General features: G+C 71.1%; 210 protein-coding genes, 1 tRNA gene, 7 pseudogenes and 1 riboswitch (2 of these 219 running past the window's edge). Of the genes and pseudogenes, 129 read left to right on the forward strand and 89 right to left on the reverse strand.

Features of this window, described 5'->3' with window-relative positions; all coding sequences use genetic code 11:
* A protein-coding gene (locus tag ACH47Z_RS23195) for a hypothetical protein (protein ID WP_399076565.1) crosses the window boundary here: on the forward strand, positions 1-8 show its final stretch. It extends 1,084 nt beyond the left edge of the window; only the last 8 of its 1,092 coding nucleotides appear in the window; its start codon lies off the left edge, out of view; the stop codon is at positions 6-8.
* Between the two features lie 152 nt (positions 9-160).
* Here ACH47Z_RS23195 and ACH47Z_RS23200 read toward each other — a convergent pair whose 3' ends face one another.
* From ACH47Z_RS23200 to ACH47Z_RS23210, 3 genes are all read right to left on the reverse strand, one after another.
* Complete coding sequence (locus tag ACH47Z_RS23200) at positions 161-451, reverse strand: DUF1416 domain-containing protein (RefSeq protein ID WP_043502058.1); 291 nt, start codon at positions 449-451, stop codon at positions 161-163.
* Positions 452-478: 27 nt separating this feature from the next.
* Entirely contained in the window at positions 479-1,324 is an 846-nt protein-coding gene (locus ACH47Z_RS23205; protein ID WP_399076567.1) for a sulfurtransferase, read from the reverse strand.
* Positions 1,325-1,743: 419 nt separating this feature from the next.
* On the reverse strand, positions 1,744-2,481 hold the full coding sequence (locus ACH47Z_RS23210) for a DUF2993 domain-containing protein (protein ID WP_399076569.1): 738 nt from the start codon (positions 2,479-2,481) through the stop codon (positions 1,744-1,746).
* A gap of 116 nt (positions 2,482-2,597) precedes the next feature.
* Between ACH47Z_RS23210 and ACH47Z_RS23215 the strand changes: the two genes are divergently transcribed.
* Positions 2,598-2,861 (forward strand): DUF3099 domain-containing protein, encoded by a 264-nt coding sequence (locus tag ACH47Z_RS23215; protein WP_399076571.1) that lies wholly within the window; start codon positions 2,598-2,600, stop codon positions 2,859-2,861.
* Between the two features lie 4 nt (positions 2,862-2,865).
* Here ACH47Z_RS23215 and ACH47Z_RS23220 read toward each other — a convergent pair whose 3' ends face one another.
* Positions 2,866-3,228: a DsrE family protein gene (locus tag ACH47Z_RS23220; RefSeq protein ID WP_399076573.1), complete on the reverse strand. Its 363-nt coding sequence runs from the start codon at positions 3,226-3,228 to the stop codon at positions 2,866-2,868.
* A gap of 353 nt (positions 3,229-3,581) precedes the next feature.
* Here ACH47Z_RS23220 and ACH47Z_RS23225 point away from each other — a divergent pair, with 353 nt between their 5' ends.
* From ACH47Z_RS23225 to ACH47Z_RS23235, 3 genes are read left to right on the forward strand one after another with little or no spacing between them, the layout of a single operon-like run.
* The gene (locus ACH47Z_RS23225; protein WP_399076575.1) at positions 3,582-4,157 is read left to right on the forward strand and encodes an FABP family protein; all 576 of its coding nucleotides are present in this window, start codon (positions 3,582-3,584) and stop codon (positions 4,155-4,157) included.
* 33 nt (positions 4,158-4,190) lie between these two features.
* Positions 4,191-4,640, forward strand: coding sequence for a Fur family transcriptional regulator (locus ACH47Z_RS23230; RefSeq protein ID WP_399076577.1), 450 nt, complete (start codon positions 4,191-4,193; stop codon positions 4,638-4,640).
* Between the two features lie 9 nt (positions 4,641-4,649).
* A complete protein-coding gene (locus ACH47Z_RS23235) occupies positions 4,650-5,615 on the forward strand; it encodes a YgfZ/GcvT domain-containing protein (RefSeq protein ID WP_399076579.1) in 966 nt (321 codons plus the stop codon).
* A 7-nt stretch (positions 5,616-5,622) separates the two neighbouring features.
* On the opposite strand, the gene dtd is transcribed toward ACH47Z_RS23235, so the two are convergent.
* Complete coding sequence (gene dtd / locus ACH47Z_RS23240) at positions 5,623-6,048, reverse strand: D-aminoacyl-tRNA deacylase (protein WP_399076581.1); 426 nt, start codon at positions 6,046-6,048, stop codon at positions 5,623-5,625.
* Between the two features lie 159 nt (positions 6,049-6,207).
* On the opposite strand from dtd, the gene ACH47Z_RS23245 reads away from it, so the two are divergent.
* The 10 genes and pseudogenes from ACH47Z_RS23245 (at position 6,208) to ACH47Z_RS23290 (ending at position 15,465) form a co-directional block, all read left to right on the forward strand.
* Positions 6,208-6,831: an aerial mycelium formation protein gene (locus tag ACH47Z_RS23245; RefSeq protein ID WP_399076583.1), complete on the forward strand. Its 624-nt coding sequence runs from the start codon at positions 6,208-6,210 to the stop codon at positions 6,829-6,831.
* Positions 6,832-7,062: 231 nt separating this feature from the next.
* Positions 7,063-7,905: a winged helix-turn-helix domain-containing protein gene (locus ACH47Z_RS23250; protein ID WP_399076585.1), complete on the forward strand. Its 843-nt coding sequence runs from the start codon at positions 7,063-7,065 to the stop codon at positions 7,903-7,905.
* Positions 7,905-8,612 (forward strand): HAD family hydrolase, encoded by a 708-nt coding sequence (locus ACH47Z_RS23255; RefSeq protein ID WP_399076587.1) that lies wholly within the window; start codon positions 7,905-7,907, stop codon positions 8,610-8,612. The genes ACH47Z_RS23250 and ACH47Z_RS23255 overlap by 1 nt, the downstream gene beginning before the upstream one ends.
* 74 nt (positions 8,613-8,686) lie before the next feature.
* The gene (locus tag ACH47Z_RS23260) at positions 8,687-9,412 is read left to right on the forward strand and encodes an HAD family hydrolase (RefSeq protein ID WP_399076590.1); all 726 of its coding nucleotides are present in this window, start codon (positions 8,687-8,689) and stop codon (positions 9,410-9,412) included.
* 105 nt (positions 9,413-9,517) lie between these two features.
* Positions 9,518-10,468 carry an ATP/GTP-binding protein gene (locus tag ACH47Z_RS23265; protein WP_399076592.1) on the forward strand — a complete coding sequence of 317 codons (951 nt, stop codon included), beginning with the start codon at positions 9,518-9,520 and terminating at the stop codon, positions 10,466-10,468.
* A gap of 39 nt (positions 10,469-10,507) precedes the next feature.
* Entirely contained in the window at positions 10,508-11,122 is a 615-nt protein-coding gene (locus tag ACH47Z_RS23270) for a TetR/AcrR family transcriptional regulator (RefSeq protein WP_399076594.1), read from the forward strand.
* Between the two features lie 50 nt (positions 11,123-11,172).
* A complete protein-coding gene (locus tag ACH47Z_RS23275; protein WP_399076596.1) occupies positions 11,173-13,203 on the forward strand; it encodes a HelD family protein in 2,031 nt (676 codons plus the stop codon).
* A pseudogene (locus ACH47Z_RS23280) lies at positions 13,170-13,591 on the forward strand (RraA family protein); the annotation flags it as partial. The gene ACH47Z_RS23275 and the pseudogene ACH47Z_RS23280, both read left to right, overlap by 34 nt.
* A gap of 75 nt (positions 13,592-13,666) precedes the next feature.
* The gene (locus ACH47Z_RS23285) at positions 13,667-14,821 is read left to right on the forward strand and encodes a sensor histidine kinase (protein ID WP_399076598.1); all 1,155 of its coding nucleotides are present in this window, start codon (positions 13,667-13,669) and stop codon (positions 14,819-14,821) included.
* Positions 14,818-15,465: a response regulator gene (locus tag ACH47Z_RS23290; protein ID WP_399076600.1), complete on the forward strand. Its 648-nt coding sequence runs from the start codon at positions 14,818-14,820 to the stop codon at positions 15,463-15,465. Before ACH47Z_RS23285 ends, ACH47Z_RS23290 begins: the two co-directional genes overlap by 4 nt.
* Before the next feature lie 10 nt (positions 15,466-15,475).
* Here ACH47Z_RS23290 and ACH47Z_RS23295 read toward each other — a convergent pair whose 3' ends face one another.
* The 3 genes from ACH47Z_RS23295 to ACH47Z_RS23305 form a co-directional block, all read right to left on the reverse strand.
* Positions 15,476-16,639: an alpha/beta hydrolase family protein gene (locus ACH47Z_RS23295; protein WP_399076603.1), complete on the reverse strand. Its 1,164-nt coding sequence runs from the start codon at positions 16,637-16,639 to the stop codon at positions 15,476-15,478.
* 79 nt (positions 16,640-16,718) lie between these two features.
* Positions 16,719-19,085 carry an ATP-binding cassette domain-containing protein gene (locus ACH47Z_RS23300; RefSeq protein ID WP_399076605.1) on the reverse strand — a complete coding sequence of 789 codons (2,367 nt, stop codon included), beginning with the start codon at positions 19,083-19,085 and terminating at the stop codon, positions 16,719-16,721.
* 63 nt (positions 19,086-19,148) lie between these two features.
* A complete protein-coding gene (locus ACH47Z_RS23305; protein WP_399076607.1) occupies positions 19,149-19,787 on the reverse strand; it encodes a LysE family translocator in 639 nt (212 codons plus the stop codon).
* An 81-nt stretch (positions 19,788-19,868) separates the two neighbouring features.
* Here ACH47Z_RS23305 and ACH47Z_RS23310 point away from each other — a divergent pair, with 81 nt between their 5' ends.
* From ACH47Z_RS23310 to ACH47Z_RS23320, 3 genes are all read left to right on the forward strand, one after another.
* Entirely contained in the window at positions 19,869-21,209 is a 1,341-nt protein-coding gene (locus tag ACH47Z_RS23310) for a PLP-dependent aminotransferase family protein (RefSeq protein ID WP_399076609.1), read from the forward strand.
* Between the two features lie 84 nt (positions 21,210-21,293).
* Entirely contained in the window at positions 21,294-21,845 is a 552-nt protein-coding gene (locus ACH47Z_RS23315; RefSeq protein ID WP_399076611.1) for a carboxymuconolactone decarboxylase family protein, read from the forward strand.
* Complete coding sequence (locus tag ACH47Z_RS23320) at positions 21,842-22,708, forward strand: RNA polymerase sigma-70 factor (protein ID WP_399077026.1); 867 nt, start codon at positions 21,842-21,844, stop codon at positions 22,706-22,708. The genes ACH47Z_RS23315 and ACH47Z_RS23320 overlap by 4 nt, the downstream gene beginning before the upstream one ends.
* Positions 22,709-22,767: 59 nt before the next feature.
* Here the strand turns inward: ACH47Z_RS23320 and ACH47Z_RS23325 are convergent, their stop codons facing one another.
* On the reverse strand, positions 22,768-23,685 hold the full coding sequence (locus tag ACH47Z_RS23325) for an NADP-dependent oxidoreductase (RefSeq protein WP_399076613.1): 918 nt from the start codon (positions 23,683-23,685) through the stop codon (positions 22,768-22,770).
* Between the two features lie 193 nt (positions 23,686-23,878).
* Between ACH47Z_RS23325 and ACH47Z_RS23330 the strand changes: the two genes are divergently transcribed.
* The 3 genes from ACH47Z_RS23330 (at position 23,879) to ACH47Z_RS23340 (ending at position 25,481) form a co-directional block, all read left to right on the forward strand.
* Positions 23,879-24,346: a helix-turn-helix domain-containing protein gene (locus tag ACH47Z_RS23330; RefSeq protein WP_399076615.1), complete on the forward strand. Its 468-nt coding sequence runs from the start codon at positions 23,879-23,881 to the stop codon at positions 24,344-24,346.
* A gap of 78 nt (positions 24,347-24,424) precedes the next feature.
* The gene (locus tag ACH47Z_RS23335; RefSeq protein WP_399076617.1) at positions 24,425-25,021 is read left to right on the forward strand and encodes a hypothetical protein; all 597 of its coding nucleotides are present in this window, start codon (positions 24,425-24,427) and stop codon (positions 25,019-25,021) included.
* Between the two features lie 112 nt (positions 25,022-25,133).
* Complete coding sequence (locus ACH47Z_RS23340) at positions 25,134-25,481, forward strand: DUF2516 family protein (protein WP_399077028.1); 348 nt, start codon at positions 25,134-25,136, stop codon at positions 25,479-25,481.
* 48 nt (positions 25,482-25,529) lie between these two features.
* On the opposite strand, the gene ACH47Z_RS23345 is transcribed toward ACH47Z_RS23340, so the two are convergent.
* The 4 genes from ACH47Z_RS23345 to ACH47Z_RS23360 all read right to left on the reverse strand — a co-directional run bounded on the left by ACH47Z_RS23345 (position 25,530) and on the right by ACH47Z_RS23360 (position 30,136).
* A complete protein-coding gene (locus ACH47Z_RS23345; RefSeq protein WP_399076619.1) occupies positions 25,530-26,840 on the reverse strand; it encodes a PP2C family protein-serine/threonine phosphatase in 1,311 nt (436 codons plus the stop codon).
* Positions 26,841-27,121: 281 nt separating this feature from the next.
* Complete coding sequence (locus ACH47Z_RS23350; RefSeq protein ID WP_399076621.1) at positions 27,122-28,225, reverse strand: C40 family peptidase; 1,104 nt, start codon at positions 28,223-28,225, stop codon at positions 27,122-27,124.
* Between the two features lie 195 nt (positions 28,226-28,420).
* The gene (locus ACH47Z_RS23355) at positions 28,421-29,206 is read right to left on the reverse strand and encodes a class I SAM-dependent methyltransferase (protein WP_399076623.1); all 786 of its coding nucleotides are present in this window, start codon (positions 29,204-29,206) and stop codon (positions 28,421-28,423) included.
* Positions 29,207-29,452: 246 nt separating this feature from the next.
* The gene (locus ACH47Z_RS23360; RefSeq protein WP_399076625.1) at positions 29,453-30,136 is read right to left on the reverse strand and encodes an LAETG motif-containing sortase-dependent surface protein; all 684 of its coding nucleotides are present in this window, start codon (positions 30,134-30,136) and stop codon (positions 29,453-29,455) included.
* A 297-nt stretch (positions 30,137-30,433) separates the two neighbouring features.
* Between ACH47Z_RS23360 and mshA the strand changes: the two genes are divergently transcribed.
* Complete coding sequence (gene mshA / locus ACH47Z_RS23365; RefSeq protein WP_399076627.1) at positions 30,434-31,771, forward strand: D-inositol-3-phosphate glycosyltransferase; 1,338 nt, start codon at positions 30,434-30,436, stop codon at positions 31,769-31,771.
* On the forward strand, positions 31,764-32,264 hold the full coding sequence (locus ACH47Z_RS23370; protein ID WP_399076630.1) for a YbjN domain-containing protein: 501 nt from the start codon (positions 31,764-31,766) through the stop codon (positions 32,262-32,264). Before mshA ends, ACH47Z_RS23370 begins: the two co-directional genes overlap by 8 nt.
* Before the next feature lie 15 nt (positions 32,265-32,279).
* On the opposite strand, the gene ACH47Z_RS23375 is transcribed toward ACH47Z_RS23370, so the two are convergent.
* On the reverse strand, positions 32,280-33,083 hold the full coding sequence (locus ACH47Z_RS23375; protein WP_399076632.1) for an AraC family transcriptional regulator: 804 nt from the start codon (positions 33,081-33,083) through the stop codon (positions 32,280-32,282).
* Positions 33,084-33,132: 49 nt separating this feature from the next.
* Between ACH47Z_RS23375 and ACH47Z_RS23380 the strand changes: the two genes are divergently transcribed.
* Positions 33,133-33,594 carry a DUF2000 family protein gene (locus ACH47Z_RS23380; protein ID WP_399076634.1) on the forward strand — a complete coding sequence of 154 codons (462 nt, stop codon included), beginning with the start codon at positions 33,133-33,135 and terminating at the stop codon, positions 33,592-33,594.
* 29 nt (positions 33,595-33,623) lie between these two features.
* Here ACH47Z_RS23380 and ACH47Z_RS23385 read toward each other — a convergent pair whose 3' ends face one another.
* The gene (locus tag ACH47Z_RS23385; RefSeq protein WP_399076636.1) at positions 33,624-34,100 is read right to left on the reverse strand and encodes a carboxymuconolactone decarboxylase family protein; all 477 of its coding nucleotides are present in this window, start codon (positions 34,098-34,100) and stop codon (positions 33,624-33,626) included.
* A 502-nt stretch (positions 34,101-34,602) separates the two neighbouring features.
* Between ACH47Z_RS23385 and ACH47Z_RS23390 the strand changes: the two genes are divergently transcribed.
* On the forward strand, positions 34,603-34,812 hold the full coding sequence (locus ACH47Z_RS23390) for a hypothetical protein (RefSeq protein WP_399076638.1): 210 nt from the start codon (positions 34,603-34,605) through the stop codon (positions 34,810-34,812).
* 88 nt (positions 34,813-34,900) lie between these two features.
* On the opposite strand, the gene ACH47Z_RS23395 is transcribed toward ACH47Z_RS23390, so the two are convergent.
* Positions 34,901-36,172 (reverse strand): MDR family MFS transporter, encoded by a 1,272-nt coding sequence (locus ACH47Z_RS23395; RefSeq protein ID WP_399076641.1) that lies wholly within the window; start codon positions 36,170-36,172, stop codon positions 34,901-34,903.
* Positions 36,173-36,352: 180 nt separating this feature from the next.
* Here ACH47Z_RS23395 and ACH47Z_RS23400 point away from each other — a divergent pair, with 180 nt between their 5' ends.
* Entirely contained in the window at positions 36,353-37,114 is a 762-nt protein-coding gene (locus ACH47Z_RS23400; RefSeq protein WP_399076642.1) for a phosphoglyceromutase, read from the forward strand.
* An 85-nt stretch (positions 37,115-37,199) separates the two neighbouring features.
* On the opposite strand, the gene ACH47Z_RS23405 is transcribed toward ACH47Z_RS23400, so the two are convergent.
* Both ACH47Z_RS23405 and phoU read right to left on the reverse strand, forming a co-directional pair.
* A complete protein-coding gene (locus ACH47Z_RS23405; RefSeq protein ID WP_399076646.1) occupies positions 37,200-37,355 on the reverse strand; it encodes a hypothetical protein in 156 nt (51 codons plus the stop codon).
* Positions 37,356-37,469: 114 nt separating this feature from the next.
* Positions 37,470-38,159, reverse strand: a complete 690-nt coding sequence (phoU, locus tag ACH47Z_RS23410) for a phosphate signaling complex protein PhoU (RefSeq protein ID WP_399076649.1) — start codon at positions 38,157-38,159, stop codon at positions 37,470-37,472.
* Between the two features lie 180 nt (positions 38,160-38,339).
* On the opposite strand from phoU, the gene ACH47Z_RS23415 reads away from it, so the two are divergent.
* Both ACH47Z_RS23415 and ACH47Z_RS23420 read left to right on the forward strand, forming a co-directional pair.
* Positions 38,340-39,599: a sensor histidine kinase gene (locus ACH47Z_RS23415; RefSeq protein WP_399076651.1), complete on the forward strand. Its 1,260-nt coding sequence runs from the start codon at positions 38,340-38,342 to the stop codon at positions 39,597-39,599.
* On the forward strand, positions 39,596-40,276 hold the full coding sequence (locus ACH47Z_RS23420) for a response regulator transcription factor (RefSeq protein ID WP_030342036.1): 681 nt from the start codon (positions 39,596-39,598) through the stop codon (positions 40,274-40,276). Before ACH47Z_RS23415 ends, ACH47Z_RS23420 begins: the two co-directional genes overlap by 4 nt.
* Before the next feature lie 78 nt (positions 40,277-40,354).
* Here ACH47Z_RS23420 and ACH47Z_RS23425 read toward each other — a convergent pair whose 3' ends face one another.
* The gene (locus ACH47Z_RS23425; protein WP_399076653.1) at positions 40,355-41,050 is read right to left on the reverse strand and encodes a DUF461 domain-containing protein; all 696 of its coding nucleotides are present in this window, start codon (positions 41,048-41,050) and stop codon (positions 40,355-40,357) included.
* A 633-nt stretch (positions 41,051-41,683) separates the two neighbouring features.
* Between ACH47Z_RS23425 and ACH47Z_RS23430 the strand changes: the two genes are divergently transcribed.
* The 7 genes from ACH47Z_RS23430 to ACH47Z_RS23460 all read left to right on the forward strand — a co-directional run bounded on the left by ACH47Z_RS23430 (position 41,684) and on the right by ACH47Z_RS23460 (position 48,599).
* Positions 41,684-42,166, forward strand: coding sequence for a CarD family transcriptional regulator (locus ACH47Z_RS23430; RefSeq protein WP_003953493.1), 483 nt, complete (start codon positions 41,684-41,686; stop codon positions 42,164-42,166).
* A gap of 322 nt (positions 42,167-42,488) precedes the next feature.
* On the forward strand, positions 42,489-43,265 hold the full coding sequence (ispD, locus tag ACH47Z_RS23435) for a 2-C-methyl-D-erythritol 4-phosphate cytidylyltransferase (RefSeq protein WP_399076656.1): 777 nt from the start codon (positions 42,489-42,491) through the stop codon (positions 43,263-43,265).
* Positions 43,255-43,758, forward strand: a complete 504-nt coding sequence (gene ispF / locus ACH47Z_RS23440; RefSeq protein ID WP_399076659.1) for a 2-C-methyl-D-erythritol 2,4-cyclodiphosphate synthase — start codon at positions 43,255-43,257, stop codon at positions 43,756-43,758. Before ispD ends, ispF begins: the two co-directional genes overlap by 11 nt.
* Positions 43,759-43,836: 78 nt before the next feature.
* Positions 43,837-44,241 (forward strand): PPOX class F420-dependent oxidoreductase, encoded by a 405-nt coding sequence (locus ACH47Z_RS23445; protein WP_399076661.1) that lies wholly within the window; start codon positions 43,837-43,839, stop codon positions 44,239-44,241.
* Positions 44,242-44,301: 60 nt separating this feature from the next.
* Positions 44,302-45,699: a cysteine--tRNA ligase gene (cysS, locus tag ACH47Z_RS23450; RefSeq protein ID WP_399076663.1), complete on the forward strand. Its 1,398-nt coding sequence runs from the start codon at positions 44,302-44,304 to the stop codon at positions 45,697-45,699.
* Between the two features lie 92 nt (positions 45,700-45,791).
* Positions 45,792-46,733 (forward strand): 23S rRNA (guanosine(2251)-2'-O)-methyltransferase RlmB, encoded by a 942-nt coding sequence (gene rlmB, locus ACH47Z_RS23455; RefSeq protein ID WP_399076665.1) that lies wholly within the window; start codon positions 45,792-45,794, stop codon positions 46,731-46,733.
* 153 nt (positions 46,734-46,886) lie between these two features.
* A complete protein-coding gene (locus ACH47Z_RS23460; RefSeq protein ID WP_399076667.1) occupies positions 46,887-48,599 on the forward strand; it encodes a DoxX family membrane protein in 1,713 nt (570 codons plus the stop codon).
* A gap of 63 nt (positions 48,600-48,662) precedes the next feature.
* Here ACH47Z_RS23460 and ACH47Z_RS23465 read toward each other — a convergent pair whose 3' ends face one another.
* The 3 genes from ACH47Z_RS23465 to msiK form a co-directional block, all read right to left on the reverse strand.
* Complete coding sequence (locus ACH47Z_RS23465; protein WP_399076669.1) at positions 48,663-49,394, reverse strand: NDP-sugar synthase; 732 nt, start codon at positions 49,392-49,394, stop codon at positions 48,663-48,665.
* Between the two features lie 81 nt (positions 49,395-49,475).
* Complete coding sequence (locus ACH47Z_RS23470; protein ID WP_399076671.1) at positions 49,476-49,946, reverse strand: hypothetical protein; 471 nt, start codon at positions 49,944-49,946, stop codon at positions 49,476-49,478.
* 209 nt (positions 49,947-50,155) lie between these two features.
* A complete protein-coding gene (gene msiK / locus ACH47Z_RS23475; RefSeq protein WP_399076673.1) occupies positions 50,156-51,292 on the reverse strand; it encodes a diacetylchitobiose ABC transporter ATP-binding protein MsiK in 1,137 nt (378 codons plus the stop codon).
* 206 nt (positions 51,293-51,498) lie between these two features.
* On the opposite strand from msiK, the gene ACH47Z_RS23480 reads away from it, so the two are divergent.
* Positions 51,499-51,572 (forward strand) — tRNA-Thr (locus ACH47Z_RS23480).
* A 69-nt stretch (positions 51,573-51,641) separates the two neighbouring features.
* Here the strand turns inward: ACH47Z_RS23480 and ACH47Z_RS23485 are convergent.
* The 3 genes and pseudogenes from ACH47Z_RS23485 to ACH47Z_RS23495 form a co-directional block, all read right to left on the reverse strand.
* On the reverse strand, positions 51,642-54,044 hold the full coding sequence (locus tag ACH47Z_RS23485; RefSeq protein ID WP_399076675.1) for an N-acetylmuramoyl-L-alanine amidase: 2,403 nt from the start codon (positions 54,042-54,044) through the stop codon (positions 51,642-51,644).
* Positions 54,045-54,995: 951 nt separating this feature from the next.
* A pseudogene (locus ACH47Z_RS23490) lies at positions 54,996-56,228 on the reverse strand (hypothetical protein); the annotation flags it as partial.
* Positions 56,229-56,380: 152 nt separating this feature from the next.
* Positions 56,381-57,295 carry an aminoglycoside phosphotransferase family protein gene (locus tag ACH47Z_RS23495; RefSeq protein WP_399076677.1) on the reverse strand — a complete coding sequence of 305 codons (915 nt, stop codon included), beginning with the start codon at positions 57,293-57,295 and terminating at the stop codon, positions 56,381-56,383.
* Between ACH47Z_RS23495 and ACH47Z_RS23500 the strand changes: the two genes are divergently transcribed.
* The 3 genes from ACH47Z_RS23500 to ACH47Z_RS23510 are packed head-to-tail and all read left to right on the forward strand — an operon-like array spanning position 57,294 to position 59,879.
* Positions 57,294-57,959, forward strand: a complete 666-nt coding sequence (locus ACH47Z_RS23500) for a rhomboid-like protein (RefSeq protein ID WP_399076679.1) — start codon at positions 57,294-57,296, stop codon at positions 57,957-57,959. The two genes, ACH47Z_RS23495 and ACH47Z_RS23500, sit on opposite strands and share 2 nt — an antisense overlap.
* Positions 57,960-57,968: 9 nt before the next feature.
* Positions 57,969-59,372: an NAD(P)/FAD-dependent oxidoreductase gene (locus ACH47Z_RS23505; protein ID WP_399076681.1), complete on the forward strand. Its 1,404-nt coding sequence runs from the start codon at positions 57,969-57,971 to the stop codon at positions 59,370-59,372.
* A gap of 27 nt (positions 59,373-59,399) precedes the next feature.
* Positions 59,400-59,879 carry a GNAT family N-acetyltransferase gene (locus ACH47Z_RS23510; protein WP_399076683.1) on the forward strand — a complete coding sequence of 160 codons (480 nt, stop codon included), beginning with the start codon at positions 59,400-59,402 and terminating at the stop codon, positions 59,877-59,879.
* Positions 59,880-59,904: 25 nt separating this feature from the next.
* Here ACH47Z_RS23510 and ACH47Z_RS23515 read toward each other — a convergent pair whose 3' ends face one another.
* Together ACH47Z_RS23515 and ACH47Z_RS23520 are read right to left on the reverse strand one after the other, a co-directional pair.
* On the reverse strand, positions 59,905-61,461 hold the full coding sequence (locus ACH47Z_RS23515; protein ID WP_399076685.1) for an MFS transporter: 1,557 nt from the start codon (positions 61,459-61,461) through the stop codon (positions 59,905-59,907).
* A gap of 67 nt (positions 61,462-61,528) precedes the next feature.
* Entirely contained in the window at positions 61,529-62,500 is a 972-nt protein-coding gene (locus ACH47Z_RS23520; RefSeq protein WP_399076687.1) for a zinc-binding dehydrogenase, read from the reverse strand.
* 125 nt (positions 62,501-62,625) lie between these two features.
* Between ACH47Z_RS23520 and ACH47Z_RS23525 the strand changes: the two genes are divergently transcribed.
* A complete protein-coding gene (locus ACH47Z_RS23525) occupies positions 62,626-63,321 on the forward strand; it encodes a pentapeptide repeat-containing protein (protein ID WP_399076689.1) in 696 nt (231 codons plus the stop codon).
* A gap of 12 nt (positions 63,322-63,333) precedes the next feature.
* On the opposite strand, the gene ACH47Z_RS23530 is transcribed toward ACH47Z_RS23525, so the two are convergent.
* Positions 63,334-63,834, reverse strand: coding sequence for a hypothetical protein (locus ACH47Z_RS23530; protein WP_399076691.1), 501 nt, complete (start codon positions 63,832-63,834; stop codon positions 63,334-63,336).
* A 159-nt stretch (positions 63,835-63,993) separates the two neighbouring features.
* On the opposite strand from ACH47Z_RS23530, the gene ACH47Z_RS23535 reads away from it, so the two are divergent.
* Positions 63,994-65,391, forward strand: a complete 1,398-nt coding sequence (locus tag ACH47Z_RS23535) for a M1 family metallopeptidase (RefSeq protein ID WP_399076693.1) — start codon at positions 63,994-63,996, stop codon at positions 65,389-65,391.
* Between the two features lie 108 nt (positions 65,392-65,499).
* Here the strand turns inward: ACH47Z_RS23535 and ACH47Z_RS23540 are convergent, their stop codons facing one another.
* Complete coding sequence (locus ACH47Z_RS23540; RefSeq protein ID WP_399076694.1) at positions 65,500-66,075, reverse strand: TerD family protein; 576 nt, start codon at positions 66,073-66,075, stop codon at positions 65,500-65,502.
* A 167-nt stretch (positions 66,076-66,242) separates the two neighbouring features.
* Between ACH47Z_RS23540 and arfB the strand changes: the two genes are divergently transcribed.
* Positions 66,243-66,680: an alternative ribosome rescue aminoacyl-tRNA hydrolase ArfB gene (gene arfB, locus ACH47Z_RS23545; RefSeq protein ID WP_399076696.1), complete on the forward strand. Its 438-nt coding sequence runs from the start codon at positions 66,243-66,245 to the stop codon at positions 66,678-66,680.
* Between the two features lie 92 nt (positions 66,681-66,772).
* Positions 66,773-67,636: a sigma-70 family RNA polymerase sigma factor gene (locus ACH47Z_RS23550; protein ID WP_399076698.1), complete on the forward strand. Its 864-nt coding sequence runs from the start codon at positions 66,773-66,775 to the stop codon at positions 67,634-67,636.
* Positions 67,637-67,836: 200 nt separating this feature from the next.
* On the opposite strand, the gene ACH47Z_RS23555 is transcribed toward ACH47Z_RS23550, so the two are convergent.
* Entirely contained in the window at positions 67,837-68,409 is a 573-nt protein-coding gene (locus ACH47Z_RS23555; protein WP_399076700.1) for a flavin reductase family protein, read from the reverse strand.
* A gap of 277 nt (positions 68,410-68,686) precedes the next feature.
* Between ACH47Z_RS23555 and cdgB the strand changes: the two genes are divergently transcribed.
* The gene (gene cdgB, locus ACH47Z_RS23560) at positions 68,687-70,342 is read left to right on the forward strand and encodes a diguanylate cyclase CdgB (RefSeq protein WP_399076703.1); all 1,656 of its coding nucleotides are present in this window, start codon (positions 68,687-68,689) and stop codon (positions 70,340-70,342) included.
* Between the two features lie 119 nt (positions 70,343-70,461).
* Positions 70,462-71,400, forward strand: coding sequence for a carbohydrate-binding protein (locus tag ACH47Z_RS23565; RefSeq protein ID WP_399076705.1), 939 nt, complete (start codon positions 70,462-70,464; stop codon positions 71,398-71,400).
* A 285-nt stretch (positions 71,401-71,685) separates the two neighbouring features.
* Here the strand turns inward: ACH47Z_RS23565 and ACH47Z_RS23570 are convergent, their stop codons facing one another.
* Positions 71,686-72,105, reverse strand: coding sequence for a hypothetical protein (locus ACH47Z_RS23570; protein ID WP_399076708.1), 420 nt, complete (start codon positions 72,103-72,105; stop codon positions 71,686-71,688).
* 628 nt (positions 72,106-72,733) lie between these two features.
* Here ACH47Z_RS23570 and ACH47Z_RS23575 point away from each other — a divergent pair.
* A complete protein-coding gene (locus tag ACH47Z_RS23575) occupies positions 72,734-72,889 on the forward strand; it encodes a hypothetical protein (RefSeq protein WP_399076710.1) in 156 nt (51 codons plus the stop codon).
* A 713-nt stretch (positions 72,890-73,602) separates the two neighbouring features.
* Here the strand turns inward: ACH47Z_RS23575 and ACH47Z_RS23580 are convergent.
* The gene (locus tag ACH47Z_RS23580; protein WP_399076712.1) at positions 73,603-74,013 is read right to left on the reverse strand and encodes an ATP-binding protein; all 411 of its coding nucleotides are present in this window, start codon (positions 74,011-74,013) and stop codon (positions 73,603-73,605) included.
* A 194-nt stretch (positions 74,014-74,207) separates the two neighbouring features.
* Here ACH47Z_RS23580 and ACH47Z_RS23585 point away from each other — a divergent pair, with 194 nt between their 5' ends.
* The 3 genes from ACH47Z_RS23585 (at position 74,208) to ACH47Z_RS23595 (ending at position 76,524) form a co-directional block, all read left to right on the forward strand.
* Positions 74,208-75,092 carry a helix-turn-helix domain-containing protein gene (locus ACH47Z_RS23585; protein ID WP_399076714.1) on the forward strand — a complete coding sequence of 295 codons (885 nt, stop codon included), beginning with the start codon at positions 74,208-74,210 and terminating at the stop codon, positions 75,090-75,092.
* 6 nt (positions 75,093-75,098) lie between these two features.
* Entirely contained in the window at positions 75,099-75,329 is a 231-nt protein-coding gene (locus ACH47Z_RS23590; RefSeq protein ID WP_399076716.1) for a DUF397 domain-containing protein, read from the forward strand.
* 358 nt (positions 75,330-75,687) lie between these two features.
* The gene (locus ACH47Z_RS23595) at positions 75,688-76,524 is read left to right on the forward strand and encodes a hypothetical protein (protein ID WP_399076718.1); all 837 of its coding nucleotides are present in this window, start codon (positions 75,688-75,690) and stop codon (positions 76,522-76,524) included.
* Between the two features lie 365 nt (positions 76,525-76,889).
* Here ACH47Z_RS23595 and ACH47Z_RS23600 read toward each other — a convergent pair whose 3' ends face one another.
* The 3 genes from ACH47Z_RS23600 to ACH47Z_RS23610 form a co-directional block, all read right to left on the reverse strand.
* Positions 76,890-77,819, reverse strand: coding sequence for a 1-phosphofructokinase family hexose kinase (locus tag ACH47Z_RS23600; protein WP_399076720.1), 930 nt, complete (start codon positions 77,817-77,819; stop codon positions 76,890-76,892).
* Positions 77,820-77,941: 122 nt separating this feature from the next.
* The gene (gene nagA, locus ACH47Z_RS23605) at positions 77,942-79,084 is read right to left on the reverse strand and encodes an N-acetylglucosamine-6-phosphate deacetylase (RefSeq protein ID WP_399076722.1); all 1,143 of its coding nucleotides are present in this window, start codon (positions 79,082-79,084) and stop codon (positions 77,942-77,944) included.
* Positions 79,084-80,028: an ROK family protein gene (locus tag ACH47Z_RS23610; protein WP_399077030.1), complete on the reverse strand. Its 945-nt coding sequence runs from the start codon at positions 80,026-80,028 to the stop codon at positions 79,084-79,086. The genes nagA and ACH47Z_RS23610 overlap by 1 nt, the downstream gene beginning before the upstream one ends.
* A gap of 141 nt (positions 80,029-80,169) precedes the next feature.
* Here ACH47Z_RS23610 and ACH47Z_RS23615 point away from each other — a divergent pair, with 141 nt between their 5' ends.
* From ACH47Z_RS23615 to otsB, 3 genes are all read left to right on the forward strand, one after another.
* Positions 80,170-81,432, forward strand: a complete 1,263-nt coding sequence (locus ACH47Z_RS23615; protein WP_399077032.1) for an ABC transporter substrate-binding protein — start codon at positions 80,170-80,172, stop codon at positions 81,430-81,432.
* 40 nt (positions 81,433-81,472) lie between these two features.
* Positions 81,473-81,706 (forward strand): DUF3263 domain-containing protein, encoded by a 234-nt coding sequence (locus tag ACH47Z_RS23620; RefSeq protein WP_399076724.1) that lies wholly within the window; start codon positions 81,473-81,475, stop codon positions 81,704-81,706.
* Between the two features lie 67 nt (positions 81,707-81,773).
* On the forward strand, positions 81,774-82,607 hold the full coding sequence (otsB, locus tag ACH47Z_RS23625; protein WP_399076726.1) for a trehalose-phosphatase: 834 nt from the start codon (positions 81,774-81,776) through the stop codon (positions 82,605-82,607).
* Here the strand turns inward: otsB and ACH47Z_RS23630 are convergent.
* Together ACH47Z_RS23630 and ACH47Z_RS23635 are read right to left on the reverse strand one after the other, a co-directional pair.
* Positions 82,595-84,001, reverse strand: a complete 1,407-nt coding sequence (locus ACH47Z_RS23630; RefSeq protein WP_399077034.1) for a trehalose-6-phosphate synthase — start codon at positions 83,999-84,001, stop codon at positions 82,595-82,597. The two genes, otsB and ACH47Z_RS23630, sit on opposite strands and share 13 nt — an antisense overlap.
* A gap of 294 nt (positions 84,002-84,295) precedes the next feature.
* On the reverse strand, positions 84,296-85,240 hold the full coding sequence (locus ACH47Z_RS23635; protein WP_399077036.1) for a glucosyl-3-phosphoglycerate synthase: 945 nt from the start codon (positions 85,238-85,240) through the stop codon (positions 84,296-84,298).
* A gap of 171 nt (positions 85,241-85,411) precedes the next feature.
* A riboswitch (SAM riboswitch) is annotated at positions 85,412-85,559 on the forward strand.
* A 17-nt stretch (positions 85,560-85,576) separates the two neighbouring features.
* On the opposite strand from ACH47Z_RS23635, the gene thrC reads away from it, so the two are divergent.
* The 6 genes from thrC to ACH47Z_RS23665 all read left to right on the forward strand — a co-directional run bounded on the left by thrC (position 85,577) and on the right by ACH47Z_RS23665 (position 92,717).
* A complete protein-coding gene (gene thrC, locus ACH47Z_RS23640) occupies positions 85,577-86,860 on the forward strand; it encodes a threonine synthase (protein ID WP_399076728.1) in 1,284 nt (427 codons plus the stop codon).
* On the forward strand, positions 86,857-87,135 hold the full coding sequence (locus ACH47Z_RS23645; RefSeq protein ID WP_399076730.1) for a MoaD/ThiS family protein: 279 nt from the start codon (positions 86,857-86,859) through the stop codon (positions 87,133-87,135). The genes thrC and ACH47Z_RS23645 overlap by 4 nt, the downstream gene beginning before the upstream one ends.
* Positions 87,136-87,588: 453 nt before the next feature.
* Positions 87,589-87,792, forward strand: coding sequence for a cold-shock protein (locus tag ACH47Z_RS23650; RefSeq protein ID WP_004929928.1), 204 nt, complete (start codon positions 87,589-87,591; stop codon positions 87,790-87,792).
* A gap of 313 nt (positions 87,793-88,105) precedes the next feature.
* Positions 88,106-89,728 (forward strand): chaperonin GroEL, encoded by a 1,623-nt coding sequence (gene groL, locus ACH47Z_RS23655; protein WP_399076733.1) that lies wholly within the window; start codon positions 88,106-88,108, stop codon positions 89,726-89,728.
* A 218-nt stretch (positions 89,729-89,946) separates the two neighbouring features.
* Complete coding sequence (locus tag ACH47Z_RS23660; RefSeq protein ID WP_399076735.1) at positions 89,947-91,074, forward strand: NADH:flavin oxidoreductase; 1,128 nt, start codon at positions 89,947-89,949, stop codon at positions 91,072-91,074.
* 74 nt (positions 91,075-91,148) lie between these two features.
* The gene (locus tag ACH47Z_RS23665) at positions 91,149-92,717 is read left to right on the forward strand and encodes a carboxylesterase/lipase family protein (protein ID WP_399076737.1); all 1,569 of its coding nucleotides are present in this window, start codon (positions 91,149-91,151) and stop codon (positions 92,715-92,717) included.
* Here the strand turns inward: ACH47Z_RS23665 and ACH47Z_RS23670 are convergent.
* Positions 92,712-93,281, reverse strand: coding sequence for a hypothetical protein (locus ACH47Z_RS23670; RefSeq protein ID WP_399076739.1), 570 nt, complete (start codon positions 93,279-93,281; stop codon positions 92,712-92,714). The two genes, ACH47Z_RS23665 and ACH47Z_RS23670, sit on opposite strands and share 6 nt — an antisense overlap.
* Before the next feature lie 257 nt (positions 93,282-93,538).
* Positions 93,539-93,679 (reverse strand): annotated as a pseudogene (locus ACH47Z_RS23675) (transcriptional regulator); the annotation flags it as partial.
* Positions 93,680-93,792: 113 nt separating this feature from the next.
* On the opposite strand from ACH47Z_RS23675, the gene ACH47Z_RS23680 reads away from it, so the two are divergent.
* On the forward strand, positions 93,793-94,038 hold the full coding sequence (locus ACH47Z_RS23680) for a hypothetical protein (RefSeq protein ID WP_399077050.1): 246 nt from the start codon (positions 93,793-93,795) through the stop codon (positions 94,036-94,038).
* Positions 94,032-94,688 carry a class I SAM-dependent methyltransferase gene (locus ACH47Z_RS23685; RefSeq protein WP_399077038.1) on the forward strand — a complete coding sequence of 219 codons (657 nt, stop codon included), beginning with the start codon at positions 94,032-94,034 and terminating at the stop codon, positions 94,686-94,688. Before ACH47Z_RS23680 ends, ACH47Z_RS23685 begins: the two co-directional genes overlap by 7 nt.
* Here ACH47Z_RS23685 and ACH47Z_RS23690 read toward each other — a convergent pair.
* The 3 genes from ACH47Z_RS23690 to ACH47Z_RS23700 form a co-directional block, all read right to left on the reverse strand.
* The gene (locus ACH47Z_RS23690) at positions 94,682-94,921 is read right to left on the reverse strand and encodes a hypothetical protein (RefSeq protein ID WP_399076741.1); all 240 of its coding nucleotides are present in this window, start codon (positions 94,919-94,921) and stop codon (positions 94,682-94,684) included. The genes ACH47Z_RS23685 and ACH47Z_RS23690 overlap by 7 nt on opposite strands.
* Positions 94,922-94,987: 66 nt before the next feature.
* Positions 94,988-95,911 carry an N-acetylmuramic acid 6-phosphate etherase gene (gene murQ / locus ACH47Z_RS23695; protein WP_399076743.1) on the reverse strand — a complete coding sequence of 308 codons (924 nt, stop codon included), beginning with the start codon at positions 95,909-95,911 and terminating at the stop codon, positions 94,988-94,990.
* A gap of 51 nt (positions 95,912-95,962) precedes the next feature.
* Complete coding sequence (locus ACH47Z_RS23700) at positions 95,963-96,868, reverse strand: MurR/RpiR family transcriptional regulator (RefSeq protein ID WP_399076745.1); 906 nt, start codon at positions 96,866-96,868, stop codon at positions 95,963-95,965.
* Positions 96,869-96,923: 55 nt separating this feature from the next.
* Here ACH47Z_RS23700 and ACH47Z_RS23705 point away from each other — a divergent pair, with 55 nt between their 5' ends.
* Together ACH47Z_RS23705 and ACH47Z_RS23710 are read left to right on the forward strand one after the other, a co-directional pair.
* Entirely contained in the window at positions 96,924-97,307 is a 384-nt protein-coding gene (locus ACH47Z_RS23705; protein WP_399076747.1) for a hypothetical protein, read from the forward strand.
* Positions 97,304-97,579, forward strand: a complete 276-nt coding sequence (locus ACH47Z_RS23710) for a DUF4031 domain-containing protein (protein WP_399076749.1) — start codon at positions 97,304-97,306, stop codon at positions 97,577-97,579. The genes ACH47Z_RS23705 and ACH47Z_RS23710 overlap by 4 nt, the downstream gene beginning before the upstream one ends.
* Here ACH47Z_RS23710 and ACH47Z_RS23715 read toward each other — a convergent pair.
* Positions 97,561-98,664 carry a GNAT family N-acetyltransferase gene (locus ACH47Z_RS23715; protein WP_399076751.1) on the reverse strand — a complete coding sequence of 368 codons (1,104 nt, stop codon included), beginning with the start codon at positions 98,662-98,664 and terminating at the stop codon, positions 97,561-97,563. The genes ACH47Z_RS23710 and ACH47Z_RS23715 overlap by 19 nt on opposite strands.
* A 27-nt stretch (positions 98,665-98,691) precedes the next feature.
* Positions 98,692-99,339 carry a hypothetical protein gene (locus ACH47Z_RS23720; RefSeq protein WP_399076753.1) on the reverse strand — a complete coding sequence of 216 codons (648 nt, stop codon included), beginning with the start codon at positions 99,337-99,339 and terminating at the stop codon, positions 98,692-98,694.
* Between the two features lie 111 nt (positions 99,340-99,450).
* Here ACH47Z_RS23720 and ACH47Z_RS23725 point away from each other — a divergent pair, with 111 nt between their 5' ends.
* Positions 99,451-100,152 (forward strand): copper homeostasis protein CutC, encoded by a 702-nt coding sequence (locus tag ACH47Z_RS23725; RefSeq protein ID WP_399076755.1) that lies wholly within the window; start codon positions 99,451-99,453, stop codon positions 100,150-100,152.
* A gap of 22 nt (positions 100,153-100,174) precedes the next feature.
* Here ACH47Z_RS23725 and ACH47Z_RS23730 read toward each other — a convergent pair whose 3' ends face one another.
* A complete protein-coding gene (locus ACH47Z_RS23730; RefSeq protein WP_399076757.1) occupies positions 100,175-100,861 on the reverse strand; it encodes a hypothetical protein in 687 nt (228 codons plus the stop codon).
* A gap of 85 nt (positions 100,862-100,946) precedes the next feature.
* Positions 100,947-103,010, reverse strand: a complete 2,064-nt coding sequence (locus ACH47Z_RS23735; RefSeq protein ID WP_399076758.1) for a HelD family protein — start codon at positions 103,008-103,010, stop codon at positions 100,947-100,949.
* A 267-nt stretch (positions 103,011-103,277) separates the two neighbouring features.
* Here ACH47Z_RS23735 and ACH47Z_RS23740 point away from each other — a divergent pair, with 267 nt between their 5' ends.
* Positions 103,278-103,466: a hypothetical protein gene (locus ACH47Z_RS23740; protein WP_399076759.1), complete on the forward strand. Its 189-nt coding sequence runs from the start codon at positions 103,278-103,280 to the stop codon at positions 103,464-103,466.
* 24 nt (positions 103,467-103,490) lie between these two features.
* On the opposite strand, the gene ACH47Z_RS23745 is transcribed toward ACH47Z_RS23740, so the two are convergent.
* Both ACH47Z_RS23745 and ACH47Z_RS23750 read right to left on the reverse strand, forming a co-directional pair.
* Positions 103,491-105,143: a DNA repair helicase XPB gene (locus tag ACH47Z_RS23745; protein ID WP_399076761.1), complete on the reverse strand. Its 1,653-nt coding sequence runs from the start codon at positions 105,141-105,143 to the stop codon at positions 103,491-103,493.
* A gap of 99 nt (positions 105,144-105,242) precedes the next feature.
* Positions 105,243-107,792 carry a helicase-associated domain-containing protein gene (locus ACH47Z_RS23750; RefSeq protein WP_399076762.1) on the reverse strand — a complete coding sequence of 850 codons (2,550 nt, stop codon included), beginning with the start codon at positions 107,790-107,792 and terminating at the stop codon, positions 105,243-105,245.
* 91 nt (positions 107,793-107,883) lie between these two features.
* Between ACH47Z_RS23750 and ACH47Z_RS23755 the strand changes: the two genes are divergently transcribed.
* Both ACH47Z_RS23755 and ACH47Z_RS23760 read left to right on the forward strand, forming a co-directional pair.
* Positions 107,884-108,897 carry a hypothetical protein gene (locus tag ACH47Z_RS23755; protein WP_399076763.1) on the forward strand — a complete coding sequence of 338 codons (1,014 nt, stop codon included), beginning with the start codon at positions 107,884-107,886 and terminating at the stop codon, positions 108,895-108,897.
* A 53-nt stretch (positions 108,898-108,950) separates the two neighbouring features.
* Positions 108,951-109,574 carry an HAD family hydrolase gene (locus tag ACH47Z_RS23760; protein WP_399076765.1) on the forward strand — a complete coding sequence of 208 codons (624 nt, stop codon included), beginning with the start codon at positions 108,951-108,953 and terminating at the stop codon, positions 109,572-109,574.
* Here the strand turns inward: ACH47Z_RS23760 and ACH47Z_RS23765 are convergent.
* A complete protein-coding gene (locus ACH47Z_RS23765) occupies positions 109,544-109,801 on the reverse strand; it encodes a hypothetical protein (RefSeq protein ID WP_399076767.1) in 258 nt (85 codons plus the stop codon). The genes ACH47Z_RS23760 and ACH47Z_RS23765 overlap by 31 nt on opposite strands.
* Positions 109,802-109,976: 175 nt before the next feature.
* Here ACH47Z_RS23765 and ACH47Z_RS23770 point away from each other — a divergent pair, with 175 nt between their 5' ends.
* Positions 109,977-110,360 carry a cold-shock protein gene (locus ACH47Z_RS23770; protein WP_399076769.1) on the forward strand — a complete coding sequence of 128 codons (384 nt, stop codon included), beginning with the start codon at positions 109,977-109,979 and terminating at the stop codon, positions 110,358-110,360.
* A 282-nt stretch (positions 110,361-110,642) separates the two neighbouring features.
* Here the strand turns inward: ACH47Z_RS23770 and ACH47Z_RS23775 are convergent, their stop codons facing one another.
* The 4 genes from ACH47Z_RS23775 to ACH47Z_RS23790 all read right to left on the reverse strand — a co-directional run bounded on the left by ACH47Z_RS23775 (position 110,643) and on the right by ACH47Z_RS23790 (position 114,236).
* Positions 110,643-111,503 (reverse strand): 1,4-dihydroxy-6-naphthoate synthase, encoded by an 861-nt coding sequence (locus ACH47Z_RS23775; RefSeq protein ID WP_399076771.1) that lies wholly within the window; start codon positions 111,501-111,503, stop codon positions 110,643-110,645.
* Positions 111,490-112,242 carry a futalosine hydrolase gene (locus ACH47Z_RS23780; protein WP_399076773.1) on the reverse strand — a complete coding sequence of 251 codons (753 nt, stop codon included), beginning with the start codon at positions 112,240-112,242 and terminating at the stop codon, positions 111,490-111,492. The genes ACH47Z_RS23775 and ACH47Z_RS23780 overlap by 14 nt, the downstream gene beginning before the upstream one ends.
* Complete coding sequence (locus tag ACH47Z_RS23785) at positions 112,212-112,691, reverse strand: DUF2771 domain-containing protein (protein ID WP_399076775.1); 480 nt, start codon at positions 112,689-112,691, stop codon at positions 112,212-112,214. Before ACH47Z_RS23785 ends, ACH47Z_RS23780 begins: the two co-directional genes overlap by 31 nt.
* A 126-nt stretch (positions 112,692-112,817) precedes the next feature.
* Positions 112,818-114,236: an MFS transporter gene (locus tag ACH47Z_RS23790; protein ID WP_399076777.1), complete on the reverse strand. Its 1,419-nt coding sequence runs from the start codon at positions 114,234-114,236 to the stop codon at positions 112,818-112,820.
* A gap of 262 nt (positions 114,237-114,498) precedes the next feature.
* Here ACH47Z_RS23790 and ACH47Z_RS23795 point away from each other — a divergent pair, with 262 nt between their 5' ends.
* From ACH47Z_RS23795 to ACH47Z_RS23810, 4 genes are all read left to right on the forward strand, one after another.
* A complete protein-coding gene (locus tag ACH47Z_RS23795) occupies positions 114,499-115,425 on the forward strand; it encodes a DUF3027 domain-containing protein (protein WP_399076779.1) in 927 nt (308 codons plus the stop codon).
* A 196-nt stretch (positions 115,426-115,621) separates the two neighbouring features.
* Positions 115,622-118,750, forward strand: coding sequence for a sacsin N-terminal ATP-binding-like domain-containing protein (locus tag ACH47Z_RS23800; protein ID WP_399076781.1), 3,129 nt, complete (start codon positions 115,622-115,624; stop codon positions 118,748-118,750).
* Between the two features lie 151 nt (positions 118,751-118,901).
* Complete coding sequence (locus ACH47Z_RS23805; protein ID WP_399076783.1) at positions 118,902-119,795, forward strand: hypothetical protein; 894 nt, start codon at positions 118,902-118,904, stop codon at positions 119,793-119,795.
* Between the two features lie 174 nt (positions 119,796-119,969).
* The gene (locus ACH47Z_RS23810; RefSeq protein ID WP_399076785.1) at positions 119,970-120,800 is read left to right on the forward strand and encodes a hypothetical protein; all 831 of its coding nucleotides are present in this window, start codon (positions 119,970-119,972) and stop codon (positions 120,798-120,800) included.
* Positions 120,801-120,846: 46 nt separating this feature from the next.
* Here ACH47Z_RS23810 and ACH47Z_RS23815 read toward each other — a convergent pair whose 3' ends face one another.
* Genes ACH47Z_RS23815 through ACH47Z_RS23825 form a run of 3 tightly spaced genes read right to left on the reverse strand, consistent with a single transcriptional unit; the run spans position 120,847 to position 125,704 of the window.
* Entirely contained in the window at positions 120,847-121,215 is a 369-nt protein-coding gene (locus ACH47Z_RS23815) for a hypothetical protein (RefSeq protein ID WP_399076787.1), read from the reverse strand.
* Between the two features lie 14 nt (positions 121,216-121,229).
* Positions 121,230-121,604, reverse strand: coding sequence for a hypothetical protein (locus tag ACH47Z_RS23820; RefSeq protein ID WP_399076789.1), 375 nt, complete (start codon positions 121,602-121,604; stop codon positions 121,230-121,232).
* Between the two features lie 14 nt (positions 121,605-121,618).
* Positions 121,619-125,704: a polymorphic toxin-type HINT domain-containing protein gene (locus ACH47Z_RS23825; RefSeq protein WP_399076791.1), complete on the reverse strand. Its 4,086-nt coding sequence runs from the start codon at positions 125,702-125,704 to the stop codon at positions 121,619-121,621.
* 742 nt (positions 125,705-126,446) lie between these two features.
* On the opposite strand from ACH47Z_RS23825, the gene ACH47Z_RS23830 reads away from it, so the two are divergent.
* Positions 126,447-126,887: a hypothetical protein gene (locus ACH47Z_RS23830; protein WP_399076792.1), complete on the forward strand. Its 441-nt coding sequence runs from the start codon at positions 126,447-126,449 to the stop codon at positions 126,885-126,887.
* Between the two features lie 91 nt (positions 126,888-126,978).
* On the forward strand, positions 126,979-128,550 hold the full coding sequence (locus tag ACH47Z_RS23835; protein WP_399076794.1) for an FG-GAP-like repeat-containing protein: 1,572 nt from the start codon (positions 126,979-126,981) through the stop codon (positions 128,548-128,550).
* Between the two features lie 4 nt (positions 128,551-128,554).
* Here ACH47Z_RS23835 and ACH47Z_RS23840 read toward each other — a convergent pair whose 3' ends face one another.
* Together ACH47Z_RS23840 and ACH47Z_RS23845 are read right to left on the reverse strand one after the other, a co-directional pair.
* On the reverse strand, positions 128,555-130,951 hold the full coding sequence (locus ACH47Z_RS23840) for a cation-translocating P-type ATPase (RefSeq protein ID WP_399076796.1): 2,397 nt from the start codon (positions 130,949-130,951) through the stop codon (positions 128,555-128,557).
* A gap of 340 nt (positions 130,952-131,291) precedes the next feature.
* Complete coding sequence (locus tag ACH47Z_RS23845; protein ID WP_399076798.1) at positions 131,292-131,558, reverse strand: DUF2530 domain-containing protein; 267 nt, start codon at positions 131,556-131,558, stop codon at positions 131,292-131,294.
* A gap of 151 nt (positions 131,559-131,709) precedes the next feature.
* On the opposite strand from ACH47Z_RS23845, the gene ACH47Z_RS23850 reads away from it, so the two are divergent.
* On the forward strand, positions 131,710-133,155 hold the full coding sequence (locus ACH47Z_RS23850) for an NCS2 family permease (RefSeq protein ID WP_399076800.1): 1,446 nt from the start codon (positions 131,710-131,712) through the stop codon (positions 133,153-133,155).
* On the opposite strand, the gene ACH47Z_RS23855 is transcribed toward ACH47Z_RS23850, so the two are convergent.
* Positions 133,148-133,348 (reverse strand): ribbon-helix-helix protein, CopG family, encoded by a 201-nt coding sequence (locus ACH47Z_RS23855; RefSeq protein WP_399076802.1) that lies wholly within the window; start codon positions 133,346-133,348, stop codon positions 133,148-133,150. The two genes, ACH47Z_RS23850 and ACH47Z_RS23855, sit on opposite strands and share 8 nt — an antisense overlap.
* 155 nt (positions 133,349-133,503) lie before the next feature.
* Between ACH47Z_RS23855 and ACH47Z_RS23860 the strand changes: the two genes are divergently transcribed.
* The 3 genes from ACH47Z_RS23860 (at position 133,504) to ACH47Z_RS23870 (ending at position 136,651) form a co-directional block, all read left to right on the forward strand.
* Positions 133,504-133,947, forward strand: a complete 444-nt coding sequence (locus ACH47Z_RS23860; RefSeq protein WP_399076804.1) for a MarR family winged helix-turn-helix transcriptional regulator — start codon at positions 133,504-133,506, stop codon at positions 133,945-133,947.
* 25 nt (positions 133,948-133,972) lie between these two features.
* Complete coding sequence (locus ACH47Z_RS23865) at positions 133,973-135,331, forward strand: MFS transporter (RefSeq protein WP_399076806.1); 1,359 nt, start codon at positions 133,973-133,975, stop codon at positions 135,329-135,331.
* A 168-nt stretch (positions 135,332-135,499) separates the two neighbouring features.
* Positions 135,500-136,651: a TIGR03118 family protein gene (locus ACH47Z_RS23870; RefSeq protein ID WP_399076808.1), complete on the forward strand. Its 1,152-nt coding sequence runs from the start codon at positions 135,500-135,502 to the stop codon at positions 136,649-136,651.
* A gap of 33 nt (positions 136,652-136,684) precedes the next feature.
* Here ACH47Z_RS23870 and ACH47Z_RS23875 read toward each other — a convergent pair whose 3' ends face one another.
* Complete coding sequence (locus tag ACH47Z_RS23875; RefSeq protein ID WP_399076810.1) at positions 136,685-137,209, reverse strand: GNAT family N-acetyltransferase; 525 nt, start codon at positions 137,207-137,209, stop codon at positions 136,685-136,687.
* A 40-nt stretch (positions 137,210-137,249) separates the two neighbouring features.
* On the opposite strand from ACH47Z_RS23875, the gene thpR reads away from it, so the two are divergent.
* Complete coding sequence (gene thpR / locus ACH47Z_RS23880) at positions 137,250-137,822, forward strand: RNA 2',3'-cyclic phosphodiesterase (RefSeq protein ID WP_399076812.1); 573 nt, start codon at positions 137,250-137,252, stop codon at positions 137,820-137,822.
* A 200-nt stretch (positions 137,823-138,022) separates the two neighbouring features.
* Here thpR and ACH47Z_RS23885 read toward each other — a convergent pair whose 3' ends face one another.
* Positions 138,023-139,018: an aldo/keto reductase gene (locus ACH47Z_RS23885; protein ID WP_399076814.1), complete on the reverse strand. Its 996-nt coding sequence runs from the start codon at positions 139,016-139,018 to the stop codon at positions 138,023-138,025.
* 102 nt (positions 139,019-139,120) lie between these two features.
* Here ACH47Z_RS23885 and ACH47Z_RS23890 point away from each other — a divergent pair, with 102 nt between their 5' ends.
* A complete protein-coding gene (locus ACH47Z_RS23890; RefSeq protein ID WP_399076816.1) occupies positions 139,121-140,230 on the forward strand; it encodes a hypothetical protein in 1,110 nt (369 codons plus the stop codon).
* Here the strand turns inward: ACH47Z_RS23890 and ACH47Z_RS23895 are convergent.
* Together ACH47Z_RS23895 and ACH47Z_RS23900 are read right to left on the reverse strand one after the other, a co-directional pair.
* Positions 140,227-140,811, reverse strand: a complete 585-nt coding sequence (locus ACH47Z_RS23895) for a Uma2 family endonuclease (RefSeq protein WP_399076818.1) — start codon at positions 140,809-140,811, stop codon at positions 140,227-140,229. The two genes, ACH47Z_RS23890 and ACH47Z_RS23895, sit on opposite strands and share 4 nt — an antisense overlap.
* Before the next feature lie 88 nt (positions 140,812-140,899).
* Complete coding sequence (locus ACH47Z_RS23900) at positions 140,900-141,583, reverse strand: GDSL-type esterase/lipase family protein (RefSeq protein WP_399076820.1); 684 nt, start codon at positions 141,581-141,583, stop codon at positions 140,900-140,902.
* An 88-nt stretch (positions 141,584-141,671) separates the two neighbouring features.
* Here ACH47Z_RS23900 and ACH47Z_RS23905 point away from each other — a divergent pair, with 88 nt between their 5' ends.
* On the forward strand, positions 141,672-142,643 hold the full coding sequence (locus ACH47Z_RS23905; protein ID WP_399076822.1) for a WD40 repeat domain-containing protein: 972 nt from the start codon (positions 141,672-141,674) through the stop codon (positions 142,641-142,643).
* 4 nt (positions 142,644-142,647) lie between these two features.
* Here the strand turns inward: ACH47Z_RS23905 and ACH47Z_RS23910 are convergent, their stop codons facing one another.
* Positions 142,648-143,097 (reverse strand): PPOX class F420-dependent oxidoreductase, encoded by a 450-nt coding sequence (locus ACH47Z_RS23910; RefSeq protein WP_399076824.1) that lies wholly within the window; start codon positions 143,095-143,097, stop codon positions 142,648-142,650.
* Positions 143,098-143,232: 135 nt separating this feature from the next.
* On the opposite strand from ACH47Z_RS23910, the gene ACH47Z_RS23915 reads away from it, so the two are divergent.
* Entirely contained in the window at positions 143,233-144,762 is a 1,530-nt protein-coding gene (locus tag ACH47Z_RS23915) for a cellulase family glycosylhydrolase (protein ID WP_399076827.1), read from the forward strand.
* Positions 144,763-144,837: 75 nt separating this feature from the next.
* On the opposite strand, the gene ACH47Z_RS23920 is transcribed toward ACH47Z_RS23915, so the two are convergent.
* Together ACH47Z_RS23920 and ACH47Z_RS23925 are read right to left on the reverse strand one after the other, a co-directional pair.
* A complete protein-coding gene (locus tag ACH47Z_RS23920; RefSeq protein ID WP_399076829.1) occupies positions 144,838-145,557 on the reverse strand; it encodes a hypothetical protein in 720 nt (239 codons plus the stop codon).
* 446 nt (positions 145,558-146,003) lie between these two features.
* The gene (locus ACH47Z_RS23925; protein ID WP_399076831.1) at positions 146,004-146,429 is read right to left on the reverse strand and encodes an ATP-binding protein; all 426 of its coding nucleotides are present in this window, start codon (positions 146,427-146,429) and stop codon (positions 146,004-146,006) included.
* A gap of 137 nt (positions 146,430-146,566) precedes the next feature.
* Between ACH47Z_RS23925 and ACH47Z_RS23930 the strand changes: the two genes are divergently transcribed.
* Together ACH47Z_RS23930 and ACH47Z_RS23935 are read left to right on the forward strand one after the other, a co-directional pair.
* Entirely contained in the window at positions 146,567-147,436 is an 870-nt protein-coding gene (locus ACH47Z_RS23930) for a helix-turn-helix domain-containing protein (RefSeq protein ID WP_399076833.1), read from the forward strand.
* Complete coding sequence (locus ACH47Z_RS23935; RefSeq protein WP_399076835.1) at positions 147,433-147,612, forward strand: DUF397 domain-containing protein; 180 nt, start codon at positions 147,433-147,435, stop codon at positions 147,610-147,612. The genes ACH47Z_RS23930 and ACH47Z_RS23935 overlap by 4 nt, the downstream gene beginning before the upstream one ends.
* A gap of 278 nt (positions 147,613-147,890) precedes the next feature.
* On the opposite strand, the gene serC is transcribed toward ACH47Z_RS23935, so the two are convergent.
* Positions 147,891-149,009, reverse strand: coding sequence for a phosphoserine transaminase (serC, locus tag ACH47Z_RS23940; protein WP_399076837.1), 1,119 nt, complete (start codon positions 149,007-149,009; stop codon positions 147,891-147,893).
* 168 nt (positions 149,010-149,177) lie between these two features.
* Between serC and ACH47Z_RS23945 the strand changes: the two genes are divergently transcribed.
* The 15 genes and pseudogenes from ACH47Z_RS23945 to ACH47Z_RS24015 all read left to right on the forward strand — a co-directional run bounded on the left by ACH47Z_RS23945 (position 149,178) and on the right by ACH47Z_RS24015 (position 171,689).
* Entirely contained in the window at positions 149,178-152,072 is a 2,895-nt protein-coding gene (locus tag ACH47Z_RS23945; protein ID WP_399076839.1) for an FAD-binding and (Fe-S)-binding domain-containing protein, read from the forward strand.
* A gap of 100 nt (positions 152,073-152,172) precedes the next feature.
* Positions 152,173-152,685: pseudogene (locus tag ACH47Z_RS23950) on the forward strand (ATP-binding cassette domain-containing protein); the annotation flags it as partial.
* 129 nt (positions 152,686-152,814) lie between these two features.
* Positions 152,815-153,756: an EamA family transporter gene (locus tag ACH47Z_RS23955; protein WP_399076841.1), complete on the forward strand. Its 942-nt coding sequence runs from the start codon at positions 152,815-152,817 to the stop codon at positions 153,754-153,756.
* A 145-nt stretch (positions 153,757-153,901) separates the two neighbouring features.
* Positions 153,902-158,623: an RHS repeat-associated core domain-containing protein gene (locus ACH47Z_RS23960; protein ID WP_399076843.1), complete on the forward strand. Its 4,722-nt coding sequence runs from the start codon at positions 153,902-153,904 to the stop codon at positions 158,621-158,623.
* 9 nt (positions 158,624-158,632) lie between these two features.
* Positions 158,633-159,649 (forward strand): hypothetical protein, encoded by a 1,017-nt coding sequence (locus ACH47Z_RS23965; protein ID WP_399076845.1) that lies wholly within the window; start codon positions 158,633-158,635, stop codon positions 159,647-159,649.
* Between the two features lie 90 nt (positions 159,650-159,739).
* On the forward strand, positions 159,740-160,534 hold the full coding sequence (locus ACH47Z_RS23970) for a TIGR03084 family metal-binding protein (protein ID WP_399076847.1): 795 nt from the start codon (positions 159,740-159,742) through the stop codon (positions 160,532-160,534).
* Positions 160,531-162,207: an acyclic terpene utilization AtuA family protein gene (locus ACH47Z_RS23975; protein WP_399076849.1), complete on the forward strand. Its 1,677-nt coding sequence runs from the start codon at positions 160,531-160,533 to the stop codon at positions 162,205-162,207. Before ACH47Z_RS23970 ends, ACH47Z_RS23975 begins: the two co-directional genes overlap by 4 nt.
* Positions 162,204-163,802: an acyl-CoA carboxylase subunit beta gene (locus ACH47Z_RS23980; protein WP_399076851.1), complete on the forward strand. Its 1,599-nt coding sequence runs from the start codon at positions 162,204-162,206 to the stop codon at positions 163,800-163,802. Before ACH47Z_RS23975 ends, ACH47Z_RS23980 begins: the two co-directional genes overlap by 4 nt.
* Before the next feature lie 5 nt (positions 163,803-163,807).
* Positions 163,808-165,661, forward strand: coding sequence for an acetyl/propionyl/methylcrotonyl-CoA carboxylase subunit alpha (locus tag ACH47Z_RS23985; protein ID WP_399076853.1), 1,854 nt, complete (start codon positions 163,808-163,810; stop codon positions 165,659-165,661).
* Between the two features lie 7 nt (positions 165,662-165,668).
* Positions 165,669-166,829, forward strand: a complete 1,161-nt coding sequence (locus ACH47Z_RS23990; protein WP_399076855.1) for an acyl-CoA dehydrogenase family protein — start codon at positions 165,669-165,671, stop codon at positions 166,827-166,829.
* Positions 166,830-166,854: 25 nt separating this feature from the next.
* Complete coding sequence (locus tag ACH47Z_RS23995) at positions 166,855-168,426, forward strand: 4-coumarate--CoA ligase family protein (protein WP_399076857.1); 1,572 nt, start codon at positions 166,855-166,857, stop codon at positions 168,424-168,426.
* Complete coding sequence (locus tag ACH47Z_RS24000; protein WP_399076859.1) at positions 168,423-169,160, forward strand: enoyl-CoA hydratase family protein; 738 nt, start codon at positions 168,423-168,425, stop codon at positions 169,158-169,160. The genes ACH47Z_RS23995 and ACH47Z_RS24000 overlap by 4 nt, the downstream gene beginning before the upstream one ends.
* A 10-nt stretch (positions 169,161-169,170) precedes the next feature.
* Positions 169,171-169,785: a TetR/AcrR family transcriptional regulator gene (locus tag ACH47Z_RS24005; RefSeq protein WP_399077040.1), complete on the forward strand. Its 615-nt coding sequence runs from the start codon at positions 169,171-169,173 to the stop codon at positions 169,783-169,785.
* A gap of 34 nt (positions 169,786-169,819) precedes the next feature.
* Positions 169,820-170,392 carry a hypothetical protein gene (locus ACH47Z_RS24010; protein ID WP_399076861.1) on the forward strand — a complete coding sequence of 191 codons (573 nt, stop codon included), beginning with the start codon at positions 169,820-169,822 and terminating at the stop codon, positions 170,390-170,392.
* 262 nt (positions 170,393-170,654) lie between these two features.
* The gene (locus ACH47Z_RS24015) at positions 170,655-171,689 is read left to right on the forward strand and encodes an isopenicillin N synthase family dioxygenase (protein WP_399076863.1); all 1,035 of its coding nucleotides are present in this window, start codon (positions 170,655-170,657) and stop codon (positions 171,687-171,689) included.
* A 79-nt stretch (positions 171,690-171,768) separates the two neighbouring features.
* Here the strand turns inward: ACH47Z_RS24015 and ACH47Z_RS24020 are convergent, their stop codons facing one another.
* Positions 171,769-172,869, reverse strand: coding sequence for a citrate synthase 2 (locus tag ACH47Z_RS24020; protein ID WP_399076865.1), 1,101 nt, complete (start codon positions 172,867-172,869; stop codon positions 171,769-171,771).
* A 180-nt stretch (positions 172,870-173,049) separates the two neighbouring features.
* On the opposite strand from ACH47Z_RS24020, the gene pdxH reads away from it, so the two are divergent.
* The 3 genes from pdxH (at position 173,050) to ACH47Z_RS24035 (ending at position 176,059) form a co-directional block, all read left to right on the forward strand.
* Positions 173,050-173,745, forward strand: coding sequence for a pyridoxamine 5'-phosphate oxidase (gene pdxH / locus ACH47Z_RS24025; RefSeq protein ID WP_399076867.1), 696 nt, complete (start codon positions 173,050-173,052; stop codon positions 173,743-173,745).
* Between the two features lie 311 nt (positions 173,746-174,056).
* Positions 174,057-174,503 carry a GNAT family N-acetyltransferase gene (locus ACH47Z_RS24030; protein WP_399076870.1) on the forward strand — a complete coding sequence of 149 codons (447 nt, stop codon included), beginning with the start codon at positions 174,057-174,059 and terminating at the stop codon, positions 174,501-174,503.
* Positions 174,504-174,616: 113 nt separating this feature from the next.
* A complete protein-coding gene (locus ACH47Z_RS24035; RefSeq protein WP_399076872.1) occupies positions 174,617-176,059 on the forward strand; it encodes a PAS domain-containing protein in 1,443 nt (480 codons plus the stop codon).
* Here the strand turns inward: ACH47Z_RS24035 and ACH47Z_RS24040 are convergent.
* Positions 176,047-176,802 (reverse strand): SIS domain-containing protein, encoded by a 756-nt coding sequence (locus tag ACH47Z_RS24040; protein ID WP_399076874.1) that lies wholly within the window; start codon positions 176,800-176,802, stop codon positions 176,047-176,049. The genes ACH47Z_RS24035 and ACH47Z_RS24040 overlap by 13 nt on opposite strands.
* Before the next feature lie 239 nt (positions 176,803-177,041).
* Here ACH47Z_RS24040 and ACH47Z_RS24045 point away from each other — a divergent pair, with 239 nt between their 5' ends.
* Both ACH47Z_RS24045 and ACH47Z_RS24050 read left to right on the forward strand, forming a co-directional pair.
* The gene (locus ACH47Z_RS24045) at positions 177,042-177,734 is read left to right on the forward strand and encodes a metal-dependent transcriptional regulator (RefSeq protein WP_399076877.1); all 693 of its coding nucleotides are present in this window, start codon (positions 177,042-177,044) and stop codon (positions 177,732-177,734) included.
* A gap of 346 nt (positions 177,735-178,080) precedes the next feature.
* Positions 178,081-178,968: an alpha/beta fold hydrolase gene (locus tag ACH47Z_RS24050; protein ID WP_399077042.1), complete on the forward strand. Its 888-nt coding sequence runs from the start codon at positions 178,081-178,083 to the stop codon at positions 178,966-178,968.
* A gap of 120 nt (positions 178,969-179,088) precedes the next feature.
* On the opposite strand, the gene ACH47Z_RS24055 is transcribed toward ACH47Z_RS24050, so the two are convergent.
* Positions 179,089-179,754, reverse strand: coding sequence for a bifunctional DNA primase/polymerase (locus ACH47Z_RS24055; protein ID WP_399076879.1), 666 nt, complete (start codon positions 179,752-179,754; stop codon positions 179,089-179,091).
* Between the two features lie 255 nt (positions 179,755-180,009).
* Between ACH47Z_RS24055 and ACH47Z_RS24060 the strand changes: the two genes are divergently transcribed.
* On the forward strand, positions 180,010-181,395 hold the full coding sequence (locus ACH47Z_RS24060) for a transcriptional regulator (RefSeq protein ID WP_399076881.1): 1,386 nt from the start codon (positions 180,010-180,012) through the stop codon (positions 181,393-181,395).
* 160 nt (positions 181,396-181,555) lie between these two features.
* Positions 181,556-183,208, forward strand: coding sequence for a hypothetical protein (locus tag ACH47Z_RS24065; protein WP_399076883.1), 1,653 nt, complete (start codon positions 181,556-181,558; stop codon positions 183,206-183,208).
* Positions 183,209-183,235: 27 nt separating this feature from the next.
* On the opposite strand, the gene ACH47Z_RS24070 is transcribed toward ACH47Z_RS24065, so the two are convergent.
* On the reverse strand, positions 183,236-184,561 hold the full coding sequence (locus ACH47Z_RS24070) for an ABC transporter substrate-binding protein (RefSeq protein ID WP_399076885.1): 1,326 nt from the start codon (positions 184,559-184,561) through the stop codon (positions 183,236-183,238).
* A gap of 117 nt (positions 184,562-184,678) precedes the next feature.
* Here ACH47Z_RS24070 and ACH47Z_RS24075 point away from each other — a divergent pair, with 117 nt between their 5' ends.
* Positions 184,679-185,179, forward strand: coding sequence for a hypothetical protein (locus ACH47Z_RS24075; RefSeq protein WP_399076887.1), 501 nt, complete (start codon positions 184,679-184,681; stop codon positions 185,177-185,179).
* Positions 185,180-185,253: 74 nt separating this feature from the next.
* Positions 185,254-186,135, forward strand: coding sequence for a formyltetrahydrofolate deformylase (gene purU, locus ACH47Z_RS24080; RefSeq protein WP_399076889.1), 882 nt, complete (start codon positions 185,254-185,256; stop codon positions 186,133-186,135).
* An 18-nt stretch (positions 186,136-186,153) separates the two neighbouring features.
* On the opposite strand, the gene ACH47Z_RS24085 is transcribed toward purU, so the two are convergent.
* Both ACH47Z_RS24085 and ACH47Z_RS24090 read right to left on the reverse strand, forming a co-directional pair.
* The gene (locus ACH47Z_RS24085; RefSeq protein ID WP_399076891.1) at positions 186,154-186,666 is read right to left on the reverse strand and encodes an EF-hand domain-containing protein; all 513 of its coding nucleotides are present in this window, start codon (positions 186,664-186,666) and stop codon (positions 186,154-186,156) included.
* Positions 186,667-186,861: 195 nt separating this feature from the next.
* On the reverse strand, positions 186,862-187,242 hold the full coding sequence (locus tag ACH47Z_RS24090) for an STAS domain-containing protein (RefSeq protein ID WP_399076893.1): 381 nt from the start codon (positions 187,240-187,242) through the stop codon (positions 186,862-186,864).
* A gap of 357 nt (positions 187,243-187,599) precedes the next feature.
* Between ACH47Z_RS24090 and ACH47Z_RS24095 the strand changes: the two genes are divergently transcribed.
* The 3 genes from ACH47Z_RS24095 (at position 187,600) to ACH47Z_RS24105 (ending at position 190,056) form a co-directional block, all read left to right on the forward strand.
* On the forward strand, positions 187,600-188,181 hold the full coding sequence (locus ACH47Z_RS24095; protein WP_399076895.1) for an RNA polymerase sigma factor: 582 nt from the start codon (positions 187,600-187,602) through the stop codon (positions 188,179-188,181).
* Positions 188,178-189,569 carry a zf-HC2 domain-containing protein gene (locus ACH47Z_RS24100; protein WP_399076897.1) on the forward strand — a complete coding sequence of 464 codons (1,392 nt, stop codon included), beginning with the start codon at positions 188,178-188,180 and terminating at the stop codon, positions 189,567-189,569. The genes ACH47Z_RS24095 and ACH47Z_RS24100 overlap by 4 nt, the downstream gene beginning before the upstream one ends.
* A 178-nt stretch (positions 189,570-189,747) precedes the next feature.
* Complete coding sequence (locus tag ACH47Z_RS24105) at positions 189,748-190,056, forward strand: hypothetical protein (protein ID WP_399076898.1); 309 nt, start codon at positions 189,748-189,750, stop codon at positions 190,054-190,056.
* Between the two features lie 51 nt (positions 190,057-190,107).
* On the opposite strand, the gene ACH47Z_RS24110 is transcribed toward ACH47Z_RS24105, so the two are convergent.
* On the reverse strand, positions 190,108-192,390 hold the full coding sequence (locus ACH47Z_RS24110; protein WP_399076900.1) for a hypothetical protein: 2,283 nt from the start codon (positions 192,388-192,390) through the stop codon (positions 190,108-190,110).
* Between the two features lie 379 nt (positions 192,391-192,769).
* Here ACH47Z_RS24110 and ACH47Z_RS24115 point away from each other — a divergent pair, with 379 nt between their 5' ends.
* Positions 192,770-194,803: an NACHT domain-containing protein gene (locus tag ACH47Z_RS24115; RefSeq protein WP_399076902.1), complete on the forward strand. Its 2,034-nt coding sequence runs from the start codon at positions 192,770-192,772 to the stop codon at positions 194,801-194,803.
* Positions 194,804-194,900: 97 nt separating this feature from the next.
* Here ACH47Z_RS24115 and ACH47Z_RS24120 read toward each other — a convergent pair.
* Positions 194,901-195,427 (reverse strand): annotated as a pseudogene (locus tag ACH47Z_RS24120) (DUF1062 domain-containing protein).
* Between the two features lie 99 nt (positions 195,428-195,526).
* Here ACH47Z_RS24120 and ACH47Z_RS24125 point away from each other — a divergent pair.
* Together ACH47Z_RS24125 and ACH47Z_RS24130 are read left to right on the forward strand one after the other, a co-directional pair.
* Positions 195,527-196,153, forward strand: coding sequence for a GyrI-like domain-containing protein (locus ACH47Z_RS24125; RefSeq protein ID WP_399076905.1), 627 nt, complete (start codon positions 195,527-195,529; stop codon positions 196,151-196,153).
* Positions 196,154-196,371: 218 nt separating this feature from the next.
* A complete protein-coding gene (locus tag ACH47Z_RS24130; protein WP_399076908.1) occupies positions 196,372-197,139 on the forward strand; it encodes an alpha/beta hydrolase in 768 nt (255 codons plus the stop codon).
* 67 nt (positions 197,140-197,206) lie between these two features.
* On the opposite strand, the gene ACH47Z_RS24135 is transcribed toward ACH47Z_RS24130, so the two are convergent.
* Together ACH47Z_RS24135 and ACH47Z_RS24140 are read right to left on the reverse strand one after the other, a co-directional pair.
* Positions 197,207-197,470: a hypothetical protein gene (locus tag ACH47Z_RS24135; protein WP_399076910.1), complete on the reverse strand. Its 264-nt coding sequence runs from the start codon at positions 197,468-197,470 to the stop codon at positions 197,207-197,209.
* A complete protein-coding gene (locus ACH47Z_RS24140) occupies positions 197,467-197,757 on the reverse strand; it encodes a hypothetical protein (RefSeq protein ID WP_399076912.1) in 291 nt (96 codons plus the stop codon). Before ACH47Z_RS24140 ends, ACH47Z_RS24135 begins: the two co-directional genes overlap by 4 nt.
* A 149-nt stretch (positions 197,758-197,906) precedes the next feature.
* Between ACH47Z_RS24140 and ACH47Z_RS24145 the strand changes: the two genes are divergently transcribed.
* Positions 197,907-198,167, forward strand: a complete 261-nt coding sequence (locus tag ACH47Z_RS24145; protein WP_399076914.1) for a GntR family transcriptional regulator — start codon at positions 197,907-197,909, stop codon at positions 198,165-198,167.
* A 1-nt stretch (position 198,168) separates the two neighbouring features.
* Here ACH47Z_RS24145 and ACH47Z_RS24150 read toward each other — a convergent pair.
* From ACH47Z_RS24150 to ACH47Z_RS24165, 4 genes and pseudogenes are all read right to left on the reverse strand, one after another.
* A pseudogene (locus ACH47Z_RS24150) lies at positions 198,169-198,321 on the reverse strand (protein kinase); the annotation flags it as partial.
* 16 nt (positions 198,322-198,337) lie between these two features.
* Positions 198,338-198,856: pseudogene (locus ACH47Z_RS24155) on the reverse strand (GNAT family N-acetyltransferase); the annotation flags it as partial.
* A 40-nt stretch (positions 198,857-198,896) separates the two neighbouring features.
* The gene (locus ACH47Z_RS24160) at positions 198,897-199,169 is read right to left on the reverse strand and encodes a hypothetical protein (protein WP_399076916.1); all 273 of its coding nucleotides are present in this window, start codon (positions 199,167-199,169) and stop codon (positions 198,897-198,899) included.
* Entirely contained in the window at positions 199,169-199,633 is a 465-nt protein-coding gene (locus tag ACH47Z_RS24165) for an SgcJ/EcaC family oxidoreductase (RefSeq protein WP_399076918.1), read from the reverse strand. The genes ACH47Z_RS24160 and ACH47Z_RS24165 overlap by 1 nt, the downstream gene beginning before the upstream one ends.
* 94 nt (positions 199,634-199,727) lie before the next feature.
* On the opposite strand from ACH47Z_RS24165, the gene ACH47Z_RS24170 reads away from it, so the two are divergent.
* Positions 199,728-200,195, forward strand: coding sequence for a MarR family winged helix-turn-helix transcriptional regulator (locus tag ACH47Z_RS24170; RefSeq protein WP_399076920.1), 468 nt, complete (start codon positions 199,728-199,730; stop codon positions 200,193-200,195).
* Positions 200,196-200,268: 73 nt separating this feature from the next.
* Here ACH47Z_RS24170 and ACH47Z_RS24175 read toward each other — a convergent pair whose 3' ends face one another.
* Positions 200,269-201,783, reverse strand: coding sequence for a class I adenylate-forming enzyme family protein (locus ACH47Z_RS24175; protein ID WP_399076922.1), 1,515 nt, complete (start codon positions 201,781-201,783; stop codon positions 200,269-200,271).
* Between the two features lie 98 nt (positions 201,784-201,881).
* Between ACH47Z_RS24175 and ACH47Z_RS24180 the strand changes: the two genes are divergently transcribed.
* The 4 genes from ACH47Z_RS24180 to ACH47Z_RS24195 all read left to right on the forward strand — a co-directional run bounded on the left by ACH47Z_RS24180 (position 201,882) and on the right by ACH47Z_RS24195 (position 206,135).
* Positions 201,882-203,075 carry an amidohydrolase family protein gene (locus ACH47Z_RS24180; protein ID WP_399076924.1) on the forward strand — a complete coding sequence of 398 codons (1,194 nt, stop codon included), beginning with the start codon at positions 201,882-201,884 and terminating at the stop codon, positions 203,073-203,075.
* The gene (locus ACH47Z_RS24185) at positions 203,075-204,211 is read left to right on the forward strand and encodes an acyl-CoA dehydrogenase family protein (protein WP_399076926.1); all 1,137 of its coding nucleotides are present in this window, start codon (positions 203,075-203,077) and stop codon (positions 204,209-204,211) included. The genes ACH47Z_RS24180 and ACH47Z_RS24185 overlap by 1 nt, the downstream gene beginning before the upstream one ends.
* 2 nt (positions 204,212-204,213) lie before the next feature.
* Complete coding sequence (locus ACH47Z_RS24190; protein ID WP_399076928.1) at positions 204,214-205,080, forward strand: acyl-CoA dehydrogenase family protein; 867 nt, start codon at positions 204,214-204,216, stop codon at positions 205,078-205,080.
* 566 nt (positions 205,081-205,646) lie between these two features.
* On the forward strand, positions 205,647-206,135 hold the full coding sequence (locus ACH47Z_RS24195) for an ATP-binding protein (RefSeq protein WP_399077044.1): 489 nt from the start codon (positions 205,647-205,649) through the stop codon (positions 206,133-206,135).
* Positions 206,136-206,420: 285 nt separating this feature from the next.
* Here ACH47Z_RS24195 and ACH47Z_RS24200 read toward each other — a convergent pair whose 3' ends face one another.
* The gene (locus ACH47Z_RS24200; protein ID WP_399076930.1) at positions 206,421-207,347 is read right to left on the reverse strand and encodes a cyclase family protein; all 927 of its coding nucleotides are present in this window, start codon (positions 207,345-207,347) and stop codon (positions 206,421-206,423) included.
* Between the two features lie 86 nt (positions 207,348-207,433).
* On the opposite strand from ACH47Z_RS24200, the gene ACH47Z_RS24205 reads away from it, so the two are divergent.
* The 3 genes from ACH47Z_RS24205 (at position 207,434) to ACH47Z_RS24215 (ending at position 210,647) form a co-directional block, all read left to right on the forward strand.
* Complete coding sequence (locus ACH47Z_RS24205; RefSeq protein ID WP_399076932.1) at positions 207,434-208,348, forward strand: SDR family oxidoreductase; 915 nt, start codon at positions 207,434-207,436, stop codon at positions 208,346-208,348.
* A 98-nt stretch (positions 208,349-208,446) separates the two neighbouring features.
* On the forward strand, positions 208,447-209,595 hold the full coding sequence (locus ACH47Z_RS24210) for an acyl-CoA dehydrogenase family protein (protein ID WP_399076934.1): 1,149 nt from the start codon (positions 208,447-208,449) through the stop codon (positions 209,593-209,595).
* Positions 209,595-210,647 (forward strand): Zn-dependent alcohol dehydrogenase, encoded by a 1,053-nt coding sequence (locus ACH47Z_RS24215; RefSeq protein WP_399076936.1) that lies wholly within the window; start codon positions 209,595-209,597, stop codon positions 210,645-210,647. Before ACH47Z_RS24210 ends, ACH47Z_RS24215 begins: the two co-directional genes overlap by 1 nt.
* Positions 210,648-210,656: 9 nt before the next feature.
* Here the strand turns inward: ACH47Z_RS24215 and ACH47Z_RS24220 are convergent, their stop codons facing one another.
* Entirely contained in the window at positions 210,657-211,667 is a 1,011-nt protein-coding gene (locus tag ACH47Z_RS24220; RefSeq protein ID WP_399076938.1) for a GlxA family transcriptional regulator, read from the reverse strand.
* A 71-nt stretch (positions 211,668-211,738) separates the two neighbouring features.
* On the opposite strand from ACH47Z_RS24220, the gene ACH47Z_RS24225 reads away from it, so the two are divergent.
* On the forward strand, positions 211,739-213,052 hold the full coding sequence (locus tag ACH47Z_RS24225; protein WP_399076940.1) for an MFS transporter: 1,314 nt from the start codon (positions 211,739-211,741) through the stop codon (positions 213,050-213,052).
* A 97-nt stretch (positions 213,053-213,149) separates the two neighbouring features.
* Entirely contained in the window at positions 213,150-213,692 is a 543-nt protein-coding gene (locus ACH47Z_RS24230; RefSeq protein ID WP_399076942.1) for a DUF1707 domain-containing protein, read from the forward strand.
* A gap of 16 nt (positions 213,693-213,708) precedes the next feature.
* On the opposite strand, the gene ACH47Z_RS24235 is transcribed toward ACH47Z_RS24230, so the two are convergent.
* Positions 213,709-214,308, reverse strand: coding sequence for a flavin reductase family protein (locus tag ACH47Z_RS24235; protein ID WP_399076944.1), 600 nt, complete (start codon positions 214,306-214,308; stop codon positions 213,709-213,711).
* Between the two features lie 82 nt (positions 214,309-214,390).
* Between ACH47Z_RS24235 and ACH47Z_RS24240 the strand changes: the two genes are divergently transcribed.
* The gene (locus ACH47Z_RS24240) at positions 214,391-215,314 is read left to right on the forward strand and encodes a hypothetical protein (RefSeq protein WP_399076946.1); all 924 of its coding nucleotides are present in this window, start codon (positions 214,391-214,393) and stop codon (positions 215,312-215,314) included.
* Positions 215,315-215,317: 3 nt separating this feature from the next.
* Here the strand turns inward: ACH47Z_RS24240 and ACH47Z_RS24245 are convergent, their stop codons facing one another.
* The 3 genes from ACH47Z_RS24245 to ACH47Z_RS24255 all read right to left on the reverse strand — a co-directional run bounded on the left by ACH47Z_RS24245 (position 215,318) and on the right by ACH47Z_RS24255 (position 219,616).
* Complete coding sequence (locus ACH47Z_RS24245) at positions 215,318-216,106, reverse strand: enoyl-CoA hydratase/isomerase family protein (RefSeq protein WP_399076948.1); 789 nt, start codon at positions 216,104-216,106, stop codon at positions 215,318-215,320.
* Positions 216,103-218,325: an acetate--CoA ligase family protein gene (locus ACH47Z_RS24250; RefSeq protein ID WP_399076950.1), complete on the reverse strand. Its 2,223-nt coding sequence runs from the start codon at positions 218,323-218,325 to the stop codon at positions 216,103-216,105. Before ACH47Z_RS24250 ends, ACH47Z_RS24245 begins: the two co-directional genes overlap by 4 nt.
* Positions 218,326-218,443: 118 nt before the next feature.
* Positions 218,444-219,616 carry a flavin-containing monooxygenase gene (locus ACH47Z_RS24255; protein WP_399076952.1) on the reverse strand — a complete coding sequence of 391 codons (1,173 nt, stop codon included), beginning with the start codon at positions 219,614-219,616 and terminating at the stop codon, positions 218,444-218,446.
* 209 nt (positions 219,617-219,825) lie between these two features.
* Here ACH47Z_RS24255 and ACH47Z_RS24260 point away from each other — a divergent pair, with 209 nt between their 5' ends.
* Genes ACH47Z_RS24260 through ACH47Z_RS24270 form a run of 3 tightly spaced genes read left to right on the forward strand, consistent with a single transcriptional unit; the run spans position 219,826 to position 221,546 of the window.
* A complete protein-coding gene (locus tag ACH47Z_RS24260; RefSeq protein ID WP_399076954.1) occupies positions 219,826-220,275 on the forward strand; it encodes a DoxX family membrane protein in 450 nt (149 codons plus the stop codon).
* Positions 220,275-220,661, forward strand: a complete 387-nt coding sequence (locus ACH47Z_RS24265; protein WP_399076956.1) for a Zn-ribbon domain-containing OB-fold protein — start codon at positions 220,275-220,277, stop codon at positions 220,659-220,661. The genes ACH47Z_RS24260 and ACH47Z_RS24265 overlap by 1 nt, the downstream gene beginning before the upstream one ends.
* An 18-nt stretch (positions 220,662-220,679) precedes the next feature.
* A complete protein-coding gene (locus tag ACH47Z_RS24270) occupies positions 220,680-221,546 on the forward strand; it encodes a GNAT family N-acetyltransferase (RefSeq protein ID WP_399076958.1) in 867 nt (288 codons plus the stop codon).
* On the opposite strand, the gene ACH47Z_RS24275 is transcribed toward ACH47Z_RS24270, so the two are convergent.
* The gene (locus ACH47Z_RS24275; protein ID WP_399076960.1) at positions 221,492-222,448 is read right to left on the reverse strand and encodes an EamA family transporter; all 957 of its coding nucleotides are present in this window, start codon (positions 222,446-222,448) and stop codon (positions 221,492-221,494) included. The two genes, ACH47Z_RS24270 and ACH47Z_RS24275, sit on opposite strands and share 55 nt — an antisense overlap.
* Positions 222,449-222,516: 68 nt before the next feature.
* On the opposite strand from ACH47Z_RS24275, the gene ACH47Z_RS24280 reads away from it, so the two are divergent.
* Positions 222,517-222,802, forward strand: the 5' portion of a protein-coding gene (locus ACH47Z_RS24280; protein ID WP_399076962.1) for a LysR family transcriptional regulator. Its footprint extends 575 nt past the window's final position; 286 of the gene's 861 nt are visible here — the first part of the coding sequence; the start codon lies at positions 222,517-222,519; the stop codon falls past the right edge of the window.

Below are 222,802 nucleotides of genomic sequence, written 5' to 3' on the forward strand. Positions count from 1 at the left end.
TGGGCTAGGCGCCATGGACAAGCCACGAACGACCCGCACTCGGCAACGGCGACAAGCCGCCCACGGCGAATAGCCGAAGGGCCGCACCCCCCATGGCGTCCAACCCCGGGGGTGCGGCCCTTCAGCTCGTCACTCAGCCGTCACTGAGCCCTCGGCCCACTCAGACCGCGATGGCGACCTCGGCCAGCGCGCCCTTCTCCGCCACGACGACCGTGCGGTCGGCCGTGCCACCCGGCACCAGCGCGCGAACCGTCCACGTACCCTCGGCCGCGTAGAACCGGAACTGGCCGGTCGCCGAGGTCGGGACCTCGGCCGTGAACTCGCCGGTCGAGTCCAGCAGACGGACGTAGCCCGTCACCGGCTCGCCGTCGCGGGTCACCTGACCCTGGATCGTGGTTTCACCGGGCTTGATCGTCGAGGCGTCCGGGCCGCCGGCCTTCGCTCCGCACATGCTGTTTCTCCTGAGGGGTGGGATGTCTTACTTGCCGGAGCCGAGCTCGATCGGCACGCCGACGAGGGAGCCGTACTCGGTCCAGGAGCCGTCGTAGTTCTTGACGTTCTGGACGCCGAGCAGCTCGTGCAGCACGAACCAGGTCAGGGCCGAGCGCTCACCGATGCGGCAGTAGGCGATCGTGTCCTTGGCGAGGTCGACGCTCTCCTCGGCGTAGAGCTCCTTGAGCTCCTCGTCCGACTTGAAGGTGCCGTCGTCGTTGGCGTTCTTCGACCACGGGATGTTGCGCGCGCTCGGCACGTGGCCCGGGCGCTGCGACTGCTCCTGCGGCAGGTGGGCCGGGGCGAGCAGCTTGCCGCTGAACTCGTCGGGCGAGCGGACGTCGACCAGGTTCTGGGAGCCGATCGCGGCGACGACGTCGTCACGGAAGGCGCGGATCGAGGTGTCCTGGGCCTTGGCCTTGTACTCGGTCTTGGCGCGCTCGGGGACCTCGTCGCCGGCGACCAGCTCGCGGGCGTCCAGCTCCCACTTCTTGCGGCCGCCGTCGAGGAGCTTGACGTTCTCGTGGCCGTAGAGCTTGAAGTACCAGTAGGCGTACGACGCGAACCAGTTGTTGTTGCCGCCGTAGAGGATCACCAGCGTGTCGTTGGCGATGCCCTTCTCCGACAGCAGCTTCTCGAAGCCGGCCTGGTCGACGAAGTCGCGGCGGACGGGGTCCTGCAGGTCCTTGGTCCAGTCGATGCGGATCGCGTTCTTGATGTGGTTCTTCTCGTAGGCGGACGTGTCCTCGTCCACCTCCACGAGGGCGATGTTCGGGTTGTCCAGGTTGTCCTGGACCCAGTCGGCGTCTACGAGGACGTCGCTGCGGCTCATGCTCTTTCTCCTCCGGGGCAGTCGCGGCGGGGCGTGCAGAAGTAGAGAGGCGCGCGCTCGACGTGCGGGCGGCGCACGGGTGCCCTTACCAGCAGGGCGGCTGAGGGATGCGGAAGCGGCCGGCTTCCACTCAGAAGGGGCGACAGAGCATGGCGGCAACGCGGCACAGGTCCACTGCCCGCCGCTTGGTGAGATCCGCCTGTCGCCTCATGGCCCCGATCGTAGGGACGTCCGGGGGGCGTGTCACCGGTGTGTCATATGACGAGATGCGATCGTCCGGATAGTGGGACGAGAAGAGTGCCCGGGGCAGGCTGGTACGGCCTCCGGGTGCTCGTGCGGGTGACGGCATCTACGGTACGGACGTGACCGTCTCGCCTGTCGGACGCGGTGCGTCCACGGCGGCTGTTTCGCCGGTGTCCCTACCCCGCCAGCCTGACGTCCGAACCCTTCACATGGATCTCCACACCGTCCGGCGCGGCCTCCACCTTGTCCAGCTTGATGCCGCCGGGCAGCCGGTCGATGGCCTGCTGGAAGTCGGTGATCTCACGGATGCGGCTGTCGGCGATCGAGCCGGCGCCCAGCCTGGGCAGCGAGTCGGCGTGGACCTGGACCTTGTCGTTCTCGACGGTCACCGTGCTGAGCACGTTCACGGTCTGGGTGATGCCGAGGGAGGCGACGGTCCCCTCGACCTTGACCTTGATCTTGCCGTTGCCGCCGTCGGAGAGGCCCACGACCCGGGCGGTGATACCGGGCGCGACCTCGGTCGGCTCGGACTTGGCGGTCTTCAGCAGCTCGGCGTAGGAGACGGTCGCGGTGCCGGTGGCACTGTCCGCGGTGGCGGAGCTGTAGTCGCCGGAGAAGGAGACGCCCTTCATGTCGGCCTTCAGGTTGTCGATCCGGATCGTCTTGCCGGCGGTCCCGGTCTCGGCCTGGTAGTCCTTGATCCCCACCTCGACATCGTCCAGCGACCCGCCCGCGACCTGCGTGAGGAACGGGAACCCCTTGATGCTGACGTCCGGCGTCGAGGCCAGGTTCTCCCTCGACTTCAGCTTGTCGGCGGCCTGCCCCTCGGCGAAGTGCACGGCGATCCGGTCCGCGATCACGAACAGCCCGCCCAGGATCACGACGAGGATCAGGATTATTCGCAGGGCGCGCATGTGGTGGTTCCCCCGGGTCGGCGGTGTACGGCTACGTCACGGTAACCCTGCGGGGCGGGGTCGGCGGGGGATTGTGGATCAGTTGTGACAGGCCCCTCCCGGCCTACCCTGTACGTATGTACGCGCGGCGGCGCCACATCTACTTCGCCATGATGGGGACGTGCATCGGGCTCTTCGTCCTCGCCTGGGCGGTCGTACGCATCTGGTCGATCCCGGCGGCCGTCGGGCTGTGCGTCGTGGCCATGCTGATCCCGCCGGTGGCCGCGATGATCGCGAACCGGCGGGGCCCGGAGGACCGCTGGTGGGACGATCCGTCCGGGGATCCGCAGTCCGACGAGTGGTGGGACGAGCTGGACGGCAAGAAGCCCCCCAGGCGGTGAGCGGTCAGTAGACGAGCGCCTGGGTGTCCTCGGCGAGGGCTTCCTGTACGAAGACCTGCGCGCCGGCGATCCGTACGCCCTCGATGACGTCCTTCTCGGTGATCTCCCGGCGGGCGGCACACTGCGTGCACAGCGTGATGCGCCCCGCCGCGAGGACGGAGTCGATCAGATCCGGCAGCGGAGCGGCGTGCGGCAGTTCGAACTCCGCCGCCCGTCCCGGCAGCGCGAACCAGGACGACTCCCCGGTCAGCCACAGCGAGACCTCGACGCCGCTGGCCACGGCCACCGCCGCCACCGTGAACGCCTGCGAACAGCGCTCGGGCGCGTCGGCCCCGGCCGTCACCTTGATCACGAGCTTCTTGGTCATACCGGAAGGGTAGCCGCGACGACGACGGTGACGATCAGCGTGGCCACGCGGAGGAGGGTGGGCACGCCGCTGACGAGGGCTCCGTCGAGGCTGTCAAAAATTCCACAGTCGGGGTGCGGGCCCCGTTCAAGGCGTTGTCCGGGCGCACCTCATCAAGAGAGCCGGCCCCCGGCCGCGTAAGCTGGGGCCCGGCTCTGTCGTATGCCCACCCTCGCTCAAGGAGCACCCGTGGAGATCTTCTTCGAAACCCTGCTGGTCCTGGTCTGCGTCGGCGTGCTCGCCTTCGCTGCCCTGGCAGTGAAGAAGCTGTACCAGGGTCAGCGCTGAACCACATCTAGGAAAGCTTTCCGACCATGATCGAGATCCCGTCCGACCTGCACAAGGACCTCGTCCCGCTCGCCTTCCTGCTCGGCAACTGGGCCGGCGCGGGCGTGCACGACTTCCCCGGCTCGGAGAAGTGCAACTTCGGGCAGGAGGTCACCTTCAGCCACGACGGCCGGGACTTCCTGGAGTACCAGTCCCGCACCTGGGTGCTGGACAACGACGGCAACAAGGTCCGCCCGCTGGAGAACGAGTCCGGCTACTGGCGCATCGACGCCGACCGCAAGGTCGAGGTGACGATGACCCGCGACGACGGTGTCATCGAGATCTGGTACGGCGAGATGGCCGCCAAGAAGCCGCAGATCGACCTCGTCACGGACACCGTCGCCCGCACGGCCGGCGCCCAGCCGTACAGCGGTGGCAAGCGGCTCTACGGCTACGTCAAGAGCGACCTCATGTGGGTCGGCGAGAAGCAGACCCCGGAGGTCGAGCTGCGCCCCTACATGTCGGCCCACCTGAAGAAGGTCGTCACCCCGGAGGACGTCGAGCGCTGGGCCAAGGCCCTCCCGAAGGACATGCCGGACGACGGCATCGCGTTCTTCAAGTGAGCCCTGACGGCCGGTAGCCCTAGACTTTCCAGTGTGGTGAGCACCGACTGGAAGAGTGACCTCAGGCAGCGCGGCTACCGGCTGACGCCGCAGCGGCAGCTTGTGCTCGAAGCCGTGGACACCCTTGAGCACGCGACCCCCGACGCCATCCTCACGGAAGTGAAGAAGACGGCGTCGGGGGTCAACATTTCCACGGTCTACCGGACGCTGGAGCTGCTGGAGGAGCTGGGTCTGGTCAGCCATGCCCATCTGGGGCACGGTGCGCCCACCTATCACCTCGCCGACCGGCATCATCATCTGCACCTGGTGTGCCGGGACTGCGAGAACGTGATCGAGGCCGATGTGGACGTGGCCGCCGAGTTCACCGCCAAGCTGCGGGCGCAGTTCGGGTTCGACACCGACATGAAGCACTTCGCGCTCTTCGGCCGGTGCAAGGACTGTGCGCTGAAAGGCTCGACGAAGAGTTCGACCACCGCGTCGTAGGGTGGCCGTATGAAGAGCCCTCTGCTGTCCCTGCCCGGCGCCGTCCCCGCCGAGGGTGTGGACGAAGGTGTCGCCGCCCACTACGGCGACCTGTTCCGCGAGCAGCGCGCCCTCGCCGACGGCAACGGGTTCGTCGACCTGTCCCATCGCGGGGTCATCACCGTCACCGGCGACGACCGGCTGAGCTGGCTGCATCTGCTCCTCACCCAGCACGTCAGCGAGCTGCCGGTCGGCGAGGCCACCGAGGCGCTGATCCTCTCCGCGCACGGGCACATCGAGCACGCGTTGTACCTGGTCGATGACGGTACGACCGTGTGGGCGCACGTGGAGCCCGGGACCCGGGAGGCGCTCGTCGCCTACCTGGAGTCGATGAAGTTCTTCTACCGGGTCGAGGTCGCCGACCGGACGGCCGACTTCGCCGTCGTCCACCTTCCCGCCGGGTCCATCGGCGAGGTGCCGGACGGGGTCGTCGTACGGGAGACCGCGTACGGGCGTGATCTGTTCCTGCCGCGCGCCGACCTGGAGTCCTTCGCCGAGTCGCACGGGCCCGCCGCCGGGATCCTCGCCCACGAGGCGCTGCGCGTCGAGCACCACCGGCCCCGGCTCGGCTTCGAGACCGACCACCGGACCATTCCGCACGAGCTGGGCTGGATCGGCACGGCGGTGCATCTGCAGAAGGGCTGCTACCGGGGGCAGGAGACCGTCGCCCGCGTCCAGAACCTCGGCAAGCCGCCGCGCCGGCTGGTCTTCCTCCACCTCGACGGAAGTGAGGTGCACCTGCCGGTGCCGGGGACCGAGATCCGGCTCGCGGACGAGGGGCCCGACGGACGCAAGATCGGGTTCGTGACCACGTCCGTACGGCACCACGAGCTGGGGCCCGTCGCTCTGGCGCTGGTCAAGCGGAACGTGCCCCTCGATGCCCGGCTGGTCGCCGGGAACACCGCCGCCGCGCAGGAAGTCGTCGTCGAGCCCTGAGGCGTCGCTAGATCTCCAGCAGCACCGTGAACGGGCCGTCGTTCGTCAGTGACACCCTCATCTGGGCGCCGAAGCGGCCCGTCGCCACCGTCGCGCCCAGGGCCCGCAACTGGGACACCACCTCGTCGACCAGGGGCTCGGCGATGTCACCCGGGGCCGCCGCGTTCCAGGTGGGGCGGCGGCCCTTGCGTGCGTCGCCGTAGAGCGTGAACTGGCTGATGACCAGCAGCGGGGCGTCGATGTCGCTGCAGGACCTCTCGTCCTGGAGCATCCGGATGGACCACAGCTTGCGCGCGAGCTGGGCCGCCTTCTCCTTGGTGTCCTCATGGGTCACCCCGACGAGGACGCACAGCCCCTCGCCCTCGATCGCGCCCACCGTCTCGCCGTCCACGACGACGCTCGCGCCGTCCACCCGCTGTACCACCGCTCGCATGCGGACCATCATGCCGGGTGCGCCGCCCGTGCATACAGCGGGTCCATTATCAATCCCTTACCGCCCATCTGGGGCCGTTCGGGGGCACTCGGTCACATTGCGGTCGGTTGGGGTGGCACGATGCTTGCAGACGCCGGTCGAGGGGACGGTCAGGAGCACATGAGCACACCGAGTACCAGCGGTCGGCTGGGGGTCCAGGGGGTCCAGGGAATGCCGGAGACGGCGTACCGGCCGCCTGCCCAGCGTGCCGACGGCATTCCGGGCGCCACGCTGCCCGGGGAGCCCCGCGAGCCCGAGCCGGCCCGGCTGAGCCTGCCCGAGCTGCGCACCCTGCGCCGGGACGCCCAGCGCGACGAGGCGGATCTGAGTTATGTACGGCGGCTGCTCCAGGGCCGGATCGACATCCTGCGCGCGGAGCTGGGCCGGCGCGGCCGGGCCACCGTGCCGGCGCCGGCGGACGGCTCCGTGGTGGACCGGCTCCCGGAGATCCTCCAGGACGCCCCGGCCCGGCACCGCTCCTCGGCCCGCCATGTCACGCTCGGCACCCCGCACAACGAGGAGTACCGGCAGCTGGCCGCCGAGATGCTCGGCGAGGTCGAGCTGAGCGATCTCGAGGCCCGCACCGACCTCGAACTGGCCAGCGCGATGGGGCGGTTGGTGCGGTACGAGCAGGAGGTCTCCCGGCGTCGGCAGCGGCTGCAGCAGACCACCGACGAGTGCAGCTCGGAGATCGCCCGCCGGTACCGGGAGGGCGAGGCCCAGGTGGACGACCTGCTGAGCTGAGAACGGGGCGCCGCCCGGAAGGCCGACGCCCTGTTCCGCTCACCCGGGCTCCCGTGGTGCCCGGACCTCTTCTGGTACCGCCTGTTCAGTTGTGGCTGTGCACGGTCCGTATGCGGTTGTGGCTGTGCTGGTGTGAGGCCCCCGGTTCCATGGTTCTGCCACGCCGGCGGTGACTTGTAACCATCTGCCGACCAACTGCCCGAATTCGACGCGAAGTTGTACCGTTCGAGTGTGACGTCCACGTCCCAGGAGATCGCCGACACTCTGCGCGAACGCATCCGTACGGGTGCCCTCAGGGTGGGCGAGCGATTGCCGACCCAGGCCCGGCTGGCCGAGGAGTTCGGGGTCGAGCGCGCTGCCGTGCGCCAGGCGCTGCGGGTGCTCCTGGAGGACGGGCTGCTCAGGGATGCCGGCCGGGGCAGCCCGGCCCGGGTCGCCGCGTGGCGGTGCGTCCCCGAGGTGCCCCAGCCGACCATGGTGGCCCTCGGGCCCCGGCTGACCGAGGCGTTCTCGGCGCGGCACGTGCGGATCGACGCCGTCTGTCTGACCGCGCAGAGCCTGATCCCGGCGCTCGGCGAGCCGCTGCGGCTGATCCACGAGGGGCGGCTGCGCCCCGAGCGGATCGACGCCCGCATCCTGCTGCCGTCCCGCGACATCAACCTCGCTTTTCCGGTCTCGGTCGACGCCGGGAGCGCGGAGGACGACGCCGTGCACCAGCGGTGGCTGGCCATGCGCAACGCCCAGGGTCAGGTGCTCCAGCTCAACCTTCAGGCGCTGCGCGGCACCCACGGCATCGACGTCCAGGTCACCTTCCGGGCGCTGCCGTTCACTCCTCCGGTGAAGCTGTACCTGCTCAACGGGGAGGAGGCGCTGTTCGCGCACTACATGATCACGCGCCGCGAGGAGCCCACCGACAGCGGGACGCTGGAGATGTGGGACACCGTGGGCACCGAGTCCCTCCTTTTCTCCTTCGAGCGGCACTCCGGGCAGCGGGACGCGGCGTTCGTGGAGCAGTCGCAGAAGTGGTTCGACGCCCTCTGGGAAACCATCACTACGGACCTGACACTCTCCTAGTGACGTCTGACACGGCTTTTGATGCGAATGAGATCGAGAAGCTTCGGGAACTGATCACACCGGCCCGCTTCGTGCTGTGGGACTTCGACGGGCCCCTGTGCCGGCTGTTCGCCGGGCTCAGGGCGGAGCAGGTCGTCGCCGGCCTCGTGGAGTGGCTGGAGCGGCGGGGCCTGCACGGGCTGCTCACCGACTCCGAACGGGAGGCCCCGGACCCGGAGGCGGTCCTGCGCGCGGTCGGCCGCCGGCAACCGGGCAGCGACCTCGTCGCCGAGCTGGAGGAGCGGCTCACCCAGGAGGAGTTGCGGGCCGTCGCCTTCGCCCTGCCCACGTCCTATGCCGACCCGCTGATCCGCACCTGGACGGCCGTGGGCGTACGCATGGCCGTCACGACCGGCAACTCCCCGCACACGGTTCGCGCCTACCTCGAGAGCCGTGGGCTCGTCGACTGTTTCTCCCCGCACATCTACGGCCGCACGCACCGCCTCGACCGCGCCCTGACCGGGATGACGGCACCCCCGTCCCGCACGCTGATGATCGGCGACACCGTCTCGGACCTGGAAGCGGCCCGGGAGGCGGGCGTGCCGTTCCTCGGCTGTGCGCGCCACGAGGGCAGGGAGCGGTCGCTGCGGGCGGCCGGCGCCGAGCTGGTCGTATCGTCGCTGGAGCCACTCCTGATGCTCCTCAGGAGCCCGGAGCGCTTGCCGTAACCGGATATTCGCGGGCGGTTCCGGGGCAGGCTTGCAGGAGACGGGTGACTGGTTCGAGGAGCGGATGGAACGGCATGGCTGGTACGTACGACGACGCCGAGGAGGCGTGGGAGCTCCTGGGTGACGGGACCGGCCCGGCCTGTGTGCTGTTCGACTTCGACGGGCCGCTGTGCCGGTTGTTCCCGTACGACAGCTCGCTGCCGCTCGCGGACGCCCTGCGGGAGACCGTGGCCGCCGAGGGCCTGCTGGACGTGCTCTCCGAGGACGAACGCGGCGACAAGGATCCGTACATGGTGCTGCGTGCCGTCCACCGTGCCCGGGGGAAACGGGACGTGGGCGATCTGGTGGCGCGACTGGACGAGCAGGTCACCGAGGGCGAGCGGAACGCCGCCCGGTCCGCGCTGCCCACACCCGGCGCGGCCGAGTTCGTCAGGTGGCTGGCCGGGCGTGGCACACGGCTGGCCGTCGTCACGAACAACGCGGCGGCCGCGGCGGACGACTACCTGCGCGGGATCGGGCTGCGGGAGTGTTTCGCGGCCGTCCACGGCCGCGCCGCCGATCCCGACCTGATGAAGCCGCACCCCGACGTGCTCCACCGCGCCCTGCGGAGCGTGGGCCTGCCGCCGGACGAGGCGGTGATGATCGGCGACACCCCGACGGAGTTCATGGCGGCGGAGCAGGCGGACGTCCGGTTCGTCGGTATCGGACGCAACTCCGGGAAGCGGCAGCGGATGCGCGATGCCGGAGCCAAGACCGTGCTGGCGTCGTACGAGCCCCTGCTGGACCGGATCGCGCGGTGAGCCGGGCCGGTGCGCCCCTCTTCCTGAGCGGAGCCGTTACCGGGCACCATGAATGCACGGTTTCAACGCGCCTGCCAATAGGGGGATTTGGTGGCGGACAGAACGTTGAGAAGCAGGGTGGCGGCCGGCTGGGCGCGGGCCGAGGGCACGGTGTCGAAGATCGTGCTGCTGGCCGTGTTCGGCCTGAACCTGGTCGCCCAGTTCGTGAAGCCCCTGGGCGACGCACTGCAGGGCAACGTCTACATCGGCGGGGCGCTGCTGAGCCTGGTGGGTTTCCTGCTCTACAGCGAGGTGCAGCGGCTGAACTCGGCCCACGAGACCCAGCGTGAGGTCACGGCGGAGCTGCGGGAGACCGTCCGGGCGCTGAGTGGGCAGGTGTCCCGGCTCGGCGAGGCCCAGCGTTCGGCGGCCGGGGCGCCGATCAGCCAGAACCAGGTGCTGGCGGAGTTCCACAGCGCGCTGCGGGACAGGGAGCGGGTCGAGTTCCGCGTCATGTGCTTCACCGGGGAGACCCTCGTCACCAGTCTCAAGGAGTTCCTCCAGGCCCTGCCCGCCAATGAGCGGCGCGAGGTGACCGTGCGGTTCCTCGTCCCCGACTTTCTCCAGGAGATGGACGTGCCGGGGCAGGTGGTCGACGGCCGGGCGTGCGACTCGCCCGAATTCCGTGCCTTTCTGGACGACCAGGTCCGCCGTTACGAGCGGGACCTGAAGCAGACGAAGGTCCGGATGCGCGACCGCGGACAGGGGAACCTGCATGTCGGGTTCCAGGTGCTGCACTTCACGCCGGGGGAGAAGCTGTACCTGATCGACGACAGCTTCATGGCCGAGGGCGCGTACGACAAGGCCGTGCTGTGGCCCGAGGAGAACGGACGGAAAGTGCTCGACCTCATCGGGAACGAGGTGATGCTGACCGGCTGGCGCTGGGACGACGGGCAGCGGGCGCGGGACACCATCAGCCGCAAACGGGAGTACTTCGACACCCTCTGGGACCAGGCCCGCTCCCTGACCGCACCCGCCCCGGCCACCCCGGTCCCCGCACCCCAGACCGGCGACTGACCCGGACCCGGCCTCCTCCTCCCGGCATAGGCTCGGCCCATGGGTGAGATGGGCCTGCGTGAGCGCAAGAAGCAGCGGATGTACCAGGACGTGTCGGACATCGCCGTACGGCTGTTCCTGGAGCGGGGCTTCGACGCGGTGTCCGTGGCGGAGGTCGCCGCCGCGGCCGGGATCTCCAAGCCGACTCTCTTCCGGTACTTCCCGGCCAAGGAGGACCTGGTCCTGCACCGGATCGCCGACCACGAGACGGAGGCCGCGCGGGTCGTCGCCGACGCGGCCGACCCGGTGGACGCGCTGCGCCGGCACTTCCTCGCCGGACTGGAACGCCACGACCCGGTCACCGGCCTGAACGATCACCCCGGCGTCCTCGCCTTCCACGCCCTGCTCTACGGCACCCCGTCCCTGGTCGCGCGGGCGTACCGCCATCAGGAGCGGTCCGAGGCGGCCCTCGCGGAGGCGCTCGGCGGGGACCTGGACGCGCGGCTCGCCGCCGGGCAGATCACCGCCGTCCAGCGGATCCTCGCGCTGGAGAACTTCCGGCGGATCGCGGCGGGGGAGCGGGTCGAGGAGGTGGCACCGGACGCCGTACGGGCCGCCGAGCGGGCCTTCGCGCGGCTGGCGGAGGGCCTGCCGGACCTGAAGAGCACTGAGTGAGACTGGGTTAAAAATGTAACTCGGTAACGTTATGGCGGTACGCTGGCGCCATGACGCCACTCGACCCCGCCCTCACCGACACCCTCCACACCGAGCGCGCCCACCACGACCGCTGTCGTGCCGCCCTCACCGCGATGGTCGAGGGCGCCGCCGAGCAGGTCGTCATCGGCGAGGACGTCTCCGCCTCCGGAGCCGACGCCGAGGTGCTCGGCCACCGGCTGCGCAGCCGGGCCAAGGCCATGCGCGAACTCCCGCCCGGCCCGCTCTTCTTCGGCCGCCTCGACTTCGGGGCCGACGATCCCGGGCACAGCGGCGCGGCCTACCACGTCGGCCGCCTGCGCATCACCGAGGACCCGGCCGCCCCACCCCTCGTGATCGACTGGCGGGCCCCCGTCTCCCGCGCCTTCTACCAGGCGAGCGCCCGCGATCCCCAGGGTGTGGAGACACGGCGCCGGTTCGGCTGGGCGCCCGGCAGCGACGGCGACTCCGCCCACCTGACCGGGCTGGAGGACGAGTACCTGGGCCGGGGCGAGTCCAGGGCCAGTGACATCGTCGCCCGCGAGATCGAACGGCCCCGGGTCGGCCCCATGCGGGACATCGCCGCCACCATCCAGCCCGAACAGGACGACCTGGTCCGCGCCGCCCTCACCGACTCGGTGTGCGTCCAGGGCGCCCCCGGCACCGGCAAGACCGCCGTGGGCCTGCACCGCGCCGCCTACCTCCTCTACACCCACCCCCAGCGCCTCCAACGCGCCGGCCTGCTGATCCTCGGCCCCAACCGCACGTTCCTGTCGTACATCGCCGAGGTACTGCCCTCCCTGGGGGAGTCGGGGGTCCGGCAGACGACCCTGCCGGAGGAGATCGCCCGCCGGCCCGTCACCGGCGGCGATTCCGTGGCGGCCGCCGTGATCAAGCACGACGCCCGCATGGCCGAGGTGCTGCGCCGGGCGCTGTACGCGCGCGTGAACGTCGAGGGGATCGCCGACCTCGCCGTACCCGACGGCTCCTACCGCTGGCGGGTGTCCGCCGCCGAACTGACCGCGATCGTCGAGGAGGTGCGCGCCGAGGAGCCGCCGTACGCCATCGGGCGCGAGCGGGTGCGCACCCGGGTGGTACGGCGCCTGCGCGAGCACGCCGAACGGCGCTCCGGGGTCCTGCCCGCCGCCTGGGTACGCCGGATCGAACGGGCCCGGCCGCTGACCGCCTGCCTGGACGCGGTGTGGCCGAAGGTCCGGCCGGAGGAGATCCTCGCCGAACTCCTCACGGATGCGGGGACGTTGGCGCAGGCGGCGCAGGGGCTGCTGGACGAGGACGAGCAGGCGCTGGTGGTGTGGCCCCGCCCGCCGCGCTCGTACAGGTCGGCCCGCTGGTCGGCCGCCGACCTGGTCCTGCTGGACGAGCTGTCCGGGCTGATCGAACACCCCGAGGGGTACGGGCACATCGTGGTCGACGAGGCGCAGGACCTGTCGCCCATGGAGTGCCGGGCGATCGCCCGCCGGGCCGCCTTCGGCTCGCTGACCGTCCTCGGCGACCTCGCCCAGGGCACCACCCCGTGGGCCGCCCGCGACTGGTCGGTCCAGCTGCGCCACCTCGGCAGACCGGACGCGACGGTGGTGCCGCTGACGACCGGCTTCCGGGTACCGGCGGCCGTCGTCGCACTGGCCAACCGGCTGCTGGCCCGCCTGGACGTGTCCGTACCGGAGGCCCGGTCCCTGCGCACCGACGGGGAGTTGAGGCTGCGGCCGACGAGGGACGTGCCGGGCACGACCGTGACGGCGGTCCGCGAGGCGCTGGCCCGGGAGGGCTCGGTGGGCGTGGTGGCGGCGGACGCGGAGGTGGCGGGCGTGGCGGAGGCCCTGACGGCGGCCGGCATCGCCACGTCCGGCCCGGACGCGCTGGGCGCCCGGGTGACCGTCGTCCCCGCGAGCATGGTCAAGGGCCTGGAGTACGACCACGTCGTGGCCGTGGAACCGGCCGCGGTGACGGAGGCGGAGGAGCGGGGCGCGCACCGGCTGTACGTCGTCCTGACCCGCGCGGTGTCCCGGCTGGATGTGATCCACTCCCGTCCGCTGCCGTTCTGACGGCGAAGGTCATGCTCACCGTCAGCTGCCCGCCCGGCGACACCCTCATGCTGCACGCGGCCATCCACCGCGCCGAGCCCGGCTCGGTCATCGTGGTCGAGTCCGGGGACCTGGATCACGCGCTGGCCGGCGGCAACGTGTGCGCGGTCGCGCAGCGCAACGGCGTCGCCGCGTTCGTCGCCGACGGCCTGATCCGCTGGATTCGGGGGACGTGGTCGTGGCGGACGAGGAGGGCGTGGTGGTCGTACCGGCGGCACGGGCGGAGGAAGTCCTGCGGGGGGCTCGGGCGAAGCTCGCGAAGGAGGCCGAGGAGACCTTGGACGGCTGGGTGAGGGCTCATCGGGTGCGGATCGGCGAGCTGTTGGCGGCCGGTGGGTTCGAGGGCTGAGCAGGGTGCGTCCGCTGCCGGACGTAAGCCTCCGGGCGGACGTCCGGAGGTGAAGGAGCTGGCTACCATCCCCCGGTGGATCGAGCGTTGCCGCGTGCGCCGTGGCTGAGACGGCTGCCTTCCGGCGCGTGGACGGCGGTGTCCTGGTGCGCCGCCGCCCTGTTCGCGCTGCTGTTGTTCGGGTCGACGACCTATCAGGTCGCCCTGCACGGACCGCGCGGGGCGTTCTTCACGGGGCTCTGGCAGCGGGCGGCCATGGCCGTCCTGCTGGCGCTGCCGGTCGGCTGGGCGCGGCGCCGGCCGGTGCCGGTGTTCGGGGTGGTCGCCGCCGAGTCGGTCCTGACGTTCGCGCTCGGTGAGAACACCTGGCCCCTGTTCGTGGCCATGGCCTGCCTGGTCGGACATCTCGCGGCCGGCCGGCCGCGCCGTACCGCTCTGACGGCGGCCGGCGGCGCACTGGGCCTGTGGATCGCCCAGTGGGCGGCGGGCAGCCACCACGGCGAGACGCTCGGGGACGCGGTCAGTACCGTTCTGGGCATGGCGGCGACCATCGCGGTTCCCTGGATGATCGGCAACTCGGTACGCCAGCAGCGCCGGTACGGCCAGGCTCTGCGTGACCATGCCGCCGACCGGGCGGTGACGGAGGAACGCCTGCGCATCGCACGGGAGTTGCACGACATGGTCGCGCACAGCATCGGTGTGATCGCCATCCAGTCCGGGGCAGCCGGCCTCGTGCTCGACACCCAGCCCGAACGGGTACGTCAGGCGCTCACCGCCATCGAGAGCACCAGCCGGGAGACACTGGCCGGGCTGCGCCGGATGCTGGTCTCGCTCCGCCAGGCCGAGGCCGAAGCCCCGGCGGAGGGGCTGGAGGGCGTCGACCGGCTGGTCGAGCGGGCCGCCGGGGCGGGGCTCCTGGTCGAGGTCGAGTGGCGGGGGCGGCGGCGACCGCTGCCTCCCGAGATCGACCTGGCCGCCTTCCGGATCATCCAGGAGTCGGTCACCAACGCGGTGCGCCACTCCGGCGGCCGCCGCTGCCGGGTGTCGGTGGAGTACGGGACCGAGGCGGTGGCCATCGAGGTCGTCGACGACGGGCGGGGCGGGACCACACGCGGTCCCGGCTTCGGGATCTCCGGGATGCGGGAGCGGGCCACCCTGCTGAACGGGCAGTTCAGCGCGGGTGCACGACCCGACGGCGGATTCCAGGTGGCGGCGAGGATACCGGTATGACCATCACTGTCCTGCTGGCGGACGACCAGCCGTTGGTACGCGCCGGGTTGACGATGGTCATCGACGGGCTGCCCGACCTGGAGATCGTCGCCGAGGCCGCCACGGGCGCCGAAGCGGTCCGGCTGGCCCGCGAGATGCGGCCCGACGTGGTGGTGATGGACATCCGGATGCCCGGCATGGACGGCATCGAGGCCACGCGGGCCGTCGCGGCCGACGACGGGGCGCCCCGGGTCCTCATCCTCACCACCTTCGACGACGACGACAACGTCTATGCCGCGCTGCGGGCCGGGGCGAGCGGGTTCCTGGTCAAGGACATGGCGCTGACGGACATCATCGCGGCGATCCGGGTGGTGGCCGGCGGTGACGCGTTGATCGCGCCCGGGGTGACCCGCCGGCTGATCCGTGAGTTCGCCGAACGGCCCCGTCCCGCCCCGGCCCGGCAGGAGCTGCCCCGCATCACGGACCGGGAACGGGAGGTGCTGACCCTGATCGGGCGGGGACTGTCCAACGGGGAGATCGCGGAGCGGCTCTTCATCGGGCAGGCCACCGTCAAGACCCATGTGGCCCGCTTGCTGCACAAGCTGGCGGCGCGTGACCGCGTCCAGCTGGTCATCGCCGCGTATCAGGCGGGCCTGGTGTCCTGAGCGGACCGGATCACGGGTGCTGGAAGGCGACTTCCGGGTTCGCCGCCGAGGGGCCGTCCAGCAGGGGCTGGTGGATGCCCCTGAGGGTCTGGTCGAAGTAGGCGCCGAGGTAGGCACGGGTCAGCTCTTCGCCGCGCGGTCCGGAGATCTCCCCGGTGGGTGTGGGCCTGCCGAGCTCCTCGTAGAGCAGATCCAGGTCGGTGAAGCTGCCGTGGTCCGCGCCGGCCACGGTCAGCCAGCGCTTCCAGCCGTCCATGTGCTGCCAGGCGGCGTCCCAGGTGGTCTCCTTGCCCGGGACCATGTCCTGCTGGTTGCCGAGCAGGAGGAAGGGGCGGTGGTGCAGACCGGCGGCCGGGAAGGGCGCGAAGAAGGTGCCGTCCAGGTCGGCGCCGGACCGTATCCGGTGGTCGGCGGCCATGGCCAGGGCGGTGGCGTCACCGCCGAAGGAGTGTCCGGCCATGCCGATGCGCCGGGGATCGATCAGGCGGGCGTGGCGCCAGGCGGGGTGACGGGACGTCAGCCGGTCGATGACGAAGGACAGGTCCTTGACCCTGCTGTCGCCCACGGCCTCGGGGGTGATGTCCCGGCGGTCGCAGATGGCGCAGGCGAGCGTACGGCCGTCGGGGAAGGTGACGCCGGCCGCCTCGTAGGTGTGGTCGACCAGCGCGACCACAGAGCCCCGGCTGGCCAGGTCCTCGGCGAGACCGGTCAGGCTGGAGCGCTGAAGACCGAGGCCGGGGGAGAGCACCACCAGGGGGTGTCTGCCGGAGACCGGGCGGGCGTCGGTGCGCGCCCAGGTACGGGTCGAAGCGACCGTCTCCGGCGGGATGCCCCGGCCCGGAGCCTTGGCCTCCAGCAGCAGCCGGGCCTCCTCCACGGTCATGTAGGGAGCCGGGCTGCCCGTGCCGGCGTGGGCGGGGTAGTACATCGACACCATCAGCTGGCGGGCCCCCACCGCCGGCACCCACGGGTCCGTGCGGTGCGCGTCCACCAGGTGCAGCACGTCGCGGCCGACGGCGTAGGGGCCGGTGGGGCGGGGGAGCGCGAGCTGACCAGGGGTGTCGACGGCGGTGTGGGCGGCGGGTGCCGGAGCGGCGAAGGCCGGCTGGATGAGGGGCAGCGGCAGCAGGAGCGCCAGTGCGGCGGCCGCGGTCATGCGTCGGATTCCGTTCATGCCGGGAAGCTAGATCGCGGACGGGGTCCCTGACGTCAGCTCCGGAGCGGACCCGCGCGTCCCCTCACGGGCGGACGGGTCACGCCCCCACGTACTCGGCCAGGTGTTCCCCGGTCACCGTGGACCGTGCGGCGACCAGCTCCGCCGGCGTCCCCTCGAAGACCACCCGCCCCCCGTCGTGCCCGGCCCCCGGCCCGAGGTCGATGATCCAGTCCGCGTGGGCCATCACGGCCTGGTGGTGCTCGACCACGATCACCGACTTGCCGGAGTCGACCAGCCGGTCCAGGAGGGCCAGCAGATGCTCGACGTCGGCCAGGTGGAGACCGGTCGTCGGCTCGTCGAGGACGTAGACGCCCCCCTTGTCGGCCATGTGCGTGGCCAGCTTCAGGCGCTGGCGTTCGCCGCCCGACAGGGTGGTCAGCGGCTGGCCGAGGGTGAGGTAGCCGAGGCCGACGTCGGACATCCGCTGGAGGATCCTGTGGGCCGCCGGGATGTGCGCCTCACCGGCCCGGAAGAACTCCTCCGCCTCGGTCACCGACATCGCCAGCACCTCAGCGATGTCCCGCCCGCCGAGTGTGTACTCCAGCACCGACGCCTCGAACCGCTTGCCCTCGCACTCCTCGCAGGTCGTGGCGACCCCGGCCATCATCGCCAGGTCGGTGTAGACGACCCCGGCGCCGTTGCAGGTGGGGCAGGCGCCCTCGGAGTTGGCGCTGAACAGGGCCGGCTTGACGCCGTTGGCCTTGGCGAAGGCCTTGCGGATGGGCTCCAGCAGGCCGGTGTACGTCGCCGGGTTGCTGCGCCGGGAGCCGCGGATCGGGGTCTGGTCGATCGACACGACCTCCGCGCCCTTCGGTACCGAGCCGTGGACCAGCGAACTCTTGCCGGAGCCCGCGACACCGGTGACCACGCACAGCACGCCGAGCGGGATGTCGACGTCGACGTCCTGGAGGTTGTGCGTCGTCGCGCCGCGGATCTCCAGGGCGCCGGTCGCCTTGCGGACGGTGTCCTTCACGGCGGCCCGGTCGTCCAGATGGCGGCCGGTGAGGGTGCCACTGGCCCGCAGCCCCGCCACCGTGCCCTCGAAGCAGACCGAGCCTCCTGCCGTGCCGGCGCCGGGGCCGAGGTCCACGACATGGTCGGCGATCGCGATGACCTCCGGCTTGTGCTCCACCACCAGCACCGTGTTGCCCTTGTCGCGCAGCCGCAGCAGCAGGTCGTTCATCCGTCGGATGTCGTGCGGGTGCAGACCGGTGGTGGGCTCGTCGAAGACGTACGTCACGTCGGTCAGCGAAGAACCCAGGTGGCGGACCATCTTCACGCGCTGCGCCTCGCCGCCCGACAGCGTGCCCGCCGGCCGGTCGAGCGAGAGGTAGCCGAGGCCGATCTCCACGAAGGAGTCGAGGGCGTGGCGCAGGGAGGCGAGCAGCGGCGCCACCGACGGCTCGTCCAGCCCTCGTACCCACTGCGCCAGATCGCTGATCTGCATCGCGCACGCGTCCGCGATGCTCACGCCCGCGATCTTCGAGGAGCGGGCCGCCTCGGTGAGCCGGGTGCCCTCGCACTCGGGGCAGACGGCGAAGGTGACCGCGCGGTCCACGAAGGCCCGGATGTGCGGCTGCATGCCCTCGCGGTCCTTGGCGAGCATCGACTTCTGGATCCGCGGGATCAGACCCTCGTACGTCATGTTGATGCCCGCGATCTTCATGCGGGTCGGCTCGCGGTACAGGAAGTCCTGCAGTTCCCGCTTGGTGTACCTGCTGATCGGCTTGTCCGGGTCGACCAGGCCGGACTCGGCGTAGAGGCGGTGGTTCCAGCCGCCGGACTTGTAGCCGGGGACCGACAGCGCGCCCTCGTTGAGGGACAGGGAGTCGTCGTAGAGCTGGGTGAGGTCGAGGTCGGAGACCGCGCCCCGGCCCTCGCAGCGCGGGCACATACCGCCGGTGATGCTGAACTCGCGCCGCTCCTTCACCTTCTGCCCGCCGCGCTCCACGGTGACCGCGCCGGCGCCGCTGATCGAGGCCACGTTGAAGGAGAACGCCTTGGGCGAGCCGATGTGCGGCGTGCCGAGCCGGCTGAAGAGGATGCGCAGCATGGCGTTGGCGTCGGTGGCGGTGCCGACGGTGGACCTCGGGTCGGCGCCCATCCGCTGCTGGTCGACGGTGATCACGGTGGTCAGCCCGTCGAGGACGTCGACCTCGGGGCGCGCCAGGTTCGGCATGAAGCCCTGGATGAAGGCGCTGTAGGTCTCGTTGATCAGCCGCTGCGACTCGGCGGCGATCGTGTCGAACACCAGGGAACTCTTGCCCGAGCCCGACACGCCGGTGAACACCGTCAGCCGGCGCTTGGGCAGCTCGACGTCGACGTCCTTGAGGTTGTTCTCGCGGGCACCGTGCACCCGGATCAGGTCATGGCTGTCGGCGGCGTGCGCTGCGGTGAGATCCATGCCGGCCAACCTAACGCCGCCGGCCCTGCCGGCGCTTCTCGAATCCTGACGGCCTCCGCGCGGTCACGCCGGTCCCGAGGTGTCGGCGGCCAGGGAGACGGCGAGGCCGCCGAGGACCGTGCCCATCAGCCAGCGCTGCACCTTGAGCCAGGAGGGGCGGCGGGCGAGGAAGACCGCGATCGTGCCAGCGGCCAGCACGATGGCCAGGTTGACCGCGATGCTGACCATGATCTGGACGGACCCGAGGACGAGGCCCTGGAGCAGGACATGACCGCGGCCCAGGTCGATGAACTGGGGGATCAGGGAGACGTACATGACGGCGATCTTCGGGTTGAGCAGATTCGTCATCAGGCCCATCGTGAACAGCCTGCGCGGCGAGTCGTGCGGCACGTCCTGCGGGGCGAAGACCGAGATGCCGCCCGGCTTCAGCGCGTTCCAGGCCAGGTGGGCGAGGTAGGCGGCACCGGCCAGCTTCACCGCGACGTACAGCTCGGGTACGGCGGTGAAGACGACCGACAGGCCCAGGTTCGCGGCGAGCAGATAGGCCAGGAAGCCGAGGGCCACCCCGCCCAGGGAGATCATTCCGGCCCGTCTGCCCTGGGTGATGCTGCGCGAGACGAGATAGATCATGTTCGGCCCGGGGGTGAGCACCATGCCGAGTGCCACCACGCTCACGCCGAACAGTCCGCTTGGCTCGATCATGTGGGGAGCGTAGGTCAGTTCAATAGCTCAGTGCAATCAAAAGATTGCGCTCGGTGCAATTCTGTGGTGAGGTGGCTGACCGTGACCGACTACCAGAGCGTCGCCGACGCCGTGGCGGAGGAGATCAGGTCCGGCGCCCTCGGACCCGGCGACCGGCTGCCCCCGCAGCGCGCGTTCGCGAAACGGCACGGCATCGCCAACTCCACCGCGACGCGCGTGTACCGGGAACTCGCGCGTCGGGGCCTGACCGTGGGCGAGGTCGGACGCGGTACGTACGTCCGCGCGGCCGCCGCCGACTCGCCCCCCGCGCTCACCGAACCGGCGGCGGGCGGCCGGATCGACCTGGAGCTGAACTACCCGGCCGTACCCGAGCAGAGCGCGCTGCTCGCCGAGGGGCTCGGCGGGCTGCTGCGCCCCGACGTCCTTGCGTCCGCCCTGCGGCCGGTCGGCGTGGCCGGGCTGCCCGCCGTCCAGGAGTCCGCCGCCGGGCTCCTCGCCCGTGGCGGCTGGCGTCCCGACCCCGCGCGCGTGCTGTTCGCGGGCAACGGCCGGCAGGCCCTCTCGGCCGTCGTCGCCGCCCTGGTGCCGCCGGGCGGCCGCCTCGGGGTGGAGGAGCTGACGTACCCGGTCGTCAAAGCGGTGGCCGCGCGGCTCGGCATCACCCTCGTACCCCTGGCCATGGACGAGCACGGCCTGGTCCCGCAGGCGCTGGCCGAGGCCCACGCGGCCGCCCCGCTGCACGCCGTCTACGTCCAGCCCAGGCTGCACAACCCGACCGCGCTCACCATGCCCGAGCAGCGGATCGCCGAGCTGGCCGAGGTGCTGCTACGGCTCGGGCTGCCGGCCGTGGAGGACGCGATCTGGGCGTTCCTGCGCGACGAACTCCCGCCGCTCGCCGCGTACGCCCCCGAGCGGACCGTCCTGGTCGACAGCCTCTCCAAGCGCATCGCCCCCGGCCTGACCCTGGGCTTCGCGGTCGCCCCGCCCGCCCTGACGGCCCCGGTCTCCGCCGCTCTCCGCGCGGGCGGCTGGACCCCCATGCGCTTCGCCCTGGAGGCCGCCCACCGCTGGCAGCAGGACGGCACGGTACGGAAGCTGGTGGCCGCCAAGCAGCGGGAGGCGGCGGTACGGCAGGAGATCGCGGCCCGGTGCCTGGCGGGTTTCGCCGTGCGGAGCGACGACCGCTCCTACCACTGCTGGTGGCAACTCCCGCGCCCCTGGCGGGCGGACACCTTCGTCGCGGCGGCCGCGCGGCACGGCATCGGGGTCGTACCGGCGGCCGCGTTCACCGTCGGCGACAGCCATGCGCCGAACGCCATCCGTGTCGGCCTGGCCACACCGTCGCCGGACGTCCTCGCCCAGGCGCTCACCACCCTCGCCGAACTGGCTCGCTCCGCCCCGGAGGACCTCGTCACCGACTGACGCGAGCCGGGTGTCACATCCGCGCACCCGCCGGTGTCTTCATGCCGAACGACCGGACAGGCCATACGGATTGAGGAGAAGGCGATGACGGTGCGCATTCCGAAGGCAGAACTTCCCGCCGATCTGCGGCAGGCCGTGCTCGAACAGCTCGGCGCCGTGCCCGAGCCCTTCGAAGTGCTGTGGAACCACCCGAAGCTCGCCGAGGCCAACCAGGAGTTCTCGGCGGCGATCGGCACGCTGGACGAGGCCGACGCGAGCCTCAAGACCTTCGCGCACATGGCCGTCGCGGCCCAGGTCGGCTGTAGCTGGTGCCTCGACATCAACTACTTCCACGCGCTGAACCAGAACCTGGACCTGGCCAAGGCGAGCCAGGTGCCGCGCTGGAGGGTGTCGGAGGTGTTCACCCCGCTGGAGCGGGACGTGCTGGAGTACGCGGAGGCCATGACGACCACCCCGCCGACCGTCACCGACGAGCTCTCGGCCCGGCTGCTCGACCGGCTCGGCCCCGCGGCGCTGGTCGAACTCACCGTGTTCATCGGCTTCGCCAACCTGGCGACCCGGTGCAACACGGCGCACGGCATCACCTCGCAGGGCTACTCCGACGCGTGCGCGATCCCCCTGGCGCCGAAGGCATGACCCAGGACCCGTTCGTCACCCACCGCGGCCTGCTCTTCACGGTCGCCTACGAGCTGCTCGGCTCGGCGGCCGACGCGGAGGACGTGCTGCAGGAGTCCTGGCTGCGGTGGGCCGAGGTGGACCGGGCGCAGGTGCGCGACCCGCGGTCGTACCTCGTGCGTACCGTCACCCGGCAGTCGCTCAACCGGCTGCGCACGCTGTCGCGCCGCCGCGAGGAGTACGTCGGCGAGTGGCTGCCGGAACCCCTGCTGACCAGCCCCGATGTCGCCGACGACGTCGAGCTCGCGGAGAGCGTGTCGATCGCGATGCTGACGGTACTGGAGACGCTCGGACCGACCGAGCGGGCGGTGTTCGTGCTCCGCGAGGTCTTCGACCTGTCGTACGGCGAGATCGCCGAGTCGGTCGGGAAGACGGCCGCCGCGGTACGGCAGATCGCGCGCCGGGCCCGCGAGCACGTGGCGGCCCGCCGGCCACGCGTGCGGGTGAGCCGCGCGGAGCAGCAGGCGGTGGTGGAGCGCTTCCTGGCGGCACTGCGCACCGGGCAACTGCGGGAGCTGCTGGAGATCATGGCCCCGGACGTGGTCATGATCACCGACGGCGGCGGGGTGGTGACCGCCGCTCCGGCACCGCTGCACGGGGCCGGCCTGATCGCGGAGGTGCTCGCGGGCGCACACCGGAAGGTGACCACACTGGAGACGACGGCCGTCTGGCTCAACGGCACACCGGCCGGCCGCATCGACTTCGACGGCGAGCCGACCGCGGTCAGCCTCACGGTGGAGAACGGCCGGATCACCCGGATCCACGTCATCCGCAACCCGCACAAACTGACCCGCCTGAACGTCCCGGCCGACCTGGCCCGCTAGGCCCGGGCAACGCGTCCCGCTCTCTTGCCCCGGCTGCCCGGGGCAAGAGATGCCGGGGCCTACGGCCGGAGCACGATCTTGCCGTGGGTGTGCTGCCGTTCCAGTTCGCGGAACGCGTCCCGTACCCGCTCCAGCGGATAGGCGCGGGCGATCGGCACCTCCAGTTCCCCGCGCGCGGCGAGCCGGGCCAGCTCGCCGATCACGACCGCGCAGGCCGCCGCGCCTTCTCCGTGGGTGCGCGCACCGACCCTGGCCGCGGCCTGCCAGTCGCGGATCGTGTTGATCCGCTCGGGCCGCACGCCCAACTCCACCGCCAGCTCCACATAGCCGTTGCCGAACGTGTCGATGAACGCGTCGACCGTCCCGCCGGAAGCCTCCCGGATCCGGTCGGCCACGCCCTCCCCGTACTCGACCGGGACGACACCGCGATCCTTCAGCCAGGCGTGGTTCCGCTCGCTCGCCAGCCCGATCACCGTGGCGCCGTGCCGCCGCGCGAGCTGCACGGCGAGGGACCCGACACCGCCCGCCGCACCGGACACCACGACCGTGTCGGCCGGTCCGGGGTCCACCGCGAACACGGTGGCGTAGGCGGTCGTGCCGGCCACGTACAACGACCCGGCCACGTCCCAGGGCAGCTCCTTCGGACGGGAGACCAGATTCACGTCGTCGACCACCACGAACTCCGCATGGCTCGCCCTGCGATGGGTGAAGCCCAGGACCTCGTCGCCCACCGCGAAGCCGCGCACCTCGGGGCCGGCCTCCACCACGACGCCGGCCAGATCGCTGCCCTGCCCGGAGGGGAACGTCGCCGGCCAGCGCCGGTGCAGCGCACCCTCCCGGATATGCGCCTCGCCGGGCTGGATCCCCGCCGCACGGACCTCGACCAGCACCTGCCCGGGGCCGGGCACCGGCCGCTCCACCTCCTCCACCCGCAGCACATCGATTCCGCCGTACTCGTGGAACCGCACCGCTTTCATCGCGTGATCACCGCTCTTCCTCGTTCGGACAAGACTCGACCGTGCCCTCGCGCTCAACGTCTCGGGAACGGGGCTGTTTTCCCTTCGCGAGACAGATCATCAGGCCCGTCGGCCCCGCCTGCCTCACCCTCGCGACACACTTTTGCAAGCGAGGTGCTTGCAATTGTTAGCGAAGATGGGGCAAGGTGGAGGCATGGCATCACTGAACGTCGGCAATCTCGGTGAGTATCTGCGCGAACAGCGGCGGAACGCCCAGCTGTCGCTGCGGCAGCTCGCCGATGCCGCCGGGGTGTCCAATCCGTACCTGAGCCAGATCGAGCGCGGGCTGCGCAAGCCCAGCGCGGAGGTGCTCCAGCAGGTCGCCAAGGCCCTGCGCATCTCCGCCGAGACGCTGTACGTCCGGGCCGGCATCCTCGATGCCGAACGCGACCGGGACGAAGCGGAGACGCGCGCGGTCATCCTCGCCGACCCCTCGCTCAACGAGCGGCAGAAGCAGGTGCTGCTCCAGATCTACGAGTCCTTCCGCAAGGAGAACGGATTCGGGGTCGGCGAACCCGAGGCGGAGGAGAACGCGGTACTGGACGCGGACGGGAGCGATGCCGACATCGGCATCGACACCGATGCCGGTATCGATGCCGGTCCGCGGCGGACGGCCGGATAACCGGACCAGGGCGCCGGCCGCCCCACCGCGGACCACACCAACCTCAGCCGAACGCGAATCCGGGAGGACCAGATCACCATGGCCATCACCGACGACCTGCGCAAGACCCTCAGCGACCCGACTCCGCTCTACTTCGCCGCCGGCACCGCCGACCTCGCCTACCAGCAGGCCAAGAAGGTGCCCGCCCTGGTCGAGCAGCTGCGCGCCGAGGCCCCGGCCCGCATCGAGGCCGTGCGCAACACCGACCCGAAGGCCGTGCAGGAGAAGGCCGCCGCCCGCGCCAAGGAGGCGCAGGAGACCCTCCAGACCAAGGTCAACGAGTTCCTCGGCACCCTCGACGTGGACCTGAAGAAGCTCGGCGAGCAGGCCCAGGACCTCGCCCTGCGCGGCGTCGGCGTCGCCGCCGAGTACGCCGTCAAGGCCCGCGAGACCTACGAGAAGGTCGCCGAGCACGGCGAGCAGACCGTGAAGCACTGGCGCGGCGAGGCCGCCGAGGACATCGAGGAACTGGCCGTCGCCGTCGAGGGCAGGCCCGAGCCGGTCGAGGACAAGGCCGAGCCGAAGCCCGCCGAGGCCAAGGCCGAGCCCGCCGACGAGAAGAAGCCGGCCGCCAGGAAGGCCCCGGCCCCGCGCAAGAGCACCACGGCGAAGAAGACCACGCCGCCGGCGAAGTGAGCGCGGGCGACGAGCCGATACCGGGCCGGGCACCTTCGGGGTGTCCGGCCCGTTGTATGGGTACGGTGGCTGTACGGACGACGAGTCGACTCGGGTGGTGGGTACTGTGCTGATGACGGCAGTCGGCGGAGTGATGTGGCTGATCTTCACAGCCATGCTGGCGTTCGCCATCGTGGCGTTCGTGATGGCCGCGATCTTCCGCGAGGACGCCTACCGCGCCGCGGACAAGCAGAACAAGGGCTTCTGGCTGATCATCCTGGGCATCGCGGTGGCGGTGAACCTCTTCGTGCCCATGCTGTTCCTCCAGCTCGCCGGCCTGGTCGCCACGATCGTCTTCTTCGTGGACGTCCGCCCGGCCCTCCAGCAGGTCTCGGGCGGCAGGGGCGGCAAGGGATTCCGGCGCAGGGGGCGCGGAAGCAGCAGCGACGGTCCGTACGGGCCGTACAACGGGGGTCGCTAGTAGGCAGGCGAACCGCAGTTCCGCCTACCTACCAGGGCGAGGCCCCGTCTACGACGTCCTGTCGAGCAGCACCACAGCCACGTCGTCCGTCAACTCGCCCCCGTTCAGCTCACGGACCTCGGTGACCGCGGCCCGCAGCAACCCCTCGCCCCGCAGCCCCTCGGCGAGCTGCCGGCGGATCATCGACACCATCCCGTCCTGCCCCAGACGCTCACCGCCCTCGCCGACCCGACCCTCGATCAGCCCGTCGGTGTAGAGCATCAGGCTCCACTCGGCGCCCAGCTCCACCTGCATCCGCGGCCACCGGGCCCCCGGCAGCAGACCGAGCGCGGGCCCGTTGTTGTCGTACGGCAGCAGTCGCGCGTACCGCCCGGGACGGGCGAGCAGCGGCGCCGGGTGCCCCGCCAGGCACAGGCCCGCGCTGCGGCCGTCCGGCGCGATGTCCACCGTGCACAGGGTCGCGAAGATCTCCTCGTCGGCGCGCTCGTGCTCCAGCACCTGCTGCAGCGTGCCCAGCAGCTCGTCCCCGCACAGTCCGGCCAGCGTCAGTGCCCGCCAGGCGATGCGCAGCTCCACGCCGAGCGCGGCCTCGTCCGGGCCGTGGCCGCAGACGTCACCGATCATGGCGTGCACGGTGCCGTCGGGCGTACGGACGGCGTCGTAGAAGTCGCCGCCGAGCAGGGCCCGGGAGCGGCCGGGGCGGTAGCGGGCGGCGAAGCGCAGCGAGGAGCCCTCCAGCAGGGGCGTGGGCAGCAGCCCGCGCTCCAGGCGGCGGTTCTCCTGCGCGCGCAGCCGGCCCTCGGCCAGCCGCCGCTCGGCGGTGTCGGAGCGCTTCCGCTCCACCGCGTACCGGATGGCGCGGCTCAGCAGCCGGCCGTCCAGCTCGTCCCGGAAGAGATAGTCCTGCGCGCCGACGCGCACGGCCTCGGCGCCGCGCTCGGCGTCGGCGGAGGCGGTCAGCGCGAGCACGGCGTGCCGGGGCGCGAGCCGGAGCACGTGCTTGAGCACGGCCAGCTCGTCGCCGGCGTCGCTGCCGCCGGGCGCCGGGAGCGCGAGGTCGAGCAGGATGCAGTGGACGTCGTCGGTGAGCAGCCGCTCGGCCTCGGTGAGGTTGCGGGCGGTGCGCACACGGATCGGCTTGCCGGACGGGTCCAGCAGTTCGGGCACGATCGGCGAGCCGGCCGGATCGTCCTCGATCAGCAGCAGGGTGAGAGTGGTGCCGGTGCCGCTCGTGGGCGTGGCGTCGTGGTGGGCCAGGTGGGCCTCTTCCTTGAGGGGGCCGCCGACTGCGGAGGCGGCCTGCGCCTGACCACTCTCCACGGCCGGGATCGCTCTCTGCCGCGGTATGGGTACGGGCATCGTCTTGGTTCCTTCCCTCCCCCCGAGGGCATGGGCGGCGCCGAGGGTCTCGACGCCACCGACGGGTGACCATAGCGGCATTGCCCGCCCCGATGGAATGGTGTGAGCCGCGTCGCTCCCGCGCAGGTCACTGTCATATGCCGCGTTCCGTACGACAGTTGGACAGGGTGACGGAGCGTGCGGGATGACGAAGCTCACGTCATGCGGGGTTTGGGCGGAGATGGGGCGTGCGGTGGGTCACGTGACCCACGTCACCGGACGCCTGGCCGAAATGACCTGCCTCACGCGTCCGGGCGTACGACCCCCAGGATCGGCATCGAGCCGGCGCCCGCGATCGTCACGTTCCGGCCCGGGCGGGGGGCCTGGATGATCGCGCCGTCGCCGATGTAGAGGGCGACATGGCTGGCGTCGTCGAAGTAGATGATGAGGTCGCCGGGCCGCATGTCCTTGATGTCGATGTGCTTGAGCTGCTGCCACTGCTCCTGCGAGGTGCGCGGGATGGGGTGCCCGGCCGCCGCCCAGGCCTGGGAGGTCAGGCCGGAGCAGTCGTACGACTCCGGGCCCTCGGCACCCCACACGTACGGCTTGCCGAGCTGGGCGGTGGCGAACGCGACGGCCTTCTTGCCCTGCTCGGACGCCTTGCCGTTGATCTCCTTGAGGATGCCGGTGTCCAGCCACTGGGTCTGCGCCTTCAGCGCGGCCTGGTCCTCCAGCTCCTTCAGCCGCTCCTGGTCCTTCTTCGCCAGCTCGGACTCGAGCTTCTTGGCGGCGGAGATCTGCTGCTCGATCTTCTTCTTGGCGTCGGCCTTCGCTTGGCGCTCGGCGTCCAGCTTCTGCCACTGCTCGGCGGCGTCGGCGGCGTACGCCTGCAAGTCCCGCTGTGTGCCGGTCAGTTCGCCGATCAGATCCTTTGTCGCCCGCTGGCCCTGGAGCACCATCCCGGCCCCGTCCAGGACCTGTCCCGGGTCGTCGCTGAGCAGGAACTGGGCGGTGGGCGGGATGCCGCCGGTGCGGTACTGCTCGCGGGCCGCCGCGCCCGCCTGGTCCTTGAGCCGGTCGAGCTTCGCCTGCCCCTCGACGATCTTCTTCGCCAGCGCGACGATCTCGGTGGACTGCTTCTTGGTCTTCTCCTCGGCCGCGTTATAGGCGTCGGTGGCTACGGCCGCGTCGTGGTAGAGCGCGTCGAGCTTCTCGCGGACCTTCTCAAGGTCCTTGCTGGGCGCGGGAGTCGAGGAAGGCGACGAGGACGGTGTGGGCGACGGCGTCGGGGAGGCGCTCGGGGTCGGTATCGGGGCGGCGAAGGCCGTGCCGGGTGCCGCCAGCACGGTCACCGCGCAGACCACGGTCACGGCGGCCGCAAGGATGCCGCGCTTGCCCCAGCCCATCACACGTCCCCCAAACTGATTTACCGTCAGTAACTTACGGTGCCTGGGGGATCGTGCCACGTCACGGCGGAAAGCGACAGAGGCAGGCGTTCTCTCCTTGTTCCCCCCTTACCGGCCCCGGCAAGACGATCTCCCCGCCGGTGTGACGAACGGCGCACGAGGTTCGTTCCCTCGCTCCGTCCCCGAACGGGTGATTCAGTTCCGGGGCGCCAACGCCCCCCACGCCACCGTCACTTCGCCCTGCCGCCAGCGCGCCGGGGAGTCCGTCACCGGCCAGTCCGCCGTCAGGTCCCGTACCGCGCGCAGCCAGCGCTGACGGGCGCCGTAGGAGGCGTAGGGCGCGGCAGCGGCCCAGGCGCGGTCGAAGTCGCGCAGGAAGGCGTGCACCGGCTCGCCGGGTACGTTGCGGTGGATCAGCGCCTTCGGCAGCCGTTCGGCGAGGTCGGACGGCCGCTCCAGCGAGCCCAGCCGGGCGGCGAAGGTCACGGTCCGCGGGCCCTCCGGGCCGAGCGCCACCCACACGTGCCGCCGCCCGATCTCGTCGCACGTCCCCTCGACCAGCAGCCCCCCGCGCGAACCGGCACCGGCCGGGGCGAGCCGCGCGCACAGCCGCTCCCAGACGGCGGCGACCTGGTCCTCGTCGTACTGGCGCAGCACATTGGCGGCCCGCACGAGCACCGGACGCCCCGGGACGGGGATCTCGAACCCGCCGTGCCGGAAGGCGAGCCCGTCCCGCTCGTACGGCCTGGCCTCCGCCACCCGCTCCGGTTCGATCTCGACGCCGACCACGCGCGCGCGTGGCGCGGCCGTCCGCAGCCGGCCGAGCAGCTCGACGGCGGTCCAGGGCGCGGCGCCGTAACCGAGGTCGATCGCCAGCGGGTCCCCGGCACGGCGCAGCTCGGCGCCGTGCGTGGCGGCGATCCAGCGGTCCATGCGCCGCAGCCGGTTGGGATTGGTCGTCCCGCGCGTCACCGTTCCCACGACGGGGGTCCCCCCGCTCGAGCGAAGCCGAGAGTGGGGGAGGGTCGCTGCGCGGGCTGTCATGTGTACGAGGGTAAGCGGGCGCGGGGATGGGGCCGGCCTGGTCGGGGGTGGGTGAGGGGATGGGGTAGCCCTGGTCGGCGGCGGGTGAGGGCGTGGGGCCGGCCCGGCCGATGGTGGTCGGCCGGGCCGGGCCGGGCCGGGGCGCCGGGGGCGGCGGCGGGAGCGGTGTGCCGGGCGCTCGGGTCAGCGGGAGCGGTGTGCCGTCCTGCGGCGCAGGGCGAGGACGAGGCCGCCACCCACGACGACCAGCGCCGCCGCCGCACCGGCGATCACCGGGGTGTTGCTGGAGGCACCGGTCTCGGCGAGGTTGGTGCCGCCGCCCGCGGGCGACGGGGCGCTGCTCACGGTCGGCGTGGGGGCCGCGCTGCTGCTGTGCGTCGGGCTCGGGGCGGCGGAGGACGCGGGAGCGGAGGGCACCGGGGAGGCCGAGGAGGAGGAGCCGCCGGAGCCGGACGGCGCGCAGGTGAAGTCGTCCGGTACGACGACCGGCGGCTTGAGGTCCTCGTCCACGCTGTCGCCCGCCTTGACGTGGATCACGAAGGTCTGTCCGGCGTACCAGCTCAGGGGATGCAGGTCGACGCTGACACCCTCCGCGGTCGGGTGCTCGATGGTCTTGGTCTCGATGTCCCGCTCCCCGCCGGGCATGCTCAGCTCGATCTTCAGGGTGACGGTGGCCGGGGTGCCGGAGGCGTCCTTGTCGGTGACGCGGACGACGGGCTTGCCCGAGCTGTCGCAGGCGGGGGCGGCGGAGAAGTCGCTGATGTCGCAGGCGAGCGCAGTCTGCGCGGCGGCGACGGAGAGTGCGGCCGCGGCGGCTGAGGTGCCGATGACACGAGCCGCTCGGGTGAGACGACGGGAACGGAACACGCTGGTCCTCGGATTCGACGGGAGGGGAGGTCCGACGAGGAAGCGTGTACATGCCCTGTGCATACGCTGTCAAAGGTTGTATTGGCGCAGGTCAAACCTTCTTCTAGAGGCTCCTCGCGACAGGTCAAGGGGCTCCATGCGGACTCGGCGCCAACCCGAACGGTTGATCGACTCAAGGTCATGATTGGGTAAAGCGGTCCGATCGGGAAATGGCGGCGCCCCCGCCCGCTGTTGCACCCCGTGGGAGGGCACCGCAAGTCCTCCGTCCGGCATGCCCGCAGCGAGGAGGAACGCCACGTGAGCCAGTACGTCAGCAGGCTCGGGCGACGCTCCCCGGCGGCCGCCCCCCGGCTCCGGCTGCACCGCAGGCCCCGCCGGGTCGCCATGCTCTCCGTGCACACGTCCCCGCTCCACCAGCCCGGCACCGGCGACGCCGGCGGCATGAACGTCTACATCGTGGAGCTGGCCCAGCGCCTCGCCGCGCAGGGCATCGAGGTCGAGATCTTCACCCGGGCCACCTCCGGCGGTCTCGCGCCCACCGTCCAGCTGGCTCCCGGCGTGCTCGTGCGCCATGTCGACGCGGGGCCGTACGAAGGGCTGGCCAAGGAGGACCTGCCCGCCCAGCTGTGCGCCTTCACCCACGGCGTGATGCAGGCCTGGGCCGGCCACCGCCCCGGCCACTACGACCTCGTCCACTCCCACTACTGGCTCTCCGGTCACGTCGGCTGGCTCGCCGCCCAGCGCTGGGGCGTGCCCCTGGTGCACGCCATGCACACCATGGCCAAGGTCAAGAACGCCAACCTGGCCGACGGCGACACCCCCGAGCCCGCCGCCCGCGTCATCGGCGAGACCCAGATCGTGGCCGCCGCCGACCGGCTCATCGCCAACACGGCGGAGGAGGCCGACGAGCTGGTACGGCACTACGCGGCCGACCCCGCCAAGGTCGCCGTGGTCCACCCCGGCGTGAACCTCGACCGCTTCCGCCCGGCCGACGGCCGCGCCGCCGCCCGGGCCCGCCTCGGCCTGCCCCCGGACGCCCTGATCCCGCTCTTCGCGGGCCGCATACAGCCCCTGAAGGCCCCGGACGTGCTGTTGCGCGCGGTGGCGGTGCTGCTCGACGAACGCCCGGAGCTGCGCTCCCGCATCCTCGTGCCGGTCGTCGGCGGCCCGAGCGGCAGCGGCCTGGCCAAGCCGGAGGGCCTGCAGAAACTGGCCGCACGCCTGGGCATCGCGGATGTCGTACGGTTCCGCCCGCCGGTCGGCCAGGAGCAGCTCGCGGACTGGTTCCGGGCCGCGTCCGTGCTGGTCATGCCGTCGTACAGCGAGTCCTTCGGGCTGGTCGCCATAGAGGCGCAGGCGGCCGGTACGCCGGTGCTGGCGGCGTCCGTCGGGGGCCTTCCGGTGGCCGTACAGGACGGCGAGACCGGCTTCCTGGTCCAGGGCCACAACCCGGCCGACTACGCGCGCGTGCTGCGCCGTTTCGCCGACGAGCCGTCCCTCGTGACGAGCATGGGCCAGGCCGCGGCTCACCACGCCCAGCGCTTCGGCTGGGACACGGCGGCCGCCGCCACCGCCGAGGTCTACATGGCCGCGACCCAGTCCCACCGCCGTCGCGTACGCTCCCCCCATGGGTGATGTCGAGAAGACGGCGCAGGTCCTGGAGGGTGTCCTCGAGGACGCCGAACTGGAGTGGGAGAGCCCCGAGCCCGGCACCTACGTGGTCAAACTCCCCGGCACCCGCAAGCTCTCGACCACGGTCTCCTTCCTCGTGGGCCGCCACTCCCTGTCGCTCAACGCCTTCGTCGTCCGCCATCCCGACGAGAACGAGGCCGGTGTCCACCGCTGGCTCCTGGAGCGCAACCTCAAGCTCTACGGCGTCAGTTACGCGGTCGACCGCCTCGGCGACGTCTACGTCACCGCCCGCCTGCCCCTCGCCTCCGTCACCCCCGACGAGATCGACCGCCTCCTCGGCCAGGTCCTGGAAGCGGCCGACGGCGCCTTCAACACCCTCCTGGAACTGGGCTTCGCCTCCTCGATCCGCAAGGAGTACGCCTGGCGGGTGTCGCGCGGCGAGTCGACACGCAACCTGGACGCGTTCAGGCATCTGATCGAGCGCACATCGGACTGACCAGCCGTACGACGCTCAGCGTGAACCGCGCCGATAGCGCCCCGGAGTGACCCCGACGAGGCGCTTGAAGTGCCGGGTGAGATGGGCCTGGTCGCAGAACCCGGTCGCCGCCGCCACCTCCCCCGGCGCCTGCCCGTCCAGCAGCAGCAGCCGCCGGGCCCGCCCGACCCGCCGTGACATCAGGTACTGGTGCGGGGCGATGCCGTAGGCGGTGCTGAACGCCCGTACCAGATGGGCGGGATGGGCGTGCAGCAGCCGCGAGGCCTCCTCGAGACCGACCCCCTCGACGACCCGCCCGTCGAGCAGTTCGCGCAGCCGCCGGGCGAGCACGGGATCGGCCCGGTGCACGGACGTGCCCTCCCCGCGCCGGAGATGATCCCGCAACCGCTCCCCGACGAGGGTCAGCCGGCTCTCCGCCTCCAGTTCGTCACCGGGCCGGGCGAGGGCGGAGTGCAGCTGCCCGACGCGGCGGCGCAGCAGCGGATCCACGAGGTCGGGCGCGTCGACGGCGGGCCCGATGAGGTCGGTGCCGAACCGGCTGCTGTCGAGGTACACGACCCGCTTGCGGAAGCCCTGCGGGGTGGCGGGGGAGCCGTTGTGCGGGACGTGCGGCGGCAGCAGCGTCACCGTGCCGAGCGGGGTGCCGTGCTCGTGCCGGTCCAGGTCGTACCGTACGGCCCCGTCGTCCACGATGAGCAGCGTCCAGACGTCATGGACGTGCATCGGGTAGGCGTACTCGGTGAAATGGGCGTGGAAGACCTCCACGACACCCGGGACACGCGGGCGCCAGGCGGAGACGTCCGGCTGAGCTGCGGCCACGCAAAGAACGTACAAGACGGAGCCGTGAGCGGGTCGGCAGTCTCAGTCCATGAACGACTCCATGAACGACTCCATGAACGACGCCACGCACGCGGAACCCGTCCGGTTCGACACGAAGATCGCCGTACTGCTCCGCGATGACCTGGAGCCCTGGCAGCGGCTGAACGTGACCGCGTTCCTGGTCAGCGGCCTGGGCAGGCGGATCCCGGAGGTGATCGGTGAGGACTACGAGGACGCGGACGGTGTCGGTTATCTGCCGATGTTCCGCCAGCCGGTCCTGGTCTTCGAGGGGACGAAGGAGACCCTGAAGGCGGCCCACGCAAGGGCGTTGAGCCGCGCCCTGCCCCGCGCGGTCTTCACCGCGGACCTCTTCACGACGGGCAACGACCGCGACAACCGCGCGGCGGTGCGCGCCGTACCGACGGCGGAGCTGGACCTGGTGGGACTGGCTGTCCACGGACCCCGGAACGGGGTGGACAAGGTGCTGAAGGGGGCGCGGATGCACCCGTGAGGTGACCCGCGGCCCCCGGCACGTCGGCGTCAGTGCTGGAACTGGCCCGGCTGGTAGTCGCCGGCCGGCATTCGGACGATGACGTTCAGGCGGTTGTACGCGTTGATGAGGGCGACCAGCGTCATCAGGCCGAAGAGCTGGTTCTCGTCGTAGTGCTTGGCGGCGTTCGCCCACACGTCGTCCGGGACACCGCCGGCCGCGTCGGCGATCCGGGTCCCCTCCTCCACCAGCTCCAGGGCGGCCCGCTCGGCCTCGGAGAACACCTTGGCCTCCCGCCAGGCGGCGACCAGGTGCAGCCGCTGCTCGGTCTCACCGGCGGCGCGCGCGTCCTTGGTGTGCATGTCGGTGCAGAACCCGCAGCCGTTGATCTGACTGGCCCGGATCTTCACCAGTTCCTGCGTGGCGGCGGGCAGCCCGGACTCCGCGACCACCTGGCCGACGGCGTTCAGGTGCTTGATCGCCTTGGCGGCGAGCGGGCTGCCGAAGAGGTTCAGACGCGGTTCCATGATCTGCTCCTGGGTGGTCGTTGCTGGCTACACACCTCTGACGGGCGGGCCCGCCGAGATGTGACATGGCCGAGTGTGACCCCACTCACCCCGTGTGTGGAGCGGCTCGCACGGCCCAGGACCGGGCGCCGATGCAGTCGTGAACGGAATCTGCACACCGCGCACGCAACTGCGCACCGGCCGGGTTCCCTTGGTGCGGAGTTGTCCTGATCGGCGCGGCGCGGGCAAGAGCTGTGACGCGCCTGTGTGGTGGGGTCTGTGGAGGAAGTACCGCCGACTCGTGTCCGTGCCCGCACGAATGAGTCACCTTGCGGTAGCAACCGCCCGGATGTGAGCGGTGGTTGACTGGATGCCCGGCGCCCTCCGTGGTTTGATCGCTCGCGCCGCCGGGATCGCGCCAAGGTGTCCTGAAAAGGATGGCGCACGCCTGCGGCGGCGGCCCACGTCTGTCCCCAGCGGGCCGCTTCCCTTGTGGACCACCCATGCGAAGGGCAGTTTCCCCATGAACTCCGCTCACCAGGTTCAGACCGTCGAGATCTCCGACGCCGAGCTCGACAACGTCTCCGGCGGCCTGAGCCCCGAGGTCAACCTCACCGTCGACTCCACGACCCTGAGCAGCGCCGGCCTGCTGTCCCAGCTCGGCGCTCTCCAGGGCGAGGCGCTGGGCGCCCTCGGCGAGTCCCACCAGGTCGGCTTCAGCGCCGCCATCTGATCGCTCCGATCGCTGCACCGAGCCCCCTGTCCGGCGGAGAACCGCCAGGCAGGGGGCTCGGTCGTGTGCCCCACTACACCCGGGCCGCTCAGGCCGTACGGACCCCGGCCTCGGCCCCACCCTCCGCGTCGACTGTCGAGGCAGGCACCGCCGGGCCCTCGTTCTCCTTCGGCAGCCCCCGCATCAGTAGCCCGTACCCCAGCCCGGCCACCGTCCCGACCACGGCGCACATCCCCCACAGCCACTCCGCTCCCCACCGGTCGATGACCGCGCCGGACATCAGCGGGGCGACCAGCGCGGCGACCGACCAGGACAGGGTGTAGACGCCCTGGTAGCGACCGCGCCCGTGGACCGGGGAGAGGCGGACGACGAGGCCGGTCTGGGTGGGCGCGTTGACGATCTCGGCGAGGGTCCACACGCACACGGTGACCATGAAGATCCCGACCGATCCCGCGAAGGCCGTCAGACCGAAGCCGTATCCGGCCAGCAGCGAGGAGACGACCAGCAGGGTGCGCGGGTCGCGGTGCTCGATGAACCGGGTGACCGGGATCTGCAGCGCGACGATCAGGATGCCGTTGACGGCGATGGCGAGGCCGTAGTCGGCGGGCGAGAAGCCGGCCCTGCCCATGGCCACCGGCAGTCCGACGGACCCCTGCTGGAAGATCAGCGCGACCAGGAAGGACAGCCCGACGACGGCCATGTACCGCCCGTCGCGCAGTACGGTCCCGAGGCTGACCTCGTCCTCGGCCTGCCTGGCCGTGGCGGCCGGCCGGGACTCGGGCAGCTTCAGGAAGACGACCAGCGCGCAGACGGCCGTCATCCCGGCCTCGATCAGGAACCCGGCGAGATAGCTGTACTCGGCGATGAACCCGGCGGCCGTGGAGGAGACGGCGAAACCGAGGTTGATGGCCCAGTAGTTCAGGGAGAATGCCCGCACCCGGTCCTCGGGGCGGACGATGTCGGCCATCATCGCCTGCACGGCCGGCCGGGAGGCGTTCGAGGCCATGCCGACGAGGAAGGCGACGCCGGCGATGGAGGCCGGGTCGGTCATGAAGCCGAGCAGCGCGACCGAGGCGGCCGTGGCGGACTGGGCGATGAGCAGGGTCGGCCGCCTGCCCAGCCGGTCGGCCATCACCCCGCCGCCCAGCGAGGAGACGACCCCGCCGAGCCCGTGCAGCGAGGCGACGAGGCCGGCGTACGAGGCCGAGTAGCCGCGGTCGAGGGTGAGGTAGAGGGCCATGAAGGTGGCCACGAAGGCGCCGAGCCGGTTGACCAGGGTGCTGGTCCACAGCCACCAGAACTCACGGGGGAGCCCGGAGACGGACTCCCGGGCGGCTCGTCTCAGACGTGCGGTGGACATGACGGCACAGACCCCCAGGTGTACGACGCCCAGGTGCGGGCGTTTGTAAGCGGCTCGAGCGGCAAGCGCAACTTACCGACGGGGGGCTGTCGGTGGCCACTCAATTAACAGACGCCGTCAACTGTCCACACCTCGGCCGGGCCGGGCAGTGCCCCGAACGCGTGGATTACGCTCTTTCCCATGGCCGACGCACCGTACAAGCTGATCCTCCTCCGTCACGGCGAGAGCGAGTGGAACGCGAAGAACCTGTTCACCGGCTGGGTGGACGTCAACCTCAACGAGAAGGGCGAGAAGGAGGCAGTCCGCGGTGGCGAGCTCCTGAAGGACGCCGACCTTCTCCCCGACGTGGTCCACACGTCCCTGCAGAAGCGCGCGATCCGCACGGCCCAGCTGGCCCTCGAGGCCGCGGACCGCCACTGGATCCCGGTCCACCGCAGCTGGCGCCTGAACGAGCGCCACTACGGCGCTCTCCAGGGCAAGGACAAGGCGCAGACCCTCGCGGAGTTCGGCGAGGAGCAGTTCATGCTCTGGCGCCGCTCCTACGACACCCCGCCCCCGCCGCTGGCCGACGACTCCGAGTTCTCCCAGGCCCACGACCCGCGCTACGCCTCCATCCCGCCGGAGCTGCGCCCGAACACCGAGTGCCTGAAGGACGTCGTCGTCCGGATGCTCCCCTACTGGTACGACGGCATCGTCCCCGACCTCCTGGCCGGCCGCACGGTCCTGGTCGCCGCCCACGGCAACAGCCTGCGCGCCCTGGTCAAGCACCTGGACGGCATCTCCGACGCGGACATCGCGGGCCTGAACATCCCGACGGGCATCCCGCTGTCCTACGAACTGGACGAGAACTTCAAGCCGGTCACCCCCGGCGGCACCTACCTCGACCCCGAGGCGGCCGCGGCGGCGATCGAGGCGGTCAAGAACCAGGGCAAGAAGAAGTAACCCCTGACGATCACCATGCGAGAGGGCCGGTGTGAAGTGTGTTCACACCGGCCCCGGGTGTTCGCGCCTGTTTCCGTGTGGTTCGTCAGCCGCACTGGCAGGGGTTGCCCGACTGGCACCCGCAGCCGCAGCCCGAGCCGCAGCCGCATGCGCCGAACAGCGGAAGGCTCCTGGTCTCGGCGGGCTGGTCGGTCTCGCGCTCCTGCGTGGGGTTGGGCGTGGTGCTGGGGGATTCGGCCATGGGTCCCTCCTAGACGCTTGGGCAGAGACGCCCTCGCCTATTTCATGCCCGCCACTCAGGGCGCATCAACGGCGCACGGTGGCGCCCCCGCGCCCGCGTAGCCGCCCCGGAGGGTTATGCGCCCTCGATGCCCGTCACCGGCTGGATGTCCGCCTGGAGCTCGTCCGCGTGCTCGCCGGTGACCAGGTAGACGACGCGCTTGGCGACCGCGACGGCGTGGTCGGCGTAGCGCTCGTAGTAGCGGCCGAGCAGCGTGACGTCCACCGCCGTCTCGATGCCGTGCTTCCAGCGCTCGTCGATCAGGTGCTGGAAGAGCGTGCGGTGCAGCAGGTCCATCTCGTCGTCGTCCTGCTCCAGCTGCATCGCGAGGTCGACGTCCTTCGTGATGATCACCTCGGCCGCCTTCGCCATCAGGCGCTGCGCGAGCTGACCCATCTCCAGGATGGTCGCGTGCAGGTCGTTCGGGACCGCGCGCTCGGGGAAGCGCAGCCGGGCCAGCTTCGCCACGTGCTGTGCGAGGTCGCCGGAGCGCTCCAGGTCCGCGGACATGCGCAGCGACGTGACGACGATACGGAGGTCGGTCGCCACCGGCTGCTGCCGGGCCAGCAGGGCTATCGCCCGGGCCTCCAGGTCGTGCTGCAGCTCGTCGACCTTCTGGTCAGCCTCGATGACGCTCTCGGCGAGCTTCAGGTCGGCGTCCAGGATGGCGGTCGTGGCGCGCCCGATCGCCGACCCGACCAGCCGGGCCATCTCCACAAGACCGTCGCCGATCGAATCAAGTTCCTCGTGGTACGCGTCCCGCATCAGGGTTCCCTCTCATAGGTGTGCTTGGTCCCCACGCTCCCACGTTCTGCCCCGGACGCGTCCGTTTCTGCCACCCCAAATGAACCAATACTGGCTCCAAGGTGAACTCTGGGCGACGAGTGTCCGAGGTCGCCCTTGGACGGCTGTGGGTATGTCGTACCCGCTGCTTAACCTGGATGCATGGACGTGAACGCGGCGGTCGCCGCAGCGGCAGCGATCGCCGGGGTGCTCACCGGTGTCATCGCCATGCTGGCGTTCCGCTGGAGCGAACGCGACCAGAAGCGACCGACCAGGACTTCCTTGCACACCGATCCCGTACTCCCGCCCGGCGTGGACACCGTACTGTCCGTGCTCCGCTCCTCGGCCGTCGTCCTCGACGAGGCCGACGCCGTCGTCAAGGCCAGCTCGGCCGCCTACGCCCTCGGGCTGGTCCGCGGCGGCAAGCTCGCCGTAGAGCCCATGCTCCAGATGGCCAGGGACACGAGACGCGACGGCGAGATACGCCAGGTCGAGCTGGACCTGCCGCGACGCGGCACCGGACGGGGCGAGGCCCTCGCCGTCTCCGCGCGCGTGGCCCCGCTCGGCTCCCGCCTGGTCCTGCTGCTGGTCGAGGACCTGACCGAGGCCCGCAGGATCGAGGCGGTACGACGCGACTTCGTGGCGAACGTCAGCCATGAGCTGAAGACGCCCGTCGGCGCGCTGTCCCTCCTCTCCGAGGCCGTCATGGACGCCTCCGACGACCCCGAGGCCGTCCAGCGCTTCGCGGGCCGCATGCAGATCGAGGCCACCCGGCTGACCAACCTGGTCCAGGAGCTCATCGACCTGTCCCGCGTGCAGAACGACGATCCGCTGGAGGACGCCGAGCCGGTCCGCGTGGACGAGCTCGTCGCCGAGGCCATGGACCGCTGCCGCCACCAGGCCGGTACGAAGCAGATCACCATGGCCGCCGGGGGCACGGCCGATCTGCATGTCTGGGGCAACCGCGGCCAGCTGGCCGCCGCCCTCGGCAACCTCGTCGAGAACGCCGTGAACTACTCCCCGGCCCGCACCCGCGTCGGCATAGCGGCCCGCCGGGTCAACGCCCCCGGCGGCGACTTGATCGAGCTGGCCGTCACGGACCAGGGCATCGGCATCTCCGACAAGGACAAGGACCGCATCTTCGAGCGCTTCTACCGCGTCGACCCCGCCCGCTCCCGCCAGACCGGCGGCACCGGTCTGGGGCTCGCGATCGTCAAGCACGTGGCCGCCTCGCACGGCGGGGAGGTCACGGTCTGGAGCGCCGAAGGCCAGGGCTCCACGTTCACCCTCAGACTGCCGGAGGCGGGCATGGCCCGCGACCGTGCCGCGCAGCACCCCGACCCCGACCTCGACGACGAGGCCGGTCACCCCACCGAGTCATCCCCGTACGAACCGCTTCCCGCCCCGGAGGTCCTTCCGTGACCCGAGTGCTCGTCGTCGAGGACGAGGAGTCCTTCTCCGACGCCCTGTCGTACATGCTCCGCAAGGAGGGCTTCGAGGTCGCCGTCGCGGCCACCGGGCCCGACGGACTCGACGAGTTCGAGCGCAACGGCGCCGACCTCGTCCTCCTCGACCTGATGCTGCCGGGCCTGCCCGGCACGGAGGTGTGCCGCCAGCTGCGCGGCCGCTCCAACGTCCCCGTGATCATGGTGACCGCCAAGGACAGCGAGATCGACAAGGTCGTGGGCCTCGAAATAGGAGCCGACGACTACGTCACCAAGCCCTTCTCGTCCCGCGAGCTGGTGGCCCGTATCCGCGCGGTGCTGCGCCGCCGTGGCGAGCCGGAGGAGGTCACCCCGGCCGCGCTGGAGGCGGGCCCGGTCCGCATGGACGTCGACCGCCACGTGGTGACGGTGGCCGGCTCCAAGGTCGACCTCCCCCTGAAGGAGTTCGACCTCCTGGAGATGCTCCTGCGCAACGCGGGCCGCGTCCTGACCCGCATGCAGCTGATCGACCGCGTCTGGGGCGCCGACTACGTGGGCGACACCAAGACCCTCGACGTCCACGTCAAGCGCCTCCGCGCCAAGATCGAACCGGACCCGGGCGCCCCTCGGTACCTGGTGACGGTCCGGGGGCTGGGGTACAAGTTCGAGCCGTAAGCCGTACGTACGGCTCGTGGCGCGCACGACGAAGGGCGGCACCCCCGGCAGGGGTGCCGCCCTCGTGTGTACGACTGCTCAGTGGCCGGCGGGCGACTGGGACGCGGAGCCGGTCGGGGTGGTGCCGGTGGACGCGGACTCGCTCGCGCCGGAGGACGGGGTGGCCTTGCCGCCCTTGTCCTTGCCCTTGCCCTTGGCCGGCTTGCCGCTGGTGGACGCGGACGCGCCCGGGGCGCCGGACGGGGTGGCCGGGGCGGACGGGATGGTGCTCGGGCCCCACTTGTCGAAGTAGCTGGTGGCCGGGACCACGAAGGCGTCCAGGCTCACCGGGCCGGTCTGGCTGAAGGTGAAGGTGACCTTCTGGACGTTGCCGTCCTGGACCGCCTGACGACCGCTGGGCAGCTCCGCAGAGGCGTTGTTCTTGCCGCCGAGGAGCAGGGAGCCGTGCGCCGGGACGGTCAGGCTCTGGCCCTTGGGGGCGGTCAGCGTGACCGACCCGCTCGTGCCCGGGAGGGAGATGGACTGGAGGGTCTCGTCCGAGGAGCCCTGGTTGAACAGGGTCGCGGAGATCACGGCCGGCCCGGTGGACTGCGGGTCCGGCTGGGTGATGATCAGGGCGTTCTGGACCTTGATGTTGCCGACGGCGGTCGCCGCGTTGTCGGGCTTGATTCCCAGGGTCTGTGAGTCGTTTCCGGCGCCACAGGCGGCGAGCGAGGCGATCGAGAAGGCGATGGCGGAGGCGGCGAGGGCGCCGCGTCGAAGGCTGCTGCTCACGGCGGCGGCAACTCCTTGAACGCGCGGGCGGCTCCCCTTATAAAGCCACCCTAAGTGTCTGTCAGCGGGCTTAGGTTACCGAGCCGTTCCCACGCCACCGCACCCGACCCTCCCCAAGCGTCCGGCTTGCCTCCGGCTGGGGGTACTGCGCGCCCTGTCGTCACTCCAGTCACAAGTGGCTCTTGAGTCACTTTGAACGAGCCCTCGTCCGCCATTCGTATAACCGCGCGCAAAATCTGTGTGAAGGAATGCAAGACCGTCCCCGCGGGCCGTCCTCGATATTGATCACCGGGGACCCCTCCGTACCAGGCGTTGATCAATTTCGGATTCGTGTCACATCCGCCTGCGGATCCACGACCACGCATCGAACGGAGTAGCGCAAGTCGTACGCTTGGAACAGGACAAATCGGGACGTTAAGCCACTTGGCGAGGGCGCTCGGGGTGTGTAACGTACGCGTTTCTCCCCGCCCGAAGAGCCCCTCCGACCTGCGAATACCCGCTTCCGCAGACCTCTCGAAGCACGTTCCTGTCGCTGTTGTCAAGCCCCGAGATATGCCCTGACCTGCGAAAACGCCATTCAGAAGACGCCGTATCCGTGTTACCCTGGATAGCCACGGAAGGGGTACCTGTCACATGACGTTCAAGGTTGGCGACACCGTGGTCTATCCCCATCACGGGGCCGCGCTGATCGAGGCCATCGAAACTCGCCAGATCAAAGGCGTGGACAAGACCTACTTGGTGCTGAAGGTCGCCCAGGGTGACCTGACGGTGCGTGTGCCAGCGGACAATGCTGAGTTCGTGGGCGTGCGTGATGTGGTCGGTCAGGATGGGCTGGACCGGGTCTTCGAGGTGCTGCGCGCGCCGTACGCCGAGGAGCCCACGAACTGGTCTCGTCGTTACAAGGCAAACCTGGAGAAGCTCGCCTCCGGCGATGTCATCAAGGTCGCGGAAGTCGTGCGTGACCTGTGGCGTCGCGAGCGCGAGCGCGGACTGTCCGCCGGTGAGAAGCGCATGCTCGCCAAGGCCCGCCAGATCCTGGTGAGCGAGCTCGCTCTCGCGGAGAACACCAACGAGGACAAGGCCGAGGCCCTGCTCGACGAGGTGCTCGCCTCCTGACACGCGCCGTGGGCGGCGACCTCTCGCTGCCGGCACGCTCAGCACAGTGAAATGCCGCGGTGCCCGATGACACTGATCCGACACTGACCCTGTCGGATCCTGTCGCCGGGCGCTGCGGCATGTTCGTCCCCGCGGGCGTGCGCGGCGACGTGTGCGCGTGTACGTCGGGGAAGTCAGTGGACGCGTCCCCCGATACTTGATGTGCCGGGCCCGGGCAGTTGGCCTCGACCGGGGTCACGGAAGGGTCCGGTCAAGGCGTCGCGCCCGGCACTCCTCCAGGCCATACCCACCTAGGTCGAGCACACAAACCTGACAGGAACCGATGTCTGACGAATCGCGCCCCTCACCTGCGCAGACCCCCGTCGCAGCCGTGATTCCCGCCGCCGGCCGGGGCGTACGCCTCGGTCCGGGCGCCCCCAAGGCGCTGCGCGCGCTGAACGGCACGCCCATGCTCATCCACGCGGTCCGCGCGCTCGCCGCGTCCCGCCATGTCTCCCTGGTGATCGTCGTCGCCCCGCCCGACGGCGCCGCCGAGGTCAAGTCGCTGCTCGACGCGCATGCCCTGCCTGGAGGCACCCCCAGCGGTAGCTGGGGGAGGACGGACTTCCTGGTGGTGCCGGGCGGGGAGACCCGCCAGGAGTCGGTCAGGCTGGGCCTGGACGCCGTACCGCCGGAGTACGGCGTCGTCCTCGTGCACGACGCGGCCCGCCCGCTCGTCCCCGTCGACACGGTCGACGGGGTCATCGAGGCCGTCCGCGAGGGCGCGCCCGCCGTCGTCCCCGCGCTGCCGCTGGCCGACACCGTCAAGGAGGTCGAGCCGGCCGCCGTGCCCGGCGCCCCCGAGCCGGTCGTCGCCACCCCGGTGCGGGCCCGGCTCCGCGCCGTCCAGACACCGCAGGGCTTCGACCGCGCGACCCTGGTCCGCGCGCACGAGACCGTCACGGACGACGTGACGGACGACGCGAGCATGGTCGAACAGCTCGGCCTGCGGGTGGTGACCGTCCCCGGCCACGAGGAGGCCTTCAAGGTCACCCGCCCCCTCGACCTGGTCCTCGCCGAGGCGGTCCTGGCCCGCAGGAGGCTGAACGATGGATTCTGAGGCCGGCTTCGTGCTGCCCCTGCCGCAGGTCGGCATCGGCACCGACATCCATGCCTTCGAGGAGGGCCGCGAGCTGTGGTGCGCGGGCCTGAAGTGGGAGGACGAGGGGCCCGGGCTGGCCGGCCACTCCGACGCCGACGTCGTCGCGCACGCGGCCTGCAACGCCCTCTTCTCCGCCGCCGGGCTCGGTGACCTGGGGCAGCACTTCGGCACCGGCCGGCCCGAGTGGTCGGGCGCCTCTGGGGTCACGCTGCTCACCGAGGCCGCCCGGATCGTCCGCGCGGCGGGCTTCACCGTCGGCAACATCGCCGTCCAGGTGATCGGCCCCCGCCCGAAGATCGGCAAGCGGCGCGCCGAGGCCCAGAAGATCCTCTCCGCGGCGGCCGGCGCCCCCGTCTCCGTCTCCGGCGCGACGACGGACGGCCTCGGCTTCCCGGGCCGCGACGAGGGACTGATGGCGATCGCGACGGCCCTGGTGGTCCGTACGGCCTGACGGCGGCGCTCGCGATGCGCGTGTGCCGAGAGCGTGCGAGGGTACCCGGAGAGTCACCGTCGACCGAGGAGGTACCCCATGCCCGCCACCCTGCCCGACCGGCTCAAGTCCCTGCTCGACGGTCCCGTCTTCATCGTGGTGGGCACGATCCAGCCCGACGGCCGCCCCCAGATGTCTCCGGTGTGGGTGAAGCGGGACGGCGACCAGATCCTGTTCTCCACGACCGTCGACCGCCGCAAGAAGAAGAACCTCGACCGCGACCCCCGGGTGAGCGTCATCGTCCAGGACCCCGAGACCCCTTACGTCTACGGCGAGATCCGGGGCACCGCGGAGTTCACCACCCAGGGCGCCAACGAACTGATCGACGAACTGTCGAGGAAGTACACCGGCAAGAAGTACGCGGAGTTCAACCCGGCCTCCGCCGATGACGCCGCCCGCGTCGTCGTCAGGATCACCCCGGAGAAGATCGTGGGAATGTTCTGAGCCGGATTGTTCTGAGCCAAGAGGCACAAGGCATCACTCCGCGCCCACTACCCTGGAGTGGTGACTATTCGCCTGTACGACACCAGCGCCCGGCAGATCCGTGACTTCACCCCGCTCAAGCCGGGTTGTGTCTCGATCTACCTGTGTGGCGCCACCGTGCAGGCGGCACCGCACATCGGGCACGTCCGCTCGTACCTCAACTTCGACATCATGCGCCGCTGGTTCACGTACCGCGGCTATGACGTGACGTTCATCCGGAACGTCACGGACATCGACGACAAGATCATCGCCAAGGCCCATGAGCAGGGCCGGCCCTGGTGGTCGATCGGGTACGAGAACGAGCGCGCCTTCAACGAGGGGTACAACGCCCTCGGGTGCCTCCCGCCGACCTACGAGCCGCGCGCCACCGGCCATGTCACCGAGATGGTCGAGATGATGCAGCGGCTCATCGAGCGCGGGCACGCCTACGAGGCCGACGGCAACGTCTACTTCGACGTGCGGTCCTTCCCGGAGTACCTCCAGCTGTCCCGGCAGGAGCTGGACAATCTGCGTCAGCCGTCCGGCGAGGGCGAGACCGGCAAGCGGGACGAACGCGACTTCGCCATGTGGAAGTCCGCCAAGCCCGGCGAGCCGACCTGGCCGACCCCGTGGGGAGACGGCCGCCCCGGCTGGCACCTGGAGTGCTCGGCCATGGCGCACAAGTACCTGGGCACCGCCTTCGACATCCACGGCGGCGGCATCGACCTGATCTTCCCGCACCACGAGAACGAGATCGCCCAGGCCAAGGCCTACGGCGACGACTTCGCCCGGTACTGGCTGCACAACGCCTGGGTGACCATCGCCGGCGAGAAGATGGCCAAGTCGCTCGGCAACTCCGTGCTCGTGAGCGAGATGACCAAGCGGTGGCGGCCCGTCGTGCTCCGCTACTACCTGGGCACCCCGCACTACCGCTCGATGATCGAGTACAGCGAGGAGTCGCTGCGCGAGGCCGAGTCGGCGTTCGCGCGGATCGAGGGCTTCGTGCAGCGCGTCATCGAGCTGGTCGGGAAGACCGTGGAGCCGGCCGCCGAGGTCCCGCCCGCCTTCGCCGAGGCGATGGACGACGACCTGGGCGTCCCGCAGGCCCTCGCGATCGTGCACACCACGGTCCGGCAGGGCAACAGCGCGCTGGCCGCCGACGACAAGGAGGCCGCCGTCGCCCGGCTCGCCGAGGTACGGGCCATGCTCGGCGTCCTCGGCCTCGACCCCCTCGACGAGCAGTGGGCGGCGGAGTCCGACCAGGGTGAGGACCTGCACGGCGTGGTCGACAGCCTCGTCCGCCTCGTCCTCGACCAGCGCGAGTCCGCCCGCGCCCGCAAGGACTGGGCGACCGCCGACGCCATCCGCGACCAGCTCTCCCAGTCCGGCCTCGCCATCGAGGACAGCCCGCAGGGCCCGCGCTGGAGCCTCAAGGCCTAGCCCCCGACCCGAAGATCGAGTGTGCCGCCCGGCCCCCCGGGCGGCACACTGCATAAGACGTACGTACGAAGTTCAACGGAGACGAGTAACTCATGGCCGCGAACAACCGCCGCATGTCCGGCAAGAAGGGCGCGCAGGTCGGCAGCGGCGGCAAGCGGCGCCGGGGCCTGGAGGGCAAGGGCCCGACCCCGCCCGCCGAGATGCGCAAGGGCCACGCCAAGCAGCGCGCCGCCGCGGCCAAGACCCGCCGCGCGCAGGGCCGCCCGCAGGCGCGCCGGGGCGGCGGCAAGTCGACCGCCGAGCTGGTCGTCGGCCGTAACCCGGTGGTCGAGGCGCTGCGCGAGGGCGTACCGGCCTCCACCCTCTACGTCCAGCAGTTCATCGACAACGACGAGCGCGTCCGCGAGGCCCTCCAGCTCGCCGCCGAGCGCGGCGGCATCAACCTGATGGAGGCCCCGCGCCCCGAGCTGGACCGCATGACCAACGGCCTCAACCACCAGGGCCTCGTCCTGCAGGTCCCGCCGTACGAGTACGCGCACCCCGAGGACCTGCTCGACGCGGCGGCCGACGAGGGCGAGGACCCGCTGGTGGTCGCCCTCGACGGGGTCACCGACCCGCGCAACCTCGGCGCGGTCGTCCGCTCCGTCTCCGCCTTCGGCGGCCATGGCGTCGTCGTGCCCGAGCGCCGCTCGGCCGGCATGACCGCCGGTGCCTGGAAGACCTCCGCCGGTACGGCCGCCCGTACCCCGGTCGCCCGCGCCACCAACCTCACCCGCGCCCTGGAGCAGTACAAGAAGGCCGGCGTCACGGTGGTCGGCCTGGCGGCGGACGGCGAGGTCGAACTCGGCGAGCTGGAGGCCCTGGACGGCCCGGTCGTCATCGTGGTCGGCAGCGAGGGCAAGGGCCTGTCCCGCCTGGTCGGCGAGACCTGCGACTTCCGGGTCCGCATTCCGATGCCGGGTGGCGCCGAGTCGCTCAACGCCGGTGTGGCGGCGGGCATCGTGCTGTACGAGGCGGCGCGCAGGCGGAGCTGACGGCATGGCGCGCCGACGGGGCTGAACACTCGTCCGGAACTTCACCCTTACGGGTTAATTCCGGGGCTCGTGGGGTGTTCGAGACGGCTTTGACGGGGTCCGGACACATCCGCCCGGTCAAAGCAGTGTCCTAACTCCACGTCACTCGGTTAGATGAGTGTGGACACCAGAACACCCCGCACTCCCACGGGGGGACGCTCGTCGGGATTCGGCTCCGGATTCGGTGCCGGGCTCGACGAGGCTCCCGCGCTGAGCATGGTGAAGGTGCCGAGCGATCCGGCGCAGGTCATCGTCAATCACGCCAGCTTCCGCGTGCAGCTGGGCGCGTCGGCCAAGCGCACCCCATCCCCGCGGATCGACCGGCATCCGAGCGCCGCCCCGGACACCGCCCGGATGCCCGTCGTGGGCACGGCGGGCCGGGCGGGCGCCGCCGCCGGCCGCCGCCGCCCTGTCGTGTGGAGCGGCAAGTCCGCCCCCGACGACACCGGCGCGCACCGGCTCCTCCAGGCCGTGCGGGGCAGCGTCCGCCAGGCCGAGGAGCCCGAGGCCGGCGCCACCCAGGTCATCCCGCGCGTCGGGACCGGCTACGGCGACGCCTATGACGGCACCTACGACGGCCTGGACCACACGGTCGAGACGCCCGTCGTGGGCCACCAGCGCACCGCCCCCGACGCCGCCGACGGCACCCGCCTGCTGCCGCACATGCGCTCGGTCACCGGCGCCTACGACGAACCCCCGTACCCGGAAGCCGACTTCGACCCCTACGACGGCTACGGCGACTACGACGACCACGCCGGCCACGCGGCCGAGGCCGGGGAGGACGGCACCGCCCGCCCAGGCCGCCGCCAGGGCGACGACCCGGCCCGGCACGCCTACTACCCCGGCCGCCGGATGAACCTGGGGGTGGTCCTCCTCCCCCTGCGCATCTTCCTCGGCTTCATCTCCATCTACGCCGGCATGGGCAAGCTGTGCGACCCCGTCTACTTCGACGGCGGCAAGCGCGGCTCGATGGTCAAGTGGCTCAACACCCTGCACCCGTGGGACGTGGCCGAGCCGCTGCGCCAGCTCGCCCTGCACCACCCGGTCGGCTCCGGCCTGGTCATCGCCTTCCTCCAGGTGGTCGTCGGCGTCCTGACCGTCCTCGGCTGCTGGCAGCGCGTGGCCGCGGTCGTCGGCGCGCTGCTCTCCGCCGCCCTGATCGTCACGGTCAGCTGGAAGACGGTCCCCGCCTACGACGCCCCCGACATCATCTACCTCGCCACCTGGTCCCCGCTGGTCATCGCCGGCGCCCCCGTCTACTCCGTGGACGGCCGCCTCGCCGCCAGCGCCTGGCGCCGCCTCGGACCCCGCTCCGACATCTGGGAGCTGCGCCGTTACGTCCTGCGCCGCGGCGCCCTGATCACGACGATCACGGTCGGCCTCACCCTGCTCATCGGCTCCCTGCTGGGCGGCGCCGTACGCGACTCCAGCCGCGTGGTCGTCCCCGGTCCCGGCGAGGCCCCCCGCAACAACCTCCCGGGCTCCCCGCTCCCGCAGGAGCCGGGCACGCGGCACCGCACCACCCCGTCGGCCTCCACGGGCCCCACGGGGGGCGCCACGGCCGGCGCGAGCCCGTCCGGCGCGGCGACGACGCCGGGCGCCGCACGGAGCGCGGGCGGTACGACGACGACCCCCAGCGAGACCCAGGGCACCACGGGCCAGATCCCGCGCCACCACTCCTCCCCGACGGGCGGCATCCCGAGCACGACGGCGGGCCCGACGAGCACCGGCGGCGCGTCGACCGGGGGCAGCTCACCGTCGGGCAGCAGCTCCGGCGGCGCGTCGTCCTCCGGCCAGCCGGGCCTGGTGGGCGGCCTGCTGGGCTGACACGCGACAGCGAAGGGCCCCGCATCACAAGGATGCGGGGCCCTTCGCTGTCGACGACTTACGTCAACGGCCCAACGCGGCAAGCTCCTTGGCCGCCTCCGTCAGATCCTTCGCCGTGTCGATGGCCCGCCAGTACGCCCCCTGCGGGATGGGGAACCCGAAGAGCTTCTCCTCCCGGGCCAGGTGGGGAAACGTGGTCCGCTCGTGATCCCCCCGCTCGGGCAGGAACCCGGCGAACTCGGGCGAGAAGACGTACACACCGGCGTTGATCTCGAACGTCGACGGCGGGGCCTCGATGAAGTCGGTGATGTGCCCGAACCCGTCGGTCTTCACCGCACCCCAGGGGATACGCGGCCGGGCCAGCGCCAAGGTCGCGACAGCGTCCCGCTCGGTGTGGAAGTCGGCCATGTCCCGCAGGGAGAAGCGGGTCCAGATGTCACCGTTGGTGGCGTACCACGGCTGGTCGGGCCGGGGGAGATGCGCGGCGGCGTACCTGAGGCCGCCGCCGCGGCCGAGGGGCTCGGTCTCCACGACGGTGGTGACGGAGACCGGCAGGTCGGCGGAGTCCAGCCACTTCTGCAGGACCTCGGCGAGGTGGCCGCAGGAGACCACCACGTCCGTCACGCCTTCCTCGGCGAGCCAGGTCAGCTGATGGCCGATGATCGGGGTGCCCGTGCCGGGGATCTCGACCATCGGCTTGGGCCGGTCGTCGGTGTACGGGCGCAGCCGGGAGCCCTGGCCACCGGCCAGGATCACGGCTTGGGTGGGGCGCGACGCGGCGCTGGGATGGGTCATGCCCGCACTGTACGCGGCGCCCGGCCCGAGGCGGCCGGCAGCGCCGTGCTGCGGGCCGGCCTCCCGGTGCCCCCGGCGCCCTCAGTTGTGCGCGGCGAGCACGCCCGAGGCGAACGACGTGTCGCACACCGGGCGGGCGAAGGACTGGGCGCGCGAGGCGCCGTAGATGCGCACCGCGGCCTGGCCCAGCGCGCGGGCGATGGCGGAGCAGTGGCCGGCCAGCGACGGGTGCCCGTTGACGGCCTGCTGGAGGTGGGTGAGGACCACGCCGGGGTTCTGGTCCTGGAGCTCGCCCATCAGCCGGTCGCGGAGCACGTCCTCCGGGGCGTGCGAGACGGTCCTGGAGGACACCTGGGAAACCTCCGCCGAGGAGACGTCCGAGGCGGCCAGCACCGAGCTGGAGGGGCTCCCCGTCCAGTTGACCCGGGTGACCGCGAGGGTCCCGGAGAGCACCATGACGACGGGCAGGACGAGGGCGAGAGTGCGGCCGACCCGGCGGGCAGGGCCGCCCCGGTGGCCGCGTCGCGTCTGAGGGATGGTGGAGTGCTTCACGCGTGTGAGGGTAGCGCCCGGTAATGATGTGGCGACATTGAGTCACTCGTATGGGGGATGGGGTCGCGCCGTTTTCTGGGTAATGGGTTGACGCGCCCCGCCCGAATTGATCGCTGTGCCGGGGTATATCCGTGGGCGCGTACGACGCGAAAGGGGCCCTGCGGCACTCCGCAGGGCCCTTTTCGTCAACTCAGGCGCGAATCCGCAGCTCAGTCGGAGAGGCGCTCGCCCGTGGACGTGGAGAACACGTGGGTCTCGCCCGGCCGCGGCACGACGTGCAGCGTGGCGCCCTTCTCCGGGACGGAACGGCTGTTGACGCGGACGACGAGGTCCTTCTTCTCACCGCCGACCTCGACGGTGCCGTAGACGAAGCCGTCGGCGCCGGTCTCCTCGACCACGTTCACCGAGACGGCGAGGCCGGCGGGGGCGTCGGCGCTGTCCTTGGCGAGGGACGCGGCGGTGCCGCCGTTGTGCTCGACCACGTCGAAGTGCTCGGGGCGCACACCGACGGTCACGGTCTTGTCGCCCTTGTCGGTGGCGGCCTTCAGGGCCTCGCGGTTGACGGGGACGACGCTGTTGCCGAACTTCACGCCGCCGTCGGTGATCGGGACCTCGATCAGGTTCATGGCGGGGGAGCCGATGAAGCCGGCGACGAAGAGGTTCGCGGGCTTGTCGTACATGTTGCGCGGCGAGTCGACCTGCTGGAGCAGACCGTCCTTGAGGACCGCCACGCGGTCGCCCATCGTCATGGCCTCGACCTGGTCGTGGGTGACGTAGACGGTGGTGATGCCCAGGCGGCGCTGGAGGGACGCGATCTGCGTACGGGTCGAGACGCGGAGCTTGGCGTCCAGGTTGGACAGCGGCTCGTCCATGAGGAAGACCTGCGGCTCACGGACGATCGCGCGGCCCATCGCGACACGCTGGCGCTGACCACCGGAGAGCGCCTTCGGCTTGCGGTCCAGGTACTCGGTGAGGTCGAGGATCTTCGCGGCCTCCTCGACCTTCTGCCGGATCTCCGCCTTGTTGACGCCCGCGATCTTCAGGGCGAAGCCCATGTTGTCGGCGACCGTCATGTGCGGGTACAGGGCGTAGTTCTGGAACACCATGGCGATGTCCCGGTCCTTGGGCGGCAGGTGCGTGACGTCGCGGTCACCGATGCGGATGGCGCCGCCGTTGACGTCCTCCAGCCCCGCGAGCATCCGCAGCGAGGTGGACTTTCCGCAACCCGACGGGCCGACCAGGACGAGGAACTCGCCGTCCTCGATCGCGATGTCGAGACCGTCGACGGCGGGCTTCGTGGAACCCGGGTAGATCCGGGTCGCCTTGTCGAACGTGACAGTGGCCATGGTGATGGGCCCCCTTCTACCGGCAGGAACGTGCCGGACGATCCGTTGTAGGAAGGTGGTTGGTGTAGTCCACGCGAGTGAACTGGATCAGGACGGTACCTGGCGTTCACCCCGTATGTCAGTACCCCGGGTCCTGTGAACTTCGCGGAAATTTTCGACAGGACGGGGCTCAGACCTGGGTACACTGCACGGGCGCACCCGCGCAGGCCTCCTTAGCTCAGCTGGCCAGAGCACCGCTCTTGTAAAGCGAAGGTCGTCGGTTCGAATCCGACAGGGGGCTCCGCCAAAATGCCGCTGACCCGGGGTTTCCCCCGGGTCAGCGGCATTTGTGCGAGGTGTGGCCAGCCGGTCAGCCGATGGTGATGATGCCGTCGGTGGTGACGGTCGGGCGGCCCGAGGTGCCGACCACGACGATCTTCAGGGTGTGCTTGGCGGAGCCGGACCAGGTCTTGGTCCAGATCGCCTGGCGGTAGAGGGTGGTGGAGGACTTCAGGTCCACCGTGGAGACCTTGGTGCCGTCGACGTAGATGTACGCCTGGCCCGAGGTGGAGGCCCGCGAGACGACCCAGGCCACCGAGCGTCCGGTGAAGGTCCAGCTGATCGAGGCCCCGGCGGACGAGGAGCTGTAGGAGTAGCCGCCCAGGTAGCTGGTGCTGCTCTTGTGGGTCCAGCTGCCGGTCCGGGTGGTGGAGGTCTCCTGGATGATGTTCGGCGTCCGGTAGACGGAGGCGTCGCCGGTGTTCCCGGCCACGTCGTACGCCTTCAGGGCGAACAGGTCCGAGGTGCCGGGCTTGGCCCAGGCGTTCCAGGAGGTCACGGTCGGCCCGAAGGTGGCCGAGGACGGCGCGGTCGCCAGGACCTTGGCCAGTGCCGCGTCGTCGGCGGCCTTCCACGTCACCGTGACCGGGACCGACGAGGAGTACACCGTGCCGGTGCGCACCTGCACGCCGGGAGCGGTCGGGAAGGTGGGCGCGGTGGTGTCGCCGACCAGGGTGACCGAGCCGGACAGCGTGGCGGTGCCGCGGACGTGGGTGGCGCGCACCTGGACGGTGTGGCTGCCGGCGGCGACCGAGACCGCGGCGGAGCGGGCGGAGCCGGAGGCGTGCGCCACGGCCTTGCCGTCGACCAGGACGTCGAAGCCGGAGATCACCGCGGACGGCGTGGCGGTCGTCCAGCTCACCGTGGCCGCGCCCCTGGTGTAGTAGCTCGTCCCGGACTTGGTCGCCCCGCCGGACATCCCGGTGACGGAGACCGCGCCGACCGGGCCGGCCGCGTACGAGCGGACCGTGCCGAGGGCGTTGTAGAGCTGGTTGCCGGGGCAGTCGGTGGCGAAGCCGTTACGGTGCCCGGAGATCACGCTGAAGCTGTAACTCTGGCCCAGGGTGAAGCCGGAGCTGTTGGACGAGCCCTCGGGCAGCGACGCGGTGCTGGTGCTCGGGTCCACGCCGGTCATGCCGAACTTCCAGGCCGCGATCCGGGCGATGGAGCCCAGCATCGCCTGGCTCGGCGTGGCCCCGGGGAAGGTGCTGGCCGTGGAGTCGCCGCTGCTGAGGTCGGTGTACGTGCCGATGGCGGCCACGCCCATGCTGTTGGTGTTGAACCCGTAGGTCTGGGCGCCCACGACCGGCAGCGCCATCCCGCCGAAGCGGCCCTCGAAGATCGTGCCGCACTTGTCGACCAGGAAGTTGTAGCCGAGGTCGCGCCAGCCCTGGCTGAGGTGCGCGGCGTAGAGGCTGCGCACGATCGCCGGTGAGTCCGTGCAGGAGTAGGTGTTGGTGGTGTCCGTGTGGTGGACGAACATCACCTTCACCGTGGAGCCGTACGAGGGGTAACCGGTGTCCCGGGCACACTCGTCGGCGCCCCAGCCGGCCCGGTCGACCACGGTGGGCGGTGCCACCGTCGAGGTGGTCGCGGCCGGCATCGGGTCCGGCGGGGTCTGCGACGAGGACGGGGAGGGGCCGGCGGAGGAGGTCGTGCAGGAGGGGTACGCCTCGGACAGCGACGGAAGCTGGCTGGGCCAGGGCGTCGGGGACGCGCTCGGCGAGGCGGAGTCGGAGGCGGAGGTCCCGGTGGACGGCGTGCCGGATGCGGAGTCCGTGGCGGTGGCGGTGTCCGTGGGCGAGCCGGTGTCCGTCGCGGAGCCGGTCGGGGAGACGCTGTCGGTCGGAGAGACGCTGTCCGTGGGGGAGACGCTGTCCGTCGGCGTCGTGGTGTCGGTGGCGGTCGCGTCCATGGCGTAGGCCGCCGGGCTCATGCCGGAGTCCTGCGTGCCGCCGGCGGCGGGCTTGCCCGGGTCGACGAGGTCCACCCGCAGCCCGCCGGGCAGCGCGGTCGCCTTGCCCGCGCCGGCCGCGCGGACCTGGATTCCGTTCGACGGCCCCGACCACATGGGCGACATCCCGCCGCGCACACCGGGACGGTTCAGCTCGGCGGGGTCGGGGATGTCGTCCGGCTGCTGCATCTTCAGCCACGGTGTCCAGTGGCCGTCGGCGGCGGAACGGGTCCGCACCTCCACCGTGCCGCGCAGCGTGGCGTGCGCGCCCTTCCAGGTGACACCCACCATGCTGAACGGAGCCGTGGACTGGGCCCCCAGCGTCTTGAGCGACGCGCTGTTCCCGGTCAGGGACAGCGAGTGGACATGCGTCTTGATCGGTCCCGGTGCGGCCGACGCTCCGCCATGGCCCGGCGAACCGGCCATGGCGACGGTCGCCACGGCCACGCCGCCGCCGGCGACGACCGCCCCCAGCGCCACCCACGTGCGTTTCTTCAGACCGGCTCGACGGCGACTGTGCCGAACCCCGCGTTCAGTTCTCATGCCCCACCCGGAAGACCTGTTGTCATTGTCATCAGCAGTCATTGCGGGGCACAGCTGTCACAGGAGTGCCCTGGAAGACCAGCGCACGAGAACGTTCAAGCGTCACATATACCGCTGGCCCGGGGTTTCCCCCGGGCCAGCGGTGTTTTCAGAGCAGGTACGTCACGGCACGTACGAGTTGGTGCCGCTCGCCCACAGGGAGCCGCCCTTGCCGGGGCCGCCGGTGCTCTTGTAGACGACGAAGTTGCCGTCGTTCTGCATCGCGGCGTACGCACCGGAGTTGCCGTAGGTGTGGGTGGACCACAGGGCGCTGCCGCCGCTGGAGTAGACGACCAGGTTGCCGTCGCTCTGCATGTACGCGTAGGCGCCGGCGTGGCCGTAGGTGTTGCTGGTCCAGATCGCCTTGCCGTCACGCTTGCGGTACATGACGAAGTTGCCGTCCGGCTGCATCACCAGGCGGGTGTACTTGGCCTGGACCCACGAACCGCCCTTGAGCTTCTGGCCGGAGCCGATCGTCGCCGAGCGCATGTAGGTGCCGTCGGACCACAGGGCGCTGCTGCCCGAGTAGACCACCAGGTTGCCGTCGTCCTGCACCAGGAAGTAGGCGCCGGAGTGACCGGAGGTGTGGGTGGACCACAGCGCGGTGCCGGTGCTCGAGTAGACCACCAGGTTGCCGTCGGACTGCATGTACGCGTACGCGCCGGAGTGGCCGGAGGTGTTGCTGGCCCAGATCGCCGGGCCGCTGCCGCTCGTGCCGTTCGTCTTCAGGTACGCGACCAGGTTGCCGTCGCTGCCCATCGTCAGCGTGATGTTCGCGCTGCTCAGCTTGTGGCCGGAGGTGAGCTTCTGGCCGGGCTGCAGGGAGTTGACGGTGTTCGCGCCGGCGGCGAAGGCGGCGGTGCCGTTGGGCGTGCCGAGGCCGGTCGGGCCGTCGTAACCGGTGGTCGCGGTGCACAGGTAGCTCGGGGAGCAGCTGCCGTTGCTGCCCGTGGTCACGTCGTTCAGGGCCGACTTGTGGCCGTAGGCGTACGTGGACGGGTAGCTGTTCGCGGCCGGGGTGCCCGCGAGGGCGTAGGTGCCCGCGATGATGGGCGCGGAGGCGCTGGTGCCGCCGTAGACGTTCCAGCCGCCGGCGCCGCCGTAGGTGTCGTAGACGGCGACACCGGTCGCCGGGTCGGCGACGGCGGAGACGTCCGCGACGGTACGGCGGGAGCAGCCGGTGTCCGTCTGCCAGGTGGGCTTGGCCTCGTCCGCGGAGCAGCCCGAGCCCGCGCCGTCACCGCCGGCGGAGGTGCCCCAGACGGACTCGGTCCAGCCGCGGCTGTTGCTCGAGCGGCTGAGGGAGGTGCCGCCGACGGCGGTGACGTACGGGGAGGACGCCGGGTACTGGACGCCGTAGCCGCTGTCGCCCGTGCTGACGGTGATGGCGACGCCGGGGTGGTTGAAGTACTGGACGTCCGCGGTGGTCTCGCTCGGGTCCTCGGTGCCGCCGAAGGAGTTGGAGACGTACTTGGCACCGAGGGCGACGGCCTCGTTCTCGGCGATGCCGATGTCGTCCATGCTCGTGGAGGAGGCCTCGACGAGCGTGATGTGGCACTGCGGGCAGGTGGCGCTGACCATGTCGAGGTCGAGGGAGATCTCGCCGGCCCAGCCCGCGTCGGGGCTCGGGTACGTCGTGCCGCCGGTCTGGTTGACCTTGTGGAAGCAGCCGTTGGCGGTCGTACAGGCCGGAAGGCCGTACTGGGACCGGTAGGCGGCGAGGTCGGACTCGGCGCTCGGGTCGTCCATGGCGTCGACGATGAAGACCGTCTTGCCCGAACCGGCCGTCGCGGACGGCAGGTTGTAGGCGCCCTGGAGGTCCGAGGGGCCGTAGCCGGACGGAGGGGTGTTCGGGCTGACGGTCAGATGCTTGACGACGTCGGTCCGGGCCTCGGCGAGGCACGCCACATGGCCCGGTGTGGTGGCGTGGGAGCACAGGTGCCTGGCATGAGCCGCGCCGTTGGCCGACGGCGCGGCGGCGGCGCTCGCCGCGAACCATCCGGTGGACAGCGCGGTGGATATGAGTGCCGTGGTGGACAGCAGAGCGGCGGTGGATGCCGCCCGATGTCTCCCTGAGAGCAAGGAAGTGCCCTTCTGGTGTGGTGGTGCGAGGAGGGCGGACCGAGTGGTCTGCCCATGACAGTCATGGGTTCAGTCGAATGCTGCCGATGCACGTCAACCATGGACAATGAGAAAAAGGTAAACGCTTGATCAGGATTTGGACTTGAACAGGTTTAGGCGCGCAGCCGGCGGGCGGTCTCCAGCTGCCGTTCCTCGATCGGGCGGCCGTCCTCCATGTCCCACAGGGCGTTCTGCAGCAGCCGGCCGAGCGTCCAGGCGCGGGCCCGCTCCCGGTCGAGGCCCAGGACGTCGGTCATCGCGTCGAAGCGCCAGGCGACCTCGGCCGCCTCGAACCGGTTGACCAGCGCGGGCCACAGCTCGAAGCCGGGGTCGCCCGCCAGCGGCTTGGGGTCGATGGCGAGCCAGTCGGCGCGGTCGGCGGCCAGCACGTTCTCGAAGTGCAGGTCCCAGTGCAGCAGCCGGTCGCTGGGCTCGCCGGCGACCTCCCGTACGGCGGCCGCGCAGTCGGCGACCGTACGGCGGGCCTCGGGGTCGCCGATCCGCTCCAGCGCCCTCGGGGTCCGCTCCAGCATGGCCTCGGCGATGTCGTCGAGCCGGCGCATGTCCGGCGGCGCCGGGAAGGAGGTGAGGTGGGCCAGCAGCCGGGCGACGATGTCGACGGCCGCGCGCGTGTCGGCGATTCCGGCGAGCATCCGGGACTCGTCCAGCCGCTCCAGCAGCAGGGTGCCGGTGGCCGGGTCGTGGTCGAGGAGCCGTACGGCCCCGTCGCCGTCCCAGATCCGCAGCGCGACCGGTTCGCCCGCGTTCTCCTCGTCCGGCAGCTGGAGCTTGAGCGCGGCCCGGGTGCCGTCGGCCCGGACGACCGGCAGGACCAGGGCGCTGACGCCGTTCATGGAGGGCCCGTCGAGCCGCAGCCGCCAGCGGTCCAGGAAGTGGGCCACGAGCTCGGGCAGGGAGGCGATGAAGGCCCGCCCCTCGGCACCGTTGTACGTCGCCTGCGCCTCGGCCAGTTCGGCCGGGATGTCAATCACGGACCGGACGATACTGACGTGCGTGAATCGGCTCATGCGAATGAACCGGGTCCTGAGGAGCGTGCGGGAGACGGTCTGGGCGTGGATCCGCAGTGCTCCCGGCACGTACGTGTGGCTGGCCGTCCTGTTCGTCACGACCGTCGCCCTGCACCACATGTCACCGCAGTTCGAGCAGCACTTCCTGCGGCAGCGCTCGACCAACATCCACGAGCTGTCCCACAACCCGGTGCGGGTGCTGGTGGCGAGCGCGCTGTGGATCGACGGCGGCAAATGGGTTCCGTACGCCTTCCTGTACACGGTGTTCCACGCGCCGGCCGAGCGCTGGCTGGGCACGGCCCGCTGGCTCGCGGTGTGCGCGCTGGCGCACGTCCTGGCGACGCTGACCAGCGAGGGCGCCCTGCTGAAGGCGATCCGCGACGGCATCGCCCCGCACTCGGCGGTCAACACCCTGGACATCGGGGTGAGTTACGCACTGGCCGGGGTCATCGCCGTACTCACCTACCGCATCGCTCCCCCGTGGCGGTACGTGTATCTGCCGGCGGTGCTGATCGTCTTCGTGCTGCCGCTGGCCGCGGGGCGGACCTTCACCGATCTCGGTCACGTCGTCTCGGTGCTGATCGGGCTGGCCTGTTATCCGCTGGTCAGAGGGCGCGGAAAAGCATGGAATCCGAAGGAGACACTGGCCGCCCTGAGGGATTAACGTCCGGCCATGAGCATGGGTGGCGTGGTCAATGGCGGGATCTCCTTCTGGTACGCGGACGACGGCCTTCCGGCGGCGGTGCGCGAGCCGCTGCCCGGGGACGCCACGGCCGATGTCGTGATCGTCGGCGGCGGCTACACGGGCCTGTGGACGGCGTACTACCTGAAGAAGGCGGCGCCCTTCCTGAGGATCACCGTCCTGGAGCAGAAGTTCTGCGGGTACGGCGCCTCGGGCCGCAACGGCGGCTGGCTGTACAACGGCATCGCGGGCCGCGACCGGTACGCGAAGCTGCACGGCCGGGAGGCCGCCGTACGCCTGCAGAAGGCGATGAACGACACCGTGGCCGAGGTGATCACGGTGGCGGAGGCGGAGGGCATCGAGGCGGACGTCCACCGTGGCGGAGTCCTCGAAGTGGCCACGACCCCGGCTCAGTTGACGAGGCTGAAGGCCTTCCACGAGCACGAGCTGTCGTACGGCGAGAAGGACCGCGAGCTGTACGGCGCCCGGGAGACGGCCGAGCGGATCCGGGTCGCGGACGCGGTCGGCTCGACATGGACCCCGCACGGGGCGCGCCTGCACCCGGTGAAGCTGGCGAAGGGCCTCGCGGCGGCGGTGGAGGCGCTGGGCGTGACGATCCATGAGTCGACCCCGGTGACGGAGATCCGTCCCAAGCACGCGGTGACGCCGTACGGCACGGTCCGCGCGCCGTACGTCCTGCGCTGCACGGAGGGCTTCACGGCGTCGCTGAAGGGCCAGAAGCGCACCTGGCTCCCCATGAACTCCTCGATGATCGCGACCGAGCCGCTGAGCGAGGAGCAGTGGGAGGGGATCGGCTGGGAGGGCCGCGAGACCCTGGGCGACATGGCGCACGCGTACATGTACGCGCAGCGCACGGCCGACGGCCGCATCGCGCTGGGCGGACGCGGAGTCCCGTACCGCTTCGGCTCACGGACGGACAACGACGGCCGCACCCAGCAGGCGACCATCGAGGCCCTGCGCGACATCCTGACCCGCTTCTTCCCGTCCCTGACCGGGGTGCGGGTGGACCACGCCTGGTCGGGCGTCCTCGGGGTGCCCCGCGACTGGTGCGCGACGGTGACGCTGGACCGCTCGACGGGCCTCGGCTGGGCGGGCGGCTACGTCGGCTCCGGCGTCGCGACGACCAACCTGGCCGCCCGCACCCTGCGCGACCTGGTCCAACAGGACTCCGGCCAGGCCGGCCGCACCGACCTCACGGACCTGCCCTGGGTGAACCACAAGGTCCGCAAGTGGGAACCGGAGCCGCTGCGCTGGCTGGGCGTGCAGGGCATGTACGCCACGTACCGGGCCGCCGACCAGCGCGAACGCCTCCGGCCGGGGACGGAGTCGTCCCGCTTGGCGAAGGTGGCGGACCGGGTGGCCGGGAGGCACTGAGCGCCGTGGGTTGGTTAGCCTCGGCTCATGATTCGCGCCGCGACCCCCGCCGACGTCCCCGTCATCCACGCCCTGATCCGTGAACTGGCCGAGTACGAGAAGGCCCTGGAGGAGGCACGGGCGACCGAGGAGCAGCTGCGGGAGGCGCTGTTCGGGGAGCGGCCGGCCGCGTTCGCGCACATGGCGGTGGACGACGAGAGCGGCGAGCCGGTCGGCCTCGCGCTGTGGTTCCTGAACTTCTCCACCTGGCGCGGGGTGCACGGCATCTACCTGGAGGACCTGTACGTCCGCCCGACCGCCCGCGGCGCCGGCCACGGCCGGGCCCTGCTGACCGAGCTGGCGCGGATCTGCGTGGAGCGCGGTTACGGCCGCCTGGAGTGGTCGGTGCTGAACTGGAACCGGCCCGCGATCGACTTCTACGAGTCCCTGGGCGCGCGTGCGCAGGACGAGTGGACGGTGTACCGGCTGACGGACGGGGCGCTGGAGAAGGTGGGGTCTCGGGAGTAGGCGATGGCAGAGGGGCCGCGGAATCTCAGCGCACCGACTCCGTCACCGGTGTCCCCGTCCGAACCCCGTCCTTGGGAGCCCCGGCCGTGACCATCAGGGCGGCGGTCAGGCAGGCCAGGAGCATGATGGCGGCCGCGACCCAGATGGCGACCGTGTAACCGTGCACCACGGCCGCCGGGAGCACCGTGGGCTTCTGTGCGGGGCTGTGCAGGTGGGCGGTGACGTAGGCGGTGGCGGTGCTGGTGGCGATGGTGTTGAGCAGGGCCGTGCCGATCGAACCGCCCACCTGTTGCGAGGTGTTGACGGTCGCCGAGGTGACCCCGGAGTCGCGTGGGGCCACACCCGCCGTGGCCGTGGCGAAGATCGGCATGAAGGTCAGGCCCATGCCGAGGCCTGCCAGGAGCAGCGCGGGCAGGATCTCGCCGGCATACGACGAGTGGGCCGTCATCCGGGTCAGCAGGAGCAGGCCGGCGGTGGCCAGCAGCGTGCCGGGGACCATCAGCACGCGCGGGGGTACGTGGGGCAGGAGGCGGGCCGAGATCTGTGTGGAGCCCGTCACGATCGCGGCGGTCAGCGGCAGGAAGGCCAGGCCCGCCTTGAGCGGTGAGTAGCCGAGGATGACCTGGAGGTAGTAGGTCATGAACAGGAACATCCCGAACAGGCCGACGACCGCGAGCGTCATCGTCAGGAAGCAGCCCGCGCGGGTGCGGTCGCGGATGACGTGCGGCGGGAGCAAGGGGCTCGGCGCCCTTCTCTGCCACCACACGAAGACCGCGAGCAGCAGGACGCCCGTCGCCAGCAGGGCCAGGACCAGTGGGGCCGTCCAGCCGCGCGGTTCCGCCTCGGCGCAGCCGTAGACGACCGCCACCAGCCCGCCGCAGCCCAGCAGCACGCCGGGGATGTCGAGGCGGGCCTCGCGGTGGCCGGGGCGGTCGTGCAGCAGGGTGACGGCGCCGAGGACCGCGACGACGGCGATGGGCACGTTGACGTACAGGCACCAGCGCCAGTTCAGGTACTCGGTGAGCACCCCGCCCACGACGAACCCGATCGCCGAGCCGCTGCCGGCGAGCGCGCCGTACACGCCGAAGGCCTTGCCGCGTTCGCGCGGGTCGGTGAACGTCGTGGTCAGCAGGGACAGCGCGGAGGGCGCGAGGACGGCGGCGAAGACGCCCTGGAGCGCGCGGGCGCCGAAGAGCATGCCGGAGCTGGTGGCGGCGCCGCCGAACGCGGAGACGGCGGCGAAGCCGACGAGCCCGATGACGAAGGTGCGTTTACGGCCGACGAGGTCGGCGATCCGGCCGCCGAGCAGGAGCAGTCCGCCGAAGCCGAGCGAGTAGGCGGTGATCACCCACTGCCGGTTGCCGTCGGAGATGTGCAGGGCGTGCTGGGCGGAGGGGAGCGCGATGTTCACGATCGTCGCGTCCAGGACCACCATCAGCTGGGCCAGCGCGATGACGACCAGGGCCCACCAGCGGTGCGCGTCGGCCACAGCCTCGGTTGCATCCTCCGGGGGTGTCCCGGCGGGGGGTGGTTCGTCCGGTTCACCCGGTTCACTTGGTTCACCCGTTCGGCCGGTACTCACCCCGCCAGAAGACCATGAATCAGGACGTATCGCATCCGGGGTCGCGCGCCGGTTTTCGGCGGGTGCCTCATGGTTCCAGCACCACCTTTCCGATCGTTCCGCGGTGCTCCAGCGCGCGGTGCGCTGCGGCCGCCTCGGCCAGCGGGAAGCGGGTGACGGCCGGGCGCAGCCGGCCCTCGGCGGCCTCGGTGAGCGCGCGCAGTTCGAGGGCGCGCAGGCCGCCCGCCCTGCGGAGCATCTCCGGGCCGAGCACCGACTCCGAGACGCCCTCGACGGCGTACCCTTCGCCCTCGCCGATCCCCTCCGCCGACCAGCCGAAGACCAGGTGCCGCCCGCCGGGGCCGAGCAGGGCGACCGACTCACGGGCGACCTCGCCGCCGACGCCGTCGTAGACGAGAGTCGCCGCCTGTGCGCCGAGGTGGGCGCGGACCTTCGCCGGCCAGTCGGGGACGGTGTAGTCGACGGCGAGACCGGCGCCCTCGGCCCGGACCCGGGCGGTCTTCTCGGGCCCGCCCGCGAGTCCGATCACCGTGGCCCCGGCGTTCCTGGCGTACTGCACGAGCAGGGTCCCGATACCGCCCGCGGCGGCCGGTACGACGACCACGTCGTCCGGCCCCGGCTCGGCGAACCCCAGGATCCCCAGCGTCGTACGGCCGGTGCCGATCATGGCGACGGCCGCCGCGAAGTCCAGGCTCTCCGGGACCTCGTGGACGCGGTCGACGTCGGTGACGGCCAGTTCGGCGTACCCGCCGGGCGCGAAGCCGAGGTGGGCCACGGCCCGTCGGCCGAGCCAGACCCCGTCGACGCCGTCGCCGAGCGCGTCCACGACCCCCGCGACCTCGCGGCCGGGCACCGTCGGCAGGGCGGGCAGCCCGGGCAGCGGGCCCTGGTGTCCCTCGCGCAGGGCCGTGTCCAGCAGGTGCACCCCGGCCGCGGCGACCGCGATCCGCACCTGGCCCGGGCCGGGGACCGGGTCCTCGGTCCGCTCGTAGGTCAGGTTCTCGGCGGGACCGAAGGAGTGGAGACGGACGGCGTGCACGGGACCCCCAGGGGAAGAGCGTTCTTCGACGGCCTCAGCGTCCGACCTCAAGCGTGGTTGAGGTCAAGTGGTCGCCGTTTTCCCAGGTCAGGGCGATTGTCAGTGGTGGGGTGCAGCATGGGGGCATGGCGAGGAGAGCGACGGGTGAGGGCGGGAGCCGGGCGAGCGGGAGCCGGCCGAAGGGCGCGCGGCGGCCGGAGCTGCGGTTGCCGCCGCTGACTCCGTGGGCGGACGGCGAGCTGGAGCCGGACGGGGACTACGACGCGCTGGAGTTCCGGGACGCGGACCTGAGCGGACAGGAGGGCGCGGGCGCCCGCTTCATGGACTGCGCGCTGACGGGCTGCGCCCTGGACGGTACGGCGCTGGGCCGGGCCAGGGTGCTGGACTCGGTGCTCACCGGACCGCGCGGGGTCGGCACGCATCTCGCCGAGTCCACCTTCCGGGACGTCGAGCTGATCGACGCGCGCCTCGGCGGCACCCAGCTGCACGGCGCCGTGCTGGAGCGGGTGGTGATCCGCGGCGGCAAGATCGACTACCTCAACCTGCGCGAGGCCCGCCTCAAGGACGTCGTCTTCGAGTCCTGTGTCCTGGTCGAGCCGGACTTCGCGGGGGCGAGCCTGGAGCGGGTGGAGTTCGTCGACTGTGCGCTGAGGAAGGCCGACTTCGGCAGCGCGACCCTGAAGGACGTGGACCTGCGCGGGGCCGCTCCGCTGGAGATCGTCCGCGGCCTGGACCGGCTGTCCGGGGCGGTGATCAGCACCGGGCAACTGCTGGATCTGGCACCGGTGCTGGCCGCGGAGCTGGGGATCAGAGTGGAGTAGGCGGAGCAGGCGTTACGACACGCGGGGGAAGCGGGCCTGGAGGGTCCAGATCGCCGGGTTCTCCGCCAGGTCCTCGTGGAGGTCGGTGAGGTCGGCGATCAGGTCGTGCAGGAAGTCGCGGGCCTCGCGGCGCAGTTCGGCGTGCGAGAAGGTGAGCGGCACCTCCTCGGCCGGCATCCAGTCGGCCTCGATGTCCACCCACCCGAAGCGGCGCTCGAACAGCATCCGGTCGGTGGACTCGGTGAAGTCCAGCTCCGCGTGCTGCGGCCGGGCGGCGCGGGAGCCCATCGGGTCCCGGTCCAGCCGCTCCACGATGTCGCACAGCGCCCACGCGAAGTCCAGCACCGGCACCCATCCCCAGGCTGTGGACAGCTCGCGGTCCGTCTTGGTGTCCGCGAGGTAGACGTCGCCGCAGAACAGGTCGTGGCGCAGCGCGTGGACGTCCACGCGGCGGTAGTCGGTCTGCGGCGGGTCGGGGAAGCGGTTGGAGAGGGCGTAGCCGATGTCGAGCACGCAGAGATGGTGTCACGAGGCGGAGGGAGGGTGTCACGAGGCGTCGTGAGTCCCTGCGGGCCCCTTGAACGCAGTCCCTGCGCGCCTCTTGATCCCGGGCGCCGTAACTCTTGATTTCGGGTCCCATAAGTAAGACCGGCGCCCCATAGGATCGCTGCCGTGCCCCGTTCCGTACGCCTCGTCCCGGCCGCCGCGGCCCTGCTCACGTTCAGCCTCGCCCTCACCGGCACGGCGTGCGACGGCGGCGTGCACGGCACCCCGGGCGGCTCCGGCGTACGCGACCCGTACTTCCCGAAGGCCGGCAACGGCGGCTATCACGTGGATCACTACGCCCTCACCCTCGACTACACCCCGGGCACCCACCGGCTCACCGGTACGGCGGTGATCACCGCCCGTGCCACCCAGGATCTGTCCGCCTTCGACCTCGACCTCGACGGGCTGCACGTGGACTCGGTCACCGTCGAGGGCAGGGACGCGCTGTTCGGCCGGGCCGGGCAGGAGCTGACCGTGCGTCCGCACGACGACCTGAACGCGGGCGAGACGTTCCGCACGACCGTCCGCTACTCGGGCGTCCCGCACACCCTCACCGACCCCGACGGCTCCAAGGAGGGCTGGCTGCCCACCGCCGACGGCGCCCTCGGCCTCGGCGAACCCGTCGGCTCCATGGCCTGGTACCCCGGCAACCACCACCCCTCCGACAAGGCGACCTACGACATCACCGTCACCGTCCCGCAGGGCCTGCAGGCCGTGTCCAACGGCGTGCTGACCGGCCAGGCCACCCACGGTGGCCGTACGACGTTCCACTGGCACACCGCCCAGCCGATGGCGAGCTATCTGGCCACGGTCGCCATCGGCCACTTCACGATCGCCCGCGGCACCGGCCCGCACGGGCTGCCGATGCTCACCGCCGTCGACCCGGCCCAGGCGAAGGACAGCGCGGACGTGCTGGCCCAGTTCCCCGACATCATCAAGTGGGAGGAGGACACCTTCGGCCCGTTCCCGTTCTCCTCCGCCGGCGTGATCATCGCCGCGCAGGACTCCTCCGGATACGCCCTGGAGACCCAGAACCGGCCCACCTTCCCCGGCACCCCCGACACCGGGACGGTCGTGCACGAGCTCGCCCACCAGTGGTACGGCGACTCGGTCACCCCGAAGTCCTGGCAGGACATGTGGCTCAACGAGGGCTTCGCCACCTACGCGCAGTGGCTGTGGCAGGAGGACCACGGCGGCGACAACGCGCAGAAGATCTTCACCGACCTCTACAACGGCGACGACGACTCGATCTGGGCCTACCCGCCCGCGAAGCCGTCCGGCGCCGCCCACATCTCCGACAGCCCCGTCTACGAGCGCGGCGCGATGGTCCTGCACAAGATCCGCCAGAAGATCGGCGACAAGGCCTTCTTCGCCCTCTTGCGCAGCTGGCCCGCCGACCACCGCTACGGCAACGCCGACACCGCCGACTTCACCGCGTACGTGGAGAAACGGTTCCCGGACCAGGACTTCACCGGGATCTGGAAGGACTGGCTGTACGGCAACGGCAAACCGGCCCAGCCGTGATGCTCCGCCGGTCAGCAGCGCCGGGGTCAACTCCCGGTCGGGACTGGGCGGCAGGGCCCCGGGTCGTGGCCGGCCATCACCCGGGGTCCTCACTCATGACGGCGTGCGTCAGACGTTGACGCCGAAGTCCTGGGCGATGCCGACCAGGCCCGAGGCGTAACCCTGGCCCACCGCGCGGAACTTCCACTCCGCGCCGTTGCGGTACAGCTCGCCGAAGACCATCGCGGTCTCGGTGGCGGCGTCCTCCGAGAGGTCGTAGCGGGCGATCTCGGCGCCGCCGGCCTGGTTCACGATGCGGATGTAGGCGTTGCGGACCTGGCCGAAGTTCTGGCCGCGGTTCTCGGCGTCGTAGATGGAGACCGGGAAGACGACCTTGTCGATGTCGGCCGGGAGCGCGGCCAGGTTGACGTTGATCGCCTCGTCGTCGCCCTCGCCCTGGCCGGTGAGGTTGTCACCGGTGTGGACGATGGAGTTGTCCGGGGTCTGCTTGTTGTTGAAGAAGACGAAGTGGGCGTCCGAGTAGACCTTGCCCTGTGCGTTGACCGCGATGGCGGAGGCGTCCAGGTCGAAGTCCGTGCCGGTGGTGGTGCGGACGTCCCAGCCGAGGCCCACGGTGACGGCGGTCAGGCCCGGAGCCTCCTTGGTGAGCGAGACGTTGCCACCCTTGGACAGGCTTACAGCCATTCTTGGGAGTCCCTTCCCTTGGTTCGGTACGGCATCAGTCGAAAAGCTACAGCTACCCCTATGAACGCCAAGAGGGGCCGGGAAGGTTCCGGCTCTCTTTACTTTCTTTACCCGATTTCCTTCACCCGGGATATTTCGCGTGACGTGGACCGGTCACTCGGGCGACCATGGTGGACATGTCCGGTCCTTACGTCATCCGTGGCTCCGTCTCGCTTCCCGAGGCCGAGCTGATGTGGCGTTTCTCCCGTTCGTCGGGACCCGGCGGACAGCACGTCAACACCAGTGACTCTCAGGTGGAGCTGCGCTTCGACCTGGCCCGCACCGAGGCGCTCCCTCCGGTGTGGAAGGAGCGGGCGTTGCTGCGGCTGGCCGGCCGGCTCGTCGACGGAGTCGTCACCGTCCGTTCCTCCGAGCACCGCTCCCAGTGGCGCAACCGCGAGACCGCCGCCGTACGACTCGCCGCGCTCCTCGCGGAGGCCAGCGCGCCTCCGCCCAAGCCCCGCAGGCCCACCCGCATCCCGCGCGGTCTCAACGAACGCCGGCTGCGGGAGAAGAAGCAGCGCTCGGACACCAAGCGCGGCCGCTCGGGCCGCGACTGGTCGTAGGGCGCGGCGCGGACCCCCGTCACACTTCCGGCGTGCCGTTCGTCAGGGAGAGTGCGAGACCACCTACGGCGACGGAGAGGCCGACCCCACCGATGAGCGAGCACGAGCAGCAGCACCACGACGACGTCGACACCCTCGCCGTACGGTTCGAGGCGTACCGGGGGCATCTGCGGGCGGTCGCCTACCGGATGCTGGGCTCGGCCGCGGAGGCCGAGGACGCCGTGCAGGAGGCCTGGTTCCGGCTGAGCCGGTCCGACACGAGCGAGGTGCAGAACCTCGGGGGCTGGCTGACGACCGTCGTCGGCCGGGTCTGCCTCGACATGCTCCGCTCCCGGCGCACCCGGGGCGAGGAGCCCCTGGACACCTGGTACCCGGCGGCGTCGGCCGAGCCGGACCCCGAGCGGGACGCGCTGCTCGCCGACTCGGTCGGCACGGCCCTGCTCGTCGTCCTCGACCAGCTCACCCCGGCGGAGCGGCTGGCGTTCGTGCTGCACGACCTGTTCGGGGTGCCGTTCGAGGAGGTCGGCGGGATCCTCGGGCGCACCCCGGCCGCCGTGCGGCAGCTGGCCAGCCGGGGCCGGCGCCGGGTGCGGGGCGCCGACGCGCCGGAGACCGACCTGGTGCGGCAGCGGGCGGTGCTCGACGCCTTCCTGGCGGCGGCGCGGGACGGCGACTTCGAGGGACTGCTCGCCGTCCTCGACCCGGACGTGCTGGCCCGCGGCGACGCCGGTACGTCGATCGGCGCGATCGGGGTCGCCTCCGGCGCGAAGAACTTCGCCCACCTGGCCGCCCTGTCGCGTCCCGCGCTGATCGACGGCGCCACCGGCCTGGTCCTGTACGCCGACGGCCGCCTGGAACGCGTCCTGACCTTCACCTTCGTCGCCGACCGCATCACGACGATCGACATCGTGACGGACCCGGCCAGGCTGGCGGAGCTGACGATCGAGCCGGCGTAGCGAAGGCTCCCTGCCGGAGGGTGGGTCGCTTGCTCGCGCGTGCGGGGTGTCGCCTTTGCGGCGGTGCCTCGAAGCCGACGGCGCCGCAGTTCCCCAGGGGCGCGGGGCTGTATCGATATGCGGCTCCGCCGCGTGGGCGCGAGCAACCACAACGGACCCGCACCCGGCGACGACGAGCAGCCCGACGGCGAGCGACCGGCTCACCCCAACTGCCGGTACCGCCCCCGGAAATACATCAGCGGCCCACCCTCCGCGCCAGGCATTCGCGCAGCGAGCACGCGGCCGATGACCAGGGTGTGGTCGCCGGCGGGCACGCGTTGCTCGGTGCGGCACTCCAGGGTGGCCAGCGCGCCGCCCATCAGGGGGGCGCCGCTCACCTCGCCGCGGACGTAGGGGATGTCCTCGAAGAGCAGCCGGTCGCTGATGCGGCCCCGCATCGAGAAGCGGCCGGCGACATGGCGCTGGCTCTCGGCGAGGACCGAGACCGCCCACAGGGGCTGCTCGGCGAGCAGGTCGTCCATGCGGGAGCCCTCGCGCAGGCTGACGAGGACCAGTGGCGGGTCGAGCGAGACCGACATGAAGGCGGTGGCGGTCATGCCGACGTCCTCCATGCCCGGCGCGTCCGGGTCGTCCGGGTCGAGCGGCGGTTCCTGAGCGGTCACCAGGACCACGCCCGCGGCCAGCCGGGACATCGCGGCCCGGAACTCGTCGTTGCTCACCCCCTCAGCATGCCCGGAAGGGGTGAGGGCGGTGGGGGAGGCGGTCTTCAGCACGCCGGAAACGCTAGTCTCCGCCCTGCGTGGGCCACATCGGGCCTCCGCCCGAGCCGGGTCCTAGGTCCAATGGACCAATTGTGCGCACGCCCACAAAGCTTGCGTTCAGTAAACGCACGTGTGAAATGCAGAAACTCCACTCAATTGTTCACGTTCATCTGTGACTTGAGTCACAAGGGGCAAGAATTGTTGACCCTGTGTACCGAGTGCGGAGCGCGCTGTGATTCAGTGGCGGGGAACCCTTGATTCGTCGCGAGGTCTCGGGGGGAGGGTGAGTATGGAGACCGAGTCGGAGCCGTATGTCCGTCTTGCGTCCCTGCGGCAGTTGCACCAGGTCATGGCCGACATGAACACGGCACGCAGCCTGGCGGACACACTGCAGACCGTCGCCGACGGCGTCGTACAAGCCCTCGGGTACGAGATGGCGTGCGTGAACCTCGTCCGCCAGGACGGTGACCTCGTCGTCGCCGCGTTCTCCGGCAACTCCGCCGCCGAGGCCCTGATCACCGGCCGGGTCGGCTCCCGCGAGTCCTGGGACCGCCGCCTGAGCATGGGCGAGCGCTGGGGCGACCTCATCTTCATCCCGCACACCGAGGGCTGGGTGCTGGACGACGACGACGTACCCCAGTGGTACACGGACGGGCCCGCGCCCCGCTTCGAGGACGAGTGGCACCCCTCCGACCGCCTCTTCGCCCCCATGCTCACGCCCGGCGTGCAGGGCGGCTCCTCCGGCGAGCTGCTCGGCGTCATATCCGTCGACCGGCCGCGCAACGGCCGCCGGCCGGGCGCCTGGGGCCGCGAGGCCCTGCAGATGTACGCCTTCCAGGCCGCCATCGCGATCAGCAACGCCCGCCTGCGCGCCAACATGCAGCGCGCCCTGGTCCGCCTGGAGCGCGAGCAGCAGGCCCTGCGCGCCAGCGAGGAATCCTTCCGGCAGGCCTTCGAGTACGCCCCCTCCGGCATGGCCATCGCCGAGATGGGCGGCGACCAGCACGGCCGGATCCTGCGCACCAACGACGCCCTGTGCCGCCTGCTCGGCCGCCCGGCCTCCGCGATGCGCCGCTACTCCTTCTCCGACCTCGTCCACCCCGAGGACATCGGCACGCTCCTGAGAACCTCCGCCGAGGGCGGCCGCGCGGAACTCCGCCTGGGCCGCCGGGACGGCACGTACGTCTGGGTGTCGTTGCGCAACTCGGTCGTGGCGGACGCGGCCGACGGCCCCCGCTTCCTCCTCACCCACGTCGAGGACATAGAGGAGCGCAAGCGCCGCGAGCTGCAGCTGGCCCACCGCGCCTCCCACGATTCCCTCACCGGCCTGCCGAACTCCGCCGAGCTGCGCTCACGCCTGTCGGCCCGGCTGTGCCAGCGCCCCTCCCAGCCCGGCGCCCTGGACTCCCTGGACGCGGCCTACGGCCACCCCGTCTTCGACAGCCCCGCCGGCCACGGCTTCGACTTCCGGCCGGGCACGGAGGGGTACGACGCCTTCGACCACCATGTGCACACCGCCGCGCCCGAGGACGACCGCGACGACGGCACCAAGGGCCTCGCGGTGCTCTTCTGCGACCTCGACGGCTTCAAGTCGATCAACGACCGCTTCGGCCACAACGCGGGCGACGCGGTCCTGATCGAGGTGGCCCGGCGCCTCTCGCGCGGTGTCCGTGACGGTGACACGGTCGCCCGCCTCGGCGGCGACGAGTTCGTCATCCTCGCCGACGGCCTCGGCAAGGCCGACGCCCAGGACCTCGCCGTACGGCTGCGCAACGAGATCATCCAGCCGATCCGGGCCGAGGACCGGGCCGTACGGGTGGGCGCGAGTTTCGGCATCGGGTGGGCACACTGCGGCATGACGGCGGACGAAGTGTTGAAGTCCGCCGACGAGCGGATGTACGTAGAGAAACGATCTCGTCCCAAAGCGCACCGACGCGCGGGATGATCCGCAGGTCAGCGAGTTGATGCGGGCCGAGTGACCCGTTTGGCTCAGCCAGAGCGGGTAGGCTCGCTACTCCATACCCCTATCGCATCCGCCCGCACCTGCTGAGGAGTACACGAGCGATGACGCCCGGCGACAACGGCGCGAGCACGCCCGAGGACGACGACCCGTTCGGCTATCTCTACGCCGACGGCCAGGCCAGAGGAGCCCAGCCGCCGTCCGGCGGTTACGGCTACCCGAACTCGGTCAGCAGAGTGCGTGCGGTCGGCGAGCGCCAGTACGGCCAGCAGGCCCCGTACGGCCAACAGCCCACGTACGGCGGCCAGGGCGTGCCCCACCAGCAGGGCGGCTACGGCCAGCCCAACGCCCACTACCAGGCCCCTGAAACCCTCCCCGGCGGCGCCCCGACCAGCCGGCAGCCGGTGCAGCCCGCCCCCGCCCGCCGCGGCCCCAACACCAAGGGCCTGCTGATCGGCGCGATCGCGGTCGTCGCGGCGGTCGTCATCGGCATCAGCGTGGCGATGATGAACGGCAACTCCGGCGACAACAAGGCGGGCGGCGACTCCTCGCCCTCGCAGTCCGGCTCGCAGAGCTCCCAGCCGAGCCAGTCGCCGAGCAGCAGCGCGTCGGCGGACCTGCCGAAGACCGACGCGAACGCCCTCCAACTGGTGGGTGGCGCGGCGAAGGCCTCGGACGTGAAGGGCGCGCAGGCCGTGGGCGGCGTCTACGTCGGTGGCCTGAACACAGTGGGTGCCTCGGTGACGTGGACGGTGAACGACGTCGCGGACGCGGGCACTTACACCTTGCTCGCGCGGTACAACAACCCGGGTGCGGACCAGAAGATGACCCTCACCATCAACGGCGAGAAGTACGGCAGCGGTTTCAATTTCGCCAACTTCACGCACCAGTCCGACCCGACGCAGGCGTGGACCGAGAGCTACGCCTATCCAACCCTGAAGCAGGGCTCCAATACGATCTCGCTCTCCTGCCAGCCCGGCGACAAGTGCAACATCCTGCTGGACCAGCTCTGGCTGAGGAAGGGCAAGGTCGGGCGAAGCTAAGCCGCGTTGACCTCTTCGATCGCCCACATCTTCCCCAGCAACTCCTCGGAGTTGAGATTCGTGGACGCGGGGGTCGCGGAGCGACTGTGTATTCTCCGGAGCCGGTGAAGCTGCCGAATCGGTCTGTGGTTCTTGCGTTGGATCACCGATCGGCTGTGGCGGGTACGGGACATCAAGCAGAACGGTGATGTAGCACAAAAAGAGTTCCCGTGTCGTAGCGGTGAGAAGTAATATCGACACAGCTACGAGGCGGGGACTCTTCTTGTGCTAACTTCGAGCAGGTGATCAACCGTTGACTGTCCATTTGGTGCAGGAATTAAGAAGGGTGCCGCCCTCAAACCGGGCTACCTGAATGCCCGCATTGAAGATGCCGCTATCATCTTTCGCTGTTGTATTGATGTCTTGGGTGGTTCCTTGTCCGCCGTAATTGCCGTGCCACGCCCAATAGTGGGTCGTGTTGGTCGCAGTCTTCGTGAGTAGACGGATCTTCACTTCATGGCCATCGGCGAGGGAGTCGTAGATCGACATGTCGGCCTCGATGTGGTCCGTCGCCCCGTAGAAATTAGGGACGGTCAAGCCGCCGCCTGCGCCAGTTGTGGTGCAATACGCCTGGAGTGTATACGCGGATGCTGGAGTAGCGGTAACGAAGCCAGTGATTATCGCTGAGCTCAGGATGGCAGCAGCTGTGGTGATGCGCTTCTTCATAACCTTCTCTCTCGTGGAGTGAATCACTCACTGGCGCAGGTCAGTTAATCGATCTGACGTGAGCAAGTCAACTCAAAATGAGAGTCAAGCCATGATTGTGGCGATTTTATGTCGCCGCTCCGCCTGGCGTGGCTGAAATGCACTCAAAGAGCACCTTGTACGCCCTCGGGGCAGGGCGAGCAGGCCCTCCGACCGGCGAGGCGACTACCCCTGGCCGCCCAGCGCCGGGCGTCCTGCTTGGTACGCAACGACTTTCTGGGAACTGGTTGGTTCACCCAGTTCATTGGTGTTCGGCTTGACGATGACAGGACGGGCGGCGACCCCGCAGAGCCGAGTTTCCCGCTGCTGTCCAGCAGTCGTTTCCTCGTGGACAGACGCTCCCCGCGTCTCGGTGATGACTTCTCCAAGGCGAACGCTCTCACTGAGACGAGACCGCCCGCAGCGACCTCTGGACGTGGAAAACAGCATGGCGCGACTTGCTCATGGCTGGATCACATACAAGCGCACTTGAGTCGGCGTCCAGTGTGGCGCCCCGCATCGCCCGAACGCAGCACGATTCGGCCGTCCTGTCACCACGCACCTCTCACTGCCAGGATCCCGTCAAAGACCTGGTGGGCGAGGGCCGCGTATGCGGCTGCCGAACTCGGCCCTGTGGCCGGCCGATCCGAGTGCATCGTGGACACCGAGCCGTACCGCAAGCTCGGCCGAGCTGTTCTCGGTGATCGACCTGGGGGACGTCGAGGCGTTGCCGAAGTGCATCGGCTACGCGATTGACAAGCTCTGATCACTTCATTACTACGATGAGGGCGCCCAGCGTGGCATGGCCGCACCGGGCGCTCTCATCGTGCGTCAGTCGTCGGCGCCTACGACTTCGCAGCGCGGGACCGCGCCTCGTGGATGGCCTCGCGCAGCGGCACCGCTTCGGCGCACTCCTCACCCGGGCTGAACCGACACCCTGCGGTGCACTTCCTTATGTGGGTGGCCCAGGCAAGCCACTCCTGTTCGTCCGCCAGGTGCAGAACTGGAACGTCGCCGTCAACCATGGATCGCCCCATCGCCCAGGGCGACGAGCACGTACGCACGCACTGGGTGCTCTACGGCCCCGCACCGCCCCCAGTCGGGCGGCTCGACTCGATGCCCATGCCCGGTCTCGGCGGTCTTGCGGCCTCCCCAACACGCCTCCTCCGGCAGCAGAGGCAGCCCTCGCCCGCTCCATCGCAGTCGCTCGGCCTGCCTTGCCCAGCGCACCCAACGGGCTGCGTTCGGGTTGGGACACCAGTCCCGGGGCGCGGCTGGGGCAGAACTCCGCACCATTACTGTGCTGTTGGTTGCATCTGGGGGCCCGACCCGCATACACGACTGGCACCGCCTTGTCCGTAAGGCGCCCAGGATGGCGAGCACCCAGGCGATAGGGTTACGCACGTTGATGGCTCCTTGGCTCGCTGTTGACACTCCGCCCCGCGACGGCCTGCGATGCCGTTTGCGGGGCACCTTCGTTCACTTGTTGAATTCCTTCTCGGCCCACACGGTCTTCCCGACACGTTCCGGCCGCACGCCCCACTTGTCGGCCAGGGAGTCGACCAGCAAAAGCCCCCTTCCCTCACCGCTCAGGTCCCCGGGTTTGCCCAGCACAGGCATGCTGTCGCCCTGGGTGTCCCGTACTTCGATGCGGTAGACGCTGCCCGCCTTTTCGATGGACATTGCGACCTGCCGACCAGAAGTGCCAGGCACTCGTCCGTGAGTTACGGCGTTTGCCATCAACTCGCTGACAACAAGAGCCAGGTCGCTCGCGAATTCGTTCTCGCGAGCGATGCCGCAAGAGTTGAGGAAGGTGAGGGCGTCTGAACGGGCACGGGCTACGGACCGGTTGCTGGTGGGATACTGACGACGTGTGGTCGGTTCAGTCATGGCATTCAACCCCTCAGGGGGTGCAGCAGAGCGGACAGTGAGCGTCCGACTACGATCGGGATGCAGTCCTGCATCCGTAGGCGATCTGCATGCAACCTTGCAGTCAACGGTCACTCGTTTGAGTGCTTGCTGCGTCATGGGTCGACAGGCGTCCTGCACTCTGTTAGATGCCCGGATCGAGAAGGGGACTCCTCATGGCAACGCGCCGGATCTTGCAGCCGACCGCGCGTCAGGTGCGGCTTGGGTCCATCCTGCGAGGCTTGCGCGAGGAGGGCGGACACGGCAGCCAGGACATTGTTGCCCGCGAACTGGGCTGGTCTGAAGCCAAGTTGTCGCGCATCGAGTCCGGGCGAGTCGGTATCTCCGATCCGGACCTGCGCGCACTACTCGATCGCTACAGAGTTCAGGACCGAGGGCTTCGCGCTTATGTGGTAGACCTGCGCCACCGAGGGAACGTCCGCGGCTGGGAGACCGACATCCGCTCGGTGGTGAGCGCTGTGTACGCGGACTATATCGGCTACGAATCAGACGCATCAGACACTTACAACGTTCAAACCACCCTTGTTCCTGGGTTGTTGCAGACATACGACTACGCGGCTGCCGTACTTGATCAGCACTTCCCAGGCATGGATGAGGAAGAGCGAGCCGAAAGGCTGAGCATTCGGGCCAAGCGACAGACCGTCTTCGACCGGCCAAATCCGTTGATTTTCTGGGGAGTTATCTCGGAGTCGGTGTTCCGTCACGCCGTGGGTAGCCCCACGGTGATGGCCGAACAGCTCGAACATCTCCTCACTTTGGCCAAGGAATACCCCGGCACAGTAAACATTCACGTGCTGCCGGAGGCGTCGGGATCTCACGCAGCCCTGTTCGGCCCGTTCGTGGTTCTCGCCTTTCCTGAGCGCTGGGAACCTGACATCGTCTATTTGGAAGGTCTGACCGGTAACAGGTTCCTCGAAGAGACCGGGGAAGTTCAGGCGTACAGCAGACTGTTCAATCGCCTCATGATGTCGGCGTCTCTCCGAGGGGTTGAATCACTGGAACTCATCGAGCGCCACCTCAGCAATTACCGCAAAGGATAAGTAGACATGTCGCAGCACATAATCCCGAATGCCTCCACGCTGGCCGCCACATGGCAGAAGTCATCCGCCTCCGGAGGCGACGGCGATTGCGTCGAGTTCGCCGCCCACGACAAGGGCGTTGCCATCCGCCACAGCAAAGCCCCCAACGGCCCGGCCCTCCTCTTCACCCACTCCGAGATCGCCGCCATGCTCGCAGGCGCGAAAGCCGGCGAGTTCGATCGCTTCGCCCGCGGCTAGAAACCAGTCCGCCCCGCTCGCTCATGCGGCGGGGCTGAGTCGCGCCCGGACGTCAGTGCGGGCCAGGGCCAGCCATTGCCCCTCCCCCTGCGTCGAACGTCCAACGCATCGCGACGCCCAGTGGTAGTCTCCCCTTGGCCTTCAGGGGGCCTGTCCTGACGCTGAGTTGCCCCAGTGCAGCGTCGTTCACGGGATGAAGAAGCCTTAGCTTCACCGGGCTCGTGTTGTGTGTCCGATTGCACCTTCACCGGGTGCGCCGATCAGTTATCGGACGCTTCGGGGCAGCAGCGTTCGAGGACGGATCGTGCCGTGTCTGCTGGCGGACGCCTCTCCACCCGGGTCATGGTCTGCTCACCCCGTGGGAATCGCCGGTGTACGCCTGAGCCCGGGCAGGCCCATCGTGGTTTATCTCGACAGCCACGTTGAGCTTTCACGGGGCGAGGGCTATCCCCTGGCATGGCACGCCCTCGATCGCCTATTGCCGTACGTCGGCGGAGCTGACATTCAAGTAAACGGTGTCCTGGGGCTGCGCATTGCCGCAATCCGTGAGAACGACCTCCACCTCACTCTGGCGGAGACTGCGAGTCGCCTCATCCTCCGCGGCGTCCCCGGCACGAGATGGGAGGACTACCTCGACGAACGCTGGAAATCCATGGCCACGACGCACGACCTGCCTCAGTGGAAATCTTCCTCATTCACCGATTACGAACGGCAGGACGAGCAGTCGCATCCGCTGGTCCGGGGGATGGAAAAGGACATTGCATGGGTGGGTGCGGGTTTGCTGCGCAGGATCGCACTGTTCCACACGTCCAGCTCGGCGTACTCCACACGGTCATGGATGTCTGGCAGCGAGTGGATTTTCGAGCTGGACACACGCCGCGACGTGCGTCTCGATCACGACACGCTGCTTGCCAGGCTCACCGATCCCGTTTGGGGGCTGCCGCTCCGTATCATTGATCACCACTGCACCTGTGACGGCCCGCCTTTGGAGAACGACCACATACGGCAGTGCACTTACGACATGGCGCACAGTGACGGACCCGGACCCGGGCTCCAGTTCCGATTCCGATGGGGCCGCGCCGTCTACGACAAGGACGCCAGAGGACAGCTCCAAAGGCTCGGCGCCGATACTGGCTGGCTGAACCGTGTCCTTCCGACGGGCACGCAAGGCTCTCGCGGGGAGGTGGCCTCGTGAACTGGGACAGCATCACGCTGTACGTCTTGGCCTCCTTCGGTGTCGTCCTTCTCGTTCTCGGTCAGATACGCGAGTTGTTGGGGAAGCTTGTTGAGGTCGTCAGCGCCTGGCACGAACTACGGAGCTGCATGCGCCAAAGCTCCGAACCTCTCCGCGCTCCGTCTGCCTCGCAGCAGAGCCTCAATAATCGGTGACCCCTCATATGCCCAGACCCGTACGTCCACTGAGCCGCAATACGCTTGCGGTGTCCAGGCCGCCAGGGGAAGGGGCTTCCCCCTTGGGGCATGACGCGAAGGAACCGCACCCGGCGGCAGTCAGCCGTGACATCCTCACCGTTCATGACGATGACCTGGGGTCCGTGACGGTTAGGCCACACCGACCGCGCCGGTCACCGTCACCCGCCCCAGCAGCTCCTCATACGCCGCCCGGTCGAACTCGCCCGCCACGGGGGCCCGTACGGTCGCCGCCGACAAGGCCACCGCGCGGGCGAGCCGGTCCGGCCAGGGGAGGTGTTCCACCAGGCCCGACAGGAGGGCGGCGACCGCCGAGTCGCCCGCGCCCGTCGGGTTGCCGGGGACCGGGGCGGGTGGGGTGGCGCGCCAGCGGCCTTCGGGGGTGAGCGCGAGGAGGCCTTCGGCGCCCAGGGAGGCCACGACCGTGTGGGCGCCGCGGCGGCGGGCGTCCTGGGTGGCGCGCAGCGGCTCGTGGGAGCCGGTCAGTTCGGCCAGTTCGTCGGCGTTCGGTTTGACGATGTCCGGGCGGGCGGCCACCCCGCGGCGCAGTGGTTCGCCGCTGGTGTCCAGGAGTACGGGGACGCCGACGGCGCGGGCGGCCCGGACGAGGTTCCCGTACGCGCCGACCGGCACGCCCGGGGGCAGGCTGCCGCACAGGGCCACCGCCGAAGCGCCGGGCAGCAACTCCTCGTACCGGTCCAGGAAGCTGCCCCACGCGGCCGGCTCGATCTGCGGGCCCGGCTCGTTCAACTGGGTGGTGTCACCCGACAGTTCGTCCACGACGGCGATCGTGCGCCGGGTCGCCCCCGCGACCGGGAGCAGGGCGTCCGTCAGCAGGGGGATGCCGGCCAGCCGGTCGCGTACCTCGCGCCCGGCGCCGCCGCCCGCGAACCCCGTGACCGTCACCTCGTGCCCCAGCGCGGCCAGCACCCGGGCCACGTTCACGCCCTTGCCGCCCGGCCGCTCGATGACCTCCGAGACGCGGTGCGAGGCGTGCGGCCGCAGTGACCGTACGCGGTACGTGATGTCGAGAGCGGTGTTCAGTGTGACCGTGAGGATCACCCGGGCCGACCTCCCTCGATGTCCCTGCGCCTGCCATCGGTTTCCGGGGCCACGATCATGCCAAAGAGACGGCGGCCGGCCCAGTCATGGGCAGGCCACCGTCACCGGAGAAGTCGGACGGATCAGGCCAGTTGGGGTGCTACGACCCACTCGCCGCGCCGCATCACACCCTTCAGGTCGAAGTCCGCGTCGAGTACGACGAGATCCGCGTCCTTGCCGGGTTCCAGCGAGCCGATGCGGTCGGACAGGCCGAGCAGGCGGGCCGGGTTGACGGACAGGGCCCGTACGGCGTCTTCCACGGACAGCCGGTCGATGGTCACCGCCCGCTTGAACGCGCGGTCCAGGGTCAGCGTGGAGCCCGCGATCGAACCGCCCTCCACCAGCCGGGCCACCCCCTCGCTGACCTCGACCTCCAGCGGGCCGAGCATGTAGCGGCCGTCGCCGATGCCGGCCGCGTCCATCGCGTCCGTGATGAACGCGACCCGGTCCGCGCCCGCGTGATGGAACGCCAGCTCCAGCGCGGCCGGGTGCAGATGCGTACCGTCGTTGATCAGCTCGACCGTGACCCGCTCGTCCTCCAGCAGGGCCGTGATCGGGCCGGGGGCGCGGTGGCCCAGCGGGGGCATCGCGTTGAAGAGGTGGGTGGCGACCGTGGCGCCCGCGTCGATCGCCTCGACCGTCTGCTCGTACGTCGCGTCCGTGTGCCCGATCGCCGCGATCACGCCGTGCTCGGCGAGCAGCCGTACGGAGTCGATGCCGCCCGGCAGCTCGGTGGCGAGGGTGACCATCGTGGCCCTGCCGCGCGCGGCGTCGATCAGCTTGCGGACCTCGGCCGGGTCCGGGTCGCGCAGCAGCTCCTCGGAGTGCGCGCCCTTGCGGCACGGCGAGATGAACGGCCCCTCGAAGTGGATCCCGGCGATCTCACCCTGCTCGGCCAGCTCGCTCAGCAGCCCGGCCTGGCGCACCAGCAGATCCATCTCGTCGGTCACCGTGGAGGCGACGAGGGTGGTGGTGCCGTGCAGGCGGTGCGTGCGGGTGGCTTTCAGGATGTCGTCCAGGGTGCCGGAGAAGGAGGCTCCGCCGCCGCCGTGGTTGTGGATGTCCACGAAGCCCGGCACCAGCCAGTGGCCGGTGAGGTCGAGCCTCTGGGCACTCTCGGCCGCCGTGGCCGTGATCTTCGTACCCTCGACGGACACGCGCCCGTCGTCCACGACTCCGCCGGGCAGCACCACCCGAGCACCTGTGAGAACCAAACGGGGAGCCATCAGGCGCTTACCTCCGGAGTCGTAGAAGTGGTCGTCAGCAGGTCCTGCGCGAGCAGCCCCGCGCCCAGGCAGCCCGCCGTGTCGCCGAGGGCGGCGGGGACGATGGCCGGGAGTCTCTGGAAGGTGACCCGGCGCCGGACGGCGTCGCGCAGCGGTGAGAACAACACTTCCCCCGCCTCGGCCAGACCGCCACCGATGATCAGCGTGCGCGGGTCCAGCAGGGTGAGCGCGGTGACCAGACCGTCGGCGAGGGCGTCCACCGCCTCCTGCCAGACCCGGACGGCGTTCGGGTCACCGGACGCGACGGCCCTGGCGCAGTCGGCCGCGTCCGCGTCCGGGTCCCCGCAGGCCGCCGCCCAGGCCGCGCTGACGGCGGACGCGGAGGCGTACCGCTCCAGGCAGCCGGCCTGTCCGCAGGGGCAGGGCGTGCCGGACGGCCGTACGACGACGTGGCCGATCTCGCCCGCGAAGCCGTGCGCGCCCGCCTCCACCCGGCCGTCGATGCCGATGGCGCCGGCGATCCCGGTGCCGAGCGGCACGAACAGGAAGCGGTCGGCGCCCCTGCCCGCGCCGATCCGGCCCTCGGCGAGTCCGCCGGTGCGCACGTCGTGGCCGAGGGCGACGGGGACGCCGAGCCGTTCGGCGAGCAGGGCGCGCAGGGGTACGTCCCGCCAGCCGAGGTTGGCCGCGTAGGAGGCGATGCCCCGCTCCTCGTCGACGATGCCGGGGACCGCGAGGCCGGCGGCGAGCGCGGGCGCGCCGTACCGCTCGACGCCGTACGCGCGCAGCTCGGCGGCGAAGTCGAGGATCGCCGCGACCACCGCGTCCGGTCCGCGCTCCCGGCCGGTGGCGCGGCGGGCGCGGTGGAGCAACGCGCCGTCGTCGCCGACGAGGGCGGCCTTCATCCCGGTACCGCCCACGTCCAGGGCGATGACATGTCTCACCACGGCACTAGTGTGGCCCTCGCACCCGGGAGAGGTCTAGTCCACTCACGTGGTGTAGACCTTATGTGTCCACATATTGAACGGTCAGACAGCAGGGTTGGGGCGTTGAGGGTGCGTCGGGGTACGGCAGGAACGGTCGCGATAGTGTCTGCCATGGGCATGACAGCGCTCCTGGGTGGCTGCGGGAGCACGGGGTCGTCCGACGTGACCCTGAGACTCGTCGCCGCCGACTACGGCGACTCGCCCGCCACCAGCTCGAAGAAGTACTGGGACAGCGTTGTCAGCGCGTACGAGTCCCAGCACTCCGGGGTGAAGGTCGAGGTCAGCGTCTACTCCTGGAACGACGTCGACGCCAAGGTCAAGCAGATGGTCGCCGACGGGAAGGCGCCCGACCTGGCCCAGATCGGCGCCTACGCCGACTACGCGGCCGACGAGCTGCTCTACCCGGCCTCCGACCTGCTCTCCATCCGCACCCAGGCCGACTTCCTGTCCCAGCTGTCCGACGCGGGCCAGTGGAACCACACGCAGTACGGCATCCCCTTCGCCGCCTCCACGCGCGTCCTCTTCTACAACAAGACCCTGTTCGCCAAGGCCGGCATCACCCCGCCCACCACCTGGGACGAGCTGGCCTCCGACGCCAGGGCGCTCCGGGACAAGGGCGTGAAGTACCCCTTCGCGCTGCCGCTCGGGCCGGAGGAGGCGCAGGCGGAGACCATGCAGTGGCTGCTGAGCGGCGCCGGCGCGGGCACCGGCGGCAACGGCTACACCGACGACGTCGGCACCTACACGATCGACTCCGCGCAGAACGTCGACACCTTCACCTGGCTCAAGGACGACCTGGTCGGCAAGGGCCTGACCGGACCGGTCGAGCCCGGCAAGCTCAACCGCGCGGACGCCTTCGCCGCGTTCGCCGACGGGCAGGTCGGCATGCTCAACGGGCATCCCACGCTGATCCAGCAGGCCGAGAAGAAGGGCGTGCAGTTCGGCATGGTGCCGATGCCGGGGCGCACCGGTACGGCCCGGGCCTCGATGGGCGTCGCCGACTGGATGATGGGCTTCAAGCAGAACGGCCACGCCAAGCAGATCGGCGACTTCCTGAACTTCGTCTACAGCGAGAAGAACGTCCTGTCCTTCTCCCGCGCCTACGGCCTCCTGCCGGTCACGGGCTCCGCGTCGACGGCGATGAGCGAGTCCGACGCGGCCCCCGACAAGGCCCTGCACCCCTTCCTGGATCAGCTGCCCACCTCCGAGCTGTATCCGGTCGGCAAGACCTCCTGGGCGGCGGTCAGCGCGGCCGTGAAGCAGAACATCGGCCAGGCCGTCGCCCCCGGCGGCAACCCCTCCGGCGTCCTCACCCGCCTCCAGGCCACGGCCACGGCGGCGGACAGCAGCGCGAAGAACTGAGCCGGCCCGGCTGTCCGTGCCCGGCGTTACGGTGACTTCCATGGAACTCGCGGAACTGGGCACCCGGGAAAAGTCGATCCTCGCCCTGGAACGCCGGAGCTTCACGGGCCCCGGCGCGAAGGAGAGAGCGATACGCGAGGAGCTCGGCCTGGCCCCGGTCCGCTACTACCAGCTCCTGAACGCGCTCCTGGACGACCAGCGGGCCCTGGCCCACGACCCGGTGACGGTGAACCGCCTCCGCAGGGTGCGAGAGTCCCACCGCGAGAACCGCTGACGGGGAAACGGGGTCCAGAGGCGGAGCCCCAGGAGTGATACCGACCCGCGCTGGATACTGTCCGGGTATGGACCCTCTGCCGACCCCGGTCACCCCAGCCGGCCGGGACGGACTCGCCGCCCTGCTCGCGCAGCCACGCACCGCGATCGTCGGACTGGACTTCGACGGCACGCTGGCCCCCATCGTCGCCGACCCCGAACAGGCCCGCGCCCACCCCGACGCCGTACCGGCCCTCGCCGAACTCGCGCCCAAGGTGGCCTCCGTCGCCGTGATCACCGGCAGGCCGGCCGGTGTCGCGGTCCGCTACGGCGGCTTCGCCGGTGTCCCCGGTCTGGACCACCTCACCGTCCTCGGCCACTACGGCGCCGAACGCTGGGACGCGGCCACCGGCACCGTCACCGCCCCACCCCCGCACCCCGGCGTCGCCGCCGCCCGCGCGGAGCTGCCGGGCGTGCTGGACCGCGCCGGTGCCTGGCCCGGCACCTGGATCGAGGAGAAGGGCCGGGCGGTCGCGGTGCACACCCGCCGCGCCGCCGACCCCGAGGCCGCCTTCGAGGCCCTGCGCGGCCCCCTCACCGACCTCGCCGCCCGCCACGGCCTGATCGTCGAGCCCGGCCGCCTGGTCCTGGAACTGCGCCCACCCGGCATGGACAAGGGCGTCGCCCTCAGCGAGTACGTCCACAAGGTCGGCGCCGGCTCCGTCCTCTACGCCGGCGACGACCTCGGCGACCTCCCCGCCTACGCCGCCGTGGAGAAACTCCGCTCCGACGGCATCCCCGGCCTCCTGGTCTGCAGCGGCAGCACGGAGGTCACGGAACTGGCCGAGCGCGCGGACGTGGTGGTCGACGGCCCCGCCGGCGTCGTACGACTGCTGCGCGCCCTCGCCGGTCAGCTGGACTGAAGCTCCCTGAGCGCCTCCAGCTGGTCCAGGAACCACTGGGCGGGGGGAAGCGCGGTGGCCGCCGCCGCCAGCTGCTTGCTGCGGTCCGCCCGCTCCTCCGGCCGTAGCGACAGCGCCTCGTGCAGGGCCCGCGCGGTCTCCAGCACGTCGTAGGGGTTCACCGTGAACGCGTGGGTGCGCAGCTCCTCGTACGCCCCCGCCTCCCGGGACAGCACCAGCGCACAGCCCTGGTCGGAGACGACCGGGATCTCCTTGGCGACCAGGTTCATGCCGTCCCGGATCGGGTTGACCAGGGCCACGTCGGCGAGCCGGTACGCGGCGAGCGAGCGTGCGAAGTCGTCCTTCACATGGAGTACGACGGGGTTCCAACCGGGCGTGCCGTAGGCCGAGTTGATCTCCTCCGCCACCCGCCGCACCGCCGCCGTGTAGTCCCGGTAGACCGCCAGATCCTGCCGGGACGGGTACGCGAACGCCACATGGACGACCTTCTCGCGCCACTCGGGGTGGTCGTCCAGCAGCTGCCGGTACGCCAGCAGCCCGCGCACGATGTTCTTCGACAGCTCGGTGCGGTCGACCCGGACGACGGCCTTGCGCTCCTCGCCGATCTCCTTCCGCAGCACCGCCATCCACTCGTCCACGTCCGGCTGGTGCGCGCGGGTCCGCAGGAAGTCGGCGTCGGCGCCGAGCCCGTGCACCCCGATCGCCGTACCCGAGACGCTGTCCGGCCCCAGCACCGCCTCGCAGCACGCCGTGAACGCGTCCGCCCAGCGGTGGGTCAGGAAGGCCGCCCGGTCCGCGCCCAGCATGCCGTTCAGCAGTGCGGCCGCGATGTCGTCGGGCAGGAGGCGGAAGTAGTCCGGCGGCGCCCACGGGGTGTGCGAGAAGTGGCCGATCAGCAGGTCGGGGCGGAGTTCGCGGAGCATCCCGGGCACCAGGCACAGGTGGTAGTCCTGCACCAGCACCGCCGCCCCCTCGGCCGCCTCTTCGGCCAGCGCCTCGGCGAACGCCCGGTTGTACGCCTCGTACGACGCCCACTGCCGCCGGAACCCGGCGTCGAAGACCGGTTCCAGCGGGGTCTGGTACAGCATGTGGTGGACGAACCAGAGCACGGAGTTGGCGATGCCGTTGTACGCGTCGGCGTGCACGGCCGCGTCGATGTCCAGCATCCGCACCCGCTGCCCGCCGGTGTCCCCGCCCGGCAGCAGCCCGCCGCCGGCCCGCCGTACGGCCTCCCGGTCGCCGTCGCCGAGCGCCGCGCACACCCATACGGCATTGGTGTCCGGCCCGATGGCCGACAGCCCCGAGACCAGCCCGCCGCCGCCCCGCTTGGCGCGCAGCGCCCCGCCCTCGCGCACCTCGTACGAAACCGGGCCGCGGTTGGACGCGACCAGCACCTCAGCACCGCCGGTGGAAGCCATGGTCCTCAACCTAGGGCCTGCCCGGCGGATCTTGCCAGAGACGCGAGGCCTGGCACGCACATCTGCCGCGTTGTCGTCGGTCGTCGACGCTCCGCGTCGACTCCCTCCTCCGCCTTGCAGCTGCACGCACCAGCCCCCGCTCACCTGCGCCGATAAGGAACCCTTGGTTTCCTCTGGCCAGATCCGCCGGGCAGGCCCTAGCCCGGCCCGGAAACGCTCAAACGTACGGCCACGCCCGACGCCCCCGCCGTATACGACGTCCCGGCGAAGTCAGGCCACCCTGCGCTCGGCGTACTCCGCGATCTCCACCATCGGCGGCCGTTCCTCCGTGTCGACCGAGTACGTGCGCGGCTCGAAACCGTCCTCGCCCCGCTCGAACTGGGTCAGGGAAGGCCGGATCAGATGGCCCCGGGCCAGCCGCAGCTGGGCGGTGCGGTAGATCGCGGCGGCCATCCGGCCCAGCGCCTGCCCGTCCTGGTGCCGGTGCTTGCGCACGCCCACGTCCACCTGGGCGAGGGCGTCCAGGCCCGCCAGGTGCAGCGCGTCCACCAGCATGCCCAGCTCCACGCCGTACCCGACGGGGAAGGGGAGCTGTTCCAGCAGGCTGCGCCGGGCCGCGTACTCGCCGCCCAGCGGCTGCACGAAACCGGCCAGCTGCGGCCAGTGCATGTTCAGCAGCGGGCGGGCCATCAGCTCGGTGACCCGGCCGCCCTGCCCGGCGGCACCCGCGAGCGGGCGGTCGTACATGGCCTTCACCAGCGCGACCTCGGGGTCGGTGAGGAGCGGGCCGACGATGCCCGAGACGAAGTCGGCGGAGAAGTCCCGCAGGTCGGCGTCGATGAAGCAGACGATGTCCCCGCCGGTGACCAGGAGCGAGCGCCACAGCACCTCGCCCTTGCCCGGGACGGCCGGAACGCGCGGCAGGATCGCGTCGCGGTGGACGACCCGCGCGCCCGCCGCGGCGGCGACCTCGGAGGTGCGGTCGGTGGAGCCGGAGTCCACGACGACGATCTCGTCGACGAGCGGGACCCGCTCCATCAGGTCGTGCCGGATGACCGTGACGATGTCGCCGACGGTCTCCTCCTCGTTGAGCGCGGGCAGGACGACGCTGATCGTCTGGCCCGTGCGCTGCTTGGCGGCCAGGAGTCGGGGGAGCGGGCGATCGGTCACGGACCAGGAGCGGGTGGCCAGCCAGCGCTCGACTTCTTCCAGCACGGTCTGCGGCTCCTCACTGTTCGTGATCACAGGTGGTGTCTGTGTGATCCATCTCGCGGTTCGGACGACTATCTCAACTGTCCTGGCCTTCGGTTACAGTCTTGAACAACGCCGATGACCATCGCATGTCGGGGGTCGCGCGCGTCCACAACCGCTCACACAACCGCATACCGCTCATCCAGAGGGGCAGAGGGACACGGCCCGATGAAGCCCCGGCAACCCTCCAGTCGGTTCTTGTCACGTTGACGTGGCGAGGCTCCCGGCTAGGGAAGGTGCCAAATCCGTCTCACGGCGAGATGCGTCGTGAGGAAGATGAGGAGAAAGGGCCTCGCCTCCATGGCTGTGCAGACAGTTGCAAGCACCTCCACTCCCACCGTAGACCTCGGTCCGGCCGCGGCCCTGAGCTGTCGCGAGTGCGGTCACCGTGTCCCGCTCGGCCCGGTCTTCGCGTGCGAGGAGTGTTTCGGCCCGCTGGAGATCGCCTACGACTTCTCCGCCTACGGCACCGAAGAGCTGCGCAGGCGGATCGAGGCCGGCCCCGCGAACATCTGGCGGTACGCCCCCCTGCTGCCCGTCCCGGCCGACGTCGCCGACAAGCCGAACATCAACCCCGGCTGGACCAAGCTCGTCAAGGCCGACAACCTCGCCCGTGAACTCGGCGTCACCGGCGGCCTGTTCGTCAAGGACGACTCCGGCAACCCGACGCACTCCTTCAAGGACCGGGTCGTCGCCCAGGCCCTGGAGGCCGCCCGCGCCTTCGGCTTCACCACCCTCTCCTGCTCCTCCACGGGCAACCTGGCCGGTGCCGTCGGCGCCGCCGCCGCCCGCGCCGGCCTGCGCTCCTGCGTGTTCATTCCGCACGACCTGGAGCAGGGCAAGGTCGTCATGGCCGCGGTCTACGGCGGCGAGCTGGTCGGCATCGAGGGCAACTACGACGACGTCAACCGCTTCTGCTCCGAACTGATCGGCGACCCGGCCGGCGAGGGCTGGGGCTTCGTCAACGTCAACCTGCGGCCGTACTACGCCGAGGGCTCCAAGACCCTCGCGTACGAGGTCTGCGAGCAGCTCGGCTGGCGGCTGCCGGACCAGATCGTGGTCCCGATCGCCTCCGGCTCCCAGCTCACGAAGATCGACAAGGGTCTGCAGGAGCTGATCAAGCTCGGACTGGTCGAGGACCGTCCGTACAAGATCTTCGGTGCGCAGGCCGAGGGCTGCTCGCCGGTGTCGACCGCCTTCAAGGCCGGTCACGACGTCGTACGGCCCCAGAAGCCGAACACCATCGCCAAGTCCCTGGCCATCGGCAACCCGGCCGACGGGCCGTACGTCCTGGACATCGCGCGCCGTACGGGTGGTGCGGTGGAGGACGTGACCGACGAGCAGGTCGTGGACGCGATCAAGCTGCTGGCCCGCACCGAGGGCATCTTCGCCGAGACGGCGGGTGGCGTGACGGTCGGCGTGACGCGCAAGCTGATCGAGAACGGCGTCCTCGACCCGTCGCTCACCACGGTCGTCCTCAACACCGGCGACGGCCTGAAGACCCTCGACGCGGTGGCCGGCACGGGGCTCACCGCCACCATCCGTCCGACCCTGGACTCCTTCCGAGAGGCTGGCCTCGCATGAGCGTGACCGTTCGCATCCCCACCATCCTGCGCACCTACACCGGCGGTCAGGCCGAGGTCGCCGCCGAGGGCGCGACCCTCGCCGAGGTCATCGGGGACCTGGAGAAGAACCACACCGGTATCGCCGCCCGCGTCCTGGACGACCAGGGCAAGCTGCGCCGGTTCGTGAACGTCTACGTCAATGACGACGACGTGCGCTTCGAGCAGGGCCTGGAGACGGCCACGCCCGACGGCGCGGGTGTCTCCATCATTCCCGCGGTGGCCGGCGGCTGCTGATCGAGCTGACCGGATGACCGGTCATTACCTTCGGTAATCCGGGTTACTGATTGTTCATCGAATGGCCCCTTCCGTGAGAGAAACGGAGGGGGCCATTCTGTGTGATTGAGCGCGGTAGAGTTGGGGAACTCGCGCCGGACCTGCGGGTCGCAGGTCCCGGATTTCACGCCGCGGGCCCGATAAGAAGTAGCCAAAGTATGCGGGCTATATGCGGCTTTCGTACCTCTTTGTACGGCCCGACTTGCCCTGAATCCGGCCGAATTCTAGGCAGATTCCGGACCGGGGTCGTCCAGATTTCTCGTCCGATTGACCTGTTGCAGACGGCAGTTGGACAGATACATTCAGCCGCGGTCGACGCGTTCCGGCGCACGCCCCCGACCGATGGGGGGTGAGGTCTGACCCGGGTCCGCGAAGTGTGGATCTGTGCAAGGGCCAGTAATAGGGGAGTTAGGCATGGCTCAGGGCACCGTCAAGTGGTTCAACGCGGAGAAGGGGTACGGCTTCATCGCGGTCGACGGTGGTGCGGACGTCTTCGTCCATTACAGCGCCATTCAGATGGACGGCTACCGCACCCTGGAAGAGGGGCAGCGGGTGGAGTTCGAGATCTCGCAGGGCCAGAAGGGCCCGCAGGCCGACATGGTTCGCCTCAGCGCCTGAACGTTTCTTGTCCGAAGGGCCTGCACCTCGCGAGGGGTGCGGGCCCTTCGTCGTACCCACGCCGTGCTCGGGTCACCCGGCTGTTCGCGCGCGGCTGACGGCCCCCGCCGAGGGCCGAGAGGCGCTTGCACTCGCCACCCCCGAGTGCTAATCATTGGCGTTAGCACTCTGAAGGTGAGAGTGACAAAGAAGGACCGGGTCGGTGAGGTCCGCAGGCCACGTGGGGCAAGGAACCACAGGCCGGCGAGCCGTCCGTCGCGGGCGCGGGCGCGGTCCGAAGGAATCACCCCCAGTCCTGGAGGGACCACTTCACATGGCCAAGATCATCGCGTTCGACGAGGAGGCGCGGCGCGGCCTCGAGCGCGGCATGAACCAGCTCGCGGACGCCGTGAAGGTGACGCTCGGCCCCAAGGGCCGCAACGTCGTCCTCGAGAAGAAGTGGGGCGCCCCCACGATCACCAACGATGGTGTCTCCATCGCCAAGGAGATCGAGCTCGAGGACCCGTACGAGAAGATCGGCGCCGAGCTGGTCAAGGAAGTCGCGAAGAAGACGGACGACGTCGCCGGTGACGGCACGACGACCGCGACCGTCCTGGCCCAGGCCCTGGTCAAGGAGGGTCTGCGCAACGTAGCCGCCGGCGCCAACCCGATGGCCCTCAAGCGGGGTATCGAGAAGGCCGTCGAGGCCGTCTCCGCCGCCCTGCTGGAGCAGGCGAAGGACGTCGAGACCAAGGAGCAGATCGCCTCCACCGCGTCCATCTCCGCCGCCGACACCCAGATCGGCGAGCTGATCGCCGAGGCCATGGACAAGGTCGGCAAGGAAGGCGTCATCACCGTCGAGGAGTCGCAGACCTTCGGTCTCGAGCTCGAGCTCACCGAGGGCATGCGCTTCGACAAGGGCTACATCTCGGCGTACTTCGCCACCGACATGGAGCGTATGGAGGCCGTCCTCGACGACCCGTACATCCTGATCGCCAACTCCAAGATCTCCTCGGTCAAGGACCTGCTCCCGCTGCTGGAGAAGGTCATGCAGTCGGGCAAGCCGCTGCTGATCATCGCCGAGGACGTCGAGGGTGAGGCCCTGTCGACCCTGGTCGTCAACAAGATCCGCGGCACCTTCAAGTCCGTCGCCGTCAAGGCCCCGGGCTTCGGCGACCGCCGCAAGGCGATGCTGAACGACATCGCCATCCTCACCGGTGGCGAGGTCATCTCCGAGGAGGTCGGTCTCAAGCTCGAGAACACCTCCCTGGACCTGCTGGGCACGGCCCGCAAGGTCGTCATCACCAAGGACGAGACCACCATCGTCGACGGTGCCGGCTCCTCCGAGCAGGTCGCGGGCCGGGTGAACCAGATCCGCGCCGAGATCGAGAACAGCGACTCGGACTACGACCGCGAGAAGCTGCAGGAGCGCCTGGCGAAGCTCGCCGGCGGTGTCGCGGTCATCAAGGCCGGTGCCGCCACCGAGGTGGAGCTCAAGGAGCGCAAGCACCGCATCGAGGACGCCGTCCGCAACGCCAAGGCGGCCGTCGAGGAGGGCATCGTCGCCGGTGGTGGCGTGGCCCTGCTGCAGGCCTCCCAGGTCTTCGAGAAGCTGGAGCTCGAGGGTGACGAGGCGACCGGCGCCAACGCCGTGAAGCTCGCGCTGGAGGCCCCGCTGAAGCAGATCGCCGTCAACGGTGGTCTCGAGGGCGGCGTCGTCGTGGAGAAGGTGCGCAACCTGGCCGTCGGCCACGGTCTGAACGCCGCCACGGGTGAGTACGTCGACATGATCGCCGAGGGCATCATCGACCCGGCGAAGGTGACCCGTTCCGCCCTGCAGAACGCCGCCTCCATCGCCGCGCTGTTCCTCACCACCGAGGCCGTCATCGCCGACAAGCCGGAGAAGGCCGCCGCGGCCGCTCCGGGCGGCATGCCGGGCGGTGACATGGACTTCTGAGCCTGATCGACAAGGCTCGGTTTTCCCACCGAGGGCGGCACACCCAGCTTCTGGCTGGGGGTGCCGCCCTCGGGCGTATCCGGGCCATGTCCTGGGTCACACAGACGGCGGACCGCGGTCCGGAATGTGGGCCGGCGCGTAGGTGGTTACTTAAGGAGCTGCAACAATGCGTGCACACATACCGACCGGTTAACCCCGTTGTCCATGAGGAGCCCCACGTGACCGCCACGCCGACCCCCGCCTCCCGCGCGGCCCAGATACTCTCCCGCCCGATCGCGCTCAACGGCCTCACCGTGCCGAACCGGATCGTGATGGCGCCGATGACCCGGATGTTCTCTCCCGGCGGCATCCCCGGCGAGGACGTGCGGTCGTACTACGCGCGCCGTGCCGCCGCCGGGGTCGGCCTGATCGTCACCGAGGGCACCTACGTGGGCCACGACTCGGCCGGCCAGAGCGACCGCGTGCCCCGCTTCCACGGCGAGGAGCAGCTGGCGGGCTGGGCGAAGGTCGCCGAGGACGTGCACAAGGCAGGCGGCACGATCGTCCCGCAGCTGTGGCACATCGGCATGGTCCGCAAGGACGGCGAGGCGCCCTTCCCGGACGCCCCCGCCGTCGGCCCCTCCGGTCTGGTCACCGCGGGCGCCGAGCCCACCGGCAAGGCCATGACGCAGAAGGACCTGGACGACGTCATCGGCGCATTCGCCGAGGCCGCTGCCGCCGCCGAGCGCATCGGCTTCGACGGCGTGGAGATCCACGGCGCCCACGGCTACCTCCTCGACCAGTTCCTGTGGGAGGGCACCAACCGTCGTACCGACGCCTACGGTGGCGACCTGGTGGCCCGGACGAAGTTCTCCGCCGAGATCGTCGCGGCCGTGCGTGAGGCCGTCTCCGCCGAGTTCCCCGTCATCTTCCGCTACTCGCAGTGGAAGCAGCAGGACTACACCGCCCGCCTCGCCGAGACCCCGGAGGAGCTGGACGCCATCCTGACCCCGCTCGCCGCGGCCGGTGTCGACGTCTTCCACGCCTCCACCCGCCGTTACTGGCTGCCGGAGTTCGAGGGCTCGGACCTGAACCTGGCCGGCTGGACGAAGAAGATCACCGGCAAGCAGGTCATCACGGTCGGCTCGGTCGGCCTCGACGGCGAGTTCCTGGGCGCCTTCCAGGGCCAGGGCTCCGAGGTCAAGGGCATCGACAACCTCCTCGACCGGCTGGAGGCCGACGAGTTCGACATGGTCGCCGTCGGCCGCGCGCTGCTCCAGGACCCGGAGTGGGCGGCCAAGGTGCTCGCCGACCGTTTCGACGAGCTGAAGCCGTACGACGCTGCGTCGCTGAAGACCCTCAGCTGACGGCTCGGTTCGGGCACTTGTGATCGTCCTCGTCCGTTCTGCTGATGACCAGTCAGGGCAGCGAGGAGCGAGTGATGACGACGAGCGAGTCCCAGGCCCCGGAAAACGACGTCCCGGACCCCGATGGTCCAGGCGGTCCCGTGGTGCGCACCGCCTCCGGCGCGGTGCGCGGCCTGCGGGAGCGGGGGCTGTCGGTGTTCCGGGGCATCCCCTTCGCCGCGCCCCCCGTCGGGCCGGACCGCTTCCAGGCCCCGCGGCCGCCCCGCCCCTGGGACGGCATACGTGAGACGTACGCGTTCGGGCCGCCGTCCCCGCAGGAGCCCGGCTTCAGCGGACGCGCGGCCCAACTTCCCTCCGTGGCGGGCGACGAGTGGCTGACGGTCAACGTCTGGACCCCGGACCCGGACCCGTCCGCCGCCCGCCCGGTGCTGGTGTGGATCCACGGCGGGGCGTACAGACTGGGCCATGGCGGTCAGCCGGGCTACGACGCCCAGCACCTGGCGCGGGAGGGTGACGTCGTGGTCGTCACCTTCAACTACCGCTTGGGCATGGAGGGTTTCGCCCTGTGGACCGGTGCCCCCGCCAACCGGGGCCTGCTGGACCAGGTGGCGGCCCTGGAGTGGGTCCAGGAGAACATCGCCGGGTTCGGCGGCGACCCGGCCCAGGTCACCGTGTTCGGCGAGTCGGCGGGCGCGGGCAGCATCGCCTCGCTGCTGGCCATGCCCAGAGCGCGCGGCCTGTTCCGGCGCGCGATCGGCCAGAGCGTGCCCGGCACCCTCTTCTCCGTCGACCTGGCCCGTGACATCGCCACGGAGCTGGCGGCCGAGGTGGGCCGTACGCCCACCGTGGCCGACCTGAGCGAGGTGGATCCGCAGCAGCTCACCCGGGCGGGCCAGACGCTGGGCGCCAAGATGCCGGCGTACACCGGCCGTTGGGGTCAGGCGGGCCCGACCTCCGTCCCCTTCGCCCCGGTGGTCGACGGCGACGTACTGCCCACGACACCGTGGGAGGCGCTGGCGGCGGGCGCGGGGCGGGAGGTGGACCTCCTCGTCGGGCACAATCGCGACGAGTTCCGCCTCTTCCTGGTCATGGCTGACCTGGTCGGCAAGATCACGGACGACCGGGCGGGGCAGACCCTGCGGTTGTACGCGCCGGGGGGTGCGACGGGCGAGGCGGCCTACCGCTCGGCCTTCCCCGACGCCGGCCCGGAGCTGCTCTTCGAACGCGTCCAGACCGACTGGCTGTTCGCGATACCCAGCCTGCGCCTGGCGGAGGCCCAGCTCGCGGGCGGCGGCCGCGCCCATGTCTACGAGCTGACCTGGCCGGCCCCCGACGGCACCGGCGTGCTCGGCGCCTGCCACGTCCTGGACATCCCGTTGCTCTTCGGCACGTACGGCGCCGACCTGGGCGCTCTGTTCTTCCCCGGCGGCAAGCCCACCCCGGAGGCGGAGCGGCTCACCGCGTTCCTCCAGCACGCCTGGCTGGCCTTCGCCCGCACCGGCGACCCGGGCTGGCCGGAGTACGACACCGACAGCCGCGCCGTACAGATCCTGGACGCCGAGCCGCGCGTGGGGCCGTATCCGGAGGAGGGGAGCCGGCGCATCTGGGAGGGGTACGCGTTCGGTGCCCTGCCGCTGCTATAGGTTGCCCATCGGCTCGATGTCGACACGCACGGGCGTGCCCCACACGCGCAGCACCTCGTAGTCGGTGAACTCGTGCACGAGCCGGTACGCCATGGCGGGCCGGGACGATCTGCGCTGGGCGGCGAGATACGCCTCGGCCTCGCGCCGGTCCCGCCGGGGCGTGCCGCACAGCTGCCACTCCTGCCCGTTCCAGGCCTCCGGCAGCCAGCGCTGCTGCGGCTGGGGCCGGTCGGCACGGACGCCGTAGCGGGAGGGGGCGGTGACCGCGGGGGCGGGTTCGGCGCGCCCGCCTTGGTACTCCGACCGGCGGGCCGCCCGGCGCCGGGTCTCGCAGAGCAGACACAGGTCGGGCGCGCTCTCGTCCACGGGGCCCTGCGGATGCTCGGGGCACCGGGTCGTGAGGGCGCTGGTGGCGACACTCTCGTCCAGCAGATCGAGCGCCCGGCGCAGATCGGCCTTGATCTCGTGCAGCCGGGAGTCCGGGGTGTCCCCGGTCAGGGCCTCCCCGTGCTCCCCGACGAGCCGCAGGGCCCGTCCGAGGGCGGTGAGCTGGGCGTGGTTCATGGTCAGTCCGCGTAGTCCTTCAGTTTCTCCGTGTCCAGCGTGATGCCGACGGGGTCGGGCAGCGCTACTGGGGATCCCCAAGGGTACGAGAGTGTCCGTTGGTAGTGGCCTTCCTTCGGCTCGCTGAAGACCGTGAGGTCTGGTCGTCGCGGTCGATGAGGATGCCGTCGGGGTCGGACCAGTCGCCTTGCCCTTTGAAGTAGTCGCGCCGTGCGAATGCTCCATCCGCGATGGCACGTCCGTTGCGATCTGCCTCTGTCTTGCATCCGCGCGAAATCCGGCTGCATCCTCCGCGTACCCGCCTCAAGCTGCCCGATGAACGTCCCGCTCACGAACAGCTTCGCGCCCAGCATGGCGCGCGGCGATGACGACGGGTCGAGGTCCTTGCGGCCTGCCATCGAGACTCCCTCTCCCACAGTTCGCATTGTTGGGGCGCCCTGGCTGGCCAGGCTAGCGAGCCGTCGACCACGCTGTGTAGCACATGCGGAACTCACCGTGGAAGTAGGCAAAGGTGCGCACCACCGAAGAGATCGTGGAGTCGTTGCGGGACGCCCTCGCCGGGGTCGGTGTCGTGTTGCCGTCCCTGTGCGTCGACCCGGTGACCGGCGCGAGCGACGAACCCTTTGCGTTGGTCGACTTGGGGCGCTGCAATGTCCGTACCGCCGAGCGGCTGACGGACGTGCTGAAGACGATGTCCGTCGGTGAGGGGCTGCGGGCCAGGGTGCGGCAGGTCAATCGGGAGAGGCGCAACTGTTGAGCAGACTGGTCGAGGCCCTGCACCGCTTCAACGCCGCTCACCCCTGGGACCACAACGCGCACTATCACCGCTGGCTGCTCCGGCAGTTGCCGCGCCGGTTCGGCAGCGCGCTGGACGTGGGGTGCGGCAGTGGGGATCTGGTGCGGCGGCTGGCCGGGCGGGCGGAGTCGGTCGTCGGGGTGGACGCGGACGAGGAGATTCTGCGGCGGGCACGGGAAGCGACCCCCGCCGACGGCCCCGTCACCTACACCCGCGCCTCCGCGCCGGACGGTCTCCCGCCCGGCCCCTACGACGCCATCACCTGCGTCGCCGTACTCCACCACCTCCCGTTCGCCGAGACCCTGGCCCGGTTCCGGGAGGAGCTGGCGCCTGGCGGCACTCTGGTGGTCGTCGGCTGTGCGCGGGCCGAGGGGCCTCTCGATCACCTGACAGGGCTGGTGGCCATACCGCTCAACCTTCTCACGGGGTGGATCAAGAACCGGGGGCGGGCCACGGCGCACCGGCCGGTTTCCATGACGGCCCCGGTCCGTGACCCGGAGATGACCCTCGCCGAGATCGGCCGCGAGGCTCGCCGGATCCTGCCCGGCGCCCGACTCCGCCGCCGGCTCTTCTGGCGCTACACCCTGGTCTGGCGCGCCCCTCGTCAGTGACGGATGAGGCTGCCTTCGCCGCACGTGGGCGTGTCGAAGTGCAGCGGCAGCGGGGAGACGGCGTTGGCGACGGGGAGCACGGCGAGGTCTTCGGCGCACTTCGTGGTACCGGTGGCCGTCCAGTGGCCGCTGTCCTCGGCGTGGGCGTGGGCGTGGGCGTGGGCGGGGGCGGCCAGGGCGGCGGCGGAGGCGGCCGTGAGGGCGGCGGTGGCCAGGAACTTCATCTTCGTCATGCCGGGGGAACGACCGCCCGGGGCGGGGTGTTACGCCGGTGCGGCCGGTTGGGGACTCACTCCCGCTCAGCGGGGCGCGTGGGCCAGCGCGGCGCGCAGGTGGCCGCCGGACTCCTCCAGAAGACGGGCGGCGGTGGGGCCGTCGACGTCGGCGAGGAGGGCGAGGATCGCGTTCTTCACCTCACCGCCCGACTGGGCCAGCGCCCGCTCGATCTCCTCGTCGCCCGCCCCCGTGGCCAGGGCGACGATACGGCGGGAGCGGGCGCGGAGTTTGTCGTTCGACGCGCGGACGTCGACCATCAGGTTCCCGTACGTCTTGCCCAGCCGGATCATCGTGATGGTGGAGAGCATGTTGAGGACCAGCTTCTGGGCCGTGCCCGCCTTCAGACGCGTGGAGCCGGTGATCAGCTCCGGGCCCACGACCACCTCGATGCCGTGCTCGGCGGCGGCCGCGAGCGCGCTGTGCTCGTTGCAGGCCAGGCCGATCGTCAGCGCGCCCACCGCCCGGGCGTGTTCGACGGCGCCGATCGCGTAGGGGGTGCGGCCGGACGCGGAGATGCCGACCACGGTGTCATCGGGGGTCGGTTTCAGCGCGTCCAGGTCCTGCCGGGCCAGCTCCCTGGAGTCCTCGGCGCCTTCCACCGAGGTGACCATGGCCGTGGGTCCGCCCGCGATCAGGCCGACGACCTGGGCGGGGTCGGTGTTGAAGGTGGGCGGGCACTCGGAGGCGTCCAGCACGCCGAGCCGGCCCGCCGTACCGGCACCGGCGTAGATCAGCCGCCCGCCGCGCGCCATCCGCTCGGCCACGGCGTCGATGGCGGCGGCGATCCGGGGCAGTTGCGTCGCCACGGCGGCGGGGACACCGGCGTCCTCGCCGTTCATCAGGCGGGCGATGTCGAGGGTGGGCAGACGGTCGATGTCGGCGAGGTCGGGGCGGAAGGCCTCGGTGGTCAGGGAAGCCAACTGCTGTCGCAGGTCAGGGGAGGTCATGAGGGGGGCGGCTCTCTCAGGTCTCTCAGGTTCGGGTTCGCGTGCGGTTACTCACCTGGGTTTGGTGCGATGCCGATGCGCCAGCGCCTCGTACGACGCGGCCAGGGCGGGCGCCGCCGTCTCGTACGTCCGCTGGGCCACTCCCACGAACAGGCAGTCCACCACGAGCAGTTGACTGGTCCGCGAGGACATCGCGGCGGGTCGCAGCTCGCTCTCCCGTGAGGTGGACGTGGTCAGTACGTGGTCGGCGTACTGGGTGACCGGCGAGTCGGGCCGGCCGGTGATGGCCACGGTGGTGGCCCCGCGCTCGAAGGCGACCCGCAGCGGCTCGATGACGTCCCCCGTCGAGCCGGAGTGGGTGATCGCGATCGCCACGTCGCCCGAGCGCAGCTGCACCGCGTTGGTCACCGCGAGGTGCGGGTCGCTGTGGGCGTGGGCTATGAGGCCGATGCGGAGCAGCTTCTGGGTGAGGTCCTGGGCGACCAGCCCGGACGCCCCTATGCCGTAGACGTCGGTCCGCCGTGCGCCGGCCAGCGCGGTGACGGCGGCGCCCAGCTGGGCCGTGTCGAGTCCGGCGGCGGTGTCGGCGAGGGTCTGCTGCTCCTCGTAGGCGAGCTTGGTGACGACGTCGGCCAGCGGGTCGTCCACGGCGATGTCGGTCGTGATGGCGGGCGCGCGGCCGGACTGCTGCTGGGCGGCGAGGCCTGCGAGGGCGAGCCGCAGGTCCCGGTAGCCCGGGTAGCCGAGCAGGCGGGCGGTGCGGACGACCGTGGCCTCGCTGGTGCCGGTGAGTTCGGCCAGGCCGGTGACCGTGAGGGCGGCGCAGCCGGCCGGGTCGTTCGCGACGGCCTCGGCGACGCGGTGCATGGACCGGGTCATGGAAGGGGCGAGGCTGCGCACCTTCGCGGCGAGGGAGCCGCCCGGACTGCCGAAAATTTCCTTCACGTCCTGGGTCACGGATGAAAGATATTTTCGGTTCGGTGGTGTGGTCAAGAGTGCGCACAATGGTTCTATGCAGCCCATCACTCCCCTTGAGCAGGCCCTGCACGCCGCCCGCGCGCTGGTGCTGGCCGATCTGGTCGCGGGCGAGGTCGCTCAGGCGGACGTGGTCTCGCTGGTCGAGGACTCCGTCGCGGAGCGGCGCTGGTGGGTCGAGCAGTGGCCGGACGGCATGGCCTACATCGCCGGGCTGGTCGCCCAGGACGTACAGGACGCGCTGCTGGAGCGGTACGGCCGCTGGCCGCTGTGCCCGGTGTGCGGCTCGGGCGACCCGCACGCCCTCGACGTGGAGCCGGAACTGGGCCCCGATCCGCACTGGGTCTGCCACAAGGCGGGCGTGCGCGTCGCGGCGGTGGGCTCGCTGTCCTCGGCCACCGGCCAAGCGACCTCGTCGTGACCCTGTACATCGACCCGCCCGCCTGGCCGGGACACGGGCGCATGTGGTCGCACCTGGTCAGCGACGTGTCGTACGACGAACTCCACGCGTTCGCCGAGAAGCTGGACCTGCCCCGGCGCGCCTTCGACGGCGACCACTACGACCTTCCCGCCCACCGGTACCCGGACGCGGTGGCCGCCGGGGCGGTGGAGGTCAGCAGCCGCACGGTGGTACAGCTGCTGCACTCCTCCGGGCTACGGCGCAGGAAGGGCCCTCAGGCGCGGCGGATGTAGAGCTGGAGCCCGTCGTCCATGCCGTGCTGGTCGCGGGCGATCCGCTCCTCCTCCACGGTCGCCCGGGTGAAGCCGGCCCGGGACACCACGCGCTGGGACGGGATGTTGGCGTGTTCGATGGTCGCGATCACCATCGAGACGTCGTCCCGGGCCAGCGCCCGCTCGGTCAGCGTGCGCAGCGCCTCGGTGGCGTACCCCTGGCCCCGGGCGCCTTCGGCGAGGTCGTAGCCGACCTCCACCCAGCCCTCCTCGTTCGGGGCGCCGTGGAAGCCGATGCCGCCGATCGCGCGGCCGTCCTCGTGCCGTACGAGGGCGAAGACTCCGAACTCCGGCCGGTGCACGCCCGCTTCGTACGCCTTCACCAGGAAGCCGGAGGCGTCTCGGGTGCCCTCGTAGGGGCCGCCCTCGATCCAGTCGAAGCCGCCGTCGCCGCCGAGGCGCAGATCGCGGGCGGCGGCGGGGCGGATGCCGGTGAGCGTGACCCGCTCGGCGGGGATGACGAGGTTGTTGTACCAGTTCCAGTCGGTGACCGGGGCGCGGCCGGGCAGCTCGCCGCGGCCGGTGGCCCACAGCAGGGTCGGCCAGGGTTCGGGACCGGGCTGGACGTGCGGGAAGAGCCAGGTCAGGACGGACTCGGCGAGAGCCGCGGACGGCTCGTACGCGAGGCCCAGTCCCTCGGCGATGTCATGGGTGTGCAGGAGCGTCTCGGTGACGGCCATCGCCGCGAAGCCCTCGCGGTCGGCGCTGCCGAAGGGCTGGACGTGGAAGGCGCGGACGCCGGGCGGGGCGGTGCGGACGGCGGCGGCCAGCAGGGCGCCGGTCGCCTCGACGACGTCGAGCACGCCGGTGTTGTCGGCGCCCTCGGCGAGGCTGACGCGGAGCGGCAGACGGCCGGCCGTCACGCCTCCGGCGAGGCGGGAGGAGTACGCGGTGAAGGCCTCGACGAGGTGGAACGCCGTGGCGCGGCAACTCCACTCCAGGCGCCCGGCCTTGACGTCCTCCCAGTCCCGCTCCACCGCCGGTCGCAGTGCGGCCATGCAGCCCGCGACGGCCTCGTTCACATCGTCCCCGTTGATCGTTCGCATGAGGCGCACTCTAGGGAAGGCGGGGCCTCAGGGCGAGAGCAATTCCAGCTCGGATGCGAGGTTGTAGCGGGCGGTGGCCTCCCAGTGCTCCCTGCCGTACGGGGTGCGGAACAGTCGTGGCAGGTCCAGGAGCTGGCGCAGGACCGCCGAACGCCCTTCCCTGAAGGCGTCGTTGGGAACGAAGTGGTACTCCTCGCGCACCTCCGCGGTGTAGACGGCGTACGCCGACGGGGGCGCGGCCAGGATCGCGAGGTCCGCATCGCACAGCACCTGGCCGTCGCGGTCGTCGTCGGCCGGGTCGTGCGTGACGGTGAGCCGGACCAGCCGGGCCACCTCGGCGGTCTTGTCCTGCGCGACCCCGGCCTCGGGAAGCGCGCGCTCGGCGAGGCGGGCGGAGCGCTCCTCGTTCGTCGACCGTTCCGGCAGGTAGACGGCGTCGTGGAACCAGGCGGCCAGGCGTACCACGTCCGGGTCGTCCGCGTACTCCTCGAGTACGTCGATGCGGTCGAGGACGGCCGTGAGGTGCTCAAGGGTGTGGTACCGGCGCTGCGGCTCCTGCCAGCGGCGCAGCAGGGCATCGGCGTACCGGTACGGGTCCGGGGCGCAGGAGTCGTCGTCCCGTGCCGCGAGCAGGGCGCGCAGCCAGCGGGACCGCAGGGCGTCGAGGTCGGCCATGGGCACATTGTGGCGTGCTGTCGGCCGTGGCGCGGGGCAGGGCGTACCCTTGAATTGGACTAGACCTCTAGGGCTGTCCCTGGACCTGTAGCCGCCGATGAATGGGGTGCCATGAGCAAGCGTGCAGTCCTGGAGGTGATCGCGCTCGACGTCGAGGACGCGGTCGCCGCCCAGGCGGGAGGCGCGGATCGCCTGGAGCTGGTCACCGAGATGGCGGCCGACGGACTCACCCCCGCGCCCGCCACCGTCGCCGGCATCCGGGCGGCCGTCGACATCGACCTGCGCGTGATGCTGCGGCTGGCGGACGGCTTCGCGGCCGGGGACGCCGGGAACGTGGAGCGTCTGGTCCGGGTGGCGGGCGAGATGCGGGACGCGGGCGCCGACCAGTTCGTGCTCGGGTTCCTCGACGCGGACGGCGGGGTGGACCTGGCGGCGGTGGAGCGGGTGGCCGGCGTGCTGGACGGCTGCGCGTGGACCTTCCACCGCGCGATCGACCGCGCCGCCGACCGCGACGCGCTGCGCAAGCAGCTCGCCGACCTGCCCGGCCTGGACACCTACCTCACGGCGGGCGCCGCGGGCGGGGTGGACGAGGGGCTGGCGACGCTGGTCGCCGAGGCGGGGCGCCGGGGCGAGCCCGGGTACGACCAGACGGTGCTCGTGGGTGGGGGGTTGCGCCTGGAGCACGTTCCACGGCTGCGGGCCGCCGGCATCGACGCCTTCCACATCGGCGGCGCGGCCCGGCCCTCCGGGTGGGAGGGGCCGGTTTCCGAGGCTGCCGTGCGGGAGTGGCGGAGGGTGCTGGACGGGGAGTAGTGCCGGTCCCCGCCCGGTGTCGTCACGCGGTCGCGAGGACGACCAGGACGAAGAGGAACACCACACCGAAGCCCGAGAGCGGGAGCAGGCCGAACATACCGGCCGGGCGGCGGAACACCGGGAGGCCCGGGTCCAGGCCGGGGCCCAGGGCGGCCGTCGGGGCGGGGAGCTTCCGGATCTTGGACAGGGTGAAGAGGTTGATCAGCAGCGTGATGGGCGTGATGATCATCGACATCGGACCCCACCAGCCCTTCGCCAGGGTGTCCGACTGCATCTTCCGGAAGACGGCGAGCCCGCAGGGGTGGCAGAAGGTGCCCTTCCGCCACAGGTTCCGCATCACGATCAGCATGCCCTGGTGACCCCGGATCGTCATGCGTGCGGCGGGCGCGGCCCCGCACACCTCGCAGCCGGGGCCGCCGGGCGCGGGCGCGGTCGCGGCGGCGCCGTACGGCTGGGCCGGGTACGGCGCGGGTGCCTGCTGGTGCGCCCCCGGCGCCTGCTGATACGGGCCGGGTGCCTGCGCGTACGCGGCAGGCTGCTGCTGGTACGACCCCGGCGCCTGCTGCTGGTACGACCCCGGCGCCTGCTGCTGGTAGGGCCCGGGTGCCTGCTGGTACTGGCCAGGCGCCTGCTGGTACGGCGCCGGCTGCTGCGCGTACGGCCCTGGAGCCTGCGGGTAGGCGGAATGCGGGGACGGTGGTGTGCTCAACGGAGGCCCTTCAGAGGGGGACATGACAGACCTGACAGAACGGCACCGCAGCCTACTCGTCCGCTCCGACAGTCCCCGCGTCGGCTCAGCCCAGTTGTGCGGGCAACGGCGCCGCGTGCGTCACGATCAGCCCGGACACCGCTCGGGTGAGAGCCACGTACAGGCGTCGTAGCCCCGTCCGCTCGTCCGGCTCTCCGTCCACCACCGCCTGGGGTTCGTCCAGGGCGACGTAGTCGTACTCGAGGCCCTTGGCGAGGGAGGCCGGGACCAGGGTGAGGCGGGTGTCGCGGGTGGTCTCCTCGCCGGGGGCGAGGTAGCCGAGGCCCGCCGCCGTCAGGGCCTCGGCCAGGACCGGGACGCGGGCGTCGGCGGCGATCAGGCCGATCGAGCCCTCGTTGCGGAGCAACTCCTCGCAGGCCGCGACGACGTCGGCGGTCTCAGTGACAGGGCGGACCTCGAAGAAGCCGGGGTTCTCCCGGACCGAGGCGACCGGGGTGAGGCCGGGGGCGATGTGGGGCAGGAGCCGGGAGGCGTACGTGATGACGTCCGTCGGCACGCGGAAACCGGCCGTCAGCTCCTCGATCACGCCCTCGCGTTTGCCGAGGTGGGCCAGTGCCTCGTCCCAGCTACGGGTCGCCCACGGGGTCGTGCCCTGGGCCAGGTCGCCGAGGACGGTCGCGCTGCCGGTGGTGCAGCGGCGGCCGACCGAGCGGTACTGCATGGGGGACAGGTCCTGCGCCTCGTCCAGGACGACATGGCCGAGCGAGTGCGTGCGCTGGATCAGATCCGTCGCCTCGTCGATCAGCACCGTGTCCGCCGCCGACCACTTGGCCGACTTCACGCTGCGCACCGGCTTGGCCCACAGGATCGTCTTCCGCTCGTCCTCGTCGAGGATCCCCTCGGCGTGCTCGGCCAGGAAGTCGGCGTCGGTCAGCAGGCGCAGGACCAGCTTCGCCGGGTCCACGGCCGGCCAGATGACCTTCACGGCCGCCTTGACCGCGCTGTTGCGGGCCACCGCGTCCTGCACCCGGTCGTCCGGCGCCTCCCCGGCCCGCTCCATCTGCACCAGCACCGCGTGCGCGATCCGCTGCGGCAGGGCGTCGCGGGCGGCGCCGTAACGGATGTCGCGCTCCAGCAACTCCCGTACGACGTCCTCGAGTTCGTACGCCGGGACCCGCCAGCGCCGCGAGCCGCGCACGACCACGACCGGCTCCGTCGGCATGGTCACATGGGAGTACAGGGCCCGGCGCAGCACCTCGGCCATCCGGGCGTCGCCCTTGACCACGGCCGCGGCCGCCTCGTCCGTGCCGCGCACCTCGACGTGCGCCACCAGGTCGTCCACGGTGGCCTGCTGCACCGCCAACTCGCCGAGCGCGGGCAGCACCTGCTCGATGTAGTGCAGGAAGGACCGGTTCGGCCCGATGACGAGCGTGCCCGTGCGGGCCAGCCGCTCCCGGTGGGCGTAGAGGAGGTAGGCGACCCGGTGCAGGCCGACGGCGGTCTTCCCGGTGCCGGGGCCTCCCTGCACGCAGACGGTCCCGCCCAGCCCGCTGCGGACGATCTCGTCCTGCTCGGGCTGGATGGTGGCGACGATGTCCCGCATGGGGCCGACGCGCGGCCGCTCGATCTCCTGCTGGAGCAGCTTGCTGGTCTTCGCGGTCTCCTCCGGGTCGGAGAGGTGCTCGTCCTCGTACGCCGTGAGGTCGCCGCCGGTGTACCCGAAGCGGCGGCGCAGCCCGACCTCCATCGGGTCCTTCTTGGACGCCCGGTAGAACGGCTGCGAGACCGGCGCCCGCCAGTCGATGACCATCGGGTCGCCGCCGGCGTCGTGCACATGCCGGCGCCCGATGTAGAACTGCTCCCCCTCGGCCCCTTCGGCCTGGTCCGCTCCCGGTGCGTGCAGATAGTCGAGCCGGCCGAAGAACAGCGGGGTGTCGCTGAGGTCGGCCAGCGCCTTGATCCGCTCGTCGATCTGGTGGGCCAGCGCCTCGGCGTTCACCCAGTTCGCGGTGACGTCCCTGATGTCCAGCGACTCCACGTCCTCGCGCATGGCACGCAGCGCGGCACGGGAGGAGGTCAGATGGGCGCGCTCCCGGGCGAGGGGGTCGTCGAGGGGGGCGTCGAGCGGCTCTGGGGCGGGCGTGGACAAGGGGGTGCCTCCGGTAGACCTGCTGGGTGGCTACGACGATGCCGCACGGTTTCCGACCGGGCGACGGCACTCCGCTGAGGGGAGGCGGGCAAGAGCGGAGATTCTAGTGAGAGCGCGGAGGCGAGCGCCAATGAATTTCCCGACCCCTAGGGGGTGCGTGATCCCTGACGTAGGGGCCGGGGTCCACCCGGGGGCCTAGTCCGAGGCGCCCGGGATTGGCTCTGCAGACCGATGCGGGTCCCGTGCCCGGGGATCCACCATGGAGACATGAGCGCGGCAACCTTCTCCTCATCTCCAGTCCCTGCCCGACCCCCGTCCGGCGCCACCGCCGTCGACGGCCCCCATCACCACCTGCTCGGCAACGCGCTGCGCGCGATCAAGGTGTTCGCGGAAGCGGCGTTCAACGTCGTGATCCTCGGCGAGTACGGCGAGGAAGCGGGCATACGCCGTCGGTGACCGCCACCCCGGCGTGCCGTCGGCTCAGCCGGCGCTGTCCTCCGCCAGGAGCTCGTCCGCGTCCACGATGCGGTAGGCGTAGCCCTGTTCGGCCAGGAAGCGCTGGCGGTGGGCGGCGAAGTCCTGGTCGATGGTGTCGCGGGCGACGACCGAGTAGAAGTGCGCCTGGTGGCCGTCGGCCTTCGGGCGGAGCACCCGGCCGAGGCGCTGGGCCTCCTCCTGGCGGGAGCCGAAGGTGCCGGACACCTGGATGGCGACCGTGGCCTCCGGCAGGTCGATGGAGAAGTTCGCGACCTTCGAGACGACCAGCACGCTGATCTCGCCCTCCCGGAAGGCGTCGAAGAGCTTCTCCCGCTGCGCGTTGGACGTCTCACCCTTGATCACCGGCGCGTTCAAGTGCTCGCCCAGCTCGTCGAGTTGGTCGATGTACTGACCGATGACGAGGATCTGCTGGCCGGCGAAGCGGCGCACGATCGCCTCCGTGACCTTCCGCTTGGTCGCGGTCGTGGCACAGAACCGGTACTTCTCCTCCGTCTCGGCGGTGGCGTACGCCAGCCGCTCGGAGTCGGTCAGATTCACCCGCACCTCGACACAGTCGGCGGGCGCGATGTACCCCTGCGCCTCGATCTCCTTCCAGGGCGCGTCGAACCGCTTGGGGCCGATCAGGGAGAAGACGTCCGACTCACGGCCGTCCTCGCGCACCAGCGTGGCCGTCAGCCCCAGACGACGGCGGGCCTGGAGATCCGCCGTGAACTTGAAGACAGGAGCCGGCAGCAGATGCACCTCGTCGTAGAGGATCAGCCCCCAGTCCCGCGAGTCGAACAGCTCCAGGTGCGGATAGACGCCCTTCCGCCTCGTGGTCAGCACCTGGTACGTGGCGATGGTGACCGGCCGGATCTCCTTCTTCGTCCCGCTGTACTCGCCGATCTCGTCCTCGGTCAGCGAGGTCCGCTTCACCAGCTCGTGCTTCCACTGCCGCGCCGAGACGGTGTTCGTGACGAGGATCAGGGTCGTCGACTTCGCCTGCGCCATCGCCCCGGCGCCGACCAGCGTCTTTCCGGCGCCACACGGCAGTACGACGACCCCGCTCCCGCCGTGCCAGAAGTTCTCCACGGCCTGCTTCTGGTAGGGCCGCAGCGCCCAGCCGTCCTCCAGCAGCTCGATCGGGTGCGCCTCACCGTCGACGTACCCGGCGAGGTCCTCGGCCGGCCAGCCCAGCTTCAGCAACACCTGCTTGATCTGCCCGCGCTCGGACGGGTGCACGACGACGGTGTCCGGGTCGATCCGGGCGCCCACCAGCGGGGCGATCCGCTTGGACCGCAGCACCTCCTCCAGCACCGGCCGGTCGGTGCTGGTGAGGACCAGTCCGTGCGCGGGGTGCTTGGACAGGGTCAGGCGGCCGTAGCGGTCCATCGTCTCGGCGACGTCGACCAGCAGTGCGTGCGGCACCGGGTACCGGCTGTACTGCACCAGCGCGTCCACGACCTGCTCGGCATCGTGCCCGGCCGCCCGCGCGTTCCACAGCCCGAGCGGCGTGACCCGGTAGGTGTGGATGTGCTCAGGCGCCCGCTCCAGCTCGGCGAACGGCGCGATGGCCCGCCGGCAGTCATCGGCCCGCTCGTGGTCGACTTCCAGGAGCAGGGTCTTGTCGGACTGGACGATCAGCGGTCCGTTCACGAGCGGCACACCCTTCCATTGCGGCCAGAGACCATGACGGCCAAACGTCCAGTGTGCCCCATCCGCCGGGAAACGGGGTCGGTCGTCCGGTGCACGGGGTCAGTCCTCCGCCAGCTCCGCCACCCCCGTGATCCGGTGCAGCGGATACGTCCGGACCTCGTCCGCCGTGTGGTCGTACGCCGTGACGAAACCGCCCTCCACCTTGACCGGGGCGATGACGCGCTGGCTGGCGGAGCCCTCGGCGTTGACGTAGCCGATCCACAGGGAGTCGCCGGTCAGGACGGCGGCCTGCATGGTGGCCAGGGTCTCGGCGGAGGAGGTGCGGGGGAGTTCGCCGCCCACCAGCGGAGCCCCGGCCCCGGCGGACTCGCCCACGGCCTTGCGCGGAGTCGTCGCGGCCAGGTCGCCCGCCCGGATCGCGCGGATCGCCGCCGCGAGCAGCGTGGCGTCGGGCGGTGGCGGGCCGTCCGGCACCGGCTCGGGGGCGGTGCGGGGTGGGGTGCGGTGGGCGTGGGCGCGGGCGATCAGGACCTCGCCCTCGGCGGACTCGGCCGCCGGCGCGAAGCCCATCGCCCGCAGGCCCTCCAGCAGCGCCGCCGGGTCGCACTGGGCGGCCAGCACGGTCGGGGCCAGGCGGCGCAGGCGCAGGGCGGCGGCGCGTTTGTCGGCCAGGATCTCGTTCAGCAGGGCGTCGTCGTCGCAGCGTACGTACGCCGAGGCCGCGCCCACCCGCAGATGGCCGTGCTTGCGGGCCACGTCGTCGATCAGATAGGCGAGCGGCTGCGGGACCGGCGTACGGGAGTGCTGGGCGAGGAAGGCGTGCAGGTCGGCGGCGCTGCGGCCGGCGTCCAGGGCGCGGCGGACCGAGCCCGGTGTGAAGCGGTACACCGTCGCCCCGCCCTTGGACTCGACGTCCGCGAGCACGCCCAGCGTGTCGGCGAGCGGCCGCTGCAGCGGGCCTGGCGCCACCGCCGTCAGGTCGGCCTGGAGCAGGACGTGGTCCAGGGGCTCGGGGAGGAGCGGGGCCAGGATGCGGGCGGCCGCCGCTGTCGCCGTCGCCTGCTCGACGGGGGAGAGGGAGGCGGGGGCGTGGTGGTGATGGACCGGGAGCTTGGCGCCGGGGCCCGACCCGTTCTCCCGGGGTACGGCGACGGCAGGGGCCGGTGCGCCCAGCAGTGCGCGGGCGTGCGCCGACAGCGCGCCCCGGCCGGTGATCCCCAGCAGCTCCGCCTCCGACAGGGTCCAGCGGGCCAGCCGGGAGCGCAGGTCCTCCTCGCCGTCCCGCTGCTGGGGTCCGCGCAGGGGCCGTTCCCAGCCCAGCCGGGCCAGGACCGACCCGGTGTCCGGTGCCGTGCCCGTCGGCAGCCCGGCCAGCAGCGCCAGCACCCGGTGCCGTACCTCGGACGCGGCCGAGCGGTCCAGGCCCGGGCCGAGCGCGGAGAGCGTACGGTCCTTCGCGTCCCGCCCGCCGACCAGCCCCGGCGTCCGAGTGGCCGCGAGCCAGGCCTCCGCGAGCCGGCTCCAGCGCTCGGCGGCGGGCCGCTCCAGCCACTCGTCGTAGGCGGGCGTGGCCGCGTACCGCTCGTCGGCCTCGCCGTCGGAGGCGATCAGCCCGGCTGCGTACGCCAGCTCCACCCAGAACGCGGCGACCGGCTCCGACACGTCCAGCGCGACGGCGGTCCGCTTCAGGTCACGCACGCTCAGACCGCCGGCCCGCAGCACGGCCGGGCCGCCCTCGTCCCAGTCCTTCAGCAGCTCCTCGACGGTGGCGAGCGAGGTGTACGCCTGCCCGGCCGCCGTCGCGTCCACCACCTGCGGGCTGTGCGCCGCGGCCGGTTCGACGGCGGGCGGCAGCGGCTCGGGCGTCCGGTGCGCGCGGCCCTCCCGCAGATGCAGGGCCACCTCACGCGGCAGGACGACCGTGCCGGGGGCGGTCGGCAGCAGCAGGCCCCGGTCGAGCAGCCAGCGCAGATGGGGGGCCGGATCCGGGGTGACCTGACCGTACGGCGGCCCCCAGACCAGGCGGGAGAGCACCTCGTGCGACCCGGCAGGGGCCCCGGCGAGCAGCTTGGCCATCTTCCTGCGGTCGGCGAACAGCGCGGTGAGCGCGGCCACGGCGGACACCGCGTCATGCGTCGACGGCAGCCCGGCGGTCCTCACGATCTCCTGGACCCGTCCCGGCGACATGCCCGACGTCGCCTCCTGCACGGACGGGCCGAGCCCGGTCGGGGAGGGGTGCTGCGGGGACGGCGCGAGGAGTTCCCGGGCGGTGCGCACGAGCCGCGTCCGCTCGTCGTCGCCCCACACCAGTGCCTGCTCGCGCAGGGTGGCGACGGCACGCGGCAGCGCGGCGGCGACCGTCTCGTCCCGCGCGTCGCCCGCCATCAGCCCGAGCAGGGTGTCGTACGACACCGGGTCCGGGGCCACGGCCAGCGCCTCCGCGGTCTGCAGCGCGAACCGGTCCAGCCGCTCCAGCGCGCGCAGCACCGAGGCGCGGGTGCCGGCCCGGGTGGCCAGCTGGGTGAGGTCGGTCGGGACGGGCGTGATGAGGTCGGGACGGCTGCGCAGGAGTGCGGACAGGGAGGCGTCGTCCCGCGCGCGCAGCGCTTCCGCGAGGGAACGGGGAGCTGGTTGGGCCGCTTGGCTCATCTGACCCACGGTAGCGGGTGCGTGGGTTCCAGCCGAGTGTGTCGGGTGGAGGCCGGTCCCGCGGAGGCGGTCAAGCGGTACCGTCCTCACCGTGGGGATCGAGAGCGACCAGGTCGTCTACGAGTACCTGAGCCGTGTCGGGGACATCGCTCAGCAGCGGCAACTGCCGTCGGCCACGCGGATGCGGCTCGTGACGGAGCTGCGCAACGAGATCGACCGGCACCGGGCCACGGTCACGGTGGACAGTCCGGCCGCGGTCCGCCGCATCCTGGACGGGCTCGGCACCCCCGACGAGGTCGTCGAGGCCGCGGGTGGCACGTCCGGCACCGGGCGCGTTCCGCAGTCGCCGGCCGCCGCCGTGCCCGTACAGCCCGCGCCGCGCGACACGGAGGACAGGGACCGGCCGAAGGGCCTGCGCCGGGTCGTACCCCGCCCGCGCCGGGCCGCTTCCGAGCCCCCGGCATCCTCCGCCCCGCGCGACGCGCCCTCCCCGCCCCACCTCGCCTCCGCGCACGAACTCGGCGACAGCGCCACCCAGCCCGACTGGTGGCGGGTCGGCGGCACTCCCTTCGGCGGCCCGGAGACCGACTCCGTGCCGGGGTTCGTCGGGGGCGTGGAGATCCCGGACCTGCTCCGCCAGCCACCGAAGGAGACGCAGGAGGCCACTGCGAAGGACGTGAAGGAAGCGGCACAGGAGGAGGCGCAGGAGGCCACCGAGGAGGCCGCTCCGGCCGGGCGCCGCCGTGTGATCCCCCTGCGCCCCGCCGCCGGCTGGACCAACCCCCTCCTGCTCCTGGCCGCCGCCGCGCTGGTCGCCGGCGCGGTGCTCGGCAACTGGTTCGCCCTGCTGCTCGGCTGGGCGATCGCCTACGGCTCCCGCCGGCTGACCGCGACGGAGACCAAGACGGCGGTGATGTTCCTGCCGGGTACGGCGGTCGCGGCCGGGCTGGTGTGGCTGTGGGGACGGCAGAACGGGCGCTGGGGCCGGCCGATCGCCCAGGGACACATGGGGGACGCGGTCGCGGGGACGTGGCCGTGGGTGGTCAGGGGGGCGGCGGTGGCGTCGGCCCTGTACCTGGTGTGGCGGTCGCAGCGACGGAAGTGAAGCGCCCCGAAAGGGGCGCGGGACTGTGTCGGTCACCCGGCACAATGCTCCATATGACTCTCACCGTCGGCTTCGACCTCGACATGACCCTCATCGACTCACGGCCGGGCATCCGCGCCTGTTACCTGGCGCTGTCGGAGCGGACCGGGACGTACATCGACGCCGATCTGGCGGTGACGCGGCTGGGGCCGCCGCTGGTGGAGGAGCTGGTCAACTGGTTCCCGGAGGAGCGGATCGCCGAGATGGCGGACCTGTACCGGGAGATGTACCCGACGATCGCGATCGCCGCGACCCCCGCCATGGACGGCGCGCGGGAGGCGATAGAGGCGGTACGGGCGGCCGGCGGGCGGACCATGGTCGTGACGGCGAAGTACGAGCCCAACGCCAAGCTGCACCTGGCGCACCTCGGCATCGAGCCCGACGTGGTCGTGGGCGACCTGTGGGCCGAGCAGAAGGCGCAGGCGCTGCGCGCGTACGGCGCGGGCGTGTACGTCGGTGACCATGTCGGGGATGTGCGCGGGGCGCGTACGGCGCAGGCCCTGTCCGTCGCCGTGGCCACCGGACCCTGTCCGGCCGACGACCTGCGCGCGGCCGGGGCGGACGTCGTCCTGGACGACCTGTCCGCGTTCCCGGACTGGTTCGACGGCTACCGTTCGGCGGCGGCCGCCCGCGCCTGACGCCGGCCGGCCGTCACCGCCCGCAGGACACCGGCGGCCGCGAGCAGGAAACCGACGCCCATGAGCATGCTCAGCAGGTACATGTACGTCGGAAAAGGCCGGGCGCCGAGGAACAGCGGAGTCACCGTGACCAGAGTGGCCAGGGCCCCGAGGAAGAACACGACGGCACCGGCACGGATCAGTCGGTCACCGGGCGCGGCGGAATTCGTTTGGGTTTTGTCACGCACCGGACCAGGGTAGTTCCCAGCCACGGTGAACAACCGGGGGACGTCTTGTCACCCGCCCGAAGACCATTAGCCTTGGTAGCGCTTGGTAGCGGCGGGTCACGGGTGACCCGCTCCAGTGCTATCAGGGTCGTTTCCGAAGCAGTTTTCCCGACGAGATACGAGGACGAGGACAGACGTGCCTACCGGCAAGGTCAAGTGGTTCAACAGCGAGAAGGGCTTCGGCTTTCTCTCCCGCGACGACGGCGGTGACGTCTTCGTCCATTCCTCGGTTCTCCCCGCCGGAGTCGACGTACTCAAGCCGGGACAGCGCGTGGAGTTCGGCGTCGTCGCCGGTCAGCGCGGTGACCAGGCGCTCTCCGTGACCGTGCTGGACCCGACGCCGTCGGTCGCCGCCGCCCAGCGCAAGAAGCCGGACGAGCTGGCCTCGATCGTGCAGGACCTGACGACCCTCCTCGAGAACATCACGCCGCAGCTCGAGAGGGGCCGCTACCCGGAGAAGGCCGCCGGCAAGAAGATCGCCGGCCTGCTCCGCGCGGTCGCCGACCAGCTGGACGTCTGACCCCGGATCAGGGCAACGCGAGCACATCCCGGCCGAGGGGCGGCACAAGCCCCTCGGCCGCCGCGCGCAGGCGCCCGGCGTCCGTATCAGGGAAACGCCAGCGCCTGGGGTCCGAGTGCGGGCAGCAGTCCCTCGGCCGCCGCGCGCGTGAGCAGGCCGCGGATCGCCGCGGCGCTTTTGTCTGCCGTCCTTGCACCGCTTCGCGGGCTGCGGACGGCTGTGCCGACGAAGACGTCGGCTGCTGACCCCGCGGGCGCCCGGCGGTTGCGGTTGTCGTCTGTATCAGGGAAACGCCAGCGCCTGGGGTCCGAGTGCGGGCAGCAGTCCCTCGGCCGCCGCGCGCGTGAGCAGGCCGCGGATCGCCGCGTAGCCGTCCTCGCCGAGGTCGGCGGTGAACTCGTTGACGTACAGGCCGATGTGCTGGTCCGCGACGGCCGGGTCCATCTCCTGGGCGTGTGCCATGACGTACGGCCGGGAGGCCTCGGGGTCGTCCCAGGCGGCCCGGACGGAGGCGCGGATGGAGCCCGCGAGCCGCGTCAGCGTGTCCGCGCCCAGCGAGCGCTTGGCGATGATCGCGCCCAGCGGGATCGGCAGCCCGGTGGTCCGCTCCCAGTGCTCGCCCATGTCGGCGAGCTTGTGCAGCCCGTAGTTCCGGTACGTGAAGCGGGCCTCGTGGATGACCAGTCCGGCGTCCACCTTGCCGTCCCGCACGGCCGGCATGATCTCGTGGAACGGCAGGACGACGATCTCACCGACTCCACCCGGGAGGGTGTCGGCCGCCCACAGGCGGAAGAGCAGGTACGCCGTCGACTTCTCGCTCGGGACGGCGACCGTGCGACCCGTCAGATCGATGTCCGGCTCGCGCGTGAGCACCAGCGGGCCGCAGCCCCGGCCCAGTGCGCCGCCGCACGGCAGCAGGGCGTACTCGCCGAGGACGTACGGCAGGACGGCGTACGACACCTTCAGCACGTCGAACTCGCCGCGCTCGGCCATGCCGTTGGTGATGTCGATGTCGGCGAACGTCACGTCCAGCGCGGGCGCGCCGGGGACGCGGCCGTGGGCGAGGGCGTCGAAGACGAAGGTGTCGTTCGGGCAGGGGGAGTACGCGATGTGCAGGGTCCGCTGCTGCTCACTGGTCGTCATGTGTGTTCCAACTCTCCCATGCGGGCGCGAGCTTCCCGAACGCCTCGGTGAGGGTGGTGAGGGCGTCGCCGATGCGCCAGGCGGCGCGGTCGCGCGGGCCGACGGGGTTGGAGATCGCGCGGATCTCCAGTACGGCCGTCCCGTGCGCGTCGGCCGCCTCCGCCACCCCGAAGCCCTCCATGCCCTCGGCGAGCGCACGCGGGTGCCGGGTGCGCAGCTCGGCGGCGCGGGCGGCGGTGCCGGTGACGGTGGAGACGGTGAGGATCGTGCCGGCCGGGGCGCCGGTGGCCTCGCACGCAACTCGTACGAGTGATCTCGGCGGGTGGTGGTGGACGGTGCCGAAGCCCAGTTCGGTGACCGGAAGGAAGCCGTCGGCGGTCTCGGCGCCCAGGTCGGCGACGCTGATCCGGTCGGCGACGACGAGCGAGCCGACGGGTGCCCCGGGCTGGAAGCCGCCGCCGATCCCGGCCGAGACGACCAGGTCGTACGGGGTGCCGGCGAGCCGGGCCGCGGTGAGCGCGGCGGAGACGGAGGCGGCGGCACGGGCCGGGCCGACCCCGGCGGCGAGCAGGTCCCACCCGGCGGCGGTACGGCACAGGAGCGCGCCGGGAACCGGTGTCCCGGCCGTGGCTCCGGAGAACGCCCGTGCCACCGCGTCCCGTTCGGCGGGGACCGCGGTGGCTACGAGGACGCGTACGGAAGGCGTGGTCAGGAGGCCTTCTTCAGCTTGAAGGACCACAGGCCCTTGCCCGGGCTGGTGGCGCCCATCTGGATGGAGACCGTGTTGGTGTCGCCCTGGGTGCCGTACTGGGCGTTGAAGAATGCGCTGCCCGGGATGGTGCGGTACGTCTTCTTGCTGGCGTCGGTGAACTGACGGCCGTTCACCAGGATGACCCAGCTCTCGTCCGCGATCTTCGGGTCGACGCCGAAGCGGACGGTGTCGTCCGTGTCCACGGTGATCGACTTGACGTCGTTGAGCTTCTTGGCGCACTTCGTCAGTGACTTGGTGTCCAGCGTGTTGCCGTCGTTGTAGCACAGAGCCTCGGAGTTGACCGAGCTCCGGCCGACGGTGATCGTCGCGACGGGCGTCGGCTTCTCGCAGGCCGTCAGCAGAAGCAGTCCGGCGGAAACGGCGCCGGCGGCGGCGACGGCGCGGCGGCGTCGCACAACGGATTGCAGCGTGGTCATGGCCGAAGGCTATCGGGCGCGCGGAGCCGTCCGGCCACGTGGGGTGCGGCGTGCCCGGTTCGTTACGCCAGGCGTGCCCGTGGACGGGAGAACGTGTCCGGTTCGTTACGTCTCCGGCCGGCCGGGTCAGGCCACGCGGGCCCGGGGGCGGCCGCCGTGCCGGGCCGAGGCGAGCAGTCCCCTCAGGGTGGCCAGCCAGCCGACGGCGACGAACCCGGCGCCGACGAGCAGGCCGACGGTGCCGTTGAGGGGCAGCACGATGCCGACCGCGCCGCCGAACACCCAGGCCATCTGCAGCAGGGTCTCCGAGCGGGCGAACGCCGAGGTGCGCACGCGCTCGGGCACGTCCCGCTGGATCAGCGCGTCCAGCGCCAGCTTGGCCAGCGCCTGGGCGAACCCGGCGACCGCGGCGAGGCAGGCCACCAGGAACGCGCCGAAGAAGACGGCGCCCACCACCGCCGTACCGAGGACCACGGCGACGACCGTCACGATGATGATCTCCGGGGCGCGCGATTTCAGCCAGGCCCCCACGGCCGTACCGAGCGCGTTGCCCGCGCCCGCGGCGACGCCGACTATCCCCAGCGACACCGCAGCGCTCTCGCCGGTCAGCGGGTGCTCGCGGAGCAGGAAGGCGAGGAAGAAGATCAGGAAGCCGGACAGGCAGCGCAGGGCGGCGTTGGCGCCGAGCGCGTGCGTGACGGCGGGGCCGACGGTCCGCAGCCCCGGCCGCTTCACCTGCTCCTTGCGCGGCCCGTGCAGATGCTCCTCGTCGGCGGCGAGCAGCGCCCGGTCCTCGCCCTTGGCCGAGTCGACCTTGGGCGGCAGGGTGAAGGAGAGGAACGTTCCCGCTACGAAGATCACGAAGGCGCCGTAGAGCGGCCAGGGATCCCCGACGGCGTGCAGCCCCGCCCCGAGCGGCGCGGCGGCGCCGGTGGCCAGCAGGCCGGCGAGGGTGACCCGGGAGTTGGCCTTCACGAGCGAGAAGCGGGGCGGCAGCAGCCGCGGTACGACGGCACTGCGGACGACCCCGTACGCCTTCGACGCGACCAGCACGCCCAGCGCGGCGGGGTACAGCTCCAGGCTGCCGCTCGCCACGGCGCCCGAGATGATCAGCGCGAGCAGGGCACGGGCCAGCATGGCCGCGGCCATCGCGGCGCGCCGGCCGTGCGGCAGCCGGTCGAGGAGGGGGCCGATGACCGGGGCGAGGACGGTGAAGGGCGCCATGGTGATGGCGAGGTAGAGCGCGACCCGCCCGCGCGCCTCGGCGGTCGGCACGGAGAAGAACACGGTGGAGGCGAGCGCGATGGTGATCATGACATCGCCGGCGCCGTTCACCGCGTGCAGCTCGATCAGCTTGCCCAGTCCCGACTCGCCCGCGCCATGGGCGTGCGTGGCCTTCCGGATCCCGCGGGCCGCCCCGGTGACCGGAAAGTGCAGGGCACGCCCGACGGAGCGGACGGCACCGCCCACGCGTCCCGCACCAGCCACGCGTCCCGCACCGCCGCCACGATCACTCGCCTTGTCCGCGGCTGCCACGACGTTCATAGTGCCCCGAGAAGAGGGCGGATAGTGCGAGGCCGGGCGAGTCGGGTGCGCGGGGGTACGAGTCGGGCGCGTGGACAGGTGGGAAAAAACCACGAATCCTGTTCGGTGTAGCGTGCGTATCTCAGCCATAACGCAGAATGGATGGCAGAGGTGCGCCCAGCGCGCGGATGCAGACGTCGATGCGGTCCTCCGGTCCGCTCCGTCGGCAGGCCCGCCGGTGGCAGGCCCACTCGTGAGACGGCGTAGGAGAGAAGCGATACCTGTGAGCGCAGCGACAACGCGAAGCCGCACCCCCGACCGTCTGTGCGCCGAGGCGGTCGACCTCGCCCGCGGTGCGGCAGAGGAGGCCGCCGCCCCCGGTGTGGTCGGCGAGCACGCGGGCCTCGTCTCCGAGGGCGACCGCGTTGTCACGCACTTCTTCGAGTGCAAGGAACCGGGCTACCGCGGCTGGCGCTGGGCGGTGACGGTGGCCCGCGCCTCCCGCGCGAAGATCGTGACGCTCGACGAGACGGTCCTCCTCCCCGGCCCCGACGCCCTCCTCGCACCCGAGTGGGTCCCCTGGAGCGAGCGCCTGCGCCCCGGCGACCTCGGCCCCGGCGACCTGCTCCCCACCGACCAGGAGGACCTGCGCCTGGAGCCCGGCTACACGGCCGAGGAGGAGCCGCCGCCGACCTCGGTGGTCTCCCACGAGATGGAGGAACTGGCGGAGGCGGAGGACGCCGAGGTCACGCCGGGCGCCCCGGCGGTCCAGCGCACGACCCCGTCCCGGGGTTCGATCGCGGCGGTCGCCGAGGAACTGGGCATGCGCCGCGCCCGCGTCCTGTCCCGCTACGGCCTGCATGTGGCGGCCGACCGCTGGGAGGAGGCGTACGGCCCCCGGACCCCGATGGCCCAGGCGGCCCCGGCCACGTGTATGACCTGCGGCTTCCTCAACCCGATCGGCGGCTCGCTCGGCCAGGCCTTCGGCGTGTGCGCCAACGAGTTCTCCCCGGCCGACGGCCGCGTGGTCTCCCTCGCCTACGGCTGCGGCGGCCACTCGGAGGCCGCGGTCATGCCGAAGCCCCCGCAGGTGGCCCCGCCGGTCATCGACGAGACCAAGGTCGACGCCTTCCCCCTCCGCCCCGCCCGCGACTCGGGCTCAGTCCCGGAGCCGACCGACGAGGAGACGGCGGAGCTGGGCCACTCGTAGGGGCGAGGCTCGGGGAGGGTCGCCCTGGCCCCTCCCCCTGTCCGGCTCACCGGCGTACTGCCCTCATCGCTTCGTGCCCGTGGCGTACGGCCGTCACTCCCACCTGCCGTTCCGGCCGGGCGGCGACCCCGGGCAGCGCGATCCCGCCGGTCGTGCGGGCGGTACCTTCGTCCCGACGTCGACGAGGAGTGTGAACGTGAGCAGCAAGTTCGTGCGGCCGGCGGCCGAGGGCGCCGACCCCTTCGGCACCGCCCGGCTGCGGCGTGGTGTGCTCGACGCCTGGGCCACCAGCCCCGCCCGGTTCCGGGAGGACGCCAACGCCGAGGAGGACCTGGTCCTGGGCGGCTACCGGGACCGGCTCGTCGTCGAGCTGGCGCAGAACGCCGCCGACGCCGCCGCGCGGGCCAGGACTCCGGGGCGGCTGCGGCTCACCCTCCGCGACGGGGTCCTCGTGGCCGCCAACACCGGTGCCCCGCTGGACGCGGCCGGTGTCGAGTCGCTGTCCACCCTCCGCGCCTCCGCCAAGCGGGACGCCGAGGGCACTCAGGGTGCGGTGGGCCGGTTCGGGGTCGGGTTCGCCGCCGTGCTCGCCGTCACCGACGAACCCGCGATCGTGGGGCGGCACGGCGGGGTGCGCTGGTCGCTCGCGGAGGCCCGGGAGCTGGCCGGCGACGTCGCCCGGCACAGCCCTGGGCTCGGGGACGAGGTCCGGCGGCGGGACGGGCACGTTCCGCTGCTCCGGCTGCCGTTCGCGGCCGAGGGAACCGCTCCGGAGCCGTACGACACCGCCGTCATCCTGCCCCTGCGGGACGCGGCCGCCGCCGATCTCGCCGAGCGGCTCCTCGACGCCGTGGACGACGCGCTGCTCCTCGCCCTGCCGGGGCTGGAGGAGGTCGTCATCGAGGTCAACGGGGAGGCTCCCCGCACGCTCAGCCGCCGCACCGACGGCGCCTTCACGGTCGTGGACGACTCCCGCGACGGCATCACGAGCTGGCGCACCTCCTCCACGCACGGCCCGCTCACCGCCGATCTGCTCGCCGACCGGCCGGTCGAGGAGCGGCTGCGCCCGCACTGGTCGGTCACCTGGGCCGTGCCCGTCGACGCCTACGGCGCCCCCGCCCGGCCCCGCACCGCGCCCGTCGTGCACGCGCCCACCCCCAGCGACGAGCCCCTCGGCGTCCCGGCGCTGCTCATCGCCTCCTTCCCCCTCGACACCACCCGCCGGCACACGGCCCCCGGCCCCCTCACCGACTTCCTGGTGCAGCGCGCGGCCGACGCGTACACCGAACTCCTCGCCGCCTGGCGGCCGGTGGCCGACGGGATCATCGACCTCGCGCCCGGGCCGCTGGGCAAGGGCGAGCTGGACGGTGCGCTGCGGCAGGCCGTGCTGGAGCGGCTGCCCCGGATCGCCTTCCTGCCGCCGGCCGTGCGGCCGGGGGAGGACGACGAGCTGCCCGAGGCGCTGCGGCCCCGGGACGCGGAGATCGTGGAGGGCGCCGGGGCCGAGACCGTCCGGGTGCTCGCCGAGGTGCTGCCCACCCTGCTGCCCGCCGGCCTCGAACGCCGCGCCGAGCTGCGCGGCCTCGGCGTCGCCCGGCTCTCGCTCGCCGACGCCATCGACCGCCTCGCCGGGCTGGAGAAGGAGCCCGACTGGTGGTGGCGGCTCTACGACAGCCTCGCCGGGGTCGATCCCGACCGGCTGTCCGGGCTGCCCGTGCCGCTCGCCGACGGGCGGACCACCATCGGCCCCCGGCAGGTCCTGCTCCCCACCCCGGACGCCGCCCGCATCGACCCGGAGGTCCTCGGCCGGCTCGGGCTGAAGGTCGCCCACGAGGACGCCGCGCACCCGCTGCTGGAGAAGCTGGGCGCCCTGCCGGCCGGCCCGCGCGCGGTGCTCACCACCCCGCAGGTGCGGGCCGCCGTCGCCGCCTCGCTCGACGACGAGGGCACCGGCTGGGAGGAGGACGGGCCCGACGCCGAGGAACTCGCCGACACCGTCCTGGCGTTGGCGCGTGACGCGGGCCTGGAGCCCGGGGACGAGCCCTGGCTGGGCGCCCTCGCGCTGCCCGACGAGGACGGCGAACTGGCCCCCGCCGGTGAGCTGGTGTTCCCCGGCAGCCCCTTCGCCCGCGTCGTCCGCGAAGGCGAACTGGCCGCCGTGGACCGGGACCTGGCCGACAAGTGGGGCGAACAGCCGCTCACCGCCTGCGGGGTGCTCGCGAACTTCGCGCTGGTCCGTGCCGCCGACGTGGTCCTCGACCCGGACGAACTGGAGCCCCGGGAGGGCGACTTCGCTGAGCCCGACGATGCCGGGCTGCTCGACGCCGTCGACGTGTGGTGCGAGGACATCCTCGACCGCTTCCCGGACAGCCCCGTACCGCCGGTCGCCACCGAGCTGGTCGCCGTACGCGACCTGGACCTCGTGGACGACGACCACTGGCCCGAGGCGCTCGCGCTGCTCGCCCAGCCGCCGCTGCGGGACGCCCTCACCCAGCCGGTCCGCATCCTGCTGCCCGACGGCACCCACGAGGTCGTACGGCCGTACACCGCGTGGTGGCTGCGTGGGCACCCGGTCCTCGACGGCCGTCGCCCGGCCGGTCTGCTGGCGGCCGGCGGGGATCCGCTCCTGCACGGCCTGTACGACGAGGCCGACGCGACCGGGTTCGAGGACGAGCAGGTACTGCGCGCCCTCGGGGTGCGCACCTCGGTCGCGGCCCTGCTGGACGAGCCCGGCGGCGCCGCCGAGCTGCTGGACCGCCTGGCCGACCCTTCGCGTCCCGTCTCACTGGCCCAACTGCACGGCCTGTACGGAGCGTTGGCGGACATGGACCCCGAGCAGGTGACCCTGCCGGACGAGCTGCGCGCCGTGGTCGACGGGCGGGTGCAGGTCGTGGACGCGGGGGAGGCGGTCGTGGTCGACTCGCCCGACCTGCTGCCCTTCACCTCCGGCGTGCCGCTGCTGCCCGTCCGCCCGGCCCGGGCCGCCGAACTGGCCGAACTGTTCCAGGTGCGGCGGCTGAGCGAGTCCGTCACCGGCGAGGTGCACTCCGAGGGGACCGAGCACGACGTACCGGAGCCGGTGCGGGTGCTGCTCGGACCGCGCACGCCCGGGACGTACGTCGAGCACGAGGAACTCGTCGTGGACGGCGTCGAGATCGACTGGCGGCTCACCGACGACGGGGTGCTCCACGCGTCCACCCTGGAAGGCGTCGCGGCCGGGCTGGCCTGGGCGGCGGGCCAGTGGCCGCGCCGCTTCGAGGTGGCCGCCCTGCTGGAGGATCCGTCCCGGACGGAGGAGCTGGCCCGGGACCGCTGGTTCGACTGAGCGCCCGAGCGGTCTGGAGGCGTCCTGCGGAACGGAGCGGACGCCTCCAGAATTCTCTTACAAAATCCTCAACTTCCCTACAACCCTGCCCCGGTGCACCGAGTCTGACCCACCAGAGCCATCAGGCTCCCATAGCACTACAGGGGAACACATGCGCATACGTGCCACCGTGGCCGCCGTCACCGGCGCCCTGGCCCTCACCGCCCTCGCAGTCCCGGCCGCGCAGGCCGCCGGCGGCGGTTCGTCGTCCCACCGCGCCGAGATCGCCGAGGTCTTCGCCCAGCACGCGGCCGCGAAGACCGGCCTGCGCGCCGCCGCGACGGTCCAGGGCGACCTGAACGTCTCCTTCTCCGACTTCCGGATCGCCAAGGCGATCAAGGTCGGGACGACCAAGCACGTCTCCACCGTCGTCACCTACACGCTGACCCACGGCGCCGACGTCGACATCGCCTCGGACTCGTTCGCCAGCTTCCCGCTGATCTACCGCGGCTCGTCCGTCACGCCGGACAGCGTCCAGGGCGGCGACGCGCCGGCGATCTGCGTCGCCAGGACCGCGACCACGGCCACCTGCAAGGGCACGATCGACATCTACCCCGGGGAGACCGACCCGGACCTGAAGCTGCGCAACGCCTGGGCCGGCACCTGGCACGGCGCCGGGATCGCCCTGGACCTCGACTCCGAGAAGAGCGCGCTGCAGGTCGACGGCCTCGGCACCACCCTGGTGCAGCGCAACTCCACGCTGACGGTCAACGCCTCGCCGGAGCCGGTGAAGAAGGGCGCCACCGTCACCGTGACGGGCAGGCTTTCCCGCGCCAACTGGGAGGACCACAAGTACCACGGCTTCACCGGCGTGCTGGTCAAGCTCCAGTTCCGCAAGAAGGGCTCCAGCACCTACACCACGCTGAAGACCGTCAAGACGGACTCCACGGGCAACCTGAAGACGACGACCAAGGCCACGGTCGACGGCTACTACCGCTACTCCTTCGCGGGCACCACGACCACCCCGGCGGTCAACGCCACGGCTGACTTCGTCGACGTGAAGTAAGCGGTCGTACGGGACGCAGGGCATTGCCTGTCCATCGGTTCACCATGGACAGGCAATGCCCGTCCCAAATCTGGCCGGAAATCGCTCTTGCCGTACAACCTGCCCCGGGGGTCACGGATCTGATCACGCGAGTCAACCGACTCCACGATCACTTCTCCCTTCAGGGGAACGCACATGCGCATACGTGCCACCGTGGCCGCCGTCACCGGCGCCCTGGCCCTGTCCGCCCTCGCAGTTCCGGCCGCGCAGGCCGCGCCGAACTCGGGCACCCCGTACACGCTGAACGTCAGCTTCTCGAACGTCTCGATCGCCAAGGCGGCCAAGGTCGGAACGACCAGCGAGGTCAGCGTCTCGTACGCGTACACGCTGACGCACGGCTCCACCGTGAACATCGCCGCGAAGGACTTCTACACGGGCGCCTTCCTCTACCACGGCACCTACGGCGACACGGCCCCCAGGCTGTACGGCGACAACCCGGCGACCTGCACCGCCACCTCGTCGGCGACGGCCACCTGCAAGGGCTCCGTCACCATCCACCCGGCCGACGGCGACCTGGAGAACGCCTGGGCCGGCAGCTGGAGCGTGGGCGCCGTGGCCATCGCCTTCAACGGCCAGAGCCAGAGCAACCCCGACGCGAGCAAGGTCGGCTTCAAGGAACAGAGCGGCCTCGGCACGAGCCTGGTCCAGCGCAACTCCAAGCTGACGACCACCGTGAACTCGACGTCCGTCTACAAGGGCAAGAGCGTCACGGTGTCGGGCAAGCTCTCCCGCGCCAACTGGGAGGACCACCTCTACCACGGCTTCTCCGGCGTGCCGGTCAAGCTCCAGTTCCGCAAGGCGGGCACCAGCACGTACACCACGGTCAAGACGGTGTACACCGACTCGTACGGCAACCTGAAGACCACGGCCACCGTGAACTACAGCGGTTACTGGCGCTATTCCTTCGCCGGCTACTCGACGACCCCGGGCGTCAGCGCCACGGGCGTCTACGTCGCCGCGAAGTAGGGGACAAGAAAAGACGCTCGGCTGGGGTTTCCCAGCCGAGCGTCTTTCACGGGGTTCCGGGAATGGGACCGAAGTGGGAGGGGTCCCTGAACTCGCCGTCGTCCTCGTACCGAAGCAGCGGCCCGCCGGCGACGAACCCGCACATGCGGTCCTCCCCCACGACGTGCAGATGAGCGGATGCGGGGACGGACATACCGTAAAGGGATTCCAGCCGCTCCCTCTCCTCGTCAGTGCCCTCACGGATCACGAGGCCGCGGTAGAGCGGTTTCAGCAAAAGTCCCTGGACCCCTTCGACGTACAGGTCGACGCGGGGACTGTCCCGGCCCAGCGGGGACCGCAGCAGAAGCCGGTCACCGTGCGCGGCGGTGTAGTGCCACACCTGGAACGTGCGCTCCGACCGGAAGAGTTCGGTCATCTCGGCGGTTCTCCTCAAGCGGTCTCGGGCATGGGGAGGAAGCCGGACGGGGCGTCGTCGTCCACGTACGTCTCACGGCACTGGAGCGGCCCGCCGGCGATGAAACCGGTCATGCGCTCCTCCCCGATCACATGGAGCAGTTCTCCTCGCCCGAAGACCTCCGGACCCAGGACCGAAACCACGTGGTCCCTCTCCTCGGCCGTTCCCGCACGGATCACGAGCCCCTGGTAGGAGGGGCGCAGCAGCATTCCGCTCACACCTCCCACGTGCAGGTCGATGCGCGCGTCCGACACCGTCGGGCGGGAACTGCGCAGCAGCACCCGCTGATGGTGGGCGACGGTGTACTGCCACACCGTGAAGGTCCGGTCGGACCGGAAGGTTTCGACCATATTCCTGTCACCTGTTACTTCTGCGCCGGGCGCTTCGGCGGGTCGATCTTGACCTCTTTGCCGTCATCGCCGTAGAACTTCACGTTCTCCCAGTCCAGGTTTCCCACCCGGTAGTGGTATTCGAGCTGGGCCATCTCCCACTCCGTGGCCCCCCAGTTGTTTCCCTGTCCGGCCTCCACGGCCGCGTCGAACTTCTGCTGGTACGTGCCGTTGACGGGCCGGAATCCCTTCAGGCTCACCGCGATCTTCTGATTGTCGCGCATCGCGGCGCTGACCCTGTTCATCCACTCGGTGTACGGGACGTTGCCCGGGAGCTTGCCGATCTCCCTGTCCAGTTCGGGGTCCATCAGGTTGTACCCGTCGAGGCTCTTGGTGTCCTCGTCGATGTGCTCCTTCAGACCGAGCACCAGGACCTTGCACGCGGAGTTGTGGACCAGCAGCGGGGTCTGGCCGGCCAGCACGTAGAACGTGTGCAGCCCCTCGACCGTGAGGCTGTAGGTGACGGCCTGCCGGTCGAAGGCGTGGTTGGCGACCACGGTCGCCGTCGTACCGCTGTCCGTGCGCAGACTGTCACCCGGCACCAGGTCGGCGGCGGGCATCCAGGCGCGGAGGTTGACGCTCCAGAACGGGTGGTCGTAGGTGGCCGTGATCTTGTTCAGGCCGCCGGTCGGACCCCGGATGGTCAGCGCGGCGAAGTGCTTGTCGTCCTTGGTGACGATGTGCCGCGTGACGTGCCGCGCCCCGGTCTCGCCGGTGAGCGGGTCGGTCGCCCGGACCAGGTCCCCGGCCTGGAGCTGGTCGATCGGCTTGTGGCCGCCGTCCGCCATGAGGACACGGGTGCCGGCCAGGAAGCACTCACCGCAGCCGTGTTCGAGCCTCATCAGCATCTTGTAGGCCGTGCCCATCATGCGGAACTTGGTCGAGACCGCCATGTCCCGGCCGAGCTGCCAGCACGCCTCCAGGTCGCCCTTCTCGGCGCAGGACTGCATCTGTTCCAGCGAGCCGAGACCGGTGACGGTCCCGACGAACCAGGTGAAGTTGTCGACCAGGATCTCCAGCTCGGGCGTCTTGGACAGTACGTCGCAGTAGACCTCGTTGTGCTGGCACCAGCGCCCCGGGTTCTTGACGGCGTCGCAGCCGACGATGCCGCACCGGTACAGCTCCTCGGCCCGTGAGCCCCCGTTCTTCTCCGCGGCCTCCTTCTTGGCCACGGCCTCACGCCGGCGCGTCTCCTCCTCCTCGCGGTACTTCTTGACCGCGACGGTGAACGCGTCGTTCGCCGCCTTCAGGGCTTCGGCCGCGCTCTTTCCGGCGCGCTCCGCGGAAGCCTTGGCATCGGCGGCCGCCGCCCACGCGGAGCCCGCGGAGTTCTGGGCCAGTTCCGACGACAAGGTGGCGTCGCTGGCCGAGACCGCCGCGTCGTGCGCCGACTGGTCGGCCCTGTCGGCCGCGGCACGCGCGGTCCTCGCCGACTCCGCCGCCCGCTGTGCCGAGGCCTCGGCGTCCTTGGCGTGCTGCTCGGCCTCCTTGGCGTAGTCGCCGGCTTGGCGAGCGGAGTCCTTCGCCTTCGCCGCCCACTTGTCCGCGTCCGTGGACGCCCTGCGGGCGTGCGCCGCGGTGATCTGTGCGTTCGCCGCGTTCTGCTGGGCCTTCGCCGCGACCTCGGACGCCTGCGCCACGAGTTGCTGGACCTGCTGCTGGTGCGTGAGGGACAGCATGTCCTTGCGCTGGGCGGTGTACTGGCCGGACTCGACGAACTGGCGCAGCAGGTAGGAGGGACCCTCCAGCGCGATGCGCGCCGCGGACTTCACCTCCGGAGCGCCGCTGTCGATCAGCTGGGCGGCCTTCACCCGGTCGTCCTCGACCTGGGCCTGCGCAAGAGTGTCGGTGAGGAACGTCCGGTACGAGTCGGTGGTCCCGGCGTCCAGCGCCTTGCGGGCCCTCTCCTTGACGATGGGACCGCCGCTGTCGGCGGCCTGCGCCACCGCCACCCGGTACGCCTCGCTGCCCACCTTGTACTGGCCCTCGTGCAGGAACGCGCTCACGCCGGCGGCGTCGCCCTTGAGCGCCTGTTCGGCGCCGTCGCGCACCTCCTTGACGGCGCTCTCCTCGGCCAGTCGCTCGACGTCCGTCCGGTCGTCCTGCTGCTGGGCCTCGGTACGGCCGCTGCGCACGTAGGCGATGACACCCGCGGTGTCCGCACCCAGTGCCGTCTGGGCGGCGGCGCGCATCCAGGGCTTGCCGTCCTTCGCATCGGCCATGGCGAGCTGCCGGCCGAGCCGCGCGATCTCGTCGTCGCCGGTACCGCTCTGGGCCTTCTGGGCGAGGTCGTCCGCTGTGCGGCGACGCTGTTCGGCGTCGTCCGCGTCCTTCTTGCGGGCGGCCGCGTCGGCCTCTTCCTCGGCCTTGAGGGTGCGGGCGTTCTCGATGCCGGCGTTGGTGCGGGTGAGCAGTTCCGCGCTCTCCACCTGGCGGGCGAGCGTGTAGACGGTCTGGGCCTGCTCGGCGGCCTTGGAGGCGGTGTTCGCCGCCTCGGTGGCCGCGTTGGCGTGCTCGGTGGAGCGCTGGGCCGCGGAGTTCGCCTCACCGGCGTGCTTGGCGGCCTCGTTCGCCGCGTTCGCCGCGTTGATGGCGTGCGCGGCGGCCGACCGCGCCGCGTCGCGGGCGTCGGCGGCTGCCGTGGCGGCCGTGCGGGCGAGCGACTCGGCGTCGCCGGCGGCCCGGTTGGCCTCGGCGGCCTGTCGGTGCGCCCGGGCTGCGGCGGCCCGGGCGTTCGCCGCGGCGGCACTGCTCTCTCCGGCGTACTGGCCGGCCTGCACGGCGGCGTCGGCGGCCGCGGCGGCGTTGGCACCCGCGTCCGCCGCGGAGGCGGCGGCGTCACCGGCGGCCGTGGCGGCCTTCACGGCCTGGTCGGCGGCGTCGGCCGCCTTGTTGGCGCCCGCGGCAGCCGCGTTCGCCTGCTGGGCGGCCTTCTTGGCCGCGTCCGCCTGGTTCGCGTCGGTCGCGGCCGCCGCGGCGGCGCTGCGCGCGTTCGCGGCGGCGTTGGCGGCACCGACCGCGGCGGATGCCGCCTGGGCGGCGGCGGCCGCGGCCACGCGGGCCGACCTGTTGGCGGCGTCGGCCGCGGCGATGGCCCGCTGTGCGGCGCTCGCGGCCCCGGACGCAGCGCTCGCCGCCCGGTTGGCGGCGCGTGCGGCATCGGCCGAGTCCTGCTTGGTGGCCGCGGCTTCCTTCGCGGCCTTCTGGGCGGCCTCCTTGGCCTGCTGCGAGGCCTTGATCGCTTCCTTGGCGGCGGCCTGGGCGGCCTTCGTCTCCTTGGCGGCGACCTTGCCCGCCTGCTCCGCCTGGTCGGCCAGTTCGGCGACGCTGGCGTACTCCTCGTCACGGCTGCGCGCCACGAACTGGCCGACGTCCAGGAATTCGCGGACGTCGTCGATCGTTCCGTTCAGCGCGAGACGTCCGGCGGCCTTCACCTGCGGCCCGCCGGCGGCGACGAGCTGGGTCGCCAGGACGCGGTCGTCCTGCTCCTGTGCCTCACGCTGACCCGAGTCCAGGAACTTCTGCATGTCCTCGGGCGTCCCGTTGAGGGCCGCGCGGCCGCGCGACTGGACCTCCGGGCCGCCCGCGTCGATGGCACGGGCGACGAGCACCCGCTCGTCCTGCTGGAAGGCGCCCTGCCACCCGTTCTTCAGGAACCGGGCCAGACCGTTCTCCGGACCGTCCAGCGCCTGGCGTACCGCGTCGAGGGTGTTCTCCCCGCCCAGGTCGCCGATCTGGGCCGCCGCGACCCGGTAGTCCTGTGTCTGAAGGTCCCCGTACGTCACGAGGAACCTGGCGATGTCGTCGTCGCTGCCGACGAGAGCGGCCTCGGCCGCTTCCTTGACCTCGCTGCCGCCGGTGGCCCAGATCTCCACGACCTGTTGCCGGGCGGTCGGGTGGTACGGCTCCACCGTGCCGTCCGGGGTGCCGCCCGGAGTGCCGTCGGCGGCCGCGGGGTACGCGGTGAGCAGACCGGCCAGGACCGCCGTCGCCGCCGCCCACGACACGCTGGTGAGGATGCCTCTTCGTTTTCGCGCGGGCGGGCGCTGTTTCCTACCCATGGAGCTCCTTGCTCGTTCGGAGAAGGTGTGTTTTCCGGTCCGCTGAGGGCCGGGGCCTGGGTGTGGGGGGGCGAACGGCAGAGCGGGCACGGTCGCGGGCGAGTGCCGACCGGGACCGGATGGGATGCGAAGGGGGACAGCGCCGTCAGTACGGCTGTGAGGCGTCCCCGCGCGCAGCTGCGAGCCTCTTCATCTGGATCCCCTTCCCCCCGCACCTGCCGCAGGGGGTACCGCGCGACCGCGGCGAATTCCGGCACGACCCGGTCCGAACTGGTCAGTGAACGGACCGAGGTGCCGTCAGCAGGCGCCCCCCTGCGCAGCAGGCATTACGTGCCGCACACCGTAGTCGGACGACCAAGGGTCCACCAACGCGAGGCAATGTGGCCCATCTCATGGCCTTTGTGCACAACCTTCAAGGCGATATTTACATCGCATCCGGATTCCCTCAGGAGTGGTCCGACCGCGGGCTTATACGGTGTTGACGGGTGGTCAGGCTTTGGCTAGCGTTTGCCTGCCTTTGCCTCCGTCTGACCAGCGGTGGCATCCGGCCAGGGGATTTCAACGGGGGTTTTCTGGCGCTCGCCTGACTTCTTCGGCGTATTCCCAGGCTTTTTCGTTCATCGCATTCCGCGCGAAATCCCCTCTCTCGAGGATCCGTTCCCGAAAGGACTCCCGCGTGCCTTTCCGCGCCCGAAAAATCATTGTGTCCGCGGTCGTGGCCGGCTTTGCCACGCTGACGGGGGTGTCCGTCGCCGCCGCCGACGACCCGCCCACGCCCCCGCCCGCCTCGGCTCCGCCCGTCGCGGTCGAGGACTACGGCTATCCCCAGGCCGACCGCATCCTGGCGGAGAAGGGGATCAAGCTGAAGAAGGGGGACGGCCACATCCTCCTCGCCGACTGCGACCTGGCCGCCCAGCAGATCCGCGTGCAGACCGTCAAGGACGAATCCGTCGGCCGCCAGGGCACCTACTGCTTCAAGGCCCTCGGCAAGAGCGGCCGCCTCACGCTCGAACTTCCCCGTGTCTTCGCGGTGGAGACCACCGACCACCCGGTCAGCGCGGACCTGACAGCGGGCGGCGAGACCACGACCGTCAACGTGGCCCAGGACAGCATCGCACCCGTCGGGGAAGGCACCGCCGGCGGAGCCAGGTCGGTCCTCGTCGAACTGCGCGTCACCGGCTGACCAGCCACTGCCCGATGTCCGTGCGCGATGCGTGCACGGATCCGACATGCCTTCTGCGTCCGCAGAACAGGCCTTGTGATTCGAGGAAGACGTGAGACAGCCCCATACGCACGGCAAGCGCACCGTGTGGGTGGCCGGAGTCCTGACGGCGGGCCTCACCACCGGACTGCTGCTGGCACCCCCGGCCCAGTCCGTCGTCGGCGACCAGGTCGCCGACAGCGCCGACCAGTACACGCTCAAGGTGCACATCAACGTCGGCCGTGACGACGAACGCGGTTGCTCCGGCACCCTGGTCGACGCCCAGTGGGTGCTCACCGCCGCCAGCTGCTTCGCCACCGACCCCCAGCAGGGAGGCCGGGTCCCCGCCGGGGCGCCGGCGCACACCACCGTGGTGACCGTCGACGGGAACGGGCCCGACGCGACGGAGATCGTCAAGCAGAAGGTCGTGGAGCTCGTCCCGCACCCCGACCGCGACCTGGTCATGGCGCGGATCGACAACCCGGCCACCATCGACAACCCGCTGGACGGGCCGTTCCCCGGCATCACCGCGGCCGTGGTGAGCGGTACCGCTCCCGCCGTGCGGGACCAGCTCAGGGCCGTCGGGTACGGGCGCACCAAGGACGAGTGGGTTCCCGGACGGGCGCACACCGCGTCCTTCGGTGTGGACGCCGTGGACGCCTCGACCCTGGCGATCTCCCCCGGCTCCGACGGCGGCGCCCTGTGCCCGGGAGACGCCGGCGGCCCGGTGCTCGACGGCCGGGGCAGGCTGGTGGCGGTGGTCGCCCGCTCCTGGAGCGGTGGGTGCTTCGGCTCCACGGAGACCCGCACCGGGGCCGTCGCGACCCGGGTCGACGACATCGCCGGATGGGTCCAGCAGGTGCGCCTGAAGACCCGCAAGGAGTACGTCGGCGACGCCGTCACGGCAGCGGACTTCAACGGCGACGGGCGCACGGACATCGCGGCCGTCCTGGCCAACGGCACGGCGCACGTCTTCACCAGCCGTCCCGACGGCACGCTGGAGTACGGCAGTTACCTGAACTCCCTGGGCCGCAGCGGTGTGAAGGAACTCGTCGCAGGCGACTTCGAGGCGGGAACCGGGCTCGAAGCGATCACCGTGGAGGACGGCGGGGATCTCTACCTGGCCTCGAAGCACTCCATCACCCCGACGTTGTGGACGCGGGCCAAGCTGTGGAACGACGCCGCCTGGAAGGACGGCCTGCCCGTCGCCACCCTGCACAGCAAGACCCCGGGACACGACACCCCGCTGTTCCAGTGGCCCGACGGCTCCCTCTACACGTACAAGAGGGACGGCGACGGCAACCTGGTGAACCAGAAGAAGTCGATGTCGCCGGAGAAGACCTGGAAGAACAAGCACATCGCCACCGGCGACTTCAACGGCGACGGACGTGACGACATCGCCGCCGTCGCCTCGGACGGTTCCCTGAGTCTCTACCTGGCCAAGGCCGACGGCACCTTCGACAAGGGCCGTTCGATGTGGCCCGACAAGTCCTGGGGCAGCGTGCGCCGGGTGCTCGGCGGCGACTTCGACGGCGACGGCAAGGCCGACCTCGCCGTACTGACCTCCAGCGGCGACCTGCGCCTGTACGCCGGTGACGGCAAGGGCGGGCTCGCGGCCGGCCGGACCATGTGGCCCTCGGTCTGAAGCATCAGGCCGGGAAGCGGCGGTCGACCCACTTCCACAGGAACTCCAGGGCGACCGCCGCCAGCACGGCGATGCCGACCGCGAGCCAGGGCATCGCCACCCCCACCAGCCTCAGCGCGAAGAAGTGCTGAAGCGCGGGCACGGCGAGGACGAGGACGAACGCCAGCCCCATCGCCACGACCAGCGTGATCCGCCACCAGGTGTAGGGGCGGGCGATGATCGCCAGGATCCACATGGAGATCAGGAACAGCGTCAGCGTGGCCGCGCTGGTCTCGGCATCCAACGTGCTGTGTCCGGCGTAGTGGTGACGGGCGATCAGGTACGTCGCGAAGGTCGCCACCGCGCACACCACGCCACCCGGGACCGAGTACCGCATCACCTGCCGTACGAAGTGGGGTTTCGCCCGCTCCGTGTTGGGGGCGAGGGCCAGGAAGAAGGCCGGGACGCCGATGGTGAGGGTGGACAGCAGGGTCAAGTGCCGTGGCAGGAAGGGGTATTCGACCTGCCAGCACACCACCAGCACCGCCAGCAGCACCGAGTAGACGGTCTTCACCAGGAACAGCGTCGCCACGCGCGTGATGTTGCCGATCACCCGGCGCCCCTCGGCGACGACCGACGGCAGGCTCGCGAAGCTGTTGTTCAGCAGGACGATCTGCGCCACCGCCCGCGTCGCCTCCGAGCCCGAGCCCATGGCGACCCCGATGTCCGCGTCCTTCAGCGCGAGCACGTCGTTCACACCGTCGCCGGTCATCGCGACCGTGTGCCCGCTGGACTGGAGCGCGCCCACCATGTCCCGCTTCTGCTGCGGGGTGACCCGCCCGAAGACCGTGCCGGAGTCCAGCGCCTTCGCCATCCCCTCCCGCTCGGCGGGCAGCCGCCGCGCGTCCACCGCCGTACCCTCCAGGCCCAGCTTGGCCGCGACCGCGCCGACCGAGACCGCGTTGTCCCCGGAGATGACCTTGGCGCGGACGTTCTGCTCGGCGAAGTAGCGCAGGGTGTCGGCCGCGTCCGGCCGCAGCCGCTGTTCGAGTACGACGAGGGCGGCCGGGCGGGCGCCATGGGCCGGCTCGGTGTCGTCCAGGTCGCGGCTCGCGCGGGCCAGCAGCAGGACGCGCAGCCCCTGCTCGTTGAGCCGCTCGGTGTCGGCCAGGGCCGGGTCGCCGTCGGTGAGCAGCACATCGGGGGCGCCCAGCAGCCAGGTACTGGTCTCGCCGTCGCCCTCGCTGAACGCGGCGCCGCTGTACTTGCGGGCCGAGGAGAACGGCAGCGACTCCACGCACCGCCACTCCTCGGTGTCGGGGCAGGCGTCGATGATCGCCTGGAGGGAGGCGTTGGGGCGCGGGTCGGACTCGCCGAGCGCGCCGAGCGCGGTGCGGACGTACGACTCGTCGTACCCGTCGAGCATGCGCAGCTCGGTGACGTCCATGCCGCCCTCGGTGAGCGTGCCGGTCTTGTCCAGGCAGACGGTGTCGACGCGGGCCAGCCCCTCGATGGCCGGGAGTTCCTGGACGAGGCACTGCTTGCGGCCCAGCCGGATGACGCCGATCGCGAAGGCGACGGAGGTGAGCAGCACCAGTCCCTCCGGGACCATGGGGACGATGCCGCCGACGGTGCGGGCCACGGCGTCCTTGAGTCCGTTGCTCTTGACGACGAGCTGGGTGATGACGAGTCCGACGGCCGCCGGGACCATCATCCAGGTGACGTACTTGAGGATCGTGGAGATGCCGGTGCGCAGCTCGGAGTGGACCAGGGTGAAGCGGGAGGCCTCCTCGGCGAGCTGGGCGGCGTAGGCCTCGCGGCCGACCTTGGTGGCCTGGAAGGCGCCGCCGCCCGCGACCACGAAGCTGCCGGACATGACCGGGTCGCCGGGGCGCTTGACGACGGGGTCGGCCTCGCCGGTGAGCAGCGACTCGTCGATCTCCAGCCCGTCGGCCTCGGCGCACACCCCATCGACGACGATCTTGTCCCCGGGCCCGATCTCGATGAGATCGTCGAGCACGATGTCATGGGTCGCGACCTCGACGGCCGTCCCGTCCCTGCGTACGGTCGGCCGGGCCTCGCCGATCACCGCGAGCGAGTCGAGGGTCTGCTTGGCCCGCCACTCCTGGACGATGCCGATGCCGGTGTTGGCGAGGATCACAAAACCGAACAGGCTGTCCTGGATCGGCGCGACGAACAGCATGACCAGCCAGAGCACGCCGATGATCGCGTTGAACCGGGTGAAGACGTTCGCCCGGACGATCTCCCCCCGCGACCGGCTGCTGCGCACGGGAACGTCGTTGACCCGGCCACGATGGACGCGGTCCGCTACTTCGGCACCGGTCAGCCCCGCCGACCGGCTCACGGGTAGGGCCACCGGATGCACGGGGTCGAGTTCCGCGCCCGCGTCTATATGGCTCATGCCATCGACGGTACGTGGCGATCCGCCCACCCGCCCACCCGATTCGGTCAGCCGGAAAACAGCCGTTCGTGTGCCGACACCGGCTTCCGCCCGGTCGGCGGTGTTCCTCGGCGCTTTCCCGCCGGATCGTCTCGGCCAGTCGGAGGGCGGGTGTTCGTGGGCCGACGTCGCCCCCGCCCGTCGGCCGTGCTCCTCGCCCACCCACCGGTCTCGGTCGGCTGGACAGCGGGCCTTCGCGGGCCAGGGCCCGTTCGCCTCTCGGCCGACCGAGTCGGGTGGGCGGGTGGGAAGCGGGGGTCTGGGGGCGGAGCCCCCGGTTGGCCCGGTCCGGCCGACCGGGCTATTCAGCCGACGCCGACCGCAGCGCCGCCGCCCGCTTGATCGCCGCGTCCCGCTTCCTGACGTACCAGATCCCGATCAGCCCCAGCCCGCCCCCGGCCAGGCAGGTCCACAGCCACCACAGATGCCCGTGGGAGTCGAACCAGCCGTAGAAGGGCAGCTGGACCAGGAAGAGCACGAACCACACGATCGTGCCGCCGGTGATGGTGGCGACCACGGGCCCCTCCAGGGGCTCCGGCGCCTCGTGCTTGGGGGTCCACTTGGCCATGACCGACAGCTTACGAGGCGATCAGGTCTACGCGCGGAGATAGCGATCTAGCACTCATACGTTCATACTGAAACCGTTTGTCTTTGTCCACTTCTGCTCGTACGAAACTCCAACGGGGCTCGGGGGAACCCCGTCGGTGATGAGGTCCCGCATGTCCACCTCGGCACCCGCCAAGGCCCCCACCCCCGAGAAGCCGGGCGCGCCCCAGGGCGCGCTCGACCGCTACTTCCGGATCTCCGAGCGCGGCAGCTCCGTCGCCCGCGAGATCCGGGGCGGCTTCGCCACCTTCTTCGCGATGGCGTACATCATCGTGCTGAACCCGATCATCCTCGGCAGCGCGAAGGACATGTACGGGCATCACCTGAACAACGGCCAGCTGGTGACGGCGACCGCGCTGACGGCCGCGTTCACCACGCTCCTCATGGGTGTCATCGGCAACGTCCCGATCGCGCTGGCCGCCGGTCTCGGGGTGAACTCGGTCGTCGCGCTCCAGCTCGCGCCCCGGATGTCCTGGCCGGACGCGATGGGCATGGTCGTCCTGGCCGGTTTCATCGTCATGCTGCTGGTCGCCACGGGGCTGCGTGAGCGCGTGATGAACGCCGTGCCGTTCGGGCTGCGCAAGGCGATCTCGATCGGCATCGGCCTGTTCATCATGCTGATCGGCCTGGTCGACTCCGGTTTCGTCACGCGTATCCCGGACGTCGCCCAGACCACCGTCCCGCTCCAGCTCGGCACGGGCGGCCATCTGCACGGCTGGCCGGTGCTGGTCTTCATCCTCGGCGTGCTGCTCACCTTCGTGCTGTTCGTCCGCAAGGTGCCGGGCGCGATCCTGATCTCGATCGTCGGCATGACCGTCCTCGCGGTGATCCTCAACGCGGTCACCACGATCCCGTCCTGGGGCCTGACCGTCCCGAAGTGGCCCGGCAACCCGGTCGCCACCCCCGACTTCGGCCTGATCGGCCAGGTCAGCCCGTTCGGCGGCTTCCACAAGGTCGGCCTGCTGACCGGCATCCTCTTCGTCTTCACGGTCCTGCTGTCGAGCTTCTTCGACGCGATGGGCACGATCATGGGCGTCAGCGACGAGGCCAAGCTGACCGACGCCGAGGGCTACATGCCCGGCATCAACAAGGTCCTCTTCATCGACGGCCTCGCGGTCGCGGCGGGCGGCGCCAGCTCCTCCTCGGCCACCACCGCCTTCGTGGAGTCCACGGCGGGCGTCGGCGAGGGCGCCCGTACCGGCTTCGCGAACGTCGTCACGGGCGGCCTCTTCGCGGCGGCGCTCTTCCTCACCCCGGTCGCCACGATGGTCCCGTCCCAGGCGGCGACCCCGGCGCTGGTCGCGGTCGGCTTCCTGATCCTGTCGAACTCGATCAAGGAGATCGACTGGGCGGACTACACGATCGCGATCCCGGCGTTCGTGACGATGCTGATGATGCCGTTCACCTACTCGATCACCAACGGCATCGGCATGGGCTTCCTGACCTTCACCGTCCTGCGCCTGGCCGCCGGCCGGGCCCGGGAGATCCCGGTCGCGATGTACGTCGTCTCGGCGGTCTTCGCCTTCTACTACCTGATGCCGGCCCTGGGCCTCACGTGATCCGACCGGGCCCGGAGACCCCGTAGAACCTCTCCGTCTCCTCGACGGCGGTCTGGAACCGCTCGTCGAAGTCATCGCGAATGAGCGTCCGGACGACATAGTCCTGGACGCTCATTCCTCTTTTCGCCGCATGGTGCCGGAGCCTTTCGAGCAGCTCCCCGTCTATCCGCAGGCTGAGCACACTGGTCCCCATGGGTACGAGGGTCGCCACATCCGGCCACCCGATGCGTCACTTTCCGGAATCGACTCACCCATATGGGTGATCGATGGGTTCAGTGGCCAGCGTCACGGGCACGGGATCCGTGTTCCGGTGGTCTTTAGCGAGAGTAATGAGTTATGTTAAAGAACATGCCGGACCTGGACCTCACCCATGGCGACGACGCTGCCGCCGTGAACTCCCTCCGTTCCGCCGTGATGCGGCTGAGCCGTCGGCTCAAGCACCAGCGGGTCGACGAGTCGCTGAGCCCCACCGAGATGTCGGTGCTCGGCACTCTCTTCCGCTGCGGCTCGGCCACCCCGGGCGAACTCGCCCGCAAGGAGCACGTCCAGCCGCCGTCGATGACCCGCATCGTCGCGCTGCTCGAGGCCAAGGGCCTGGTCCGGCTGGAGCCGCACCCCGAGGACCGGCGCCAGAAGGTCGTCACCCAGACCGAGCAGGCCGAGGCGATGCTCGAGGAGAGCCGCCGTAAACGAAACGCGTTCCTGACCGGCCTGGTCGAGGGCCTCGACGAGGACGAGTGGGCCAAACTGCGCGCCGCCGCCCCCGTGCTGGAGAAGCTCGCACACCTGTAAGCCGCGTTAGAGGAGGCGAACCCCTTTGAGTACGGGATCCGGAACACCTTCCGCCCCCGCACCGACCGCCACTACTACCCCCGCAGCCCGCAAGGGCTCGATGTTCAGCTCGCTGAGGATCCGGAACTACCGCCTCTTCTTCGTCGGCCAGGTCGTCTCCAACACCGGCACCTGGATGCAGCGCATCGCCCAGGACTGGCTCGTCCTCAGCCTCACCGGCTCCTCCGCCGCCGTGGGCATCACGACAGCCCTGCAGTTCCTGCCGATGCTCCTTTTCGGCCTCTACGGCGGTGTCCTGGTCGACCGCCTCCCCAAGCGCCCCACGCTGCTGGTCACCCAGTCGGCGATGGCTGTGACGGGCCTGGCGCTCGCCGCTCTGACCCTCACCGGGCAGGTCCAGGTCTGGCACGTGTACGTCGCCGCGTTCGCCGTCGGCCTCGCGACCGTGGTGGACAACCCGGCCCGCCAGTCCTTCGTCTCCGAGATGGTCGGCCCCGAGCAGCTGCAGAACGCGGTCAGCCTGAACTCGGCGAACTTCCAGTCCGCCCGGCTGATCGGCCCGGCCGTCGCCGGCCTGCTGATCACCGGCGTGGGCACCGGCTGGGCGTTCCTCGCCAACGGCCTGTCCTTCGCGGCCCCCCTCGCCGGCCTGCTCCTGATGCGCGCCCGGGAACTGCACGTCGTCGAGCGCACCCCGCGCGGGAAGGGCCAGCTGCGCGAAGGCCTGAGATACGTCGCCGGCCGCCCGGAGCTGATCTGGCCGATCGTGCTGGTCGGCTTCATCGGCACCTTCGGCTTCAACTTCCCGGTGTGGCTGACGGCCTACGCCGAGCACGTCTTCCACGCCGGGGCCGGCGGCTACAGCCTCTTCAACACCCTGATGGCCGTCGGCTCACTGGTCGGCGCCCTGCTGGCCGCCCGGCGCGGCACGGCCCGGCTGCGCGTCCTGATCGCCGCCGCGGTGGCCTTCGGCGCGCTGGAGATCGTGGCCGCGCTGGCACCGTCGTACGGGCTGTTCGCGCTGCTCATGGTTCCGATCGGGATCTTCGGCCTCACGGTGAACGTCACGGCGAACACCGCGGTCCAGATGGGCACCGACCCGGCCATGCGCGGCCGGGTGATGGCCCTGTTCATGATGGTCTTCATGGGCGGTACGCCGCTGGGTGCGCCGGTGGTCGGCTGGATCACCGACACCTACGGCCCCCGGGTCGGCTTCGCCCTCGGCGGCATCGTCTCGGCCGCCGCGGCCGCCGCGATCGGCCTGGTCCTGGTCCGCATCGGCGGCCTGCGGCTGACGGTCGGCTGGCACCACGGCCATCCGCGGGTCCGCTTCGTCCCGCGCGAGCGCGAGGAGCGGGAGGAGGAGCTGACGACGGCGGCCTAGGTCCTGTCGTCAAGGCGCAGGACTCACGGCCGTTGTCCCCGTACGGACGCGGCCGCGTGTTCCGTACGGATGCGTGTCTGCGTGTCGATCGCGGGTGCGATTGATTCCTATGAGATGACTTCTGCCGGTACGCCCCCTTCGGGCACGTTATCGGACAGGAGCATCCGCATGGCATCACAGGCATCGACCCCGAGACCCCGCTCCCGCGTACGGCTGCTGACGGCTGTCGCGCTGACCTTGGGCACGGTCGGCGCGCTCGTCGCCGCCGCGCCGTCCGGGGCCGTGGACGGGCCGCCCAGGGGCGATCACGGCTTCCGGGAGCGCGACCTCGTCTCCGACATCAAGGGCAGAGCGGAGGTGCAGGACCCGAACCTGGTGAACCCCTGGGGGCTGGTGCGCACGGACAACGGTGAGATCAGGGACTCCAACAACGGAACCAACACGTCCACGGTGTACTCGGGCGCCCGGGACAACCAGCCGGTCGTCGTCGGCTCGCCCGTCGTGCAGCTCCCCGACACCGCCGACCCGACCGGGGTCGTGCGCAACGACACCGACGACTTCCGGTTCACCGCGAGCGGAAAGACCCGGCCCGCGCGGTTCATCTGGGCCGGGGAGAACGGCGGCCTGTTCGCCTTCAACCCCGGTGTGCTCCCCACGACCGCCGTCCAGGTCGCCCAGGAGGGCAACGCCGTCTTCAAGGGCCTCACCCTCGTGGACAGCGAGCGCAGGGACACGAAGGACCACGGGCGGCGGCAGCCGCGCATCCTCGTCGCGAACTTCCGTGACGCCCGCATCGACGTCTTCGACACCACCTTCACCCTGGTGCCGCAGCCCGCCGGCGCGTTCCAGGACCCGACCCTTCCCCCCGGCTTCGCGCCGTTCGACGTCAAGAACATCGGTGACAGGATCTTCGTCACCTACGCCCTGCAGAACGCGGACAAGCACGACGACGTCGCCGGAGCGGGCAACGGTTTCATCAACGTGTTCAGCACCAAGGGCAAGCTGCTCCAGCGCTTCGCCAGCCAGGGCGCGCTCAACTCCCCGTGGGGCCTGGAGGTGGCGCCCAAGGGGTTCGGGAAGTTCGCCGGCGACCTGCTCGTCGGCAACTTCGGCGACGGCCACATCAACGTGTTCGACCTGCGAACCGGCCGGCCCGAGGGGTCCCTGAACGATCCCAACGGGAAGCCGATCGTGATCGACGGCCTGTGGGGGCTGCAGCGGGGCACCGGCAGGTCCGGCGGCGAGAACAGCGTCTGGTTCGCCGCGGGCATCAACGGCGAGAAGAACGGACTGCTCGGCACCCTGCGCGCCGAGCGCTGACCCCTCACCCCACCGGGGGCGCTCGCCGGGCGGTCACACCCGCCGGGCGAGCACCTGCCCCGGCCAGTCGCCGTTCGCGCCGGAGGTGTAGGTCTCGGTCGGGACGAAGCCGTTGGCCTCGTAGTAGGCCACGAGCTTGCCGTCGCCGCCGGCGTAGCAGTCCACGCGCAGCAGACCGACCCCGGCCCGCCGGGTCTCCTCCGCCGCGTGGGCGAGCAGCGCGGCACCGGCGCCCCGCCCCTTGAAACGGCGGTCGGAGGCGAGCCAGTGGATGTACCGCTCGGGTTCGCCGGGCGCCGGAAGGTGCGCCAGATAGGCGCCGGGTGCGTCGGTGACGGTGAGCGTGGCGGCCGGCACACCGTCGACCTCGGCGATGTACGTGGTGCCGTCCGCCATGTACCCGGCGACCGAATTTGCCACCCGCGGGTTCTCCGACAGCGGCTCGCTTCCCCACTGGCCGGTGCGCCCCTGCGCGACCAGCCACTCCACACAGCTGTCGAGCATGCGGAGTATCACGGGAAGATCGTCGGGTCCGCCTTCGCGCATGGTGATCGTCATGAAGGCCATCATGCCCACCGGCGTCTGCGAAGGTGAAGGTATGAGACTCTTCGCCGCGGTGCTGCCCCCGGAGGACGTCGTCCATGAACTCGCCGCCGAGATCGCCACGTTGAAAAGGCTGCCCGGCGCGGAGCGGCTGCGCTGGACCAACCGCCCGGGCTGGCACTTCACCCTCGCCTTCTACGGCGAGGTCGCCGACGACCTCGTACCGGACCTGTCGGACCGCCTGTCCCGCACGGCCCACCGCACCGCCCCCTTCGACCTGGCCCTCTCCGGCGGCGGCCAGTTCGGGCACGGCAAGGCCCTGTGGACGGGCGCCTACGGCGAGGTGGAGGCGATGCGGCTGCTGGCCGAGCGGGCGGAGGCGGCGGCACGGAAGGCGGGGCTGCCGATGGGGGAGCACCGGCGCTACAAGGCGCACCTCACGGTGGCGCGGAGCCGGGACTCGGTGGACGTACGGCCGTTTGTCGATCTGCTCCGGGGTTTCACCAGCAGGACCTGGACGGTGGGCGAGCTGGTGCTGGTGCGCAGCAATCTGCCGCGGTCGGGGGAGCCGGGGGAGCAGCCGCGGTACGAGGACGTTGCCCGCTGGCCGCTTGGCGGGGGCAGCTAGGCTCGGTGACGTGGACCCGAAAATCCGGAACCGGATCATGGCCGGTGTGCTTGTGCTGTTGTTCGTGGTGGTGGCCTTGGCCTCGGCCGTGAAGTAGAGGGTGGTTGTGCCGCCTCAGGGGCGGGGGAGTGCGCGTCGTCCGGCGGCTGTGGGTCCGTCGTGGCTGGTCGCGCAGTTCCCCGCGCCCCTTCGGGGTGCTTTTACCAGGCGAAGGCCTCCGGGGACGGGCCCGGGCCGGGGAAGACCTCGTCCAGGCCCGCCAGCAGCTCCTCGCTCAGCTCCAGCTCGGCGGCCCTGAGGGCGGAGGCGAGCTGGTCGGCCGTGCGCGGGCCGACGATGGGACCCGTCACACCCGGCCGGGTGAGCAGCCAGGCGAGGGCGACCTCGCCGGGCTCCAGGCCGTGCTTGTCGACCAGGTCCTCGTACGCCTGGATCCGGGCGCGGGCGGCGGGGTCGGCCAGGGTCTCGGCGGCCCGGCCGGAGGCGCGGCGACCGCCCTGGGCCTCCTTCCTGATGACCCCGCCGAGCAGGCCCCCGTGCAGCGGGGACCAGGGGATGACCCCGAGGCCGTAGTCCTGCGCGGCCGGGATGACCTCCATCTCGGCGCGCCGCTCGAAGAGGTTGTACAGGCACTGCTCGCTGACCAGCCCGATGGTGCCACCGCGCCGGGCGGCGATCTCGTTGGCCTGGGCGATCTTGTAGCCGGGGAAGTTGGAGGAGCCGACGTAGAGGATCTTGCCCTGCTGGACCAGGGTGTCGATCGCCTGCCAGATCTCCTCGAAGGGAGTGTCCCGGTCGATGTGATGGAACTGGTAGAGGTCGATGTAGTCGGTCTGCAGCCGCTTCAGGCTGGCGTCCACGGCGCGCCGGATGTTCAGCGCGGAGAGCTTGTCGTGGTTGGGCCAGGCCGTCGGTCCCTCGGGGGCCATGTTGGCGTAGACCTTGGTGGCGAGGACCACCTTGTCGCGCCGCTCGCCGCCCTTGGCGAACCAGTTGCCGATGATGCTCTCGGTGCGGCCCTTGTTGTCACCCCACCCGTACACGTTGGCGGTGTCGAAGAAGTTGATGCCCGCGTCCAGCGCCGCGTCCATGATCGCGTGACTGTCGGCCTCGTCCGTCTGCGGACCGAAGTTCATGGTCCCGAGAACGAGCCGGCTGACCTTGAGTCCCGTACGTCCTAGCTGCGTGTACTTCATGGTTCCCTAGCCAACGGCGTGAAGTGCGCTCGAAGCAAGGACCTTTGGGACGTGGCATAGGGTTCGCGAGTCGATCGCTCCAGGGAGACCAGGGAGACCCTCGTGTCCACTCGTGCCGCCCGCCTCCGTGCCACCGTCCCCGCGTTGCTGCCCGCCTCGGCGGCCGACGTCCCGGAGCTGCTCGGGCTGCCCGGCCGGCGCCTGCTCGCCCAGCGCGCCGACGACGCGCTCGTGGTCCAGCCGCTGGACGACGCCTTCGTACCGTCGGGGGAGCGGGTGCGGCTGCCCGCCCCCTGGCCGCGGCGGCGCGGGACCTGGGCGGTGGCGCCGGACGCGAGCCTGGCCGTGTTCGCCGGGGTGCACGCCGTGCGTGCCGTGGAGCCGTCGGGCGCGGTCCGCTGGGAGATCCGGCACGGCTGCTGGTACGGCGCCTGCCGGGCGATGCACGCGTCGTACGAGGAGTACGCCGACGCCCCCGACCACCGCTACCCGGAGCGCGGTTCGGCCGGTTTCTCCGTGGACGGGAAGCTGGTCTGGGCGCATGTGCGCGGGCCGTTGTCCACAGGGGAGTTGAGCCCGGCCGCGATGGACGAGTGGCTGCTGCTGGACGCCGGGGACGGGCGGGTGCTCGCGCGGGCCGACGCCCAGTCCGCGGCGGCCGGCAGCTTCCATGTGCCCCATCCGACGGACCCCTGGCAGATGGGGCTGAGCATCGGGGAGGGGCAGGACGGGGCGCCGTTGCGCTGGGGCCGCTGGAACGGGGAGTCGCTGGCCGTCGCGTACCCGGAGGGCGACCTGGCCCTGATGAGCGTCAGCCCCTCGGGCGAGCGGCTGATGACCGTGACCCACGACCAGAACGCCCTGGCCGTCCGCGACACGAGCGGTGTTGCGGTCGAGTCCCTGGAGTGGCACGCCGAGTCCTCCGTCCCCCGGCATCCGGACGCCGAGCCCGACAACGACGAGGCGCTTCCCTACTGGGACTGGGCGGGCGGCTTCCTGGACGAGACGACCCTGATCGGCGCGACGGTCGAGGGCGACGAGGAGTGGGGGGAGGGGCGGCACTGGCTCATCGACACGGGGGGTGCGGGCAGGCCGGTGGAGATCAGCTACCCGGCGCCGGTCGGCTCCCGTCCGCCGGCCGCGCTGGGGGGCGGGCTGTGGGTGACGGCGGAGGAGTCGGGGGAGGCGTTGTCGGTGTGGGAGTTGGGCTAGTCGCGGGGGAAGTCGTCGGTTTTGAGGGTGAGGCCAACGAGCGTTTTGGTGAGGTCCAGGTCGCTGCCGAAGCGGACCGTGGTCTCGATCTCGTAGTCGCCTTCCTTGGGCTGGGTGTAAATGTGGCACCGGCGCTGGTAGGGGTCGGCGATGACGTAGACGGGGACCTCGGCGGTGGCGTAGGCGGTCTTCTTGGGGGCGTAGTCGTTGGCGGCGGTGCCCTTGGAGATGACCTCGGCGACGAACTCGACGTCGGCACAGCGCCACAGGCCGCCGGGTGTCTTCTCGGCGCCCTCGGCCATGAGGGTGACGTCGGAGCAGAAGCCGTTGAGGTGGCCCGGGTAGTCGATGCGGACGTCCGACTTGATGCGCTTGCGCGGGTATTTGGTCCGCAACTGCTCGACGATGTCCAGGATGATCTCCCAGTGGGTGTCCCGCTGCGGTGCCATGAAGATGTCCCCCTCGACGATCTCGACCTTGTATCCCTCGGGGGTGATCCGCTCAAGCGACGCGAACAGGCTGTCCAGCGTCAGCTCGCCGCTCTCCTCGGCCATCTCGATCCTGTCTTCAAGGACGGTCATCGTGGCGCTCCTCCCCGGCTGCCCCACGGACAGGTGCAGCCGCGCGGTTCAACGATACGCACGGTCACCAGGAGACGCCGTAAATCGGTCAATCCGTTCCAGCCACGTACACCTGTCCAACCCCCCACGCCTCCCACATCGCCCCCGCGAACGCCTCCGCGATCCGGTGTTCCCCGCCGGCGTTGGGATGCGTGCCGTCGTAGGTGTCGACGTGGATGTCGTGCGACTCCGGAATCGAGGCCAGCAGCAGCGGCGAGCGGGGTTCGTCCAGGTCGGCCACCGTCTTGGCGAGCAGGACGTTGAAGAGGTCCACCTGGGCGGCGAAGTCGGCGTCCTGCTCGGCTCGTATGTTCGGTATCACCGGCAGCAGGACCATGCGGATGCGCGGGTCGGCCTCCCGGGCCCCCGCGATGAAGGCGCGCACATTCTCCGCGGTCTGCTCGGCGTTCGTGTAGAAGCCCAGGTCGATCAGGCCGAGGGAGACCAGCAGCACATCCACGCGGTGGGCGCGTACCGCCTCCCCGATCAGCGGGGCCATGTGCAGCCAGCCCTCGCCCCAGCCCGCCAGGTGCCGGCGGGGAAAACCGGGTTCGGCGTACGCGTACGACACCGGGGCCTCGGCCGTCTTGTCGTACAGCTCCTCCCGCGGACCGACGAACGTGAACGGACCGTCGTACGCCTCGCACAGGTGTCGCCACAGCCGGTAACGCCACGTGTGCTCGCCCGCGCTCCCGATCGTCATGGAGTCACCTACGGGCATGAGTCTGAGCATCCGCTCATGATGAACGATCACGCATACCCATGGGGTGTGAGGCCCACCACGTCCGCCGAACCCCCGGCGGGAATGGCAGGCTTGGGGCATGCGCCGATCGTTCGCCGTCCTCGCCGGGGTCCTTCTCATGGGCGCGCTCACCGTGCCCGCCTCCGCCGCGGACGGCACCGGCGATCAGGGCTTCACCCTCAAGGACCCCCGCATCGCCGAGTCCAGCGGCCTCGCCGCCTCCCGCCGGCACCCCGGCATCTACTGGACGCACAACGACAGCGGCGACGGCCCGTACATCTTCGCCGTCGACAGCCGGACCGGAAAGACGGTCGCCCGCGTCACCCTGCGCGGCATCGGCGCGCCGCGCGACGACGAGGCCATCTCCATCGGGCCGGACAACCAGATCTACCTCGGCGACATCGGCGACAACTTCGGCGGCAAGTGGCCGTACGTCTGGATCTACCGGCTGCCCGAGCCGAAGGTGCTGAAGGACGAGACGGTCACCGCCACGCAGTACGTCGTGAAGTACGAGAACGGGCCCCGCGACGCCGAGTCGCTGGTCGTCCACCCGAAGACCGGGCGCGTCTACATCATCGACAAGAAGGAGGACGGCGGGCACCTGTACGAGGGCCCGGCCACCCTCTCCACCTCCGGCGCGAACATCTTCAAGCCCATCGCCACCGTCGACCTGTGGGCCACGGACGCCGCCTTCTCGCCGGACGGCCGACAGCTCGCCGTACGTGGCTACCTGGGCGGGATCTCCTACGACTGGAACGGCGGCCGGATCAAGCGCGAGGGCCAACTCGACGTGCCCCTGCAGAGGCAGGGCGAGGGGGTCACCTACTCCGCCGACGGGACCAAGCTGCTGTACAGCAGCGAGGGTGTGGACAGCGAGGTCGTGGCGAAGGACGCGCCCGGTCAGCCGTCCGCCAAGTCACCGTCTGCAAAGGGAAGTTCGGGGTCGGCGGGCGATGGTCCGGACGCCGGGAGCTACAAGCTCGGCGCCGTCATCGTCGCCGTCGGCGCGGCCGCTCTCTTCGGACTGCGGCGGCTGCGGCGCCGGAGCTGAACGGTCACTGACCGGTGGGCTCCGCCCACTTCCCGGGGGGCGTCTCCGGCACCGGCCGCAGCTCGTAGTGCAGGGTCGGCGCCCGCATCAGCCTGTGCGAGAGCGGCACCAGCACGCCGTGCATGAACGGGTACTTGTGCCGCAGCAGCTTCGCCGCGTGCCGGTCCTCCGCGCTGCCGTGCTCCAGCAGCCGGGCCCGTGCGTGGATCTCCGGGCCGGTGGGGGCGCCGCGCACGGTGGCGGGGGCCAGCTCCACCTCGGGGTCGCGGCGCAGGCGCTTGGCCTTCCCGGTGGTTCCCGGGGTGCGGAAGTAGGCGTGGTCCCCCTCGACGGCGATGTTCACCGGGGTGCCGACGCCGGAGCCGTCCCGCTTGTGGGTCGTGAGCAGGGCGGCGTACTGCTTGACGAACGGGGTGAGCGCGGGGCTCGTACGCGGACTGGCCATGTCTTCCATGAAGGCACTGTCGACCGCACTTGTCACTCCGGATGTCTTGACGCGTCCATGGTGCATCGGTTTCCTGGGAGGTGCGCGGTGCGTGGGAGCGCTCCCACTCGCCCTGGGCCGCGCCTCCCGAGAGGAAGCAGCGAGATGTTCCGCAGCTTGCGAAGAGCGCTGTGCGCCGTTGCCACGGCCGTCCTCCTGCCGCTGACCGGCGCCCACGCGGCGCACGCGGCCGAGGCGGCCCCCGCGGCGGCGGCCGGCGCCGGCTACTGGCACACCAGCGGCCGGCAGATCCTGGACGCGGCCGGTCAGCCGGTACGGATCGCCGGGGTCAACTGGTTCGGCTTCGAGACCGCTAACCAGGTGGTCCACGGCCTGTGGTCCCGGGACTACCGGAGCATGATCGACCAGATGAGGTCGCTGGGCTACAACACCATCCGGTTGCCGTACAGCGACGACATCCTCAAGCCCGGCGCGATGCCCAACAGCATCGACTTCTCCAGCGGCAAGAACGCCGACCTCCAGGGCCTGACCTCCCTCCAGGTCCTGGACAGGATCGTGGCGTACGCCGGCCAGGACGGCCTGAAGGTCATCCTGGACCGGCACCGCCCCGACGCCGGCGGGCAGTCGGCCCTCTGGTACACGTCCTCCGTCCCCGAGTCGACGTGGATGACCGACCTCAAGGCGCTGGCCACCCGCTATCTGGGCCAGGACACGGTGATAGGCATCGACCTGCACAACGAGCCGCACAATCCGGCCTGTTGGGGCTGTGGCGACACCTCGGTCGACTGGCGCCTGGCGGCGGAACGCGCCGGAAACGCGGTGTTGTCGGTGAACCCGAACCTGCTGATCTTCGTGGAGGGCGTGCAGTCGTACAACGGCGTGTCCGGCTGGTGGGGCGGCAACCTGATGGGCGTGGCCCAGTCCCCGGTACGGCTGAACGTGGCGAACCGTCTCGTCTACTCCGCCCACGACTACGCCACCAGCGTGGCCCAGCAGAGCTGGTTCAGCGACCCGTCGTTCCCCGCCAACATGCCGGGCGTCTGGGACAAGTACTGGGGCTACATCTTCAAGCAGAACATCGCGCCGGTGTGGCTGGGCGAGTTCGGTACGACCCTCCAGCCGACGGTGGACCAGAAGTGGCTGTCGGCACTGGTGAGTTACCTCCGCCCGACCTCGACGTACGGCGCCGACAGCTTCCAGTGGACCTTCTGGTCCTGGAACCCCGACTCCGGTGACACGGGCGGCATCCTGAAGGACGACTGGTCGACCGTGGACACGGTGAAGGACGGGTATCTGACCGGCATCAAGGCACCGTTGTTCCCGAGCACCGGGGGTGGCGGGAACGGCGGTGGCGGCGGTGGCGGAGGCTCGACGGCTTCCTGCTCGGCCTCCTACGCGGTGAGCAGCGACTGGGGCAGCGGCTTCAACGCCGACGTGAAGGTGACGAACACGGGGTCCACGGCGCTGTCGTCCTGGAAGGTGACGTGGACCTGGACCGGCTCCCAGCAGGTCACGAACATGTGGAACGCGTCGTACACGCAGAGCGGTTCGACGGTCACGGTAGTGAACGCCCCGCAGAACGGGAGCGTGCCGGCGGGCGGTTCGGCGAGCTTCGGGTTCGGGGGAGCGCCGGGGGGTGGGGGTGTGCCGAGTGTGAGTTGTGCGGCGGCGTGATCCACTGGGCGAGTTGTGGGCCGGTGAGCCTGTCGAAGTCAGTGCTCACCGGCTCCGCTCACGGGGCCCACCGCGTCACTTCACGCACCCGGGCGCCGGGAAGGCCGTCGTGCTCGCGGGGTGGCCGCCGCCCTCCATGTTGGTGAGGAGCTTGGGGGCGGGTCCGTAGGGGTTGACGATGCGGGCGAGGAAGCCGGCGCTCTTCGGCAGCGCGGGGTGCGCCCGGTTGACGACACCGGCGAAGCGCGTGCCGTCGCCCGCGTCCTTGAAGAACGCCTCCGGTCCCTTGGGGCCGTTGCTCAGCACGGCGACGGTGCCGGCGCCGATGGACTGCTCCTGGATGAGCGTGCAGCCCCGTGCGTCAGGGGTGCCGACCTTGGGGAGCGCGAAGGTGTGCGTGCCGCCCTTGGCGGAGGTCACCTTGAGCGCGGGAGCGGAGCCACGGGCACCCACCAGGCGAAGGGAGAGGCCGCGTTCCTTGGCCGCGCCGTGGCCGCGGTCGAGCTTGGTCAGGACGCGCTCCATGTAGGCGTCGCCCGGCCGCCAGTGGGGCTGTACGGCACGGATCCACGCCTCGGGGCCGCCGGCGCGGGGGTCGTTGCGCAGGACGGCGACCATGTCCTGGCCGATGGCGACGGCCTTGCCCGCGTAGCGAGCGGACGGGCCGGCGGCGGCATGGGAGCTGGTGGCGGCCGACGCGGTGGCCACCGGCAGGAGGGCGGTGGCGCCGACGGCGCTCAGGAGCACCGAGGCGGTCAGCAGAGAACGGCGTCGGCGTGCGAACACGGATGACATGGAAGAGCTCCTCGAAGCGACGACCGGAGAGACCGGATGGAAAGGGTCTGCATGCCGCTTGTCACCGGTCCGGCGCTTCGGCGTCACTGTTCGGTGGCGAGGCGCGTCGTTGCCGGTGAGACGGGGGGTGGCGACGGAACGACGATATGCGATCGAATGGCATATTCCAGTGCCAGAATTGTCACGGAAAATCGACAGGAACTGGAATCTTGATCTCCGCAGGCTGTGCCCGCTGCACGTACGGTCGTACGACGTGGTCGGTGGTTTCCCAGAGGGGTGCGCTGGGACCTGCGGGGATGCGCCAGCACTCCTCGTCGCGCGGAAACGGCAGCCGGTGGCCAGCGGCGCGGTTGCGCTTGGCCCAGCGGCGCCAGCGGGCGTCGCGGGGGTTCGGGAGCGGCCGGACGTACGGGTCCGGTGTCCTGACCTCTGTGGTGAGGTTCGGGTCATAAACCCGCCGGAACATGAGCCTCCTCCGCCTCTCTCGTGAGCATGAACCGGGCCCACACGCACTTCGCGTACGTCTCCTGCCGGTGCCCCCAGGTGTCGGCCAGCTCCTCCACGAGCGTGAGTCCGCGTCCGCGTTCCTCGTCCGGGCCGGAGTCCTGAGGCCGGGGAAGTCGGTCCCTGCCCGGGTCCGAGACCTCCAGCAGTAACTCCGTTTCCTGGAGGGTGAGCGTGACCCTGACCTGGGCGTAGGAGGTCCGGCAGTGGGTTACGGCGTTGGTGACGAGTTCGTTCGCCGACAGGAGGACGGCGTCAGCGAGTTCGTCGGTGATGCCCCAGTCCGCGAGGACCTTGCGGATGCACTGGCGGGCGGCTGACACGTGTTGTCTGCGCTTGGGGATGCGGAAGGTTGTGGTGTCGGGCATGGCAGGAAGCTAGGTGTGGATTCGGCACCGAGACAACCCCAATCGATGAATACATGCGCGGGTGTCACTCGATCGTGTGATGCACGCCCGTGTTGGTGGTCGGTGTGGCATCGTTGCCGACGGAGAGGGGAGGTCCCATGCCCGCAGGTGGACGGCCGACGGTGCGCAGCAGGCGATTGGGTACGGCGCTCAGGCAGTACCGGCAGGCCGCCAAGCTCGATCAACCGCAGGCTGCCGAGGTCATCGCATCAAGTCAGGCCAGGATCAGCCGGATTGAGAGCGGGCACGCAACTCCGCGTGTCATCGAGGTGCGGCTGCTGCTGGATGCATATGGCGCTGCCGACCCGGAAGTGCGCTCCAAGCTGGAGGAGTTGGCCAAGCACTCCAAGAACCGGGGCTGGTGGCTCGAACACGCGGAGCACCTGCGACCGGACTATGTCGATCACATCGCGCTGGAGGACGACGCGACCTACATCCGCGAGTGGCAGCCGGTCATGGTTCCGGGGCTTCTGCAAACTCCGGCCTACGCGGAGGCGGTTATCGCTGGCGGCCCCCACTACATCGATCCGGAACGGGGCGCCGAGTTGGTGAAGGTGCGCGTGGGGCGGCAGGCGAAGATCGAAGAGGGCGGAGCGTCGTACACGGCCATCCTCTGGGAAGGGGTCCTCGCGCACCCGCTGGTGAGCGTCGAGATTCACCGCGAACAGCTGTCCGCGATCCTTGAGATCGGAAAGCGGAAGAACGTCACTGTGCAGGTGCTGCCGTTCAGCGCGGGTGTCCTGGCCGGGTACTCCTCTGCCTTCTACTCCTTCAGTTTCGATGAGGAGCCGACGGTCGAAGCAGTTGCCATGGACAATCTGCGCGGCACGTCGGTCCTTGAAGGGGCCGAGGATCTCGCCGCTTACGCCAATGCATACGACCTACTACGATCGGCAGCGTTGGCACCGGACGCGAGTGCGAAGCTCATCCGGGGCATACTGCGGAGCTTGAAGGAAGATACATCGTGACCGAGGTCGTAAGCCCCTTCTGGAAGTCGTCGTACTCGGGCCAGGAGAACGCCTGCGTCGAGGTCGCCGACACCGCTCCCGGCGGCCGAGCCGTCCGCGACAGCAAGCAGCAGAACGGCCCCCTCCTCACCGTCTCCCGCGACAGCTGGCAGGCCTTCCTCCAGCAGTTCGCGTAGGCGCCCCGGAGTTCCCCCGAGGCGGCTCCCTCGTCGAGCAGTGCTGGATCGCAGGCTGCGCCGAGGCCCACTCGCAGGACATCCTTCGCGTCCTTGCCGTGCGCGGTGTCGAGGTCTCCGACACTGTTCGGGCGCGGCTCAGAGACTGCCCTGGGTCCCTGACCGTGGCCGACGCTGAGGACCTGTTCTTCGGAGACTGGGGCGATCCGGCTCAGTAAGACGAAGGGCGCCCGGCGATTCCTCGCCAGGCGCCCTTCACCGTCGTACTCGCCGAGACGCTAGAGCTTCTCGATCACGAAGTCGACGCACTTCGTCAGCGCCTCGACGTCCGCCGGGTCGATCGCCGGGAACATCGCGATGCGCAGCTGGTTGCGGCCGAGCTTGCGGTACGGCTCGGTGTCCACGATGCCGTTGGCGCGCAGGACCTTGGCGACGGCGGCCGCGTCGATCTCGTCGGAGAAGTCGATCGTGCCGATGACCTGCGAGCGCTTGGCCGGGTCGGTGACGAACGGGGTGGCGTACTTGGACTCCTCCGCCCAGGTGTACAGGCGGGTCGAGGAGTCCTTGGTGCGGCCGGTGGAGAAGGCGAGGCCGCCCTGGCCGTTGAGCCACTCCAGCTGCTCGTTGAGGAGGAAGAGGGTGGCCAGCGCCGGGGTGTTGTACGTCTGGTTCTTGCGGGAGTTGTCGATCGCCGTGGGGAGCGAGAAGAACTCGGGTACGTGGCGGCCGCTCGCGTGGATGCGCTCCGCGCGCTCGATCGCGGCCGGGGAGAAGACGCCGATCCACAGGCCGCCGTCGGAGGCGAAGGACTTCTGCGGGGCGAAGTAGTAGACGTCCGTCTCGGACACGTCGACCGGGAGGCCGCCGGCGCCCGAAGTGGCGTCCACGAGGACCAGCGCGCCCTCGTCGGCCCCTTCGACCCGCTTGATCGGCATGGCGACACCGGTGGAGGTCTCGTTGTGGGTGAAGGCGTAGACGTCGACGCCCGCCTCGGCCTGCGCCTCGGGGTGGGTGCCCGGGTCGGCGGCGATGACGGTGGGCTCGGCCAGCCACGGGGCGAGCTTGGCCGCCTTGGCGAACTTGGAGGAGAACTCGCCGAAGCTGAGGTGCTGGGACTTGTTCTCGATCAGACCGTGGGTGGCGATGTCCCAGAAGGCGGTGGAGCCGCCGTTGCCGAGGACCACCTCGTAGCCCTCGGGCAGGGAGAACAGCTCGGAGATGCCCTCGCGGACCTTGCCGACCAGGTTCTTGACGGGCGCCTGGCGGTGGGAGGTGCCCAGCAGGGACGTACCGGTGGCGGCGAGGGCGTCCAGCGCCTCGGTGCGCACCTTGGAGGGGCCCGCGCCGAATCGTCCGTCGGCGGGCTTGATGTCAGCGGGAATCTGGATGTCGGCCACGAGTCGGAGGGTATCCGCTGGGCTAAACCGGGCGGAACCGTGTCCGTCCGATGAGACGAGATCGCCGGGTCGTGGACTTGTGAACTTGTACGACTGTTTGTACGACGATATGGGCGGGACTGTGGAAAACTTCCGGTGACTGTGCGTGAGCGGATGCATCCTGGACGCATGACGGATCACTCGGGTCTTGAAGCAGAGCTGCGCAGGGCCGTCCGGGGCGAGGTCGGTTTCGATGTCACCTCCCGGGCGCTGGTCACCATGGACGCGTCCAACTACCGACGGGTCCCGCTCGGCGTCGTGGCCCCGAGAGACGCCGACGACGTGGCCGCCGTGCTGGAGGTCGCCCGGGAGCGTGGGGTGCCGGTGGTGGCGCGCGGCGGGGGCACGTCGATCGCCGGGCAGGCGACGGGCACGGGCGTGGTGCTGGACTTCACCCGGCACATGAACGGCCTGATCTCCATCGACCCCGGCGCCCGCACGGCCGTGGTCCAGCCGGGGCTCGTCCTCGACCGGCTCCAGGAGGCCGCCGCCCCGCACGGGCTGCGGTTCGGCCCCGATCCCTCCACGCACAGCAGATGCACGCTCGGCGGAATGATCGGCAACAACGCGTGCGGCTCGCACTCGGTGGCCTGGGGGACCACCGCGGACAGTGTGCGGGAGCTGTCCGTCCTCACCGCGTGCGGCCGGCGGTTGCGGCTGGGGCAGGACTGGGCCGGGGCGCCGGAGGGGCTGCGGGAGCTGGCCGAGGGCGAGCCGGCCCGGCTGCGCACCGGTTTCCCGGAGCTGCCCCGCCGCATCTCGGGGTACGCGCTGGACGCGCTGCTGCCCGAGAAGGGCGCCGACGTGGCCCGCTCCTTCTGCGGCTCCGAGGGCACGCTCGGCATCCTGACCGAGGCGGTCGTACGGCTGGTGGAGGCGCCCCGCGCGCGTGCGCTGGCCGTGCTGGGGTACGGCGACGAGAGCGCGGCCGCCGAGGCCGCGGCCGGACTTCTGCCGCTCGGCCCGCTGACGGTGGAGGGCATGGCGGCCGACCTGGTGCGCTCGCCCGCCGGGCTGCCGAAGGGGGGTGCCTGGCTGTTCGTGGAGACCGGCGGGGAGTCGGCGGCCGAGGCACGCGCGCGTGCGGAGCAGATCGTCCGCGCGGCCGACGTGGTGGACGCGATCGTGGTGACGGACCCGGCCGTCCAGCGCGCGCTCTGGCGGATCCGCGAGGACGCGAGCGGCACGGCCACGCGGATGCCCGACGGCTCCGAGGCCTGGCCCGGCTGGGAGGACTGCGCGGTGCCGCCCGCCCGGCTCGGCGCCTATCTGCGCGACTTCCGCGGGCTGCTGTCCGCGCACGGGCTGCGCGGCACGCCGTACGGCCACTTCGGCGACGGCTGCATCCACGTCCGTATCGACTTCGACCTGCTCACCCAGGCCGGCGTCGGCCGCTTCCGCCGCTTCTCCGAGGAACTGGCCGACCTGGTGGTGGCGCACGGCGGCTCGCTGTCCGGGGAGCACGGGGACGGGCAGGCCCGCGCGGAGCTGCTGCCGCGCATGTACGGCGCCGAGACCGTCCGGCTCTTCGAGCGGGCCAAGGCGGTCTGGGACCCGGACGATCTCCTGAACCCCGGCATGCTGGTCCGCCCGGCCCCGCTGGACACCAACCTCCGCTTCTCCGTGCTCCCGGCGAAGCCCGTCGACGTGACCTTCGGCTATCCGTCCGACGGCGGCGACTTCCGCGCGGCCGTCCGCCGCTGCGTCGGCGTGGCGAAATGCCGTACGACGACGGTGACCGGCCCCTCCGTGATGTGCCCGTCCTTCCGGGCGACCGGCGAGGAGGAGCACTCCACGCGCGGTAGGGCCCGGCTGCTGCACGAGATGCTGGCGGGCGAACTGGTCACCGACGGCTGGCGCTCCACGGAGGTCCGCGACGCCCTCGACCTGTGCCTGTCCTGCAAGGGCTGCCGCTCGGACTGCCCGGTCGGCGTCGACATGGCCACCTACAAGGCGGAGTTCCTGCACCACCACTACGCCGGCCGGCGCCGCCCCGCCGCTCACCACAGCATGGGCCGCCTGCCCGAGTGGCTGCGCTGGACCGCCCGCACGGGCACGGCCCCGCTGCTCAACGCCCTCGCCTCGGTACGGCCCCTCGCCGCGCTCGGCAGACGCCTGGCCGGAATCGCGCCGGAACGGGAGATCCCCCGGCTGGCGGCGCGGACGTTCACGGCCTGGTGGCGCGGGCGGAAACCGGCCCGGGTGACCGGTGACCTGGTGGTGCTGTGGCCCGACACCTTCACCGAGCATCTGTCCCCGTCCGTCGGCCGGGCCGCGGTCCGGGTGCTGGAGGCCGCCGGGCTGCGGGTGGCCCTGCCGCCGACGCTGCTGCCGCGCGGGGCAGCGCTCGGCACCGGTCGGCCGCGGCCCGCCACCGCACTCCTCACGGCCCGCCGGGTCCGGGTCTGCTGCGGGCTGACCTACGTCTCCACCGGCCAACTGGACCGCGCCCGCGCGGTGTTGCGCCGCACGCTGGACCTGATGGAGCCGGTGCTGCGGGCGCGGGTCCCGGTCGTCGTCCTGGAACCGAGCTGCGCGGCGGCCCTCCGCGCCGACCTGCCCGAGCTGCTGCCCGACGATCCGCGCGCGGCCGAGCTGTCCGCGGCGGTCCTCACCTTCGCCGAGGCCCTGGAGCGGCACGCCCCGCACTGGACCCCGCCCGCCGTGGACCGCCCGGTCGCCGGCCAGACCCACTGCCACCAGCACGCGGTGCTCGGCGACACCCCCGACCGCCGCCTGCGCGAGGCGGCGGGCCTCACCGGAGAGCTGAGCGGAGGCTGCTGCGGCCTCGCGGGCAACTTCGGCTTCGAGAAAGGCCACTTCGAGGTGTCCCGGGCCTGTGCGGAGGAACAGCTCCTGCCCGCGGTCCGCGAGGCACCCGAGGAGACACTGATCCTGGCCGACGGCTTCTCCTGCCGCACCCAGCTGGAGCAGCTGGCCGGGGCGCGGGGACGGCATCTGGCGGAGGTGCTGGCGGAGGCACTGGAGAAGGAGGCCGGGGAAAGTACCGGCGCCGGATCATAAGCCTGCCCTCAGGTTCATAAGAGAACTCTCAGCTTGGCGCGGGTCTCTCAGGAACCACCAAGGAATCCCAAGGCATTCACAGCGCCCCTTTGCCAACTACGGCCAGCTCCAGCGGCTGGCGATAGCCCGCGCGATCCTGCGCGACGCTCCCGTCCTGGTCCTGGACGAGCCGACGACCGGCCTGGACGCGATGGCCGCGCGCAGGGTCGTCAAACCCCTGCGCCGCCTGATGACCGGCCGTACGACGATCATGATCACCCACGACCTCAACCTCGCCCCCGACGCCGACCGCATCCTCGTCGTGGACCGGGGCCACATCGTCGAAACGGGCCGCCACGAGGAACTCCTGGCCCGGGGCGGCGCGTACGCCCGGCTGCACCGCTCGCAGAACAACGCGGTGATGGACACGGGCGAGCTGCGCATGCCGCTGTGGGAGGAGACACCGGTACGGCCGCAGCCGCAACCGCAGGCGTACGACCACGCCGCCCAGGTCCCCGTACAGACATGGGCGGCGCCCCAGCCGGCCCACGACCCCTACGGCACCGTGCCGTCGTACCTCCCCGACGGCCGCCCCCTCTTCCGGGACGAGGAGGCCTGGCGGCAAGGCATCTGACCCGACATCCACCCGGCATCCCACCATCCGGGACAGTCCCTTAAAGGGTTCACGCTCCTGTCGAAGTCTATTACCCTGGACCTGGTAGTACATCGCGATGGACGTACTCGATCAAGCCCAGGACTGCCCGTGACCACCGTCCCCAGCACCTCCAGCACGGCCACGCCGACCTCGGCGCCCCCGGTCGGAACACCCCGCCGTCTCGGCTCACTCGGCCCGGTCGGCCTGGTGCTGGCCGGCGGTGTCTCGGTCCAGTTCGGCGGCGCGCTCGCGGTCACGCTGATACCGAGGGCGGGCGCGTCGGGCGTCGTCGCCCTCCGCCTCCTCGCGGCGGCGATCGTCCTCCTCGCGGTCTGCCGCCCCCGGCTGCGCGGCCACTCGCGCGCCGACTGGGGCACGGTGTTCGCGTTCGGTATCACCATGGGCGCGATGAACGGCCTCTTCTACGAGGCGGTCGCCCGCATCCCGCTGGGCCCGGCGGTCACCCTCGAGGTCCTCGGCCCGCTGACCCTGTCCGTCCTGGCCTCGCGCCGCGCGATCAACGCACTGTGGGCGGGCCTCGCCCTGCTCGGCGTGTTCCTGCTGGGCGGCGGGGGCTTCGGCGACCTGGACCCCACAGGTGTCGGATTCGCCCTGGGTGCCGGTGCCATGTGGGCGCTCTATATCCTCTTCAGCGCCCGCACGGGCCGCCGCTTCCCCCAGGCGGACGGCCTGGCCCTGGCCATGGCGATAGCGGCGCTCCTCTTCCTCCCGATCGGCATCGCCTCGGCAGGCGCGCGCCTTCTGAACCCCACCACCCTCGCCCTCGGCTCGGCGGTGGCCCTGCTCTCCTCGGTCCTCCCCTACACCCTCGAACTCCTGGCCCTGCGCCGCCTCCCCGCCTCCACGTTCGCGATCCTGATGAGCCTGGAACCGGCGCTGGCGGCAACGTCGGGCTTCCTGATCCTCGGCCAGTCCCTGTCGTGGCCGGAGGCAGCCGCCATAGCCCTGGTCATAGCGGCCAGCATCGGCGCGGTCCGCACCCAGGTGGGCCGGGGCAAGGCCCGCGTGGAGCCGGCGCCGGAGGCGTGACGGCGGCGGCACCGGAGGCCGCACGTCGCAGCCCTGTCACAAGCGGCCGCACGAACTTGATCCCCCGTCAAGTGATCTCGTTACCATTCATTCGCACGTGTGATGCGTTGCCTGGCTGGTGCCGGGGGAAGGCGGTTGACGGGGGATGGGCTACGTCCTGCCAGGATGGCTCGACCAGATCCTGGACTACATCGGCATCAAGTTTCCGAACGTCGACGAGGACGACTACCGCGAGATGGCCCACGCCATGCGGGAGTTCGCCGACAAGTTCGAGGGTCACGGCGCGGACGCGCACAACGCGGTGGAGCGCATCCTCGCCTCCTCGCGGGGCTGGGCCGTGCACTCGATGCAGACGCACTGGTCCCAGGTCAAGGCCGGCCACCTGGACAAGATCCCGGAGCTGGCCCGCCTGTTCGCGGACGCCTGTGACGTCGTAGCGGACATCATCTTCGCGATGAAGACGAAGGCCGAGGCCGAACTCGCCGTCATGGCGGGCTCGGTGGGCCTCTCGCTGGGGCTGTCGTTCGTCACCGGAGGCCTGTCCGCGGTCCTCGGCGCGGCGGAGGTCACCGCCATGCGCCAGCTGGTGAAACGCATCGTCGACGAAGCGGCCGACCAGATCGTGAACGAGCTGATCGCCCAGGTCACCGCGCCGGTCAACGCCAAGCTGGAGGCGATGGTCGAGGACACGGTGCTGAACCTGGCGAACGACGCGTTCTCCCTGCCTCCCGACCCCAGCGGCGCCGGCAACGGCGGAGGTCATGGCCACGGCCACGGCGGCTTGCAGCTGGCCTCGGCCAAAGGCGCGGGCGGCGGCTTCGTGCTCGCCTCCGCGGACGGCGGGGGCGCGGGCGGCAACGCGGACCTGTTCATCGACCACGACGAGTTCGAGAGCGGCGCCGGCAGGGTCTCCTCGCACGGCAGCGAACTGCACCTGGCCAGCTCCTCCCCGCTCGGCCGCGCCAAGGGCGCCTTCGGCCGCACCAAGGGCAAGACCCCCTTCACCAAGGCCTTCGACTCGGTCCTGGAAGGTGCACTGCACGGCTCCGAGAAGGCCCTGGACAAGATCGCCAAGCATGTCACCGAGACCGTCCCGGACCGGGTGAGGGCCGCCTCCCGGGCGCACAAGCACAACGACCTCGGCATCCGCAGCAAGCTCGACGGGATCGCCCTCGGTAAGGGCGGTCCCGGTGAGGGCGGGGGCAGGCACGGGCAGCACGGCGCACACGGTGAGCCGGGCCTTCACCCGGGAGAGCTGTCCAAGCAGGCCCGCGCGATGGACAACAGGCAGCTGTGCGGCGACCCGGTCGACATGGCCAGCGGGCAGATGGTGCTCGCGCAGACCGATGCCGACCTCGCCGGTGTGCTGCCGCTGACCGTGCGCCGTACCCATCTGACGGGATACCAGGGCGGACGCTTCTTCGGTCCGTCCTGGTGCTCGACACTGGACGAACGCCTCGAGGACAACGGCGGTTCCCCGGACGGTGCCTGGTGGTACCGCGAGGACGGCTCGATCCTCGTCTACCCCCGGCTCCCCGACCTCGTCGGCGACCGGGTCCAGCCGGCCGAGGGAGCGCGTCTTCCCCTGACCTATGTCAGTGAGGGCACGACGTACGTCCTGACCGTGGACGACCCGAGCACCGGCCTGCGCCGCTCCTTCGAACCGTCCCCGGCGTCCGACGGCGTGTGGTGGCTCACCGGAATCGAGGACCGGAACCACAACGCGATCACCATCGAGCGCGCCGACGACGGCACTCCCACCGCCATCACCCACACCTGCGGATACCGCATCCGGGTCGATGCCGCCCCTGGGGGCCGTCGCGTCACCGCCCTGCACCTCCTCACCGACGACGCCCCGGTCCGGCTGCGCGCCTACGACTACGACGACACGGCCGACCTCGTCGAGGTGCGCAACGGCCTGGACGTGCCGGTGCACTACTCCTACGACACCGCACACCGCATCACCGCCTGGCGTGACTCGCACGGCACCCGGTTCACGTACGCATACGACGACCGGGGCCGTGTCGTCGCCACCCGGGGCAGCGACGGCATCCTCGACTCCCGTATCGCATACGGCGATCCGGACGCCGACGGTACGACGACCGTCACCTACACGGACTCCCTCGGTCACGCCACCGTGTACCACGCCAACTGGCGCGGTCAGGTCGTCGCGGTCACGGACCCGCTCGGAGACACCGTCACCCAGCGCTGGGACCGCTACGACCGCCCGCTGAGCCGTACGGACGCGGCGGGCGGCACCACCGAGTGGACCTGGGACGAGGACGGCAATCTCATCGCCGTCCGGGAGGCCGACGGCACGCTCACCACCGCCGAGTACGACGAGCGGGGCATGCCGGTCGTGATGACCGGGCCCGACGGAGCCGTGTGGCGGTGCGCCTACGATCAGGCCGGCAACCACACCGAGCTGATCGCCCCCGACGGCACGGTCACCCGGTACGCGCACGACCAGCGCGGCGCCATCACGGCGATCACCGACCCCCTCGGCGCCACGGAGACGTTCCGGCCCGACCCGGCCGGTCTGCCGGCGGCCCGTACGGACGCCCTCGGCCACACGTGGACCTTCACCCGTGACGCGTTCCGCCGGCCGACCTCGATCACCGACCCGCTCGGCGCCGTCACGCGCCTGGAATGGGACGCCGAAGGCCAACTCCTGCGCCGCGTCGGGCCGGACGGCACCGAGGAGACGTGGACGTACGACGGCGAAGGCAACCGCCTGACCGCGACGGACGCGAACGGCGGCACGACCCGTTTCGAGTACACCCACTTCAGCCTGCTCACAGCACGCGTCCAACCGGGCGGTGCGCGCCACGAGTTCGCCTACGACACCGAGATGCGCCTCATCGAGGTCCGCAACGCGGCCGGGCAGACCTGGTCCTACGCCTACGACCCGGCCGGGCAGGTGGTGCGCGAGACCGACTTCGACGGCCGTACCCTCACCTACGCGCACGACACCGCCGGCCGCACGGTCGCCCGCGGCAACCCGCTCGGACAGACGGTCACCCAGCACTACGACACGGTCGGCCGCCTCGTCGCGAAGGACGTCGACGGAACCGTCACCTCCTTCGCGTACGACCCCACGGGCCGCCTGCTGCGCGCGGAGTCCCCGCACTCCGTCATGGAACTGGAATGGGACACGCAGGGCCGGCTCACCGCCGAGACGGTCGACGGCCGCACCCATCGCTACACCTACGACGCCGTGGGCCGCCGCACCGGCCGTACGACCCCCAGCGGCGCCGTCACCCGCCAGAGTTACGACGCGGCCGGCAACCGTACCCGCATGGAACTCGCCGGCCGGCCGGTGACCTTCACCCACGACGCCGTGGGCCAGGAACTCACCCGTACCTTCGGCCGGCCCGACCACGTCGTCACCCTCGCCACCTCCTGGGACGCCGTCGGCCGGGTCAGCGAGCAGACCCTGCGCGGCCAGGGACGGACCCTCCGTGCCCGTGCCTACGGCTACCGCCCCGACCACCAGCTCCTCGCCGTCACCGACCAGCAGACGGGTGAGAGCAGGCAGTTCACGCTCGACCCCGACGGCCGCCCGCTGGCCGTCGAAGCGCGGGACTGGACCGAGAACTACCTGTACGACAGCGAAGGCAACCAGACCGAGGCCTCCTGGCCCGACCGGGCACCGCACCCCGACGCACGCGGCCCGCGCGGCTACGACGGAACGCGGCTGCGCTCGGCCGGCTCCCTGCACTACACCTACGACGCCGCCGGCCGGGTCGTCGAGCGCCGGCGCAAGCGGCTGTCCCGCAAGCCCGACGTCTGGCGCTACACCTGGGACGCCGAGGACCGGCTCACGTCCTGCACCACACCCGACGGCGTGCTGTGGACGTACGCGTACGACGCCTTCGCGCGCCGCACGGCCAAACGCCGCCACGCACCGGACGGCACGGTCGTCGAGGAGACCGTCTTCTCCTGGGACGGCGGCCGGCTGTCGGAACAGCACGACAGCACCACGCGGACGACGCTGACCTGGGAGTACGACGGAATGCGCCCGCTGGCGCAGGCCGAGACCCGGGGAGTGGGCGCGGACCGGGAGGAGATCGACTCCCGCTTCTTCGCCATGGTCACCGACCTGATCGGCACGCCCACCGAACTCGTGGACGAGGCCGGCGAGATCGCGTGGCGCGGTCGGTCCACCCAGTGGGGCACCACCGCCTGGAACCGTGACGCGAGCGCGTACACCCCGCTGCGGTTCCCGGGCCAGTACGCCGACCCGGAGACCGGTCTCCACTACAACCACTTCCGCCACTACGACCCCGAGCCCGGCCGCTACGTCACCCCCGACCCGCTCGGACTGGATCCCGCACCCAATCCCGCCGGGTACGTGGACAACCCGGCGACCATGTCCGACCCCATGGGGCTCGCGCCGTGCATGCAGGCCATGGAGGACATGGCGGTGCAGATCAACAATCTCAAGCAGAACAAGATCCAGCGCGAGAAGCAGACCGTCGCGATCATCCATGCCCAGGGGCCGAAGGGGCCGGTCACGTTCGTCGCGGGGACGAGCAAGAGCAAACTCGACGCCGACCAGATCGCACTGGCCAAGTCCCTGGGGCTGGTGCCGATCCCCAACGACGCCTACATGAAGATCCCGCCGAAGGTGAAGGGCGGTCACGCGGAGCAGAACATCCTCGCCTACCTCAGCCGCATGAACGAGGGCAAGAAGGAGCCGGACTGGCTGCCCACACACGGGGCCGCGTCCAACAGCGTGTGCACGAAGTTCTGCTCCCCGCTCATCCGTGGCAGCCACGGCGCCATGTTCGGCCCGGTGCACTCCGGTACTCAGGGAACCCAGCAGAAGCAGTTCTATTGGCCCGCGCGACACACTCCGGGGTAAACAACCACCATGGACTACGCACGTACCACCGCCCGGCTCCTCGCGGAGGAGGAACTCCCGGGACTCGCCGCCCGCGCCCGCGACCACCTCGACACCTTCCTGGTGCGCCACCAAGCCTGCTGGCTGGTCTCGGAGCCCGGCGGCGACGTCGTCGTGGGCCGGGTGGCCGCGGAGAGTTCCCTGGTCTTCGCCGAGCGGCGCCGCCTGCCCGCCACCGCGGCCGACGCGCCCGGCGGATTCGTGTCGCCGCTGCCCGACGGGGGGCTGGCGGTGGCCGGCAACGGACGTGTCACGGTGTACGACGCCGACGCGCGGGTGCGGTGGACGTACGAGTTCGAGCCGTGGACCGACCCGAACGCCGGGAGCCCCGCATGTGTCACCGACGGCGGGGGCCGCCATCTGCTCGTGACGACGACCGGGCCCGGCATGACGGACCGTCCTTATCCCGGTGACCGGTGTGTCGTCCTCGATCTGAGCGACGGCCGGACCGTCACGCACACGACGCTGCCCTCCGCGAGCGCGGGCTACATCTTCCAGCAGTCGCTCACGGATCCCGCCCAGATCTTCCTCGACGCGCTGCAGGGCGACACGTTCTACTCACGCGTGCTGACCCTGGCGGGCGACACGCTCCGCGCCGAGACCGTCGGCGACGACGAGCCGCTGGCAGGAGTGAGCCTCGGGGGCGCACTGCTGCAGCTGGACGTCGGAGGGGAGTGGCTGAGCCGCTGTGCGGCCGGTCAGGACGAGGTCCTGGTCGAAGCCGAGGACATCCTGCCCGAGGGACTGTGCTTCGTGGGCCACCGCCCCGGCTTCCTCGACCCGAACCGGGTTCTCGTGGCCGTCGCCGAGGAAGCGGACACGGAGGACAACCGCCACCTGATCCTCGACGGCCACACCCTCCAGCCGGTGGCCGAGCTCGACTACCCCGGCATCACGTGTGCCGACCCGCTGGCCCTCGGCGACGGGACGTGGCTGACCACGGAGGAGGACGTGGTCCGCAGGTGGCGGGTGGCCGGCGCCGAGTGAACCGGTCGCCGGCGGCGGTGCCTTCGGCGGCCCGCACACATTCATGCAAGCACGCTTGATTGTTTCCGGCTCCGCTGCCATGCTCGCCCCATGTCCGAGCCGACGCCCGTCTTCGACGACCTGTGTGCGGAAAGCGAACAACTCGACGGCATCATCGCCGAGTTGACCGAGGAGCGGTGGGCGCTGGATACCCCCGCGCCGCGCTGGACCGTCGCCCATCAGATCGCCCACCTGCACTGGACGGACCGGGCCGCGCTGCTCGCCGTCACGGATCGGGCCGGGTTCCGGGAGCTGACCGAGAAGGCACTCGCGGCGCCCGATGCCTTCGTGGACGACGCCGCCGAGGAGGGCGCCCGGCTCCGGCCCGCCGAGCTGCTGGCCCGGTGGCGGGAGGGACGGACCGTACTGCAGGAGGCCCTGCGCGCGGCGCCCACCGGCACGCGCTTTCCCTGGTTCGGGCCACCCATGTCGGCCGCCTCTATGGCCACCGGCCGTCTTATGGAGACCTGGGCCCACGGACAGGACATCGCCGACGCACTCGGTGTGGTGCGCACACCCACCGACCGGCTCCGGCATGTGGTCCGCATCGGGGTACGGGCCCGCGACTTCGCCTACACCGTCCATGGCCTCACCCCACCCGTCGAGGAGTTCCGCGTCGAACTCGCCGCCCCCTCCGGCGAGTCGTGGGCGTACGGCCCCGAAGGCGCCCCCCAGCGCGTCACCGGCCCCGCCCTCGACTTCTGCCTCCTCGTCACCCAGCGTGCCCACCGCGCCGACCTCGCCCTGAGCGCCACCGGCCCGGACGCCGACCGCTGGCTCGACATCGCCCAGGCCTTCGCGGGCCCGCCCGGCACCGGCCGCCCGCCGAAGGGAGCCGCGCGGTGAACACCCTGCGCATCGGCAACTTCTCCGGCTTCTACGGCGACCGGTTCGCAGCCTTGCGCGAGATGCTCACCGGCGGCGAACTCGACGTCCTCACCGGTGACTACCTCGCCGAACTCACCATGCTGATCCTCGCCCGCGACAGGCTGAAGGACCCCTCCGCCGGCTACGCCCGCACCTTCCTGCGCCAGCTGGAGGACTGCCTCGGCCTCGCCCACGAGCGCGGAGTGAAGATCGTCACCAACGCGGGCGGACTCCATCCGGCCGGACTCGCCACCGCCATACGGCAGTTGGCCGAGCGGCTCGGCATCCCCGTCCGTGTCGCGCACGTCGAGGGCGACGACCTCACCGCCGCGCACCCCGGCACCCTCGCCGCCCACGCCTACCTCGGCGGCTTCGGCATCGCCGAGTGTCTGCGGGCCGGCGCGGACATCGTCGTCACCGGGCGGGTGACGGACGCGGCCCTGGTCACCGGGCCCGCCGCCGCCCACTTCGGCTGGCGGCCGGGGGAGTACGACCGGCTCGCGGGCGCCGTCGTCGCCGGACACGTGCTGGAGTGCGGCACGCAGGCCACCGGCGGCAACTACTCCTTCTTCCAGGAGGGGGACGTACGCCGGCCCGGATTCCCGCTCGCCGAGATCCACGCCGACGGCAGCAGTGTCCTCACCAAGCACCCCGGCACCGGCGGCCTGGTCGACGTCGGCACGGTCACCGCACAGCTGCTGTACGAGACCGGTGGCGGCCGGTACGCCGGACCCGACGTCACCGCCCGGCTGGACACCGTACGGCTGAGCCAGGACGGGCCGGACCGGGTGCGGATCGAGGGCGTGCGCGGCGAGGCACCGCCGCCGACGCTCAAGGTCGGGTGCAACCGGCTCGGCGGCTTCCGCAACGAGGTCGGATTCGTCCTCACCGGCCTCGACATCGAGGCCAAGGCCGACCTCGTGCGGGAGCAGATCGGCGACTCACTCGCCAAGTCCCCGCCCGCAGAGGTCCGTTGGGAGCTGGTCAGGACCGACCGGGGTGACGCCGGCACCGAGGAGACCGCCAGCGCCCTGCTGAGGCTCGTCGTACGGGACGCGGACGAGCGGGTCGTCGGGCGGGCGCTGGGCGCGGCCGCCGTGGAGCTGGCACTGGCCAGCTACCCCGGCTTCCATGTGCTCTCCCCACCCGAAAAGGCCTCCCCTTATGGGGTCTTCGAGGATGTGTACGTCCCCCATGGCGCCGTCGACCATGTGGCGGTCCTCCACGACGGGCGCCGTATCTCTGTGCCCCAGCCCCAGGACACCCAGCCCCTGGACGCCGTACCGGAGCCAGAGCTTCCCGCGCCCCTCCCCGCCGGACCGACCCGCCGTGCGCCCCTCGGGCTGGTCGCCGGGGCCCGCAGCGGGGACAAGGGCGGGAACGCCAACGTCGGCGTCTGGGCCCGTACCGACGACGCCTGGCGGTGGCTCGCGCACGAGCTCACCGCCGAGAGGTTCCGGCAGCTGATCCCCGAGAGCCGGGACCTGCCCGTCACCCGGCATCCGCTGCCGAACCTCCGCGCGGTCAACTTCGTCGTCGAGGGCATCCTCGGCGCCGGCGTCGCCGCCCGGCACCGCTTCGACCCGCAGGCCAAGGCCCTCGGCGAATGGCTGCGCTCCCGCCACCTGGACATCCCGGAGGCCCTGCTGTGACGGTGCTCAACACCGCTGTGGACCCCGCGAGCGCCGATCACCGGGCGGCCCGCGAGGCCATGCTCGCCAAGCTCGCCGCACTCGACGCCGAGCATGCCAAGGCGCTCGCGGGCGGCGGCGAGAAGTACGTCCAACGGCACCGGAAGCGGGGCAAGTTGCTCGCCCGGGAGCGGATCGAGCTGCTCCTCGACCCGGACACGCCGTTCCTGGAGCTGTCCCCGCTCGCCGCCTGGGGCAGCGACTACACCGTGGGCGCCTCGCTCGTCACCGGGATCGGGGTCGTCGAGGGCGTGGAGTGCCTGATCACCGCCAACGACCCGACCGTGCGGGGCGGCGCGAGCAACCCGTGGAGCCTGAAGAAGGCCCTGCGCGCCAACGACATCGCGCTCGCCAACCGGCTGCCCTGCATCAGCCTGGTGGAGTCCGGTGGCGCCGACCTGCCGTCGCAGAAGGAGATCTTCATCCCCGGAGGCGCCATCTTCCGGGATCTCACCCGCCTCTCCGCCGCCGGCATCCCGACCGTCGCGGTCGTCTTCGGCAACTCCACCGCCGGCGGCGCCTACGTCCCCGGCATGTCCGACCACGTGATCATGGTCAAGGAGCGGGCGAAGGTCTTCCTCGGCGGGCCGCCGCTGGTGAAGATGGCCACCGGCGAGGAGAGCGACGACGAGTCCCTGGGCGGCGCCGAGATGCACGCGCGCGTGTCGGGCCTCGCCGACTACTTCGCCGTGGACGAGCCGGACGCCCTGCGCCAGGCGCGGCGGGTCGTCGCCCGGCTCAACCACCGCAAGGCGTACCGGGATCCTGGTCCCGCCGAGCCGCCCAAGCACGACCCCGAGGAGCTGCTGGGCATCGTCCCGGGGGACCTCAGGACCCCCTTCGACCCGCGCGAGGTCATCGCCCGGATCGTCGACGCCTCCGACTTCGACGAGTTCAAGCCGCTGTACGGGACCAGTCTGGTGACCGGCTGGGCGGCCCTGCACGGCTATCCGGTCGGCATCCTCGCCAACGCCCAGGGCGTGCTCTTCAGCGCGGAGTCGCAGAAGGCCGCCCAGTTCATCCAGCTCGCCAACCAGCGCGACATCCCGCTGCTCTTCCTCCACAACACCACCGGCTACATGGTCGGCAGGGAGTACGAGCAGGGCGGGATCATCAAGCACGGCGCCATGATGATCAACGCCGTCAGCAACAGCAGGGTCCCGCACCTGTCCGTCCTCATGGGCGCGTCGTACGGCGCCGGGCACTACGGCATGTGCGGGCGCGCCTACGACCCCCGCTTCCTGTTCGCCTGGCCCAGCGCCAAGTCCGCCGTCATGGGCCCGCAGCAGCTCGCCGGCGTGCTGTCCATCGTCGCCCGGCAGTCGGCGGCGGCTAAGGGACAGCCGTACGACGAGGACGCGGACGCGGCGCTGCGCGCCATGGTGGAGCAGCAGATCGAGTCCGAGTCGCTGCCGATGTTCCTGTCCGGGCGGCTGTACGACGACGGCGTCATCGACCCGCGCGACACCCGCACCGTCCTCGGCCTGTGCCTGTCCGCGATCCACACCGCGCCCTACGAGGGCGCGCACGGCGGCTTCGGCGTCTTCCGGATGTGAGGTCCATGATCCAGACATTGTTGGTCGCCAACCGGGGCGAGATCGCCTGCCGGATCGTCCGCACCTGCCGTGAGTGGGGTATCCGGACGGTCGCCGTGCACTCGGACGCCGACGCCGGCGCGCTCCACACGCGCGTGGCCGACACGGCCGTACGGCTGCCGGGCGCGGCGCCCGCCGAGACGTATCTGCGCGGCGATCTGATCGTGAAGGCCGCGCTGGCCGCCGGCGCGGACGCCGTGCACCCCGGGTACGGCTTCCTCTCGGAGAACGCCGACTTCGCGCGCGCCGTCCTCGACGCCGGCCTGACCTGGATCGGCCCGCCGCCGGAGGCCATCGAGGCGATGGCGTCCAAGACCCGCGCGAAGGAGCTGATGGGGCTCGCGCCCCTCGACACGGCCGAGGTCACCGAGGCCGACCTGCCGGTGCTGGTGAAGGCGGCCGCGGGCGGCGGAGGGCGCGGGATGCGGATCGTGCGCCGTCTGGAGGAGCTGAGCGCCGCACTGGAGGGCGCCCGCGCCGAGGCCGCGAGCGCCTTCGGCGACGGCGAGGTCTTCGTGGAGCCGTACCTCGAGCACGGCCGCCACGTCGAGGTGCAGATCCTCGCCGACACCCACGGCACCGTCTGGCCGCTCGGCACCCGCGACTGCTCCCTCCAGCGCCGCCACCAGAAGGTCGTCGAGGAGGCCCCCGCGCCCGGCCTCTCCGAGGGGCTAGCGGAGGAGTTGCGCACGCTGGCCGTACGCGCCGCGCGCTCCGTGTCGTACGTGGGCGCGGGCACCGTCGAGTTCCTCGTCGCCGACGGCCGCGCGCACTTCCTGGAGATGAACACCCGCCTCCAGGTCGAACACCCGGTGACGGAGGAGGTGTTCGGCCTCGACCTGGTCGCCGAGCAGCTCCGCGTCGCCGAGGGCCACGCACTCGGAAAAGAGCCGCCACGCGCGCGTGGGCACGCGATCGAGGCCCGCCTGTACGCCGAGGACCCCGCACGCGACTGGGCCCCGCAGACCGGCACCCTGCACCGGCTCGCCGTACCGGCCGGCGTCCGCCTGGACACCGGCTACGCCGACGGTGACACCATCGGCGTCCACTACGACCCGATGCTCGCCAAGGTCGTCGCCCACGCCCCCACGCGCGCGGAGGCGCTCCGCAAACTCGCGGGCGCGCTGGAGAGCGCCGTGATCCACGGCCCCGCCACCAACCGTGACCTGCTGGTCCGCTCCCTGCGGCACGAGGAGTTCGCGAGCGCCCGCATGGACACCGGCTTCTACACCCGCCACCGCGCCGATCTCACGTCACCCGCCCCCGACCCGTACGCCCCCCTCGCCGCCGCCCTGGCCGCCGCCCACGGCCGCTCCCGCTTCGGCGGCTGGCGCAATCTCGCCTCCCAGCCGCAGGTCAAGCGGTACGCGATGGCGGGCGAGGAGCACGAGGTCCGCTACCGGCACACGCGCGAGGGGCTCGCGGCCGACGGGGTGCGGGTCGTGCACGCTGACGCGCGCGTGGTCGTCCTCGACGTGGACGGCGTACAGCGCCGGTTCGAGGTCTGCGCGTACGGCGACCAGATCCATGTCAACGCCACCCGCCTCACCGCCCTGCCCCGCTTCCCCGACCCCACCGCCCACCTCGCCCCCGGCTCCCTGCTCGCCCCGATGCCGGGCACGGTCGTACGCCTCGCCGAGGGCCTGAAGGAAGGGTCACCCGTCGAGGCGGGCCAGCCGCTGATCTGGCTGGAGGCGATGAAGATGCAGCACCAGATCTCGGCACCGGCGACGGGCACGCTGACCGCCCTCCCGGTGACCGCAGGACAGCAGGTGGAGCCAGGAACGCTGCTGGCCGTAGTCGAGGAACTCTCTTCCTAGGAGCCCCATGACGTCCGTCATCGAATCCGAAGAACACAAGGCCCTCCGAGCAGCGGTCGCCGCCCTCGGCAAACGCTACGGCCGCGACTACCTCACCCGGACGATCGCACAGGGCGCTCACCCCCACGAACTCTGGTCCGAGGCGGGCAAGCTCGGCTACCTCGGCGTCAACCTGCCCGAGGAGTACGGCGGCGGAGGCGGCGGGGTCGCCGAACTGTCCATCGTGCTCGAGGAGCTGGGAGCCGCCGGATCACCGCTCCTGATGCTCGTCGTCTCGCCCGCCATCTGCGGCACGGTCGTCTCCCGCTTCGGCACCGAGGAACAGAAACGCGCCTGGCTCCCCGGAATCGCCGACGGCACCCGCCTCATGGCCTTCGGCATCACCGAACCCGACGCCGGCTCCAACTCCCACCGCATCACCACCACCGCGCGCCGCGACGGCACCGACTGGCTCCTCACCGGCCGCAAGGTGTTCGTCTCGGGCGTGGACCAGGCGGACGCCACACTCATCGTCGGCCGCACCCAGGACGCCCGCACCGGCACGCTCAAGCCCTGCCTCTTCATCGTCCCGCGCGACGCCGAAGGCTTCTCGCGGCGCCCGATCGACATGGAACTGAACGCGGCGGAGAAACAGTTCGAGCTGGTCCTGGACGACGTACGGCTGCCCGCCGACGCGCTCGTCGGCGACGAGGACGCCGGCCTCCTCCAGCTCTTCGCCGGCCTCAACCCCGAGCGCATCATGACCGCGGCCTTCGCCATCGGAATGGGCCGCTACGCGCTCGCCAAAGCCGTCGAGTACGCGCGCGACCGCACCGTCTGGAAGGCCCCCATCGGCGCCCACCAGGCCATCGCCCACCCCCTGGCGCAGGCGCACATCGACCTGGAACTGGCCCGGCTGATGATGCAGAAGGCGGCCCATCTCTACGACGCCGGCGACGACATGGGCGCGGGCGAGGCCGCCAACATGGCGAAGTACGCGGCCGGTGAGGCCTGCGTGAAGGCCGTCGACCAGGCCGTGCACACCCTCGGCGGCAACGGCCTCACGCGCGAGTTCGGCCTCGCCTCGCTGATAACGGCCGCGCGCGTGGCTCGTATCGCCCCAGTGAGCCGGGAGATGATTCTCAACTACGTCTCCCATCAGACGCTCGGTCTGCCCAAGTCGTACTGAGCCGCCGCATCCGCCTGGAGGAACCGTGTTCCACAGCGAGTACGCAGACGTTCCGCCCGTAGAACTCCCCATCCACGAGGCCGTCCTGGGCCATGCCGCAGACTTCGGCGACCAGCCCGCCCTCATCGACGGCACGGACGGCACCACGCTCACGTACGCGCAGGTGGACCGGTTCCACCGGCGCATCGCCGCCGGCCTCGCCGACGCGGGCGTCCGCAAGGGCGACGTCCTCGCCCTGCACAGCCCCAACACGATCGCCTTCCCGACCGCCTTCTACGCCGCCACGCGCGCGGGTGCCTCCGTCACCACGGTGCACCCGCTCGCCACGCCCGAGGAGTTCGCCAAACAGCTCGGCGACAGCGGCGCCCGCTGGATCGTCACCGTCTCGCCGCTGCTGGGCACGGCCCGCCGGGCCGCCGAACTCGCGGGCGGCGTCCGGGAGATCTTCGTCTGCGACAGCGCGAGCGGGCACCGCTCCCTGATCGACATGCTCGCGACCACCGCCCCCGAGCCGCAGCCCGGGATAGACCCGGCCCAGGACGTCGCCGCGCTGCCGTACTCCTCCGGCACCACCGGCATTCCCAAGGGCGTGATGCTCACCCACCGGCAGATCGCCACCAACCTCGCCCAGCTGGAGCCCGCCGTCCCGGCCGTCCCCGGCGACCGCATCCTCGCCGTCCTGCCGTTCTTCCACATCTACGGCCTCACCGCCCTGATGAACGCCCCGCTGCGCAAGGGCGCCACGGTCGTCGTACTGCCCCGCTTCGAGCTGGAGACCTTCCTCGCGGCCATCCAGAACCACCGCATCACCGGCCTGTACGTCGCCCCGCCGATCGTCCTCGCCCTCGCCAAACACCCCGCGGTCGCCGACTACGACCTCTCCTCGCTGAAGTACGTCATCAGCGCCGCCGCCCCGCTGGACGCACACCTCGCGCGCGCGTGCGCCGAGCGGCTCGGCCTGCCCCCGATCGGCCAGGCCTACGGCATGACGGAACTGTCACCGGGCACCCACGTCGTCCCGCTCGCCCGGCTGCACGACGCCCCCTCCGGCACCGTCGGCCGCCTCATCGCCGGCACCGAGATGCGCATCGTCTCCCTCGACGACCCCGGCAAGGACCTCGGCACCGGCGAGGCCGGCGAGATCCTGATCCGCGGCCCCCAGGTGATGAAGGGCTACCTCGGCCGCCCCGACGCCACCACCGCCATGATCGACACCGACGGCTGGCTGCACACCGGAGACGTCGGGTACGTCGACGCCGACGGCTGGCTGTTCGTGGTCGACCGGGTGAAGGAACTCATCAAGTACAAGGGCTTCCAGGTGGCCCCCGCCGAACTGGAGGCGCTGCTCCTGACCCACCCCGGCATCACCGACGCCGCCGTCATCGGCTCCTACAACGACGACGGCAACGAGATCCCGCACGCCTTCGTCGTCCGCCGCGCCGAGGCCGCCGAGGACCTGACGGAGAACGAGATCATGCTCTACGTCGCCGAACGGGTCGCGCCCTACAAACGCGTCCGCCAGATCACCTTCATCGACACCGTCCCGCGCGCGGCCTCCGGCAAGATCCTGCGCCGCGAACTCAGGGAGCACACGTGAGCACACCGATCGGCCGCACGCGCACGCGTGGCGTCGAATTCCTCAGCCTCGACGCCACCGCCACCCGCAACGCCCTCTCGGCGGCCCTCGTCTCCGCCCTCACGACCGCGCTGGCCGAGTGCGCCAAGGACGAGGACGTACGGGCCGTCGTCCTCACCCACACCGGCGGCACCTTCAGCGCGGGCGCCGACCTGCGCGACCCGCCCGACCCGGACGCCCTGGTGGGCCTGCTCCGCCAGATCGTCGAGCTGCCCAGACCGGTCGTCGCCCGGATCACCGGCCACGTCCGCGCGGGCGGCCTCGGCCTGCTCGCCGCCTGCGACATCGCGGCCGCCTCCCCCGCCGCGACCTTCGCCTTCACCGAGGTCCGCATCGGAGTCGCCCCCGCCGTGATCTCCCTGCCGGTGATCCCGCGCACCGACCCCCGCGCCCTGGCCCGCTACTACCTCACCGGCGAACGCTTCGACCCGGCCGAGGCCGTACGCCTGGGCCTGCTGACCACGACGGCGGACGACGTGGACGAGGCCCTCGCCCCGATCCTCGACGGCCTGCGCCGCTCCGCCCCACAGGCCCTGGCCGAGACGAAACGGCTGCTCACGGCTAGGGTGCTGGAGACATTCGACCGGGACGCGGCCGACCTGACCGCGCTCTCGGCCCGGCTGTTCGCCTCCGGCCCGGCCCGGGAGGGGATGACGGCCTTCCTGGAGAAACGGGACGCGGCATGGGTGGTGTGACCGGATGAGCATGACGGCGGAGCAGAACCCCCTGCCCAGGGAACGCGACCGCGCACCCAAACAGGACCGCAGCCGGGCCACCCGGCAGCGGCTCCTGGAAGCCGCCGTGGCCTGCCTGGCCGAGCACGGCTGGGCCGGCTCCACCGTCGCCGTCGTCGCCGAACGCGCCGGCGTCTCCCGGGGCGCCGCCCAGCACCACTTCCCCACCCGCGAGGACCTGTTCACCGCGGCCGTCGAGTACGTCGCCGAGGAACGCTCCACCGCGCTGCGAGCCCTGTTCCCGGGCGGCGCCGCCGACCGCCGGGCCGTCGTCACCGCGCTCGTCGGCCTCTACACCGGCCCCCTCTTCCGCGCCGCCCTGCACCTGTGGGTCGCCGCCTCCAACGAGGACCAGCTCCGCGCGCGCGTGACCGAACTGGAGGCCCGCGTAGGCCGCGAGAGCCACCGCATCGCCGTCGAACTCCTCGGCGCCGACGAGTCCCGACCCGGCGCCCGCGAGACCGTCCAGGGCCTGCTCGACATGGCCCGCGGCCTCGGCCTCGCCAACCTCCTCACCGACGACACCGCCCGCCGGGAACGGGTCGTGGCGCAGTGGGCGGAACTGCTGGAGCAGGCGCTCGGCTGAGCCGTTGTCAGTGGGGCCGGTTACGGTTGCGGGCATGGGGGATCACTTCCAGACGATCGTGGACATGGACGCGAGTGCCGCCGAGGCGCCGCGCCTCGCCGAGCGTGCGCTCGACCGGCTCGTGGCCGAGGGCATCGTGCTGGCCGAGCGCATCGACCGCTCCTTCGGACAGCACCTGCCCGGCCCGCAGTGGGACCGCGCGGTGGACCCGCAGGACGCCGACTGGCAGCCGACCGACGGCCTGACCGTGATCACCGGACGCACGATCTTCCACGGCGGCCAGGGCGAGCCCGAGTGGGTCCGCTGCCCACGCTGTACGACCACGACCCGGCTCTTCACCGAGGAGTACGACCGGATCGACGCGGCCTGGGAGCCGTACGGCACGGCGATGGACCGCTGGGATGCGACGGGCTCGGCCGAGGTCACCTGCCCCGCCTGCGCCTCCCCTGTCTCCCTGCGGGACTGGATATGGGCTCACGACTACTTCGCCTTCGGATACCTGGGCTTCGAGTTCTGGAACTGGCCCGAGTTCACCGAGGACTTCCACGCGCTGATAGCCGACGCCCTGGACGGACACCGTACGGTGCGTGTGTGGGGCAAGTTCTGACACGGGGAGCCAAGTGAGGCGGGCCACACCGGCATGTCGCGGCACGCAGTACCCTTGCCGCATGCTTCCGATGCTCGTCCGCCGCCGCCACGTGGACTACGTGCGCGTCACGAGCATGGGCTGTCGGCCTTCGGCCTGATTCAGCCCCTTTTTTCTCCCCTTCTTACGGCATCCTGGGCGCCGCCCCTACTTCTGGTGGCCTGCCCGTGGCCCACACACCCCGTGGACACCCATGACCACGCACACCCCAGTGGACGCATCCATGACCACGCACACCACGACGACGACCCCGTCGTACGACCAGCTCCCGATCATCGACCTGTCGGCCGCCGACCGCGGCCCCCAGGCCCGGGACCTGTTCCACGCCCAGCTGCACAGCGCCGCCCACGACGTCGGCTTCTTCCAGCTCGTCGGGCACGGCGTGACCCAGGCGGAGACCGACGCGCTGCTCACCGCCATGCGCGCCTTCTTCACCCTCCCCGAGGCCGACCGGCTCGCCCTCGACAACGTCAACTCCCCGCACTTCCGCGGCTACACGCGCACCGGCGACGAGCGCACCGCCGGTGCCCGCGACTGGCGCGACCAGCTCGACATCGGCGCCGAACGCCCCGCCCGCGTCCCCGGCCCCGACGAGCCGCCGTACTGGTGGCTCCAGGGCCCCAACCAGTGGCCCGCCGCCCTGCCCGAGCTGCGCACGGCGGCCCTGGCCTGGATCGACAAGCTGAGCGCGGTCGCCGAGCGCCTCCTGCGCGAACTCCTGACCGCGATCGGCGCCCCCGCCGACTTCTACGACCCGGCCTTCGGCGCGCACGCCCACCCGCACCTCAAGCTCGTCCGCTACCCCGGCAGCGCGGGCGACGGCACCGACCAGGGCGTCGGCGCCCACAAGGACTACGGCTTCCTGACCCTGCTCCTGCAGGACACGGTCGGCGGCCTCCAGGTCCAGCGCGAGGACGGCCTCTTCCACGACGTCCCGCCCGTCGAGGGCGCCTTCGTGGTCAACCTCGGCGAACTCCTGGAGGTCGCGACCAACGGCTACCTCCTGGCCACCAACCACCGCGTGGTCAGCCCACCCGGAGCCACGGAACGCTTCTCGGTCCCGTTCTTCTACAACCCCCGCCTGGACGCCCGAATAGACCCATTGCCCTTCCCACACGCGTCGGACGCCCCCGGCGTCACGACGGACCCCTCGAACCCGTTGTACGCCGAGTACGGCTACAACGAGCTGAAGGGCAAGCTGAGGGCACATCCGCTGGTGGCCGAGCGGCACCACGGGAACTTGCTGACACCGGCGTGAGCAGCTGACCCAGGGGCGCGGCGAACTGTGCGACCAGCCACAACGGGTCCGCAGTCGCCCGCGCTCCGAACGCACCCCCTCAGTGGGCGATATGCGCGAAACCCTCGACGTCCCGCGGACTACGTGCCCCCGGCCCCACATACCGAGCAGAAGGCCGCACAAGCCTTCCAGTGCGCTTCTGCTCAAGAATGTGCGCCGACCAACCAGCGGTCCTCGCACACGTGAACATCGACGTGAACATCGGCGCCGGCACTTCGGCGAAGTCGAGCATGATGGCGGCCCAGAACTCCACGTTGGTGGCCAGCACACGATCCGGCCGCCGATTGTGCAGCTCCTCCAGCGCGGCCTTCTCCAACGCCTCCGCGATCTCGAACCGCGGCGCCCCCAACTCCCGTGCCGTACGCCGCAGCACCCGCGCCCGCGGATCCTCGGCCCGGTACACCCGGTGCCCGAACCCCATCAGCCGCTCACCGCGGTCCAGCGCCCGCTTGACGTACGCCTCCGCGTCCCCGGTCCGCTCGATCTCCTCGATCATCCCGAGCACCCGAGACGGCGCACCCCCGTGCAGCGGCCCGGACATGGCACCGACGGCACCGGACAGCGCGGCGGCGACATCGGCACCGGTCGAGGCGATCACGCGCGCGGTGAACGTCGACGCGTTCATGCCGTGCTCGGCCGCGGAGGTCCAGTACGCGTCGACGGCCGCGACATGCTTCGGGTCCGGCTCGCCCCGCCACCGGATCATGAACCGCTCGACCACGGACTGCGCCTTGTCGATCTCCCGCTGCGGCACCATCGGCTGCCCCTGCCCGCGCGCGGACTGGGCGACGTACGACAGCGCCATCACGGCGGCCCGCGCGAGATCGTCCCGCGCCTGCCGCTCGTCGATGTCGAGCAGCGGCTTCAGGCCCCACACCGGGGCGAGCATGGCGAGCGCCGACTGCACGTCGACCCGGATGTCACCGGAGTGCACCGGGATCGGGAACGGCTCGGCGGGCGGCAGACCGGGGGCGAAGGCGCCGTCGACCAGCAGCCCCCACACGTTCCCGAACGAGACGTGCCCGACCAGGTCCTCGATGTCGACGCCCCGGTAGCGCAGGGCGCCGCCCTCCTTGTCCGGTTCGGCGATCTCCGTCTCGAACGCGATGACTCCCTCGAGTCCGGGTACGAAATCGGACATCAGGCGGCTCCTCGTGATGTGTCGGGCGGTGTTCACCCCGGTGATGCCCGGATCGGCAGGTCACCCAACCGCGCGGGAGCAGCACGATATCCCTCGGTGCCGTGCGACGGGAGCCCGGACGACACTGAGTGCCATGCCTGTTCGAGACAGCCTCGACGGCGGGTACGGCAAGATGACCGCGTGACCGACCGCGAACCTCTCCTGGACGCCCTGGACCCCGCCCTCGATCCCGCCGCCATGCGCAAGCAGTACCGGGTCGACGGTCTCGCCGAGCAGGACCTCGCCGCCCATCCCATGGACCAGTTCACCCGCTGGTTCGAGGACGCGGCCCGCGCGGCCCTGCACGGCACGATCTATGAACCCAACGCGATGGTCGTCTCCACGGCGGACGCGGCGGGCCGCCTCAGCTCACGCACGGTCCTGATGAAGCAGTACGACACCGACGGCTTCGTCTTCTACACGAACTACGACTCCCGCAAGGCCCGCGACCTCAGGGAGAACCCGCACATCTCCCTGCTCTTCCCCTGGCACCCGCTCGCCCGCCAGGTCATCGTCACCGGCACCGCCCGCCGCACCGGCCGCGACGAGACCGCCGCCTACTTCCGCACCCGCCCGCACGGCTCCCAGCTGGGCGCCTGGGCCAGCGACCAGTCCTCGGTGATCACCTCCCGCACCGAGCTGGACACCGCCTACGCCGAGCTGGAGGCCCGCTACCCCGAGGACGAACAGGTCCCGGTCCCCCCGCACTGGGGCGGCTTCCGCATCACCCCGGAGACGATCGAGTTCTGGCAGGGCCGCGAGAACCGCCTCCACGACCGCCTGCGGTACGTCTCCCAGCCGGACGGCAGGTGGCGAGTGGAGCGCCTGAGTCCCTGACTCCTTGATGCGAGGGGCCGTAAACGCAGACGACCCGCGAGCTCGGGTCCCCCCGCCTGGCGGCGGAGGAGCCGGCCGGACGTACCGGCGAGCTCGCGGGTCGGGTGGACTGCTTGGGATTGGGCCGGCTGCACGCGGCTGTCACGTGCTGGTCCGGCACCGCACTGGATGTGGTGGCGGACCGCTAGCCCGCAGCCACCTCACGCGTCCGGTTGTCATACATCTGCCGAACCACCTCCCTTCTCGTGTGCTCCACACACTAAGAACCCATCGGCAGCCGCTCAACCCCTTTTTTCGTTACCGTCCCGCGCATGACAGCTCTTCGCATCGTCCCGGTCGACGGCGACGCCATGCTCGCCCAGTGGCGGCACGTCCACAACGTGATCGTCCCGCCCGCCGCGATGTCCCTGGAGGACGCCCGGGAACGGCGGGAGCGGTACCGGCTGCGGAACGCCTACCTCGGGGATGTGCTCGTCGGCTGTTCCACCGTGCGCCTGCCGGCCGGAGAGGGGGGCGTGGCGACCGTCATCGCGCGCGTGCTGCCCGGTTTCCGGGGGCGGGGGTTCGGGACGGCTCTGTACGAGGACGGGCTCGGGCACGCGCGCGTGCTGGGTGCGAGTGTGATCGAGACGTGTGTGCTGGCGGCGAACGAGGACGGGCTGCGGTTCGCCGTTCGGCGGGGATTTGTCGAGGTCGAGCGGTATGTGCTCGACGGGGAGAGCGACGAGTGGGTGGATCTGCGGTGGAGCGGGGGTTGATTCCCGGGAAGTTGCGGGAACAGGGTGTGGGCTGTGTCACGTTCCAGTTGAATGATGGGCAGTGAGCGAATCGCGCGCCGTACCGGCGCCGACGCAGTCTCCAGGGGGTCCAGGTGAGTGCTTCCCGGCGGAGTGGGACCACCGACGAGCTGGGACCGGACGAGCCCGGCGAGCCGGGTGAGTCCGGCGATTCCGGTGAGTCCGGGAACTCCGACCTGCTCGCGGCCCTGCTCGACGGCATGGACGCGGCGTTGTGCGCCTTCGACGCCGACGGGGTCGTCACGCACTGGAACCGGGAGGCCGAGCGGATCCTCGGCTGGACGGCCGCCGAGGCGGTCGGGCGGCACGGGTTCGCCGGGTGGGCGGTGCGCAGCGCCGACGTCGAGGAGGTCCAGTCCCGGCTGATGGCGGCCATGCATGCGTCGGGCCGGCAGGTGCACGAGTTCGCGCTGGTCACGAAGGACGGTGGGCGGGTGCTCGTACGCACCCAGTCGGCCGCCGTACGCGGTCCTGACGGCAAGCCCGCCGGGCTGTACTGCGCGTTCAGCGAGGTGCACGCGCAGATCGATCTGGAGCGGTCGATCGCGTTGAGCGAGGCGCTGTTCGAGGACGCGGCCTGGGGCGTCGTCCTCATCGACGCCGATCTGCGGCCGGCCGTGGTGAACGCGCACGCGGCCCGCGCGCTCGGCATCGGGCGTACGTCGGCGCTGGGCCGGCCGCTCGGTGAGCTGCTCGCGCTGGGCGTGGAGGAGCTGGAGGCCGCGCTCACCCATGTCCTGGCCGAGGGTGCGCCGCCCGCGCCCGCCGAGATGTGGGTGAGCGTGCGCACGCCGGAGGGCGAGAAGCGGCGTTGCTGGCGCAGCGGCTTCGTACGGCTGGCCTCGCCGCTGGCGGAGGAGCCGGTGCCGCTCGGGGTGGGCTGGCTTTTCCAGGACGTCACCGAGGCCAAGCAGGGCGAGCAGGAGGCGTCCCTGCTGCGTTTCCGTACCAACCAGCTGCACCGCGCGGCCCGCGCCGCCTGCGAGTGCGAGGACCCGGTCGAGGCGGCCACCGTCCACCTGGACTTCGCGCTGGCCGGTTTCGCCGATCACGCCCTGATCGACCGCGTTGCTCCGCCCCCGCGCGCGGGCGGTGAGGAGTCCGAGGTACGGCTGGTGCGGCTGGCCGCGACGCCAGCCGAGGCGCCGGGGCCGAGCGTGCTCACCGGCGCGGCCGGGCTGCCCGTGCGCTACGCGCCCGGGCATCCGGCGGTGCAGTGCGTGGAGCGGTCCGGCAGTGTGCGCGCGGACGCCGGATCGGTCCCGGCGGAGCTGGCGCGGCAGTGGGCGCTGGCCCGGCAGTGGCCCGACGACGCGGTGCACGCCCTGTGCGCGGTGCTGCGCAGCCGGGGGCGCACGCTCGGCGTGGTGACCTTCCTGCGCGGATCAGGCCGCACCCGCTTCGAACGCTTTGACACGGCCTACGCCGAGGACGTCGCGGTCCGCATAGCGGCGGCGCTGGACCTGGCGGACGCGGCGCGCGACGAGGAGGGCTCTGCCGGCCCTCAGCGCCGGTAGAAGATCCGCTCGCCGTACTCCCGCATCACCCGGCCGTTCCACTCGTGGCCGCCGTCGACGTTCCCGGAGCGCAGGAGCGGGGGCTCGATGCCGCGCTCGGCCAGGGTGGCTGCGGTGGTCGCCATGACGGCCTGCATGAGGGCGGTGGTGACCACCGTGGAGGCGGGGGCGAAGGGGGCGGGGATGGTGTCGAGGGTGAGTTCCGCGTCGCCGACGGCGATCTTCGAGTCGAGGACGATGTCGCAGTGGTCCTTCAGGAAGGTGCCCGAGGTGTGCCGCGACGTGGTCTCCGAGGCGTACGCCACCGACGTCACGCCGATGACCTTCACGCCGAGGGCGCGCGCGTTGACGGCCATCTCCACGGGCAGGGCGTTGCGGCCGGAGAGGGAGATGATCACCAGGGCGTCGCCGGCGCGGACCGGGGAGGTGTCGAGGACGGCGCTCGCGAGGCCGTCGACGCGTTCGAGGGCGGAGCCGAGGGTGGCCGGGGTGACGTCGACGCCGACGACGCCGGGTACGGCGAGCAGGTTCATCAGGGCGAGTCCGCCGGCGCGGTAGACGACGTCCTGCGCGGCCAGCGAGGAGTGCCCGGCGCCGAAGGCGAACAGGCGGCCGCCGGCCGCGACGGTGTCGGCGAGCAGGGTGCCGGCCGCCCGGATGGACTCGGCCTCCTCCTCGCGGACCCGCCGCAGCAGGTTGATGGCGGCGTCGAAGAACAGGTCGGCAGGCGTGCCGTCGCTCATGCGGTGCCCCTTCGCAACGTCTGTGTCGCGGATCACCGTGCGGTCTGGACCAGTGCGGTGTCAATACGGCGGCGGGAGCGCCCGAAGGACCCGCACCCGGCGACGGCCAGAGCCCCTACGGTGGTCCCCGTACCGGCCCGTTCCGCCGGAGGCCCCCGCTTGTCAGTGGGATCCGGCAGAATTGGTGGCAGGGTCAGCGCACGCGCCGGGCTGCCGGCAGAGGTAATCGAGGGGCACGTATGTCCGGACTGATCGACACCACGGAGATGTATCTCCGCACCATCCTCGAGCTCGAAGAGGAAGGCGTCGTGCCCATGCGCGCCCGCATCGCGGAGCGGCTCGACCAGAGCGGGCCGACGGTGAGCCAGACGGTGGCGCGTATGGAGCGCGACGGCCTGGTCTCCGTGGCCAGCGACCGCCACCTGGAGCTGACGGACGAGGGCAGGAGGCTCGCCACGCGCGTGATGCGCAAGCACCGCCTCGCGGAGTGCCTGCTCGTCGACGTGATCGGCCTGGAGTGGGAGCAGGTCCACGCGGAGGCGTGCCGCTGGGAGCACGTGATGAGCGAGGCCGTGGAGCGCCGTGTGCTGGAGCTGCTGCGGCACCCGACCGAGTCGCCGTACGGCAACCCGATCCCGGGTCTGGAGGAGCTGGGCGAGAAGGACGGCGCCATCCCGTTCCTGGACGAGGGCATGGTCTCGCTGGCCGACCTCGACCCGGGCACGGACGGCAAGACGGTCGTCGTCCGCCGGATCGGCGAGCCGATCCAGACCGACGCCCAGCTGATGTACACGCTGCGGCGCGCGGGCGTGCAGCCCGGCTCCGTGGTGAGCGTGACCGAGTCGGCCGGCGGTGTGCTGGTCGGCAGCGGTGGCGAGGCGGCCGAGCTGGAGGCGGACGTCGCCTCCCACGTGTTCGTCGCCAAGCGCTGAACGGCGAGGGCCCCGGCGTCTTACGACGCCGGGGCCTGTCCTCCCCTGTGCTGACCCGGAGCCCCGAGCTCTCAGGGTCATCCCCCTCGGACCGTTTTTCCCCGAGCGGTCCGCCTCCCGCCTGAAAGATCCCCTGGGCGACGGCGATCATTCCTTGAGGGGTGTCACTCGAATGAGGGGTGTTGTCCGCGGAGACGCCTTTTTCGAATGGGCATTCGATAATCTGCGGCGGAGCGAGCACGGCAACAAGCACGACAGCGACGAGCACGACAGCGACAGCGGCGAGTACGAGCGAGTACGGCAGTACACCGGTACGAGGCAGGCGGAGCTGGGGGGTGCCAGGCCCATGGCACGGCGTATGGACGTGACGGGAGCGGGCGGTGTGCGCCTGGCCGCCTGGGAGTTCGCCGACCCTCCCAAGACGGACCCGGAGACGGACCCGGACCGGGGGGAGGCGGAGCCCGGCGCTCCGGGCGTGCTGTTACTCCACGGCCTGATGGGCCGCGCCTCCCACTGGGCGCCGACGGCCCGCTGGCTGGCCGCCCGCCACCGCGCGGTCGCGCTCGACCAGCGCGGGCACGGCCAGAGCGGCAAACCCCCACAGGCCGCCTTCACGCGTGAGGCCTACGTCGAGGACGCCGAGGCCGCCCTCGAACAGCTCGGCCTCGCCCCCGCCGTCCTCATCGGCCACGCCATGGGCGCGCTGACCGCCTGGCAGCTCGCCGCCAAGCGCCCCGACCTGGTGCGGGGCCTGATCATCTGCGACATGCGGGCCTCCGCGCTCGGCGCGGCCTCGCAGCGCGAGTGGGCCGACTGGTTCCGCTCCTGGCCCGTCCCCTTCGCCACGCTCGCCGACGTCCGCAAGTGGTTCGGCGAGGACGACCCCTGGGTGGAACGCCCGAACCCGGCCCGCGGCGCCTTCTACGCCGAGGTCATGCACGAGTCCCCCGACGGCTGGCGTCCCGTCTTCGAACCCGACCAGATGCTCAGCTCCCGCGAGACCTGGGTGTACGACGCCCACTGGGAGGAACTGGCCCAGGTCCAGTGCCCCACCCTGGTCGTACGAGGCCTGGACGGCGAACTGGGCCGAGCGGAGGCCCAGGAGATGGTCCGGGTGCTGCCGAAGGGCGAGTACGCGGAGGTACCGGACGCGGGTCACCTGGCCCATTACGACCAGCCGACGGCGTGGCGGGCAGCGGTGTCGCCGTTTCTTGATGACTTGCTCGAGGATTGAGCGCCCGAAGGGGCGCGGGGCTGTATCGATATGCGGCTCCGCCGCGTGGGCGCGAGTAACTCACCCCTCACCCGCACTCGCCGACGAATCACCAACCAGGCAGACGAAGAGGCGAACCGGCTACCGATCCCGACCGCACGCATACGCCAACGGCGAGATCAACTCCTCCGCATCCGGCAGCCACCGATTCGCCGGCGTAGGCCGACGCGCCCACTGCACGGCACCACGAGACCCGAACCGAGTCGGTGGAGCGGCCACGTACGACCCCTCGCCCAGCGCCATCAGATCCAGCGACGAAAGCGTCCACCCCAGCTTCCGTACCAGTTCCGGCACCTTCACCGACGCCCCCGGCAGCACGAAGAACTGCATCCGTCGGTCCGGAGCCAGCGTCACCGGCCCCAGCGTCAGCTCCATCCGCTCCATCCGGGCCAGCGCCAGGAACCCCGCGCTCTCCGGGACGGACAGCGCGTCGAAGGTCCGTCCCGTCGGCAGCAGGATCGACGCGGTCGGCTGCTTCTGCCACATCCGGCGCGCGACGGTCGCACTGCCGGTCGCCTGGGTCGCCCAGTCGGGGCGCGTGGGGTGCGCACCCGGCGCAGGGCAGGAGGCCTCGCCGCACGAGCAGCGCTGCATCCCGTCGACGGGTTCCAGCCAGGCCCCCGGGAACACGTCCCAGTGCCGCTCCTCGGCGTACCGTACGGCGGTCTCCAGCAGCGATTCCCCGCGCTGCTGCGGAATCTGACCGGCAATCTGACTGTTCTCGGCGCCCGCGATCGTCTCTTCCACGCTCCACTCAACTCCCACGCCCACCTGGAGTTACGGCCGTAGCGCGCGCGGGGGTGGAGCATGGGTTCCGCAGTCGGGGCGCATGGGTGCACGTCCGGGGGCGCGTGGGAGGAAGCAGGGCGTGAGGTGGGTAGCCAGGGAGGGGGCTGGCATCCGCCTTTACCCCGGCAAACCGTACATGCCGCGCATTGACGGTTTGTCAGCTGGGCAGTGATCTTTCCACCGGGGATCGCAACGCACCGCAGGGGGTAGTACATGGCCGCAAGGCCTCTCGTGGCGAGGCAGCCGAACGAACGGCTGCAGGCACTCATCCAGGAAGCGGGGTGCTCGAACGCCGGGCTGGCCCGGCGGGTCAACATGTGCGGCGCCGAGCACGGTCTCGACCTGCGCTACGACAAGACGTCCGTGGCCCGCTGGCTGCGCGGGCAGCAGCCGCGGGGCCGGGCCCCGGCGATCATCGCGGAGGCGCTCGGGCGCAAGCTCGGCCGTACGGTCACGATCGACGAGATCGGCATGGCCAACGGCAAGAACCTCGCCTCGGGAGTCGGTCTCCAGTTCTCGCCGACGGTACTGGGGGCCATCGAGCAGGTCTGCGAGCTGTGGCGCAGCGACGTGGGGCGCCGGGACTTCCTGTCCGGCTCCTCCGTCGCCGCCTCCGCGCTGGTCGAGCCCAGCCGCGACTGGCTGATCTCCGCGCCGGACGCCCAGGTGGCCCGGCAGGCGGGCCCGCGCGTGGGCCCGGCCGACGTGGCGGCCGTGCGGTCCATGACGCAGGCGCTGACCGATCTGGACCACCAGTTCGGCAGCGGGCATGTCCGCCCGGTCGTCGTGCACTACCTCAACAGCGTCGTCTCCGGGCTGCTCGCGGGCTCGTACCGGGAGGCGGTCGGGCGGGAACTCTTCGCCGCCGTCGCCCGGTTGACCGAGCTGGCGGGCTACATGGCGGTGGACACCGGCCAACCGGGCCTGGCCCAGCGGTACTACATCCAGTCGCTGCGCCTCGCCCAGGCCGCCGGGGACCGTGGTTACGGCGGCTATGTGCTGGCCGCGTCCATGAGCCACCTCGCCGCGCAGCTCGGAAACCCGCGCGAGATCGCCCAGTTGGCGCGGGCGGCGCAGGAGGGGGCGCGCGGGCACGTGACCCCGCGTGTGGAGGCGATGTTCCACGCGGCCGAGGCACGCGGGCACGCCCTGCTCGGCGACGCACGCGCGGCGCAGGCGTCCATCGGGCGGGCGGTCACGGCGATGGAGCAGGCGGACGACGCCTCCGGGGACGACCCGGCGTGGATCGCGCACTTCGACGAGGCCTATCTGGCCGACGAGTTGGCGCACTGCCACCGCGACCTCGGCCAGCCCGAGCAGGCGGCCCGGTACGCCGGGCAGTCACTGGCCGGGCATCCCGAGTCCCGGGCCCGCCGCCGCGCCATCGGCTATGTGCTGCTCGCCACGGCCCAGGTGCAGCAGCGCGAGGTCGAACAGGCCTGCACCACCGGCCTGAAGGCGGTGGAGCTGCTGGAGACGCTCCGCTCCAACCGGGGCGCCGAGTATCTGGAGGATCTCCAGCAGCGCCTGGAACCCTTCCGGGAGGAGGCGGTGGTACGGGAGTTCGGGGCACGCCTCGATCTCCAGCAGGCCGCTTGACCACCAACCCCGCGGCGCTCACCGCACCGCGCTCCGCGGGGTGACGTGTTACCACCGTCACAGGGACCGAGATCGAGCCATGAGCTGCGTGGCACCCGGCTCGGGGGACCCGGTAGCGTGAGCCGACGATTCACAAGGTCCCCCATTAGTAGGAGTCCCGGTGACGCAGAGTGGACAACGCGAGGAGCCCTCGGCGCAGCCCGCGCGCGAAGGCATCGTGCTGCCCTCCGACGGAGGCGAGCCCGTGCTGCCGGGCATGACCGGCGCGCCCGCTCCCGCAGCCCCGCCCGGCGGGCAGGCCTGGGGCGGTTCCTGGGGGCCCGAGCAGCAGCAGTCCCAGCCGGGCCAGGGCTGGCCCCCGGCACCGGCCCAGCAGTGGGGCGCCCCGGCCGCTCAGCCGCCCGCGGCGGACCCCGGCCCGCTCCCCCCGGAGGGCGCCCCGGCCCCGTCGTACGGCGGCCAGCCGCCCGCCTACGGCCCCGGCGGGCAGGGCGGCGCGTACGGTGCACCCGAGCCGTACCAGCACCAGCCCCAGCAGCCGCCGTATCAGCCGCAGTTCCCGTCGGCCGCCGCCCCGCTGCCGCCCGCCGCGCATCCCGGCGCGCTGCCGCCGGCGGCCGACGGCGCGACGCAGTACATACCGCCGGTCCCGGCCGCCCCCGTGCCCGCCGACGAGGGCGCCACGCAGTACATACCGCCCGTGCCGGCCGCCCCGGCCGAGGGCGCGACCCAGTACCTGCCGCCGGTACCGGCCGCCGCCGCGCCGGCCGACGGGGCGACGCAGTACATACCGCCGGTGACGCCCGGCGCGCTGCCGCCCGAGTCGGGCGGCGAGGAGACCCGCTACCTGGGCATCACCCCGCAGCACCCGGCACCCGCGACCGCACCCGTGTCGTCGGACGCCGAGGCCACCCAGTACATCCCGCCGTACGCCGCCCAGGCGCAGGCGCAGGGCGCGGACCGGCAGCCGCCGGCCGAGTTCGACAACCTCTTCCGCAGCGGCCCGGCGGGCGGTGACGGCCCGGCCGGGTCCACCCAGCAGCTGCCGCGCGTCCAGCAGCCGGACGCCTACCCCGGCCCGGCGCAGGCGCATGCCCCGGCGCAGTCGTCGTATGCCCAGTCGCAACCGGCGTACGGCGCGCAGCAACCGGCGTACGACCCGGCGCACGACGACGACCGGCCTCGGCGGCGGTCGCGGGTGCCGCTGATCGCGGGCATCGGCGTCGGCATCGTCGTCATCGGCGTGGGCGCCGGCGCGCTCCTCAGCGACAGCGGCGGCAAGGGCAACGACAGCAAGACGGTCGCCGCTGCCTCCCCGGCCGCGGGCCAGGGTTCCTCCGCGCCCGCCGGCGACCCCGCCCGGCAGCAGGCGGTCGAGCTGGACAAGCTGCTCGCCGACAGCGGCAGCAGCCGCGCCTCGGTGATCAAGGCGGTGGCCGACGTCAAGCAGTGCGACAACCTCGACGGCGCCGCCTCGAACCTGCGGGACGCGGCCAGGCAGCGCAACGACCTGGTCACCCGGCTCGGCAAGCTGTCCGTCGACAAGCTGCCGGACAACGGCGCCCTCACCGACGCCCTGACCAGGGCCTGGCAGGCCTCCGCCGCGGCCGACAACCACTACGCGGCCTGGGCCGACCAGGTGGGCGGCGGCCGCAAGAGCTGCCGCAAGGGCCATGCCAAGGTCACCGGCGAGGCCCAGGCCGGCAACCGGGAGAGCGGTACCGCCACCGAGCAGAAGCAGAAGGCGGCGGGGCTGTGGAACGCGATCGCGAAGAAGTACGGCCTGACCGAGCGCCAGCCCACCCAGCTGTGACGCGCCCAGCGGTGACGCGCCCCGCCGTCACCGCACGTCGGCGTTCTCCAGCGTCTGCGTCATGTCGCCGGTGCCGTTCGTGCCGCCGATGTTCGTGCGGGCCGCGACCAGCTGACCGTTCTGCACGACCTGGAGGGTGACGTTGGCGTTGACCAGGCGCGGGAAGCCGACGGAGGCGAGCTTGCCCTCGTAGGGCCAGCTCAGGGTCGGGGTGAGGCCGCCGGTGGAGACGTGCAGGCCGCCGCTGAGGGTGCGGCGCACGGAGTCGGCGGTCACGTCGCCCGAGCCGATCTTCTCCAGGACGGCCTTCAGCACGGTGTAGGCGATCCAGGTGGTCTGCACTCCGGCGTCCGCGGGGTCGATGCGGTTGTCGCCGAAGGCCTCCTCGTTGATCACCTTCTTCATCTGGTCCCAGCGCGCGTCGGACGCCGGCGGGTACCAGCCGGTGATGTACGCCCCCTCGTACGGGCCGGACGCCCCGCCCGTGGAGTTGATCACGGTCTGGTCGACGCTGCCGAGGACGGTCGCCATGCGCACGTCGGGGTAGGTCTCGCGGGCCCGGCGGAAGGAGTCCATGAAGGTGTCGGTGCGGTCCCCGAGCGCGGGCACCACGCAGCCCTTGCGGGCCGCGTTCCTGGTCGCGTCGCGCAGCGCATGGTCGGACTGGGAGCTGTACTCGGTGACGTCCTCGGGAGCCAGCACGTCCTCCGCGGTCGCGTGCCCGCCCGCCTTCAGGCCCGAGTTCAGCAGCGGGGGCAGCTGGTCGCCGACGATGCTGTCGGGGCGGACCAGGGAGACGTTTCCGCAGGTGGCCGCGAGGGCCTTGCCGAGACCGGCGAGAAGGGCGGGCTGGCCGCCGTTGACCGGGTACGACATCTGGCCGGTGAACTCGCCGCTGGTCACGCCGTAGCCGCCTATGTAGGGGATGCCGGCGCCCTCCAGCGGGGCGAGGTAGGAGTCGCTGAACTGGCTGTAGGAGCCGACGACCGCCACGACGTCCTCGTCGGCGGCCTGCCGGGCGCACTTGGCGGCGGCCACGCTGTCGTTGTGGTCGTTGCAGGTCAGGATCTCCAGCTTGCGGCCGTCGATGCCGCCGTGGTCGTTGATCCACTTGCCGTAGGCCCGGGCCATCGCGGGCATGCCGGGCTTGTTGGTGGCGTCGGTGTTCTCCGGCGCCCAGGTCATGACCTTGATCGGGTCATCCCCGGAGCCCCCCGTGGCACCGGGGATGACCCCGCATCCGGCGGTGAGCGACGCACAGAGAGCCACGGCACCCACGGACAGGGCGCCGGCTCTGACGGGCCGGGAGAAGAAGTGGGGAAGGGTCGTGCGGGTACGTCGCCTGCCGGTCATGGAGGACCACGATTCCCTCACACTGCTAACCCGGGAGTGACCCTCGGTCAACGAAAGGTGACGCGGAGGTGAATTACGGGGGCTGGTGAGGTGCGTGTGGCGAGGAACGTACGATCGATGACCGTGCAAGGTTCGGAGAACTCTTCCCGTCGTGGCCGTCGCTCCTTCACCATGGGCGGCATGCCTCTAAGCGACATGCCGTGGTGGCGCTGGCGCAGCAATGTGCGCTCGGCGCTGCACATGCTCTCCGACCCGGTGTTCCAGCGGGACGTCTGGCTGGCCGGCGTGGACGGGTACGGCGACGTCACCGACGCCGTGTACCGGCTGGTGGAGGACACCTGGCTGGACAACTGGTCCGCCGAGAAGTACGTCGGCACGATCTTCCGGGACTCGCAGGAGGCGGCGCTCGTCGACACCGCCGTACTGCGGGTGCTGCGGATCATGCACCAGGTCGGCCCGGACGCGCCGGTCGCCGCCTACCTCGAGCACGAGGGCTGGCCGGAGGCGGTGCGGGCGGCGCGGGACGCGCACCTTCGCCTCGCGGCGAGCGACGGCGACGATCCGGACACGCCACCGAAGACCCTGGAAGTGCTGCGGATCATGACGAGGACCGCGTAGAAGGACTCATGGGCGTGTCCCGCCCTGCGGGACGACTGCCCACGGCGGGGCGGCCGTATGGGAACCTGTAGTGCATGAATGAGCAGTCCGCGCCCGCCGCCGCACCGGCCGCCCAGTACGTCCTCACCCTCTCCTGCCCGGACAAGCAGGGCATCGTGCACGCCGTGTCCAGCTATCTGTTCATGACCGGCTGCAACATCGAGGACAGCCAGCAGTTCGGCGACCACGACACCGGTCTGTTCTTCATGCGCGTCCACTTCTCGGCCGAAGCGCCGGTGACGGTGGAGAAGCTGCGGGCGAGCTTCGCGGCGATCGGCGACTCGTTCCACATGGACTGGCAGATCAACCGGGCCGACGCGAAGATGCGCATCGTGCTCATGGTCAGCAAGTTCGGGCACTGCCTGAACGACCTGCTCTTCCGGGCCCGGATCGGCGCGCTGCCCGTGGAGATCGTGGGTGTGGTGTCCAATCACACGGACTTCCAGGAGCTGGTGGGCTCCTACAACATCCCCTTCCATCACATCCCCGTGACGAGGGACAACAAGGCGGAGGCCGAGGGCCGGCTGCTGGAGATCGTCCGCGAGGAGGGCGTCGAGCTGGTCGTCCTCGCCCGCTACATGCAGGTCCTGTCGGACGACCTGTGCAAGCAGCTCAGCGGCCGGATCATCAACATCCACCACTCCTTCCTGCCGAGTTTCAAGGGCGCCAAGCCGTACCACCAGGCACACGCGCGTGGCGTGAAGCTGATCGGCGCGACCGCCCACTATGTGACGGCCGACCTCGACGAGGGGCCGATCATCGAGCAGGAGGTCGAGCGGGTGGCACACGATGTCACCCCTGACCAGCTGGTGGCCGTCGGGCGGGATGTGGAGTGCCAGGCGCTGGCGCGGGCCGTCAAGTGGCATGCCGAGCGGCGGATTCTGCTCAACGGGCGGCGGACGGTCGTGTTCGCCTGAGGGCTCGGGGCGCCGTATTCACTCGGAGATGGTGAAGTAGCCCGCGAACGCCGGGACGATCTCCGTCTCGCTGACCACACCGTCGCCGTCCGTGTCGAGGGCGGCGGCGGTCGTCGTGGCCACGGCGTCCGGTACGTGCAGTACCCGCAGGACTCGAGCGGTGTCGGCGACCGTGATGCGGCCGTCGGCGTCCGTGTCCGCCACCGCCAGGGCCGCGTGCAGGAAGGGGCGGGCGATCTCGGCGAAGCGGGCGGGGTTGTCGCGCAGGCGCTTGACCGCGCCGGTGACGAACTCCTCGCGGGTGATGCGCTGGTCGCCGTCACGGTCCGCGATGCCGGCCATGCCCTGCCAGAACGCCTCCGCGCCGGCGTACAGCGCCTGCCCCTTGTCGGAGCGGGCGGGCACGGCGAACTCGGTGAGCAGCGCCTTGGCCGCCGTACTGAAGTCCTCGCGGTCGATCCAGCCGTTGCCGTCCTGGTCGAAGCCGGCGAAGCGGGCGGCGATCCTGCGTTCGTACTCGGTGCTGGGCATGTCTGTTCGGGCCGCCTTACGTGTGCGTGGGTCGTGCACGGTCGATCTCGCACGGAGCGTACGACGTCGGGTGGCCGCGAGGTGGCGGGAAACCGGCGGTTGTGCCAAGACCGGGGGAATTCCGGGACAGACGTGTGGGCTTGTCGCGAAGACCGCGGCGACCGCGGCGAGCGCGGCGAGGGCCATGGCGGGGCCTCAGGCCGACAGCGGGTCCGTCTCGTCGGCCGTGGCGGCGTCGAGGTCGGGACGGACGTCGAACAGTCGGCGTACGCCGAGCGCGCCGAGGACCCGGTTGACATGGGAGCCGTCGACGGCGCCCCGGTCCGGCAGGATCAGTCGCAGCCGGCCCTGACAGGAGCGGATCAGCCGGCGGGCGGCGATGAGGACGCCGACCCCGCTGGAGTCGCAGAAGAACACCTCGGAGAGGTCCACGACGAGGCTGTGGTGCCCGTCGGCGACGGCGTCGTGCACCCGCTGGCGCAGCACCGGTGAAGTCATCAGGTCCAGTTCGCCGGACACCCGCAGGACGGCCCACTCGCCCTGTTCGACGCCGGTCACGTTGATTGTCACGGCCATGCCCCTCCGCTCGCCGGAACTCTCGGAATCGCGGGAGCCGCCTGGAAGCGGAAGCGGCTCCTACGCTTGCTTCCGCGCGGCTGCCCAGCGGCGGTTCCCTGAAACGTCGTGCAGCAAACCGGACGTGATCGACAAGGGGCTTGTTTCGGTCACTATCGATCGAGTTCGATCGGAGATGCGTCAGAGATGCCCGCTTCTCGCGTGAAGGTTGTGTGAAGAGGGCACTATCACCAGCGATACCTCGAGGGGCGTGCATTGTCAGGAAGGGGCGTGCGCTGTCAGAGGTGCCGACTACATTCGAGGAGACGGTGCAGACACGCTGGACGGGCCGGAGCACGGGTGAGGGGAGGGGACCGCATGGCCAAGAAGGACGTACCACCCCGCTGGGACCGCACGATGCAGCAGCGGCTCGCCCGCGGTGAGGCGGCCGCCCTGGGCGAGCTGTACGACAGATTCGCCTCGCTCGTGCACAACCTCGCCCATCGCGTCCTCGGCGACGAGAAGGCCGCCGACACCGTCACCCGCGAGGTCTTCGCCCACGTCTGGGAGCACCCCGAGAGCTACGACCCCCAACAGGGCCCGCTGCGCTCCTGGGTGGCCGGCGTGACCCACCGGCTCGCGGTGCAGCGGCTGCGCGACAGCGAGACCGCCGCGCTGCCCCGGGAGGCCGGCGCCGCCCCGGAGGAAACGGCGGAGCTGGAGCGCAAGGTGCGCCGCGCCTCGGTCGCCGCCCGCGCCGACTTCATCGTCCACTCCATGCCCGCCCCCCTGCGCGCCGCGCTCGAACTGGCCTACTTCCAGCGCCGCGACTACCGCCAGACCGCCGTCGACCTCGGCGTCACCGAGGACGAGGCCCGCCGCCGGCTCCGCCTCGGCCTGCAACTGCTCTCCACCGCCTACGACGCCGGAATGCCTCCGGGACACGGGGGTGCGGTGTGAGCGGAGCGGACCGGTTCGAGGCGCACGACGAGCACGAGGGGTGCGACGACCACGAGGGGTACGGCGATGACGGCGGCCCGGATGAGAAGCCCGACCGGGAACGCCCTCGTCAGGATGATGGTTGCGGCTCCGGACAGGTGCCGTCCGGCTCCGGTGGGCCCGTGCCGGACCGGCCGCGCACACCGACGCCCCGCGCCACCGTGGAGGACGGCGGACACCCGCTGCCCGACCTCGCCGACCTGGGGGAGCTCGCGCCCGTGCCGCTCGACCTGCCGCACGACGTCCTGAAGTCGCTCCTCGGCGCCTGGGCGCTGGCCGCCTGCTCGGCGGCCGAGACGGCGGCCGTCGAGGACCACCTGGGCTCCTGCGGCAGCTGCGCCGACGAGGCCCGCCGGCTGCGTGAGGCGGTCGGCCTGCTGCACCAGCCGGAGAGCCTCGACCTGGACCCGGGGCTGCGCACCCGCGTCCTGGAGGCCTGCCTGGACCGCCGGCCGCCGCGCATCCCGCTGCCGTCCTGGGCGGCGCCGTACGACGCCGAGGCCGCGCGGCTGGATGCCCTGCTGCAGGACTTCGGGGACGCCGAGTGGCACGCGCCGGTACGGCTGCGCTGGTTCGCGGGCGACGAGCCGACAAGCCGTCGTACGACCGTGGCCGGTGTGATCGCCCACCTGCTGTCGGTGGACGGAATGGTCGCGCTCACGCTCGGCCTGGAGGACCCGCTGGCCGAGATCACCGGCGCGCAGGGCGCCGACGCGACCGGCCCGGCGGAACGCACCGAGGCGTTCTGGCGGACCTCCCACTTCCCGCCGACCCGCTCGGTGCGCGGACCCTGGCGGGAGCAGAGCCACAGCCTGGTGCGCACGGTGGCCTTCACGGACAGCCACGCGGGCGGACTCCCGGTGTCCTACGGCGACTTCTCCCTCCCGCTGCACGACGCCATGCTGGACCGCGCCTTCGAGTGCTGGGTGCACGCCGAGGACATCGCGGAGGCGGTCGACTATCCCTACGAGCCGCCCGCCCCGCGCCACCTGAACAAGATGATCGACCTCGCGGCCCGCATGCTCCCGGCCGTACTCGCCGAACGCCGCCGCGCGGGCCGCTCCGCACCCGGCGAGACCCCGCACCTGGTCGCGGCGGGCACACCCGGCCGCAGCCTCCGCCTGGAGATCGAGGGCGCGGCGGGCGGCGAGTGGTTCATCCCGCTGGACTCCCCGGCGGCGGTGGGCTCGGCGGAGTTCGAGGTGGCCCATGTCGCCCTGGACGGCGTGGAGTTCTGCCGCCTCGCCGCCGGCCACATCCCCCCGGAGGAAGCGGCCGCCGGCCAGCACGGCGACCGCCAGGCGATCAAGGATGTGCTGTTCGCCACGGCGGGGTTGAGCCGGATGTGAGCTTGCCCCCTTCCGGGGAGCCTCCGAACTGCGGAGCCACGACATGCGCGTTGCTCCCCCACGCAGGGGGTGGGGCATGAGTGTGGCACCGGAGGTTGATGCCGTTCGGCGGGGTGCCCCCGCATCCGGGACTCCGCGCGCCGCTGTCCGCTGCCGGGCGGTCGCCTACGCCCCGGGTATGTCGATGATCGTGCTCGGCGAGTGCCGGGCGAACTCTTCGGGTTCGGCGCTGCGTTGGCTGCACGATCGGGCGGCGAGGCTTACGAGACGGTCGGTCGCCGGGTTGGGCCAGCCCGTGCGCGCCTGGCTGCGCGACGCCGGAGAGCTGGAGCGGGCGCTTGCCCTTGTGGCGGCCGGGAAGTCCTACGTCTCCACAGCTGTGGACACGTGGGGCATGCGGTACGCCTTCACCGCGGAGCCGGTCGGCGGTGCCGTGGAGCCGCTGGTGTACCGGTGGGAGGGGGCGGAGTGGCGGCGGAGGACGTAGCACCAGTTCCTCGGACGCTCGCCTCCATCGCCAGCGGCATCTGGCGCCACCTCAGCGTGCACCGGAGCCGGCACGGGCGACCACCGGTACCGGCTCTGGATACGGCTTGGCCGCGAGGCCGTGCGCTTTCCGGAAGGACGAAATTGTGACCCACGCCAGCCTGGGGTTGACGGTAAATTCGGAGCGCACCTGCGCCAGCCGTGACAGACAGCCATCGCCAGCACCAAAGGAAAGGCGCTCCACCGCCTCCTGCACCAAAGAGTCGTTGAACATGCCGATCAACGTCGAGCAGAAGTAGATGTAGGCGGCCACCTCCAGGCTGAGGTGGTTCAGCTCTTCGTGAGCGGATCGCACAGCATCAGGATCACTCGCAGACGAGGAAATCCCGCCCGCAATGCGATCCACCTCGTCCAGCAAGGAATCGGAAGTTGGTTCCGGCACACGGTCCAGGGCCTCGTGGAGGGTGCAGATGAAAAGGCCGACATTGGGTTCGAAGTCGATGCGTTGTGCGGCGACTTCCATCGCATGGATCTTCCGTGCCAGGTCGGCCCGCACCATGGCCCGGGTCAGCGCCTCCAGCGTGCGACCGGATTCTTGCTTTCCTTTGGCGAGCGAGACCAGGTCCCGAGCCGCGCGTATGAGGTCTCGCGGTAGCCCTCCGGAGATGACGTGACAGAGGCAGAGGAAAGCCTCGGGCATTCCGATGACGCGGCGCCGCATCAGAATTCGCGACATGGACAGGTCGGCCGGACGCAGATCTACCACGGTGTCCAAGGATGAGTCGAATGCGTCACGAACAGGTAGTCCGCGTCGCTCGAACGAGCTCATCGCATTGTTCGAGACGGATATCAGGTAGAAGCAGTCCTCCCGCCCGAAGATACCCTTGATGTCATTGATGAACTGGTAAACCTGGTCGTCCGAGTCAATCTTGTCCAGCTCATCGATGCCGATGAATATTTTCCGGTTGACTGCCAGTGTCCTCAGGAAGTCGTTCAGGCGTGCCACGATTTCCGGGAATGCCATGGGCTTCTCCGTCATCGTCGTGTTCGCGGAAACTCCCGCCTCGAGCCCGACCGGGATCTTGACCCCCGTGGACCAGGTGCGGGACACCGATTGCTGGTATGCCAGCCCGCGGAGCAGTGCCGAAGCCTCGGCCACGTCCTTGCCGTGCACTGCCGCGATCCTGCTGAACTCGTCCGCCCCTCGCCGATGCCTCCCGCGGTGGATCGTCCAGAACACCGAACCCAGGCAGGAAGCGAAGATCAAAATGATGGCCGGAGCGAGGTTGGCCGGTGGTTTCCAGCCGATGACGGAGGTGATCAGCAGGAAGACACCCCAGCAACCTGCGAATGTGAGGGCGGTCAGAATACCAAGGTCGAGAGGTGTGTAAGCGGCAGGACCTTCTTCGTCATCTCGGCGGGGATTCTGTGACAGAATATTCTCGGGCGCGACAGCGCCGCACACCCTGGAAAAGAGCAGTAGGACGAACTCCCGCGCATCGTATTTGACCGGTGCCGGGACCAGGACCCGGACCGGCGGATTCTCGGTCAGGTACTCCGCGACAGGGGCATGCTCCTTGGAGCAGAAGTGTCGCAGCAACGTGGTCTTTCCGACGCCGCGTGGTCCCGATATACCGATGCTGCCGCCGGGCATCGTAGAGATCAACTGATCGATCTCATACACGGCCGGCACGGCGATGAGGAACTGTGGATCCTCAAGCTCCGCCAGTCCTTTTGGGTCGCTGATGTCAAGAGTCAGGGAATACGAGGGCTTTCGGCGGTTGATCTCCTCGCGCAGTAGCCCGGACACTGCTCGCGTTCGGAGGGTGAATCGCCACTCGTCCCATGCGGTCTCGCGATTCTTCATCAGCACGCTGTACCGAGAGGTCTCGGCGGCCGGGATGTTCTCGCGTCGCGAACCATGGACCTTTCTGTATACAGCACGTCCTGGGATGAAAAATACGGCAATGAGGATAAGAATTCCGGAGATTTTCCAGATAGGCCCGCCGAGGCCAAGGGCAACGATAGCGGCAGTCAAACTGATCGCAATCCCGCCGAGCGAGCGCAGAAATAGGAGGATCTTTCTGGGTGTCACCCGCCGGGCCTCCGCGGCAAACATTTTTTGCATGGCCTCGGCGTGCTGCTCAAAATCCTGCAGACGGCTGAATTCTGCTGAGTAAGCCGACTCCAGATCTTCTCGCCGTTTCTTTATTTCCTTCTTTAGCTCATCGGCGGAAACCCCGGCCTCGCGCATCCCTGAGACGATTTCCGGCTCCGCCAGGACATCGGAGATCGCGCTGTCGATCTCCTCCTGCTGTACTTCTTCCCAGTCCATTACCGCTCACCTGCCGTCAGACGGCGGCTCCCCGCTGAGTGATACTTCCAGACTGGCCCGGCCAACGATTCCCCGCCACATGGGCTGGGACTGTTGGCCGGTGCCGGGGAACGACAGGCCCGAGGTTCAGGCGGCGCGGCCGGAAGGGGCGAGCGGCACAGGTGCCGGATGCTGATCGTTCCGCCATCCCGCCACAGAAGTAGCCCGAGCTGCGAGCCGCTGCGGTCGGCCGCACGCTGATCCCATGGAGCGTTCGCTGGGTGCGGGCCGTGCGCTCCAAGACGTGAGTCACCCGTGTCACGATCAGCAGGGAGCCAGTTGGTGTAACCACATGAGACACGTTCTTCGACAGGACTGGTTTCGACGGCCAGCGGGACTGTTGCTGGCCGCCGCATGCCTGGCGCTCGCTGCCTGGGCTGTCTTCTCCTTGGCCAGCAGCCACAAGACGGACGTATCCACAGTGGTGGGCTTGGCGGCCGGCCTTCTCGCGGTGGCCGGCGCGGCGGGGCGACTGCTCAAGCCTCCGGATGTGGATCTGACTCAGGCAGCCGGGAACCTGGCCGTGGCGGTACAGGCCGGTGAACTGGCGCAGCGCACCCAGCTGCTGGGCGGCGACAACGAGCCCATCGACGTGGCCTTCATGCTCCGCGCAGCACCGTCCCGGGTCGCTGCCGGTGCTGCCGGTACGGGAACCCTGCGCGAGATCACCGACTACTACCGCCGCCTTCAGCCGCAGCGGCTGATCATCACCGGAGCCGCCGGGGCGGGCAAGACCGTCCTGGCGGTCGAGCTCATGCTGGGCCTGCTCGAACAGCGGAAATCCGACGAGCCGGTGCCTGTGCGCCTGCCCCTGGCCGGCTGGGACACCACCCAACCGCTCGACGACTGGCTGACCCACGAGCTGGCGGACATTTACCAGCTCAGCACAGCAACCGCCAGGCGTCTGGTGGACCAGCGGCGTGTCCTGCCCGTCCTGGACGGCTTGGACGAAATGGACCCGCAGGGCAGCCCAGCCGGCTCTTCACGTGCCGCCGACGCCCTGGCGGCCCTGAACCGGTACCAGGCCGGTCGCCAGAAGGCGGCCCTCGTGCTGACCTGCCGCACCACCACCTACGACACGCTGGCGGCCAGCACCCGCCTGCTGGATGCCGCCCGCGTCGAAGTGGAACCTGTCACCGCCGACCAGGCACAAGCCTTCGTGACCGCTCGGGTGCTCGACCCCCAGCCGTGGCAGCCAGTCATCGACCACGCCCAAGGCAGCCCGCACGGAGCAGTCGCACAGGTGCTGTCCACCCCCTGGCTACTCACCCTGGCCGTGACCGTGTACGAAGCCGAGGGCGACCCCACCGAACTGCTCCGATTCACCGACCTCGAGACCCTGCGCGACCATCTGCTGGACTGCTTTGTGCCGGCCGCCACCGAACTGCACGCCAGGGCGGGCAACCGTGCCCATCATCCCGAACAGGTCGAGCGCTGGCTGAGGATCCTCGCTCGTTACCTCAACGACAACATCCGCGCCCCTCGCACGGTCGGGGGCCAACTGCTGCCCGGCACCGATCTCGTCCTGCACCGCCTCTGGCCCCTCGCCGGAACCCGCGCCCTCATGGTCGAAGCGGCCATCAACGGCACCGCCGGGATTCTCGTCGTCACCTGGATGGTCCATTCCACGTTCATGGCCACAAGCGCCGTCCTCGCGCTCCTGGCCATCAGCTGGATCGCCGTGGCGATCACGACGGCTTGGCCTGCACCGAAGGGCGTCGATCCAGGCCGTCTCCGCACGCCCGCCGGACGCCGCGCAGCTATGGGACCCCTCGCCGTAGGTCTTGTCGTGGGGCTTGCCCTGTCGCTGGCAGTTGCCCTGACACTGGCAACCGATCCGACGCTTCCCTTCGCATCGGCCCTGCTCACCGTCACGCTGCCCCAGTTTCTGCCGATCGGCCTGATCGCCGGGCTTGCCTTCGGACTTCGCCTCAACCTGGAGACCGCAGCACCTGGTGGCAGGAAACCGGGTCCGACTGACCTCGTCCGCGCCGACCTACGCGCGGGACTGTCGGTGGGCTTCCTTGCCGGGATCGCCGGAGCCCTTGCAGTGGACATCGCCGAAATCGCCGCAGGCCATTTCGAAGCCACCGTCCACTACTGGATCCAGAGCTTGGTACCTGAAGCACTGCTTGACGGGGGCATCCTGGCTGTCCTCTTCGGGCTCATCTGGGCCGGTGCCTGGCGCCGCTACCTCGCGACCCTGCTCTGCACACGCGGACGCCTGCCGTGGCGCCTCGGCCGCTTCCTCGCCTGGGCCTACGACGCAGGGCTGCTCCGAATCGCCGGTGTCGCGTACCAGTTCCGACACCGCGAACTGCAAGACCATCTCGCAGAACGCCAGAGAGCGGACGGCAGCAACAGCCCTGAATGAGTAGGGCAGCCATAGCCGGAGGCCCTGGGGAGCGGCGCGGTCTGGCCGGGGCCTGTCCGGCGGATCATGCCGGACAGGCCCGTGGTCCCGTGGAGGCTCAGTGCTTGAGCGTGAAGGTGAAGTCGCCGGAGAGCTTGCCGCTCAGCCAGACTGCCGAAACGAGCTTCCCCTCCGTGATCAGTCGCTCGACCTCGGCCCGCGAAAGGCCGCAACCGTCGGCGATCAGTCGCACCGGCCGGACAGGGATCCGCGCCGCAAAGCGGACCGAGACGTCGATCACCTCGTGGTCCAGGTGATCCGATTCGCCGGTGTCGAGGCGCCAGGCGTTGTCCCAGTCGAGGGCGATGCGATTACGGCACTGCACGACCGGATCCTGGAGCAGCTCAGCTGCCAGGCCAGGGTCGTTGTCATGCATCCGGTCCAGCAGCTCCGGTCGTACGGAGCGCACGTTCATCCGCTCGAAGACCGTGAGCTTTACCGTGTCCCCGCAAGCCGTACAGAGCACGAGGAGCCAGGCGTCAAGGAGCTTGTGGTTGCGTTGACGCGAAATTTGCCGTTTGCCCGGAAGCGCTCGGACGCGCACGCGTGGCAACGGTGGAGAACGGTGGGCAGGCAGGTGGGCATGACTTGGCTCGGCAGCACGGTGGGGCAGTACAGCGGCGCCGATCCACTGGTTTTCGAGCGCCTCACCGCCAGGTTCCACTCACAGGGAGGTTCCCCGGCATGACTACCAAGTACGACGTCAAGCGCGAGTTCAAGAAGTGCTACGCGCCCAAGAACACCGACTGGGAGCTCGTCGACATCCCCGAGCTCCGCTTCCTCGCCATCGACGGGCACGGCGACCCGAACACCACCGCCGCGTACCGCCACGCGGTCGAGGCGCTCTACGCGGTGGCCTATACCGCCAAGTTCGCGAGCAAAGGCAGCCTCGGCAAGGACTTCGTCGTGGGCCCACTCGAGGGACTGTGGTGGGCGGACGACATGAACGACTTCCTGGCCAGGCTCAAGGACAACTGGCGATGGAGACTGCTCATCAACATCCCCGACTGGATCACTGGCGGCGCGATCGAAGACGCCAAGCAAACCGCCCTGACCAAGAAGAACCTTCCGGCCATTCCGGACGTTCGGTCAGAGACGCTGCACGAGGGCACCAGCGTCCAGGTCCTCCACATCGGCCCCTACGACGACGAGACACCGATCCTGACCAGGCTGCACCACGACTACCTCCCCGCCAACAACTTGCGGGAGGCGGGGTTGCACCACGAGATCTACCTCAGCGACCCACGCAGGACTGACCCCGCCAAGCTCAGGACGATTCTGCGGCAACCCGTAGAAGCGCAATCCGGGTGAGAGACGTCGGCTTGAGTCGTGATCACATGGCAGGAAAAGGGTTGAGGGAATGATGATCAAGCTGGTAGCTTCCAGTGGACCGTGAAACCGCCCGAGGAGGTGAGACCCGTGAACGCTGTATCGACGTGGGTGCTCCCCCTTTCCCTCACGGTGGGCGATTGACGTAGGTGTCGCCGGGAGAGCCTCGATCACCAGGCACTTCCGAAAGGCAACACCTCATGCACTCTCTGCAGTTCACCGCCGAGTCGTCCGCCAACGGGATGGTCGAGCGCGACTTCACCGTGGGCGAGGTCCCCGGTGTCCTCTGGTCGCCCGCATCCGGCGCGGCTGATCGCGCGCCCCTGATCCTGATGGGCCACGGCGGCGGCAACCACAAGAAGCACCCCGCGATGACGGGCCGCGCCCAGCTCCTCGTGAACGGCTGCGGCTTCCACGTCGCCGTCATCGACGCGCCCGGTCACGGCGACCGGCCGCGCACGGCACACGACGAGGCGGAAATCGCCGAGCTGTTCCGGGCGCGCGCGGCCGGCGAGCCGGAAGGCCCGATCGTCGTCCGCTACAACGACCACCTGGCGGAACTCGCCGTGCCCGAGTACCAGGCCACCCTGGACGCCCTCCAGCAACTTCCGGAGATCGGCACTGACGGGCTGGTCGGCTACTGGGGCATCAACATGGGCACCGCGATCGGAATACCGTTCGTGGCGATCGAACCCAGGATCACGGCCGCGGTCTTCGGTCAGCACTGGCCCGACGTCCTGGCCGAGAAGGCGAAGCAGATCACCATCCCGGTCGAGTTCGACCTGCAGTGGGACGACGAGCACATCTCGCGCGAGGAGGGTCTCGCGCTGTTCGACGCCTTCGCCTCGAAGGAGAAGTCCCTGCACGTGAACTCGGGCAGGCACAAGGAACTGCCCCGGTTCGAGGCCGACAGCGCGGTCCGCTTCTTCGCCCGGCACCTCGGCCGAGCGGTCAGCGCGTCGGCCTGATCACCGACAAGGTCGACGGCGCCAGAAGGGGTGCCCAGCTTCGGGGCACCCCTTGCCGGCATGGCGCCTATCGACAGTCTGCCTCGTCCACGATCAGGCCGACGCACTCACCGAGCGCCATGTACAACGGCGATACGAAGGCGGCGAGTTCGGCGTCGGAGGCGTTGCCCGCGTCCAGTACGGCGCCTACGACGGCGAGCAGTACGGCGGCGGACTCGAGGGCGTGAACGTCGGCCAGTGCTTCGAGGCGGCCGCCGGGCCGCGTGACCGCGTAGGCCTCTTTGCCGGTGGCCGGGTCGATGCCGAGGCTGCGCAGACGCGGCGCGCTCATACGGCGACCTCCAGCGGGACGGCGTAGTCCTGGCCCATGGTCGCCAGTACGGCTGCCCGTCGCCGTTCGCGTTGAAGACGCCGCCGGTCGAGTTCATCGCGTTCGCGTTCCCAGAGGACGACGTACGGCCGGACGAGGGGCTGGCCGTCGGCGAGGACGACGGGCAGGGGCGGCTTGACGGGCCTGGGCGGCAGGGTCGGGCTGGTCGGAGTACGTGCCGGGGTGGCGCGATGGGTGCCCCTTGGGGGCAGGAAGAGACGCAGGATCGCGGTCAGTAGGCTGCGCACAGGTCGACTCCAGTTCAGTCGGCTCAGGCCCTGGCGAGGAAGTAGCCGCTTCCCGCTGGGGCCGATCTCTTTCGTGGAAGCAGGCTAGCGTAGATAACCGTGGATAACTACGGATGTGTGGAAAGCCATGGTCACCCAGGCTGAAGGTCATGGACCTTGACCGCACGCGCCCGCTCTGGCGGCAGATCGCAGCGGAGATCATCCGACGTATCACGGACGGCACGTATCCCCCGGGCAGTCGTGTGCCGTCCACTCTGGAGATCGCCCAGGAGTTCGGCGTGGTCAACGCGACTGCGGCGAAGGCCATGCGGTACGTGCGGGAGCAGGGCTGGACGCGTGGCGAGGTCGGGCTGGGAACTTTCGTCTCCGACCCTCTGCCACCCGCAGCCGAAGAGACGTCGACTTCCTGAATCAAAGGCAGCTCAGGGCCTTGCCCACCTCGCGAATGGTGGGCCTGGACTCAGGAGCCGGGCTGAGCATGGCGTCGATCAGTTCGCCCATCTCGCCAGGCACCTTCACGGGCCGACGCTTGCCGCTCGCCACGGCCCTTCTCTGTGAGGCCCGTGAACATCTCTGCGGGGATCCGGTACAGCACACACTGGCGAAGCGGCCCTTCCGGCACGCTCGAATCCTCGAAGTCGTCGACCGGGTCTCGGGTCATGCCTATCCGGCGCATCACTGCCTGGGAGCGAAGGTTGCGGACGGTCGTCGACGCTACGACTTCCGGCAGCCCGATGATCTCGAAGCCGAAGGCCAGGCAGGCCAGGGCGGCCTCACTGGCGTAGCCGTGACCCCACGCCGAACGCTTCAACCGCCACCCGATATCCACCCCGGCGAACGGCATGTCCTCGCCCACCTCGTCCAAGCCGGCGCGGCCGATGAACTCGCCGGTCTCCCGCACTTCGAGCGCCCACCAGCCGAAACCTCGCTCGTCGAACACGGCCTGCATGGATGCCACCACGGCATCACTTTGCTCCCGCGTCAGCAGGCCCCCCAGGTGCTCTCGGACCTCGGGATCGGCGTTCATCGCCGCCCACGGTTCGAGGTCCGACTCCCGCCACCGGCGAAGCAGGAGACGATCGGTACGCAGCTCGGGCATGCCACCCAGCTAACGCGATCACGATCAGCGTGTCGATCGGTTATCGAGCCCTACGACGCTCGCCAGAGCCAGACTCACTGAGCAGATGGACGCGCTGCTCGGCGATGAGCTCGGCCACCCGCTCCAGTCCGTCGGCCGTGACGAGGTCCGCGACGACGCACTCGTGGCCCGGGTCGACCTCGGCCGTCAGCGGGTGGAGCCGCTCCTCGTGGCTGGCCACCGCGATGACGCGGTAGCCCTCGCCCGCCAGCCGGCGGGCGAGCTCGCGCCCGACCCGGCGCTCGCTCCGGTTCCAGCTCTGTGCGGTGGACATCAACGCGCCGCGGGCCGGGTCGCAGGCTGCAAGCGGAACGAGATGGCCTCGAACAGCGGCTTGCGCTGGGTCTTTTGGACGGCGGCGATCCGCCACTGCCCGTCGCTCTCGCGGACGACCGCGTAGGTGGCAAACTTGCCCAGCCGCTTGGGCCGGCCGCTGCCCTTGTGGACGTCTCCACGGGCGACGACGACGGCCGTGTCCGGCCCGTAGAAGCGGTGACTCTCGATCTCCAGGGTCAGTGCGGTGCCCTTCAGGAAGCCGTCGAACAGGGCCTGGTGGGCGCGCCCGATTTCGGCGCCTCCGTGGTAGACGGTGCCGACGTACGTGACGTCGGTGGCGTCCTCGGTGAACTGCTCGCCGTACGTGGTGCCGTCGCCATTGCCCCACGCGGTGCAGGTGCGCTCAAGCAGGTCGCGGATCGCGGTGGTGTCGGCCTCGCGGGCGGTGCGGTCCTCGGACATGGTGTTCCTCCCCCGGCATGGTAACTTCTTTGAAGAAGTTACTGCTTTGAAGATTTCTCTTCTTCGAGGAAGAGATTAGGGAAGGGGGAAGCCCGTGTCAACGCCCTCCACGCGATCCGACGCGAGCGAGGTCTACCGGCGGTACCTGAGCGCGGTGATGCTGCACGGCCATGCGAGCGCCAAGGCCTGCGGGCTCGGCGCCACCGACCTGTACGCGCTGAACATCCTTCAGCTGGCCGGGCCGATGACCCCTGGCGAAGTGTCCGCGCGCACCGGCCTGACCACCGGTCCGACCACACGCCTGATCGACCGGCTGGAGCAGGCCGGCTACGTGCGCCGGGCGCCTGACCCCGGAGACCGGCGCAAGGTGATCGTCGAACCGGTCGGCCGGCCCGCCGACCTCGACCGGGTGATGGCCCCCGCGCGGCAGCGGATCGGCGAGATCCTGAGCGGCTACTCGGGCGAGCAGCTCGACACCCTCCTCGACTACTTCGCCCGCGCGGCCGAGGCGTACCAGGAGACGGCCAAGCAACTGCGGACCGAAGACGACCCGGCCGGCTAACCGATTCCGCTGGCCGGTACGCCGTACCCGCTCCGTCCCAAGTGGACGGGGCCGAGGTGGGTTGCCCGAGCGCCTAAGGCAACGGTCGGGAAAACCGCTCCCGCAGCTTGTACTTCAGCACCTTCCGCAGGGTGTCGTTGCGTGGCAGCTCCTCCACCACGTCCAGGCGTTCCGGCAGCTTGTGCACGGAGAGGCCGGCAGTCCGCAGGTACGTGACGACGTCCGGCAAGGTCAACTCCTCGGCCCCCGGCGGCTGTTCCACCACCGCACACACCAGCTCCCCCCGCTCCGCGTCCGGCAGGCCGATCACCGCCACGTCGGCGACCGCCGGATGCGCGGCCAGCAGGTCCTCGATCTCCTTGGCCGAGATGTTCTCCCCTTTGCGGATGATCACGTCCTTCAGCCGGCCGGTGAGGACCAGGTGGCCCGAGTCCGTGACATGGCCCAGGTCGCCCGTGCGGAGGAAGCCGTCGGCGTCGAAGGCGGCGGCCGTCTGGGCGGGGTCCAGATAGCCCTGGCAGACGGCCTCGCCGCGCAGTCGCACCTCGCCGTCGACGATCCGGATCTCCATGCCCGCCGGAGGGCGGCCCTCGGTCGTCGCCAGGTTCTCGGCCGTGTCCTCCGGGTCGCCCATGGTGATCATCGGGACCTCCGTCATGCCGTAACCGTGCGTCAGCTGGACGCCCATCTCGCGGACGACGCAGTGGTAGACCTCCGGGGGTTTGGGGGCGCCGCCGCCCGCGAGGAGGCGTAGGGAGGGGATCACCTTCGCGCCCGGCTGCTTGCGCTGCTCGGTCAGGAACATTGAGTAGAACGCCGTCGAACCGCCGGCCACCGTCACCCCGTGCCGCCGGTACTCCTCCAGTGCGTCCGGCAGGGCGAACTGCTCGAACATCACCGCCGGGAAGCCGTACAACAGCAGCATCACCGTGTAGTCGGGGCCGGCTATGTGCGCGTACGGGAACGCCATCGAGCCCACGTCGTCCGCCGTGAGCCGCAGCGCGTGCGCCAGGCAGGAGCCGCCCGCGATCAGGGAACGGTCGGTGTGCAGGACGCCCTTGGGATCGGAGGTGGTGCCCGAGGTCCAGTAGATCCAGCGGACCGAGGTGCCCTCGGAGGGGGGAGCGGGGAGCGTCGACGGGTCGCCGTCCGGCAAGGAGTCGTCGTCGTACGCCTCGAAGACGCCCTTCGCGCCCAGCCGACGCGCCATCTCCGAGTGGTCGTGGCCCCGCCACACCCCCGGCACCGCGAAGAACTCCGCCTTCGACTCGCGCAGTGCGAAGCCGACCTCCCGGTCCCGGTAGAAGGGGATGACCGGGGACTGTACGGCGCCCAGGCGGGCCAGCGCGAAGGACAGCAGGGCGGTCTCGATGCGGGTGGGCAGCTGCCAGGCGACCACCGTGCCGGGGCGCACCCCCATGTCGTACAGGCCCGCCGCGACCCGCTCCGCGCGCGTACGCAGTGCGCCGAAGGTCAGGCGGCGGTCGCCCTGGAGAAGGACGGGCCGGTCGGGGGTGAGGCGGGCCCGGCGGACCACCAGGTCCCACAGCGTCGGTGCGGAACTCAGAGCGTGCGGGGTCTCGTTCATGTCGCCCCCTGCTTGGCTGACGTCACGTCAGATGCCATGCTATCTGACGGACCATCAGATAAGTACGGTCCGGTGGAGGAGAACGCGGAGGGGAAAACATGACCGAACTGCCCCGCATCATCAGCGTCGACGACCACGTGATCGAGCCCGCCCACCTCTTCGAGACCTGGTTGCCGGCCAGGTACCGGGACCGGGGGCCCAAGCCGCTGACCGCCGGGATCGGTGAACTGGCCTACGTCGGCGGGAAGTACCAGATCACCATGGATCCGGCGGGACAGCCGACGGACTGGTGGATCTACGAGGACCTGAAGTTCCCGTACAAGCGCAACATCGCCGCCGTCGGGTTCGACCGGGACGAGATGACGCTGGAGGGGATCACCCGGGAGCAGATGCGGCCCGGGTGCTGGGATCCCGTCGAGCGCCTGAAGGACATGGATCTCAACCACGTCGAGGCCAGCCTCTGCTTCCCGACCTTCCCCCGCTTCTGCGGGCAGACCTTCGCCGAGGCGCACGACAAGGAGGTCGGCCTCGCCTGTGTGCGCGCCTACAACGACTGGATGGTGGAGGAGTGGTGCGGGGGCAGCGGGGGGCGGCTGATCCCGTTGTGTCTCATTCCGCTGTGGGATGTCGAGCTGGCCGTTGCCGAGATCCGGCGGAACGCCGAAAGGGGGGTGCGGGCCGTCACCTTCTCCGAGATCCCCACCCATCTCGGGCTGCCGTCCATCCACTCCGGCTACTGGGACCCGTTCTTCGCCGTGTGCCAGGAGACGGGGACCGTCGTCAACATGCACATCGGCAGCAGCTCGCAGATGCCCGCCGCCTCCCCGGACGCCCCGCCCGCCGTCCAGGCCTCGCTCAGCTTCAACAACGCGATGGCCTCGATGATGGACTACCTCTTCAGCGGGGTCCTGGTCCGCTTCCCGCGCCTGACACTCGCCTATTCCGAAGGGCAGATGGGCTGGGTGCCGTACGCCCTGGAGCGCGCCGACGACGTGTGGGAGGAGCACCGGGCCTGGGGCGGGGTCAGGGATCTCATCCCCGAGCCGCCGTCGACGTACTACTACCGGCAGATCTTCTGCTGCTTCTTCCGTGACCGGCACGGGGTCGCCTCGATCGACGTCGTCGGCCGCGACAACGCCACCTTCGAGACCGACTACCCGCACGTCGACTCGACCTTCCCGCACACCAAAGAGGTCGCGCTCGACCATGTGAAGGGCCTGGACGAGGAGACGGTCTACAAGCTGATGCGGGGCAACGCCATCCGCATGCTCGGACTGGATCTCGACCGGTAATGGACCTGACCTGCACGCCCGAGGAGGAGGAGTTCCGGGTCCGGTTGCGGGAGTGGCTGGCCAAGGTGCTGCCCACCCTCCCGGCCAAGCCCTCGCCCGACGACTGGCCGGGCCGCCGCGCCTACGACCTCGGCTGGCAGCGGACGCTCCACGACGCCGGGTACGCCGACGTCCACTGGGACGCCTCCCCGACCACCCGGCTGATCTTCCTGGAGGAGACCGAGCGCGCGGGGGCGCCCTATGTGGGGGCGAACTTCGTGGGCCTGCTGCACGCCGGCCCGACCATCGCGGCCGAGGGCACCGCCGAGCAGCGGGCGCGCTGGCTGCCGCCGATCCTGCGCGGGGAGGAGGTGTGGTGCCAGGGGTTCAGCGAGCCGGGTGCCGGCTCCGATCTCGCCGCACTGTGCACGCGCGCGCGTAGGGACGGGGATGTCTACGTGGTGAGCGGGTCCAAGATCTGGACCTCGCACGCCGAGGTCGCCGACTGGTGCGAGCTGCTCGTCCGCACCGACCTCGACGCGCCCAGGCACCAGGGCATCACCTGGCTCGCGATGCCCATGGACGCGGACGGCATCACCGTACGGCCGCTGCGTACGCTCGCCGGGTCGGCCGAGTTCGCGGAGGTGTTCCTGGACGAGGTGCGGGTGCCGGTGGCCAACCGGGTGGGCGAGGAGAACGACGGCTGGCGCGTGACCATGGTGACCCTGTCCTTCGAGCGCGGTACGGCCTTCGTCGGCGAGGTGGTGGCCTGTCGGCGCGTGCTGGGTGAACTCGCCCGTGCCGCACGGGAGAACGGCCGCTGGGACGATCCCGTGCTACGGCGCCGGCTCGGGCGGCTGGAGGCGGAGTTCCGGGCGCTGTGGCGACTGACCCAGTGGAACGTGAGCGCGGCGGAGGCGAGCGGGGGTGGCGTGCCGGGCGTCGGCGGCTCCCTCTTCAAGCTCCGCTACTCGCACGCCCGCCAGGACCTGTACGACGCGGCGGCGGACGTACTCGGCCCGGACCGCCTCGACCTGGACCGGCCGTGGGTCCTCGACCGCCTGTCGTCCCTGTCGTACACGATCGCCGCCGGCACCTCGCAGATCCAGCGCACCATCGTGGCCGAGCGGATCCTCGGTCTGCCGAGGGGGAGATGAGGGTGCGTTTTCAACTGACCGATGACCAGCGGGCGTTGCGGGATGGTGTACGAGGGCTGCTGGACCGGCGTTTCGGGCGCGAGGCGTTGCGGGCGGCCGTGGACGCGTCGGGGCGGCTCGACCGGGGGCTGTGGCGGGCGCTCGGTGAGGCGGGGTTCTTCGCGCTGCGGCTGCCCGAGGCGGAGGGCGGGGTCGGGCTGGGGACGGCGGAGGCGGTCCTGGTGTTCGAGGAGGCGGGGCGGGCGCTGGTGCCGGGGCCGCTCGTGGCCACGCACCTCGCGGCCGGCACCGTACCCGGCGCGGCGACGGGGGAGACGGTCGTCGCGGCCGTGGACGGGGAGCTGGTGGAGTGGCTGGCGGGGGCGGACGTCGTGCTCGGGGACGTCTCGGACGCCGTACCGCTGAGGTCGCTGGACCCGCTGACGCCGCTGCACCGGGTGCCTGCCGCCCAGGCCACGGACCCCCTCGCCGTCCTCCTCACCGCCGCCGAACAACTGGGCACGGCCGGGCGTGTGTGCGAGTTGGCCGTGCAACACGCCCGGACGCGGGAGCAGTTCGGGCGGCCGGTCGGAGCGTTCCAGGCCGTGCAGCATCTGTGTGCGGACCTGCTGGTGCGGGCCGAGACCGCGCGGGTGGCCGTGTACGCGGCAGCCGTCACCGGCGATCCGGCCGACATCGCCGCCGCCCGGCTGCTCGCCGACGAGGCCGCCGTACGCGGCGCGCGCGACTGTCTGCAGGTGCACGGCGGCATGGGTTTCACCTGGGAGGCGGACGTCCATCTGCATCTGAAGCGGGCCTGGGTGCGGGCCGAGCGTGGCGGTGGAGGTACACAGAGTGAGGAACTGCTCGCGGCGCGGCTGGCCAGCTGACCGGCCCGCACCGCCCTGGGCTGCGACGCCGGAAAAGCCATGGCCCAGGATGTTGCGGATCGTGGCGTACTGGCCATCACGGAGCGTTGATACCCGGTTGTGTCCTTCACGTGACTCGTCACGGCCTGGAGTCGGGCGTTCGCTCCGGTACCTTGTGTGGGATGCGAGTGGCCGCGAGCACGAGCCGAGCCGGCGAAGCCCCTGGGGTGGCGCCGGGTGGCACGGTGCGCACCGCCGCTCGCAGGGCGGATGCCGTCGCGGACACCGCTTCGGGCGCCGTCTGTTCGACTTCCCGGCACGAGCGTCGCACAGTATGCCGCACGCGTACTCCTTCGCGCTGGAATATGCCCGAAGCGCTTGTTGGCGTGACTGTACGTCAACCATGCTGTCTCATAAGGGAATCACGGTCCGTGATCCCTGCTCTGGCCGTTGTTCTGGCCATGCAGAAAATGGCTACGATCGTGGCCCTCGTCGTGATCGTCGTCGCGGCTCCCGTCGTGGCGGCAGTGTGGCGCGGGGACATGTGTCCGCCGGTTCGGATGGTGTGAGCGGTGCAGGTGCTTCAAGTGCAGCTGGAGATCCGGCCCGACCCCGCGGAGGTGGGGCGGGCGAGGGCGTGGGCCCGCTCGCGGCTCGCCGGGCTCGGGATAGCGGCCGACGAGCCGTTGGCCGAGACCCTGATCCTGCTCGTCTCCGAGCTGGTGACCAACGCGGTGGTGCACACCGGCCGCCCGGCCGTGCTGCGGCTCTCCCTGCCGGGCGCGCAGACCGGGTCGGCCGCCTCGGCCACGGTGCGGGTGGAGGTGGCCGACACCAGTTCCCGCGCCCCCGTGCCGCGTTGCGCCCGCCGTGACGCCACCGGCGGCCGGGGTCTGGCGCTCGTGGACTGCCTTGCGGATCGCTGGGGCTGGAGCCCGGAAGGCGCCGGCAAGAGCATCTGGTGCGAACTGGACCGCTGTTCACAGCCCCAGGAGGAGACGCCCCGGGAGGGCGCGGAACTGGCGTGCGGGGGCGGACTGTCCGCGTACGGGGGCCTGGCCTACGAGGCGGTGTAGGTCCCGGCGCACTGGTGCGCCGGGGGTGCATCCGTGCGCGGGTGCCGTGAATTGGGCGTACGTTACAAATCCCCGTACCGGCGTTGACGTCACGTGACCGCCTGAACACCCTGGTGGCGTCGATTCGCCGCGAGGGGACGACGAGGGTCAGGGTGACGGCGGCCCTCGTCGAGTGTGGGTCGCACCGGATGGCGGCGTGTGCGCACGGCCGTGGGGGAGACGCGCCCGTGGGGGGAGGCGCGCCGCCATCCGGTCCCAGTTCGGGCTGCCACTGCCGCCGTTGACTCACAGGATCGCCACCGGCGCCACCGGTGTGCCCGTCGCGCCGACGAACGGCTCCGGCATCGCCGACAGCAGGAACGCGTACCGTCCCTCTTCTCCACAGGCTGTGGACAACTCCTCCAGATTCCAGTTCTGGCCCTGGAGCATCCCCATCTCCACCAGGTCCAGCGCATGCACGGGCAGCCACAGATTGTCGATCTCGGGCGGAAATATCTCAAACGTGAGCGTGTCGTTGGCGACGGCGGCGACATCGCGCGCGTGGAACCACTCCGGCGTACGGACGGACAGCCCCGGCGACGGATAGCCGTACCCGTGCTTGTCCCCGGCCAGATACACCTGCACCTGCCCGGTCCGTACGAGCACGACGTCGCCGGAGCGGACCGTCGTACCGGCGAGTTCCTCGGCCGCGTCGAGGTCCTCGGGCGTGACCGCGTGCCCTCCCTCCAGCCGGTCCACGCCACGCGCGCGTGCCACGTCCAGCAGCACCCCGCGCGCGACGATGTGCCGCGCCTTGTCGATCCCGCCGAACTCGGCCCCGCCGTGCGCGGTGACCGTGTGCGCCGGGCGGCCGTTGTAGAGCTTCCCGGAGTGCGAGACATGGGTCAGCGCGTCCCAGTGCGTGCCCGCCTGCAGGCCCATCGTCACGGCGTCGTCGCTGCACGCCACCGTGCCGGGCCCGAACAGCTCCTGGTTGATCTGCACCATGGTGTGCAGGGGGTTGACCCGGCCGGGGATCATCCCGGTCTGCACCCCGTCCTGCCGGAGCGGGAGCGCGAGCGGGACGCGGCGGCCGGTACGGACGCACCCGGCGGCCTCGCGCACGGCCTCGTCGGTGATGAGGTTCAGGGTGCCGATCTCGTCGTGCGCCCCCCAACGCCCCCAGTTGTTCACGCGCTTGGCGATCTCGTGGAACTCCTCCGGCAGTGCCATCCGGTGCCTCCCCGGGGCTTGTGTCCGTGCGACCGACGGGCCATAAAATCTAACGGACCGTCAGAAACCGCGGGAAGGGGCCGGACGTGGGGAACTTCTTGGCAGGCAAGGTCGTCGCCGTCACCGGTGCCGGACGCGGCATCGGACGCGCGGTCGCGCTCGCGGCGGCGGCCGAGGGGGCCAAGGTCGTCGTCAACGACTACGGGGTCTCCACCGACGGCACCTCGCCGACGAGCGAGGTCGCCGAGGCGGTCGTCAAGGAGATCGAGGCGGGGGGTGGTGAGGCGGTCGCCGTCGCCGACGACATCTCCACCATGGCCGGTGGGCAGCGGGTCGTGGATGCGGCGGTGACGTCGTACGGCCGTCTCGACGGGGTCGTCTGCGTGGCGGGCATCCTGCGCGAACGCATGCTGTTCAACATGACCGAGGAGGAGTGGGACCCCGTCGTCGCCACCCACCTCAAGGGCACGTTCACCGTCTTCCGGGCGGCCTCGGCGGTGCTGCGCCGGCAGCGCTCCGGCACGCTGATCGGCTTCACCAGCGGCAACCACCAGGGGTCCGTGTCCCAGGCCAACTACAGCGCGGCGAAGGGCGGGATCATCTCGCTGGTCCGCAGCGCGGCCCTCGGACTGCACAAGTACGGGGTCACCGCGAACGCCGTCGCCCCCGTGGCCCGTACGCGGATGTCGGCCGGCGTCCCCATGGAGCTGACGGAGATCGGCGAGCCGGAGGACGTGGCCGCGCTGGTGGTGTACCTGCTGTCCGACGGGGCCGCCGCGCAGGGCATCACCGGGCAGGTGTACACGATCGCGGGGCCGAAGATCGCGGTGTGGGCGCAGCCGCGGGAACTCCGTTCGGTCTACGGGGAGAGGCCTTGGACGCCGGAACGGATTGCGGAGTTTCTGCCGGGGTCGGTTGGGGTGGACCCGATGCCGATGCTGTCCCAGCTTTTGGCGATGGAAGAGGCGGCGCGGAGTGGTACTCGGCCGAACGCCCAGTAGCTCGGGGTGTGTTGTGGTTCGGCGGGTGCGGGTTCGTCGTGGCTTGTCGCGCAGTTCCCCGCGCCCCTTCGGGGCGCGTTTGACCTGAGGCGGTTTTTATGGATTTCGGGTTCAGTGAAGAGGATGACGCGTTTCGTCGTGAGGCCCGGGAATGGCTGGCATCCCACGTCAACCAGACGTCTCACAAGCGCACATGGGAACGCACCCTCGGCGCCGCCGGCTGGATAGGGCTCGGGTGGGCCGAGGCCGGGTACGGGAACCGGACCGCCACGCTCACCCAGCAGGTCGCCTGGGCCGAGGAGTACGCGCGGTCGGGGGCGCCGGCGCGGTCCGGGCACATCGGGGAGAACCTGCTCGGGCCCACCCTCGTCGCGCATGGCACCGAAGAGCAGAAGAACCGTTTCCTGCCGCCCGTCGCCGCCGGGGAGGAGCTCTGGTGCCAGGGGTACAGCGAGCCCGGGGCCGGGTCCGATCTGGCCGGGATCCGGACCGTGGCCGTGCGGGACGGGGAGCGGTACCGGATCAGCGGACAGAAGATCTGGACCTCGCTCGCGCACGAGGCCGACTGGTGTTTCGTGCTGGCCCGTACCGAGCCGGATTCCCGGCGGCACCATGGGCTGAGCTTTCTGCTCGTGCCCATGGACCAGCCGGGCCGTATCGAGGTGCGGCCGATCCGGCAGATGACCGGCACCAGTGACTTCAACGAGGTCTTCTTCGACGGGGCACACGCACGCGTGGAGCATGTCGTGGGCGGTGAAGGGCAGGGCTGGCGGGTCGCCATGAGTCTGCTCGGGTTCGAGCGGGGGGTGTCGACGCTCGCCCAGCAGATCGGGTTCGCCGAGGAGTTGGGGCGGGTGGTGCGGGTCGCCGTGGCGACGGGGGCCGTGCGGGATCCCGTCGTACGGGAGCGGCTCGTACGGCAGTGGGCCGAGCTGCGGACCATGCGCTGGAACGCCCTGCGCACCCTCGGCGGCTCCGGTGATCCGGGCGCGCCCAGCGTGGCCAAGCTGCTCTGGGCGGGCTGGCACCAGCGGCTGGGCGAACTGGCGGTGGGGGTCCGGGGTGCGGCCGCCTCCGTGGGGCCGGCGGACTGGTCGGCCACGGCGCCGTACGAACTGGACGCGGACCAGCACCTCTTCCTCTTCTCCCGGGCCGACACGATCTACGGCGGCTCGGACCAGGTCCAGCGCACGATCATCGCCGAGCGCGTGCTCGGTCTGCCCAGAGAGCCCAAGGGAGCCGTGTGATGCGTGGAGTGGTGTTCGACGGCAAGCGGGTGCGGGTCGTGGACGATCTCGCGGTGCGGGAGCCGGGGGCCGGTGAGGTGCTGGTCGCGATCGCGGCGGCGGGGCTGTGCCACAGCGATCTGTCCGTGGTGGACGGCACCATTCCCTTCCCCGTGCCGGTGGTGCTGGGGCACGAGGGCGCCGGGGTGGTCGAGGCGGTCGGCGCGGGGGTCACCCATGTCTCGCCCGGCGACCATGTGGCGCTGTCCACGCTCGCCAACTGCGGCGCCTGCGCGGAGTGCGACCGGGGCCGGCCGACCATGTGCCGGCAGGCCATCGGCCGCCCCGGGAAGCCCTTCACGCGGGGCACGGCGGACCTGGTGTACCAGTTCGCGTCCAACTCGGCCTTCGCGGAACGCACGATCGTCAAGGCCGTCCAGGCGGTACGGATCCCCAGGGAACTCCCGCTCCGGTCCGCCGCGTTGATCGGGTGCGGGGTGCTCACCGGGGTGGGTGCGGTGCTGAACCGGGCCCGTGTGGACCGGGGGGACAGCGTCGTCGTCATCGGGACCGGCGGGATCGGGCTGAACGTGCTGCAGGGGGCGCGGCTCGCGGGGGCGCTGCGGATCGTCGCCGTGGACGCCGACCCGGGCAAGGAGGAGATGGCCCGGCAGTTCGGCGCGACCGACTTCCTGACCTCGGCGGAGGGCGTGCGGGACATCCTGCCCACGGGCGCCGACCACGTCTTCGAGTGCGTCGGCCGGGTGGAGCTGATCCGGCAGGCGATCGACCTCCTCGACCGGCACGGCCAGGCGATCCTCCTCGGGGTCCCGCCCGCCACGGCCGAGGCGTCCTTCCTCGTCTCCTCCCTGTACCTGGACAAGTCCGTCCTGGGCTGCCGCTACGGCTCCTCGCGCCCCCAGCGGGACGTCGCCCTGTACGCCGAGCTGTACCGCCAGGGGCGGCTCATGCTGGACGAGCTGGTGACGGCGGTGTATCCGGTGGAGGACTTCGAGAAGGCCCGGGCGGACGCGGAGGCGGGGCGGGTGGCGCGGGCGGTGCTGACGTTCTGAGCCGTATCCCTAGAAAACGACGTTGGCCGTCGTCCGGAACGTGCGCCGGTATGCCGTCGGGGTCACGCCCAGGGCCTGTTGGAGGTGCTGGCGCATCGACTGGGCCGTGCCGAAGCCGGACTCGCGGGCGACCTGGTCGATGGAGAGGTCGGTGGTCTCCAGGAGGTGGCGGGCGCGTTCGACCCGCTGCTGGGTGAGCCACTGACCGGGGCTGACGCCGACCTCCTCGCGGAAGCGGCGGGTGAAGGTGCGGACCGACATGGCCTCCTGTGCGGCCATGTCGCGCAGCTGGATCGGGTCGTGCAGCCGGCCGAGCGCCCAGGCGCGGGCGGCGGTCGTGGTCGCCAACTGCGGGTCCGGGACGGGGCGTTCGATGTACTGGGCCTGGCCGCCGTCGCGGTGCGGCGGTACGACCGTGCGCCGGGCCACGTCGTTGGCGACGGCCGTGCCGAAGTCACGGCGCACCATGTGCAGGCACAGGTCGATCCCGGAGGCCACCCCGGCCGAGGTCAGCACGTCGCCGTCGTCGATGAACAGCACGTCCGCGTCCACCTCGATCCGCGGGAACAGCCGCTGGAAGTGCTCTGCGTGGGCCCAGTGCGTGGTCGCCGGGCGGCCGTCGAGGTAGCCGGCGGCGGCGAGGACGTAGCCGCCGGTGCAGATGGAGGCGAGGCGGGTGCCGGGGCGGATGCGGGCGAGGGCGGCGGCGAGTTCCCCGGTCAGCCGGCCCTCCTCGAAGACCGGGCCGAGTTCGTACGACGCCGGGACGATCACCGTGTCGGCCTCGGCCAGCGCCTCGGGGCCGTGCGGGACGTGGATGGCGAAGTCGGCGTCCGTCTCGACGAGGCCGGGCGGCCGTACCGAGCAGGTCACGACCTCGTACAGATGCCGGCCCCGCTCGTCCTTGGGGCGGTCGAAGATGCGGTGCGGGATGCCCAGTTCGAAGGGGAGGAGGCCGTCGAGCGCGAGGACGACGACACGGTGTGGCCGGAAAGCCTCAGAACCCTCAGCGACAGTCATGGCCCGATCCTAGCGAATGCTGTCCTCCGGGCCACTCGATGTGCCGGACCGGAGACCGGAAGCTGTGTGACGTGACTCAGACAAGCCCAGCCGCAGCCCCCGCCCAGGCCGCTCCGCCCGTCCGGAGCCATCGCGTGCACCGCGCCTGGTTCGTCGCCGCCGTCACCTTTGTCACGATCATCGGTGCGGCCGCCTTCCGTTCCCTGCCCGGTCTGCTGATCGACCCGCTGCACCAGGAGTTCGGCTGGTCGCGCGGCACGATCGGCGCGGCCGTCTCCCTCAACCTCGCGCTCTACGGCCTCACCGCCCCGTTCGCCGCCGCGCTGATGGACCGGTTCGGCATCCGCCGGGTGGTCGCCGTCGCGCTGATCGTGATCGCGACCGGGTCCGGTCTGACCGTGTGGATGACGGCGGCCTGGCAGCTGTGGCTGTGCTGGGGCCTGCTGGTGGGCCTCGGTTCCGGCTCGATGGCGCTCGCCTTCGCGGCGACGGTGACCAACCGCTGGTTCACCGAGCGGCGCGGCCTGGTCAGCGGCATCCTCACCGCCGCGTCCGCCTCCGGCCAGCTGATCTTCCTGCCGCTGCTGTCCTGGCTGTCCGAGCACCACGGATGGCGTCCGGCGGCCGTGACGGTGTCCCTGGCGGCCCTGGCCGTGGTCCCGTTCGTCTGGATCCTGCTGCGCGACCACCCGGCGGACATCGGCGTGGCGCCGTACGGGGCGAAGGAGTTCGTCCCCAAGCCGGCTCCGGTGACGGGCGCGGCCCGCCGTACGCTCAAGGTGCTGTCCACCTCCGTCCGCACGGGCACCTTCTGGCTACTGGCCGGCACCTTCGCGATCTGCGGTGCCTCCACCAACGGCCTGATCCAGACCCACTTCGTGCCCGCCGAGCACGACCACGGCATGCCGGTCACCACGGCGGCCTCGCTGCTCGCGGTCATCGGGGTGTTCGACGTGGTCGGCACGATCGCCTCCGGCTGGTTCACCGACCGCTTCGAGCCGCGCCGGCTGCTGGCGGTGTACTACGCCCTGCGCGGCCTGTCGCTGCTCTTCCTCCCGATGCTGCTGGGCCCGTCCGTCCACCCGCCGATGCTCTTCTTCATCGTCTTCTACGGCCTCGACTGGGTGGCCACCGTCCCACCCACCCTGGCCCTGTGCCGGGAGCAGTTCGGCGAGGACAGCGCCATCGTCTTCGGCTGGGTCCTCGCCTCCCACCAGATCGGCGCCGCCCTCGTCGCCTACCTCGGCGGTGTCGCCCGCGATGTCTTCGGCTCCTACGACCTCGTCTGGTACGCCTCCGGCGCCCTGTGCGCGGCGGCGGCCCTGATGTCCCTGGTGATCCGTCGCGGCTCGGCGTCCACCGGGCTCGCCGTATCGCCCGCCTAGGGCGTCCCGGGGCGGCGCGAGCGATCCGGGCGACTCCCTGCAACGAGCCGTGCCGGTGCCGTGGTTCGCCCCTTCGGTGCGGCACTAGAGTGCAACGGTGACCTCTTCGTCGGAAGATCCGTCGACCCCGCTCAGCGAGGACGACCGTGAGACGGCCGTGCGGCGCCTGCAGGAGGCGTACGCCGATGAGCGCATCTCGCACGAGGAGATGGACGAACGTCTCGACCGGGTGCTCACCGCCAAGACGCACGGCGACCTCGCGGTGGCCCTGACCTCGCTCCCGGAGGAGAAGCCGGCCGCCACGTCGGCGATCGGCGCCGCCGGCGGACGGATCCGGCGGGGCGGCGTGTGGCGGGTACCCCGGGTCCTCAAGGTCGAGTCGGCGTTCGGAAGGGTGCGCCTGGATCTGTCCCGGGCGGTCATCGAGCATCCGGTCGTCGACATCGAGCTGCGACTCGGCACCGGCGGGGCCAGGATCACGGTGCCTCGCGACGCGATCGTCGAGGTCGAGGGGCTGCACACCGGGTGGAAGGACGTGCGCTACAGGACCCGGCGGAGTTCCCGCCCCGGCGGGCCGACCATCCGCATCTCCGGGGCCATGGAGTTCGGACGGCTCAAGATCCGCCACGCGCGGCGCTGAAGCTCCGTCCGGCCCCTCACCCCCGCGCGTCGAGCCGCGCGAACCGCCCCCGATGGAACAGCAGCGGATCGCCGTCCCCGGCCGTGCCCAGGGCGTCCACCCGGCCCACGACGATGAGATGGTCGCCCCCGGTGTGCACGGCGTGGATCGTGCAGTCGATCCAGGCGGCCGCACCGGCCAGCCGCGGCGAGCCGGACACGGGCGCCGCGTCGTACGCCACCCCCGCGAACTTGTCCGCGCCGCTCACCGCGAAGGCCCGGCACAGCGCCCCCTGGCCGGCGCCGAGCACGTTGACGCAGAAGACGCCGGCGCGGGCGATGCGCGGCCAGGTGGCCGACGTACGGCCCACCAGGAAGCAGACCAGGGGCGGTTCGAGGGAGAGGGAGGAGAAGGACTGGCAGGCGAACCCGGCGGGGCCCGCCCCGCCCTCGGCCGCCGGGGCGGTGATGACCGTGACCCCGGTCGCGAAGTGACCCAGCACCCGCCGGAACTCCCCCGCCTCCATCGGCGCCCGCTCGCCCTCCCGGACGCACCGCAACTCCGGCCGCGGCAACGGCTCCACGGCCCTCGGCCCCAGATACCGGACGGCGGCGGCCGCCGCCCCTGCGTGTCCCATCACGCCTTCCATTGAAGCTGACGGTACGTCAGATGGGAAGCCTGCCGGAGTGCCCCGTACAGGCGGCTCATAGGCTGCGATCATGGGCTGGGAGGACGTACGCGAGGGGGGCCGGGCCGCGGACCGGACGCTGCGGAGTGAGGTGGCCGCGGCGATCCCGGTGAACGCGGCGCAGTTGCCGACGGCCGGGCTGCTGTGGCTCGTCCTCAGTGTCACCCAGGACCAGTACGGCGCGGGCACCGGCGGCGCCTTCGGGCCGGCGCTCCTGCTGGTCTTCGCGCCGCTGCTGCTTCCGCTGCTGGGCCTGTTCGTCTCGCTCGTGCTGACGCTGCCCGCACTCGCGCTCGCCCGGCCGGCGCTCCGCCGGTTCGGCGGGCCCGAGTGGGCCTGGCGGCCGGCCGGAGCGGTGGCCACGGCCGTCGGCTGGGGGGCGGTGACGACGGCGCTGTGGCACTGGCCGTTCGCCACCACGGCCGCGGTCCTCACCGGCCTCGGCGTGCTGCCGACGCTCACCGTCACCCACGTCCGCACGCGTAGGTGGTCGCAGTGGGGCCTGTGGTGGCGCTCGGCACTCGCCTGTGCCGGCCTCTTCGCCCTGGCCTTCGGCGGCGGGGCCCTGGCCATCGTGACCGGCCTGATCGAGGAGTACCGGCCGCCCAGACTGACCGCCACCCAGCTCGCCGGAGTCTGGCGCGGTGAGAACGGCGCCGAGCTGCGTCTCGACCCCGACGGCCGGGCCCGCGCCCGCGCACTGCCGACCCGGACCGCGGACGGCTACGGGGCATCCGACCAGGGCTACACCGTGTGTGCCGGCTCCGGCACCTGGCAGCCCGACGCCGACGCGCACAGCACCGGCCGCGCCGGCGTCCTCCTGCACCTGGACGGCGACTGCGGCCTCGACACCCACTGGTCGGTCAGCGGCACCGCGTCCGCCCCCCGGCTGTTCGTCCTCTTCGGCGATCCGGACGCCGGCACCCTGCGGATCCTGGACCGCGCCGAGACCTGACCCTCACCGCCCCCGGAACTCCGGCCCGCGCCGCTCCACGAACGCCCGCAGGCCCTCCTGGGCGTCCTCGGTCGTCATGTTGATCTCCTGGGCCCAGGCCTCCGCCGCGAAGGAGGTCGCACGGGACGCGTCGAGGGAGGTGTTCACCAGGTGCTTGGTCAGGGCGAGGGCCCGGGTGGGGCCGGTGGCCAGGCGGGTCGCCCACGCGCGGGCCGTCTTCTCCAGGTCGCCGTCCGGTACGACCCGGTTGACCAGGCCCAGCCGCTCCGCCTCCGGCGCCGGGAGCGGGTCTCCGAAGAACATCAGCTCCTTCGCCCGGTGGGGGCCGACGAGGCGGGGCAGGAGGTACGCCCCTCCGGCGTCCGGCACCAGGCCCCGGCGTACGAACACCTCGATGAAGCGGGCCGACTCGGCGGCCAGGACCAGGTCGCAGGCCAGCGCCAGATGGGCGCCCAGGCCCGCCGCCGTGCCGTTCACCGCGGCGATCACCGGCTTCTCGCAGTCCAGTACGGCCGCGATCAGCCGCTGGGCACCCAGGCGCAGGACCCGGGCCACGTCCCCGGGAAGCCGTTCCCCCGTGCCGGCGCTGCCTCGCAGGTCCGCCCCCGCACAGAAGCCCCGCCCGGTGCCGGTCAGGACCACCGCCCGGATCTCCGGGTCCGCCGAGGCCCCGGCCAACAGCTCGATCAGCCGGTCGCGCAGGTCCGGGGTGAGGGCGTTCAGGGACTCAGGGCGGGACAGGGTGACGTACGAGACGTGGTCCTGCACCTCGTGCGTGATCCCCGGCGTCATCGGCACACCACCAGCGCGTCCAGCGCGACCGCGCCCTGTCCCCGGGGCAGGACCAGCAGCGGGTTGATGTCCAACTCCGCTATGTGGTCGCCGAGTTCCAGTGCCATGCGCTGGACCCGCAGGACCACCTCCACCAGCGCGTCGCGGTCGGCCGGCGGGCGGCCCCGGACCCCGTCCAGCAGGGCGCTGCCGCGCAGCTCGGCGAGCATGGCGTGGGCCTGGTCCTCGCCGAACGGCGGGACGCGGACCGCCGCGTCGTGCAGGACCTCCACCAGCACCCCGCCCAGGCCCACCGTCACCGTCGGCCCGAACAGGTCGTCGTGCGTCACCCCGACGACCGTCTCCACGCCCTGCTCGACCATCTGGCACACCAGGATCCCGTCCAGCGAGACCCCCTCGTAGCGGGCGATGTCCGTCAACTCGCGGTAGGTGTCCCTGACCTGGCTGGCCGACGTCAACCCGATCTTCACCAGGCCCAGTTCGGTCTTGTGGGCGATCCGGTCGCCGGAGGCCTTCATCACCACCGGGTAGCCGACCTGGGCCGCGGCCCGTACGGCCGCCGCCGCGCTGGTCACCAGTTGTTCGCGCGGGACCCGGATGCCGTAGGCGCGGAGCAGCTGTTTCGCCGCGTGCTCGCTCAGTTGCCGGCCCGGCCGCATCAGCGCCTCCGCCTTGCGGAAGGAGGGGGAGGGGGTGCGGGGGGCCTCGTCGAAGGGGGAGCGGTACTCACGTACGAAGGCGTGGTGATGCAGCCAGGCGCGGACGGCCGTCAGGCAGTTGCCGACCGTGCGGAACGTCGCCACCCGGGAGGAGCCCAGAAGGGTCTCGCGGTACGCCGGCTCCGTGCCGACCGGTGAGCCCCACACCACGCACACCAGCTTGTCCGTCTCCTCGGCGGCGGCCACCAGGTCCTGGACGAGCTTGTCGCTCAGCGGCGGGAACGGGCCGGTCACCGGGCAGATCAGGACCCCGATCGACGGGTCGGCGAGAAGCGCGTCGATGATCTTCCGGCCGCGCCGGTCGCCCACCGGATGCCCGCCGTTGTCCACCGGGTTGGCCACGCTCAGGTACTCCGGGATCCACTGGTGCAGCTCGGCCTGCCGCTCGTCCGACAGACGCGGCAGGCGCAGCCCCAGCCCGGCGGCCAGGTCGGCGACATGCGCGCCGGTGCCGCCGGAGATCGAGTACACGGCGACCCCGTCCGCGAGGGGAGCCCGCGCCCGCGCCAACAGGGTCGCGGTGTCCTGGAGTTCGTCGAGTCCGTCGACGCGTACGACGCCGTACTGGCGCATCGCCGCGTCCACCACCTCGTCGGCACCGGTGAGCTTGCCGGTGTGCGAGGCGGCCGTACGCGCCCCGGTCTCGGTGCGGCCCACCTTCACCGCGACCACCGGCACCCCGCGGCGGGCGGCGCGGTCGGCGGCCAGCAGAAAGGCGCGGCCGTCCTTCAGGCCCTCCACATACGCGGCGATGGCGCCGACCTCGGGCTGTTCGGAGAAGTAGGAGATGAAGTCGGCGGTCTCCAGGTCGGCCTCGTTGCCGGTGGGCGCCCAGTGGGAGAGCCGGATGCCCAGCTCCTGGAGCGCGAACACCGGGCGGCCCTGATGGCCGGACTGGGTGATCAGTGCGATCGCCGGGCCGGTCAGGTCCTCGCGGAAGTGCTCGAAGGCGTTCAGGTTGGTGTTCGGGCCGAGGAGCCGGATCCCCGAACGGCGCACCGCGTCCGCCAGCCGCTCCTGCGCCTCGGCGCCCGCCTCGCCGGTCTCGGCGAAGCCGGAGGCGAAGGCGACCGCGAACCTCACCTTCGCGTCGGCCAGTTCCTCGATCACCGGCAGCGGATCGGCCACCAGCAGCACCGCCAGATCGACCTGGCCGGGCGGCAGTTCGGCGACGGAGGCGGCGCAGGGGATGCCGAAGACCGACGGGCGGGTCGGATGCACCGGGTGCACCCGCGCCCCCATCCGTTCGGCCCAGGCCAGGAGCTGCCGGGTGATGCCGGTGTTCGGCCGGCCCGCCACGTCCGAGGCGCCGATCACGGCGACGGACTCGGGCCGGAAGAAGCGGGTGAGGTCCGGTACGTCCGCGTAGAGCGGGCGCCCGCTGACATCCAGGTCGTCGACCCGGTCGTGGACGACGGGTCCGGGCCGCTGCTCGCCGCAGGCGATGACCCGGGCCCGGCGGGAGTCGGTGGTGAGGGTGCCGTGGGTTGATCCAAGCATCGGTCCGCCCGCTCCTGTGAGACAGCACAAGTAAACTGACGCAGTGTCAGATTACTGAACTGACGCACTGTCAGGAACTGGTCGGACATTCAAAGTTACCGGCGGGTGCGAGCCCCTGTCAGCGCAGACGTCTGGCCGTCGCCTTCGCGATCTTCCCGGCGTCCAGCGCCATCTCCCGGAACATGCCGCTGATCGGGTTGGTGAACCCGGTGAAGTAGAGACCGGGCGCCTGCGCGGGCGTACGGCCGCCGTGCACGACCGGTCTGCCGCGCCCGTCGAGGACGTCGAGATGCCCGACCAGCCCCTCCAGCGCCCGTGCGTATCCCGTCGCCGCGATCACCGCGTCCGGTTCGATCCGGCTGCCGTCGGCGAGAGCCACCTTCCCGTCCTCGAAGGACTCGACGGCGGCCACGATCTCCACCTTGCCCGTGCGCACGGCGTCGATCAGGCCGACGTCCTGCACCGGGATCGCCCCCTGCCTGACCCTGCTGTACAGGCCGGTGTCCGGGCGTGGCAGCCCGTGGGCCGTGAGGTCCGGCATGGTCGCCTTCGCGAACGGTCCGGCCAGCCGGTCCACGAGGCCCACCGGCAGCCGTCGTACCAGCACGCCCGTGTACTGGGCGGCCCAGCCGAGCGTCGAGCGGCGCAGGATGTGCGGGGCGGTGCGCACGGCCAGCCGTACCCGCGCGGCCCCGCCCTCCACCAGGTCCACGGCGATCTCGGCGCCGGTGTTGCCGATCCCGACGACCAGCACGTCACGGCCCGCGTACGGCTGCGCGTTGCGGTAGCGGCCCGCGTGCAGCAGCTCGCCGGTGTACTCGTCACGGCCCGGCCAGTCGGGCAGCGACGGGGTGTGGTTGTAGCCGGTGGCGACGACCACCGCGCTGCCGGTCAGCTCGCGGCCGCCGGAGGCGTGCAGCAGCCAGCCGTCCGCCGCCCTCTCGATCCGGAACACCTCGACCCCGGTGACGATCTCCAGCTCGTGGCGCTCGGCGTACTTCTCCAGGTAGCGCACCACGTCGTCCCGGGCCACCCAACGCCCGAACCTCCGGGGGATCTTCAGTCCCGGCAGCGCGGACAGCCGCCGGGTCGTGTGCAGCCGGAGGCGGTCGTAGTGGCCCCGCCACGAGGCGCCCACCCCGTCCGCCTTCTCCAGGACCACCGCCCGTATGCCCCGCGCCCGCAGCGCGTACGCGGCGGCCAGACCGCCCGGACCCGCGCCGATGACGTAGACCGGGCGGTCGGCGGGGGTGGCGGAGAGCGGTGCGGACGCGGAACGGGAGTCGGTCATGCTCGGAGCGTAATCACCCACCCGCTTGATGGGTCTCGGTCAAGACCGGAATTGGTTGCGGATTGATCACGTGTGTGGAGAAGTGGGCGCGACAGGTGACGTAGCCCACATGGATCCGGAGGGAACGTGTGGGGTGGGCCGGCCGCCCCTTCTTGGTGCAGTGGACTCACGGGTGGGCTTTACGCGGTATCTGACGTACCGTCAGATCCATGGACTCCATAGGGCTGGACGGCGCTCAGTGGCTGGCGGTGCTGCGGATCGGCCTCGGGCTGTGGTGGCTGGAGAGCTGGCGGCACAAGGACAAGAAGGCCTGGTTCGAGCGGGGCAGCGGGATCGCGTGGGCGGCGGAGATCGCGGAGAAACACCGGTGGGCGGTGGTGCGGAGTGGCTTCGAGGCGACGGTGAAGCCGCGTCCGAAGCTGATGGCGTACGTCGTCGCGTACGCCGAACTCTCCCTCGGCCTCGGCCTGGTCCTCGGCTTCCTGACCCCGGTGGCGCTGATCGGCGGCCTGCTGCTGAACCTCATCTACTTCGTGCTGATGATCCATGACTGGGCGGAGCAGGGGCAGAACTCGATGATGGCGCTGATCTGTGTGGTCGGCTTCTTCGGGATGTCCTGGCAGAGCTGGTCGCTGGATGCCTGGCTGGGGTGGTTCTGATGCGTGCCGACCTGCCGGAGATCGACGCCTTCACGCGTCCGTACTGGGAGGCGGCCGCGGAGGGCCGGCTGCTGATCCGGCGCTGCGGGGCGTGCGGCCGGGCCCACCACTACCCGCGCGAGTTCTGCCCGCACTGCTGGAGCGAGGACGTGACCTGGGAGGAGGCGAGCGGCCGGGCCGTCCTCTACACCTGGTCCACGGTCCACCGGAACGACCTGCCGCCCTTCGGTGAGCGCACGCCGTACGTCGCCGCCGTGGTCGACCTGGCGGAGGGGCCGCGGATGATGACGGAGATCGTGAACTGTGCGGAGGGCGCGCCGGCGGCCGGGATGGCGCTGCGGGTGACGTACCGGGACGGAAAACCGGTGTTCGAGCCCGGTGGCTGAGCCCGATCATGGGGGCGCATGAGCCCCGAGAACTGGTATCTCACCGAAGACCTCGACGAGTTCCTCGCCCGCGCGGGCGACTTCCTGCACTCCCGCCCGGCGCTGCACACGGTGGCGCTGAGCGTGACGGACGCGCTGCGGCGCCGCGGAGCGCACTACTTCGGCCCAGAGGATGCCGTCTTCGGCATCCTGGACGACGGCGTGGTCCGCGCGGTTCTGATCCACACGCCGCCCTTCCACGTCCATGTCACCGCGCTCACCCCGCAGCAGGCCGACGCGCTCGCAGCCCGCTTCACAGAGCTGGACCATCCGGTCCCCGGGCTCTCCGGACCGCTCGAGACGGCGGAGGCCTTCGCGGCGGCCTGGCAGCGGCGCACCGGCACGGCGGGCACGGTCACTCAGCTTCAACGGCTGTACCGGCTCGGCGAGTTGACCTTTCCCGAGCCCCGGCCGGAGGGGCGGGCGCGGATCGCCGAGCCCGTCGACCGCGAGCTGCTGATCCGCTGGAAGCTCGCGTTCGACGAGGACACCGGCCACGGCGTCGGCCAGGACCCGGCCCGGTGGGCCGATGCCCGCATCGCCGAAGGCGGCATCACCCTCTGGGAGACCCCGGACGGCACCCCCGTCTCCCTGGCCGGAGTGACCCCGCCGAGCGCCGGCCAGGTCCGCGTCGCCCCGGTCTACACCCCGCCCGAGCTGCGCGGCCGGGGCTACGCGGGCGCGGTCACGGTGGAGGTGAGCCGGGTCGCGCGGGAGGCGGGGGCTGCGGAGGTCGTCCTTTTCACCGATCTTGCCAATCCGACGAGCAACGGCCTGTACCAGCGGATCGGCTACCGGCCGGTGGCGGACTTCGCGGTGTGGGGGTTCGGGACGGAGGGAGGCTGACGGCGACCCGACCGTACCGCCCCCGCGCTCGCCGCGATCACCAGCGTGATCGCCAGGCACTGCGCGGGGGACAGGGTCTGGTCCAGGACCAGGAAGCCGGCCAGGGCGGCGAGGGCGGGGGAGAGGCTGGTCAGGACGGCGAAGGTGGCGGCGGGCAGGCGGCGCAGGGCCAGGAGTTCCAGGGTGTACGGCAGGCCCGAGGAGAGCAGGGCGACGGCCAGACCGAGGCCCAGGACCCGCGGCTGAAGCAGCGTGGTCCCGGCGGATGCGACGCCCGGCGGCAGGCTCAGCAGGGCGGCCACGGCCATCGCCAGGGCCAGCCCGTCCAGGCGGAGAAAGCGGGCGCCGGTACGGGAGTTGAGGACGATGTACGCCGCCCACAGCGCCCCTGCGCCGAGCGCGAACGCCGCGCCCGTCGGGTTCAGCCGCCCGAGCCCCTCCTGTCCGAGCAGCAGCACGCCCGCGAGCGCCAGCCCGGCCCACAGCAGGCTCACCGCCCGGCGCGCGGCCACCACGGACAGGGCCAGCGGGCCGAGGACCTCCAGGGTCACCGCCGGGCCCAGCGGCATCCGGTCGATGGCCTGGTAGAAGAGGAGGTTCATGCCGCCGAGCGCCAGCCCGAAGCCGACCACCACCGCCCAGTCGCCACGGCCGTACCCGCGCAGGCGGGGCCGGCACACGGCCAGCAGCAGTACGGCCGCGAGCGTCACCCGCACCGCCACCACCCCGAGCGCCCCGGCCCGCGGGAAGAGCAGCGCGGCGCAGGCGGAGCCGAACTGCACCGAGAGCGCCCCGGAGAGCATGAGCCCGATGCCGGTGAGGCTGCCGGTGCCGACACCCGTGATCCGCGGCATGGCCGGCTGCGGCGCCGGGGTCTTTGCCCGGGAGGTCAGGTTCGTCATGGCCCCACGCTAGGAAGCCGCACGCGGCCCGTGAAATGCCGATCGAACCGCGCTTATGCTTGACAGGCATGACCATCGAGCTGCGCCATCTGCGGGCCTTCCTCACCATCGCCGAGGAGGGCACGATCACGCGCGCCGCGGCCCGGCTGCACATCGGCCAGCCCGCGCTGTCCCGCACCCTGCGCCAGCTGGAGAACCATCTCGGGGTGCGTCTGGTCGACCGTTCCACGCACCACCTGGAGCTGACGCCCGCCGGGCACCGGTTCCTGGACCGGGCCGCCGCCGCGCTGGCCGCCGTGGACACCGCCCTCGACCCCGGCACGCTCACCACGCTGCCGCTGCGGCTCGGGCACC

Origin of the sequence: Streptomyces sp. NPDC020192, from assembly GCF_044388685.1 — a bacterium.
In the GTDB taxonomy this organism is placed as follows: domain Bacteria; phylum Actinomycetota; class Actinomycetes; order Streptomycetales; family Streptomycetaceae; genus Streptomyces.

Coding starts and splice junctions, on each gene's coding strand:
- ACH47Z_RS23200 (WP_043502058.1), bottom strand. CDS start 451: ATGTGCGGAGCGAAGGCCGGCGGCCCGGACGCCTCGACGATCAAGCCC.
- ACH47Z_RS23205 (WP_399076567.1), bottom strand. CDS start 1,324: ATGAGCCGCAGCGACGTCCTCGTAGACGCCGACTGGGTCCAGGACAAC.
- ACH47Z_RS23210 (WP_399076569.1), bottom strand. CDS start 2,481: ATGCGCGCCCTGCGAATAATCCTGATCCTCGTCGTGATCCTGGGCGGG.
- ACH47Z_RS23215 (WP_399076571.1), top strand. CDS start 2,598: ATGTACGCGCGGCGGCGCCACATCTACTTCGCCATGATGGGGACGTGC.
- ACH47Z_RS23220 (WP_399076573.1), bottom strand. CDS start 3,228: ATGACCAAGAAGCTCGTGATCAAGGTGACGGCCGGGGCCGACGCGCCC.
- ACH47Z_RS23225 (WP_399076575.1), top strand. CDS start 3,582: ATGATCGAGATCCCGTCCGACCTGCACAAGGACCTCGTCCCGCTCGCC.
- ACH47Z_RS23235 (WP_399076579.1), top strand. CDS start 4,650: ATGAAGAGCCCTCTGCTGTCCCTGCCCGGCGCCGTCCCCGCCGAGGGT.
- dtd (WP_399076581.1), bottom strand. CDS start 6,048: ATGCGAGCGGTGGTACAGCGGGTGGACGGCGCGAGCGTCGTCGTGGAC.
- ACH47Z_RS23245 (WP_399076583.1), top strand. CDS start 6,208: ATGAGCACACCGAGTACCAGCGGTCGGCTGGGGGTCCAGGGGGTCCAG.
- ACH47Z_RS23260 (WP_399076590.1), top strand. CDS start 8,687: ATGGCTGGTACGTACGACGACGCCGAGGAGGCGTGGGAGCTCCTGGGT.
- ACH47Z_RS23270 (WP_399076594.1), top strand. CDS start 10,508: ATGGGTGAGATGGGCCTGCGTGAGCGCAAGAAGCAGCGGATGTACCAG.
- ACH47Z_RS23275 (WP_399076596.1), top strand. CDS start 11,173: ATGACGCCACTCGACCCCGCCCTCACCGACACCCTCCACACCGAGCGC.
- ACH47Z_RS23290 (WP_399076600.1), top strand. CDS start 14,818: ATGACCATCACTGTCCTGCTGGCGGACGACCAGCCGTTGGTACGCGCC.
- ACH47Z_RS23295 (WP_399076603.1), bottom strand. CDS start 16,639: ATGAACGGAATCCGACGCATGACCGCGGCCGCCGCACTGGCGCTCCTG.
- ACH47Z_RS23300 (WP_399076605.1), bottom strand. CDS start 19,085: ATGGATCTCACCGCAGCGCACGCCGCCGACAGCCATGACCTGATCCGG.
- ACH47Z_RS23305 (WP_399076607.1), bottom strand. CDS start 19,787: ATGATCGAGCCAAGCGGACTGTTCGGCGTGAGCGTGGTGGCACTCGGC.
- ACH47Z_RS23315 (WP_399076611.1), top strand. CDS start 21,294: ATGACGGTGCGCATTCCGAAGGCAGAACTTCCCGCCGATCTGCGGCAG.
- ACH47Z_RS23320 (WP_399077026.1), top strand. CDS start 21,842: ATGACCCAGGACCCGTTCGTCACCCACCGCGGCCTGCTCTTCACGGTC.
- ACH47Z_RS23325 (WP_399076613.1), bottom strand. CDS start 23,685: ATGAAAGCGGTGCGGTTCCACGAGTACGGCGGAATCGATGTGCTGCGG.
- ACH47Z_RS23330 (WP_399076615.1), top strand. CDS start 23,879: ATGGCATCACTGAACGTCGGCAATCTCGGTGAGTATCTGCGCGAACAG.
- ACH47Z_RS23335 (WP_399076617.1), top strand. CDS start 24,425: ATGGCCATCACCGACGACCTGCGCAAGACCCTCAGCGACCCGACTCCG.
- ACH47Z_RS23340 (WP_399077028.1), top strand. CDS start 25,134: ATGACGGCAGTCGGCGGAGTGATGTGGCTGATCTTCACAGCCATGCTG.
- ACH47Z_RS23345 (WP_399076619.1), bottom strand. CDS start 26,840: ATGCCCGTACCCATACCGCGGCAGAGAGCGATCCCGGCCGTGGAGAGT.
- ACH47Z_RS23350 (WP_399076621.1), bottom strand. CDS start 28,225: ATGGGCTGGGGCAAGCGCGGCATCCTTGCGGCCGCCGTGACCGTGGTC.
- ACH47Z_RS23370 (WP_399076630.1), top strand. CDS start 31,764: ATGGGTGATGTCGAGAAGACGGCGCAGGTCCTGGAGGGTGTCCTCGAG.
- ACH47Z_RS23380 (WP_399076634.1), top strand. CDS start 33,133: ATGAACGACTCCATGAACGACTCCATGAACGACGCCACGCACGCGGAA.
- ACH47Z_RS23385 (WP_399076636.1), bottom strand. CDS start 34,100: ATGGAACCGCGTCTGAACCTCTTCGGCAGCCCGCTCGCCGCCAAGGCG.
- ACH47Z_RS23390 (WP_399076638.1), top strand. CDS start 34,603: ATGAACTCCGCTCACCAGGTTCAGACCGTCGAGATCTCCGACGCCGAG.
- ACH47Z_RS23395 (WP_399076641.1), bottom strand. CDS start 36,172: ATGTCCACCGCACGTCTGAGACGAGCCGCCCGGGAGTCCGTCTCCGGG.
- ACH47Z_RS23400 (WP_399076642.1), top strand. CDS start 36,353: ATGGCCGACGCACCGTACAAGCTGATCCTCCTCCGTCACGGCGAGAGC.
- ACH47Z_RS23405 (WP_399076646.1), bottom strand. CDS start 37,355: ATGGCCGAATCCCCCAGCACCACGCCCAACCCCACGCAGGAGCGCGAG.
- phoU (WP_399076649.1), bottom strand. CDS start 38,159: ATGCGGGACGCGTACCACGAGGAACTTGATTCGATCGGCGACGGTCTT.
- ACH47Z_RS23415 (WP_399076651.1), top strand. CDS start 38,340: ATGGACGTGAACGCGGCGGTCGCCGCAGCGGCAGCGATCGCCGGGGTG.
- ACH47Z_RS23430 (WP_003953493.1), top strand. CDS start 41,684: ATGACGTTCAAGGTTGGCGACACCGTGGTCTATCCCCATCACGGGGCC.
- ispD (WP_399076656.1), top strand. CDS start 42,489: ATGTCTGACGAATCGCGCCCCTCACCTGCGCAGACCCCCGTCGCAGCC.
- ispF (WP_399076659.1), top strand. CDS start 43,255: ATGGATTCTGAGGCCGGCTTCGTGCTGCCCCTGCCGCAGGTCGGCATC.
- ACH47Z_RS23445 (WP_399076661.1), top strand. CDS start 43,837: ATGCCCGCCACCCTGCCCGACCGGCTCAAGTCCCTGCTCGACGGTCCC.
- rlmB (WP_399076665.1), top strand. CDS start 45,792: ATGGCCGCGAACAACCGCCGCATGTCCGGCAAGAAGGGCGCGCAGGTC.
- ACH47Z_RS23460 (WP_399076667.1), top strand. CDS start 46,887: ATGAGTGTGGACACCAGAACACCCCGCACTCCCACGGGGGGACGCTCG.
- ACH47Z_RS23465 (WP_399076669.1), bottom strand. CDS start 49,394: ATGACCCATCCCAGCGCCGCGTCGCGCCCCACCCAAGCCGTGATCCTG.
- msiK (WP_399076673.1), bottom strand. CDS start 51,292: ATGGCCACTGTCACGTTCGACAAGGCGACCCGGATCTACCCGGGTTCC.
- ACH47Z_RS23500 (WP_399076679.1), top strand. CDS start 57,294: ATGCGAATGAACCGGGTCCTGAGGAGCGTGCGGGAGACGGTCTGGGCG.
- ACH47Z_RS23495 (WP_399076677.1), bottom strand. CDS start 57,295: ATGAGCCGATTCACGCACGTCAGTATCGTCCGGTCCGTGATTGACATC.
- ACH47Z_RS23505 (WP_399076681.1), top strand. CDS start 57,969: ATGAGCATGGGTGGCGTGGTCAATGGCGGGATCTCCTTCTGGTACGCG.
- ACH47Z_RS23510 (WP_399076683.1), top strand. CDS start 59,400: ATGATTCGCGCCGCGACCCCCGCCGACGTCCCCGTCATCCACGCCCTG.
- ACH47Z_RS23525 (WP_399076689.1), top strand. CDS start 62,626: ATGGCGAGGAGAGCGACGGGTGAGGGCGGGAGCCGGGCGAGCGGGAGC.
- ACH47Z_RS23540 (WP_399076694.1), bottom strand. CDS start 66,075: ATGGCTGTAAGCCTGTCCAAGGGTGGCAACGTCTCGCTCACCAAGGAG.
- arfB (WP_399076696.1), top strand. CDS start 66,243: ATGGTGGACATGTCCGGTCCTTACGTCATCCGTGGCTCCGTCTCGCTT.
- ACH47Z_RS23550 (WP_399076698.1), top strand. CDS start 66,773: ATGAGCGAGCACGAGCAGCAGCACCACGACGACGTCGACACCCTCGCC.
- cdgB (WP_399076703.1), top strand. CDS start 68,687: ATGGAGACCGAGTCGGAGCCGTATGTCCGTCTTGCGTCCCTGCGGCAG.
- ACH47Z_RS23565 (WP_399076705.1), top strand. CDS start 70,462: ATGACGCCCGGCGACAACGGCGCGAGCACGCCCGAGGACGACGACCCG.
- ACH47Z_RS23570 (WP_399076708.1), bottom strand. CDS start 72,105: ATGAAGAAGCGCATCACCACAGCTGCTGCCATCCTGAGCTCAGCGATA.
- ACH47Z_RS23575 (WP_399076710.1), top strand. CDS start 72,734: ATGCGGCTGCCGAACTCGGCCCTGTGGCCGGCCGATCCGAGTGCATCG.
- ACH47Z_RS23580 (WP_399076712.1), bottom strand. CDS start 74,013: ATGACTGAACCGACCACACGTCGTCAGTATCCCACCAGCAACCGGTCC.
- ACH47Z_RS23585 (WP_399076714.1), top strand. CDS start 74,208: ATGGCAACGCGCCGGATCTTGCAGCCGACCGCGCGTCAGGTGCGGCTT.
- ACH47Z_RS23590 (WP_399076716.1), top strand. CDS start 75,099: ATGTCGCAGCACATAATCCCGAATGCCTCCACGCTGGCCGCCACATGG.
- nagA (WP_399076722.1), bottom strand. CDS start 79,084: ATGGCTCCCCGTTTGGTTCTCACAGGTGCTCGGGTGGTGCTGCCCGGC.
- ACH47Z_RS23620 (WP_399076724.1), top strand. CDS start 81,473: ATGGAACTCGCGGAACTGGGCACCCGGGAAAAGTCGATCCTCGCCCTG.
- otsB (WP_399076726.1), top strand. CDS start 81,774: ATGGACCCTCTGCCGACCCCGGTCACCCCAGCCGGCCGGGACGGACTC.
- thrC (WP_399076728.1), top strand. CDS start 85,577: ATGGCTGTGCAGACAGTTGCAAGCACCTCCACTCCCACCGTAGACCTC.
- ACH47Z_RS23645 (WP_399076730.1), top strand. CDS start 86,857: ATGAGCGTGACCGTTCGCATCCCCACCATCCTGCGCACCTACACCGGC.
- ACH47Z_RS23650 (WP_004929928.1), top strand. CDS start 87,589: ATGGCTCAGGGCACCGTCAAGTGGTTCAACGCGGAGAAGGGGTACGGC.
- groL (WP_399076733.1), top strand. CDS start 88,106: ATGGCCAAGATCATCGCGTTCGACGAGGAGGCGCGGCGCGGCCTCGAG.
- ACH47Z_RS23665 (WP_399076737.1), top strand. CDS start 91,149: ATGACGACGAGCGAGTCCCAGGCCCCGGAAAACGACGTCCCGGACCCC.
- ACH47Z_RS23670 (WP_399076739.1), bottom strand. CDS start 93,281: ATGAACCACGCCCAGCTCACCGCCCTCGGACGGGCCCTGCGGCTCGTC.
- ACH47Z_RS23690 (WP_399076741.1), bottom strand. CDS start 94,921: ATGACGAAGATGAAGTTCCTGGCCACCGCCGCCCTCACGGCCGCCTCC.
- murQ (WP_399076743.1), bottom strand. CDS start 95,911: ATGACCTCCCCTGACCTGCGACAGCAGTTGGCTTCCCTGACCACCGAG.
- ACH47Z_RS23705 (WP_399076747.1), top strand. CDS start 96,924: ATGCAGCCCATCACTCCCCTTGAGCAGGCCCTGCACGCCGCCCGCGCG.
- ACH47Z_RS23715 (WP_399076751.1), bottom strand. CDS start 98,664: ATGCGAACGATCAACGGGGACGATGTGAACGAGGCCGTCGCGGGCTGC.
- ACH47Z_RS23720 (WP_399076753.1), bottom strand. CDS start 99,339: ATGGCCGACCTCGACGCCCTGCGGTCCCGCTGGCTGCGCGCCCTGCTC.
- ACH47Z_RS23725 (WP_399076755.1), top strand. CDS start 99,451: ATGAGCAAGCGTGCAGTCCTGGAGGTGATCGCGCTCGACGTCGAGGAC.
- ACH47Z_RS23740 (WP_399076759.1), top strand. CDS start 103,278: ATGAGCGCGGCAACCTTCTCCTCATCTCCAGTCCCTGCCCGACCCCCG.
- ACH47Z_RS23750 (WP_399076762.1), bottom strand. CDS start 107,792: ATGAGCCAAGCGGCCCAACCAGCTCCCCGTTCCCTCGCGGAAGCGCTG.
- ACH47Z_RS23760 (WP_399076765.1), top strand. CDS start 108,951: ATGACTCTCACCGTCGGCTTCGACCTCGACATGACCCTCATCGACTCA.
- ACH47Z_RS23775 (WP_399076771.1), bottom strand. CDS start 111,503: ATGACGACCAGTGAGCAGCAGCGGACCCTGCACATCGCGTACTCCCCC.
- ACH47Z_RS23785 (WP_399076775.1), bottom strand. CDS start 112,691: ATGACCACGCTGCAATCCGTTGTGCGACGCCGCCGCGCCGTCGCCGCC.
- ACH47Z_RS23790 (WP_399076777.1), bottom strand. CDS start 114,236: ATGAACGTCGTGGCAGCCGCGGACAAGGCGAGTGATCGTGGCGGCGGT.
- ACH47Z_RS23805 (WP_399076783.1), top strand. CDS start 118,902: ATGCGCATACGTGCCACCGTGGCCGCCGTCACCGGCGCCCTGGCCCTC.
- ACH47Z_RS23810 (WP_399076785.1), top strand. CDS start 119,970: ATGCGCATACGTGCCACCGTGGCCGCCGTCACCGGCGCCCTGGCCCTG.
- ACH47Z_RS23815 (WP_399076787.1), bottom strand. CDS start 121,215: ATGACCGAACTCTTCCGGTCGGAGCGCACGTTCCAGGTGTGGCACTAC.
- ACH47Z_RS23820 (WP_399076789.1), bottom strand. CDS start 121,604: ATGGTCGAAACCTTCCGGTCCGACCGGACCTTCACGGTGTGGCAGTAC.
- ACH47Z_RS23825 (WP_399076791.1), bottom strand. CDS start 125,704: ATGGGTAGGAAACAGCGCCCGCCCGCGCGAAAACGAAGAGGCATCCTC.
- ACH47Z_RS23840 (WP_399076796.1), bottom strand. CDS start 130,951: ATGAGCCATATAGACGCGGGCGCGGAACTCGACCCCGTGCATCCGGTG.
- ACH47Z_RS23845 (WP_399076798.1), bottom strand. CDS start 131,558: ATGGCCAAGTGGACCCCCAAGCACGAGGCGCCGGAGCCCCTGGAGGGG.
- ACH47Z_RS23850 (WP_399076800.1), top strand. CDS start 131,710: ATGTCCACCTCGGCACCCGCCAAGGCCCCCACCCCCGAGAAGCCGGGC.
- ACH47Z_RS23855 (WP_399076802.1), bottom strand. CDS start 133,348: ATGGGGACCAGTGTGCTCAGCCTGCGGATAGACGGGGAGCTGCTCGAA.
- ACH47Z_RS23860 (WP_399076804.1), top strand. CDS start 133,504: ATGCCGGACCTGGACCTCACCCATGGCGACGACGCTGCCGCCGTGAAC.
- ACH47Z_RS23870 (WP_399076808.1), top strand. CDS start 135,500: ATGGCATCACAGGCATCGACCCCGAGACCCCGCTCCCGCGTACGGCTG.
- ACH47Z_RS23875 (WP_399076810.1), bottom strand. CDS start 137,209: ATGACGATCACCATGCGCGAAGGCGGACCCGACGATCTTCCCGTGATA.
- thpR (WP_399076812.1), top strand. CDS start 137,250: ATGAGACTCTTCGCCGCGGTGCTGCCCCCGGAGGACGTCGTCCATGAA.
- ACH47Z_RS23885 (WP_399076814.1), bottom strand. CDS start 139,018: ATGAAGTACACGCAGCTAGGACGTACGGGACTCAAGGTCAGCCGGCTC.
- ACH47Z_RS23895 (WP_399076818.1), bottom strand. CDS start 140,811: ATGACCGTCCTTGAAGACAGGATCGAGATGGCCGAGGAGAGCGGCGAG.
- ACH47Z_RS23900 (WP_399076820.1), bottom strand. CDS start 141,583: ATGCTCAGACTCATGCCCGTAGGTGACTCCATGACGATCGGGAGCGCG.
- ACH47Z_RS23905 (WP_399076822.1), top strand. CDS start 141,672: ATGCGCCGATCGTTCGCCGTCCTCGCCGGGGTCCTTCTCATGGGCGCG.
- ACH47Z_RS23910 (WP_399076824.1), bottom strand. CDS start 143,097: ATGGAAGACATGGCCAGTCCGCGTACGAGCCCCGCGCTCACCCCGTTC.
- ACH47Z_RS23915 (WP_399076827.1), top strand. CDS start 143,233: ATGTTCCGCAGCTTGCGAAGAGCGCTGTGCGCCGTTGCCACGGCCGTC.
- ACH47Z_RS23920 (WP_399076829.1), bottom strand. CDS start 145,557: ATGTCATCCGTGTTCGCACGCCGACGCCGTTCTCTGCTGACCGCCTCG.
- ACH47Z_RS23925 (WP_399076831.1), bottom strand. CDS start 146,429: ATGCCCGACACCACAACCTTCCGCATCCCCAAGCGCAGACAACACGTG.
- ACH47Z_RS23930 (WP_399076833.1), top strand. CDS start 146,567: ATGCCCGCAGGTGGACGGCCGACGGTGCGCAGCAGGCGATTGGGTACG.
- ACH47Z_RS23945 (WP_399076839.1), top strand. CDS start 149,178: ATGACGGATCACTCGGGTCTTGAAGCAGAGCTGCGCAGGGCCGTCCGG.
- ACH47Z_RS23960 (WP_399076843.1), top strand. CDS start 153,902: ATGGGCTACGTCCTGCCAGGATGGCTCGACCAGATCCTGGACTACATC.
- ACH47Z_RS23965 (WP_399076845.1), top strand. CDS start 158,633: ATGGACTACGCACGTACCACCGCCCGGCTCCTCGCGGAGGAGGAACTC.
- ACH47Z_RS23970 (WP_399076847.1), top strand. CDS start 159,740: ATGTCCGAGCCGACGCCCGTCTTCGACGACCTGTGTGCGGAAAGCGAA.
- ACH47Z_RS23985 (WP_399076853.1), top strand. CDS start 163,808: ATGATCCAGACATTGTTGGTCGCCAACCGGGGCGAGATCGCCTGCCGG.
- ACH47Z_RS23990 (WP_399076855.1), top strand. CDS start 165,669: ATGACGTCCGTCATCGAATCCGAAGAACACAAGGCCCTCCGAGCAGCG.
- ACH47Z_RS24005 (WP_399077040.1), top strand. CDS start 169,171: ATGACGGCGGAGCAGAACCCCCTGCCCAGGGAACGCGACCGCGCACCC.
- ACH47Z_RS24010 (WP_399076861.1), top strand. CDS start 169,820: ATGGGGGATCACTTCCAGACGATCGTGGACATGGACGCGAGTGCCGCC.
- ACH47Z_RS24015 (WP_399076863.1), top strand. CDS start 170,655: ATGACCACGCACACCACGACGACGACCCCGTCGTACGACCAGCTCCCG.
- ACH47Z_RS24020 (WP_399076865.1), bottom strand. CDS start 172,869: ATGTCCGATTTCGTACCCGGACTCGAGGGAGTCATCGCGTTCGAGACG.
- ACH47Z_RS24030 (WP_399076870.1), top strand. CDS start 174,057: ATGACAGCTCTTCGCATCGTCCCGGTCGACGGCGACGCCATGCTCGCC.
- ACH47Z_RS24040 (WP_399076874.1), bottom strand. CDS start 176,802: ATGAGCGACGGCACGCCTGCCGACCTGTTCTTCGACGCCGCCATCAAC.
- ACH47Z_RS24045 (WP_399076877.1), top strand. CDS start 177,042: ATGTCCGGACTGATCGACACCACGGAGATGTATCTCCGCACCATCCTC.
- ACH47Z_RS24050 (WP_399077042.1), top strand. CDS start 178,081: ATGGCACGGCGTATGGACGTGACGGGAGCGGGCGGTGTGCGCCTGGCC.
- ACH47Z_RS24060 (WP_399076881.1), top strand. CDS start 180,010: ATGGCCGCAAGGCCTCTCGTGGCGAGGCAGCCGAACGAACGGCTGCAG.
- ACH47Z_RS24070 (WP_399076885.1), bottom strand. CDS start 184,561: ATGACCGGCAGGCGACGTACCCGCACGACCCTTCCCCACTTCTTCTCC.
- ACH47Z_RS24075 (WP_399076887.1), top strand. CDS start 184,679: ATGACCGTGCAAGGTTCGGAGAACTCTTCCCGTCGTGGCCGTCGCTCC.
- purU (WP_399076889.1), top strand. CDS start 185,254: ATGAATGAGCAGTCCGCGCCCGCCGCCGCACCGGCCGCCCAGTACGTC.
- ACH47Z_RS24085 (WP_399076891.1), bottom strand. CDS start 186,666: ATGCCCAGCACCGAGTACGAACGCAGGATCGCCGCCCGCTTCGCCGGC.
- ACH47Z_RS24090 (WP_399076893.1), bottom strand. CDS start 187,242: ATGGCCGTGACAATCAACGTGACCGGCGTCGAACAGGGCGAGTGGGCC.
- ACH47Z_RS24095 (WP_399076895.1), top strand. CDS start 187,600: ATGGCCAAGAAGGACGTACCACCCCGCTGGGACCGCACGATGCAGCAG.
- ACH47Z_RS24105 (WP_399076898.1), top strand. CDS start 189,748: ATGTCGATGATCGTGCTCGGCGAGTGCCGGGCGAACTCTTCGGGTTCG.
- ACH47Z_RS24110 (WP_399076900.1), bottom strand. CDS start 192,390: ATGGACTGGGAAGAAGTACAGCAGGAGGAGATCGACAGCGCGATCTCC.
- ACH47Z_RS24125 (WP_399076905.1), top strand. CDS start 195,527: ATGACTACCAAGTACGACGTCAAGCGCGAGTTCAAGAAGTGCTACGCG.
- ACH47Z_RS24130 (WP_399076908.1), top strand. CDS start 196,372: ATGCACTCTCTGCAGTTCACCGCCGAGTCGTCCGCCAACGGGATGGTC.
- ACH47Z_RS24135 (WP_399076910.1), bottom strand. CDS start 197,470: ATGAGCGCGCCGCGTCTGCGCAGCCTCGGCATCGACCCGGCCACCGGC.
- ACH47Z_RS24145 (WP_399076914.1), top strand. CDS start 197,907: ATGGACCTTGACCGCACGCGCCCGCTCTGGCGGCAGATCGCAGCGGAG.
- ACH47Z_RS24160 (WP_399076916.1), bottom strand. CDS start 199,169: ATGTCCACCGCACAGAGCTGGAACCGGAGCGAGCGCCGGGTCGGGCGC.
- ACH47Z_RS24165 (WP_399076918.1), bottom strand. CDS start 199,633: ATGTCCGAGGACCGCACCGCCCGCGAGGCCGACACCACCGCGATCCGC.
- ACH47Z_RS24175 (WP_399076922.1), bottom strand. CDS start 201,783: ATGAACGAGACCCCGCACGCTCTGAGTTCCGCACCGACGCTGTGGGAC.
- ACH47Z_RS24180 (WP_399076924.1), top strand. CDS start 201,882: ATGACCGAACTGCCCCGCATCATCAGCGTCGACGACCACGTGATCGAG.
- ACH47Z_RS24185 (WP_399076926.1), top strand. CDS start 203,075: ATGGACCTGACCTGCACGCCCGAGGAGGAGGAGTTCCGGGTCCGGTTG.
- ACH47Z_RS24200 (WP_399076930.1), bottom strand. CDS start 207,347: ATGGCACTGCCGGAGGAGTTCCACGAGATCGCCAAGCGCGTGAACAAC.
- ACH47Z_RS24210 (WP_399076934.1), top strand. CDS start 208,447: ATGGATTTCGGGTTCAGTGAAGAGGATGACGCGTTTCGTCGTGAGGCC.
- ACH47Z_RS24215 (WP_399076936.1), top strand. CDS start 209,595: ATGCGTGGAGTGGTGTTCGACGGCAAGCGGGTGCGGGTCGTGGACGAT.
- ACH47Z_RS24220 (WP_399076938.1), bottom strand. CDS start 211,667: ATGACTGTCGCTGAGGGTTCTGAGGCTTTCCGGCCACACCGTGTCGTC.
- ACH47Z_RS24235 (WP_399076944.1), bottom strand. CDS start 214,308: ATGGGACACGCAGGGGCGGCGGCCGCCGCCGTCCGGTATCTGGGGCCG.
- ACH47Z_RS24240 (WP_399076946.1), top strand. CDS start 214,391: ATGGGCTGGGAGGACGTACGCGAGGGGGGCCGGGCCGCGGACCGGACG.
- ACH47Z_RS24245 (WP_399076948.1), bottom strand. CDS start 216,106: ATGACGCCGGGGATCACGCACGAGGTGCAGGACCACGTCTCGTACGTC.
- ACH47Z_RS24250 (WP_399076950.1), bottom strand. CDS start 218,325: ATGCTTGGATCAACCCACGGCACCCTCACCACCGACTCCCGCCGGGCC.
- ACH47Z_RS24255 (WP_399076952.1), bottom strand. CDS start 219,616: ATGACCGACTCCCGTTCCGCGTCCGCACCGCTCTCCGCCACCCCCGCC.
- ACH47Z_RS24260 (WP_399076954.1), top strand. CDS start 219,826: ATGGACTCCATAGGGCTGGACGGCGCTCAGTGGCTGGCGGTGCTGCGG.
- ACH47Z_RS24265 (WP_399076956.1), top strand. CDS start 220,275: ATGCGTGCCGACCTGCCGGAGATCGACGCCTTCACGCGTCCGTACTGG.
- ACH47Z_RS24270 (WP_399076958.1), top strand. CDS start 220,680: ATGAGCCCCGAGAACTGGTATCTCACCGAAGACCTCGACGAGTTCCTC.
- ACH47Z_RS24275 (WP_399076960.1), bottom strand. CDS start 222,448: ATGACGAACCTGACCTCCCGGGCAAAGACCCCGGCGCCGCAGCCGGCC.